This is a genomic window from Pseudomonas sp. IT-P176 (assembly GCF_949767245.1).
Lineage (GTDB): Bacteria > Pseudomonadota > Gammaproteobacteria > Pseudomonadales > Pseudomonadaceae > Aquipseudomonas.
In genome coordinates, this window is sequence record NZ_CATKPN010000057.1 from 1 (window position 1) to 230,686 (window position 230,686).

Here is a 230,686-nt window from a genome sequence, read left to right on the forward strand (position 1 = left end):
TAAGAGCGTTTTGCTTACTTTTGCGCTGTTCAAAAGTGAGCCGCCGTCAGGCGGAACCATAGGAGGCCATTACCGCAAGAATGGATATGTACTCCGTCTTATCCAACACCCTGGTCGGCCCCGAGGTCACTACGCAAGCAGGTTCTCTCTCCACAGGTGCAACGTCGCACCACAGCTGTGTAGATACCTATGCCAGCGATGACGTCAGGTCAGGCAACCCACATCTCGCAGATCAAACCATCCCCGCCTGCTTCAACTCGCTCTTGAGATACGCGTAGTAAATCGGCCCTGCCACCACCCCCGGCAGGCCGAACGCGGCTTCGAATACCAGCATCGCCAGGAGCAACTCCCACGACTTGGCACTGATCTGCCCGCCGACGATCCGTGCGTTGAGGAAGTACTCCAGCTTGTGGATGAAAATCAGGTAGCCCAGCGCCGCCATCGCCACCCAGATCGACAGCGACAAGCCGACGATGGTGATCAGGGTGTTGGACATCAGGTTGCCAATCACCGGCAGCAAGCCCAGCAGGAAGGTCAACACTATCAGGGTCTTGGTCAGCGGCAGGTGAATCCCGAACATCGGCAGGATCACCGCCAGGAAGATCCCGGTGAAGAAGGTGTTGAGCAGGGAAATCTTGATCTGCGCAAAAACGATGTTGCGAAAGGCCTGGACCAGCAGGTGCAGGCGGTCGAACAGCGCGGCAGCCAGGGGTTTGCGCTTGGTCAGGTCCGGCACCCGCTGCAGGGCAATGATTGCCCCCAGCACCATACCGATCAGCAAGGTGACGAACATGTGCGCCGCGTCCTTGCCCACCAGTTGCAGGTCGCTCAGGTGCTTGCTCAGCCATTCACCGATGGCCACGCGGAATTCGGCGGCACTGGCCGGCAAATAGGCGTCAACGAACGGCGGTAGCTGGCCGCGCGCCTTATCGACCACGCCCATGAATTTATCCAGCGACGCCCCGGGATTTTCCGCTTCATGCAACAGGAAGCTGAAGGCACCGGCAAAGATCAACGCCAGCACACTGACCACCAGGGTGCCCAGCAAGGCCACCGCCAACCAGCGCGCACGCCGCCCTTCGATCAGCCGTTGCAGTTGGGGGGTGAGCATGTTGACCAGTTCGTACACCAGCAACCCAGCCAGCAGGCTGGGCAACAGCCGCAGGGGCAAGACCAGCAGCAAACCACCAAAAATGATCACCCAACTGACTACCAGCAACACGTGACGCTGAGAAAACGTTGGCATACAGCCTCAAAACAAACGGCGTTAAAGGATTGGCAGTCTGCCAGCGTTCGGCCCTTGAAGCGAGCGGATGGCCGATATCGATCGGCACCACTGGCTTGAACGCTGGCCGCCAATTTGCCCTGGTAGTTTATTTTTTCTTCAGGCAATCACTCATGAAGGTTTTACGTGCCTCGCCGGTCAGCGCCTGGGTGGCTGCGGTGGCGTTGCAGGTTTTCATCTTCTCTTGTTGTGGGGTCAGGGCCTTGGCGTCATTGGCTGCCGGCTGCGCTTTGAGGCAATCGCTCATGAAGGCTTTGCGCTCGTCGCCCTTGAGGGCCTTGGTGGTGGCGTCGGCGTTGCAGGTGGTCATTTTGTTCTGTTGCGCCGTGGCGGCAAAACCCTGGGAGCAGAGCAGCAAGCCGACCATCAACAACGGGATACGCAGCATCTTCATGGAGACTTCTCCTGGTTGCTGCGCCGAGGGGCGCAGCTTGAACTGCAGTGTAGACAACAGCTGTTACAGGTTCATCCAGGAGCAGCAAACGTCAGGGCGCGATTAACCCACCCCGGTCCCGGCTTCGCAGCTCGTCAGACGGGGCCAATCGCCTGTACGTATTCCTCATAAGCCTTTATTCGGCGCTCAATGAGCTCGGCGCGAAAGCGTTCGAAAGACACCGGCTGCCCGCCCGGCTCACGATAGGTAGCGCCCAGTGCATTCGATGAGGTCCATTGGGCGTAAGAGCCTTTCTGATGCAACTTCGCAACCTTGATTGAACGCAAGGTCGAGTCATCGGTGCCCCGCGCGGGTAACGTTGGAGGACCTGGTGGCGTGTCATTGATAAAGCTGTACTCGGCAATCGCCGGCCCGGGCTCCAGGCTGATCACGGGATCAGGATCAAAGCCGAAGCAACCCTCCTGGGCCAGGTGTGCAGCGGGCAGTTCTGGCCAGGAGTCAGCGACCACCAACTCGGCGGGCTTGCTCAGGTCACCGATGAGCACGTATTGGTGGTCAAAATCGCTGGCCCTGACAATATGCACCGCAGCAGATCTTGGCTGGCTGGCCAGAATCGAAAAGGTCACCTTGGAGTTTTCCGAGCAGTTGCCGCCCATGATTTTTATCGCGGCCTGAGCTGCCTCGCCGATGGTCAGTTCGGCGGTGGCCTGGCCGGTCGCCAGGTCGATCTTCCTGAGGTTTTTCAGTTTGGCGATGGCCGAACCGCCTTTTTCCCAGATGCTCGGCCTTTGATTGCCGGACAGGGGCAGCAGCTCCTTGCTCCGGGCGACGGTTCGTTGTGCCAACTGCAGATTGGCCATGGTTGGCGCGTCCACTTCAATCACTCTGCCTGGCTGCACCGGCAGATCGAAAAGCTGCGCATAGCTAAACAGGTCTGCTGCGGTATCTGACTGAGCTCCCTCGGCCGTCGTCGACTGCGCCAGCGCATCGTACTCACTGGCACGCCCGGTTTGCTTCAGATAACGCGCGGTCATGGCCAACTCCCGCTGAGCAGTGGACAGTTCCCCTCGTTGCTCGCTGAACGCAGCGTCCAACACGCTGGAAAACTGTTCAGGCGTCAACAGCCCGTTCAATTCGGGTAAAAGCTCGATACTTTGCCTGAGTCTTTCTATGGCCAAGGGGCTTTCGCGCGCGTAGTGGAACGCCCATTCAAGCTCCCTTAGCCCCCGCAGCGAATACTGCTCGTCGACAATCCGCAGTCCTTGATCGAAGTTGTCTGTGCTCGCTTGCCCGGCATCGTCATCGGCAATACCCGCCCGCTGCCTTAGGCGCACCTTAGTGCGCAGTAGGTCCTCAAGCGAGTCATCCACAGGGACGTCACCCGGCGCACCACCACGCAGTCGCAGCAAACGCGGGTCAATTGTCGGCGGCACTGGGGCCGGATCAGCGTCCAGGATCGCGGGCAGTTGCTCACGTGCCAGCAGGTGCTGGCTGATCGCCTGTTTCAGTTGCTGAACTTTTCCCCGGCCAAGATTCAAACCCTTGAGCTCGTCGTCCGGGAGTGCCTGGAGAATCGAAGCATAAAAATCAGCCCCGGAATGCAGGACCTGGCCCTGCTCGTCACAGACTTGAAAATCTCCATCGGCAAGCGCCACGATCGTGCGCTTGAGCCTGGCATCCGCGTTGCCGATGCTGTCCATGAGCCGGCCATCCACTTCGTAGCGGCGCACCTGTAGCTGCACATCAACCGGCCAGCCCGGCAGGTTTTCCAGGGAGTGCAGTACCACTTTATCGGTATCAAAGCTCTCGACCGCAGTCAGGTAGATACCTTCATAAGCGCGAGCGACCCTGACCTCTTCCAGCGCCGCTCGGGCCAGCCCATTGAGCCGTGCCGGCACACGCCGCTGGCTGAGCGCTTGCAGTTCCAGCGGGCTGGCAACACTCAGCAGCTCCTGGGCGACACTGCCTGGCAGCCCCGAAAATTGCTCGAGCAGGATTTGCACCTGGGCTGGCCAAGCCGACTCGCTGGCGGCGTAGCGCCGCTCGAACAACGTCGTACGCTGTGCGCTTGCACGTCGCTCGAGCTCGGCCCTGAGTACGCCGGCGTTCGCTTGCGGGGTACTCACCGCAGCGCCGAGTTCCGACTCCATCAGGCGTCGGGTTTCGGCTTCATTCAGGTGCGACAACAGAGTCTGCAGCAGGTCGCCATTGATCAGGCGGTCCTCGTGGATCCGTGTCGGTGCCAGCGCCGCCGATCCGTTTTCCCAAAGCACCGTGGTGCCGTCGCGAGCAATCAACTGCAGTCGCCGCTCCCCCGTCAGCAGCCCGTCCAGCAGTTGCAGTTGCATCAGGACATCGGCTTGCAAGTAGTCCGCGGGCAGGTCACTGCCGATCTGCTCAATGAACGTGTGTACCTCTTGATCAATCCGGAACCGGGTCGCCGTATCACTGAGCAGCGGCAATGCTGGCTCATTGTTCCGATACAGCCGCTGCAGGGCCTCTACCGGGGAGCAACTGACCATTTGCATGTCATCAAAGGAGTCTTCCAGGCCTTCGACCGAGGGCCCCAGGCGGGTCATGAGGGTGTGTTCATCCCATTCCTGAGGCCGCTCGCCCTCGATCACGAACGCCCCGCCACCATTGCTCTGCACCATCGGCTGATAGGCGTCCGCCCGGCTCGGGTGTGCTACCCGAAGGCTGCCGGCCTGGGTATCCCTGACCAACTCGAAGTGGCGCGAATCCACCCGCAGGATCGACTTGCCCTGGTGCGAGTGCAACCACAGCTCATCCGGCCTGGAGTCCGCAGGCAGGCTCAAATTCTGTTGCTGGTAGGGCTCGAGGTTCTGCCCCCACAGACGTTTCTGACCATTGGCCAGAGTTACCTGACTGGAGCCCTCGATCATCGGCGAGAGTTTGGGAACAAGCTGTCCACCGACGACACCGGCAGCCCCGAAGGCCGCCAATTGCACCAGGCTCTCGGCGAAGCCAATCAGATGATCGGAGGCCTCCAGGTACTGCCCCTCGCTCAAGTCCACGACCCCTTCGATGATTTCGCTGGTCAACTGATACGCGGTGTACGCCAGCATCAGTTCCCCGAGAAACGGCACGAAGGGTGTCACCACCATCAACGCGACATTAAAAATGTCACTGAGCAATTTCTCCAGATGGGACAACGCCGCCCAGCGCGCCCTGCGGTCGGCATCCGCGGTGGAAACCGCCACTTCCCGCGCATCATTGAAGATCTTGTTCAACTGCTCCTCGTACAAGTAGAGCCAGACGTTAGTGCGATAGCGATGTTCGCTATCGTCTTTGAACGGCACGACGCCATAGTGCAGGCGCGGGTTTTGCACCGGTGTTTGCTCCCAGCTGGGCAAATCCTCGCCGGGTACCTTGTGGTGCCAGGTGGCGTGGGTCAGGCGCTGATTGAGGTCGGCGAAGAAATAACTGCGCTGCTGGTGAGCGATGAAGCGACTGAAAAACTGCTGATAGGGTCTCTCGCGCAACTGACGGGTCAATTCGTTGAGCAGCTCCAGCGAGGAGGCATACTCCTTCAGCGGATGCTCAGGGTCATGGGGTACATAGGCAATCACTCCCTGGTCGGCACTGACAGGGACGATCAGCACGATGCCATGCAAGCGCGTGTCCATCATGGTCAAGTGGTAATAGTTGACGGCACTCTCAGATCGCGGTTGGCCATTGAGCAGCCCCTGTACCAGCCGATAGGTGTCCACGCCAACATCGCCCTTGACCCGAGCAAGCTCCAGAGCGACGGACAGGCCGGCCTTCAGGCTGGTGATTACCCTGGACTCCAGTACGCCTTTGGCCAGGCCGTCGGCTGGATTTATATAGCCGTCGAGATAGGCGCCATAGCGGGCCCCCAGGTCCAGCTCCCGACAAAGCGCCTGGAACTGCGCGAGCGTCATTTTCTGGCCAGTGTCCTTGATCTGGAAGCGCCCCCGGTTATCGGGCCGGGTTATAAAGTCGGACCCGGACAGATACTCCTGTGAACTCGAGAAGTTGTGCAGCGCCGCATCCAGCAACGAAATCGTATGACTGCTCGCCCCCCCCGTGAAGTCATGGACCCAGGGTGGAATGCTCGCGGGTGAATACAGCCTCAGGAAAGTTTCCCTGACACTTTCCACAACGCCGTATTGTGCGTTCAATGCCTGAAGCAACAGGGGTTCGGCAAATTCGTAGGGGTCTTTCAAGCCGGCGAACATCCTGTCGACCCGGTTCTGCGCCGACCAGCCCTCAGCCATCACCCGCTTGAGGACCCGATGGTCGGCCGCCGAGGCATCCTTTGCCCAGTCCGGGAGGCGGGTAGGCGCGCCCCTCAATTCGCCCAGGCGCTGCGGCCTGGCTTTGGCCAGCCAGCCAGGGATCGCCTCGTTGATGAACGTGTGGTGCACGCTGGTCGAGGCCTCTGGCCCGGGTGAAGTGGTGATTTGCGATGTCAGTTCCATCTGGCATTTCCTGAGTTCATTGCTGGATTGAAAGTCTGCGTTGAACAAAACAACAGGCGCGGCCGGCCAGCCCGATAGAACCCGACTCGCCAGGGAATCGCGCAGGTTGTTTATTCGTTCAGAGACGGGTTCAACGCAGCGTACAGCTCATGCCGACGGGGAGATGGAGTACCGATCTTACATACGCGTATGAAACGTCTGGCTCGTGCGTAAAGACGAAATCTTGTAATCCCGCGCCATCGTAAAATCAAAATCCTTTGTTTCGACGATAGTGTTCCGGCGAACAACCGGCCTGGCGCTGAAACATCGCGGTAAAGGCCGAGGCCGTGCTGTAGCCCATATCGAAGGCGATTTCCTGGATGCTGCGTGAGCTGTCCAGCGCCTCGATCGAGGCAAGAAAGCGCAGGCGCTGGCGCCACTCGCCGAAACCCATGCCCAGTTCCCGCAGACATTGACGCGCCAGCGTCCGCTCGCTGATGTGCACGTGCGCGGCCCATTGCGCCTGCGTGCGGTTGTCACCTGGGGCCGCCTGCAAGGCTTCAAGCACTGCCGACAACGCCGCGCTGCGGGCGTAGGGCAGATAGCCGTTGTGAACCGGCGCCTGGTGCAGTTGATCTATCAGCACTTCGGCCAGGCGCTGATCGGCAGCCAAGGCGGGGATTTTCACATCGCGCACGGCGAAATCCTTGAGGATCGCCTTGAGAATGTCGCTGATCGCCAGCGTGCAGGCCTGCGCCGGCAACTCGCGACACACCTGGGGCGCCAGGCACACCGCGCGATAGTTGATTGGCTGATCACTGTAGAAACTGTGCTCGGTCTGCGGCGGCACCCAGATCGCATACTGGGGCGGAGACATGAAGCGGCTGCCGCCAACTTCCATGTGCAGCACACCATGGGCCGAATACTCCAGCGTGCCCCATGGGTGGCGGTGAGCGGCGGCATACAGGTGCGCGTCGAAATCGGCATAACGAAAGTACACCGGGGCGGGCAGTTCGCTGAAATTCAGCAGATCAATGTGTTTACGGCTCATGCTGTCCGGATTCAAGGGCAGGTTGTCTGAATGCAAGTATAGGCTTTGATCCAGACAGGCGGATAATCCCCCCTCATTAATGCTCTGGTTGTCCTCATGCAATACGCTTATCCCCTGCTGGCCATTTTCATCTGGGCCGGCAACACCGTAATCACCAAAATGTCGGCCGGGGCGATCTTCCCCGCCGAGATCGGCTTTTATCGCTGGCTGCTTGCCGGCCTGCTGTTCACCCCGTTCATGCTCAAGCCAGTGCTGCAGCATTGGCCGCTCATCCGCCCGAACCTGGGCAAGATATTTGTCCTCGGCGTACTCGGCATGGCGGTGTATCAAAGCCTGGCGTACTTCGCCGCGAGCCTGACCTCGGCCACCAACATGGGCATCATCCTGTCGCTGATGCCGCTGATGTCACTGGCCATGGCCATCATCAGCCTCGGTCAGCGCCTGACCGCCGGGGCGCTGGTCGGAGCGCTGCTGTCATTTTCCGGGGTGCTGGTGGTGGTATCGTCCGGTAGCCTGGCGACGCTGCTGGAGCATGGGCTCAACCTGGGGGATGCAATGATGCTGATCGCCACCCTCGCCTATGCGATCTACAGCACCCTGTTGAAAAAATGGCAACTGCGCCTGCCGCCCCTGGTGCTGCTCTACCTGCAAGTGCTGGTGGCGGTGGTGGTGCTGTTTCCGCTGTTCGTCGCCTCGCCGAAAACCGGCCTGACCCTCCACAATGTGCCCCTGGTGCTGTACGCCTGCCTGCTGGCCTCGATGGTTGCGCCGCTGGCCTGGATGCAGGCCGTGGTGCGCCTGGGGCCAAGCCGGACCACGCAGTTTTTCAACCTGCTGCCGTTGATCACCGCACTGATTGCCGCCGTGGTACTGCACGAACAACTGGCGCTGTACCACCTGGTGGGTGGGGCGCTGACCCTGGGCGGGGTGATTGTGTGCGAACGCTGGACCCGGGTGCTGGGCCGCAGATGATCGGCTGAGGCTAGACGCCCGCCGCCTTCAACCGCTGCGCATGTTCGACAAACAGGCGCACCGGGTCCGCACCCTTGCCCACCAGCCCGAGCGACTGGTTGACGATGTCGAAGTGATCCAGCGGGAAATCATCACCGATGACCGTGCCCAGGTGCGAGCTGTAGCGCCCGACCATGCCGTCGCAGTGCCCGGCCTCGCGGACGAAGGTACGGGCAAACAGCCGGCAACTACGGTTGGTGCCGTCGATCAGGTTGCCGCCACGATCGGTGATACCCGGCTGCAGGGTGCCCGACCACGAGTAATAACGCACACCATTGACCTCCTCGGGCCCCTGCCCGCCCCAAGTCTGCGGCAAGCCCTGTGGATAACATTGGTTGAACAGTGCCACCCCGGCGCTGGTCAGCGAGTTGTGGGAGGCGTGCACATCCACTGGCCATCGGCGCACGTGGTGGCCGGTCTCCAGCAATCCCATCAGCCAGGCGACGCCTTGTAACAGGGCACTCAGCAGCCGACCCTTGGCGCTCTCGGGCGGGTAGTGCTGGTGCAGGTAGTCCGCCAGCTCCGAGCCGTGGTTGGGACCGGCCACCGAGGTCACCGAGGCCACCAGGTCGGGGCGTTTGGCGGCGGCGTAGCGGGCGGTCAACGAGCCTTGGCTATGGCCGATCAGGTTGACCTTGCTGGCGCCGGTTTCCCGCAGGATCGCCTCGACCTGCAGCAACAACTCTTCGCCGCGCACCTCGTTGGAGTTGACCGGCGACACCTGCACCGCAATCACCTTGGCCCCGCCCCGCCGCAGCGCCGGGATGATCGCGTACCAGTATGGATACAGCACCAGGCGAACAAACCCGAGCATTCCCGGGACCAGCACCAAGGGGTAGCGAGTGGCAGTGTCTTGCGACATGGGCAAACATCCTTGTGATCGATGGGAAAGCCCGGGAGGGGATGCAAGACGTCGGCCATCACTATCGCCAGCCAGGATGACGCCTTCACGACCACTCTATGACATTCCCCCGCGCCCGCCTCAACCTCGTCATCGTGGCTCGCAACATCCGATAAAACTTTTCTCGCGGCCCATCACTCACACCTAAGGAGCACGCCAACAGAGCGTGATGCCGAGTGATCCGCCCGAGGAGATAGAGATGAGTGAGCAACAGTTGTCTGATATCAACACCCTGCGCCAGCGGGCGCGCACCCACGTCGAGAACGGCGCCGTGACCGAAGGCTATAGCGCCGACCGCGAGGAGGTGCTGCGCCTGCTCAATGAGTCGTTGGCCACTGAGTTGGTCTGCGTGCTGCGTTACAAACGTCACTACTTCATGGCCGATGGCCTGAAGGCTGCGGTGGCGGCCCAGGAGTTCCTCGAACACGCCACCCAGGAAGCCGAGCACGCCGACAAACTTGCCGAGCGCATCGTGCAACTGGGGGGTGAACCGGAATTCAATCCGGACTTGCTATCGAAAAACTCCCATGCGCAATACGTCGCCGGCAATACCCTCAAGGAAATGGTCTACGAGGACTTGGTGGCCGAACGTATCGCGATCGACAGTTATCGCGAAATCATTCAGTACATCGGTGACAAGGACCCCACTACCCGCCGCCTGTTAGAAGATATCCTGGCCCAGGAAGAAGAACATGCCGACGACATGGCGGACTTGCTGAAGGACTTGTAGGTTCGCCTATTCAGCCTTGTTGTGCCCAATCACAACAAGGCTCCAACACTCGTCAAACCCGCAGATCAGTCCTTCACGGTCTTCGGCGCCTTGCCCGCATCTGCTCCAGCAACGGTGCACACTGATTCGGTTCGCCACCACTGGGCGCCACCAGCGCCAGCAAACCGGCCGCCGGGCCGGCAATGACCCCCAGCGCCACCATCCCTGCGCCGCGCAGCATCAACGGCACGCCCTTGACCCCGGCATCCGGCTTGATGAACTTGCCGCGCACGTACAGCGGTGAACGCAAGGAGATCAACCGCCAGCCCTTGGACTCGGGGGTGATGGTCAGGTCCAGTTGTTCGCTGGCCATGTTCGCCGTGCCGTCGATGTAGATGATCGCGTTCTCCGTGTCGAACACAAACAGGCGCGTGGTCGCCAAACCGCTCTTGATCCCGAAGTCGGCAGCCGCACAGTTGATCTTCACTTCCTTGTCGCCAAAGATTTTGCCAACCAGGTAGTTGCCCACGTTCAACCCGGCCAGCTCCATCAGTTCACGGCTGATCGCGCCGTCGTTGATCAGCATCTTCAGATCGCCATTGGCGCTGCCCAGCAACGCCGCCACCGAGTTGCCACGCCCGGTTATGTCGGCATCGCCATTGAGTTCGCCGAAGCTGGTTTTCATCGGTTCAAAGGTCGGGAACAGCTGCTTGAGCTTGAAACCCCGCGCGCTCAGTTTGGCCCGGCCTTCCAGCGGCGTGGTCTGGCCGTTGAGGCGGATCTGCGCGTCCAGCTTGCCGCCCGCCACGCCAAAACGCAGTGGCTGCAGGTTGAGCTGGCCGTCATTGAGGATCACGTGGGCATACAGGTCATTGAATGGCAGTTTCTCGCTGTGGACGATGCGCTTGCCGGTGAATTCGACATCAGCGTCCATATCGCGCCAGCGTTCAGTGCGGAACTCCTCCACTGGCAGCACCTTGTCGGCCGGCTGTTTGCTGTCGCCGCCGCGGGCTTTTTGCTTGGCGTTGGAGTCGGCGCCGATCAGGGGCGCGAGGTCGGCGAACAGCAGTTGATTGGAGACCAGTGCGCCGCTGAGCTTGGGTCGTGGCTGGCTGGCCACGTAGGCCAGGTTGCCATGGATGTCGCTGCCGCCGATGGTGCCGTTGAAGTCTTCATAGCGGAACTTCGCCCCCTCCGGTGCCCGCAGGTTGGCGATCAAATGACCGTCGGTAGCATAGGGCGAGGAGTCCGGCAGGGTGATGCCGGTCAATGGGTAAAGGTTGCCCAGGCTGCTGCCCGCCAGTTTCAGGCGCAGGTCCAGCGCGCCGAGGTTAAGCGGATCGGTCAGGGTCCCGGCCAGTTCGACCCGAGTATCGGCAATCCGTACCTGGGCCTGCAGTGGAAAGGGCTTGGCGGCGTCCTGCAAGGCCAGCAGGCCGCCGATCTTGCCCTGGCCCGAAAGCGCCTGGCCGTGGTACTGGCCTTTGACCTGCAGGGCAAACGCATAATCCTGCGGCGCCGCCCCCTGGTCCTGGGCTTTTTTCGCGGTCTTGTCGCCGACTATATCGCTGAACGGAATTGGCTTGCCCAGTGGGTCGATCAGCAGGTCGAGACGGGTCTTGAGGCTTTGATCGTCCAGCGTCACGTGGCCCTTGTCGAAGCCAATCGCGCCGATATCCACCACCCAACTGGAAGGTTCGGCATTCGGGTCCTTGGGGTCGAAAGTGAAGGTCCAGTTGGCGCGCCCATCCGCCAGGCGCTGCAGCTGGGCATTGGGCTCGGTCAGGTCGATGCGCGGAATCACCACGCGCTGCGCCAGCAGGGCCAGCGGCGAGATCCGCAGCTCGACGCGCTTGAGGCTGACCATCTGCGGTTGTTTGGACCAGTGCGGGTTACCCAGGCTCAGGTCCTCGGCCACCACATGCGGCCACGGCACCCAGGCACGCCAGCCACCCTCGTCGAGTTCACGCTGCCACACCACCGACAGGTTGCCATTGATCGCAAAGGGCCGATGCAACTCCTCCGAGACCTTGGCATTGAGCGGCGGCTTGATCCGGTTCCAGTCGAAGAACGCGATGACCAACACCAACACGGCGATCAACAACACGAGACTGGCAAAGACCCAGGCGAGAATTTTACGGGTGCGCGTCATTGCACAAAGCTCCTGATGACTGCTCGGCGCCCGGACCGCGACGCTCGATAAAAATCCTAGGCCATAAATCGACCGACTATGAAAACTACGACTGGCAAATGGCCCGCAGGTTTAACCAAAAACCCGATTCAGCGCTAAATAGCCGCTTTTTTCCTGACCGACTCGCCAGAATCCTGTTACCTGGGTCGCACTTTGACGGCGCACAAGCGGGTCGAAAATACCCAATCCGCTGCTGAAACGTTCCCCGCAAACCCGCGTTCTAGAGGCGCTCGGCAGAACAATCAATTCTGTTGATTATTACCATTGTCTTTATGAACTTTTATATCAATTTATCGAGAGTAGCATTGGCTCCGTACCCACTTTATCGCCCCCACACGGAGCACCGACCATGAAACGCCAATTACTGCTGAGCCTGACCCTTTCCCTCCTCGCCGCTAACGCTTTTGCATTGCCAGCGGCCGAGCAAGCCACCCCACAAGCCAAAGCCGAACACTCGGTGTTCAGCCAGACCGTTGCCGAAGGTGGTTCCGACCGTCTGCTGGAACGCAACAAAATCGCCGCCGATGGCTACGACCGCACCCCACAAGGCCAGACCGTTGCCGAAGGCGGCCGTGATCGCCTGGAAGAGAAAGGCCTGGTTGAAGATGGCTACGACCGTACCCCACAAGGCCAAGTTGTTGCCGAAGGTGGTGGTGACCGTGTCATCGAACGCAACAGTGCAGTGAGCTGAGCCCATGGTGGCCCTGAAAAAAGCCCGATTCCCTGGAGTCGGGCTTTGACTTTGCGTCAACCGCAACGCCCCGCTACGCCCTTGCTGTCTCCTGCCACTGAAGTTCGACGCCAGCAAAGCTGATTTGCTAGAGTGCGCCGCTGTCCCTGATTAGAAGTCAGCCGCCTGATGCTGCCCCGCGCCGAACAGAAACAACAGACCCGCAATGCCCTGATGGACGCTGCTCGCCACCTGATGGAGTGCGGCCGAGGATTCGGCAGCCTGAGCCTGCGCGAAGTAGCGAAAACCGCCGGCATAGTCCCCACCGGCTTCTATCGGCATTTTGCCGATATGGACCAACTGGGCCTGGTGCTGGTCAGCGAAGTTGGCCAGACCTTCCGCGAGACCATTCGCCTGGTGCGCCACAACGAGTTCGTCATGGGCGGGATCATCGATGCCTCGGTGCGTATCTTCCTCGACGTGGTGGCCGCCAACCGCTCGCAATTCCTGTTCCTGGCCCGCGAGCAGTACGGTGGCTCCCTGCCGGTGCGCCTGGCTATTGGCCAATTGCGCGAGAACATCAGCGCCGACCTGGCAGCGGACCTGGCCTTGATGCCCAAGCTGCAACACCTGGACCTGGCCGGCCTGTCGGTGATGGCGGACCTGATCGTCAAGAGTGTATTCGCCACCCTGCCCGACATTATCGATCCCCCCGTCGAAGCACTGCCCGAGCATCTGACCCCGCAGGCGAAGATCACCCAACAATTGCGCTTCATCTTTATCGGCCTCAAGCATTGGCAGGGGTTGGGCAGCACCGAATAAGCCCGCCGGGCCCCGTCGCCTGATCGCGCGACAAAAAGGTGCGTCCGCACGCCATCGCGCACCAAACCACGCCACACCATCCCCCCTAGCCCCGCACCACTTTCTAGCATTCACGGGCTAGCCGAGGAAATTTCCTGCAACCATTCCTGTTGGCAAGCCCCTTGCTCTAAACCCTGCATTGTCCTTTGCCGGAAGTTTGCCATGCTGGTGATTCATCGCAGAATCGACCCTCAACCCCTCTGGGCCGCCGAGTTGCACCTGAACTTCGAGGCCCGCAGCAAAAGCCGCCTGCGCTGTTTCAGTGCCGCGGGGGAAGATGTCGGATTGTTTCTGGAGCGCGGCCAGCCACCCCTGTTCGACGGTGAATGCCTGAAGGCCGAGGACGGTCGCATCGTGCGGGTCTGCGCCCGCCCTGAACAACTGCTGCACGTCACCTGCGCCAACGCCTTTGAACTGACCCGCGCGGCCTATCACCTGGGTAATCGCCACGTCGCCCTGCAAGTGGGCGATGGCTGGCTGCGCCTGCTCGACGACTATGTGCTCAAGGCCATGCTCGAGCAGTTAGGCGCCCGCACCGTCAGTATCGAGGCGCCGTTCCAGCCGGAGCACGGTGCCTACGGTGGCGGCCATCACCATTCGCGCCACGGCGACGAAGACTTCAACTACGCCCCCAAACTGCATCAGTTCGGCGTACGCCTGTGAATCCCGCCTGGGCGCTGCTACGCCTGGCCAGTCCACAGTTGCCGATTGGCGGCTACAGCTATTCCCAAGGCCTGGAAATGGCGGTGGACAACGGCCGCGTCAGCGACCCGTCGACCGCCAGGCGCTGGATCAGCGACCAGTTGCTGCTCAACCTCGCACGCTTTGAGGCGCCCTTGCTGCTCGCCCACTGCAACGCTGCCGCCAGCGCAGACTGGCCGCAGTTGTCGAGCCTCTGTGAGCAGCACCGCGCCAGCCTCGAAACCCGCGAGCTGCACCAGGAAAGCCGGCAGATGGGCTACTCCCTGCAACAACTGCTCAGCGGCTTGCCGGAGTTGGACCCACCTGCCCGAGCGTTTCTCGAGCGCTGCCACGAGCCCCATCTGGCCCTGTGCTGGGCGCTGGCCGCCCGCGCTTGGCACATCACCCCGCAGGACGCCCTGGCGGCCTGGCTGTGGAGCTGGCTGGAAAACCAGCTGGCGGTGCTGATGAAAACCCTGCCGCTGGGCCAGCAAGCGGCGCAGCGCCTGACCAGCCAATTACTGCCGCTGCTGCAACAGGCGCAGCAGGACGCCAGCCGAATCAATCCCGAACACCTCGGCAGCGCCGCGTTCGGTCTATCCCTGGCGTGCATGGCCCATGAGCGCCAGTACAGCCGCCTGTTCCGTTCCTAGGGCCGGTCATTTTGGAGAATCACATGAACACACAACCTCTGCGTGTCGGTATCGGCGGCCCGGTCGGCTCCGGCAAAACCGCCCTGACCCTGGCCCTGTGCCTGGCGCTGCGTGAGCGCTACAACCTGGCGGTGGTGACCAACGACATCTATACCCGCGAAGACGCCGATTTCCTGGTGCGCAACCAAGCGCTGGCCCCGGAGCGGATCATTGGCGTGGAGACCGGTGGCTGCCCGCACACGGCGATTCGCGAAGACGCCTCGATCAACCTGGAGGCGGTCGATCAACTGAACCGGCGTTTTCCGGGACTGGACCTGATCCTGGTGGAGTCCGGCGGCGACAACCTGTCGGCGACCTTCAGCCCCGAGCTGTCCGACCTGACCATCTACGTGATCGATGTTTCGGCGGGTGACAAGCTGCCGCGCAAGGGCGGGCCGGGGATCTGCAAGTCCGACCTGCTGGTGATCAACAAGATCGACCTGGCCCCACTGGTGGGCGCCTCTTTGAGCCTGATGGACAGCGACACCCAGCGCATGCGCAACGGCAAACCCTTTGTCTTCAGCAATCAGAAAACCGGCCAGGGCCTGGAACAGATCATTGCCTTCATTGAACGCCAGGGCCTGCTGACCGCGGCCTGACAGTTATCCACAAGACACTCGCAAAGGAAGCCTATCCATGACACTCAAACGCCTATTTGCCGCCGCGGCCCTGCTGCTCACCCCGGCCCTCGCTTTCGCTCACCCGGGCCATGGCGACAATGGCTTGCTGGCCGGCATCAGCCATCCCATCGGCGGCCTCGATCACCTGCTGGCGATGCTCGCCGTCGGTTTGTGGGCTGCGCAACAACAAGGTGCCGCACGCTGGGCACTGCCCTGCACGTTCGTCGGCACCATGCTGCTGGGCGGATTTCTTGGGTTCGAGGGCTTGAGCCTGCCGGCCCTGGAAAGCGGCATTGCGGCCTCGGTGCTGGCGCTGGGCCTGGCGGTGGCGCTCGCGGTGCGACCAGCCCTGAGCCTGGCCGTTGGCGCGACCGCCCTGTTTGCCCTGTTCCACGGCGTGGCCCACGGCCTGGAGCTACCCGAGATGTCCAGCCCCTGGACCTACGCCGGCGGCTTCGTCATTGCCACCGCCAGCCTGCATGCTGCCGGGTACGCCCTGGTGCGCGTGTTGCCACAAGCCGCCGCGCCGCTGGTACGCCTGGCCGGTGCAGCATCGGCGGCGACCGGGGCCTGGCTGCTCGCGGGGTAAGGGGGGCAGCTGCTACCATGTCGCGCAAACACTCCTGCCGTGACGACGCCAGCCAATGCCCGATGCTCCCCGCTCCGCCTCCCAGCCTGAACTGACCGCACTGTTTGCCACTGTGCAGCAGCATTTTCGCGGCGTGATCGTGCCTCTGTGGCAGGGTCCGGGCTGGAATGCGCAGATGGCATTGCCCTACGAAGCCCTGGATGCCCGGCACCAGCCATTGCCGCCCCAGCGCTATCGGGCCATGGCCTGCGCGCGCCAGTTGTACCTGTTCGCCAGCCTGATCGGTGAAGTGCCGGCGGCCGAGGAACGGGCTGCGGCGCTGTTCCGTTCGTTGCAACAGCACTTTCATGATAGCGAGCATGGCGGCTGGTTCTACAGCATCGACCCCCAGGGTGCACCGCTGGATCAGCGCAAGGACCTCTACACCCACGCCTTCATCCTCTTCGCCTGCGCCCATTACTGGGCCAAGGTGCGTGAGCCGCTGGTGGAGTCGGTGCTCAACGCCGCCCTGCAGGTGCTGGCCCAGCACTTCGCCACTGGCAACGGCCTGTACGAAGCGAGCCTGGACCGCGACTGGTCGTCACTCGGCGCAGGCCCCCTGCAAAACCCGCTGATGCACCTGGCCGAAGCCTTCCTGGCCACCCTGGCGGTGCGCGAGGACCTGGCCGTCGAGGCGGCACTCAAGGCGTTGTGCGCCGCCATGCAGCAGCACTTCATCGACCCGCAGCACGGGGTGATGATGGAGAAGCCGCTGGGGGCTGTGGATAACTGGTTTGAGCCGGGGCATCAGTTCGAATGGTTTTTCCTGCTGGACGCCTCGCCGACCCTGCGCGGCTCGGCGCTGCATGCTTCGCTGGACCGCGCCTTCGCCTTCACCGAACAACGGGGGGTGGAGCCGCAGACTGGGGCCGTCGCCGCCATGCTCGACCTGGTGGAGGGTCAACAGCCGCGCGATGCCACCCAGCGCATCTGGGCCCAGGCCGAATACCTGCGTGCCCTGACCTTGCGCCCGGCCAGCCAAGCAGCGCTGTTGCACCAGTTACAAGCCTTGCAGCAACGTTTCCTGCACGCCGGCGGCTGGCACGAATGCCTGGACGCCAGCGGTACCGTCAGCCGCCAGGATATGCCGTCGACCACGCCCTACCACCTGGCGACCTGTTATCGCGGGTTGGCTGAGTATCTGGGTTGAGCTAAACACCGCTTTCGCGACAAATCGCCTCGGTCGTCAGCCAGCAATCCACTTCGGATCAGCGGTAAAGCTGATGGTCAGCCATCGCGCGGCATCCGGCTTGCCCAATTGCGCCGAAATCTGCTCACGCAGGGCATCCAGCGTCGCCACGCCCTCCAGCCGGTAATCCACCGGCAACACCACGTGAATCTCGATAAACCGCGCCCGCCCGTGTTTCTGCACATAGCTGACGTAGTCGGCAAAACCGTGCTCGGCCTTAGCCGCGTCCATTACCTGGCGCACCTTGTCATCCAGTTGATCGGGGGCGATGCCCAGCACATCGCGCAGCGCCGGGCGCAGGATCTTCCAGGCCGGTGCCAGCATGCTCAAGGCCAGCAGGATCAGGATCAGCGGGTCGACGTACAGCGCCCATTGGCCATACCCCTGGGTCTTGAGCAGCAGCGCCGTGAGAAAGCTCACCAGCAAGCCCACCGATAGCATTGCATCCACCAGCCAGCTGATGTTGTCGAACTGGATCAACGTGGACTTGAGCGCGCGATTGCGCTGACGGATGTAGAAGAAATAGGCGAACTCGACAACGGTAAACACCGCCGCATAGACGATCACCAAACCCAACTCGATCTCGCGGCCACCGTTGATGATGCCGAACACACCGTTGAGAAAGGCGTAGATCGCAATCAGCAGCAGGAAGCTGCCTTCAATCAACAGCACCATGGGCTCCAGGTGCCAGAAACCGAACTGGAAACGCTGATTGCTTTGCTTGGCGATCAGCTTGGCGGTGATCAACATCAGGACCTTGATGAAGGTCGCGATCAACGAAAAGAAACCATCGAACAGGATGGATTGGGACCCGGAAACAAAACCCGTGACGATCCCGGCGATCGCCACGGCCAACATCAGGACGGTCGATTGCTTGAGCAGTGCCTGCTCACCTCGGTTACTCACATGGCCTCCTTGTGAACCCGGACAACCGCGAAATGCGGTGGGGGTTTCAACAAGGAGTGTACCTTATGCCCTGTTTTGGCCGAATCGACACCTGCGTCTTACCCCTTAGCGTTACGATCAATCGCAAAGCCACCCCAGGTCTGGCTCACGGGCATCAGTTCCAGGCGGTTGATGTTGATGTGCGCCGGCGCGTTGAGCACCCAGAAGATGGTGTCGGCAATGTCTTGCGGCTGGATCGGCTCAGCCCCGGCATAGGTCGCGTCGTAGCGCGCCTGGTCGCCAGCAAAGCGCACCAGCGAGAACTCGCTTTCGCACAGGCCCGGCTCGATGTTGCTGACACGCACGCCAGTGCCCTGCAGGTCGCACCGCAGGTTCAACGAGAACTGTTTGACGAAAGCCTTGCTCGCGCCATACACGTGGCTGCCCGGGTACGGGTAGTTGCCGGCGATGGAGCCCAGGTTGATGATCCCGGCGCCACGACCGTGGGCGATCAGGCGGGGCAACAACAGACGCGTGCTGTACATCAGGCCCTTGATGTTGGTGTCGACCATGGTGTCCCAATCGTCGAGGTCGCACTTGGGTGCCGGGTCCACGCCCAGGGCCAGGCCGGCGTTGTTGATCAGCCCGCGCAGCGTGGCAAAGGACGGCGGCAGGTTGGCAATGGCCGCTTCCATCGCCTGGCGATCCCGCACATCGAGCACCAGGCCATGGACCTCGGTCTGCTTCGACAATTCGGCGCACAGAGCATTCAGACGCTCTTCACGACGCCCCGTCAGCACCAGTTTCCAGCCAGCCTCGGCAAAACGACGGGCGCAGGCTTCACCAAAACCGGATGTGGCGCCGGTAATAAACAGGGTGTTGGACATCGTGCTCTCCTGGATTGGGCTGATCCACAGCCTTGAAATCGATTAACAAGCGGCAGCATGCCCGGCCACGTTCCGAGGGGCAACCTCGGGTTTTCTGGACAAAAAACAACCAACTCGGCCGAGCCCTTGTGGACCGCGGCCCGCAGCCAACTGCACGCACCTTATCCACAGCCCCGTCCACAATCTTTGGGGGCAAGTGCAAAAGCCTGGGCACCGCGATCCACAAGGCTTTACGGGCAGATTGAAAAGTTTTTTGCTTGACCGAGGCCGCCCCACGTGTCGCCCTCCCGGGTTGAACCCGACCGGCCGGTCAAATTGGCGATGGCTTCAAGCCAGCAAATTCGCTGCTTTGCGAAGTCTTTCCAGAGTTTAACCACAGACTTATCCACAGGCTGCGAGGGCGATTTTCACCTGCATCCGGCGGCCAATAAAAAGGTTGACAATCCAGGCTCAGGGCCATGCAAAAGCCGCTGTACAAAAATCAACCATAAGCTTGCAAGCCACGTAAACAAAGGCCTGCAGCGAGTTGCACCCACGTTACCCACAGCCAGCTCCACAGCAAACGGGGACAAGTCAAAACTGTGGAAAAACAGCCATTTGCAGCGTCTTTATGTCGCGCTTTGACAGCTGTTGAATATTGTTTTCCACATTTTCCGTTTCACCCCGAAAATCCACGATCAAGCCTCCATAACAACAAAAAAAACGCCCTGAGGGCAGGAGCCGTCAGGGCGTTGGTTTGCCGCTTGCCGGTCTAGTGACCGCCAAGGTAAGCGTTGCGCACCTCTTCGTTCACCAGCAGCTCCTTGCCGGTACCGGTCAGGCGGATCTGCCCGTTGACCATCACATAGGCGCGGTCCGACAGGCGCAGGGCATGGTTGGCGTTCTGCTCGACCAGGAAAATGGTCATGCCGGTCTTGGCCAGCTCGCGCAAGGTGGCGAAGATCTGCTTCACCACGATCGGCGCCAGCCCCAGGCTCGGCTCATCGAGCAACAACAGCTTGGGCCGGCTCATCAAGGCACGCGCAATGGCGAGCATCTGCTGCTCGCCACCGGACATGGTCATGGCCCGCTGGGTCCGACGCTCCTTGAGTCGCGGGAACAGCTCGAACATGCGCTGCATGTCTTCGCTGGCGTACTTGTCGCCGATGGGAATGGTGCCCATCAGCAGGTTTTCCTCGACGGTCATGTCGGGGAATACCCGCCGTCCTTCCGGCGACTGCGCGATGCCGTTGGAGGCGATGTAGTGGGACGACTTGTGGGTGATATCCACCCCCTGGTAGATGATCTGCCCGTCAGCGGCCCGGGGCTGGCCGAAGATCGACATCAGCAGGGTCGATTTACCGGCACCGTTGGACCCGATCAGGCTCACGGTTTCGCCTTCGTTGATGTGCAGCGAGACTTTTTTCAGGGCCTGGATTGGCCCGTAGAACACGTCCAGCTCCTTGAGTTCGAGAATCGGTTGGCTCATACCAGCTCCTCTTCATCGGCACCCAGGTAGGCGGCGATCACTTTCGGGTCGTTGCGAATGGCTTCGGGTCCGCCCTCGGCGATCACGTTGCCGTGGTCCAGCACCACGATGTGGTCGGAAATGCTCATTACCATGCCCATGTCGTGTTCAATCAGCACCACGGTCAGATCGTGCTCGTCGCGCAGCAGCCGGATCATCGCGCTCAGCGCTTCGGTTTCCTGAGGGTTGAGACCAGCAGCCGGTTCGTCGAGGCAGATGATCTGCGGCCGCGTGCACATGGCCCGGGCGATTTCCAGGCGGCGCTGCTGGCCGTAGGACAGTTCACCGGCCAAGCGGTTGGCGCAGTCCACCAGGTCAACCACTTCCAGCCAATAGAACGCGCAGTCCAGCGCATCGCTTTCGGCCTTGCGGTAGCCCTTGGTGTTGAGGATCCCAGCCAGCAGGCTGCGGTTGACCCACATGTGCTGGGCCACCAGCAGGTTTTCCAGCACCGACATTTCCTTGAACAGGCGAATGTTCTGGAACGTGCGCGCCAGGCCGGCGCGGTTCACCAGGTGAGTGCCACCGAACATCTTGTAGTACAGCCGGCTGGCGAAATTTTTCGGCGAGACGAAATCGCTGGCCTTGAAGGACTCGCCCAGCAACTGGATGACGTTGGTAGCCTGGCCACGGGTATTGAGTTCGATCTTGCCGCCGGAGGCCTTGTAGAAGCCGGTCAGGCAGTTGAACACGGTGGTCTTGCCGGCACCGTTGGGGCCGATCAGGGCAAAGATCGAATTGCGATGGACCTTGAGGCTGACGTCACTGAGGGCCTTGATGCCGCCGAAGTGCATCATCAGTTTTTCTACCGAGAGTACGACTTCACTCATGGCGCTGCCCTCTTTCATACGCAATGGCACCTTTACGTGGAGTCACACCGGTACGGCTGATCCGAATCAGGCCGCGCGGTCGCCAGATCATCATCAACACCATCAGGATGCCGAACAGCAGCACCCGGTACTCGGCGAAGCCGCGCAGCAGCTCCGGGGCCACGGTCAGCACGAACGCGGCGATCACCACGCCGATGGTCGAACCCATGCCGCCGAGCACCACGATCGCCAGGATCAGTGCCGACTCAAAGAAGGTGAACGAAGTCGGGTTGACGAAGCCCTGGTAGGTGGCAAAGAACACCCCAGCCAGGCCCGCGGTCGAGGCACCGATGGTGAACGCCGAGAGCTTCACCAGCACGTGGTTCAGGCCCATGGAGCGGCAGGCGATTTCATCTTCGCGCAAGGCTTCCCAGGCGCGGCCGACCGGCATGCGGGTCAGGCGATGCTTGATGTACAGCACTGCCAGCACTACCAGGAACAGCACCGCGTAGATGAAGTAGTACTTCACGTCCGGGTTGTAGGCGATCCCGAAGAACTCATGGAACGGCACCCCGCCCTCTTTGGCGCGCTTGCCGAACTCCAGGCCGAAGAAGGTTGGCAGCGGTGCAGCCATGCCGTTCGGACCGCCCGTCAGCGACAGCCAGTTGTTGAGGATCAGGCGAATGATTTCACCAAAGCCCAGGGTCACGATGGCCAGGTAGTCGCCGTGCAGGCGCAGCACCGGGAAACCGAGGATGCAGCCGGCCAACGCGGCCGTGATCGCCGCCAGTGGCAGCACCGTCCAGAAACCCAGCCCGAGGTATTGATAACCCAGCGCCAGGCCATAGGCACCGATGGCGTAGAAGGCCACGTAGCCCAGGTCGAGCAGCCCAGCCAGGCCCACCACGATGTTCAGGCCCAAGCCCAGCAGCACGTAGATCAGGCCCAGGATCACTACGCCCAGCAAGTAGGAGTTGGAGAAGAACGGAAAGACCACGGCGATGACGATCAACAGCGGGATGATCCAGCGCAGCCGCGACTTGTAGTCCGGCGCCAGCACGTGCACGCCGGAGCCGGTGGACTCGAAACCTTCGAGGATCCGCCGGCCCTTGGGCGACTGCAGGAACAGGCTCAGGGCGAAACGTCCGGCCATGACCACGGCAATGATCCAGGCGACGCGCTTGGGTTCCAGGTTGAAGCTGTAGCCATCCAGCACGACCCCGACAATGGGGCCAAAGACGATCAGGGCAATCAGGCCGGCAAGAATCGCGTCGACCACACTTTCTTTGACATCAATGGATTTTTTATGGGTTGAAGACATCGCTTACACCTTCGACACAAGAGGACGGCCGAGCAGGCCTTGGGGCCGAAAGACCAGAACAAGCACCAGCAGCGAGAAGCTGAAGACGTCCTTGTAGTCCGAGTTGACCAGACCGGAGAACAACGACTCGGAAATGCCCAGGATGATTCCGCCGAGCATCGCCCCGGGCAGTGAGCCGATACCGCCCAGGACCGCTGCGGTGAAGGCCTTGATGCCGATGACGAAGCCTGCGTAGAAGTCGAAGGTGCCGTAGTTCATGGTGATCAGCACGCCGGCCAGGGCCGCCATCGCTGCACCGATGATGAACACGTAGGAAATCACCCGGTCGGTGTTGATCCCCAGGATCGAGGCCATCTTGCGGTCTTGCTGGGTGGCACGGCACATGCGGCCGAGCTTGGTGTACTTGATGACGTAGGTCAGCAGCGCCATGCCGGCGAATGCCGCGACCAGGATGAAGATCTTGGTGTAGGTCAGTTGCACGAACCCGTCACCGATGTCCACGCGCCAGGCACCGGTCAGCAGTGTCGGAACCCCTTGTTGGCGGGCGCCTTGGCTGATTTGTGCATAGTTTTGCAGGATCAGGGAAATACCGATGGCACTGATCAACGGTGCCAGGCGGGTCGAGTTGCGCAGCGGTTTGTAGGCGACACGCTCGATGACCCAGCCATACACCCCGGTAACGATGATGGTGAAGATCAACGTGCCGAGCATCAACAGCGGGAAGGATTCGATACCGAAGTAAGCCAGCAGTGCCAGACTGATTGCCGCGAGGTAAGCGGAAATCATGTAAACCTCGCCGTGGGCGAAGTTGATCATGCCAATGATGCCATAGACCATTGTGTAGCCGATGGCGATCAGGCCATAGACCGACCCGAGGGTCAGGCCATTGACCAGTTGCTGCAGGAAAATACCATCCATAACGCTATCTCACGCAGTGAGAACCCGCACCCTTGTCGGGGTGCGGTTCTTCTAAGGAAAATACAGATTTACGTCGCAGTAATGTCAGACAGGCCACCGCAGCCCCCTTGTGGGAGCTGGCTTGCCAGCGATAGCGGTAGATCATTCAACAGAGTTGTCGACTGTCAGGCCGTCATCGCGGGCAAGCCCGCTCCCACAGGGAATGTGGCGTCCGCTTGATCAAGTGCCGTTATTTCTGTTTTTCCAGCTGGTGGTATTTACCGTCCTTGTCCCACTGGTAGACCACGTAGTCGGAGACTTTCAGGTCGCCCTTGGCGTCCCAGGTCTTCTCGCCCATCACGGTCTTGACCGGGTTGGCCTTGAGCCACTTGGCGGCGTCTTCGCCTTTGTTCGACTTGGCGCCGTTGAAGCCTGCCGCCAGGGCCTGGACCGAAGCGTAGGCGTACAGGGTGTAGCCTTCAGGCTCGGTGCCGGCCTTGCGGAAGGCATCCACGACCGTCTTGCTCTCTGGCAGCATGCGTGGGTCGGCGCCGAAGGTCATCAGCACGCCGTCGACGTATTGCGGGCCGCCAGCGGTGGTGACCAACTCGTCGGTGACGATGCCGTCATCGGACATGAACTTGACGTCTTTCAGGCCTTCGGTACGCAGTTGCTTGACCAGTGGACCGGCTTCCGGGTGCAGGCCGCCGAAATACACCACGTCGGCACCGGCCGCGCGGATCTTGGTGACCACGGCGCTGAAGTCTTTTTCGCCACGGGTCAGGCCTTCATACAGCACCGGCGTTACGCCGCGCTTCACCAACTGGGCCTTGGTTGCGTCCGCCAGGCCCTGGCCGTAGGTGTCCTTGTCGTGCAGCACTACGACTTTTTTGCCCTTGAGCACATCGACGATGTAGTCGCCGGCCACGATGCCTTGCTGGTCGTCACGCCCGCACATACGGAACATGGCGCTCAGCCCGCGCTCGGTGACCTGTGGGTTGGTGGAACCCGGGGTGATCGCGATGATCCCGGCTTCGTCGTAGATTTCCGAGGCTGGAATGGTCGAGGAGGAGCAGAAGTGACCGACCACGCCGGCGACTTTCTGGTTGGTGAGGTCCTTGGCGACCGTCACTGCCTGTTTTGGCTCGCAGGCGTCATCGCCCTTGACCAGCACGATCTTCTCGCCATTCACGCCGCCTGCGGCGTTCACGGCGTCGGCCGCTGCCTGTGCACCCTTCATGTACTGCTCGCCAAATGCCGCGTTGGCGCCCGTCATCGGACCCGCTACACCGATCTTGAGGTCGGCCTGAGCAAACGCAGAAACACCCAACGCAGCAGCCACTGCGAGGGCCAGAAAGCCTTTCTTGTAAAACGTCTGGGACATGAGGTGGTGCTCCAAGGTTTTTTTTAGTTGGCACTGCAACTTCACTGAATGCTCAGAGCAAGGGCCGTGCCATCGGTTTTTTATTCTTGAGCAAGTCGCTGCCTTATTGTTTTTTCGACAGTTTTGGGCCCATTTTCATTGGGCGTGCAACCGTCTAGATCGCAGAAGGTGAAACCGTTATTTTTTAAGGGTGAAACCTTCGCGTGCCACCATTGCAACCGTCAGCAGAAACGACGTGCAACCAACCTGTAACAGCCCGCGTCACCGAACTGCACACTGCTGGTGCGGGACTGCTACAACCCGCACCATTACAGGCTAGACGTTACCGCCGAAAGTGCCGCGCCCAAGGGCAAATTCCCTTGTTTAAATGACAATCCGCAGGCACTGGCCCGCGTGATAGAGGGAGAACCCGGTTTCGTACAGGCAACTGCGCAAACCCACACCCAGCACTGGCTGCATGGGCGCGAAAGGAATCGGCAAGGCTTGCGGATCGCCGTGGCACAGGTAGTCGGCGAAGGCTTTGCCGACCACGGTACCGGTGGTCACTCCACGGCCGTTGTAGCCAGTGACGGCGACCAGGCCGGGTGCTGGCTCGAACAGGCGCATCAGGTGATCGGGGGTAAAGGCGATGCAGCCGGTCCAGGTGCACTCCCAGTCCACCGGTTTGAGGTAGGGGAAATAGTGTTGCTGCACCCGATCGGCCCAGGCCTTGAGGAACCAGGCGGGCTTGCGGTTGCCATTGCCCAGGCTGCCGAGCAACAGGCGACCGTCCTGGTCACGGCGAATGCTGCTCAGGACCTGGCGGGTGTCCCAGGAGCCCTGGCCGCCTGGCAGGATCTGCTGCGCGGCTTCTTCGGTCAGGGGCGCCGAGGCGACCTGGTAGTAGTAACCCGGGAAAAAGTTACGCCGCAGCTCGGTCCAGTCGCCCTCGGTGTAGGCGTTGGAAGCGATCACTACCTGTTCGGCGAGAACCGCGCCCTCGGCGGTGTGTACTGCCCACAGCTGGCCCTGGCGCTCCAGCCGGGTCACCGCTGAGTGGTCGAACAACTGGCCTCCCAGGTCGGCGGCGGCCTTGGCCAGGCCACTGGTGTAGGCCATTGGATTGAGTGTGCCAGCGCGGCGATCAAGCAGCGCGGCGGCGATTTTCCTGGTCCCGGTGGCTTGCTCGCAGGCCGCTCCGGTCAACAGTTCGACCGGGGCGCCGCGACGTTTCCATTGCGCTTCGCGGCTGCGCAGATCGGTTTCGCCAGTACGGTTGTGGGCCATGTGCAGCGTGCCCTCACGGCGCAACTGGCAGTCGATGCGGTACTTGTCGATCAGGCTGAACACCAGCGCGGGGGCCGCGCCGAGCATACGATTGAGCTGGCTGCCGACGACTTCGCCAAAACCCTCTTCAATCTCGTCCGGGGGAATCCACATGCCGGCGTTCACCAGCCCGACGTTGCGCCCCGAACCGCCCTGGCCGCAGCGCTGAGCCTCAAGTACACAGACGCTCTTGCCCTGTTCCAGCAAATGCACGGCCGCCGATAAGCCGGTGAAGCCGGCGCCGATCACGCAGACATCGGCCCGCACCTCGCCCTTGAGCGCCGCCCGGTCAGGCCGTTGCGGCGTCAGTTTTTCCCATAAGCATTCTTCGCGTAACGGCATTGCAAGCTCCTGTCGGAGCAGCTACGAGCCGCAAGCTACAAGCCGCAAGCCAGTTTGCTTGAAGCTCGCAGCTTGTAGCTGGCCGCTGCTTAATCGAACGTAATGCCCTGGGCCAACGGCAGTTCCAGCGAGTAGTTGACGGTGTTGGTCTGGCGTCGCATGTAACCGCGCCACGCATCGGAGCCCGACTCGCGACCGCCGCCGGTTTCTTTCTCGCCGCCAAACGCGCCGCCGATTTCCGCACCGCTCGGGCCGATGTTGACGTTGGCGATCCCGCAGTCGCTGCCCACCGCCGACATGAACTGCTCGGCTTCACGTACGTCAGTGGTGAAGATGCACGACGACAGGCCTTGCGGTACAGCGTTGTTGAGGCGCAGCGCTTCGGCGAAGTCGTTATAGCCGACCACGTAGAGGATCGGCGCGAAGGTTTCGCTGCACACCACGTCGCTTTGCTCGGGCATTTCGACGATGGCTGGCGAGACGTAGTAGGCGTTGGGGAACTGCGACTCGAGCTGGCGCTTACCGCCGAATACTCGGCCGCCTTCACTCAGGGCCTGCTCCAGGGCGTCCTGCATGTTGTCGAAACTGTGTTTGTCGATCAGTGGCCCGACCAGGTTGCCTTCCAGCGGATGGCCAATGCGCACCTTGGAATAGGCGGCCTTGAGACGGGTGACGATCTCTTCCTTGACCGATTCGTGGGCAATCAGCCGGCGCAAGGTGGTGCAGCGCTGGCCAGCAGTGCCGACGGCACTGAACAGGATGGCCCGGACCGCCATGTCCAGGTCGGCGCTTGGGCCGAGGATCATCGCGTTGTTGCCACCGAGTTCGAGAATGCTGCGGGCGAAACGGGCGGCGATCTTCGGCGCCACTTCGCGGCCCATGCGGGTACTGCCGGTGGCACTGATCAGGGCTACACGCGGGTCGTCCACCAGCGCTTCACCGGCATCGCGGCCGCCGATGATCACCTGGCTGAGGTAGGGCGGTGCATCACTGAAATTCTTCAGCACTCGTTCGAACAGCGCCTGGCAGGCCAGTGCGGTGAGTGGGGTTTTCTCCGACGGCTTCCAGATCACCGGGTTGCCGCACACCAGCGCCAGCGTGGTGTTCCAGGCCCAGACCGCGACCGGGAAGTTGAACGCACTGATCACCCCGACCACGCCCAGCGGATGCCAGGTTTCACGCATGTGGTGGCCCGGGCGCTCGGAGGCGATGGTCAAGCCATAGAGTTGGCGGGACAAACCGACGGCGAAGTCGCAGATGTCGATCATTTCCTGCACTTCACCCAGACCTTCCTGAGTGATCTTGCCGGCTTCCCAGGACACCAACTCGCCCAGGTCGGCCTTGTATTCACGCAGGACCTCACCGAACTGGCGCACCAGCTCACCGCGGCGCGGCGCTGGCACCTTGCGCCACAATTCGAATGCATGCTCGGCACGACTGACCTGCTGCTCGACTTCGGCGGCACCTTCCCAGTTCACCGAGGCAATCTGGCTGCCATCGACTGGTGAATGCACGGGCTGTTTGCCATTCTGGTACAGGGCCGGGTTTACCCCCAAACGATCAAGCAATGCGGCAACCATGGGTCACTCCTCAAGCAAAAAACGGAAAGTTCGCAGCCGCAGCAAGTCGGCTGATCAGGCCTGTAGTTGTAGCGCTACACAGACGAGCCAACAAACGACGATTAGGCGAGATATCATTCCGTTTATTCATGCAACGCGTTGCAACAAGAACAAAGGGACCACCCATGCTGAATAAACGCCATTTGCCATCGATCACTGCCCTGCAGTGCTTTGAAGCGGTCACCCGCCACCTGAGCTTCACCCGCGCCGCCGAAGAGTTGAACCTGACTCAGAGCGCAGTGAGCAAACAGGTGGCGCAACTGGAAGAGCTGTTGCAGCACCTGCTGTTTCGCCGGGTCCGGCGGCGCCTGCAAATGACCCCGGCTGGGGATCTGTACCTGGTTGAAGTCCGAAAAATCCTTACCCAGGTCGAAATGTCGACCCACTACCTGCGCTCCTACGGTGGCGAGACAGAAGTCTTGCGGGTGTCCACCCCGCCTACTTTTGGTGCCCGCTGGCTGGTACCCCGCCTCAAGGGTTGGCGCCTGCGCCATCCGCAGATTCATCTGGACCTGTGCAGCGAACAGGAAGCCGACGACCTGTTGCAAGGCCGTGCCGACCTGGCGTTCTACTTCGGCCAGGGCTCTCGACCGGGCACTGAGTGCCTGAAGCTGTTCGGCGAAGAACTGGTCCCGGTGTGTGCGCCCGGCAGCCTGCCGGACCACCCCTTCACGGACCCGACCCAGCTCACCGACCTGGTGTTGCTGCAAAATGCCTCGCGGCCCCAGGCCTGGCACGACTGGTTCGACTGCCAGGGTTACCAGACCGAACACAGCTACCACGGGCCACGCTTCGAGACGTTCTACATGTGCATCCGCGCCGCGCAAGTCGGCTGTGGCGTGGCCCTGTTGCCGCGTTTCCTGGTGGCAGAAGAACTGGCCGACGGCAAGCTGGTCATTCCCTGGCAGCATGCAATGCCCAGCAGTGACGCCTATTACCTGGCCTACCCGGAACACTCGGCGGAGGTGCCCAAGGTCCGGGATTTTGTGAAGTGGATGCTGGAGCAGATCGATACCCCGGCAGCCAACTGATGAGGGCCGCTCCAACAATGGATAGGCGTCGTCCAAAAAATCACTGGCAATCACCACTGCCGATATGCGCCACTACGCCCACTCAATGAAACTGCGTTAAAGGCTGCGGCCAGCCTGGAGATCCCCGTTATGAGCGAGAGTGTGTTTGCCGATCGCATCGTGCAGAACCTGCTCGACACCGACTTCTACAAGCTGACCATGATGCAGGCGGTGCTGCACAACTACCCCAACGTTGAAGTCGAATGGGAGTTTCGCTGCCGCAACAGCGAAGACCTGCGCCCTTACCTGGCGGAAATCCGTTTTCAGATCGAGCGCCTGGCCGAGTTGAGCCTGAGTGCCGACCAGTTGGGTTTCCTGGAGCGCATCAGCTTCATGAAGCCGGACTTCCTGCGTTTTCTCGGGCTGTTCCGCTTCAATCTGCGCTACATCCACACCGGCATCGAACAGGGCGAATTGTTCATCCGCCTGCGCGGGCCATGGCTGCATGTGATTTTGTTCGAGGTGCCGTTGCTGGCGATTGTCAGCGAGGTGCGCAACCGCTATCGCTACCGCGAAGTGGTGCTCGAGCAAGCCCGCGAGCAGCTGTATCGCAAGTTCGACTGGCTGAGTGCCAACGCCAGCAGCGAGGAGTTGTCCGAGTTGCAGGTCGCGGATTTCGGCACCCGTCGCCGGTTTTCCTACCGGGTCCAGGAAGAAGTGGTCAACGTGCTCAAGCACGACTTCCCGGGGCGCTTCGTCGGCACCAGCAACGTGCACCTGTCCCGGGAAATCGACATGAAACCGCTGGGCACCATGGCCCACGAGTGGATCATGGCCCACCAGCAACTCGGCCCAAGGCTGATCGACAGCCAGAGCGCCGCCCTCGATTGCTGGGTCCGCGAATACCGTGGCCTGCTCGGCATTGCCCTGACCGACTGCATCACCACCGATGCATTCCTCAACGACTTCGACCTGTACTTCGCCAAGCTATTCGACGGCCTGCGCCACGACTCCGGGGACCCGATCCTGTGGGCGGAAAAAGCCATCGCCCACTATCACAAGCTCGGCATCGAGCCGATGAGCAAGACCCTGGTGTTCTCCGACAGCCTGACGCTGCCCCGCTCGCTGGAGATCTTCCGGGCGTTGCGCGGGCGGATCAATGTCAGCTTTGGCATCGGAACCAACCTGACCTGTGACATTCCCGGTGTCGAACCCATGAGCATCGTGCTTAAAATGGCCGCCTGCAACGGCCAGCCCGTCGCCAAGATTTCCGACGAGCCTGGCAAGACCCACTGCAAGGATCCGAATTTCGTCGCCTATTTGCGACATGTGTTTCAAGTACCTGCCGCCCTATCTGGCAATTCAAGCAAGGAGTGAATTCATGCAAGCCGTACAGCGTGAGATTGCTGAACAGCTCAAGGTCCAACCGCCCTTCGCCGACCAGGCTGCCCTGGAAGCGGAAATCGTGCGGCGGATCGCTTTCATCCAGGACTGCCTGGTCAATTCCGGGCTCAAGAGCCTGGTGCTGGGCATCAGTGGTGGCGTCGACTCGCTGACCGCAGGCCTGCTGGCCCAACGCGCCATGCGTGAACTGCGCGAGCGCAGCGGTGATGCGGGCTACAAATTCATCGCCGTGCGCCTGCCGTACGAAACCCAGTTCGATGAACACGAAGCCCAGGCGTCGGTGGACTTCATCGCGCCCGATGAGCGCCACACGGTCAACATCGGTCCGGCGGTCAAGGCACTGGCCAGTGAGGTCGCGGCCTTTGAAGGCAAACACGCGGTGTCGGTGGATTTCGTGCTGGGCAATACCAAGGCGCGCATGCGCATGGTCGCCCAGTACACCATCGCCGGTGCCGCCCACGGCCTGGTGATTGGCACTGACCACGCCGCCGAAGCGGTGATGGGCTTTTTCACCAAGTTCGGTGACGGCGCCTGTGACCTCGCGCCCCTCAGCGGCCTGGTGAAAAACCAGGTACGGGCCATCGCCCGACACTTCGGCGCGCCTGAGTCACTGGTGGAAAAAGTCCCTACCGCCGACCTCGAGGACCTGTCGCCGGGTAAACCGGACGAAGCCTCCCATGGCGTCACCTACACCGAGATCGATGCCTTCCTGCACGGTGAGCCGGTGCGTGAAGAAGCATTCCGGATCATTTGTGACACCTATAGAAAGACCCATCACAAGCGGGTGATGCCGTTTGCTCCTTAAGCAGCTGCCATCACCTCGGCAGCGGTAAGCTGCCCATTTCATTAACCCGGCTTGATAGGCCGGGTTTTTCTGAGAAATGTTTACCGTGTTCCAGGAACAAGGTTCAAAATATCTTTTATTGCCAAACAGTGCTTTTCGATCTCGGCTGTGCATCCTTTTTTTAGTATCTCAGATGCCACAAAATGCATTGCTGGATAAGCGGCACGAAGCAAGTGGTTCGCATAAATCACGACATTAAAACCACCTTCAACCAAAGTGTCATAATGAATATCGTTAAACGTAGTAGGCACACAAACCAAAGGAATGTCGCAGTGATAGGTTCTGAATATACGAGCAAACTCTAGAACTTGGAGAGGTGATGACTCACGACTGTGAATCATAATCCCATCCGCGCCGGCCTCAACATAGGCAAGTGCGCGACATATTGCATCATTCATCCCCACTTCTAACACTAAGCTTTCGACCCTGGCTATTAAAAGAAACTCGGACGCAGGTTGACTTTTCTTGACCGCCGAGATCTTTTCTGAAAACTCAATTACCGTTGCCTGGGCTTGATGCACTTCATTGCCGAGCAAGGAGTTTTTTTTCAACCCTGTTTTATCCTCAATAATGAATGCAGAAATACCTAGCCTTTCGGCAGTCCGAACATGATGAGAAAGATGCTCTGGAAGCCCACCAGTATCCGCATCAAAAATCATCGGTTTCGTCGTCACCTCAAAAATATCTGACACGCTGGATAACCGATCAGAAAATCCAATCAATTCAATATCTGGTTTCCCTAATACCGTTGAACTGGTAAGAGAGCTAGACCAAAAAGCATCAAATTCTGTCCGAGCGCCATTTTCGACATGAAAAATCTTTTCAACTAACAATGCACACAAAGGACTATGAACTTCCATGACCCGCACGCAAGCACTAGAACTCAATAATCTTTTTAATGCCGCACATCGACTTTCCGCTGATACACTTTTAAGTATTTGATCAACCATGGCACCCTCCGCCGTCAGCGCAAAAAATAAAATTCAACTATCCATTTTATGAAAATCCTTTGAAAACAAATAAAAGCACGACAGAGACAATGCAACAAAGCAGCAGAAAAGTGAAACAACCGTCTCCACCGACAAAACAAAAACAACAGCAACCAACAACACTACAGACACCACAAGAATATATAATCCAGATTGAATCCCGAACAACAACAGTTTAATCCTTGGATTCCGCCCCAGCATCAAGAACAATATTGGCCGAATTAGAATATTCGACAAAAACATAACAACCATTATAAAAACGAAAATAAAATTACTACCAAACAACATCACCCAGAGACCGCATCCCAACGCAATCAATTGAAAAAAATAACCCAGATTCACTCTAAACTTTACAGAAATACTCTGACAACACCTTAATACCAGCCACCCCAAGAAAAACCATAGACACAGCACTATCAAATAAAAGAACACTATAGGAAAGTCAGTATAACTACGAGCCATCACCATAGGGACAATCATCAAAGCCAAAAAAAAACAGACATTTATAACTATAAGGCTTACACAACCCACTACACCCGACCTGGAATCTAGAGCATCATCGAGCAAAATTGAATCTTCAGCACCAACACGCGTATCACTCAATAAAAACATGATCACAGTGACTGCATATATAAACGATGCACAAATAGCCGATGCTGATCGCTGATTCAACACCAAAACTGCAAATAACGCGGGCATTATTAGAGGGAGGGTTGCGAGGGCCAAACTCAGGACAGATAAATCTTTATGCGCATGATTACTTTTTTCTGAAGATACAAGCATTGCTCTGCCCAAGATAACAGTGCACCCACTCACCCCACCCCAAAGAAATCTCAATAACAAACCGAACCATTCATGAAAAACATGCTCACCCATTGCAAGAACAAAGCAGATGCAAAAAGCAAAAAGCATACAACGTAAAAAAAAACTCCGAGAGGCTACTTTTTTGTTTACTGCACTTATGACCCCTACAAAACAGCATCCTAAAGACAAACCCATCAAATAAGAAATCAGAGGACGGTATGCTGACAGCCCTTCCGTCTCATATCTTATTGCATGGTCAACCCAGACCATCAATCCAGACGATCCTAAGATGTTAGCTGCACTCAAAAGAATGCTAAAGTGCACAGCGACAATCTTATTTAACCTCATCGCACGACTACTTTATTTTCTAAAGTACCGAATAGAGACTTTGGATGATACTTACCAAATTCATCCAATACAAAAAAATCAATACTGACGACATCCCCTACTTTCAAAAAATCCACGTCAGACATGTCGTGATCCATTTTCACACGCCTTTGTTTTTCGGCTATACAAGCATCGCCATGACCGTACGTAGAGATAGCCCCTGAAGTGATAATAGTACCTGCGGGCAACTTACGAGTTTTCGCGCAATATGCGACAAGCTCTGGAAAGCTATATAACATGTCCACTGTTGACACTTCGCAAAAAAACTCACCATTCACAGTTACTTTTACCCCAAGAATCGGCCTCTTTCACCCCCCGATTCCAAGCAACTAACGTCGCTTCATCCTTCCGCTCAAGCAAAGTTTTTACTGTTTCTAGTTCATCACCACCCATCGCAGGAATACCAACCTCTAACCACTTAACCCCCGCATCAACCAAGGAAGAAAATATGGCAATCTTCCTTTGTTTTGAAAATGCCAAGCCTGGCGATTGCTCGCCGTCACGCAATGTAGTGTCTTCTAGAATTACGGTGTTCATTTTTTCAACCCCATTTATTTATTGGCTGCCAAAATCCCACTCACCGACAAGATTAAACTCACACTAAGAAAACTAGAGCACTCGGTTAATTCAACTTAATCTGAAGACTAACAGCACGATACAAAAAATCAATTTTCTTCCAGTAGGAGCAATCATACTGAACTGTAGGAGCTTTCCTTTCATTTCAATGCCCCCCCTACAACCAACTAAACTTTTGATTTCTCACAACTTATTTCAATGTACAATCTTCATGAATTGATATTTTCATGGGTCAATATCTCGTTGATATTACGTTTAGCAAACCACGGGAGCGACTTTAGGCATGGGTTAAAGAAATCGACGCCTTCCTGCACGGCGAGCCGGTGTGTGAAGAGGAGTTCCGGATCATTTGTGACACGTCTTAAAAGACCCATCACAAGCGCGTGATACCCCTTGCCCTGTGATTGACCAGAGCCTGTAACGCGGCTATCGCGAGCCTGCTCGCTCCCACGGACCGTTGTGCTTTCGCATCATTCGGGTGTTGCTTTCATGCGTATTGAATTGCTCAAGCTCCATCGACTTCATCAGTGCCTGGCACGTCAGGTTATTGGAGTGCCTGACTTCAAGTTGCGCAAAGGCAGTCTTGACCACGCCGCGATCAATCACCTCATCGGCTTCAATCTATCCGCCTCATCCAGCTCGGCCAGGTATTGGGCAATGCGTTTATCCAGCTTCTGCTCCTGGTGCTTGAGCCGCCTCAAACTCATATGACGCCGCGACGAAGCAACCGCTTGAAACTTACTGCCATCAATGGCCACCAGTTCGTCCGCGATGAGACCTACCGTGCGGCAAAACTGGACGAAAGCGCGACAGGTCCCGATAAAGGCAGCTTTGTTGTTTTTACGAAAGTCGGCGATGGTCTTGAAGTCGGGTTTGAACCGGTTGATCAACCACATCACTTCGATATTGCGCTGGCACTCGGCTTCGAGCCGCCGGGATGAGCGAATCCGCTGGAAGTAACCATAAAGGAACAGCTTGAGCTGATCGGCGGGATCGTAAGAGGGCGCCCGGTGCCTTTTGGTAAGGCTTTATCGAAATCCAAGCGCACAAGATCAAGCTTGGCGACGTAGGTGTCGATCACACGAACGAGGTGATCCTCGGGGATCAACTCTTCCAGCGAGACCGGGAACGGGCTGGTCTGGCTGCGGGACTCACCATGGATTTAGGCCATAACGAAAAATGCTCCGTATCTTCCGATACGGAGCATTTTCTTTGAGCGCTACGCAGATTGCTAGGTTTTCACATAGCCTGCACTGGGACGCTTTTTATAGCCGTAAAAGGCTTACTTCAGGGTAATGGTGCCTTTCATCATCGAGATGTGGCCAGGGAACGAGCAGAAGAAGCCGTATTTTTGCGCAGCGTCGAGTTTCGACACGTCAAAGGTCACGGAGTCTTTCTCGCCAGCACCGATGATCTTGGTGTGGGCGATCACGCGGGTATCGCCTTCCTTGAGGTAGTTCTTGTCGATGCCGGCAGCCAGGCCATCGGTGGCGATCGGCTGCATGTCAGCTTCAGTGCTGATCACCAGGTTGTGGCCCATGACGTTCTTCGGCAGGCTGCCGGAGTGGGTCAGCTCGACGGTGAATGTTTTGCAGCTCTTGTCGATTTCAATGGCCTTGGTGTTGAAGGACATCTGGTCAGTGGAATCAACGGTGACCTTGCATTCGGCAGCCATCAGTTGGCTGCTAGCCAGTGTCAGCAGGGATACCGCAACAAGTTTGGCAAACATGGTGAATCTCCAAGGCAGGGTTAAAAAATCCATATCTTGTAAAGACTGCCTGAAATTTCCGGAAGTTCCTATGACCTGAATCAAGAATTGTATACAACTTTCGAGCTATGACACTCATCGAAACAATCTACCAGCCAGACAGCCCGCGCCAGCCTAAGATCGGCCCATTGTTGCCGCCAATGGAGTGTCCGTCATGTCCCTCAATAGCCTGTTGTGCAGTTTGCTCGCCGCCTACGCCTGTGGTGCCAGTGGCACATTTGATGAGGCCCGCCGCGCGGATTAATCTTGGAACAACCCGGTGCCAGCCATTACTCTGCGCTCGTCACTGATCACGGAGGAAGGCATGTCTTTAACATCTGTTTGTGTGTTTTGCGGCGCCAGCACCGGTACCGACCCGGCCTATCGAGAGGCCGCGATTGCCCTGGGCCAGGAACTGGCTCGGCGCAAGCTGACGCTGGTGTACGGCGGTGGCGCGGTCGGCTTGATGGGGATTGTTGCCGACGCCGCACTGGCGGCCGGTGGCGAAGTGATCGGAATCATTCCCGAAAGCCTGAAAAACAAGGAAATCGGCCACAACGGCCTGACTCGCCTGGAAGTGGTCGACGGCATGCACGCCCGCAAGGCGCGCATGGCAGAACTGAGCGACGCCTTTATCGCCCTGCCCGGCGGCCTGGGCACCTTCGAGGAACTGTTCGAAGTCTGGACCTGGGGCCAGCTCGGCTACCACGGCAAACCGCTGGGTCTGCTGGAAGTGAATGGTTTCTACAGCAAACTCACTGCATTTCTTGATCATGTCGTCGGTGAAGGCTTCGTTCGCGGCCAGCACCGTGACATGCTGCAAACGAGCGAATCGCCGCAGGATCTGCTGGATGCACTGGATGCCTGGCAGCCGGTGGCCAGCCCCAAATGGGACGGGCAAAAACCCGATTAACCCTTGGTCCCGGTTTAAAGGCAGAATACGCGCCGCTCAACCTCACCTTCGACCCCAGAGGATCGCCCATGGCTAAACCTAATTACTCCTTCGCCAAGCGTCAAAGAGACTTGGCCAAAGAGCAGAAGAAAGAGGAAAAGTTGCAACGCAAGAAAGCGGCTGCCGATGAAGAGGCCGGCGCACTGAACCAGGATGCAGAAGGCGAAGTGACTGCCGAAGACGCTGTAGAAACACCGAAAGAGCAGGCGCCAGACGCCTGAGCCCCACCGGACAGTGTCCCGCCTATCTTCTGTAGGAGCTGGCCAGCCAGCTCCTACGGCGGACCGCGCTAGTCCATCGGCAAGACCGTCACCCGCACTTCCGGGTCATGGCTGCCGCCCCCCAGAATCACCCCACGCAACGGCGACACATCGGAAAAATCCCGGCCCCAGGCCAGGGTGATGTGCTCCAGCGCCGGCTGGACATTGTTGGTCGGATCAAAATCCACCCACCCCACTACCGGACAAAACACCGACACCCAGGCATGGGACGCATCGGCGCCGATCAGCCGCGCCTGCCCGGGAGGTGGTTGCGTCAGCAGATAGCCACTGACGTAACGCGCGGCCAATCCCCTGGAACGCACACACGCCAGCATCAGGTGCGCAAAGTCCTGGCACACCCCCCGCCGCCGCTCCAGCACCTCCACCAGCGGAGTTGCGACCTGCGTGGCCTCGGCGTCGAAGGTGAACTCGCTGAAGATCTTCTGCATCAACGCCTGTACCCCCAGCATCAGCGGCCGCCCCGGCGCAAAACAGCTTTCGGAGAATTCGACGAAGGGGCTCTTCAAGTGCACATACGGCGACTCGAAGCGATAACGACACGCCTGCAGCACCTGGTCGGCGACTGACTGGCCACTGTAGGTCAGCGCACTGCGGGTCGCCTCCCAGGCCGGCGACTGCTGGAAGTCGGGCAATGCCCGGGCCAGCACCTCGACCGTCAGCCGGGCATTGACCTGCAACTCATCGTGGGGTCGCTCGAATGCCAGGCGGGTCAGCGGGTTGCCGAACACGTCCAGCTCATCGCGACGGGTCGTCGGTGATGGGCTGATCAGCAACTGCTGCTCGGTGCAGCGCTGCCAGGCACAGGGCCGCGGCCACAAATGGGCCAACTGCTGGGCCAGGGAAACCGGGCTGTCGTAGCGATAATGGGTGTCGTGGAGAATCTGATAGCGGGCACTTTTCACACGGACACCGTACGTTGGCTGACATCGTCGACATGGGCGAAATGCCGCAAGGCCAGGCGATCGGACACCTGGTTGCTGACATCGGCGACCTCCTGCAGCAAGTCCGCCAGGCCATCGAGGGCGGCGCGCACACTGCTGTCACCGAAAAGCGGGTTCTCCAGGCAGCCAAGGTCAAACCCGGCCAGGCGCTCCACCAACAGTGGCAAGGCCGCCTCGGCAGGCGCAGCGAAGTCGTGGTTCAAGCGCTTCAGGGAGCGGCTCACCAGTTTCAACTGGAACAACACCGCATGGGGGTTCTGTTCATCGAGCAACAACAGGTCCAGCACCGGGATCAACTGCGCCACGGCCAGGTAACGGGAGCGGTAGGTGATGCTGCTGTTACCCAATTCGAGCAACCATTCCAGGCCCGCCTGATCGAACGCCCCGGCGCCACGCAGAAAACCCGCGAGGCTGCTGCTCAAGAACTGCAAACGCTCGATGCGCCGGCCGATCATCAAGAAGCGCCAGCCTTCGTCGCGGGTCATGTCGTCCAGGGCAAACCCTGACAACGCGGCCAGCGACATTACCAGTCGGTTGAGAAAGTCCAGCAGCTCGCCAAAATCCGCGGCCTCGGTCGAAAGCGCCATGGCTTCGCGCTGCAACTCCACCAACGCCTGCCAGTTCTCGCGCGACAGCTTGCCGCGCACCTGGGACGCTGCCCACTGCAAGCGCTGCAGGTTGGCGCGCAGGCTGAACGACCAGTCGACACCGAGCAAGGCGGCGAGCAGACGCTCGGGCAACTCGCCCTCCTCGGGCAGCAGCATCAGGCTTTCCCCCAGCTCCACAGCCGCTTGCAGGGCCTGCGGATCGTCGCCGTCGACATAACGCGCAAGCATGATGCGCAGCAAACGCGCGCTGTCATCGCAGCGCTCGCAATAACGGCCGAACCAGAACAGGTTTTCCACCACCCGCGACGGCAGGTACGGATCGCGCCGCACCAGGTCGTGCACGCCGAGGGTTCGCTGGGCTTTCCATTGTTCGCCGACGGGGGCCCGCTCGCCCAGCACCCAGGTGTCTTTGCTCGCACCGCCACGCTGCATCGAGACCACTTCGGCATCCGCCTCGGCGGCCACCCGGGTCAGGCCACCGGGCAATACCCGATAGCCGTCGCGACTGGCCACCGCATACACCCGCATGCCGATGGCCCGTGGCTGCAATTGGCCGGTTTCGGCCTGCCACACTGGCGCCTGGGACAGCTGGGCCAATTCTTGCGCCACATAGGCATAGGGTCGCGCACGCATGCGCTGGACCAGATCAAGCCGCTGTTTTTCACTCAAGTCGCGGCCAAACACCGGGATAAAACTCTGTGAGGGAAAGGCCGGCTTGATCAGCAGCTCGGGGAGTTTCGCCAGCGCTTGCTCCAGCACCGGTGGTTCGCCGCACCACCAGGTGGCAATGGACGGCAGGAGCAGTTCCTCACCGAACAGGTATTGATTAATCTTCGGTAGAAACCCCAACAGGCCTGGCGATTCCAAAACACCGCTGCCCAGGGCGTTGGCCACCAGCACCCGGCCCTGGCGCACCGCATCGAGCAATCCTGGAACGCCGAGGGCCGAGTCGGTGCGCAGCTCCAACGGGTCGCAGAAGTCATCGTCGAGCCGGCGCATGATCGCGTGGACCCGGCGCAGGCCACTCAAGGTCTTGAGGTAGACGGTGGCATCCCGCACCGTCAGATCACCGCCTTCGACCAGTGGATAACCCAGTTGGCGGGCCAGGTACAGGTGCTCGAAATAGCTCTCGTTGAATCGCCCGGGGGTCAACAGCACCACCAGCGGCACTTCCTCGGCGCTGGGTGCCTGGCGGGCCAGGGTTTCCTGCAGGGTCCGGAAGAACCCCGCCAGGTGTTGCACCTGCAGGTCGCGATAGAGTTCGGGAAACGCGCGGGACACGATGGTGCGGTTTTCCAGGGCATAACCGGCGCCAGACGGTGCCTGGGTGCGGTCCGCGGTGACCCACCAGCGCCCGTCGGGGGTGCGCGCCAGGTCCACTGCATACAGGTGCAGGAAGGTGCCGGCAGGCGGCTGGATCCCCTGGCACGGCCACAGGAAATTGTTATGGCCAAACACCAGTTCCGCCGGCAGCAGGCCCTCGGCAATCAGGCGCTGCGGGCCATACAGATCCGCCAGCACCGCGTTGAGCAGCCGCGCACGCTGGGCAATCCCGGCCGACAGATGCTGCCACTCCTCGGCGGCGATCACATGGGGCAACAGGTCCAGCTCCCAGGGGCGGTCGGCGCCCTTGGGGTCGGCGTAGACATTGTAAGTGACGCCGTTTTCCTGGATCTGTCGCGCCAGCAACGCCTGGCGCTGTACCAATTGTGCAGGCGAACTGCGCTGCACCTGCTCGAACAGGCGCCGCCAATGCGTGCGCACGGCACCGCTGTCGTCGAGCAGTTCGTGATAGGTGCCCGCCGTGAGCGGGTAACGGTCTAGCAGGTCAGGCATGGAACGCTCGGCAGGCTCAGGAAAAAATCAGGTTAGCGCATAACTATGGCAGGTCTGTTATTGGCTGGTCTGCGCAAACCGGCGCAAATCCAGGGTCATGGGCAACTCATCATTGATAGTCAGGGTCGGGACCTGAAGGGGTCCCGGGCTGTGGCCAAGCCGGAAAAACCGCGCCATGCGCCGGCTCTCGGCTTCGTTGGCGTTGACCGGCAGGCTGTCGTAGTTGCGCCCTCCCGGATGGGCAACGTGGTATTGGCAGCCCCCCAGGGAGCGCTGCATCCAGGTGTCGAGCAGGTCGAACACCAAGGGCGCATGCACCCCGATAGTTGGCTGCAGGCAGTTGGCGGGCTGCCAGGCGCGGAACCGCACGCCGGCGACAAACTCGCCGACCCGACCGGTCGGCTGCAGCGGCACCGCAACCCCATTGCAGGTCAGCACATAGCGCTGCGGAGCCAGCCCCGTGAGCTTGACCTGCAGACGTTCCAGGGACGAATCGACATAGCGCACCGTACCTCCCGTTGCGCCCTCCTCGCCCAGCACATGCCAGGGCTCCAGCGCCTGGCGCAGCTCCAGCTCGATGCCGCTGACCGCATAATCGCCGACCTTGGGAAAACGGAACTCCAGGTGGGCGGCGAACCATTCGGCGCGCAACGCATACCCGGCGGCGTTGAGATCCACCAGCACATCGGCAAAGTCCTGCTCGATAAAGTGCGGCAGCAGGAACCGGTCATGCAGCTCCGTCCCCCAGCGCGCCAACTTGGCGGGCGCATAGGGCTCGCGCCAGAAGCGCGCCACCAGGGCCCGCAGCAACAGTTGCTGGACCAGGCTCATGCGCGCATGAGGTGGCATCTCGAAGGCCCGCAACTCCAGCAGGCCCAAACGCCCGGTCGCACCGTCCGGCGAATAGAGTTTGTCGATACAGAACTCGGCGCGGTGGGTGTTGCCGGTGACATCGATCAACAGGTTGCGCAGCAGGCGATCCACCAGCCAGGGGGCACAGGCCTCACCCGGTGGCGGCATTTGTGCGAAGGCGATTTCCAGCTCGTACAAGGCATCGTTGCGCGCCTCGTCGACCCGTGGCGCCTGGGACGTCGGGCCGATGAACAGGCCGGAAAACAGGTAGGACAAGGACGGGTGGTTGTGCCAGTAGCTGATCAGGCTGCGCAGCAGGTCCGGACGCCGCAGAAAGGGTGAGTCAGCCGGAGTCGCGCCACCCAGTACAAAATGGTTACCGCCGCCGGTGCCGGTGTGGCGGCCGTCGATCATGAATTTTTCGCTGGTCAGGCGGGTCTGGCGGGCTTCCTCGTAAAGGAACTCGGTGCGCTCCACCAGCTCATCCCAAGTGGCGGACGGCTGCACGTTGACCTCGATCACGCCTGGGTCCGGGGTCACCCGGAAATTGCTCAGGCGCGGATCACTGGGCGGCTCATAACCCTCCAGCAACACTGGGCAATGCAGTTCCTGGGCGGTGGCCTCAATGGCGCTGACCAGCTCCAGGTAATCCTCGAGCCGCGCAAGCGGCGGCATGAACAGGTACAAGCGCCCTTCCCGGGCCTCGGCGCAGAACGCGGTGCGGGTCAGCCAGTCGGCCGACTCGTCGAGTGCCGGCACGCGCTCCTCGGCCTCTGCGGGCGTAGCGTGGACCGCCAGTTGCGCGGTGCCCGGCAGTGCTGGGAAGTCCTGGTTGGGGTCCTGCGGGTGAATGAACGGATACTCCGCGGCTTTTACCCAAGGCTGGGAACCCAGTGGCAATCGATAGCCCAGGGGGGAATCGCCGGGAATCAACCGGCAATGCTCATCGCGCAGGTACCAGCGCCCGCTTTGCCACTGGTCGCCCTGGGCGGTGCGCGCCAGCGGCAGGACCTGGCCAATCACTTTGTCCAGGCCCTGGCTGAAGACCTTGCGCAGCCGCGCACGCTCCAGCGGCTCGTCCAGACGCGGGTCTTCGGCGCTGACGTTCAGCGGCAAGTTGCCTTCGCGCCACAGGTAATAGAAATGATCTTCGTAAGCCGGGAACACAAAACGCGCAGGCAATTTCAAGCGCTCGGCGACACTCGCCAGAAAACGCCCGGCCAGCGCACCATCCGCACCGTAGTCCTGCTGCTCATCGGCGATCAACGCACTGTTGTGCCAGACCGGTACGCCATCACGCCGCCAGTAGCAGTTCAGCGACCAGCGCGGCAGTTGTTCGCCGGGGTACCACTTGCCCTGGCCGAAATGCACCAGGCCTTTGGGCGCGTAATGCTTGCGCAGGCGCTGGAACAGCTCGGCAGACAGCCGACGCTTGTCCGGGCCGAGCGCGGCGGTGTTCCATTCGGCGCCATCCGGATCGTCGATCGAAACGAAGGTCGGCTCGCCGCCCATGGTCAGCCGCACATCGCCGGCCAGCAGGTCGCCGTCGATCTGTCGGCCCAGGGTCTGGATGGCCTGCCACTGCTCCTCGGTGTAGGGCTTGGTGACCCGGGGCGCTTCCCAGATCCGCTCCACCGACATTTCATGGCTGAACTCACACTCACAAGGTTCAACCAAGCCGCTGATTGGGGCCGCAGAGGACGGATCGGGACTACAGGCCAACGGAATATGTCCTTCACCGGCAAACAGCCCAGAGGTGGCGTCCAGGCCGATCCAGCCCGCACCCGGCAGGTAGACTTCGCACCAGGCGTGCAAGTCGGTGAAATCCACTTCGGTGCCGGACGGCCCGTCGAGGCTCTTCACGTCCGCCGTGAGCTGGATCAGGTAACCCGAGACAAAACGCGCTGCCAGCCCGAGGTTGCGCAGCAGCTGCACCAGCAACCAGGCCGAGTCGCGGCATGAACCGGATGCGTGCTCCAGGGTGTATTCCGGGGTCTGGACCCCGGGCTCCATGCGAATCAGGTAACCGATGTCTTCGCTCAGGCGCTGGTTGAGGGCCACCAGGAAATCCACGGCCGGCAGCGGTGTGCGCTCGATACCCTGCAGATAAGCCTTGAGCCTGGGGGTCAGCGGCAGGGTTTCGAGGTACGGCGCCAGTTCCTTGCGTTCATCCGCGGCGTAGGCGAACGGGATGTGCTCGGCGTAGGGCTCGAGGAAAAAATCGAACGGGTTGAACACCGCCATTTCGGCCAGCAAGTCGACTTCGATGCGCAGTTGCTCAGTCTTTTCCGGGAACACCAAGCGCGCCAGGTAGTTGCCCTGGGGGTCTTGCTGCCAGTTGATGAAGTGCTGCTCGGGCAACACTTTCAGCGAATAAGAGAGGATCCGCGTGCGGCTATGGGCCGCCGGGCGCAGGCGCACGATCTGCGGGCCGAGTTCGACGGCGCGGTCGTAGCGGTAGTGCGTGACGTGGTGCAATGCGACATGAATCGACACGGCGTGCCTCCTGCGAGCCTAAAGCGTACCGGGCACCGCGCAAGACTTATGCCATACAGCAGCGCTGGCGCTTTCTCCGGTTGCTTGAGGCAGTACAGCACCAAAATCGGGCGCTGCAGGAAAATGGTTTGGCGCAGGTGCACGTAAATGTGGCGATCCGTCAGAAATTGGTTGGCAGTTCCGGCCTCTTCGCGGGCAAGCCCGCTCCCACAAGGATCGCTGCGAATGCAATAAAGCAGACAACCTCCAACACTGTGGAAGCGGGCTTGCCCGCGATGAGGCCAGCAGCTCCAGTACATTTCCCAAGCCTGAAATGCAGAACGCCAACCCGAAGGTTGGCGTTCTGTTCAGCGGGGGCGCGGCTTAGCGCGGCACAACCGGCTTGCGCGCAGGTTTCGGGCCCTTGCCTTTGGCCGCATCCTTACGCTCCTTGGCCGCCTGCTGGTTACGGGCGAACGCCGCAGCCTTGGCCTGTTCACGCTTGTCCCACGGATTGCCACCATCACTGGCACGCGGCGGCAGGCCGGTGTGCTGGGTGAGGATCTTGGTGGTCTTTTCCGTCGCCGCCACTTTATGGCTGCCAGCCGGCGTCGAGTTCTTGCGACGGGCGCTCTGGTAGCTGTCGCTAGCCGGCTGGTGCAGCGGGATCAACTGGTTCTTGCCCGGCCCGATCAGGTCGGCGCGGCCCATGCGGGTCAGCGCTTCACGCAGCATTGGCCAGCCTTTCGGGTCGTGGTAACGCAAGAACGCCTTGTGCAGGCGACGCTGCTCCTCGCTCTTGACGATGGTCACGCCGTCGCTCTTGTAGGTGACCTTGCGCAGCGGGTTCTTGCCCGAGTGGTACATGGCGGTGGCCGTGGCCATCGGCGACGGGTAGAACGCCTGTACCTGGTCGGCGCGGAATCCGTTGCCCTTGAGCCACAGGGCCAGGTTCATCATGTCTTCGTCGGTGGTGCCCGGGTGGGCCGCGATGAAGTACGGAATCAGGTACTGCTCCTTGCCCGCTTCCTTGGTGTACTTCTCGAACATGCGCTTGAACTTGTCATAGCTGCCGATGCCCGGTTTCATCATCTGATTGAGCGGACCTTCCTCGGTGTGTTCCGGGGCGATCTTCAGGTAACCACCGACGTGGTGGGTCACCAGTTCCTTGACGTACTCAGGCGACTCGACCGCCAGATCGTAACGCAGGCCCGAGGCGATCAGGATCTTCTTCACGCCCGGCAAGGCGCGTGCGCTGCGATACAGCTGGATCAGCGACGAGTGGTCGGTATTGAGGTTCGGGCAGATGCCCGGGAACACGCAGGATGGCTTGCGGCACGCGGATTCGATTTCCGGGCTCTTGCAGGCGATGCGGTACATGTTCGCGGTCGGCCCGCCTAGGTCGGAAATGACCCCGGTGAAACCCGGCACTTTGTCGCGGATCTCTTCGATTTCGCGAATGATCGACTCTTCGGAACGGTTTTGGATGATCCGGCCTTCGTGCTCGGTAATCGAGCAGAAGGTGCAGCCACCGAAGCAGCCGCGCATGATGTTGACCGAGAAGCGGATCATGTCGTAGGCCGGGATCTTCTCCTTGCCGTACGCCGGGTGCGGGACACGGGCGTAGGGCATGCCGAACACGTAGTCCATTTCTTCGGTGGTCATCGGAATCGGCGGCGGGTTGAACCAGACGTCGACTTCGCCATGCTTCTGCACCAGCGCACGGGCGTTGCCCGGGTTGGTTTCCAGGTGCAATACCCGGTTGGCGTGGGCGTAGAGCACCGCGTCACCACGGACTTTTTCCACCGATGGCAGGCGAATCACGGTCTTGTCGCGGGTCATGCGCGGGCTGGCCAGGATCTGCACGACTTTAGCTTCGCTCGGATCCTCGACAGGCCCTTTTTCCTGCTCGATGGCGCAGGCTTGGGTGTCCTGGGTGTTGACGTACGGGTTGATGATCTTGTCGACCTTGCCCGGACGGTCGATGCGCGTGGAATCGACTTCGTACCAGCCTGCAGGCGTGTCACGACGAATGAACGCAGTACCACGCACGTCGGTGATGTCTTCGATCTTGTGTCCGTAGGACAGGCGCTGGGCGACTTCGACAATGGCCCGCTCGGCGTTGCCGTACAGCAGGATGTCGGCGCAGGCGTCGATCAGGATCGAGTTGCGCACCCGGTCCTGCCAGTAATCGTAGTGGGCGATGCGGCGCAGGGAAGCTTCGATGCCACCGAGCACGATCGGCACGTTCTTGTAGGCTTCCTTGCAGCGCTGGCTGTACACCAGGCTTGCGCGATCCGGACGTTTGCCGGCCATGCCACCTGGGGTGTAGGCGTCGTCGGAACGGATCTTCTTGTCGGCGGTGTAGCGGTTGATCATCGAGTCCATGTTGCCGGCCGCGACACCGAAGAACAGGTTCGGCTCGCCGAGCTTCATGAAATCGTCTTTGGACTGCCAGTTCGGCTGGGCAATGATCCCGACGCGAAAGCCCTGGGACTCCAGCAGCCGGCCGATGATGGCCATGCCGAACGATGGGTGGTCGACGTACGCATCACCGGTAACGATGATGATGTCGCAGGAATCCCAGCCAAGCTGATCCATCTCCTCCCTGCTCATCGGCAGGAATGGCGCAGGACCGAAACATTCGGCCCAGTACTTGGGATAGTCAAATAACGGCTTGGCTGTTTGCATGACGGTGACCGGTGTTGAGATGAAAAATCGCGGGCGCGGAATATAGCACAAATTTTGACCAATTCCGACGGTTATGGTCGGAAATTACGGCGACCCAATCGCGGGCAAGCCCGCTCCCACAGGGATCACACTAACCCTGGGGGAGCGGGCTTGCCCGCGATGAGGCCCTTTCAGGCACTACACAACTTATTCGTCGTCGAAATTGTAGCTGCCCGGCGCCAGGTTTTCGAAGCGCGTGTACTTGCCGATGAACGCCAGTCGTGAGGTGCCGATCGGGCCGTTACGCTGCTTGCCGATGATGATTTCGGCGATGCCCTTGTGCTCGGTTTCCGGGTGATACACCTCGTCCCGGTAAACGAACATGATCACGTCGGCATCCTGCTCGATCGCTCCGGATTCCCGCAAGTCGGAGTTGATTGGCCGTTTGTTCGGTCGTTGCTCCAGGGAGCGGTTGAGCTGGGACAACGCCACTACCGGGCAGTTGAATTCCTTGGCCAGGGCCTTCAAGGAACGGGAGATCTCGGAAATTTCGTTGGTCCGGTTGTCGCCACCCGACCCCGGGATCTGCATCAGCTGCAGGTAGTCGATCATGATCAGTGCGACGTCACCGTGCTCACGCACCAGTCGGCGGGTCCGCGCGCGCATTTCCGAAGGACTGATACCGGCCGTATCGTCGATGAACAGCTTGCGGTCGTTGAGCAGGTTGACCGCCGAGGTCAGGCGCGGCCAATCGTCGTCGTCCAGGCGACCGGCCCGGACCTTGGTCTGGTCGATACGGCCCAGGGACGACAACATACGCATGATCAGCGATTCGCCTGGCATCTCGAGGGAGTAGACCAGTACGCACTTGTCGCTGCGCAACACGGCGTTTTCCACCAGGTTCATCGCAAAGGTGGTTTTACCCATGGACGGACGGCCGGCGACGATGATCAAGTCAGCCGGTTGCAGGCCGCTGGTTTTCTCGTCGAGGTCGGTGTAGCCGGTGGACAGGCCGGTGATGGCGTTGTCAGTGTTGAACAGGGTGTCGATGCGATCGATGGCCTTGGTCAGCAGGTCATTCACGCTCACCGGGCCGCCGGTTTTAGGCCGGGCCTCGGCGATCTGGAAGATCTGCCGTTCGGCTTCGTCGAGAATCTCTTCAGCCGTACGCCCTTCGGGATTGAAGGCGCTGTCGGCAATTTCGGTGGCGATGCCGATCAACTGCCGCAATGTTGCCCGGGCACGAACGATCTGGGCGTAGGCCTTGATGTTGGCGACCGACGGGGTGTTTTTCGCCAGCTCACCCAGATAACCGAGGCCGCCCACCTGGGAGGTCTGGCCTTCCTTGTCGAGCTGTTCGGCAAGGGTCACCACGTCGATCGGTGAGTTCTGGTCCGCCAGCTTGGCAATCGCACGGAAAATCAGGCGGTGGTCATGACGATAGAAATCACCGTCCGAGACCTGATCGAGCACGCGTTCCCAGGCGTTGTTGTCCAGCATCAGACCACCGAGTACAGCCTGTTCGGCCTCGATGGAATGGGGCGGCACTTTCAACGCGGCGGTTTGCAGATCGTATTGCTCAGGAGCGGAGATATCGTTCATGGCCACTTGGAATTAGGGGATCGTAGAAAAACAAAAGGCACGACCTGTAAACAGGATCGTGCCCGATGTTAACTGGCTGACACGCGAGGTGCCAGTCAGTTAGGTGCTGCTTAAGCTGCTACCACGACAACGCGTACGGTGGCTTCAACTTCAGCGTGCAGGTGCACGGCTACGTCGAATTCACCTACGTTGCGGATGGTGCCGTTCGGCAGACGAACTTCGCTTTTTGCAACTTCAACGCCAGAGGCGGTCAGTGCATCAGCGATGTCGTGAGTACCGATCGAACCGAACAGCTTGCCTTCGTCACCGGCGGTGGCAGTGATAGTCACTTCCAGCTCAGCCAGTTGGGCAGCGCGGCTTTCAGCCGAAGCTTTTTTGTCTGCAGCCAGTTTTTCCAGCTCAGCACGACGCTCTTCGAACGCAGCCAGGTTGGCAGCGGTCGCAGCGGTAGCCTTGCCGTAAGGCAGCAGGTAGTTACGGCCGTAACCAGCCTTAACGTTCACTTTGTCGCCCAGGTTGCCCAGGTTGGCGACTTTTTCCAGAAGGATCAGTTGCATGTGAAAATCCTCTTAACTTTTAACCTTCACCGTTCGCGTTATCGACGTCTTTCGGCGTCAAACGACCGCGAAAATCAATCAGGCTGTCGACAATGGCCAGGACCACCAGCAACGGATAGATCAGCTGCATAAACAGCAACAGCGTTACGTACAACCCCACCAGCCAAAACTTGGCCAGTCGCTTTTCAGCCACCAGCCCATGAATCAAGGCCAGCCCGGCGAACACCAGCGGTACGCTGCACAACGGCGTCAACATGGCCATCTGGGTACCGAAATTCGGCCCCAGAAGCATGCACGCCAGCAGCAACATCGCCGGCCCCAGCGGGATTCGGATGGCGCGAAACTCGCGACCAAAACCACCGGGGTTGTACAACAACGCCTGCCAGTAGCGCCCGACAATCAGGCTCAGCACACTGACGATTTGCAACAAGGCCGCTATCAGGCCAGTCAGGACCGGTGCAATCAGGGCGGCGAGACGCGCTCGCTCCTCTACCGACAATTGCTGGTAGAGGTCACCGAGGGCCAGCGGCAGGATCTTGACCAGTTCCTGTGCCAGCATCTCGATGTGGGGACGGTAAACCGCACCCAGCACCACCGAAAACACCACTCCCATCGCTACGCTGACCAGCAGCGTGCGGTTCCAGGACTCACTTGCGCGTAAAACCAACGCAAGGCCCGAAGATCCCAGCAGCACCATGAGTGCCCGTGGATCATCGGAATACAGCCACCAAATCAAGGCTGGCAGCATCCCCAGAGCAAGGACGCCCAAGGCGTCCTTCAATCCGCGCCGCAGCAGCACCAGGCTCCCTGCGGCAGCACCCAACCAATACAACAACGGCAATGCCGCGCATCCGGCCACTACGAGAGTGGCCTGCATACGGCCGCGCATGATGAACTCAGCTATGGCACGCATGCATTCAATCCCTTACTACGTGTCGACTGCCCGGTCTCAGCGGCCGTGGCTGTCGGTGTAGGCCAGCAGGGCCAGGAAGCGGGCGCGCTTGATAGCGGTGGCCAGCTGACGCTGATAACGTGCTTTGGTACCGGTGATGCGGCTTGGAACGATTTTGCCGGTCTCGGATACGTAGGCTTTCAGAGTGTTGAGATCTTTGTAATCGATCTCTTTCACGTCTTCAGCGGTGAAGCGGCAGAATTTACGACGACGGAAGAAACGTGCCATTTGATAGGCTCCTTAAAAGGTCCGTGGATTACTCGTCAGCGTTATCGCTGTTGTCGCTGTCATCACTATCAGCGCTTTCGGCGCCTTCGTGCTCAGGACGGTCGCGACGCTCACGGCGCTCACTGCGGTTTTCTTCAGCCTTGAGCATCTCGGATTGGCCGGTAACGGCTTCTTCGCGACGGATGACCAGGTTACGGATCACTGCATCGTTGTAGCGGAAGTTGTCTTCCAGCTCGGCCAGGGCCTTGCCAGTGCACTCAACGTTCAGCATCACGTAGTGAGCCTTGTGAACATTGTTGATTGCGTAGGCCAGTTGACGACGGCCCCAATCTTCCAGACGGTGGATTTTGCCGCCGTCTTCTTCGATCAGCTTGGTGTAACGCTCAACCATGCCGCCGACTTGCTCGCTTTGATCCGGGTGGACCAAAAAGATGATTTCGTAATGACGCATGAATGCTCCTTACGGGTTGTAGCCTGCCGCTCAAAAGCGGTCAGACAAGGAGTGAATGACACTTATGGACTTGCTTGCGATAGACACATGCGTGCCTGCCGTCACAGCAAGGGGCGCAATTGTAGAGAAGGGACAGGAGAGGTGCAAGGTTATTGGTGAATATTTGAACAGTTCGTTCGCATGCGCATTTGCGCGACACCACAAACCCCTGTAGGAGCGAGCTTGCTCGCGATGAGGGCGCAACATTCAACATTGATGCCGAATGTTGCACCGCTATCGCGAGCAAGCTCGCTCCTACAGGGAACACAACCGGATCAGGACTTTTTGCCGGTCCCGGCAGCCTTGACGCTGCGCTGACGCTGGGCTTCGAACAGGCAGACACCTGTGGCCACGGACACGTTGAGGCTGCTGACGCTGCCGGTCATCGGCAAGTGCACCAGGTAGTCGCACAGGTCACGGGTCAGGCGACGCATGCCGCTGCCTTCGGCGCCCATGATCAGGATCGTCGGGCCGGTCATGTCCTGCTGATACAGGCTCTGCTCGGCTTCGCCCGCCGTTCCGACCACCCACAAGCCACGCTGCTTGAGTTTTTCCAGGGTGCGCGCCAGGTTGGTCACGGCCACCAACGGAATCACTTCCGCGGCGCCACAGGCTACTTTTCGTACAGTCGGGGTCAGGGTCGCTGACTTGTCCTTCGGCACGATCACCGCCAGCGCACCGGCCGCATCGGCCGAACGCAGGCAGGCACCGAGGTTGTGCGGGTCGGTCACACCGTCGAGCACCAGCAACAGCGGTGCGCCTTCGGTACGGTCCAACAGCTCGTCGAGCATGGCCTCACCCCAGACCTGGCTCGGACTGACGTCCGCAACCACGCCCTGGTGCACGCCCTCGACCCAGGCATCCAGCTCACGACGCTCGGCCTGGCCGACCGCAACGCGGTTTTCGCTGGCCAGCTCGATCAGCGTCTGCACCCGCGGATCGCTGCGGCCTTCGGCCAGCCAGATCTGCTTGACGCGTTTCGGGTGGTGACGCAGCAATGCTTCTACCGCATGCACGCCGTAGATTTTTTCCAACTGACTCATGACTTGGCCTTAGGTTTACGTGCCCCGCCGCTTTTGGCTGGAGCCGAGCCCGCTTTTGGCGGACCCTTACGGTGTTTACTCGGTTTGGCTGGCTTGCCGCCGGTGGCCTTTTCAGGCGCCGACCGTCCGGTCTTTCCCCCAGACGCCGCTTTACCACCGCTTTTCGCTTCGGCCAGCAACGCCTGTTTCATTTCCCGACTCTTGCGCACTTCGGCGTTTTTCGCCGCGGCATCGCTTGGGCGGTAGGCTTCGGCAGCCTTTTCCTTGGCAGGACCACGACGACCGGTTTTCGCCGGCGCCGGTTCTGCGGCGGTCTTGGCAGCCGGAGCGGCGGTTTCGCTGCCGCGCTTCTTGCGGCCGATCGGTGCGCTGATGGTTTTTTCCGCCATCTCGAAGTCGATCTTGCGCTCGTCCAGGTCAACCCGCATCACGCGCACTTCGACGGTGTCGCCGAGGCGGAAGCTGCGGCCGGTACGTTCACCGGCCAGGCGGTGGTGCACAGGGTCGAAGTGGTAGTAGTCGCCCGGCAACGCGGTGACATGGACCAGGCCTTCGACATAGATATCGGTCAGCTCGACGAACAGGCCAAAACCGGTCACGGCGGTGATCACACCCGGGAACGACTCGCCCACGCGATCTTTCATGAACTCGCACTTGAGCCAGTTCACCACGTCGCGAGTGGCTTCGTCGGCGCGGCGCTCGCTCATCGAGCACTGCTCGCCGAGTTGCTCCAGCGTCGCTTCGTCGTACGGATAGATACGCGCCTTCGGAATACTCATCGCGCCAGCACGCTTGACGTGCGGGGTGTTCATCTTCGAATGGATGACACTGCGAATCGCCCGGTGCGTGAGCAGGTCCGGGTAGCGGCGGATCGGCGAGGTGAAGTGGGTATAGGCTTCGTAATTCAGGCCGAAGTGGCCCTGATTGTCCGCGCTGTACACCGCCTGGCTCAACGAACGCAGCATGACCGTCTGGATCAGGTGGAAATCCGGGCGATCCTTGATACCGGCCAGCAAGGCCTGGTAGTCCTTCGGCGACGGACCATCCTTGCCTTTGTGCAGGGACAGGCCGAGCTCGCCGAGGAAGGCGCGCAGTTTTTCCAGGCGCTCCGGTGGCGGGCCATCGTGAACACGATACAACGCAGGAATCTCGTGCTTCTTGAGGAACTCGGCGGTGGCCACGTTGGCCGCCAGCATGCATTCCTCGATCAGCTTGTGCGCGTCGTTACGCACAGTCGGGCGAATTTCCGCGATCTTGCGCTCGGAACCGAAGATGATCCGGGTTTCCTGAGTTTCGAAATCGATCGCACCACGCACGTGACGAGCGGCCAGCAACACTTTGTACAGCGAGTAGAGCTGCTTGAGGTGTGGCAGGACGTCGTTGTACTCGCCGCGCAGTTGACGCGCCTCGGAGAGTTTCGGCGTTTCCAGCATCGCGCTGACCTTGTTGTAGGTCAGGCGGGCGTGGGAGTGGATCACCGCTTCGTAGAAGCAGTAGTCGGTCATTTCGCCGGACTTGGAGATGGTCATCTCGCAAACCATGGCCAGGCGATCGACGTGCGGATTCAGCGAGCACAGGCCGTTGGACAGCTGCTCAGGCAGCATCGGGATCACGCGCTCGGGGAAGTACACCGAGTTGCCGCGAACCTGGGACTCGTTATCCAGGGCCGAGCCGATCTTCACGTAGCTGGAAACGTCGGCAATCGCCACGTACAACTTCCAGCCGCCGGAGAACAGGCGCAGCTTGCCTGGCTTGGACTCGCAGTAGACGGCGTCATCGAAGTCGCGGGCATCTTCGCCGTCGATGGTGACGAACGGCAGATGGCGCAGGTCGATGCGCTTCTCTTTGTCCTTCTCTTCGACTTCCGGCTTGAGCTTGGCCGCCTCCTTGAGGACCGCTTCCGGCCAGACGTGAGGAATGTCGTAGGTGCGCAGGGCGACATCGATTTCCATGCCCGGCGCCATGTAGTTACCCACTACCTCGACCACGTCGCCTTGCGGCTGGAAGCGTGGGGTTGGCCAATGGGTAATCTTCACTTCAACGAATTGACCGACCTTCGCGTTGGCGTTGCGGCCCGGGGTCACCAGCACTTCCTGCTGGATCTTCGGGTTGTCAGCGACGACAAAGCCGATGCCGCCTTCTTCGAAGTAGCGGCCGACGATGGTTTCGTGAGCACGCGACACCACTTCGACGATCATGCCTTCGCGACGCCCGCGACGATCCAGGCCAGACACGCGCGCCAGGGCACGGTCGCCGTCGAACACCAGGCGCATTTGCGCCGGGCTCATGAACAGGTCGTCACTGCCGTCGTCCGGCACCAGGAAGCCGAAGCCGTCACGGTGACCGCTGATGCGGCCAAGGATCAGGTCGAGCTTGTCCACCGGTGCGTAAGTACCACGACGGGTGTAGATCAGTTGAGCGTCGCGCTCCATGGCGCGCAGGCGGCGGCGCAGGGCTTCGACCTGGTCTTCAGTGGTCAGACCAAACTCTTCGACCAGTTGCTCGCGGTTAGCAGGCGAACCTCGATCAGCAAGGTGCTGAAGGATCAGTTCGCGGCTAGGAATAGGGTTTTCATATTTTTCCGCTTCACGAGCGGCCTCGGGATCGAGGGACTGCCAATCGGCCATTAGAGAGTTTTCACCTTGTCTATATGCGGGTTAGTTTGGCATAGGCGTAATGAAACGGGAAATTTCAGGCTACTGAAGGCCCCAAATGCCCTTTCCTGCCGCCGGAATGCGACCGCCCGGCAGCATTCGTAAAATTTTCCCTGTTTTTTTGATATCAGGGGTTTACAGTTAAAACGACGCTCCGTATAGTGCGCGCCATCGACGACGTACAGCGTTGCCGATACTGCCCAGATGGTGAAATTGGTAGACACGCCAGCTTCAGGTGCTGGTGACCGCAAGGTCGTGGAAGTTCGAGTCTTCTTCTGGGCACCAATTACGAGCTTGAGATTAGTTCAATTTCAAGGCTCACACAAAAACCCGCGAAAGCGGGTTTTTGCATTTTAGCGGTTTGATTTAATTTTATTAAATCAGGGGTTTACAGATCAAATAGCGCTCCGTATAGTGCGCCACATCAACAGCGGCAACGTTGTCGATACTGCCCAGATGGTGAAATTGGTAGACACGCCAGCTTCAGGTGCTGGTGACCGCAAGGTCGTGGAAGTTCGAGTCTTCTTCTGGGCACCAATTCAAATTCAAGGTCGATGATCTTGAATCTCACAAAAACCCGCGAAAGCGGGTTTTTGCGTTTCCGGGATTTAAAAAGCATCGCGACCTTCGACAAGGCCTACCAGACCCTCCTCCTCCCCGCAAGGCGCACTTGAGAAACAATATCGTTTATCATTGTTTCAAGTTTTTGCAATGCGACAGTGAGGAACCCTGCGAATGATGTTTCGAAATACCCTGCGCCGCGGCCTGACCTTCACGCTGCTAGGGCTGGCCCTGGCCTGCCCACTCACCCAGGCGGCCGATCCGGTTTCCCTGACGCTTTATAACGGCCAGCACAAGGAAGTCGGCGATGCCGTCGCCAAAGCCTTCGAAGCCAAGACCGGGATTCACGTCAACGTACGCAAAGGCAGCAGCAACCAGCTTGCCAGCCAGGTCGTGGAGGAAGGCGAGCGCTCACCCGCCGACGTGATCTACACCGAAGAGTCGCCGCCACTGAACAAGCTGGGCGAACAAGGCCTGCTGGCCAAGACCGACGATGCCACTCTGGCAGTGCTGCCCAAGGATTACGTGGCCAGCAATGGCACCTGGATCGGCGTCACCGCCCGGGTCCGCGTGGTGGCCTACAATCCGAAACTGATCGACGAAAAAGACCTGCCAAAATCGGTGATGGAGTTCTCCGATCCGAAATGGCAAGGCAAGGTCGGGTTCGTACCCACCAGTGGCGCGTTCCAGGAACAGGCCGTGGCGATCATCAAAGTGCACGGCATGGATGCGGCCGAAGAATGGCTGACCGGCCTGCGGGCGTTCGGCAAGACCTACAGCAACAACATGGTCGCCCTCAAGGCCGTGGAAAACGGTGAAGTAGCCACGGTGCTGGTGAACAACTACTACTGGTTCGCCCTGCAACGGGAAAAAGGCCAGCTCGACTCGAAGCTGTATTACTTCAGCGACGGCGACGTCGGCGGCCTGATCACCGTTTCCAGCGCCGCTGTGCTCAAGTCCAGCAAGCACCCGCAAGAAGCCCAGCAACTACTCGCCTATATGGCCAGCGAAGAGGGCCAGCGTGTGATTACCCAGACCACCGCCGAGTATCCGCTGCATAAAGGCATGGAGTCGGATCGCGGACTCAAGCCGTTCAACGAACTGCAAGCGCCGAAAGTCACCCCGGCCGACCTGGGCAATGCCGAGGAAGCCCTGGAACTGGAACGTGAAGTTGGCTTGAACTGATGAGCGCCTCCCTGCCCGCCTCCGCCTCGCGCGCAGCCTATGTACCCCGGCGCAAGCGGCCTTCGATCTGGTTGCTGCTACCGGTGCTGCTACTGGTCTGCCTGAGCCTGCTGCCACTGCTGTATGTCGGCCTCAAAGCCTGGCAGGCCGGCTGGGCGCAGGCGGTGCATCTGCTATGGCGACCCTATGTGTTCGGCCTGCTGCGCAACACCCTGCTGCTGATGATCGGCGTCACGCTGGCCTGCGCCTTGGTCGGCCTGTCGCTGGCCTGGCTGCTGGAGCGCAGCAACCTGCGGGGGCGGCGCGTATGGGGGGTGATTCTGTGCTTGCCGTTTGCCGTCCCGGCCTTCGTCAGCAGTTTTACCTGGGTCTCCCTGAGCTCCAGCTTCGAAGGCCTGGGCGGGGCGATCCTGGTGATGAGCCTGTCCAAGTACCCGCTGATTTTCCTCCCGGTGGCGGCGACCCTGCGCAATCTCGACCCCGCCCTGGAGGAGTCGGCCCGCACCCTGGGCCTGAACCGCTGGGGCGTGCTCTTCAAGATCACCCTGCCTCTGCTCTGGCCCTCGCTGCTGGCTGGCTCGCTGCTGATTGCCCTGCACATGCTGGTGGAATTCGGCGCCCTGTCGATCATCGGCCTGCAAACTTTCACCACGGCGATCTATCAACAGTTTGAGCTGGAGTTCAGCAACGCCAATGCGGCAATGCTCTCCGCCGTCCTGCTGGCGCTGTGCCTGGTGCTGTTGTGGCTGGAGCTGCGGGTGCGCGGCAAGGGCCGCCATGTGCGGATTGGCCAGGGTGCCGCGCGGCATGCCGAGCAGGTTCGCCTGGGCGCCCTGGCACCGCTAGGCCAGCTTTACTGCCTGTTGCTGGCGATTGTCGGCAGCGGGATTCCCCTGGGCATGCTCGGATACTGGCTGGCGGTAGGCTCATCGGCAGCTTTCCCGATGGCGGCAATCGGCGAAGCGCTGCTGTCATCACTGGCCTTGTCCCTGGGCGGCGCAGCGCTGTGCCTGGTGCTGGCGGTGCCCGTGGGCTTGCTGGTGGTGCGCTACAAGGGCCGCCTGGCGCTCTGGGCTGAACGCCTGCCGTATTTACTGCACGCGCTGCCTGGCCTGGTGATCGCCCTGACGCTGGTCTACTTCGCCTTGCACTATGTGCCGGCGCTGTACCAGACCTCGGGGTTGCTGCTGATCGCCTACGCCTTGCTATTCCTGCCGCTGGCCCAGGCACCGATTCGCACGGCCCTGAACAAGGCTGCTCCGCAACTCGAAGAGGCCGCCCGCACCCTCGGCGCGTCCTCGTTCAGCGCCTTTGTGCGAGTGACGCTGCCGATCATCTTTCCGGCGCTGGGCGCAGCCTTTGCCCTGGTGTTCCTCGATGCGATGAAAGAGCTGACGGCGACCCTGCTGCTCAGCCCGACCGGGCTCAACACCCTGGCCACCGAGGTCTGGGCTCACACTGCGAATGTCGAGTTTGCGGCAGCAGCACCCTATGCGGCGCTGCTGATTCTGGTGTCGGGGCTGCCGGTCTATTTGCTTACGACGCGGATGTATCTGAGCCGCTGAGATCGCCATCGCGAGCCTGCTCGCGATAGCGACAGCCGATACCCCGCATCAAGCCCGGAACTGCCCCAGGCTGGCCTTCAACTGCGCCGCCAAGCCATCCAGCACTTTGCCGCTGGCCGTGGTTTCAACCACCGCCTGGGCCGCCTTCTCGGCCTGGGCATGGATGGTCTGGACCCGTCCGCGCACCGCTTGCGCGCCCTTGGCCTGATGCGCCGCCGCCTGGGTCGCCAGGCCGATGGCCGCATGCACTTGTTCGACAGAGGCCTGCACCGACTGCTGCAGCCGTGCATTGTCGCGCAATACCAACAACCCTTCGTTGGCCTGGCGCCCTGCCTGGCCGATCGCCGCTACCGCTTCACGCGCGCCCTGCTGCAGGGCACCGATGTGCGCCTGGATGTCGCCGGTGGAGCTTTGTGTCTTGCTCGCCAGCGCCCGCACTTCGTCCGCCACAACCGCGAAACCGCGCCCGGTCTCACCGGCCCGCGCCGCTTCGATGGCGGCATTAAGGGCCAGCAGATTGGTCTGCTCGGCAATGCCGTGGATCACCTCCAGGACCACCTCGATCTGCTCGCTTTGCTGGGCCAGCCGCTCGATCACCTTGGCGCCCGTATCCACCTGCCCGGCCAGCGCTTCGATCAAGCTGCCGACCTGAGCCGAGGTACGGGTGTTTTCATCGGTCGCCTGGCGAATATCCACCACCTGCTGCAAGGCCGCCTGCATGGCATGACTTTCAGCCTGCGCCTCGTCCGCCATCTGTGACAGCGCCCGCAGGCTCTCTGCCACTTCATCGCGCTGGGATTTCGCCGCGGCATCGGCCCCGGCGTTACGTTGGCTCATGGCGCCGATTTCCACACCTGTGCGCTGGGCCACATCACCGGCCTCGCGAACGATCGGCTGCAACTTATCCACAAACCGATTGACCGCCGACGCCATGTCGCCGATTTCGTCCTGGCTGTTGATCTGCACGCGCTTGGTCAGGTCGCCCTCGCCCGCCGCCAGGTCATCCATCGCGGCAATCAGTAACTTCAGGCGATTGACGACTCGCCGCCCGAGCACCACCGCGAGCAGCAGCAACACACCGCAGCCGACCAGGGCCAACGCCATGCCGATCCGCCAGCGCAGAGTCGCCGCGGCTTCCTGTACGGTAGCGGTGGTATTGGCCTGCATCTCGCTGGCAGTGGCCTGCGCCGACTGCAGGCGCGCGCGCATGGCTGTAGCGCTGTCAGCCGCGGCGCCCTTGAGGCTGTCACCGACCAGCTGATCGCTGCTGGCGATCAGCGCCGAGAAGCGCTTGTCGAGTGCAGCCAGGTCCGCCTCGACCGAGGCCGTGGAAACCCCCATGAGTACCTTGCCGATTTCCACGCCATTAGGGTTGATCGATGCCTCGACGTAGAACACCGACGGATCGTTTTTCGCCGCATCCAGCACTTTATCCAAGGCGCGCTCGCCCTGGCCTTTCTCCAAAAGGGCCTTGTTGATCAGGTTTTCCCGGTTCAGGTAGCGGGTCAGGTGCTGGCCGGTGGCATCGTCGTACACCACAAACAACACATTGGGATTGCGCTGGGCGCGCCGGGCGAACTCGGACAGGGTCGGAACATCGCTGTCCCACATGGCGCGCGGTGCGACCGATGCCAGGAGCTGGGCCATGTCATTGGCCGAGTCCTTGAGGTCCTTTTCCAGGGTGGCGCGCAGTTGTGCCTGCTCATCCTCGAGTCGCGAAGACAAACCGGCCGTCAGGCGCTGACGGGTACTGGTGGAGAGGTTATCCAGACTGGAAGTGACCTCGCGTCCGGCTTGTTCCAGCTCACCCGAAAGCTTCTGGCTATCGGCGCCCAGTCGCGCGCCCAGATCCGCCTCCAGGGCGGTCACGGTGCTCCGCGTCAGGGCAACCGCCACCAGCACCTGCACCAAAAGGGCGATACCAAGGGTAACGAATACGGGCCGCAACAAACGGCTTTGTAACAGTGAGAGAACGGCCGACACAGAAAATCCCTCTACTTGGATGCTATTAAACTGATAGCACGCTCGAAGGGATATTCACAGCAAAGGTCATGCCGCACGGCAGGCACAAACGACAAAGGGCCCCATCAGGGGCCCTTTGTGTTTTACATCAACAGCTTATTAAGCGAACGGGTGACGCAGAACGATAGTTTCGTTGCGGTCCGGACCGGTCGAAATAATGTCGATCGGCGCGCCGATCAGCTGTTCAACGCGCTTGATGTAAGCACGGGCATTGGCTGGCAGCTCTTCCAGGGTTTTGGCACCCACGGTCGATTCGGTCCAACCTGGCACTTCTTCGTACACAGGCTGCAGGCCCAGGTAGCTGTCGGCGTCGGTCGGAGCAATGTCGTTGCCTTCTGCATCTTTGTAGCCGACGCAGATATTGATGGTCTCCAGACCGTCGAGTACGTCCAGCTTGGTCAGGCAGATACCCGAGATGCTGTTCACATCGATAGCGCGACGCAGGATAACGGCGTCGAACCAGCCACAACGACGAGCACGACCGGTAGTCGCGCCGAACTCGTGACCTTGCTTGGCCAGGTGCGCACCGACTTCGTCGAACAGCTCAGTCGGGAATGGACCCGAACCCACACGCGTGGTGTAGGCCTTGGTGATGCCCAGGATGTAGTCCAGGAACATCGGGCCAACACCCGAACCGGTAGCAACGCCGCCAGCGGTGGTGTTGGAGCTGGTCACGTACGGGTAGGTGCCGTGGTCGATGTCCAGCAACGAACCCTGGGCGCCTTCGAACATGATGTCTTTGCCAGCGCGACGCAGGTCGTGCAGCTCGGCAGTCACATCCAGCATCAGCGGGGTGAGCAGCTCAGCGTATTCCTTGCACTCGGCCAGGGTCTTTTCGAAGTCGATGGCTGGCTCTTTGTAGTAACCCACCAGCATGAAGTTGTGGTAATCCACCAGTTCACGCAGTTTGTCTGCAAAGCGCGGCATGTTGAGCAGGTCGCCCACACGCAGGCCACGACGCGCAACCTTGTCTTCGTAGGCCGGGCCGATACCGCGACCGGTAGTACCGATCTTCAGCTCGCCACGGGCCTTTTCACGAGCCTGGTCCAGCGCTACGTGATACGACAGGATCAGCGGGCAGGAAGGGCTGACACGCAGGCGCTCGCGCACCGGTACGCCTTTCTCTTCCAGCTTGGTGATCTCGCGCAGCAGGGCGTCTGGTGCAACCACCACGCCGTTGCCGATCAGGCACTGCACGCCTTCGCGCAGTACGCCCGAAGGGATCAGGTGCAAGACAGTTTTTTCGCCATCGATCACCAGCGTATGGCCAGCGTTGTGGCCACCTTGGTAGCGCACTACGGCGGCAGCATGTTCGGTCAGCAGATCAACGATCTTGCCTTTGCCCTCATCACCCCATTGGGTGCCCAGGACTACGACATTCTTACCCATAACACTTGTCCTCATTCGCGCAAACTTGGTGCCGGCAGCGGCCGGCAGGAAAACTCAAGAAGCCAGCGGCAATACTTGCCAAAGCCCGTTCTGCTGAATCAATTGCCGGTCGCAGTCCGCGTCACGGGCGGCGGCCAATGGTTGCCCAGGCAATGCCTGGACGACACGCTGACCCTCACTGCGCAACTGGCAAACCTGCTGCCAGAGTGCCGCATCCGTACTGTCAGGCATCCAGATACCGCCAGACGGTAGCTCGATCTCAGCACGCCCCAGGGTCACCAGGGTTTTCAAATCGGTGGAGAAGCCGGTGGCCGGACGAGCACGACCGAAGTCGGCGCCGATGTCGTCGTAACGACCGCCCTGGGCAATGGACTGGCCAACACCCGGCACGAATACCGCGAACACCACACCGGTGTGGTAGTGGTAGCCACGCAGCTCACCCAGGTCGAAGTACAGCGGCAACTGCGGGAAACGCACGGACAGCCGCTCGGCAATCGCCAGCAAGTCGTCCAGCGCTGCCAGCACCGGCGCCGGCGCCTGGGCCAGGCGCTCACGGGCAGCAGCCAGCACTTCACGGCCGCCACACAGGTCGACCAGCGCCCGCAGCATGCCCGCCAGGTCGGCAGGCAGGCCTTCGGTCAAGGTAATGACCTCGTCGATAGCCTTGCGTTGCAAGGCGTCGAACAGCTGTTGCTCGACCTCACCGGACAAACCGGCCGCACGGGCCAGGCCGCGGTAGATACCGACGTGGCCCAGGTCCATATGCACATCCGGCACATCGGCCAGTTGCAGCATGGCCAGCATCAGGCTGATGACTTCGACGTCGCTACTCGGGCTGGCGTCGCCGTACAACTCGGCGCCCAGCTGGATCGGGCTGCGCGAAGTCGACAAGGCACGGGGCTGCGCATGCAGCACACTGCCGGCGTAGCACAGGCGGCTCGGGCCTTCGCGGCGCAGGGTGTGCGCATCGATGCGCGCCACTTGCGGCGTGATGTCGGCACGAAAACCCATCTGCCGGCCCGACTGCGGGTCGATGACCTTGAAGGTGCGCAGATCCAGGTCCTGGCCCGCACCGGTCAGCAGGGATTCCAGGTACTCGATATGGGGAGTCACGACAAACTCGTAACCCCAGCTCTGGAACAGATCCAACACCTGACGGCGCGCCACTTCAATGCGCGCCGCCTCTGGTGGCAGTACTTCTTCGATGCCATCTGGCAGCAGCCAGCGGTCTACCGTTGCCATTACGCCATTCCCCTTTGATCCGGGCGGCCAACCCTCGGCCGGCCTTGAGTGAAGCAGAAAATGTCTGGCCCATGCACAGAATTTCACGCGCATGGACGACGTGGCGATCGGCCTGAATCCGGCCTCGCCAAACACTTTCCTCGAAAAACCTGTCGAGTTGTTCAACCCGACTGCACGCAATCAAACGTGCAGACGCAAAAAAGCCGGGAATTTCCCGGCTGCCGCATCATACACACGTTTTCCCAAAGGATCACCCCGCGAGAGGCTTTAGCCGCCCGGCGGGGTTCCTTTTGGATCAGTGTCGGATCAAGGCTTGGCTTTTTCCAGGTAACGGAAGAAGTCGCTGCTTGGATCCAGGACCATGACGTCGGATTTGTTCGCGAAGCTTTCACGGTAGGCGCGCAGGCTACGGTAGAACGCGTAGAACTCCTGGTCCTGGCCGTAGGCCTTGGAGTAGATCGAAGCGGCCTGGGCATCACCGTCACCGCGAACCTCTTCGGATTCACGATAGGCTTCAGCCAACAGTACGCGGCGCTGACGATCGGCGTCGGCACGGATGCCTTCTGCCAGCTCGTTACCCTTGGCACGGTGCTCACGGGCTTCACGCTCACGCTCGGTGCTCATACGCTCGAACACGCTGCGGTTCACTTCCTTCGGCAGGTCGATGGTCTTGACCCGAACATCGACAACTTCGATGCCCAGCTCTTGTTCCGCCATCTTGTTCAACGAAGCCGTGATATCCGCCATCAGCGCATCACGCTCACCAGACACCACCTCGTGCAGGGTGCGCTTACCAAACTGGTCACGCAGGCCCGATTCCAGACGGCGGGACAAACGCTCGTCGGCAATCTGCTTGAGGCCGGATGTCGCGGTGTAGAAGCGCTCGGCATCCTTGACTCGCCACTTGGCGTACGCATCGACCATCACGGCTTTCTTTTCCAGCGTCAGGAAACGCTGTGTCGGTGCATCCAGGGTCATCAGGCGTGCGTCAAATTTACGCACCTGGTTAACGTAGGGCACTTTCACATGCAGGCCTGGCTGGACATCAGCCTGGACCACGCGGCCGAACTGCAGCAACACCGCACGCTCGGTCTGAGCCACGATGTAGAAGCAGTTCCAGGCAGCGATCGCCACGACAACGCCGACAATAAGGGCGATCAGCGATTTATTGCTCATCAGCGACTCTCCCTGGTACGTGCCTGTTGCTGCAGATCTGCTGCCGCACGCGCATTCGCTTCATTGCTGCTGGCCGCGGCACCGGTCGCCGGAGCGCTGGCAGGACGGCCACTGTCGATCATCTTGTCCAGCGGCAAGTACAGCAGATTGCTCTGGCCATTCTTGTTGCCGGTCACGAGAACCTTGCTGGTGTTGCTGAAGACTTCCTGCATGGTGTCCAGGTACAGACGCTCACGAGTGACTTCCGGGGCCTTGCGGTACTCGGCCACCAGCTTGGTGAAGCGGTCGGCCTCACCCTTGGCGCGCGAGACTGTTTCGTCACGGTAACCGTTGGCGTCTTCGATGATGCGTTGGGCCTGACCACGCGCTTCCGGCACGACGCCGTTGGCATAGGTTTCAGCCTGGTTGCGCGAACGCTGCTCGTCTTCACGGGCACGGATCACGTCATCGAAGGCTTCCTGCACTTCACGCGGTGCCGCTGCGTTCTGTACGTTGACCTGGGTCACGGTGATACCGGTGCGATAGGTATCGAGGAAGCGTTGCAGACGCTCCTTGATTTCGCTGGCCATCAATTCACGACCTTCAGTCAGCACCTGGTCCATGGCGGTAGAACCCACCACGTGGCGCAGGGCACTGTCGGTTGCGTGCTGGAGGCTGATTTCCGGCTGATCGACGTTCAGCACGAAGTCCTGCAGGTTGCTGATCTTGTACTGCACGGTCAGCGGCACTTCGACGATGTTCTCGTCTTCAGTCAGCATTTGACCCTGCTTGGTATAGGCACGCTCACGCGTGACGTTTTCCATGTACTTCTTGTCGATCGGCGGGAGGTAGATGTTCAGGCCCGGGCCAACGGTCTCGTAGTACTTGCCGAAGCGCAGCACTACGGCTTGCTCCTGCTCGTCGACCACATAAACCGCGCTGTACAGCCACACGGCCGCCAGCACGACGAGGCCGATGCCGAGCAGGCCATAACCGCCGCCCTTGCTCGAACTACCGCCATCGTCACCACGTTTCTTACCACCACCGAACAACCCATTCAGGCTTTCCTGCAGCTTTCGGAAGGCCTCGTCGAGATCTGGCGGCCCCTTGCGGTCGCCATTATTGCGGCGCTTACCACCCCAAGGATCCTGATTATTCGAGTTGCCACCCGGCTCATTCCAAGCCATAGCGCTCTCCATCTGATAAAGCAAAGACGCACCCACGGCGCGCCGACCAATGCTACAGAATGCCCGTCATAGCGGCACAACCGCTTTTTCAGGCTTTTATTGCAAAGTGTGTTGCTCGATGAATTCCAGCGGCTGCATCCCCTCGCGGCTCACCAGTCGATTGAGTTCGACCCGTGGCAAACGAACGTCCAGCAAACTGATGCCTTCTTCGTCGTATTCTTCTTTCTGTACTGCGCCCAGCTCGAAGAACTGTGCACGCAGTCGAGCGAATCGTTGCGGCAAACGCAATGTACCCACAAACAACTCACTGCCCAGCAACTCGGCAATCGCTTGCTCAAGTAATTCCAGGCCACTGCCATCACGCGCCGAGAGCCAGACCCGTTGCGGCTTGCCATCGGCATCGCGCTGGATTTGTGGCTCAACGCCTTCAAGCAAATCGAGTTTGTTATAGACCTCGAGGATCGGCAAGTCCTGAGCCCCAATCTCGCCCAGCACCACCATCACCTGCTCGATCTGCAACATGCGATCCGGTTCGGCTGCATCGATCACGTGCAACAGCAAGTCGGAGTTGCTCGACTCTTCGAGCGTAGACCGAAATGCCTCGACCAGCTTGTGCGGCAAGTGGCGGATGAAACCCACAGTGTCCGCCAGGACAATCGGCCCCAGGTCGTCCAGTTCCAGACGGCGCAAGGTCGGGTCCAGCGTGGCAAACAACTGGTCAGCCGCGTACACGTCGGATTTAGTGACGTTGTTGAAGAGCGTGGATTTACCGGCGTTGGTATACCCCACCAGAGACACGGTAGGAATATCTGCACGCGATCGACCCCGTCGCGATTGCTCGCGCTGGCTACGCACTTTTTCCAGCCGCCCCTTGATCTGTCGCAGGCGAACCCGCAGCAGGCGGCGGTCGGTTTCCAACTGGGTTTCACCCGGGCCACGCATGCCGATACCGCCACCCTGACGCTCAAGGTGAGTCCAGCCACGAACCAGGCGGGTGCTCATGTGGTCAAGCTGGGCCAGTTCGACCTGGAGCTTGCCTTCATGGGTACGGGCGCGCTGGGCGAAAATATCAAGAATCAGACCGGTACGGTCGATCACGCGACACTCGAAAACACGTTCGAGGTTACGTTCCTGACTGGGCGTGAGGATGTGATTGAAAATTACCAGATCGGCCTTTTCGGCATGGACCAGGTCGCGTAGCTCCTCGACCTTGCCGCTGCCAATCAGGAATTTGGCGGTTGGCCGATGACGCGGCACGTTAAAAAACGCAACGGTCTCGGCGCCCGCCGAATTAGCCAGTTCCTGAAACTCCTGCGGATCTTCGCGCGCCTCAGGGTCCTGTCCATCCAAGTGAACAAGGATCACTCGTTCACCACCACCGTGGCGCTCAAAGAACAAAGGAGACTCCTATCAGGCGTTACCTGGCTCAGCGTCACCCTGTTCGGATTCGGTTGCGCTAGGCAGACGAATTGGACGAACCGGTACCACTGTAGAGATAGCGTGCTTGTAGACCATCTGGCTGACGGTGTTCTTCAGCAGGATGACGAACTGGTCGAACGACTCGATCGTGCCTTGCAGTTTGATCCCGTTGACCAGGTAGATGGAAACCCCAACTTTCTCTTTACGTAAAGTATTCAAGTAAGGGTCTTGTAGCGAATGCCCTTTTGACATGTGCCGCACTCCTTTAAGGATTTAATAATAAAAAAATAGGTAAGCAGAAAGCTTTCAGCCGTCACACCCCCAAGGATAGACGGCAATTGCAAGGACTCAGCTCAATATGGAGACCGATCCCAAGTATTTCAAGGCGCGTGGCAGATTGTCGCAATCGAGGCTGTCCAGCCAGTGCAAATCAGCCCAACTGCGCAGCCAGGTGAACTGGCGCTTCGCCAATTGGCGCGTGGCAATGATTCCACGCTCCTGCATCTCGGCTGACGTCAGCTTGCCATCCAGGTAATCCCAGACTTGTCGGTAGCCTACAGCGCGTATAGACGGCAACCCCGAATGCAGGTCACTTCTTTTACGCAGGGCTACGACCTCGTCAATGAACCCCTGTTCCAACATTTGTGTGAATCTTTGTTTAATTCGCTCATGCAGCACCTGGCGATTTGCCGGGGCAATGGCCAAGTTTGCGACAGTATAGGGCAATTGTGGGCGTCCCGAAGCGCCTGCTTCAGTACTTTGCGCAGATTGTCGTGCGCGCAGCTCGGTCATGCTCTGGCCGCTGGCCCGATAGACTTCCAGCGCCCGACTCAGGCGCTGCGGATCGTTGGGGTGAATGCGGGCCGCGGAAACGGGGTCAATCACCGCCAATTGATCGTGCAGGGCCTGCCAGCCAAGGCGGGCCGCCTCTGCCTCGATCTCGGCACGAATCTGCGGGTCGGCAGCGGGCATCTCGGCCAGGCCGTCGATCAACGCCTTGTAATAAAGCATGGTGCCGCCCACCAGCAGCGGGATCTTGCCGCGCGCGGTGATCTCGGCCATGGCCTCGAGAGCATCGCGGCGGAAATCCGCGGCCGAATAGGCGTCGGCCGGGTCGAGAATATCGATCAGGCGGTGGGGAAACTCCGCCAGCAAGGCCTTTGAGGGCTTGGCCGTGCCGATATCCATGCCCCGGTAGACCAGCGCCGAATCGACGCTGATCAGCTCACAGGGCAGTACCTTGGTCAGCTCGATGGCCAAATCGGTCTTGCCCGCAGCGGTCGGGCCCATCAGGAAAATCGCTGGAGGGAGCTGGCTCATCAACGACCGCGCAAGAACAGTTTGTCCAGATCGTCCAGGCCCAATTGGGTCCAGGTCGGTCGGCCATGGTTGCATTGACCGCTGCGCTCGGTGTTTTCCATGTCACGCAGCAGACCGTTCATTTCCGGCAGGGCCAGGCGCCGGTTGGCGCGGATCGCGCCGTGGCAGGCCATGGTCCCGAGCAACTCGTTGAGGTGCGCCTGGATACGGTCGCTGGTGCCGTACTCCATCAAGTCCGCCAAAACGTCCTGCACCAGGCGATTGGCCTCGGCCTGCTTGAGCAGCGCCGGGATCTGCCGGATACCCAGGGTTTCCGGGCCCAGGCGCTGCAGCTCGAAGCCCAGGCGCTGGAACCAGCTGACGTGCTCTTCCGCACAGTCGGCTTCGCGCTGGCTGACTGCCAGGGATTCGGGCACCAGCAGCGGCTGGCCGCTCAGGCCTTCGCTGGCCATTGCCACCTTCAGGCGCTCATACATGATCCGCTCGTGGGCGGCGTGCATGTCCACCAGGACCAGGCCTTGGGCGTTTTCCGCAAGAATGTAGATGCCCTTGAGCTGCGCCAGGGCGTAGCCCAAGGGTGGAATGTCGTCCTGACCCTCCGGCAACGCCGCGGCATTCGCCTCGGGCAAGGGTGCAAAAAACTCGCGATAGGCCGCCTGGGCCTCAGCCACCGGCACGCCGACACCTTGGGGCCGTGGCGTGTATTGGTACTGATAACCGGCACCGGCACCCGAGCCCGGCGCAGCGCCGGTATTGAATGTCGGCTGGCCCTGGGGTTGCTCAAGCAGCGCATTGGCCGCCAGGCGCATTTCCCCTTGTGGACCGAACTCCCCGGCCTCGATCCCGGTGGGACGCACCATGCCGGCGACCGGCGCTGGCGCTGCCAACTGGTCTTCCGGACGCACATCGCCGAGGGCGCGGTGCAGAGTGCCATACAGGAAGTCGTGAACCATGCGCCCATCGCGAAAGCGCACTTCGTGTTTGGTCGGGTGCACGTTGACGTCGACCGCCGCCGGGTCGACTTCGAAAAACAGCGCGAAAGTCGGATGGCGTCCGTTGAACAGCACGTCGCGATACGCCTGGCGCACCGCATGGGCCACCAGCTTGTCGCGCACCGCACGGCCGTTGACGAAGAAATACTGCATGTCCGCCTGGCTGCGGTTGAAGGTCGGCAACCCGACCCAGCCCCACAGATGCAAGCCATTGCGCTCGATTTCGATCGGCAATGCCTGCTCCAGGAAACCCGAGCCGCAGATGGCTGCCACCCGCCGCGCACGGGCCGCATCATCATGGGCCTCGTGCAGGCTGAGGATGGTCTTGCCGTTGTGCCGCAGGTGGAAGGCCACATCAAAGCGCGCCAGTGCCAGGCGCTTGATCACTTCTTGCAGGTGATCGAATTCGGTCTTTTCAGTCTTGAGAAACTTGCGCCGCGCCGGGGTGTTGAAAAACAGGTCGCGCACTTCCACCGAGGTGCCCACCGGGTGGGCCGCCGGTTGGACCCGGGACGCCATGTCACGGCCTTCGGTCTCGACCTGCCAAGCCTGATCGGCATCCCGGGTGCGTGACGTCAGGGTCAGGCGCGCCACGGAACTGATGGAGGCCAGGGCCTCACCGCGAAACCCCAGGCTCATCACCTGCTCGAGGTCTTCCAGGTTGCGGATCTTGCTGGTGGCGTGACGGGCCAGAGCCAGGGGCAGGTCATCGGCCGGGATCCCCCGACCATCGTCGCGAACCCGCAGCAGCTTGACCCCACCCTGTTCGACATCGACATCAATGCGCCGGGCGCCGGAGTCGAGGCTGTTCTCCAGTAACTCCTTGATTACCGAGGCGGGGCGCTCGACTACTTCACCAGCGGCAATCTGGTTCGCCAGGCGCGGGCTGAGCAGTTCGATGCGCGCGCCGCTGTTCACCGAGTCGTTCATTCCTTGGCCGCCAGTTCGGTGCCGGGAATGTTCAGGTGCTGGCCGATCTTCAGCTCATCGGATGGCAGGTTGTTGGTGCTGCGCAAGCTGGCCGCAGACACCTGGTAGCGCACGGCGATCATCGCCAGGGTCTCGCCCGGGCGCACGGTATGGTCCCGTGGGCCCTGGGCGATTTTCCCGGAATCGCGCAGCCAGGCAATGTAGGTGCCCGGTGGCGGGTTTTGCTGGAAGAACTGCCGAACGCCACTGCTGATGGAGCGGGCAAGTGCCTGTTGGTGGCTCGGGGCGGCCAGTTTCGAGGCTTCGTTGGCATTGGAGATAAACCCGGTTTCCACCAGGATCGACGGAATATCCGGGGATTTCAGCACCATGAACCCGGCCTGCTCGACCCGTTGCTTGTGCAACGGCGTGACCCGGCCGATGTTGCTCAAGACCTTCTGGCCAACGTTGAGACTGGAGGTCAGCGACGCGGTCATCGACAGGTCGAGCAGGACCCCGGCAAGCATCCGGTCCTTGTCGTCGAGGCTGACGTTGCCGGCACCGCCGATCAAGTCGGAACGGTTTTCGCTGTCAGCCAACCAGCGCGCGGTCTCGGAAGTCGCACCACGGTCGGACAGGGCGAATACCGAAGCGCCGAAGGCCGCTTTCGACGGCGCGGCGTCGGCGTGGATCGAGACAAACAGGTCGGCGCCTTTCTTGCGGGCGATTTCGGTACGCCCACGCAACGGAATGAAATAGTCGCCGGTGCGGGTCAGTTCAGCGCGAAAGCCCTTGATGCCGTTGACCTGACGCTGCAGTTCACGGGCGATGGCCAACACCACGTCTTTCTCACGCTGGCCGCGTGAACCCGAGGCGCCTGGGTCTTCACCGCCGTGACCGGCGTCGATCACCACAATGATGTCACGCTTGCCGGGGGGCGCAGGTGGTGCGGGTGGCAGCTTGATTGCCGGCGCCGTCGGCGTCACCGGCACCGCCGGAATGGTCGCAACGCTGGGCGTCGGGGCCGGCGGCGGTGCGGCGTCGGCCGGGTTGTCGAACAGATCGACCACCAGGCGGTTGCCGTACTGCGCATTGGGCGGTAGCACGAAGCTTTTCGGGGTCACAGCCTTTTTCAGGTCGATGACCACCCGCAGGTCAGTCGGCGTACGTTGGGCCGAACGCATGGAGGTAATCGGGGTATTTGCGGTGGCGACGTTCAGCGGCGCGCCGAGCACGGCACCGTTGATGTCGATCACCAGGCGATCCGGGGCCGTCAGGGTAAAGACGCTGTGCTGGACAGTGCCAGACAGGTCAAACACCAGTCGCGTGTTGTCCGGTGCCCGCCACAGGCGAACACTGTTGACCTTGGTCGCGGCCACAGCGTCAACGGCCAGTGCCGTAAGCAGCATTCCTACGACAGCAACCAACGCGCGAAAGCGCATACCTAACCCCATCATTTATTTGAATTCCAATGCCAAAGCGGCACACCAGGTCTCGCCACGCGGGCTCTGGGGCAACAAACTCAGCGAACGTCCGCTGTCATGCGGGCTAATGGTAATGGTCAGGTCGGGCTTTGGCAAAAAGCCTGCACCTTTCTGGGGCCATTCGATCAGGCACAACGCATCGTCTTCGAGGTAATCACGAATACCCAGGTACTCCAGCTCTTCCGGGTCGACCAGCCGGTACAGGTCGAAGTGGAAGGCACGAATCTCACCGATTTCGTAGGGTTCGACCAATGTGAACGTAGGGCTTTTTACTGATCCTACATGGCCCAGGCCGCGAATGATGCCCCGGGACAGGGTGGTTTTACCCGCCCCCAGGTCGCCGTCCAGAAATACGATGCCATGCCCCTGGGTCACTTGGGCGATACGGGTGCCCAGCGCCACCATGGCGTCTTCATCGGCCAGATACAGGGTTACTTCAGACACGGTGCTTGCTCCTCCAGCAACTGACGAATGGCGGGAATCAGATCACTGGCCGCCAGCCCTCGGCCCAACTTACCTTCACGCTCGCCCGCCGTGGCATGCAGCCATACGGCCAGCGCAGCGGCCTCGAACGCGGCCATCCCCTGGGCCCGCAACGCCCCCAGCAAACCGGCCAGGACATCGCCCAGGCCTGCGGTGGCCATGGCCGGATGACCACGCTCGCAACGATAGACACGACCATCGGGACTGGCGATCAGAGTGCCCGCGCCTTTCAATACGGTGACTGCATCAAATCGTTGGCTCAACGCGCGCGCTACGCTAAGGCGGTCAGCCTGAACCTCGGCTGTCGAAATCCCCAATAGTCGTGCCGCCTCGCCTGGATGCGGGGTGATCACGCAGTCCTTGGGCAGACTGACTCCACCACGGGCCAACAGATTCAACGCATCGGCATCCCAGACCTGGGGCAGCGCTGCGTTGGCCGCTGCCGACAACAGGCTGCGCCCCCAGGCGCCCTGCCCCAGCCCAGGACCGACCACCAACACCGATGCCTGCTCCAGCAGACCCATCAACTGGTTCGCCGACGAGGTGCCAAGCACCATGGCTTCGGGCAACCGGGCCAGTGCCGCCGGCACATGTTCGCTGCGGGTGGCCAGCGAGACCAGCCCGGCCCCGCTGCGCAAGGCACTCTGGGCACTGAGCAGGATGGCGCCGCCAAAACCGCGGTCGCCGCCGATCAACAACACATGGCCAAACTGGCCTTTATGGGCGTTCGCCGAACGTGCGGCAAGTCTCGGCAAATGGCCGGGATCCAATGACTGAACGTCGGGTAAAGGGTGATTTGTCTGCGGCATGCGTCTTCGGGCTCCGATGTCTGGCAGAATTATACGCACCTCAGCTCCGGTTTCTCTTGTCTCATGCCTGCAATTACTACAGACCTCCCCGCGCTCGCCCAATCGATCAAGGACTGGGGCCGCGAACTGGGCTTTCAACAAGTCGGCATCAGCGGTCTGGACCTGGCTGAGCATGAGCAGCACCTGGAGCGCTGGCTTGCCGCTGGCTATCACGGCGAAATGGAATACATGGGCGCCCACGGCAGCAAACGCTCACATCCCGAGGAGCTGGTGCCGGGCACCTTGCGTGTGGTCTCGCTGCGCATGGACTACCTGCCAGGCGATACCAACATGGCGCAGTTACTGGCCCAACCGGAAAAAGCCTACGTCTCGCGCTACGCCCTGGGCCGCGACTACCACAAACTGATCCGCAAGCGCGTGCAGCAACTGGCAGAAAAGATCCAGGCGCTGATCGGCCCGTTCGGCTATCGCGCCTTCGTCGACAGTGCACCGGTGTTGGAAAAAGCCATCGCCGAGCAGGCCGGCCTGGGCTGGATCGGGAAAAACACCCTGGTGCTGAACCGCAAGGCCGGCAGCTACTTCTTTTTGAGCGAACTGTTCGTCGACCTGCCGTTGCCCGTGGACCCGCCCCACAGCACGGAACATTGCGGGCGCTGCACCGCCTGCCTGGACATCTGCCCGACCAACGCCTTTGTCGGCCCCTACGTACTGGATGCGCGACGCTGTATTTCCTACCTGACCATCGAACTGAAAGGCCCGATTCCCGAAGAATTGCGTCCGTTGATCGGTAACCGGGTGTTCGGCTGCGACGATTGCCAGATCGTCTGTCCCTGGAACCGCTTCGCCCGCCCCAGTGGCGAAAGTGACTTCAAGCCCCGCCACAACCTGGACAATGCCGGCCTGGCCGAGCTGTTCCTGTGGGATGAAGACAAATTCCTCAGCAGCACCGAAGGCTCGCCCCTGCGCCGCGCCGGTTATGAACGCTGGCTGCGCAACCTGGCCGTGGGCCTGGGTAACGCGCCGTCGAGCATTCCGGTGCTGGAAGCCTTGAAGGCCCGGGCCGAGCACCCTTCAGAACTGGTGCGCGAGCACGTGCAATGGGCCCTTGAGCAACATCAGGCTTCGTCGTTATAGACGAACTTGGGCATCTCCCAATGAAAGCGGATCGCCAGCAAGCGCAGCAGGAATCCGCCGAACAAGGTGATCAGGATCGCCTGCTCACCCGGCAGCTCCAGGTACAGGCAGAACATGTAGCACCAGGCAGCCGCAAACGAGACGCTGGCGTAAAGCTCGCGACGGAAGATCAGCGGGATGTCGTTGCAGAAGATGTCGCGCAGGATGCCGCCGAATACCCCAGTGATCACCCCGCTGACAGACGCCACCAGCATGCCGTGGCCCATTTCCAGGGCGGTCATGCAGCCGATCAGGGTAAAGGCCACCAGCCCCACGGCGTCTAGCACCAGGAACAGCGAGCGCAGGTGGCGCATCCAACGCGCGGTGAACACCGTGAACATCGCCGCCACCGACGTCAGCACCAGGTACTCCGGGTGCTTGACCCAGGTCAGCGGGTAATGCCCCAGCAACACATCACGCACCGAACCGCCGCCCAGGGCGGTGACGCAGGCGATCAGCACCACCCCGAACCAATCCATGCCCCGACGGCCGGCAGACAACGCGCCAGTCATGGCTTCAGCGGTAATGGCAATCAGGTAGAGCATCAGCAACATGGTGGCGGTCCTTGCAGGAAGGCGCGCAGTCTAGCCATTTCGGATCCGCACCAGAAGAGGGCATATGCTGATCAGCCTGCTTTGCTGGGTCAGGCCTTGATGAAATGCTGGCGGTAGTGCTGCAGCTCGGCGATGGATTCGCGGATGTCGTCCAGGGCCAGGTGGGTGCTGCCCTTCTTGAAGCTGTCGCGCACGTCCGGTGCCCAGCGGGCAGCCAACTCTTTGAGAGTCGAAACGTCGAGGTTGCGGTAGTGGAAATAGCTTTCCAGGGATTTCATGTGGGTATAAAGGAAGCGTCGGTCCTGGCAGATGCTGTTGCCGCAGATCGGCGACTTGCCCTTGGGTACCCACTGTTCCAGAAACGCGATCGTCTGGGCTTCGGCTTCGGCCATGCTGATGCGGCTGTCGCGCACCCGCTGGGTCAACCCGGAACCGCCGTGTTGACGGGTGTTCCACTCGTCCATGCCAGCCAGGATCTCGTCGCTGTGGTGAATCGCGATCACCGGGCCTTCAGCCAGGGTGTTGAGATTGCTGTCGGTGACAATCGTCGCCATCTCGATGATGACGTCGGTGTCAGGGTTCAGACCGGTCATTTCCAGATCGATCCAGATCAGATTCTGTGGGTTTTGCATGTGTCGGCTCCTAAGCAGTGTTGCGCAGTTTAGCCTAGGCAACCCCCTGGGCGTGCTAAACTCGCGGCCGTTTTACCTAATCGCTGCATTATCAACACGGAACACCCATGGCCAAACGCCAACTCAATCGTCGTCAAAACTGGCGCATCGAAAAAATTCAAGGCGAGCGCGCTGCCCGCGCCGCCAAACGCGAATCCAGCGCCGTGCAAGCGCTGGAGGGTGGCGACCTTGGTCCCGAGCAAACCGGCCTGGTCATCGCCCACTTCGGCGTCCAGGTCGAGGTCGAGGCTTGCGAAGGCGAACTGGCCGGCCAGGTGTTCCGCTGCCACTTGCGCGCCAACCTGCCCGCACTGGTAACCGGCGACCAGGTCGTCTGGCGTGCCGGCAACCAGGGCATCGGCGTGATCGTCGCGCAACTGCCGCGCAACACCGAGCTGTGCCGTCCGGACAGTCGCGGCCAACTGAAGCCGGTCGCGGCCAACGTCGACATGATCGTCATCGTCTTCGCCCCGCTGCCCGAGCCCCATGCCAACCTGATCGACCGCTACCTGGTAGCTGCCGAACACGCCGGCATCCGCCCGCTGTTGCTGCTCAACAAATTCGACCTGATCGACGAGCACAACGCCCCGGCGCTCAACGCCCTGCTGGCGGTGTACCGCACCCTCGGCTACCCGGTGCTGGAAGTCTCGGCGCACCACGGCAATGGCATGGAAACCCTGCAACAGCAGCTGGACGGACGCATCAGTGTGTTTGTCGGCCAGTCCGGCGTCGGCAAGTCGTCGCTGGTCAACAGCCTGCTACCGGAAGTCGAAACCCGCGTCGGGCCGCTGTCCGAGCTGTCTGGCCAAGGCACCCACACCACCACCACCGCGCGGTTGTTCCACTTCCCAGGTGGCGGTGAGCTGATCGACTCCCCGGGCATTCGTGAATTCGGCCTGGGCCACGTCAGCCGCGCCGACGTCGAAGCCGGCTTCATCGAGTTCAACGACCTGATCGGCACCTGCCGCTTTCGCGACTGCAAACACGACCGCGAACCTGGCTGCGCCCTGCTCAAGGCCCTGGAAGACGGCCGCGTGCAGCAGCAGCGGATGAACAGCTACCGTTCGATCATCGCCAGCCTGCCTGAAACCAGCTACTAAACAGACGCGCTCGCCGCTCCAGCACTGATGGAGCGGCGGGTGGTTCATGTCGCCCGACAAATCCCTGCACCTTTTAAACATCGGAATTTTCTGTAAGGCCCACGCACGCCTGCTTGTAGGGCGATTCTCTTTCTCTCTGCCGGTCTTGCGACGCCCATTCAAGTGCATACATTCAGTCTCTCTCGCATTCAGGCGATACCGAGGGAAACCCATGCAAACCTATCATCTGTTCATCAGCCACTCGTGGAACCACGCCGACAAACACGACCGGCTGGTGGAGTTGCTCAGCGCACACCCGAGCTTTTCCTTCAAGAACTTCTCGGTGCCGCCGCAGAATCCGATCGTCGGCGCCTTGAACGACATGCAACTGGAGCTGGCGATCGAAAACAAGATCCGCCCCTGCTCTGCGGTGTTGATCATGGCGGGCGTGTATTCGACGTACAGCAAGTGGATCAACAAGGAAATCGAGATTGCCAAACGCCTTGGCAAGGTGATCATCGCGATCAGGCCTTTCGCCGCCGAGCGCACGTCGACGGTGGTGCGTGACGCGGCGCACGCCGAATGTGCGTGGAACACCAACAGCATTGTCAACGCGATCCGCCAGCACACGGCGGTGTAACCATGCGCAAGGGATTGTTCATCGGGATCAACCACTACAGCCACGTCACCCAACTGAGCGGCTGCAACAACGACGCCATGGCCATGGCATCCCTGCTGGAGCGCCATGCCAGCGGCCGACCCAATTTCAGCAACAAGATCATGACCTCGGCCGAAGAAGTCCTGACCGGCCGGCTATTGAAGCAGAGCATTCAAGAGTTGTTCTCCGGGGATTGTGATGTCGCCCTGTTGTACTTCGCCGGCCACGGACAATTTGATACGAACATTGATGAGGGGTTGCTGATCCCCCAGGATTTCCAAGGCAGCGGTGACGGCATCCGCATCAGCGACATTCTCCTCTGGGCCGGCAATGCCACCCAGATCAAAAACAAAATCATCATTCTCGATTGCTGTGAAGCCGGCGCAGCCGCCGATGTCCGCGGCTTAAGGGGCGGCAGCAGCATGATCGGTGAGGGCTTGACCATCCTCACCGCGTGCAAGAAAGAGCAGCCAGCGATGGAGAGGGCCGGCCACGGCGTTTTTACCGGCCTGCTGCTGCAGGCATTGCATGGCGGCGCGGCCAACGTACTGGGCAAAGTCACGCCCGGCAGCGTCTACTCGTTTGTCGACAACGCGCTGGGCGCGTGGGAGCAGCGTCCAGTCTTCAAGACCAACGTGTCGCAATTCGTTGCCTTGCGCGAAGTCGCGCCACTGATCGCCGAGGACATACTGCGAAAACTGCCCCTCTGGTTTACCGAGCCAAGCTTTGTCTTCCCTCTGGACCCCAGCTTCGAACCCACCGACGCCGCCTTCGATCCGGAAAACGGCGACATTTTCGCCCAACTGCAAAAGTGCAATCGCCACAGCCTGGTCGAGCCAGTTGACGCCGAGCACATGTACTACGCCGCCATCAACGCCACCGGTTGCCGGCTCACTGCACTCGGCGCCTATTACCGCGAACTCGCGATCAAGGGACACTTCTGATGCCTGTGTTTATCAGCTACCGCCACACCGACCGCCCCATCGCCATGACCATCAACGAACGGCTGAGCCAGGCTGGGATAAAAACCTATCTGGATGTACTGGATCCTGAATCGCAAACCACCGACGACATCACCGGGGTGATTACCCGCAACATTACCGAGTGCAGCCATTTGCTCGCAGTGGTGTCGGACAAAACCGCGCACTCCTGGTGGGTACCCTTCGAAATTGGCGAGGCGACCATCAGTGACCGGCGAATCTGCTCATTCAAGACCGGCGCCGGAGAACTGCCCGAGTACCTCGACAAGTGGCCAAAACTGTCGAGGATTGCCGACCTCGATTTCTTTATCGACGCCTACCGCGACGAGCAGACAAGCAGACGCGCAATGACGCTGGACTCGATCGTCAGCAACGAGTCGCTACGCTCGAACAACCGGACTAATGCAGATCGCTTCCATACCGAACTCAAGGCCAGGGTCCGCCGCGGCTTTTGAAGCGAACGGCGAGCATGAAAAAGCCGACATCGCTGTCGGCTTTTTTATGGATCACTGCTTGGGGGCTTCAGATGGCTTGGGCAGCGGATCATCAAACAGATTCAAGCGCTCGCGCAGCTCATGGGCTGGCAGCGGTTGCTGGTCTGCGGGCAAGGCATCCGGGTCGACTGGCACTGCCGGCACTTCGCCCGGGGCCCCTTGGCCCTGGGTCGGCACCGGCGCCGGCTCGGCGCCTTGTTCACCTTCGATGGCACGCTGGGCCTTCTTGGTCAGGACCACAATGTCGATCCGGCGGTTGACCGGGTTGAACGGATTCTTGCGGTCGAACATGGCCGACGAAGCGTAGCCCACCACCCGCGCCACCTGCGTTTGCGGATAGCTGCCAGCCACCAGCGCTCGTCGCGCGGCGTTGGCACGGTTGGACGACAGCTCCCAGTTGCCGAAATCACCGCTGCCGGCATAGGGCTTGGCATCGGTGTGGCCGCTGATGCTGATCTTGTTGGGCACCGCCTTGATGGTGTCCGCCATGGCCAGCAGGATGTCTTCGAAGTACGGCTTGAGGCGTGCACTGCCGGAGTCGAACATCGGCCGGTTTTCCGAATCGATGATCTGGATGCGCAAGCCATCCGGGGTGATCTCGAACAGGATCTGGTCCTTGAATTTCTGCAGTTGCGGGTTTTCCTCGACCTTGTTCTGCAACTCCTGCAGCAGCAACTCGAGGCGTTCCTGCTCGACCTGTTCGGCCACGCCTTCGGCCTGCTCGGTATCGACCGTCACCTTGTCCGGCTGCGGCTGGAATTTGGCCTCAGGGTTGAGGGTCTTGTCCGGCGCCAGCTCCGGCGAACCGCCGAGGTCAATGACGTAGGGCGTACCGCTCTCGGTGAAGCCGATCGGGTCCTTGAAGTAGCCGGCAATGGCGATCTTCTGCTCCGGCGTGGCCGTGGACAGCAGCCACAGCACCAGGAAAAACGCCATCATCGCCGTCGCGAAGTCAGCGAACGCGATTTTCCAGGCACCCCCGTGATGCCCGGCCGCGATGCGCTTGACGCGCTTGATGATTATCGGCTGATTGTTTTCCATGACTCAGCGACCGCGAACTGCTTGTTCCAGCTCGGCGAAGCTAGGACGGTGCGCCGGGTACAGCACCTTGCGCCCGAATTCCACCGCCAGCGACGGCGGCATGCCGGAAGCCGAGGCCACCAGCGAGGCCTTGATGGCTTCGTAGACGTTCAGCTCTTCCTTGGCGTCGTGGGCCAGGGAATGGGCCAGCGGACCAAAAAAACCGTAGGCGGCGAGAATACCGAAGAAGGTCCCCACCAGTGCCGCACCGACGTGCAGGCCGATGGACTTCTGGTCGCCCTCACCCAGCGAGGCCATGGTGACCACGATCCCCAGTACCGCCGCGACGATACCAAAACCGGGCATCGCATCGGCAATGCCGTTGACTGCATGGGAGGGGTGTTCCAGGTCTTCCTTGAGACTGTACAGCTCCATGTCGAACAGGCCTTCGAGCTCATGGGGCGCCATGTTGCCGGACGACATGATGCGCAAGTAGTCGCAGATAAACGCAGTCATGCGCTCGTCCTTGAGCACCGTCGGGTACTTGGCAAAAATCGGGCTGGCGGCGGCGTCCTCGATATCCCCTTCAATCGCCATCATGCCTTCGCGGCGGCTCTTGTTGAGGATCTCGTAGATCAGGCCCAGCACCTCCAGATAGAAAGCGTGGGTGAAGCGTGTGCTGAACATGCTCAGGGACTTCTTGAGCACGTGCATGGTCATGTAGCCGGGGTTGGCCTGGAGGAATGCACCCAGGGCTGCGCCGCCGATGATCAACACCTCGAAGGGCTGGATCAGGGCGGCAATCTTGCCATGGGAAAGCACGTATCCGCCGAGCACGCTCGCGAATACGACGATGATGCCGATAATTTTAGCCATAGGTAGAAGGTACTTACTTAAGTCGGGTTCAAGGTCATATTCGGAAGTTAAACAATCTCTTCTTCTACTTATCGGCAAAACTGCGCCAGACTATAGCCAGTTATGGCGAAAAGCCAATTTGCCCCGCCCCGGGCGTGTTTGAAGTCAACGATGATCGCGCCCGACCATGGTTAATGAAACGAACGTCCCACCGGCAAGCCCCTCCACCCTGCAGGACTGGGTCCAGCGTCTCGACGCTGTGGTCTTGCCCGTACCGCAGGCCAGCCATGACCGCGTGTGCAAAGCCATCAACAGCAGTCGCAGCTCCCTGCGCGATATCGCCGACTTGATTCAGGGCAGTCCAGCCCTGGCCCTGAGCGTGATCCGCGAGGCCAATCGCCATGCCCACGGCAGCCTCAGCGAACCTTGTGAAAACCTGGAAGTGGCGCTCACTCGCCTGGGCCTCAAACGCACCGCCGAACTCCTGGCACGCCTGCCCGCCATGCCCGAGCGCGATATCCCGCCGGCACTGCGCAAGCTGCAACTGATCAGCCAGCACGCCTCGCAACAGGCCAACGGTTTTTTTGCCAGCCGCCTGGCGCGCCTGTGGCAGGACATCCACTGGGGCAGCCTGTTGTTTCTGGCCCCCCTGTGGCCGCTGGCCCTGAGTCACCCACAGTTGCTGCAGGAGTGGGAGCGCCGGGTGATCCACCAGGGCGAGGCAGCGCACAAGGTCGAAAAACAGCTGTTCGGGGTACGCCTGCTGGAACTCTGCCAGGTGCTGGTGGAGCTCTGGCGCTTGCCCTTCTGGGTCGCCCAGGGCTATCGCCTGCTGCTCACCGAGCAACGCGAGCTGGTGCAGGTGCTGCACATTGCCCGTGACGCCGACCATCCACTGCGCCAGCAAAACCGCCTGGATGACGATCCGACCTTGCGCCGCTGGCTCAACCAGCCCGCCAACAGCGTGCTGCTGGCCAACGGCCTGGCGCTGTCGGCCCAGCAATCCTGGGTCGGCCCGCACACCCGGCGCTGGCAGTACCTGACCAGCCTCTACCTGCAAATGCCGATGGATGAGGTGCAGCAGCAACAGCACCAACAGGCCGCGCAAAGCGCGCGCAACCACGGCCAGCCCGACCTCTGGCACCCGGCCGAGGCGCTGCTGTGGCCCTGGGAAGATGCCCAGGGCCGCGGCGAACAGGCTCCCGCCGCGCCCTCGGCCGAGGACCTGCAGCGCTGGCGCAAACACTGTGCCCAACTGCTGGCCGAGCCGAGCCCCTTCAGCAACGCCCTGCACCTGACCACCTGCGCCCGGGATGCCTTGGCGGCCTGCGGCATGCGCCGGGTCATGCTGCTGATGGCCGACCGCACCCAGAGCAACCTGCGCGTCCACCAGACTTGGGGCTTGCCCAAGGACAGCGCCACCCTGCAACTGGCGGTCGGCCAGAGCAGCGTGCTGCAGCGCTTGCTGGCGCAACCGGCACAATTACGCCTGACACCTGCCAACCATGCGCAGTTTTGCGCCCACTTGCCGGACAGCCTGCGCTCGCTGTTCGACGGCGAGCACTTGCTGCTGCGCTCGCTGACCAACAAAGGCAAAGTGATCATGCTGCTGGTCGCCGACCAGGGTGGCGGCGCGTTTGCCGACATCAGCGTCCAGGCGTTCGGCAAAACCGCGCAGTGCATCGAAAAGGCTCTCAATACCTATAGCGCGCGTTGATCCCTCGCTCATCCGCTTTTTCCGTCGACGGATTTGCCAATCTGGCGAAGTGATACTAATCCTTACTCACTAGCGATCATCCTGCGCAGCCCCTCCCCCGAGCAACGACGGGGAGTGATACGTCAACAGTCCATCTCCAAGGACAGCAATTATGTCTGGCAGTCATTCTTGGACACGACTGAGTCGTCGTGGATATGGCGTTTTCTGGGTGATCGGCGGCCAGGCGGCGCAGAGCCTGACCAGCTTCCTCACAGGCCTGGTGCTGGGTCGCTGCGTCTCGCAAGAAGCCCTGGGCGCCTACGCCCTGGGCTTGAGCTTCTGCTTCCTGATCATCTCGTTGGGCGACACGCTGATCGCGACGCCCTACACCTATCTGCGCGCCAGCGGCGAAGGGGAGCCGCACGCCCTGTTCAGCAGCGCCTTGTGGGGCAGCGCCGGACTCGGCCTGGTGGTGGCGTTGGTCTTGACCCTGCTGCACCAATTCGGGGCGGGCTTGCCCAGCGAGCTCTGGCCTGCCCTGCCCCTGGCGGTGATGGGCCTGGTGATGCGCGAATTTCTGCGGCGGCATTTCTACGTGATCAACCGCTCCAGGCAAGCCCTGATCCTCGACCTGACCAGTGCCATCGGCCAGTTGCTCGCCCTCGGGGTCTTAGCCTGGGGTGGATGGCTCAGCGCTGAAACAGTGTTCTTTGCCATCGCCGGGGTTTGCGCCCTGTCCTTTGCGCTGAACCTGCCGCAGGCCCAGGCGTCATTCTTCTGGCCGCCCATCAGGCAACTGGCGACTCAATGGCGTGCCTTCCTCGGCTATGGCGGCTGGCTGGTGGCCGGCGGGTTGTGCCATGTCGCCAGCGTGCAACTGTACCCCTGGCTAGCGCTGCTGGGGGGCGGCCAGGCGATGGCCGGCCTGTATGCGGCGTGCATCGCGGTCACCAACCTGATCAATCCGTTGCTGATCGCCCTGACCAATCATTTCCGCCCACGCTTCATTGCGCACTATCAAGAGGCAGGCCCGGCCCGTTTGCTCCGCTATATGCTGCTGCGGGCGTTGCCATTCCTGCTGCCGGCCCTGGGGTTCGTGCTGCTGGCGTGGCTGGCTGGGGAGCCGTTACTGGGCGTGCTGTACGGACCCGATTTCAGCAAAGGCGGGCCGGCGCTGGTGTACCTGGCCTTCGGCCTGCTGGCCGTGGCAGCCGCCGCACCGATACAGCTCGGGCTCCTGGCCTTGCGGGCGCCGGTGAGCAACCTGTTCTACCACGGCACCAACCTGACAGTGCTGCTGGTACTGGCCTTGATCTGGCACGACCGGTTGTCGCTTGAGCTGCTGGCCCAGTTCTATTGTGGCGCAAATGTTGCTGGCCTTTTGATGCTAGCGATTATGTTCCAAGTAATGGCAAAAAAAACTAACCGCTGCACTGGTGAAATACAGGTGAGTGACTAAAGTCAAACTTCGCCTAATGGCTATTAAGTATCAAAACGCCACAAGTTCGCTGTTGTCGTTGGAGCTATCTGTAACAAAAAACACTTATGGACCCTTGATCCGCGCAGTAGGGGTCGGCGAATGGATTGGACGTTTTATCAGACTCAGGTTTTTGGCCAAGGAGTTAACGTCATGCGCAAGATAGTAGTAACTGGCGGCGCCGGCTTTGCGGGCTCGCATATTGTCGACGAAGTTTGCCGGCATTTCTCTGACGCCAAAGTTGTGGTCTTCGATAAGATGACTTACGCCGGCGATGTTCGCAACATTTCCCATCACTTGTTTCCCAATCGCGTGCAGTTGCTGGTCGGCGATGTTGCCGACCTGGATATGTGCCGCCGGGTGGTCAAGGACGCTGACCTGGTGATCCATGCCGCAGCCGAAAGCCATGTGGATAACTCTTTCGGCAACTCCCTGGAGTTCACCCGGACCAATGTGCTGGGCACCCATGCGTTGATGGAAGCCTGCCGCCAGGAGAAGGTCAGGAAGATCGTCCATGTCAGCACCGACGAGGTCTACGGGCAGGTCATGGAAGGCGCGGCCAGTGAAAACGAGGTCTTGCGCCCCACCAACCCCTACTCATCCTCCAAGGCCGCGGCCGAGATGATCCTGCAGGGTTACCTGCAGTCCTACCACGAACCCATCGTGATCATCCGGGCCAACAACCTCTATGGCATCCGCCAGTTTCCGGAAAAGATCATCCCGCGTTTTATCTGCCACATGCTGACCGGACGCAAACTGACCCTGCATGGTAATGGCACCAATCGCCGGCACTACCTCAGTGCACAAGACTTCGCCGAAGCGGTGGTGTTCGTGGCTGAAAAAGGTGAAGTCGGCGAGGTCTACAATATCGGCACCACCGAGGAATATACCAACCTGCAAGTGGCCGAACTTATCAGCAAGGCCTTCGACAAACCCTCGCGCGAAGTCATTACCTATATCCCCGACCGGCCGTTCAACGACGGGCGTTACTCAGTGTCCTGGGACAAGCTCATGCACATGGGCTGGAAGCCCAAAAACAACCTGAGCGACGACATCAGCATGTTAGTCGACTGGTACCGCGACAACTTCGCGCGCTACCCGGAGTTGTTTGGCGAGTTGCCCGCGACCGCTACGGTCGAGGTCGAAGTCGCCGGCCTGCTGCCGGTACAGGAAGTCTCCAACGGGCTCTCCAAAGGCCTTAGTTCCTGACTCAGAGTTGTTGTCACTTGCGCAGTTGAGGCGAGGATATTCCATGTCAGTTAGCGAAACGCTCCCGGGCGCCGCCCCGGACGCACAGGTGCAGGGTACGCGTGCTAAAAAAAGGGCCCGCCGTTTTGATGCCCCGGCCTTGGCTGGCCTGGAAATCCTCCTGACTCGGCTGGGCCGGGTGCTGGGAGGATTGCTCGCGACCGTGCTGCTCAACGTCCACTACTGGTGGCTCACGGATCGCTGGTGGGCCGATGCCTGGACGGTCGGTTTCGTGGTGGTCTGTGCCTCGGCGGTGATGCCCGTGCGGGTCTACAAAGGCTTTTCGCGCCAGGACCGCAAAGCCCTGCGCTGGGTCAGCTCGGTGCTCAACGGCGCACTGGTGACCCTGCTGGTGCTGGTATTCATGGAGATCGGCCAGATGCCGATGCTGGCTCCCTGGTCCTACCTCGCGCTGTTCATCATGCTGGTGCTTTTTGCGCAAGTAGCCGGTCAGTACGTGTCGCGCTACACCCGCTCCTGGGACCGCAAGCTGCGCCTGGTCATCGTCGGCGCAGGCGAGCAAGGCGTGGCGATTGCGCGCTACCTGACCGCCCGGGAACCGGAAATCGTGGTGATCGGTTTCATCGACGACCGCAGCTCGCGCATTGATACCTCCACCCTGCCGTTCCCCCTGCTCGCCGGGGGGACCGCGCAGCTGGACCAACTGCCACCGGACATCGACGGAGTGATCATCGCCCTGCCCAACCAGGCAGGCGACCGGGTCAGCTCGCTGGCCACCCGCCTGCGCGGGCAGATGGGCAATGTCTACCTCGCCCCCGAGGAGCCGGTGCTCGGCCATCCCTTCCTCAGCCGCCCGCACAGCGGACCCGGCAACATGTTGCTGCTGGGCATGAACCCCTTGCCTATCGAAGGACGGCTGATCAAGCGGGTGTTCGACATCAGCTTCTCGGCGGTCGTGCTGTTGCTGTTCCTGCCCATTGGCCTGGTGCTGGGCGCCCTGATCCGCCTGGAGTCGCCTGGGCCGGCGCTGTTCACCCAAGGCCGCTACGGCCTGCGCAACCGTCTATTCCAGATCTACAAATTTCGCAGCATGCGGTTCGACCCCACGCCCGGCGAAATCTGCCTGAACCAGCGCCAGGATGCCCGCGTGACCCGGATCGGCAACTTCATCCGGCGCACCAGCCTCGATGAGTTCCCACAGTTCATCAATGTGCTGCTGGGGGATATGTCGGTGATCGGTCCACGCCCTCACCCGCCGGGCGTCAAGGCCGGCGACCGCACCTACGAGAACGTGGTGGTGGACTTCGTCGAGCGCTACAAGGTGCGCCCAGGCATTACCGGCTGGGCCCAGGTCAATGGCTCACGGGGCAATACCTTCACTGAAGAGTCACTGACCGAGCGCTTCATCTTTGACGTGCAGTACATCCAGAACTGGTCGCCAGAGCTGGACTTGTGGATCGTGATCAAGACCATCTTTGGTGGGTTGGGAGGCAAGAATGCATTTTGAATCGATGCCCGTCGCCAGCCCGAACGAGGAAGCCAATCTGGGAATGCGCAGCAGCATCATCGTGCTGACCCTCAATGCCCAGGAGCACCTCAAGGCCCTGCTGCCGGCCCTCGCCGCCCTGAAACAGGCGCCTCGGGAGGTGGTGTTCATCGACTCCGCGTCCACCGACCTGACGCCGCAGATGATCGAGACCGCCGGGCATCGCCTGGTGACCATCCAGCGCAGTGAGTTCGGCCACGGCAAGACCCGCAACCTGGCGCTGCAGTTGTGCGCCGGCAGTGAGTTCCTGGTGTACCTCACTCAAGATGCCTGCCCCCAGGGCGATGATTGGCTGCAACGCTTGCTCAAGCCCTTTGCCGACCCACAGGTGGCCCTGGTCTACGGCCAGCAGCTACCGCGCCGGGAGGCCACCGACACCGAACGTTTTGCTCGCGAGTTCAATTACCCCGATCGCCATGAGCGCACGACCCAGGCAGACATCGCGCGTATCGGAATCAAGGCGGTGTTCTGCTCCAACTCCTTTGCCGCCTATCGTCGCGACGCACTGGAGGCCGTCGGCGGATTCCCCACACAGTTGCCCCTGGGCGAAGACATGGCCGCAGCCATCCGCCTGCTCGGCAAGGGTTATGCCCGGGTCTACGAACCCGCGGCCCAGGCCGTGCACAGCCACGACTACAGCATCAGCCAGGAATTCAAGCGCTACTTCGACATCGGCACCCTGATTGCCATGGACAGCGAACTGAGCAAGGCGCGCCTGTCGACGTCCGGCGAAGGCCTGCGGTTCGTCAAGGTCGAGATCCAGGCTGCACTCAAGCGCGGCCAGCCCCTGGCAGTTTTTTCCATCCTGCTGCGCACGGCGGGCAAGTACCTGGGCTACTGGCTCGGTGAGCGTTACCAACGGGTACCGCTGGCATGGCGCCGGCGGATGAGCATGCATTCAATGTTCTGGAACCAGCCATGAGCATTGTCGTCGTCGGGGATACCAGCCTGATCGCCCAGGCCTTGCGCCAGTGCGAGCAGACGGCTGGCTGGGGTTTTATCGGCCACCGCGAAGCCCTCGCAAGCGACACCTGGCTCGACGGTGTCAGCCAGGTGCTGAACCTGGCGTACAACCCGGCCCTGCGCAACGGCTACGAACACGCCCTGGACTTCGAACTGGCCCTGGCCCGGCGCATCGAACCGCTGCCGCAGGTGCGCTACATCATGGCCAGTTCACGCCTGGTGTACGGCCCCGCAATCAATGACCAGGCCTTGCACGAATCCCAGGAACCCCAGCCCGTGGCGACCTACGGGATCGGCAAACTGATCACCGAACGGGCGATCACGCAGATGCTCGGCGAGCGCCTGACCATCGTGCGCATGAGCAATATCTTCGGCTACGAACTTGAGGAAAGCCGGCGCAACTTCTTCGCCATCGCCTTGCGCAGCCTGCTTGGCCAGCAGCGCATCGTGCTGGACATGAGCCCCTTCGTCGAACGCGATTTCCTCCCCGTGGAAGTCCTCGCCAGTTGGCTGGCACGAATCGCCCAAGACCCGCAGCCAGGCATCTTCAATCTTGGCTCAGGCATCGGCACGCCCACCGGGCGTATTGCCCAGTGGTTAATCGAAGGTTTTGGCGGCGGTGAGTTGCTGGTGACCAACCTGCGCGAATTCGACGGGTTCCGCCTGGATATCTCCGCCGCCCGGGCCACCTATGGCATCCCGGGCCTGACTGCCACGGCGCTCAGGCAGCATTGCCAAGCCCTCGGCGCCCGTCTGCATGATGAGAGTCGATTGCTCCAGGGGGATGCGTGATGAAGACGCTCACGGTTTCCATCGTCAATTACCGCACACCGCAACTGGTGGTCGAGTGCGTGGCATCGCTCAAGCATTTCCCGCCCAGTCGGGCAACGCTGGCCATTGCCGTGGTCGATAACGCTTCGGGCGATGACAGCGTGTCGGTCATCGCCCAGCAGTGCCCGGACATTCAACTGATCGCCTCGCCGGACAACCTGGGTTTTGGCGGCGGCAACAACCTGATCCTGCGCGGCTTGCGCAGCGACTACGTGCTGCTGCTCAACAGTGATGCCCAGGTCGAGGCCGGCACCCTCGACCGGCTGATCGAAGTCCTCGAACTGCAACCGCAGGTGGGCGCGGTCAGTGGCCGAGTCGTCAATGCCAGCGATGGCGCCGACCAGGATTTCCCCTGCCGTTTCCCCAGCCTGACGCAGATGGTCAAGCGCATGCTGACCGGCCCGCAGTTCCCGGCCAACGGCCAGTCGGCCCCCATCAGCCTTGAGCGCCTGCATGGCGCCTGCATGCTGATCCGCGGCGAGTTGCTGCACAGCGTCGGGCTGTTTGACGAAGGTTTTTTCATGTACGACGAAGACGTCGACTGGTGCGTGCGGGCCCGCAACGCCGGCTGGGAGTTGCTGCTGGTGCCCGACGCGCGGATTCTGCACCACGGCGGCAGTTCCTCCGGACGCGCACCCGCTGGCCAGCGCCGCCAGGCGCCGAGTGAAACCGCACTGCGCATGCGCTATGAGCTGCGCCGCAGCCGCTATCGGCTGTACCGCAAGCACCGCAGCCTGGCCGAAGTGCTGCTGCTCAAACTGCTGACCGACCTGGTGATGCTGGCCGCCAGTGCCAAGACCCTGCTGGCCGCCGTCCTGCAGCCGGCGCGGCGCGAGGAAGCCCGGGCATTGCTGCGGGCCAATGCCCGGGTGATGTCGATCAACCCCCTGCGCATCGAGGTGGTTGACCATGGCGTTTGAGCCCTCACCCTACGAGCCCCTCGATGACCGGACTCAGCGCCGGGGCGTGGTGCTGGCCGGGGTTCTGGGGTTGGTGGTGGCGTTCACCACGGTCTACATGCCCCTGGCGGGCATGGCCTTGTCGTTGGCCTTCGGCGGCGTCCTGCTGCTGGCCCGCCGGCCGCAATGGTTATTCCTGGGTTTTGTGATCAGCCTGGCCATCCCGATCCAGAAGACCGTCGGTGGCATTCCACTGAACGCCGCCGATGCGCTTGTCGTGCTCTGGGCGCTGCTCTGGCTGTTCATGCTGCAACGCCCGCAAGCGCCGCACCTGGGGCGGATGCGCGTACCGTTCCTGATCCTCGCCATCACGCCCTTCCTGATCGCGGTGTTCCTCGCACAACTGGGCTCCATCGCCCCCGGCGCCAGCATCAAGCAGTCATTGCGGGTCGTCGAATGGTTCGTACTGTTGCCGGTGCTGTTGATGGTATTTCGCCCGGATCAGGACTTCTGGCGTTTCGCCGCGATCACCCTGATCTGCACTCCGGTCTTCTTTGCCATCGATGGCCTGGTGGAGTATGCCACCCACGGCCACACGCTCACCGGCATGCTGGGCATCCCGGTGCCTGGCCCCAGCGGTGACGAACCGGCGATCCACCACACCTTCGATATCTCCGGCCGGGCGGGCAGTTCCTTTGGTGGGGCGCAGGGCCTGGCCATGTACCTGGTGATGCTGCTCAGCATCTCCCTGGCGCATCTGCTGAACTCGCGCAGCGGTGGCCTGAGGGTCCTGGCGGGCCTGGGGATCGTCATCAGCATCGCCGGGATGATGGCCGCCCAATCCCGAGGCGGGCTGCTCGGGGGGCTGGCGTGCCTGTTGGCGATCTGCCTGATGCTGCGCCCGCAGCTGTGGAAATTCCTGGTGCTGGGGTTGATCGCGGTGGCCGTGATCGCCCCCATCGGCCTGGGTCTGTGGCCCAGTTGGGACGGCACCCTCAGCGGCCTGGTGCCGGGCCGCCCGGATGCGGTGATTGACCGCCTGACCATCTGGGGCGTGGTGCGTGACGTGTGGTTCGACAACCCGTTGATCGGGGTCGGGCTGGGCAATTTCCGCGATGAGTTCTACGCCCGCGGCGTAACCCTCAACGTCGAACTCGGCTACCAGTCGACGCATGCCCACAACACCTACCTGGAGCTGCTCGCCGACACCGGCGCCCTGGGGCTGCTCAGCTACCTGGCCTTCATTGTCATGGTCTTCCGGCAATTGATCCGGCGCTGGAAGCGCAGCGTTGGCGACCCCGGCGACACCTTCACCCTGGCCGCGGTGGGCACCCTGACCGCGTACTGCGTGTTTGCCATGGTCGACATGCTGCTGCTGCAAAACATGCACTTCACCCTGGTGCTGCTGCTGAGCCTGGGGCTGACCGACAGTACCGCCCGCGCCCTGGGGCTGACCGGCGTCAAGACTCAAGAGGTTGCTGGATGAAGATCATGCTGCTGGTCGAGGAACTGGGCATCGGTGGCCTGCCCAACTACGTGCTGGACCTGGCCCGGGCACTGAACGCCCAGGGCGACCGGACCCTGGTGGCGCACCAGGGGCAACAGGTCCCGGCGCACCTGGATTGCACCGGGGTGCAATTGCTCGGCCTGGGGGATGCCGATTCGCCCGGCCAGGCCCTGGAGCGCATCCAGGCCTGGGAGCCGGACCTGGTGCACGTGCACCTGTGCAGCGACAGCGACCTGCTGGCGGCATTGACCAACAGCGGCCTGGCGCTGATGCGCTCATTCCATGACTACACGTCGATGTGCCTGCGCCGCGGCCGTCGACGTTTTCCGGGAGATCGTTGCCAGCGCCCGCTGGACTGGTCCTGCGCCTTGAATGGTTGCCTGATCGGTCCGCCGAAAGCCGGTGGCCGTATGCCACGACTGATGGACCTGGCGGGCAAACTCAACGAACGCGGGATGTACCAGCGCTTTCGCGGGGCCGTGGTTGGCAGCCAGCATATGGGCCGGGTACTGCGGATCAATGGCTTCAGCGAGCAGCGGATCCATGTGGTGCCTTACTTCAGCCGGTTCGACCAACAGGCCCAGCAGCCGCAGGCCGTTGGCAAACCTGCCCTGCAAGGACGTCCCCTGCAGTTGCTGTTTGCCGGCCAGGCCGTCAAGGGCAAGGGCCTGGAGGTGTTGGTCAAGGCCCTGGCCGAGATCCAGGGTGACTGGCGCCTGGTCGCCATCAGCAGCGGCCCGCGCCTGGCTTCGGCCCGTGGTCTGGCGGAAAAACTGCAACTGAGCTCGCGCATTACCTTCATCGACTGGCTGGCCTCCGAAGAACTGGCCGGGCACTACCAGGGCGCCGACCTGTTCGTATTGCCTTCGGTGTGGGACGACCCCGGTCCCTTGGTGGGGATTGAAGCGATGGCCTTCGAGACGCCGGTACTGGCGTTCGCGGTCGGCGGCATTGCCGACTACGTGCGCGATGGCCACACCGGCCTGCTGGTCACCGATGTCAGTGTCAAGGGCCTCGCCGCCGGCCTGCAGCGCGCCCTGGACGAACCCGAACGCCTGGCGGTGCTCGGGCGAGCCGCCCGTGAGTGGGTCAAGGCCAACCACAGCCGCGACGGTCACATCCGCGCCTTGCGCGCGTTGTATGAGCAGTGCACCCACAACTTACCGGCCCATCCACCCCTGGGACTGATCTACGGGAGTGCGCGGGTATGACCGTATTGCGCCAGTTTGCCGGGTTCTACAGCAAGGCGATTGCGCCCTGGGCCGTGGCCAAGGGTGAGCTGCTCAGCGTCCAGCGCCTGCGTGGGCTGGCGGTGCTGATGGTGTTGGTGGTGCACGTCGAAGACATCGGCCGCAAGCTGCCGGTGATGGCCGACTTTCACAGCACCTACGCCATGCGCGTGGGGTATTCGGCCCCCGACCTGTTCTTCGTGATCAGCGGTTTCATCATGACCTACGTCTCGGCAGGCAGTGCGTTCCAGCCCAAGCGCTGGGTCCTGAGCCGGGTCTTTCGCATCGTGCCGCTGTACGTGCTGTTTACCGGGCTGGTGGTGCTGATGTGGCTGTACAGCCCGAGCATGACCATGGGCTCGGGCAGTCACGACTGGGTCAGCGCGCTGAAGTCGATGCTGATGCTGCCGCAAGCCGGCCTGCCGATCCTGTTCGTGGGCTGGACGCTGGAACATGAAATCGTGTTCTACACCATCGTCTTCCTGGTCATGCGTTTCAGCACGATCAACGCCTTGCCGTGGGTGATGCTGACCCTCTCGGTGCTGGCCCTGGTCAAATGGGCACTGCGGGTCCATGGCGGGATCGACTTCTGGGACTACCACCTGTTTTCGCTGTTCATCATCCAATTCACCATCGGGGTCGGGGTCTTCAAGATCTATCAGCGGGCCCGGGCCTGGGGCTTCTGGCCGCCCTTCGTGGCGGGCTGCGTCCTGCTATTGCTGGCGTCGATCTTCGCCGACTCGGGACAACTCAACCGCGAACAACCGATCCGAGTCCTGAGCTTTGGCCTGTCCTATGGCGCCTTCATGTTGGCCGGGCTGACCCTGGAATGGCAAAGCCGCACCAAAGGCCACGTGCCCACGCGCCGGGACTGGATGGTGCAGATCGGCGATGCCTCCTACGCGATCTACCTGACACACCCGTTCGTGCTCGCCAGTTTTGGCCGGTTGTTCAAGGTGGTCAGCGTGACCCCCTTCGGCGCGGTCGGAGTGGTGATCCTGGCGGGCCTGACTACGATTGGGGTGGGGTATGCCGTGCATGTGTTGCTGGAAAAGCCGGTCATCGAGATTGGCAAACGAATCACCCGAGCCATTGCATAAGCAACTAAGGAAGAATCAATCATGAATGCAATCAGTCATCCCATCGTGCCCTCTGCGGGTGTAGACGAGGCAAGACTGAGGTTTCCGATGCAGGAAATCATGGCCAGGGTCCTGCGCGACGCCACTGACGAGGCACTCACGCAACTGATGTTCATCGGTGTGGCGCGCAAGGTCGGCACCACCTTTGTCGCGCAGCAGGCCGCCAGCCACCTGGCGGCCGCCTTCGGCAGCGTGCTGGTGATCGAAGTCAGCGCCAATGTCGACGACACCGAAATGCTCGCCGGCGACCTCAAGCGCCTGCGGGTGCCGAACCATTCGGTGGTACGCATCAGCCTGTCGGTCAACAGTTGCCTGAAGCTGCTGGGCCACGGCGGTGAATCGCCGGCGAAACTGGCCGAGCGCCTGCGCGAGCATTTTGACCTGGTGCTCTGGGACATGCCGTCGCCGACCTTCGCCCCCGTGTCGATCGTTGCCGCTCGCCACATGAATTCGATTGTGCTGGTCGCACAGGCCAACAAGAGCCGACGCCATGCCGCCAAGTACGTATGCGACCGCCTCGAGGACAGCGGCGGCAACGTGCTGGGCGTGGTGCTCAATCGCACCCTCAACTTTATTCCGGAGTGGTTGTATCGCTGGTTGTAACCGTGGCCAAGAAAAACATGAATTTCACCTGGGGATAAGAACGGACATGGCGATCATGGACTGGTGTGGGGCGAGCGCGAAGTTTCTGCTAACCGCTGTACTGATGGGGGGCCTGCTGAGTGGTTGTACAACGATCAAGACCGAACAGATGGCTGGGTCGCAGACTTTGCCGCTGCTAGGCAAGGATGGGGTGGTGCCCGGCGGAAAATACCTGATCCGTCCCGGTGATGACCTGGACATCAAGTTCTACACCGCCAAGGACTACGACGAGGCGATCCCGGTGCGGCCCGATGGCTTCATCAGTATGCAGCGGGTCTCGGACATCAAGGCCGCCGGGTTGACGCCCGACGAACTGAGCGCGGCCATCAGCAAGGCCTACACGGGCAAGCTCAGTGATTCGAGCGTGTCGGTGATGGTCAAGTCCTTCAAGGGCTTTCGCGCGTACATCGGCGGCGAAGTGGCCAAGCCCCAGGTCATCCCCATGGAGGGTGGCATCACGGTGATGCAGGCGATCTACCGCGCCGGAGGCCTGCGTTACACCGCGCACCCGGAATCCGTGGTGCTGATCCGCAAGCAGGAAAATGGCGAGCCCAAGAGCTACCACCTGGACCTGAGCGACGAGGCCATCGAACTGGGCAAGAACGACATGGCCGTGGCTTTGCAACCCTACGACGTGATCTATGTCCCGCGCTCGCCGATTGCCAACGCCAACCTGTGGGTGACGCAATACATCACCGACCTGCTGCTGTTCAAAGGCATCAACTTCGGCTTCTCGGTCAACCGCAACTACAACAGCGGGGACAGTTCGGATGGCACCTTCTAATCCACGCGTGAGGCTCTGGAGCAGCCTGCTGCTGGGGTTGCTCGCCTGTTTGCTGGTGCCCGTGGCGCAGGCCGAGATGAAATACGGGATCAACGCCAAGTGGGGCGGTGGCGGCTACGAAGAGCTGGTCGCACGCTTTGCCCTGGCCCGTTCGCTGGGCGTCAAGCAGGTACGTATCGACTGGGAGTGGCGCCTGGTGGAAGGCCAGAAAGGCGTCTACGACTGGACCCCGATGGACAACCTGGTCAAGGCCGCCGCCGAGCAGGATATCGAGCTGTTGCCGATCGTCCACTACGCGCCGAACTGGGCCCTGCCAATGCTCGCCTTCAAATCCAGTGGCACCTACGAGCTGGCGCCTTCGAGCGACTACTACGACAACTTTGCCGCGTTCATCAAAGCCTGTATCGAACGCTACGGCCCCGCTACCAAGGCCGGCATCACCTACTGGCAAATCTGGAACGAACCCAACACCCCGCAATTCTGGGGGCCGTCGCCCAAGCCCAAGGACTTCGTCAAGATGATGAAGGCCGTGAGTCACGCGGTGGCGGAACAACGGCCGAGCATCAAACTGGTACACGCCGGTATCTCACGCAATGACATCACCTACCTGTGGATGCTCTGGGATATCGACCCCTCCTACGGCGAGTACTTCGACATCCTGGCGGTGCACCCGTACCTGTTCAACAAGGACGCCAGCGGCATCAACGCGCCCCAGGACATGGACGCCGACGAAAGCAGCCTGGCCAAGATGGGGTTTGTCGGCAGCAAGGAAGACAACACCTACCTGGGCAAACTCTTCAACCTGCAACTGTTCATGCACCTGCGCCAGTCGAGCAAGCCGATCTGGATCACTGAGCTGGGCTATGTGGTCGCCGCGCCACCCCTGGGCGTGACCGAAGCCCAGCAGAGCGCCAAGACCAAGGCCACCCTGGACTACATCAACCAGCACCTGAGCGGCAAAAGTTTCGGCAAGGGCTTGCGCGGTGACCTGCCGGCCGATGTCGAGCGGGTCTACTGGTTTTCACTGGAGGATTACGAGTCCCCCGATGGCCTGGGGAATTTCGGCCTGATTCGTGCGGACGGTACCGAGCGGCCCGCCGCCGCCGTGTATCGCCAATACGCCCAATAAGAGGGGATGAACATGAGTATCCGCGACGTTCTTAATATTCTCTTCAAGCGGCGTTATGTCGCGATCTGCTTCTTCCTGGCGGTGTTGATCGGTGGGTTTGTCGGGCTCAAGGTGTACCCGGCAACCTACGACGCCACCGCCCGCCTGCTGGTGCGCCTGGGCCAGGAAGACATCTACATGCCGGTGCTGAGCAGCAGCCAGTTCCGCACGCCGATGATGTCGGTGGTGCGCGAAGAACAACTGCACTCCGAAGCCGAGATCATCACCAGCGAAGGCCTGTCCGAACAAGTGGTCGACAAGCTGACACCGCAAGTGCTGTTTCCCGGCATCGACATCAACCATCCCTGGTATTCCCCCAAGGGCTGGCTGCAGATGGCTACCCAGACCTACGCCGGTCTCGAGAGCTTCTTCTTTCCGCAATCAGGCAACCGCGACCTGCGCAGCAAAGCCATCTCGCGCTTGCAGAATGACCTGAGTGCAGAACCGGTCAAGAGCTCCAACATCATCGAGGTCACGCTCAAGAGCAAATCGCCGCAGGCCGCCGCATTGGGGGTCAACGAGCTGGTCAAGCACTACCTCACCGAACGGGTCAGGGTTTACCAGCGCGAGCAGACCGGCTTTATCTCTACCCAACTGGAAGAGCTCGACGGCCAGATCAAGGGCATCGAAGGCACCCTGGAACACTTCCGCAATGACCGGCAGATCATGGATGTCGACCTGCAACGCAGCATGCAGATCGAAAAGCTCAAGGACGCGCGCAAGAACATCGATACCACCTCTTTGATGGTCGAGCAGACCGACAAGCAGATCGGTGTTCTTCGCAGTCAGTTGAGCGGCTTGCCCCAGGTGACCGAACTCGACGGCCAGCAAGGCTCCAACAGCTACGCCCTGAGCGAGATGAACAAGCAGCTGACTGACCTCAAGCGCCAGGAGGCCGACACCATCGCACGGCTGTCGCCGAGCGATCCGAAGGTCAGCTCACTGCGTGAACAAATCACCGTGGTCGAACGCGGGATCGCCGAACAACGCGGCCAGCGCGACACCAACTCGCGGCGCGGGATCAACCCGCTCAACGCCCGCGTGCGCGATGACCTGATGAAAAGCGAGGCGGCCATGGCCGGTTATCGCCAGGGCCTGGCCACCCTCAAGGAGCAGGAGGCGGCGGATGTCACCCGGCTCAACGAAATCAACAACGTCGAAGCCCAGTTCAAGGAACTGGAGCAGAAACTCGGGGTACTGCGCGACAGCCGCAAGCTGTACCTGGAGAAACTCGAGGAGACCCGCTTCCTCAACGAGCAGGCCAGCTCGCAGATCGGCAACGTCTCGGTAGTGAGCTGGGCAACCGTCAATACCAAGCCGGTCAGCCCGAAACTGTGGATGGTGTTGATTGGCGTGCTGGTCGGTGGCTTGCTGGGCGGGATCGGCCTGGCCTTCGTGATCGAGTTCTTCGACGACAGCCTCAAGTCCGACTCGGACGTGCGCCGCTACCTGGGCCTGCCGGTGATCGCCAAGGTGCCGAACCTGGGATGACCCCTGGGGGGCGAGCCTGCTCGCCCCCCCTCCCTCATTGATCACAAGCCCTCTGTTAGTGCTTGCGCTACAATCGTCTCCCTTTGTGCTCTGGAGACCTCACATGCCTGACTTCTCTGGCTTGCCGTTGGTGATCGAGCCGGGCGACCTGCGCGCCCGCCTCGACGCCCGCGAACTGATCCTGGTGGACCTGACCAGCAGCGCCCGCTATGCGCAAGGGCATATCCCCGGCGCACGCTTCGTCGACCCCAAGCGCACCCAACTGGGCCAGCCGCCAGCACCGGGCCTGATGCCGTCACAGGCGGCACTCGAAGCCCTGTTCGGCGAGCTGGGGCATAACCCTGATGCGGTCTACGTGGTGTACGACGACGAAGGCGGCGGTTGGGCCGGGCGCTTCATCTGGCTGCTGGATGTCATCGGTCACCACCGCTATCACTACCTCGACGGTGGGTTGCTGGCCTGGCAGGCCGAAGACTTGCCGCTGTCTGGCGAGGTTCCGGCGGCGGTCGGCGGCCCAGTCGGGCTGACCTTGCACGAGGGCCCCACGGCCACCCGCGAGTACCTGCAAAGCCGCCTCGGCGCCGCCGACCTGGCGATCTGGGATGCACGCGGCCCGCTGGAGTATTCCGGGGAGAAAGTCCTGGCGGCCAAGGGCGGGCATATTCCCGGGGCGATCAACTTCGAGTGGACCGCGGGCATGGATCAGGCGCGTCAGTTGCGCATCCGCAGCGACATGCCGCAGATCCTCGAGCAGCTTGGCATTACCCCTGACAAAGAAGTGATTACCCACTGCCAGACCCACCACCGCTCTGGCTTCACCTATCTGGTGGCCAAGGCACTCGGTTATCCGCGGGTCAAAGGCTACGCCGGTTCATGGGGCGAATGGGGCAACCATCCCGATACGCCCGTTGAGATTTAAGGTTTTTAAGGACAGTTAATGAAAAAGCGTTTGTTTATCCTCAGCCAGTACCTGCTGCCCCACCACCTGCTCTCGCGTCTGGCCGGCTGCATTGCCGAATGCCGCGTGCGCTGGTTCAAGAATGCCTTCACCGCCTGGTTCGCCAAGCGCTACCAGGTAGACATGTCCCAGGCGCTGGTCGAAGACCTGACCGCCTACGAGCACTTCAACGCGTTCTTCACCCGCGCCTTGAAAGACGGTGCTCGGCCACTGGACCAGACCCCGGGCGCGATCCTCAGCCCGGCCGACGGTGCGGTCAGCCAACTCGGTCCGATCGAGCACGGCCGTGTGTTCCAGGCCAAGGGCCACAGCTTCAGCGTGCTGGAACTGCTGGGTGGCGACACCGCGAATGCCGCGCCGTTCATGGGCGGCGACTTCGCCACCATCTACCTGTCGCCCAAGGATTACCACCGCGTGCACATGCCGCTGGCTGGCACCCTGCGCGAAATGGTCTACATCCCGGGGCGGATCTTCTCGGTCAACCAGACCACCGCCGAAAACGTACCGGAACTGTTTGCCCGCAACGAACGTGTGGCCTGCATTTTCGACACCGAGCGTGGCCCGATGGCCGTGGTCCTGGTGGGTGCGATGATCGTTGCCTCGATCGAGACCGTCTGGGCCGGGCTGGTCACGCCACCCAAGCGCGAACTGAAGACCTTGCGCTACGACGAAGCCGCCCGCGCACCGATCCACCTGGAAAAAGGTGCGGAGCTGGGTCGCTTCAAGCTGGGTTCGACGGCTATCGTCTTGTTTGGTCCGGACCAGATCCAGTGGGCTGAAGAACTGGCAGCAGGTTCGCCAGTGGTGATGGGCCAGGGTCTCGGCTCACCAAAAGCCTAAAGTCCACGCTGTACCTTGTGGGAGCGGGCTTGCCCGCGAAAGCGTCGGCACAATCAACATAGATGTTGAATGTACCGGCCTCTTCGCGGGCAAGCCCGCTCCCACATTTATAGGTGGTGTATCAGAGTTGACCGTCGCGATCGCGGAACCCCAGCAGATACAGGACTCCATCCAGCCCGAGGGTGGAAATCGCCTGTTTGGCCGACTGCTTGACCAGCGGCTTGGCGCGGAACGCCACACCCAACCCGGCAATCGCCAGCATCGGTAGATCGTTGGCCCCGTCACCGACCGCAATGGTCTGTTCCAGACGCAATCCTTCCTTGTGCGCCAGTTCGCGCAGCAGATCCGCCTTGCGCTGGGCGTCGACAATCGGCTCGACCGCCACCCCGGTGACTTTGCCGTCGACCACTTCCAATTCGTTGGCAAACACGTAGTCGATGCCCAGCTTGGCTTGCAGCTGCTTGGCAAAGTAGGTGAAGCCACCCGACAGGATCGCCGTCTTGTAACCCAGACGCTTGAGCTCGGCGAACAGGGTTTCGGCGCCTTCGGTCAAGCGCAGCGAGGCGCCGATGGAATCCAGCACACCGACGTCCAGGCCCTTGAGCAAGGCCAGGCGTTCCTTGAAGCTGGCACGGAAATCCAGCTCGCCAGCCATGGCCCGCTCGGTGATTTCAGACACCTGCTCACCGACGCCGGCCGCCTTGGCCAGTTCGTCGATGACTTCGGCCTCGATCAGCGTCGAGTCCATGTCGAACACCGCCAGGCGACGGTTGCGGCGAAACAGCGAGTCTTCCTGGAACGCGATATCGACGTTCAACTCCTGGGCCACGCTGAGGAACTCGGCCCGCAGCGCTTGCGGATCAGCCGCCTCGCCGCGCACCGAAAACTCGATGCAGCCCTTGCCCTTGTCGGCCGGAGTGTCCAGCGGCATGCGCCCGGACAGGCGGTCGATATGGTCGATGTTCAGGCCGTACTTCGCGGTGATCGAGCTCACGCTCTGCAATTGCTCGGCTGTCACTTTGCGCGTCAGCAGGGTCACGATGTGGCGTTTTTTACCCTGGTTGCCGACCCATTGCTGGTAGTCCTCTTCGGAAACCGGGGTGAACCGTACCTGCTGATCAAGCTTGTAAGCCGTGAACAGGATGTCCTTGAGCACCGACTTGCCTTGCTCGGTGTCGGGAATTTCAACCAGGATGCCGAACGACAGGGTGTCGTGGATCACCGCCTGGCCGATGTCGAGAATGTTCACACCACCCTGGGCCAGAACACCGGTAATGGCCGCAGTCAGACCCGGACGGTCGACTCCCGTGATGTTTATCAGGACGATTTCGCGCAAGGCGCACCCCCGCAAGTGGAAAAAAACCGCATTCTACCCACATTCAGTGACCATCGGGCACAGCGAGCGCTTTGCCGGTCTGGGGGCTATCGCTATACTGCGCGTCAACTCCACGGACAAAAGAGCCGAGCTCAGTGAACCGGCCCACGCCAGTCAAACCCGATAACTTCTTCCTGCTGATCTTCCGTGCACTGCGCCACCGCCGTGTACCGATTGCATTGCGCATTGCCAGCCATAACGTGATCCTGGTCGCATTGGCCCTGGTGATCTACGCCTGCGTGATGGGTCTGCAGTTCAAACAGGCAATGCACGAACAGGCCGATGCCCTGGGTCAGAGCCTGACCACCCAGACGGCAACCTCGGCCACCGAGCTGCTGGTGTCCAACGACATCCTCAGCCTCAACGTGCTGCTGAACAACCTGACCAAGAACCCCTTGGTGGCCCACGCCGCTATTTATAGCGTGGACAACCGGATCCTGGCCGAGGCGGGGCAACGTCCCAAGCAGGGCCTGTTGGGCGAAACCCAGGGCATGTACGAGAGCAAGATCACCTTCCAGGACGTGTCGGCCGGGCAACTGCGCATCAGCCTGGACATGCAGCAGTTCGAACAGCCGATGACCATCAGCCTGCAGAGCATGGGCATTCTCAGCGCCATCCTGTTGGCCCTGGCCTTGGCCCTGAGCCTGCGCCTGGGGCGCAACATCTCCACGCCACTCCTGCAATTGCGGGTGTGGCTGCGTGACATCGACGAACACACCCCGGCCACCCAGCGCCAGGACGAGATCGGCGACCTGGCCCGCCAGTTGCACGCCAGCTTTGCCCCTGAGCCGGTAGCGCCGGTGGTGGTTGACGAGCCGGAAATCGATGAACTGGACGATGTCGAGGACGACGAGCCAGCGTTCGAAGTGCGCAACCTGCGGGACCCGAGCTTCGATGAAAGCGCCCCGGTGGCCAGCCTGAAAGCGGCGCCCCGGCACGTGATCAGCGCCGAAGAAGACGAAACGGACGACGATGAAGACCCGTTCGCCGATGTTCGCGACAGCGCCACCAGCGCGGTAGTCGTCAAGCCACAGCCCAAGGTCGTCGCCTCCAGCCAGCCGCAGTTCAGCGCCGTGCTCGCCGTGCAACTGGGCGCCCAGGAGCAGCTGCGGCGCCTGCCGCGGGCACGCCTGACCGAGTTGTTGGACCGCTACCGCGACTGCCTGGACCAGGCTGCGTCGCTGTACGAGAGCGAGCTGCACACGCTCAACGACGGCAGCACCCTGATGCTGTTCCACACCCAGGACAGCGGCGAAGACTACCTGACCAACGCCATCTGCTGCGGTGAGCTGTTGCGTGCCCTCGGCCATCAGTTGCAGATCGAAGTCGCCGACAGCGGCATCACCCTGCAATTGCAACTGGGCCTGACCCTGGGCGAAGAACTCTTCGGCCTGAGCCAGATCGACCTGCTGTTGACCGAAACCGCCCAGGACGCTCTCGCCCTCTCCCAGCACAGCCGTAACCTGCTGCTGGTGGAGCGCAAGATCAGCGACGACGCCTTGATCCGCCAGCGGGCCCGCATCCGTCCGATCGCCAGCCCTGAAGGTGCCTGCTGCGTCGAGCGCCTGATGGAACCCTACCCTTCGATGCTGGAGCGGCAACTGGCGCGCATGCACGAGACCCGCGCCTAAGCCCGACCGCGCCACACCCAAGCCCGCAGCCGAGTAATCGCCTGCGGGCTTTTTATTGCGTCCCGCAGTTGCCAAGGGGGGGGCAGCTCCATTGGACCAGGTAGGAGCGAGCTTGCTCGCGAAGAACCCAAGAACAACGCGCTGATTCAGACAATGCACGTCATCGTTAACGTCCATCGCGAGCAAGCTCGCTCCTACAAGCAGCAGTTTCGGGGTCGGCAGAAACAACAAAACCCGCACGGGGCGGGTTTTGTGGGGGCGACGTGCAGCTTAGAAGCGGAACACTTCCATGTCCGTGCGAATAGGCGCGGCCATCGGAATCTTCGGCTGTTTCTCACGTTCGGCGGGCACCGTGGGTTTTGCCGCAGCAGGCTTGCGTGGAGCTTCGGCAACAGGTGGCTGGTTGGCCAGCGGCTTCAGGGCCACCGACAACTGCTCGGCCAGGCGCTGCAACAGCACGCCCTGGGCTTGGACCTGTGCAGCGGTGCCGCCGGCATGTTGCTCCTGCAGGTGAATGATGCGGTTATCGCGGACCTGGCCGCGACGGTCGATCAAGCGCCACTGGGCATCGAGCACCGCCGGTTGCGATTCGCCGGAGTCCAGGCGGGTAATCGACAGCAATACCTGCACGTCCGGGGTGAACCCCAGGGTCGCCGGTGCCAGGACCACGCGTTGGCTGTCCAGCTGACCCGCGACCTGACGCAGCAGCAACTGATTGATGTCCGAAGACAGGCTGCCCGCCCAACGACCATCGGTCGACGCTTGCAGGCTGCCGTCCGGTTGACGCTGCAACAGGGTTTCACGCTGCAGGTAATCGGCAATCAACACCGGACCCAGCAACACCGCCATGCCTGAGCTTTGCGCAGGCTGTGCCGGGGTGCCGCTGTCCAGCTGATACAGCGACACCGGCTGGTGAACGCTGCAACCCGCCAGGCCAAGAACGCCAGCGAGCAACAAAATTAGAGGAAAGCGCAGAACAGTCATCATCCCATCCAGGTGACGGCCACAAGGCCAGCCACTGTGAAAATACTCAAAAAATATGAAGAACGCTCGACCACGCCGGCGCTTGAAAGGCCATATCATCCGTGAATATGCCTTGCGACTCCAGCGCGAAAGCATCGATCTACGCGTTAAATCGTAGATCGAGCGCTCTAGACCGCTTAATTGAGAGTTTCTACCAATAGTGCATCGACCCGCTGGAAGCCCCGCGGCAGTTTATTGCCCCGGCGTCCACGCTCACCCTTGTAGTGCTCCAGGTCATCGGCCTTGAGTGACAGTGTGCGCTTACCGGCCTGCAATACCAGCGTCGCGCCTTCCGGCAGCACCGCGATATCCGTGACATATTCCTCGCGGTTAGCTACACGTTCGCCGGGGATACCGATGATTTTGTTGCCTTTACCCTTGCCCAGCTGCGGCAGGTCGCTGATTTTGAAGATCAGCAGGCGACCTTCGGTCGTCACCGAAGCCAGCCAGTTCTCGTCACGGTCTGCGACCGGACGCGGCAGGATCACCTTGGCGTTGTTCGGCAGGCTCAACAGCGCCTTGCCCGCCTTGTTCTTGGCTTGCAGGTCCTCGCCCTTGACCACGAAGCCGTAACCCGCGTCGGAGGCGATCACGTACAAGCCATCATCCTCTGGCATCAGGACACACTCGAAGGTCGCACCCGGTGGCGGAGTCAGACGGCCGGTCAACGGCTCGCCCTGGCCACGGGCCGACGGCAGGGTGTGGGCCGGCACCGAGTAACTGCGTCCGGTGGAGTCGATGAACACCGCAAACTGGTTGGAACGACCGGCAGCAGCAGTCTTGAAACCGTCCCCGGCCTTGTAGGAAAGGCCGGTTGCATCGATATCGTGGCCCTTGGCCGAGCGTACCCAGCCTTTTTCCGACAGCACCACCGTAACTTTCTCGTTCGGCAGCAGATCATGCTCGGTCAGCGCCTTGGCTTCGGTGCGCTCGACAATCGGCGAGCGACGGTCGTCGCCATACGTCTCGGCATCCTTGAGCAGCTCGGTGCGTACCAGCTTCTTGAGCTTGGCTTCGCTGCCCAGCAGGGCTTGCAGCTTGGCCTGTTCCTTGAGCAGTTCGTCCTGCTCGTCGCGCAGCTTCATCTCTTCCAGGCGCGCCAACTGACGCAGGCGCGTGTCAAGGATGTAGTCGGCCTGGATTTCGCTCAGGGCAAAACGTTCGATCAGCTTGGCCTTGGGATGCTCCTCGGTGCGGATGATGTGGATCACTTCATCCAGGTTGAGGTAGGCAATCAACAAGCCGTCCAACAGGTGCAGGCGACGCTCGACCTTGTCCAGGCGAAACTGCAGGCGGCGACGCACCGTGCGCACCCGGAACTCCAGCCACTCGACCAGCAACGCGCGAAGGTTCTTCAGCTGCGGCTTGCCGTCCAGGCCAATGATGTTGATGTTGACCCGGTAGGTGGACTCCAGCTCCGTGCTGGCGAACAAGTGCTGCATCAGGGCTTCATGATCGACCCGGCTGTTGACCGGAATGATCACGATCCGGCACGGGTTCTCATGGTCGGACTCATCACGCAGGTCGGCGATCTGCGGAGCCTTGGACGGCTTGGCCTGCATCATCGCGGCAATCTGCTCCAGCACCTTGGCCCCGGAAACCTGGTGCGGCAGCGCGGTGACGATGATGTCGCCGTCTTCGACGTGGTACACGGCGCGCATGCGCACCGAGCCCTTGCCGGTCTCGTACATTTTCAGCAGGTCGGCGCGCGGCGTGATGATTTCCGCCTCGGTCGGGTAGTCCGGGCCCTGGATGTGCTCGCACAGTTGCTCGACCGTAGCCTTGGGCTCATCGAGCAAGCGCACGCACGCCGTGGCGACTTCGCGCAGGTTGTGCGGCGGGACGTCGGTGGCCATGCCCACGGCGATGCCGGTGGTGCCGTTGAGCAGGATATTCGGCAAGCGTGCCGGCAACACCAGCGGTTCATCGAGGGTGCCGTCGAAGTTCGGCCCCCAGTCGGCGGTGCCCTGCCCCAGCTCGCTGAGCAATACTTCGGAGTAACGCGACAGCCGCGCTTCCGTGTAACGCATGGCGGCGAAGGATTTCGGATCATCCGGCGCACCCCAGTTACCCTGGCCGTCCACCAGCGTGTAGCGGTAGCTGAACGGCTGGGCCATCAGCACCATGGCCTCGTAGCAGGCAGAGTCGCCGTGCGGGTGGAACTTGCCGAGCACATCACCGACGGTACGCGCGGATTTCTTGTGCTTGGAGTCAGCGTCCAGCCCCAACTCGCTCATGGCGTAGACAATACGTCGCTGCACCGGCTTCAGGCCGTCGCCGATATGCGGCAGGGCCCGGTCCATGATCACGTACATGGAGTAGTTGAGGTAGGCATTTTCGGTGAAGTCGGCCAGTGAGCGGCGTTCTACGCCGTCCAGGCTGAGATCCAGGGAGTCGCTCATGCGGGCCTCATCATTTCGTGGTCTGGCGCAGCAGCAAGGTGCCACCGCGCTGGGTAAATTCGAGTTGTTTCAGGGCGCTCATGCCCAGCAGCACTTGATCGCCGCTCAAGCCTGGCGCCACCAGGGCGCGCACGTCATGCAAGACAATGTCGCCCAGTTTCAATTGTTGCAGTCGGGTCCGGTAGCCCTGGCTGCGGCCGTTGGCCGTGCTCAGGGTGACCGCGGCACCTTTTTCCAGATTCAGCCGTTGGGCCAGGCCGGCCGGGATCGACACATCGGTGGCCCCAGTATCGAGCATGAAGTTCACCGGCTGACCGTTGATCTGGCCATCGGCAACGAAGTGTCCCTGGCCATTACCCACCAGCTTCACCTCGATAAACCCCTCACCCTGCTGCGAACTGACCTGGGTGTTGGGATTTTCCTGGCGCTGTTCCCAGTCGCCGAAAAACCGCGTTGCCAGGAACAGCCCGGCACACCAGGCGAGCACCAGCAGCACCCGGCCGGCGCGTTTTCCCGGCGCCTGCTGACTCATGACTTGGCGCTCCAGCCACCCTGCGGCGCAGCGAAGCGCCAGACGATCGGACGGACTTCGCCGTCAGCCCGGGCGCCGTTGTTGTTGTCGATGCCGATCCAGGCACCTGAGGCGTCGATCACCAGCGCCTCGGCCAGGCCGTAGGCTTGCGGATAACGCCGCGGCGCCTGCAAGGCATCGGCGGCATACGACCAGCAACGCTCGACCAGGGCCGTCACCGCGTCACGGCGGCAGATTTCATAGGCGTTGCGCTCCAGGGTAAAGAGCTTGCCGTCGAACCACGCCAGGTCGGCGAAGTCCCGGGACACCGGCCGGGCATGGGGAAACTGCGCCGGTTGCATCTGTGTACCGGCTTCGCTGAGCAGCACGCAGGCACCGTCGCAGTCCCACACGGTTTGTTGCCGCTTGAGCCGCAACAGCCCACGTCGCTCACGCTCGGCCGCCAGCCACAGCTGGTTGCCCTCAGGGTCGACAGCCAGGCCTTCAAACAGCGCATTGAAGTGCAGCAACATGCCACTGGCCCGCGCTTCGCGCACCAGCATCGGGGAAATCTTCAGCCATTGCGCGGCGCCCGTCGGCGGCACCTGCAACACCGCTGCATGGGCCTCGCTGACGATGTAGCGATTGCCGGCCTTGTCGCAGCTGATGCCCTCGAAATCGAAGTTACCACCGCGCACGATCGACGACGCCCAGGTGCGCGACTTCAGCCCCCAGGGCAAGCCGTTGTCAGGCACCGGCGGCACGTCGACGGGCACCGCTTCGGCCTGCCAGACACCCTCGCCGGTGGCGAGACGGTATATCTGCCCATCGTCGCGATCGGAAACAGTCCACAGTTCATTGCCGCATTGCGCCAGGCCCGACAGATTGCCGCCGTGCATGCCTTGCACGGCATGCTCGGACAGCATCGTCAGCTCAGGCACCGGCTGCGCGAACGCAGCCCCTGCCAGCAACAACCATGGGAGGGCAAAACCGCTCCGCATCAGGCCAGAACCTCGGCCAGGTTGCCCTTGGACTCCAGCCAGGACTTGCGATCACCTGCACGTTTTTTCGCCAGCAGCATGTCCATCATTTCCGAGGTGGCGGCAAAATCATCCAGGGTCAATTGCACCAGGCGCCGGGTGTTCGGGTCCATGGTGGTTTCGCGCAGTTGCGGCGGGTTCATTTCACCCAGGCCTTTAAATCGGGTGACCTGGGGCTTGCCGCGTTTCTTCTCGGCCACCAGGCGGTCGAGAATGCCATCGCGCTCGGCTTCGTCGAGGGCGTAGTAGATTTCCTTGCCCAGGTCGATCCGGTACAACGGCGGCATCGCCACGTAGACGTGACCGGCATCCACCAGCGGGCGGAAATGCTGGACGAACAAGGCGCAGAGCAAGGTGGCGATGTGCAGACCGTCGGAGTCGGCGTCGGCGAGGATGCAGATCTTGCCGTAGCGCAGTTGGCTCATGTCCGCCGCGCCCGGATCGACACCAATGGCGACGGCGATGTTGTGCACTTCCTGGCTGGCCAGCACTTCGCTGCCGTCCACTTCCCAGGTATTGAGGATCTTGCCGCGCAGCGGCAGGATCGCCTGGAACTCTTTGTCCCGCGCCTGCTTGGCCGAGCCGCCGGCGGAATCACCTTCCACCAGGAACAGCTCGGAGCGCATCGGGTCCTGCCCGGCGCAGTCGGCGAGCTTACCCGGCAGGGCCGGCCCCGAGGTAATGCGTTTACGCTCGACTTTCTTGCTGGCCTTGAGGCGACGGCCGGCGTTGTTGATCGCCAGCTCCGCCAGGAGCATGCCGGTTTCCGGGTTGGCGTTGAGCCACAGGCTGAACGCGTCCTTGACCACCCCGGACACAAACGCCGCCGCCTCGCGGGACGACAGGCGTTCCTTGGTCTGGCCGGAGAATTGCGGCTCCTGCATTTTCATCGACAGGACGAACGCGATGCGCTCCCAGACGTCTTCCGGCGCCAGCTTCACTCCACGCGGCAACAGGCTACGGAACTCGCAGAACTCGCGCATCGCATCGAGCAGGCCCTGACGCAGACCGTTGACGTGGGTACCGCCCTGCGCCGTGGGGATCAGGTTGACGTAGCTTTCCTGCACGCTGTCGCCGCCTTCGGGCAACCACAGCAGCGCCCAGTCGACCGCTTCCTTATTACCAGCCAGGCTGCCGCAGAACGGCTCGTCCGGCAGGCGCTCGAACTCACTGACCGCGTCCACCAGGTAGGAACGCAGGCCGTCTTCGTAGTGCCACTCGACTTTTTCGCCGGTGGCCTTGTCTTCAAAACTGACCAACAGCCCCGGGCACAACACGGCCTTGGCCTTGAGCACGTGCTTGAGGCGGCTGATGGAGAATTTCGGCGAATCGAAATACTTCGGATCCGGGGCAAAGAACACGCTGGTACCGGTGTTGCGCTTGCCGACACTGCCGACCACTTCCAGCTCGGTTTTTTTGTAACCGTCGGCGAAAGTCATCTGGTATTCGTTGCCGTCACGCTTGACCCGCACCCGGACATCGGTCGACAGGGCGTTGACCACCGAAATGCCGACCCCGTGCAAACCACCGGAGAACTGGTAGTTCTTGTTGGAGAACTTACCGCCGGCGTGCAGTTTGGTGAGGATCAGCTCGACGCCCGAGACGCCCTCTTCCGGGTGGATATCCACCGGCATGCCGCGGCCATCATCGCTGACTTCCAGCGAGTGGTCGGCGTGGAGGATGACCTGGACCGATTTGGCGTGCCCGGCCAAGGCTTCGTCGACACTGTTGTCGATGACTTCCTGGGCAAGGTGGTTCGGCCGACTGGTGTCGGTGTACATGCCGGGGCGTTTACGCACCGGGTCGAGGCCCGAGAGGACTTCGATGGCGTCTGCGTTATAAGAGCTAGCGCTGGGAGTGGCCATGGGGTCTCGTCGTCAGTCGTTCATGAAAATAGGGGCAAGGGTTCACAGTGCTGTGAAATCGATCGCCTGGTACACATCTGCGCCAATGCCGGCAAAACTCAACAGGGCCGGCATCTGTCCGGCAAATCCCTGGAAACTATGGTCGCCGCCGGCCTGGATGCGCAACGCACAGGCTCGGTAATACTGTTGGGCGAGGCGATAGTCCAGCGTTTCGTCGCCGGTCTGCAGCCACACCTGGTAGCGCCGTGGGTCCTGGGGCGCCGGCACTTCCAGCTCGGCCAGGGCCGTGATGTGGTCGTGGGTCAATTCCCAGGTCTGTTCGGTATACAGGTTTTGCTGCGTCCCCAGGTAGCCGTCGAACATCCGGTGCGGACTGACGGCAGGGTTGACCAGCAGGGCCTTGAGGCCATGGAGCTCGGCCAAGTGAGTGGCATAGTAGCCGCCGAGTGAGCTGCCGACCAGCAGTGGCCGTCCCAGCTCGGCAATCGCCTGCTGTAACTGACCGATGGCCTCACGCGGGTGATGATGCAGGGCCGGAACGCGCAATTGGTCAGCCAGCCCCAGACGCTCCATCACTCCGATCAGCTGGCTGGCCTTTTTCGACGCAGGCGCGCTGTTGAAGCCGTGGATGTAGAGGATCGAACCGGACATTTGAGCTCCCTGGCGGTCGGCAAAAGAAAGCGCAGTTTACAGGGAGTCGGGCATATCGCGAGCAGGCTCGCTGCCACATTTGTTTCCTGTGTGGGAGTAATCCCTGCTCGCGATCGCCGTGAAGCGGTGTTTCTGCTCAGTAACCGTCAGAACCGTAATCGACCGTGAAATCGAATCCGATGACCCGCTCCACTCCGGTTTCCAGCCGCCCATCGGGCAACAGGCGCAGCCAGCGGTAGCCTGGCGCCAGGGTATCGACCCGGAAATCTTCGCTGCCGGGTTCGAACTGGATACAGGTCGAAGGCGATGCCAGCAACCGCACGCCGTTGCGCAGTTGGTCGATTTCCTGATGCACATGTCCCCATAACACGGCGCGCACCTGGGGAAAGCGGTCGAGCACGGCAAACAGCGCTTCAGGGTTACGCAAGCCGATAGGCTCCATCCACGGACAGCCAATGGGCACCGGGTGATGATGGAAACACACCAGATGATGACGTTCGGGCGCTTCGCTCAGGGCGCGGGCGAGCAATTGCAGTTGATCGTCCTGCAGGTAGCCCGGCACCGAACCCGGCACGGCGGAATCGAGCAAGGTGATCCGCCAGTTGCCGATGTCCAGCAACGGTTCCAGCAGCGAACTCTGCACGGCCGCCTGGGCCATGACCTGCGGCTCGTCGTGGTTGCCCGGAATCCAGCGGGCAGGCGCGTCGATCTGCTCGCTCAAGCGGCGAAACAGCTGATAGGAGGCCAAGGTGCCGTCCTGGGACAGATCGCCCGTGGCAATCACCAGGTCCACCCGGGGCTGTTGCAACCGCACCAGTTCGATCACCGTCGACAGGCTGTCGCGAGTGTTCATGCCCAGCAGCGTGCGGTCAGCCTCGGCGAACAGATGGCTGTCGGAAAGCTGCACCAGCAGGACCGGGTCGTTGGCGGTCAGAGTCGATACGCTCGGCAAGGTGTTCTCCCAAGGCGCGATCACGCAGGTGGATAAGTGGCGCAATTATGCTGGGGCATGGGTAAAAGAGGAAAGCCGTGAACCGGACACAGTTCACATCTGCCGCTTAACGCACCACTTCGTATTCGTGCCCGCACGCCAGGCAATGGCTCAGCCATTCGCCGAGGAAGACGTTGAGCTGGGACTTTTCGTCAGGCTGGTGCATGAAGGCATTGGGGTAAGGATAGATGCCGCGAAAGCGCCGCGCATGTTCGGCGCTGACCACTTCGGCCATGCGCGCATCGTGATAGACCTGCACCTCCAGCTGCGGCACCGGCAGCCAGGGCAGGCTGTGTTCCTGGCGCACACGCAGGGTGGTGGTGTAGGGACAGGTCAGCAGGACCTCGAGGGTCAGCACCCCGAGCATCTGGTCGCCCTGGGTCATGGCGATGCGCCGCGCCGCCGGCGTATTGCGCATGTCCGGCAGCAGCCGCAGCAAGCGGGCATAGTTGGCCTCGCAGGCGCTTTGCAGCCCCACCAGGTCGACCCGATAGCGGTCGCGCTGTTTGTTTACGACCATAGCCCCCTCACTTCAACGCGGTTCAAAGCCAGCCATTGCAAGGCAATAATGCTCGCCGCGTTGGAAATCCGCCCATCACGCACGGCCTGCAGGGCATCTTCAAAGTCCCAGACCGTGACGCGAATATCTTCTGCTTCCTCCAGCAACCCATGCAGGCCGCCAGCCCCCGTACTGTCACACCGCCCCAGGTACAGGTGCACGTATTCAGTGCTGCCGCCAGGCGACGGGAAATAGTTGAGCATCGGCCACAACGCCGTGAACTCAAGCCCAGCTTCCTCCTGCGCTTCACGGTGAGCAACTTCTTCCGGTTGTTCGTCCTTGTCGATCAGACCGGCGACCAGCTCGATCAACCACGGGTTGTCGGTCTTGCCCAGGGCCCCCACGCGAAATTGTTCGATCAACACCACCCGGTCGTGCTGCGGATCGTAGGGCAGGACGCAGACTGCATCGTGGCGCACGAACAGTTCGCGATTGATTTCCCGGCTCATGCCACCGGCAAACAGCTCATGGCGCAGGTGTACCCGGTCGAGCTGGTAGAAGCCCTTGTGGCAGTTCTCGGTGCGCACGACGTCGACGACAGTCGGGGTGGCATTGGTAAAGTCAGTCATCACAATCCTCGTCTACTGCAGATCCGCTACGAGGCTCCAACCTCGACTTCGCGCCATCCTAACGCGCTCGCCACCTTTGATGCAGCCCCTTTGCAGTTGCCGGGATAGACGGCAGGGGGGCAAACCTACTCTAATTGACACTATTGAGCTTAGTGGCGAACTGACCGCCCCGCTGGCAGTCGAAGCCGGTAACTTTTTGCCTACCCTTGATCCATGAAGGACGCCCATGTCACTTTTGAAAATCGCCTCCGTGGCCTGTATCGCCCTGACCCTTGGCGCCTGCCAAAGCCTGTTCGAGCCTAGCTACAAGGCGCCGCTGGAAACCCTGCGCGACACCGCAGAGACTATCAAGCCCGGCTGCACCGGTGCCGAATGCCCGCTGGTCAACATCGATCTCGTGCGCTTCCCCGGCGAACCGCAACTGGATGGCATCATCGAACGACGCCTGCTGCAAATGACCCCCACCACCGCCGATGCACCACTGCCGGCTTCGCTGGCGGCCTATCGCGAACAGTTCCTGCGCGATGCCGCCCCGCGCAACAGCAGCTACTTGCAGGCCAAAGTACGCGAGCAGCATGACGGACTGGTGATCATCGAGCTGTCCAGCTATCTGGACAACGGCACTGCCACTGGCAAGCCGGGACGCGGCTTCATCAACTACTCGCGCCAGGAGCACAAGGTGCTGACCCTGGCCGACATGCTCAAGCCGGGCGAGGAACAGGCATTCTGGAAAGCCGCCCAGGTAGCGCACAACAGCTGGCTGATCAGCACCCGCCTGGATCAGGAAGCGGAATTCCTCAAGGCCTGGCCGTTCAAGCAAACCCCCAACGTTGCCCTGACCACCGCCGGGGTGATGCTCAAGTACGACGTGAACACCATTGCGCCTTACGCCCTGGGCCACGTCGAGTTGAAGATTCCTTATTCGCGCCTGGGTGGCATCCTCAAGCCCGAGCTATTTCCCGCCCGAAAGTAACGATGCGGCCCAGCACCAGCTGCAACAGCCCTGCCAGGATCAGCGCCGGCAGGGTTGCGCCCAGCTCGGGATAAAGATTGGCCAGCAAGTGATAGGTAACCACCCCGCCCAACCAGGCGCACAGGGCTGACCCGCGCAACGCCGCGCAGGTCGCCTGGGCACCGCGCTTGCGCAGGATGAAGTGATCCACCAGCACCACACCGAACAACGGCGCGAACACCGAGCCGATCAGCAGCAGGAAGTTCTGATACTGGGCCAGTGGCGCCAGCAGCGCGATCAGGGTGCAGATCACACCGATGGCCAGGGCCAGGTGCTCGACCTTGAGCCGTGACAGGGTCGCGCTGGACACCGCCGCCGAGTGAATATCGGCAAAGGCGTTTTCCGACTCGTCGAGCAGGATCAACAGCAGCGGAATCCCCAGGCCGGCACCGGCCAGCGCCAACAGCAAGGCATTCACGTCACCGCTGGGGGCAAACGCCAGGGTGTAGGCCACGCCCAGGCTCATCAGCCAGAAGTTACCGATGAAAAAGCCCAGCGCCGTGCCGCCGAAGACATTTTTCGCGCGCTTGCCGAACCGCGAGTAGTCCGCAATCAGCGGCAGCCAGGACAGGGGCATGGCGATCGCAATGTCGAAGCCCACGGCGAACGGCATCGAACCGTCACCGGCCTGGGCCCACAACGCAGCCAGGTCAGCCTTGGCAAACAGGTTCCAGGTCAGCCAGATGCACGCTGCCAGCAACAGCCAGATGCCCCACTTGCGCAGGATCTGCCGCACGAACGTCAGGGGGCCGCTCACCGCCAGCAGGGTCGCCAGGGCGCCGAAGAACAGGGTCCACATCAGCGGGTTGGCCATCAAGCTGCCCTCGCTGAATCCACGGACGCCCAGCAGGCTGGCGGCATCGCGCATGACGATGATCTCGAACGAGCCCCAACCGATCAACTGCAGCAGGTTGAGCAGCGCCGGCAGGCTTGCGCCCTTGCTGCCCAGAGTCAACTTGAGCGCGGCCATTGACGACAGGCCAGTATCGCTGCCGATCACGCCGACGGCCGCCAGCAGCAGCACGCCGACCAGGGTGCCGAGGAAAATCGCCAGCAACGAACCCGACAGGCCCAGGCCCGGCGCAAGCAAGGCGCCGGTCTGCAGGACCATCAGGCCGATGCCGAGGGAAAACCACAGGGAGAACAGATCACGGCCGCCGAAGACACGTTTGTCGCTCGGCACCGCGATATCGGGTGAATAAGTGCTGGGTTGAATGCTCAAGGGTGTTATCTCAGAGGGACATTTTTTGTTGTGTTGACCGCTATCGCGGGCAAGCCCGCTCCCACATGGACTGCATAAATCCTGTGGGAGCGGGCTTGCCCGCGATGGGGCCCTCTCAGGCCCCGACCCTTCGGGTCAGATCAAACCTTCTTGTACAGCTGGCTGCCTTCCTGCTTGAAGCGCTCGGCCTGTTCGGCCAGGCCTTGGGCGACGTCCACGTCCACCGCTTCGATCCGTTGGTTGGCCGCATACTCGCGGACTTCCTGGGTGATCTTCATCGAGCAGAATTTCGGCCCGCACATCGAGCAGAAATGCGCGACCTTGGCCGAGTCCTTCGGCAGGGTTTCATCGTGGTACGAGCGGGCGGTGTCCGGGTCCAGGCCGAGGTTGAACTGGTCTTCCCAGCGGAACTCGAACCGTGCCTTGCTCAAGGCGTTGTCGCGGATCTGCGCGCCCGGATGGCCCTTCGCAAGGTCGGCGGCGTGGGCGGCGATCTTGTAGGTGATGATCCCGGTCTTCACGTCATCCTTGTTCGGCAGGCCCAGGTGTTCCTTGGGCGTGACGTAGCAGAGCATGGCGCAGCCGAACCAGCCGATCATTGCGGCACCGATGCCCGAGGTGATGTGGTCGTAACCCGGGGCGATGTCGGTGGTCAGCGGGCCGAGGGTGTAGAACGGCGCCTCGTCGCAGCACTCCAGCTGCTTGTCCATGTTCTCCTTGATCAACTGCATCGGCACGTGGCCCGGGCCTTCGATCATGCACTGCACGTCGTGCTTCCAGGCAATCTTGGTCAGCTCGCCGAGGGTTTCCAGCTCACCGAATTGTGCAGCGTCGTTGGCGTCGGCAATCGAGCCCGGACGCAGGCCATCGCCCAGCGAGAAGCTGACGTCGTAGGCCTTCATGATTTCGCAGATGTCTTCGAAATGGGTGTAGAGGAAGTTTTCCTTGTGATGCGCCAGGCACCACTTGGCCATGATCGAACCACCACGGGAAACAATGCCGGTCACGCGCTTGGCGGTCAGCGGCACATAGCGCAGCAACACGCCGGCGTGGATGGTGAAGTAGTCGACGCCCTGCTCGGCCTGCTCGATCAACGTGTCGCGGAACAGCTCCCAGGTCAGGTCTTCGGCGGCGCCGCCGACTTTTTCCAGGGCCTGGTAGATCGGCACGGTGCCGATTGGGACTGGCGAGTTGCGGATGATCCACTCACGGGTTTCGTGAATGTGCTTGCCGGTGGACAGGTCCATGACCGTGTCCGAACCCCAGCGAATGCCCCAGGTCAGTTTCGCCACTTCTTCTTCGATGGACGATCCCAGGGCACTGTTGCCGATGTTGCCGTTGATCTTCACCAGGAAGTTACGGCCGATGATCATCGGTTCCAGTTCGGTGTGGTTGATGTTGGCCGGGATGATCGCGCGACCGCGGGCGATTTCCTCGCGCACGAATTCGGGGGTGATGATTTTCGGCACGCTGGCGCCGAAGCTGTGGCCGGCGTGTTGCTGGTCCAGCAGGCCGGCCGCGCGGGCCACTTCCAGCTTCATGTTTTCGCGGATGGCGACGTATTCCATCTCGGCGGTGATGATGCCTTGGCGCGCGTAGTGCATCTGGCTGACGTTGGCCCCGGCCTTGGCGCGGCGCGGATTGTTGACGTGGGCGAACCGCAGCTTGGTCAGCTCGGCATCGGCCAGGCGTTCCTGGCCGAAGTTGGAACTCAGGCCTGGCAGGCGCTCGGTGTCGCCACGGGCTTCGATCCACGGCGAGCGCACGTCGGCGAGGCCTTTGCGCACGTCGATGATGACGTTCGGGTCGGTATAGGGGCCGGAGGTGTCGTAGACCACGACAGGCGCATTGATTTCACCGCCGAAGTCGGTCGGGGTGACGTCCAGGCTGATTTCGCGCATCGGCACCAGGATGTCCGGGCGCGTGCCCTGGACATAAATCTTTTGCGAGCGGGTAAAGGGCTGCACCGATTGTTGATCGACCTTGGCCGATTCACTCAGGTGGGTCGCATTTTTTAGTTTTGTGGTCATCACGGGCTCTCCAGACAGCATCCAGGCAGTGGATTGTCGGAGCAGAACCTGAAAGGCACGGAGGCACCAGGACTGGTGCTGTGCATCATCTCGCGAAGCGTTCGATTGTCGAACAATATCCCGGACGAAGCACAAGAGGACTCGCCGGGTGACGAGAAATCTTGTTCCCTACGCAGGCGCTAACCTGATCAGGTTCAACGGGATCCGAAATTATTCGATCTCAGCCTCATAGCAAGGCACCCCGACAAGAACCCGGCCAGTCTAGACATAACCACCCAAGAACGCCAACCCCGGATTAAACAGCGTGATGAATGGCGTAATTGCAGGATTGTTGCCCCAGGTCACCACAACTACACTCGCTACGCCATGCCACGCCTTGACGCTGACGGGCCCGCGCCGTAGCTTGGCGCTCTATTTCTTGTCGCATTTTCAATTCTAGGGATCGCCTCATGCTGCGCAAACTCTCACTGGCTCTCGCCGTGTCTTGTGCGTCCAATGGAATGGCCTGGGCAGCAGACACGCCCCTGTCGACCAAGACCGACCTGGTCAGCGTCTACCAGGAGGCAGTCGACAACAACGCCGACCTCGCGGCGGCCCGTGCCCAATACGGCGCGCAAAAGGAAGTCGTGCCCCAGTCGCGCGCCGGCCTGCTGCCGAACCTCTCCGGTGGTGCGGAAATCGCCAATGTGCGTACCGACATCGACTCCCCGGCGGCCATTGCCAACCGCAACGCGCATTTCTACCAGGCAACCCTGGCCCAGCCGTTGTTTCGCGCCGACCGCTGGTTCCAGTTCCAGGCCGCCAAGGATGTCAACGAACAAGCCGCGTTGCAGCTCTCGGCCACCGAGCAGGACCTGATCCTGCAGACCGCCCAGACCTACTTCAACGTGCTGCGCACCCAGGACAACCTGGCCTCGACCAAAGCCGAAGAAGCCGCCTTCAAGCGCCAGTTGGACCAGTCCAACGAGCGCTTCGACGTCGGCCTCTCGGACAAGACCGACGTGCTGCAGTCGCAAGCCAGCTATGACACTGCCCGGGCCAACCGGATACTCGCCCAGCAACAGGTGGATGACGCGTTCGAGGCCCTGATCACCCTGACCAACCGGCAGTACAACTCGATCCAGGGCATCGTCCACACCTTGCCGATCCTGCCGCCGGCGCCCAATGACGCCAAGGCCTGGGTCGACACCGCCGCCCAGCAGAACCTCAACCTGCTGGCCAGCAACTACGCGGTCAGCGCGGCCGAAGAGACCCTCAAGCAACGCAAGGCCGGGCACGCCCCGACCGTCGATGCCGTGGCGCAGTACAAGAAGGGTGACAACGACGCCTTCGGCTTCAGCAACCCTAGTGCCTTTGGCCAGCCCTACAGTGGTGACGTGACCCAGACCACCGTCGGCTTGCAGCTGAACATTCCGATCTACAGCGGCGGCCTGATCAACTCCCAGGTCCGCGAGTCGTATGCACGCCTGGACCAGAGCGAGCAACAACGTGAATCGCTGCGCCGCCAGGTGGTGGAGAACACCCGCAACCTGCACCGCGCGGTGAACAGCGATGTCGAGCAGGTGCAAGCGCGCCGCCAGTCGATCATCTCCAACCAGAGCGCGGTGGAGGCCACTGAAATCGGTTATCAGGTGGGGACCCGCAATATCGTCGACGTGCTCGACGCCCAGCGCCAGCTGTACACCTCGGTGCGCAACTACAACAACAGCCGCTACGACTACATCCTCGACAACCTGCGCCTGAAACAGGCGGCCGGCACCCTGAGCCCGGGCGACCTGCAAGACCTCAAGCGCTACCTCAAGGCCGACTACAACCCGGACAAGGACTTCCTGCCACCGGACCTGGCCAAGGCTGCGGCCGAGCAGTTGAAAGCCCGACCTTGAGCTGACACTCAAACCCTTGTGGGAGCGAGCGCCCGCTTGCGGCTTGCTCGCGATGGCGGCGGCACATCCGACATCAATGTGACTGAGCAGCCGCCATCGCGGGCAAGCGGAGCGCCGCCCGGCCCGCTCCCACAAGGCGCTCGGTGTATTCAGGACCTATCTGAGCAACCGCCCCAACCCATCCAGCAACCGCTGCAACGCGCCCTGGTTGGCGCGCATCACGGTCAATCCCGCCTCAGCCATTTGCTGCGCATCGCGTGGCAGTTCGAACAGGCGCTGCACCGCCACCGCCAGCCCATGGGCGTCCTCCACCTCTTGCAGGGCCTTGGCATTGCGCATCAACGCCGCGATCTCGAGGAAGTTGAACAGGTGCGGGCCACTGAGAACCGGCTTGGCCAATGCCGCCGGCTCCAACAGGTTATGCCCGCCGTTCGGCACCAGGCTGCCGCCGACAAACGCACTGTCCGCCAAGGCATAGAGAAACAGCAGTTCGCCCATGGTGTCGCCGAGCAGCACCGCGGTATCGGCGTTGACCGGCGCGCCGCTGGAGCGCCGGACCGTGTTGAAACCCTGCTGCTGGCACAGCTCGAACACCGAGTTGAAGCGCTCCGGGTGACGCGGCACCAGAATCAGCAACGCGTCCGGGTGGCTGGCGAGCAACTGCCGATGAGCCGCCAGCACTACCTCGTCCTCACCCTCATGGGTGCTCGCGGCGATCCACACCGGTCGCTGGCTCGCCTGCCATTGCTCACGCAGATCGCTGGCGCGTTGCAGCAAGGTCGGGTCGATGCTCAGGTCGAACTTGATCGAACCCGTTACCTCGACCGTTTCCGCCCGCGCCCCTAGCGCCCGGAAGCGCTCGGCTTCGGCATTGGTCTGCACAGCGAACAGGCTCATTTCGGCGAGCATCGGCTGCGTCAGTTGGCGAAAACGCCCGTAGCCCTTGGCCGAGCGTTCGGAGAGCCGGGCGTTGGCCAGCGCCACGGGAATCGCGCGCTTGGCGCATTGGTGAATATGGTTGGGCCACAACTCGGTTTCCATGATCACCGCCAGCTTGGGCTGGACCCGGTCGAGAAAACGCGCGGCGGCACAAGGCAAGTCGTACGGCAGGTAGCAGTGCTGGATCCGCGGTTGATTGGCGAACAACGCCTGGATTCGCTCCGAGCCGGTCGGCGTCATGCAGGTGACGGTAATCGGCAGCTGTGGATAACGCTCCAGCAGCGCACGAATCATCGGCGCCGCGGCGATGCTCTCGCCCACCGACACCGCGTGCACCCAGATCCCGCCGGGCGCCATCGGTGGCAGGCCGATGGAAAATCGCTCGCCGATACGCTTGGCGTACGCCGGCGCCTTGCGCGAGCGCAGCCACAGTCGAATCGCCACCAATGGCAGCCCCAGGTAAAACAATGCGGTATAGAGGGTTCTGTTCATGGGGCCGGAGTTTATCGACTTTTTCAGCCAATCGCCTGCAACTGCACGGCAAAACGTTCGGCCAGCCACCGCGCCGCCGGCCCCAGCGTCTCATCGCGGCGCCAGACCAGCTCCACCACCAGCGCCGGCGGCGTCCACTCGCTGAGCAGTTCGACCATCTGCCCCTGATACGCGGGGTACTGCACCACGTGCCGGGGCAACCAACCCCAGCCCAGGCCACGCATCAGCCATTCCGCCAGCACGTAGAAGCTGTCGGCGCGCCAGACCTGCGGACTGGCCTGTTCACTGCCGGGGTAGACGCTGGAATGGGTGGCCATCAACAGTTGCCGGTGCTGGGCCATTTGCTGGCAATTGACCTGGCCACCCGCTGCCAGCGGATGCCCCACGCCACACACGGTGACCATCTCGACACTGCCCAGCACCCGCCGCTCCAGCGCTTCAGGGATCTGCTCGTGATAAAACAGCAGGCCCAGGTCGGCCTGGCGCTGGACCAGCTTGCGCGCGACATCGCCCTGGGCGGCACTGGCCAGTTGCACCTCCAGGCTGGGGAATTGCTCAGCCAGCGCCTCCAGGCTGTCGAGCACCGGCTGATAGGGCATCGCCTCGTCCTGGGCCAGGCGCAGGCGCGCCTCCTGGCCACGCATCAAGGCCTGCGCCCGGCCATTGAGGCGCTCGCACTGGCGCAACACTTCCCGCGCCTCTTCCAGCAAGGCGCTGCCGGCCTCGGTCAGCCGTGGCTGGCGGCCGCTGCTACGCTCGAACAGGCTGACACCCAGGTCCGCCTCCAGCAGTGCAATCGAACTGCTGACCGCCGACTGCGCCTTGCGCTGGTCGCGGGCCACGGCAGAAAACGAGCGCTGCTCGGCGACGCTGACGAACAACTGCATCTGTTCCAGGTTCCACTGAATACTCATGCTGTAACCCATCTTCAAATCAGATAGGTAATGACTTTACCGCATCTAAGGAATCACTAGAATGCCGACCTCAGAAAGCAACACTTCATACGAGGATTGACCCATGACCGCTTACTACTACCTGGCCATCGCCATCTGTGCCGAAGTGATTGCCACTGTTTCGATGAAAGCGGTCAAAGGTTTCAGCACGCCCCTGCCACTGGTGCTGGTGATCGTCGGCTATGGCATCGCCTTCTGGATGTTGACCCTGGTGGTGCGCAGCGTTCCCGTCGGCGTGGCGTATGCAGTGTGGGCCGGCATGGGCATCGTGATGGTCAGCGTCGCCGCGCTGTTCATCTATGGGCAGAAGCTCGATGTTCCGGCCATGCTGGGCATGGCGCTGATCGTGCTAGGGGTGGTAGTGATCCAGCTGTTCTCGAAAACCGCCGGGCACTGACCCACGGCAGCCGCTACATAGCGCTCGGCATGAATCTGTATACTGCGCCCCTAGTCTTGAACACTGAGGTCGCCGCATGCCATCCGTTATTTCCACCGACGTACTGATTGTCGGCGCTGGGGTTGCCGGGCTCTGGCTGAATGCACGCCTGCGCCGCCAGGGGTTTGCCACCGTGCTGGTGGAGAGCGCCAGCCTCGGCGGTGGGCAGAGTGTCAAATCCCAGGGAATCATCCATGGCGGCGCCAAGTACGCGCTGCATGGCGCCCTGACAGGCGCCTCAGAAGCCATCGCCGACATGCCGCGGCGCTGGCGCGAGGCCCTGGCCGGTGACGGCGAGCTGGACCTGTCCGGCGTGCGCCTGCTCTCCGAAGCCCATTACCTGTGGTCCCCCGGCACCCTGGCCGGCAACCTCACGAGTTTCTTCGCCAGCAAGGCCGTGCGTGGACGGGTCGACCAGGTCAAGGGCGAGCAATTGCCGCCAGCCCTGCAAGACAAACGCTTCAAGGGCAAGGTCTATCGCCTGGCCGAGTTGGTTGTCGATGTCCCCAGCCTGATCAGCCGCCTGGCGCAACTGGCCGGTGATGGCCTGCTGGCTGCACAGCAGATCGAACCGTTGCTGGAAGACGGTCAGTTGGTCGGCCTGCGGGTCGACGAGCGGGAGATCCGCGCGCAACGCATCGTCCTCAGCGCCGGCGCCGGCAATGCCGACCTGCTCGCCGCCCTGGGCCTCAGCCAGCCGGCCATGCAATGCCGGCCGCTGCACATGATCCTGGTCAAGGGCCCGAGCCTCAAGCCGCTGTACGCCCATTGCCTGGGCGGTGGGCCAAAACCGCGCATCACCGTCACCACCCATCCGGCGGCCGATGGCCAATGGGTCTGGTACCTGGGCGGTGATATTGCGGAAGCCGAAGGTGTAGCACGCGAACCCGCTGCGCAAATCGCCGCCGCGCAAAAAGAACTCGGGCAACTGCTGCCCTGGATCGACCTCAGCCAGGCGCAGTGGGCAACCTTGCGCGTCGATCGCGCCGAGCCGCAGCAGTCGGGCCTGAGCCGTCCCGACAACGCCTTCCTCGCCGAGCAGGACCGCCTGCTGGTGGGCTGGCCAACCAAGCTGGCACTGGCCCCGGACTTTGCTGACCGGGTGCTCGCTGCCCTGCAGCGCGACGGCATCCAGCCGAGCCACCCGGCGCCCTTGCCCGACCTGCCGAAACCACCCATGGCGGTACCGGCCTGGGAGCAACTGCTGCCATGAGCCAGGTCACTCTGCACGACTTGCACCGCCCGCTGGGCAGCACCGGCCTGCGGGTTTCGCCTCTGGGCCTGGGTACCGTCAAGCTGGGTCGCGATCAAGGGGTGAAGTACCCCAACGGTTTCCAGATCCCCGACGACGACGAAGCGCGCATGCTGCTCAAGCTGACTCGCGACCTGGGCATTAACCTGATCGACACCGCCCCCGCCTATGGCCGCAGCGAAGAACGCCTCGGCCCGCTGCTGCGTGGCCAGCGCGAAGACTGGGTGATTGTCAGCAAGGTCGGTGAAGAGTTCGCCGACGGCCAGTCGCGCCACGATTTCAGCGCCGCCCATACCCGCTTCTCGATCGAGCGCAGCCTGCAACGTCTGGAAACGGATTTTATTGACCTGGTGCTGGTGCACTCGGACGGCAACGACCTGGCGATCCTCAACGACAGTGAGGTCTACCAGACCCTCGCCGCGCTCAAGGCCGAGGGCAAGATTCGCGGTTTCGGCTTCTCCGGAAAAACCGTCGAAGGCGGCCTGAAGGCTCTGGAACAGGGCGATTGCGCCATGGTCACCTACAATCTCAACGAACAGGCCGAGCGGCCGGTGATCGACTACGCTGCTGCACACGGCAAAGCGATCCTGGTCAAAAAAGCCCTGGCCAGCGGTCACGTGTGCCTGAGTCCGGGGGTGGACCCGGTACGTGCCAGCTTCGAGTTGTTGTTTGCCCAACCCGGGGTTGCCAGTGCTATTGTCGGGACCATCAATCCGCTGCACCTCGCCCACAATGTGGCGACCGTTGCTCAAGTCCTAGCCAGTCGTTGAACCGCCGCCGAGGCGGCCGACCCCGACGCAAGAAGGAGCCGACATGCCGCGCACGCTCATAAGAAAGAACCCCAGCAACTTCAAGACCCTGCCGTTATACGTCGAAGCGACTCCCGAAGGCCTGAGCTACCAGAGCGTCGGGATGCCGCTCAACTTCTCCCAGACCCTGCAACGTCGACGCCCGGTCACGGTGGCCAATGCCGAACACTTTGCCCTGGAGCTGGCCAACCTCGGCGTGTCAGTGCGCCTGACCCTGCATTGGCAGAATCGCGACTATTGGGTGTTGGTGCGCCAACGCCGCCAGGACCGTGGCGATGTGGTGCTCAAGCTGATTTCCGGTTACGTTCCGGCCCACGAGCTGAATCTGCCGCTGCACACGGCGATTCAGGAGATCGCCGAAGAATGCCTGCTGGAAACCCCGGAAGGCTGGCTCGGCGGTCGGTTCAACGACACCTGGCTGCCAGCGCCCTATGCCACCGCCCTGCATTACCGCGAAGCCATGCCGTTTCGCCTGACCCCGGAGTCGGGCGCGGCACGCCCGGTGCGCTGCGCCAACCTGCAATTGATTGAGCGCCCACGGGCCTACGTGCACCTGCCCACGGCGTCGCTGCAACTGATTTACGATTTGCGCCTGGATGTGCCCAAGGAAGCCAAGTCCCTGAGCCTGTTCCATGTCGACGAGCGCCTGGAAGGCGATCAACTGGTCGCCCGCCTGGATCGCAAGCGCCCGGACCTGTACCTGATGCCCCTCAAGGATGGTCAGCCGCTGCCCGAGCTCTACACCCTGAAAAAGGATCAGTTGTACCCGGCGAGCACGCGCGGTCTGTACCTGGCCGAGAGTTTTGCCCGGCAGGAAGGCTGGCTGGTACGCGATGAACGAATCAAATGGAAGGACTGGCTCAAGCAACAAGGCTTGAGCCAGCCAGGCAAGCCGTCAGGCTTGAGCCGCCTGACCGGCAAGGCCAGGCAACTGCTGAAGAAAATCGTGCCGCGCAAGGCGACCCGATAAACGCGGGCGGTGGCGAGGGAGCAAGCCCTCGCACCGGTTCAGCCTTACTCGGTCTTGCGGATCTTCTCGACGATAGCGGTCGTCGAGCTGTTTTCCACCAGCCCCAACACCTTCACCGTGCCGCCATAGGCGCTGACGATATCGGCGCCGACGACCTGGTCGATCCCGTAGTCGCCACCCTTGACCAGCACGTCCGGCTTGACTTGGGTCAGCAGGTTTTCCGGGGTGCCTTCAGGGAAGCTGATCACCCAGTCCACCGCGCCCAGGCCCGCCAGTACGGCCATCCGCCGATCAACGCTGTTGATCGGTCGGCCAGGGCCTTTCAAGCGGCTCACCGAAGCGTCGTCGTTGACCGCGACGATCAAGCGATCGCCCTGGGCCCGCGCCTGCTCCAGGTAGGTCACGTGACCCGCATGGAGAATATCGAAGCAACCGTTGGTAAAGACGATCGACTCGTTGTGCGCACGCGCATCGTCGACGGCCAGCAACAGTTGCTCGAGCCCCAGTACGCCGCGCTCCGAGCCTTCTTCACGCTGAATCGCCCGACGCAATTCCGGAGCACTGATGGCCGCCGTACCCAGCTTGCCGACCACAATGCCCGCCGCCAGGTTGGCCAGTGCCACTGCGTGGGGCAGTTCTTCGCCAGCCGCGATCGCCGCCGCCAAGGTCGAAATCACCGTATCGCCGGCACCCGTCACGTCGAATACCTCGCGGGCACGCGCCGGTAGGTGCAGCGCCGGATGATCGGGACGCAACAAGGTCATGCCGTGCTCGCCACGGGTCACCAGCAACGCGCCGAGATCCAGGTCGTGCATCAGCTTGGCACCCTTGCTCACCAGGTCGTGCTCATCGACGCAACCGCCGACGATGGTTTCGAACTCGCTGAGGTTAGGGGTGATCAGGCTGGCGCCGCGATAGATCGAGAAGTCCTTGCCCTTGGGGTCGGCCAGCACCGGAATGCCACGGGCACGAGCCGCCTGGATCAGCACCTGGTGGTTCTTCAAGGCGCCCTTACCGTAGTCGGACAGCACCAGCACCTTGATGCCTTCGAGCAAATTATCGACCTCGGCGCCGAGCGCCAGGGCGTCGGTGGCGAAGGGTTCTTCGAAATCGATACGCAGCAGTTGCTGGTGACGACTCATGACCCGTAGCTTGACGATGGTCGGCTGGTGGGCGATGCGCTGGAACAACGCCCGCACGCCAGCGCCCTTGAGGCTGTTGGTCAGGCTGTCAGCAGCTTCGTCGTCACCGGTCACGCCGACCAGGGACGCTGGCGCGCCGAGCGCAGCAATGTTCAACGCAACGTTAGCGGCACCGCCCGGGCGGTCTTCGATTTGCTCGACCTTGACCACCGGCACCGGTGCCTCAGGAGAAATCCGTGAGGTACCACCATGCCAATAACGGTCGAGCATGACATCGCCGACCACCAAGACAGGGGCTTGATCGAATCGCGGCATGGACAACTTCATGGTGCAACCCACATACAAAATGAACAGGGGCGCGATATTAGCACAGGGTGAACGCTGGCTAGTTCGAGAGCTTCATCGGCTGTGATGCAGACTGTGAAATTGTTTATTTTTTAAACAATTCAGACAAATAGAGGGGTGAGCCAGGCTCACCCCGCTGTCGTTATCAGGCAATACCGGCCGGAGTCGGCTCATCCAGACCCATGGCGTGCAGGCGCGAATAGTACCCGCCCTGGGCTAGCAACTGGGTGTGGGTACCGCGTTCAACGATTTCGCCGTGATCCATGACCAGGATCAGGTCGGCTTTCTCGATGGTCGACAACCGGTGGGCAATCACCAGAGTGGTGCGGCCCTTCATGACTTTATCCAGGGCTGCCTGAATATGGCGCTCGGACTCGGTATCGAGGGCGGAAGTCGCCTCATCGAGGATCAGCAATGGCGCGTTCTTCAACAGGGCGCGGGCAATGGCCAGGCGCTGGCGCTGGCCACCTGACAGCAGCACGCCGTTTTCCCCGACCTCAGTGTCCAGGCCCTGCGGCAACTGGGAAATGAAGTCCATGGCATAGGCGTCTTCAGCGGCCTTCTCGATGTCCTCGCGAGGCGCGCCGGCCAGGTCGCCATAGGCAATGTTGTTGGCGACCGTATCGTTGAACAAGGTCACATGCTGAGTGACCTGGGACACGTGCTTGCGCAGGTTACGCAGGCGATAGTCTTCGATCTCGACCTCATCGAGCAGGATCTTGCCGCTTTCGTGATGGTAGAAACGTGGAATCAGGCTAGCCAGTGTCGATTTGCCGCTGCCCGAACGCCCCACCAGCGCGATCATCTGCCCGGGGGCTGCGCTGAAGCTGATGTTTTTCAATACTTCCCGATCGGTACCCGGGTAGGTGAAGCTCAGGTTGTGCACATCCAGGCGACCGCTGATGCGCTCGCGCTCGACTGTGCCGCTGTCGACTTCCGGCTCGACGTCCAGTTGCTCGAAGATGCTTTCAGCACCGGCGACACCCTTCTGGATGGTCGAGCTGACTTCAGACAGCTGGCGGATTGGCTTGGGCAACAAACCGGCAGCGGTGATGTAGGCCACCAGATCACCGGCGGTGGCATCACCGCGCAGGAACAGCACCAGGAACATCAGCGAGGCCATGGCGGTATAGATCACCAACTGCAGCGCCGGGGTGTAGATGGCGCTGGTGCGGGTCATGCGCAGCTGCTTGTCAGTATTGCTTTGGCTGGCCCGGGCAAAACGCTGCTCTTCGTAGCTTTCGCCACCGAAGCTGCGGACCACGCGATAGCCTTGAATGGTTTCGGAAGCGACATGGGTCACGTCCCCCATGGCCACCTGGATTTTTTTGCTCTGCTTGCGGAATTTCTTGCTGGTGTTGCCGACCATGAAGGAAATGATCGGCAGGATCGCCAGCATCACCAGGGTCAGTTTCCAGTTCATCCACAACAGGTAGGCAAACAGGAAAATCACTGTCAGGCCTTCACGAATCACCACCTTGATGGCGTCGGTCGCCGCCCCGGTGACCATGGTCACGTTGAAGGTAATGCGGGAAATCAGATGCCCGGAGTTATGGGTATCAAAATAGCGGTTAGGCAATACCAGCAGCTTGTTGAACAGCTCCACCCGCAGGTCATGCACCAGGCCCAGGGAAACCTTGGCCAGGTAGTAGTTACTCAGGAACGAACCCAGTCCCTGCCACGCCGCGATCAGAATGATCAGCAGGGGCACGGCCACCAGCAACTGCAGGTCCTGGAGGAACGGCACATTGGGGAAGAGCACGGCTTCGGGGTTGCTCAAGCCATCGACGAAGTACTTGAGAATCCCGGCCAGCATCGGTTGAGTGGAGGCAAATATCACAAAGCCCAGGATACTCAACAGGAAAATGCCTACGTAGGGTTTTACATACCCCAGCAGTCGAAAATAGATTTTCAGGCTTGAATCCTGTTCCGCATTGGGCGGTGCTGCACTCATCGTAGAGCTCACTTCTTAGGTAGAACGCGGAATTTTATCACAGGCTTGGAACTTGGCCTGTGTCCATACCAAAACGCTGGCCAGGCCCACCGGCAACCAACTGATGAACCACTCGGCACGCGGCGAACCACTGATGCTCGCCGCATCGAATTGCATGGCCAGGAACGAGAACATCCAGATCCCGATGATGCCACGGCCGTACACCGTATCACGTGCCCGCCACGCCTCGCGCAGCACGGCAAACCAGACCACACACCAGAGCAGCAGCCCGGGCAGCCCCAATTCGATGGTGATATGGGTAAACAGGTTGTGGGCGTGATCGAACTCATGGCCTTCGGTAAACACCGAGTAGGCCGAACCCAAGCCCAGGCCACGCCACGGGTGCTGGGCAATCATGTCCAGGCTGGCCATCAGGATTTGCGGGCGGAATGAGGCGCCCCGGGCCATCACCAAAGGCTCCAGCAGCCAGAATGCGAACATCGCCATCGTCAGTGCGCCGACGGCGATCAGACGGCTGTGGCGGTCGCGACTCCAGATCGGCATGCTGACGAACGTCAGCAACAGCGCCAGTGCCGCGCCCCGGCTCTGGGACAGCACGACAAACCCGCACAGGAATGCCAGCGCCACCACCCAGACCGCCTGTTTCCAGCGCTCCTGCGGGATCCAGTGCGCCAGCCAGACAGCTGCCAGGCCCAGCACATAACCACCCAGGATCGGATGAGCCAACTGGCCCAGGCCAACCAGGCGCGCGGTCCACAGGTTATCGTCGACCAGGTAGAACTTGATGGCCGCCAGCACCGCCGTCAAGGCCAGCCCCAGGCCGCCCCACTGCATGATGCGAATCACCCGCTCGGGGCGGGTATTGGCAAGTACCGGGAAAAACAGCAGGAAGACGATGACGTACAGCGCGCGCTTGGCCCCGCGCGAAGGTTCGGGATCCTGGGTCCAGAGCAGGGTCAGCAACGCCCAGGCTCCCAGCGCCAGGACCGCCAGGCACAGCACCCGCTGCGCTTGCCACAACTCAGCCAGTCGAGCCCATGCCGACCAGGCCAGAAACAGGGTCGGCAACCAGAGAAACGCGACCAACCCTTGCTGGTAAATCTTGTTGGTTGGAGCGAACGCGATAGCGAGCAAAAACCATAGAAGACCTGTCGCCATCCAAACCTGCGCCCAACGCGTTTCCTGCATCTACCCGCTCCCGCTGAAAAATCCAAGTGCCAACACGGCATGGTTAAAACAACAACTTTTCGGCATCATTGATCGCACATACGCCCCATTTTTCTACAAGGCTTCCTACATGCAATGCTTCCGGCTTCCACACGCCGCTTTAACTCAAATGGTTGAAGGCGCCAGAGTACTAGAAGCCGACAGCTTCGGCCCGAAAGTATTCCTTTTGCCGGACGGCAACATTCTCAAGCTGTTCCGGCGCAAGCGACTGCTCTCGTCGGCCCTGTTTCGCCCGTACTCGAAACGCTTTATCGAGAACGCCGCCCAGCTCGAAAAACTCGGCATCCCGACCCTGCAGACGCTGAAATTCCATCAACTGGAAACGCCCGGCATGACGGCAGTCCTCTACCGCCCCTTGCCTGGCGAAACCTTGCGCCAGATTGCAGCCAAGGCAGGCTTCGACTGGCAACAGGCATTACCCGCATTGACCCTGTTCATTCGCCAGTTGCACAGCGCTGGGGTCTACTTCCGCTCGCTGCACCTGGGCAACATCGTGGTGACGCCCGACAATCAGTATGGCCTGATTGATGTCGCCGACATGCGCTTCACCCGCGGGCCGCTGCCACCGCATCTAGTCAAGCGCAACCTGCAACACTTCGCGCGCTATATTGAGCGCGAGAAGCTGAACGAGAGCTTTCCAATGCACACTCTCGAGCAATCCCTACTGCCGGCATGACAACAGGGTCCGGGCTGCCTGGCTGAATTCCAGCCACCCGCGGTCCGGGCACAGTACCGCCGATTGAGCCTGGGCAATCTGCTCGGGAGCGACGCTGAACGTCTTGATCAGCGCCTCGCTCCAGGCTTGAGTGTCTTCTGTCGCGGCGTACCACCCCGCCTCTGCCAACTGCTCGCGGAACACCGCAAGCTCGCTGCTCAATACCGGCACACCGGCCAGTACCGCCTCCTGCAGAATCAGGCCCAGGCCTTCTTCCAGCGACGGGATCGCCACCCAGTCGAATGCTCGGTACAGCCTTGCCACATCGTCCAGGTGCCCAGGCAGCGAGACATTCCCCTGCAGGCCGAGCTGGTTGATCCGCTCCTGCAGGGCGGCGCGTGCATGACCTTCACCGACAATCACCAGGTGCAGGCGCGGACGCTCGATCAGCGCCATGGCAAACGCCTCAATCAAGCAGGCAAATCCCTTGTTACCCACCAGACGCCCCACTGCGCCCACCACCGGAGTGTCATCGGTGGGCAGGTGCAGACGGGTTCGGGCCTGTTCGCGAGACAGCAGGCGGGAGCGAAAGTCGACAGGGTCAAGCGCACTGCGCAACGTGACGACCGGCAAATGCAGAGCGCTGGCCAATGACTCAGCGAGAGTTTGGGAAACCGCCGCCAGGGTCAACCGGGAGGAATCGAACCCCGCCAACAACTGACGATCGGCGGCCCTGATCCGGGTTTCCCCGTGAAACAGCACCACCGCACGCAGCGACGGCAGTTTTTCCAGGACCGGCAACAAGGCGCGAGCAGTGCCCAAGCCATCGAGCAACACCACTTGTGTATCCGTGTCCTTGAGGGCGCGGTGGAAGTGCGCGCGCATCCTGCTCTGCAGCAGTTTCCAGACGTGTTTGCCCTTGAGCCGGCTGGAGGACAAGTGCCATTCCCGGGTTTGCCCGATATCGGCGGCACAGCCTTGCTTATCGCCGCACAGCAGCCAGGTATTGACCGTGATGATCGGATCCACCTGGCTCAGAATCTGCCGATGAACCTTGTGGATGGAGGCAAAGGCTGAGCCACCGGACCACATGACATTGAGGATACTCATCGAGCGGGGCACCCTTTTCCACATCGGCTTGAGGCACTGTTGGACCCCAACAGTGCCTGGTCATTGCCAGTTATAGTTTCAAATGCTCTCAAACGCTTGGAATACCCGGTCAAATACCCAACTTCAGGCGAATTCGTTCGACCAGGCTCAAGGCCGCGCGCGGTCTTAGCGGGGGCTGGAGCTCTTCGACGATCCGCTGGCCGACCCGCGCAAAACTGAACTGGCTGACGGCCAGGTCCCGGCCATTGCGGGCAATGCTGGCTGCCAGCCCAGGATCGGCACGCAGCAGCGCAAGCTTTTCCTGCAACTGTGCAATGTCACGATAGAACACGATGTTGTGCATGTCCTGCAGGCCCAGCGCACGGCTCTCGGCCTCGCCCTGGTCGAAGGCCAGGAGCACGCAGCCGCAGGCCATGGCTTCGAAATTCTTGATCATGAACTCGCCCATGCCGACATCGGCACTGACGAAAAAGCGGATCCGGTTGAGCGTATCGCGATACTCGTCACCGGACTTGGTGCGAGTCACCACCAGCGGTTCGACACTGGCCAACTCGTCGAGCAATGCCTTGCGCCCACTGTAGGCAACGCTGTTGGTACTGCCGACGAAGGCCAGCTCGATATCACGCTCCCGGCCCTGATCCTGCAACAGGCTCTGGTCATAGCCCTTGGGCACGAACACCGCGTCGAAGCCCTCCTGGCGCAAGCGCTCGGCAACCACGAAGCCGGAACTGATGACCCGTGCCCACGGTACGCGGCGGTAGTGCGCACTGAACTTGCCGGTGTATTTGCAAGGAATGTAGTTCTGGTAGGCGTCGTGTTCGAGGATCACCAGGTTGGGGATGGTGCGGATAAAACTCGCCTGGCGGATTTCCTGCTTGAACCGCAGGAAAAACACGATGCGGTCATAACGCGTCACATCCACTTCACGACGGAAGTAGCGGCGCAGGTTGCGCTGTTCGTCACTGCTGAGCCACCGCAGGTCGCATTCACAATGATCGGCCACGCCTTCATACAAGCGGTCGAGAATCGCCCGCTGTTCTTTCTGCACCAGAAATAGAACCTTCATCGTTTTCCTTGCAGTGCAAGCCAGCCCAAAAAAAGTGCAGAGATTAACCCACGATCTCAGTAGAAAGATGTCCCGCAATACATAATTACAAACGCCAGAACAGCTCGTGGCGACGCACTGCCTTGCGGAAAAACTCGTTTTCGCCATAGGGCGAACCCCGACGCCCTGCCAGCCAGCGCTGCAAGCCACGGCGCAAGCGCCGCTTGAACGGTGCGCGGGGCTGCAGGTCATGCATCATGCCCAGCGCCATGGCCTTGTCCCGCTGCTGTTCGAGCGACAGGCTCAGGCAATACGGCTGCAGCACCTGCGACCCGTCGAACACCGGCGGCAAGGCAATCCCGGCACCGGAGTCGCCCATGGGCCAGCGATCGTTGTCGTGCAGGTGATTAGCGTAGCCGAGCAGTACCGAGGGCTGCCACTCAAGCCCCTGCAACGCCTCCAGCACCGCTTGCTGGGCACAGATGTGGTCAGGGTGGGGATCGAGCGAGCTGTGGGGCAGCACGATCACCTCAGGGCGCGCCTTGAGCAGGACTTCGCGCAGGTCGGCCAGCAGATTGTTCCAGGTCGGCTGGCCGTCGAGGTCGCCCGGCAAGGTAAACGGGTTGAACCGGCGGAAGGCGCGGATATCGCCCAGTTCGGCCTCGCGGGAGGCCACCGGCTGTTGCGGTGCCGCCTGCATGGCAGGCAACTGCAGGCAGAAATACCCCAACTGCACGCAGTGCGCCTCGGGCACACCGGCCCAACGGGGCACCGTAATACTGTCCCAGGCGCGCAGACGGCCCTTGAGCCGCGATGCCTGGACCTTGTCCAGGCCCATCGCCTGATAATGTTCGGCTTCGATTTCACCGGCCGTCAGGGTAACGATCCAGGTCTCGGCAGCCTGGCTGTACAGGCCGAATGCGGCGAGTTCGGCATCATCGGCATGGGGCGCAATCACCATGACCCGCTGCTGGCGGTAGTCCGGTTGTTCGATCGACCACAGCAGCGGCTCCCCGGCCAGCCGGCAGAAATGCCCACGCAAGCGCAACTGACCGGCAGACAGAACCTGCGCCTGGCCACTGAGGTTGAGGTAACGCAGGCCACTGACCCCGCGTTCGAAGACTTGCCGATCCGGCTGATCACCGCCAGCCAGCTCGACCACCGGGTCGAAAAAGCGCCCCAGCCAGGTGCTCTTGACCTGCACGGCCAGGACCAGCGTGGTGTCGTCCGCCAGGATCACGCCCTCATCCAGCAACAGCCGGTCCCCGTCCAGGCGAACCTTGGGCTGCGGGGTGTACGGCGGGAAGCTGTAGACGTAATCGTCCTTGGGCGAATAGAACAAATGGTCGGCGAACCAGGCCTCGTGGGCGACCCAGGCCAGCACCGCCAGCACCAGCGGCACCCACCAGGCCAGCAGCACGCCGATGCCGACCAACAGCACCAGAGTGATCAACAGGCCGATGCGTTTGTTGCGTCGATGACGCTTGAGCAGTTGCTGCTTGCGACTCATGGGCTGGCTCATACAGTGAAGACGGGCACGGGATTGCACCAACGGTCCTTGTATTCACGATCTGCGCGACCAAACGAAAAGCGCAACGGCTTGTCGACTGCCCGCGCCTGCTCCCAGGCACTTTGTGTGTTGAGAAAGCTCAGCACGCTACCGGGGCTGAACTCACGGGTCTCGGGGTCGACCCCGCCATTGATGTACTCGACGCTGATCCACTGCGGCGCTTGCACCCGGTACACCAGCTGGATCGCAATCGGCGCATCGTTGAGGAAGATCACCGAACCGATCAACAACTCGCGCAGCAACTCCAGCACCTCGCTCATGCGCGCCGCACCCGTGGCTGGGAAACCCCAGCGGCGCTGGAACAGATCGCAGTAGATAGCGGCCAGTTCGCTGCTGGAAAACTCGCTGACCGGCCGCACCACGCCGCCCGCCTCTTCCAGCAAGCGCAGTTCACGGCGCTGGTTGTAGCGAAATTTCTTCGACAGTTCTTCGGGTGTGCGTGCCATCGCCAATTGCTCGGCTTGCAGCCTGAGGCCGGTGAAACGACCTTCATTGAGCGCCGACAAGTAGCGGGCACGATGGCGCAGCACGGCTTGGGCATCAGGGGCGGCCGGCAGAATCAACTCGGCATTGCCGAGGTCAAACAGACCTTTCTTGCCATGACGCTTGAGCACATCCTTGGACAAGGCCAGGTCGCGGCCCCAGGTCGGGATCGCCGCCTGCAGCTCGCCGCCCTGCTCCCAGGCCAGGTAACGTACGGGAATACCGGCCAGGTCAGCCAGGCGCTCGACCACCAGCGGGTGAGTCGCGACGCTGCCCCCCCAACGTTGCCAGGCGTCGCTATAGGTCGACGCGTCGACAACGGACCAGCCGCGTTCGCGCCAGCCTTGAAATCGGTTGAGCATCAAGCCCTCGTCGTCAGATCAATGACAGGCGGCAGACGCCAGAACGCCTCGCGTACCGCGCGATCGGAAAATTGCTGGCGCAGGCGCTCAAGCATCAGCTCGGCGCACAACTGGCGCTCCCGCTGGTCCATCCGGGCCAGGTGTTGCAGTCCTTGCGCCAGGTGCTCGGCGTCGCCCAGAGGAAACAGGATACCGACGCCTTCGACCACTTCCTTGGCCCCGCCACACGCTGTAGCCAACAACGGCACGCCGGCCGCCATGGCTTCGAGTAGCACCATGCCAAAAGGTTCATGGTCGGAGCTCAAGGCAAACACATCAAAGGCGCGGAAGTAGCGACGCGCTTCAGGCACTTGGCCGAGGAACAACACGCGATCGCCGATCCCCAGTTCGCGGGCCAGTTCCTTGAGGTCCTGCTCCAGGCGGCCGGTGCCGAGAATCGCCAGTTGGCTATCGACCGGCAAGCCTGGCAAAGCCTGGGCAAAGCCGTGGAGCAGCGTGGCCTGGTCCTTGTCCGGGTGCAGGCGGCCAACGTTGCCGACCACCCAGGCATCCGGCGACAGGCCCAACTCTTCCCGCGCCTGGGCGAAGGACAGCTGGCTGGCCTGCAAGGCGTCGACATCGATACGGTTGTAGAGCGTTTGAATGCGTGCTGCCGGCCATTTCGGCAGGCAGCGGCGCATGTCGTCGCGCACCGCGTCAGAGACCCCGAGCAGGCTCAGACGCTTGCGGAAAATCTGCGCAAACAGCTTGCGCGTACGCCGCTGGTAGTCACCAAAGGCGTGGTGCACGCCAATCACCGGCAGCGCCGTGGCGAGCAAGGCGATGTAGATCGGCTTGAACCGGTGGGCGATACAGAAACTGAACTGGCGCGACTGGGCGATCTTGCGCAGATCGGCAATCGCGCCCAGCTTCAGGCCACGAATGGCCTTGGAGCTGTATTCCATGAACAGCACTTCGTCAGACGCGCAGCCGGCTGCGACTTCGGCATCGGCCACCCCGGTGAGGAACACCGTGGTCACACGATAACCGGAGCCCGCAAACAGGCTGGCGTACTGCCGGGCGCAGTCCAGGAACGGCCCGTCATAGCCGTGACAGAACTGCAGGACATGGCGCTCAGCCGAGCGTGTCATAAGCGTCCGCGCCGTCTTTGACCACTAGAATGTCTTCCATGATCAAATACTGTAGATCGGAACCGAAGAACATGTTCAGCGCGTCGGTCGGCGAGCAGATCATCGGTTCGCCACGACGGTTGAGCGAGGTATTGAGCGACACACCGTTGCCGGTCAGCACTTCCAGGGCTTTCATCATGTCGTAGTAGCGTGGGTTGTATTCACGCTTGAGCACCTGGGCACGGGAGGTGCCGTCTTCATGGACGACTTCCGGCACGCGGGTCTTCCACTCTTCAGCCACTTCGAAGGTGAAGGTCATGAAGGGGGCCGGGTGATCAATCTTGATCATCTGCGGCGCCACGGTGTCGAGCATCGACGGGCAGAAAGGCCTCCAGCGCTCGCGGAACTTGATCTGGTGGTTGATCCGGTCAGCCACGCCAACGGCGCTCGGGCAACCGATGATCGAACGACCACCAAGGGCACGCGGACCGAACTCCATGCGCCCTTGGAACCAGGCTACCGGGTTGCCATCGACCATGATCTTGGCGATGTTTTCCGGCATGTTCTCAAGCTTGCGCCAAGCAGGCTTGCTCGGGTGACGGGCACACGCGGCGATCACGTCTTCGTTGCTGTACGAGGGGCCGAGGTAGACGTGTTCCATCTTCTCGACCGGTACGCCACGGGCGTGGGACACGTAGGCAGCAGCGCCAACTGCGGTACCGGCATCGCCGGATGCAGGCTGCACAAACAGCTCTTTGACGTCGTCGCGGGCGATGATTTTCTGGTTCAGCTTGACGTTCAACGCACAGCCACCGGCGTACGCCAGCTTGCCGGTTTCCTTGAGCACATCGCCCAGGTAGTGGTCGATCATCTGCAGCGAAATTTTTTCGAACAGCGCTTGAATGCTGGCGGCGTAGTGGATGTAAGGCTCGTCGGCGATGTCACCTTCGCGCTTGGGACCCAGCCACTCGATCAGCTTCGGCGAGAAGTAGTAACCCTTGCCCTTCTCTTTATAACGACGCAGGCCGATGACGTTGGCGTAGTCGGTGTTGATCACCAACTCACCGTTTTCGAACGAAGCCAGGCGCGAGAAATCGTATTTGCTGGCGTCACCGTACGGCGCCATGCCCATGACCTTGAACTCGCCGTCGAGCATGTCGAAGCCGAGAAACTCGGTGATCGCGCCATACAGGCCGCCGAGGGAGTCCGGATCGAAGAATTCCTTGATCTTGTGGATCTTGCCGTTTTCGCCGTAACCGAAGAAGGTCGTGGCGTACTCGCCCTTGCCGTCGATACCCAGGATCGCGGTTTTCTCTTTGAAACCGGAGCAGTGATAAGCGCTGGAGGCGTGGGCCAAGTGGTGCTCGACCGGCTCGATCTTGATTTTCTTCGGATCGAAGCCCAGTTGCTCCAGGCACCAGACGATCTTGTTGCGATAGCGCTTGTAGCGACGGTTGCCCATCAGGATCGCGTCAAGTGCGCGATCCGGGGCGTACCAGTAACGCTTGGCGTACTGCCAGCGGGCCTTGCCGAACAGGCTGATCGGGGCGAACGGGATCGCGACTACGTCAACGTCTGAAGGTTTGATACCGGCCTGTTCCAAGCAGAACTTCGCCGATTCGTAAGGCATGCGGTTCTTTGCATGTTTATCGCGTACGAAGCGCTCTTCTTCAGCAGCCGCGACCAGCTTGCCGTCGATGTACAGCGCTGCGGAAGGATCATGGCTAAGGGCGCCGGACAGGCCAAGAATCGTCAATGCCACAGGGGTCTAGCCTCTTTAGTCTGCATGCAGGCGACGTGCGCCTGGAAATAATGTGTCCCCGCACCAAGGCGAGAAACAGCTAAAGGGCGAGATTATAGCGTAAAGATGACGGGCGGCGAGGACTGCGTCCTCGAACGCAGCCTCGCGGGCTCGACAGCTGCTACGGGGGGGTTGGGGTATTGCCGGGATCTATGGTGTAGCGGAGATCGCCATCGCGGGCGAGCCCGCTCCCACAATGGTCGGCGTCGCTTAACTGATCGGCATTAGCCGCCTCGCCTGCTTTTACCACTCAGGCCGACTGTCAGGTCGCCGTGCTCTTGATCTTGATCCACCCGCCCCATCGGCAGGCTGAGCGAAGGTGTCCATCCGGGGGGAGGCGCGTAGCGCCGTGCGGCGAAGCCGCATGCATCGAGAGGAGGTGCAGCGAAGCAAACCGGAGGCGATGCCCCCGGATGGATACCGTAGAGAAGGTACCCCGAGCCTAGGCGAGGGGCCGTACGCCTGGGGCAAGCGTTTTTTTGGTTACTTTTTTTAGGCGCTTGAAAAAAAAGTGACCCGCCGTTGGGCGGAACCCTAAGCAGCCATCACCGCAGCAACGGATATACCCCCAAAAAAAGAGTCACACCACCTGCTTGGGCAACCGCTGATCAATCACCCGATACAACGCCGACCCCTCACCCCAATTACGCATGAACCGCGCCCGATCCCGCGCATAAGCCGGCGCAAAACTACTGAGTGAAGCGTGCTGACACATCGAATCCAGGTCAATCAACGACCAGCGATCCCGGTCCCAGAACAGGTTATGCCCCTTGAAATCCCCATGACTGATGCGCTCGGCGATCAACTCGGCAAACAGTTGATCCAGCGCCACCAACTCAGCCTCAGGCGCCTCGCCACTTTCCACATAGGGCGCAAAACGCTCAATGATGTCCGGCCCCGGCAGATACTCGGTGATCAGGTAGGCCCGGCTGCGCAGCCAGAAAAACCGTTTTTCCAGCAACGCCAGCGGCTTGGGCGTGGCGATGCCGAGGAACGCCAGGCGATTGCCCTCGCGCCAGGAATGCCAGGCGCGGCTCGGACGCCAGAAACGCTTGAGCCAGTGGGCAAACCCCTTGATGTTGTAGCGTTTGACCACCAGCGTACGACCACCCACCTCAACCTTGCCCACACTCGCCGCGCCGCCGGTCTTGTACAGATGCCCCTGGTCGAGCAAGGCATCGGCCTGCTCCAGCACCGGCAACATGGCGGCCTCTTCGTCGCGGCGAATCGCACGCAACCCAAAGGCCCCGCGCTGCACGGCGAACAGCGAGCACTCACGGCCAACCTTGATCAGGTAATCCTTGAGTCGCCAGCTACGAATCTTGCGTACCTGCTTCTGCAAGGCTTCGAGCGGCAACGCGTGCTCGCCATTGCTCAGCAGGTAATGCACCAGCAACTCTTCGGTGAACGGCTCCAGCGTCTTGGGCAACTGGGCAAAAAACACCCCGAGGTTTTCCAGGACCTTTTGCCGCGACAACGGCTGCCCCGCGGTTTCGGCATGAATCCCGGCACCGTCGATCAAATACAGCCGACCACCGTGGCGCAGCAGATTGTCCAGGTGCAGGTCCGATTGCCACAGGCCCTTGCTGTGCATCTGGCCAATGGCGGCCAGCGCCTCGGCCAGCACTTCGCTTTGCTCATCCGCCAGCACTGGCAGGGCTTCGACCTGTTGCCAGGCGTCGCCCAGGCTGTGCGCACCCTCCAGCAGTTCGAACAGCAACCAGCCGCCCTCGCCTTCTTTCAGGCCGTCAGCCAGCAACAACGGGGTGGTCAGGCCTTGGGCCGCGAGCAGGCGCACACCGTCCAGCTCACGCTGGAAATGCCGCGCCGCCTTGCGGCCCACCAGCAACTTGGCCAGCACCGGACGCCCGCGCCAGACCCCGGCCCCGACATAGCGCTGGCCTGGCAGCACCCGCAGCAGACTGAGCAGTTGCAACTGCGCCGGGCCCGCGGCATCGGCCAACTCCAGGCTCAACGGCAGTTGTGGGGTGCGTCCGGCGTTTTTCAGTTCAGACAAACGCATCAACGCGTCCCCTTATGACTGCGTCGAGCGGACAAGCGCTGCAGCCAGGCATCCACCAGCGCACTGTCGGCGGGTTGATCCAGGTACGCCGCCAGCAAGCTGCGCACATTCTCGGTGCTCCAGACCGGCGCTCGGCGCAACAACGGCTCCAGATCCTTGACCCGGTCGCGCTGGCCAAACAGCAGCGGGCGGGTTTTCTCCAGGTCAATCAGTTGCGCCCGATAGCCTTCGCCATCGGCCTGCAAGAAGATGTGCTTGGGATAAAAGCAGCCATGCACCTGGCGCACGCCGTGCAGCCGCCGCGCCAACAAGCCGCAGGCGCGCAGGATCGCCGCCTGTTGCCCGGCGCTGAGCTGCGGCCATTGTTGCAGCAGCGCATCCAGGTCGTTCCAGCCATCCAGCGCCCGCGTCAGCAGGATCGCGCGGACTTCGCCGGCGACTTTGCGCTCGCCAAAGAACACCGCCTCCAGCGCCGGAACCCCCAACTGCCGGTAACGACTGATGTTGCGAAATTCCCGGGCAAAGCTCGGTTCGCCGAAGGGCCGGTGCAGGGTCCGGGTCAGGTAGTTGCTCTGGCGCTTGAGGTAATACCCCTGGCCGTCCAGGTCCAGGCGGAACACGCTGCTCCAGCCCCCGCCCGAGGTGTTGGGCTCGTCCACCGCTTCCAGTTCCCGCGCCCACAGCGCATCGAACGTGGCAAGCCCGTGGCGTTCGAACCGCTCGCGGTCCTCGGCGGCTAGAAAATCAGTCATCAGAGCGCATCCCCATAGCGCTGTTTGCGCTCGTACAGTTTGTTCGCCTTGCCCTCGAGCCAGGCCAGCAGCGAGGCTTCTTCACGCAGGATCTGGCGCAACGGCAGCAGGAAATAACCCTTGAGGAAACGCAGCTTGTCGCGGCGAGTCAGGCCGATGTCCAGCGCCGAGAAGTACAGCGCGGCCAGGTCCTTGTTGCGCCAGCGCCGGGTGATCGCCGGGCGGGTCTGGGCCCGATGCAGGTCGATGATCGAGAGCTTGAAGTCCTCAGCCGTGACCGGCTTGTCGGTGTGCAGCAGGAAATGGCAGATATAGCAGTCGCGGTGATTGACCCCGGCGCGGTGCATCATGCCGGTCATGCGCGCCACTTCGGCAATCAGCGCGCGCTTGAGCCGGGGCTCCGGCGCTTGCCGGGCCCAGTCGATACTGAAGTCTTCGAGGCTGACGGTCGGTGCCAGCTCTTCGGTGATGATGAATGAATGCTGGTCAGCGGGGTTGCTGCCTTTTTCGCCATAGGCCACGGCGGTCATGGTCGGCACCCTGGCCTCGTGCAAGCGCTGGATCGCCCGCCATTCCTGGCCAGCGCCGAGCACCGGCAGCTTGGCCGTGAGCAGGTTCTTGAAGATCTCGCCCCAGCCGATACCCCGGTGAATCTTCACGAAGTAGCCGTTGCCAGCGACTTCGGTGCGCAGGGTGCGGCGCGCTTCGAGTTCACGGTAAACCTCGCCCTCCAGGCCTTCGACGGCGCTGAACGCATCGCGTCCGGCCCACAGGCTCTTGAACGGTTCGGCCAGAATCAACTTCATCAGTGTTGCTCCGCCAGAATCACATCCGCCGCGTGCTGCGGCATGCTGTAAAGGTCGGCCGTGTCAGCGAAGGCCAGGCCATTACGGCTCCAGGCCGCACGTGCGGCATCATCGCTCAACATGGTCGTCAGGTACTGCGTGAGTTGCGCCTGCTCGAAGGGCTCGTCCAGCACCAGGCCGCAGTCGGCCTCGGCGATGTAATGGGCATAACCGCACACCGCGCTGACGAGCACCGGCAACCCGGCCACCAGCGCTTCGAGCAGTACCGTCCCGGTGTTTTCGTTGTACGCCGGGTGGATCAACAGGTCGGCACCGAGCAGGAACCGCGGGATATCACTGCGGCCCTTGAGGAACTGCACATTATCGCCCAGGCCCAGTGCGGCACTCTGCAACTGGAATACTTTGGGGTCATCCTGGCCAATTACAAACAGCCGCGTGCGTTTACGCAATTCGGCCGGCAGCGCGGCCAGGGCCTTGAGACTGCGGTCAACGCCCTTGGTCTTAAACCCGGAGCCAATCTGCACCAGCAGCAACTCGTCGTCGGCCAGGGAGAACTCGCGGCGAAAGTCCGCGCGAATTTCGCCGGCATTCGGCGGCGCGCGCCGGTCCTGGGCAATGCCCGGCGGCAGCAAGTGGAAGCGCTCCAGCGGGGTGTCGTAATGCTTGATGAAAAGTGGCTGCTGGACTTCGGAGATCATCAGCACTTCGGTTTTCGCGTCCTTGGCGAACACCGCGCGCTCATACTCGGCGAAATGCCGGTAGCGACCCCAGCGGCGGTACAACGAATTGCGCAGGTTCTGCGCCTTGTCCTCGAAGCAACCGTCGGCGGCGTAGTAGACGTCCAGGCCAGGCATCTTGTTGAAACCGATCAGGCGGTCCACCGGGCGCTTGGCCAGGTCCTCGGCCATCCAGGCGCTGAGTTTTTCATTGCGCCGATGGTTGAAGAACGCCTTCACCGGCGCCACCAGCACTTCAAAACCCGGCGGCACGTCGCCTTCCCAAATCAGCGTGTAAACGCGGATCTGGTGTCCGCGCTGCTGACATTCCAGGGCAATGCGCATGAAATCACGCTGCAAGCCGCCAAACGGGAAATATTTGTACAGTACAAAAGCCAATTGCATCAGCGCAGCTCCTCAGCCATTAACAACGTGCTCAGTCGGCTCGCGACACGCTCGGGGTTCAGGCGAGTGAAGCACAGTGGCCACTCGCGCTTGAGATCAAACCGACGCTGGTCTTCAGCCGTCGGTTGGTAGGTACATTTCTTTTGCATGCACGGCGCACAGGGGAAATCACTCGCCATGTGCACCTGGCTACGACCATAGGCGCCCGTCAGGCCCGGGTTGGTCGGACCGAACAGCGACACCGTCGGCACGTCCAGCGCCGCGGCCAGATGCCCGAGGCCGGTATCCACCGCCACGCAGGCTTGCGCGCCGGCCAACACCTTGGCGACGCCCGCCAGGTTCAGCTTGGGCAACACCTCGGCGTTGCGCAGGCCCTGGGCGATACGCTCGGCGCGCGCCTTCTCGGCCGGATTACCCCACGGCAACTTCACCGCCATGCCCAGGTGCCCCATGCGCTCGGCCAGTTCGCGCCAATAGGCTTCCGGCCAGTGCTTGGTGTCCCAGGTGGTGCCGTGCAGGAACAGCACGTACGGATTCTTGCGCGGCAACTCCACCAGGCGCTCGACGTTCAGGCCGTAGTCGCCCAGGCCTTTGGGTAAGTCGTAGCCCAGGGCCACGGCGAACAACTGGCGCAAACGCTCTACCGCATGTTGCCCACGGGCCACCGCCAGGCGCCGCGAGTAGAAGCGCGCCGCCAGAGGCTCGCGGGCCGAGTGTTTGTCCAGGCCAGCCACCGGTGCCCGCACGTAACGGGTCAGCAAGGCACTTTTGAGCAGGCCCTGGGCATCGATCACCAAGTCGTACTTGGTCGCCTGCAGGTTTTGCTTGAAGCGCTTGAACTCGCCGCTCTTGATGGTCTGCCAGAGATTCTTGCGCCAGCGACGGATCGCCACGGGAATCACCTTGCCCACCGCCGGATGCCAGGTGGGGATTTCGGCGAAGCCTTCTTCCACCACCCAGTCGAACTGGATGCCGGGGATCGCCCGCGCAGCGTCGGTCAGCGCGGGCAACGCATGGATCACATCGCCCAGCGAAGAGGTCTTGATCAACAGTACCCGCAACTTAACGAACCTCGACCACAGTGCCCTGCAACCGCTGCAAGGCATCGTTCACCGCTTGCGGCATCAGCTGGCGCAGGCAGTTGTAATGGCCGAAGCGGCAGGCGCGGTCAAAACACGGGCTGCATTCGATGCCCAGGCGCACGATTTCGACGTGCTCGGCCAGCGGCGGGGTAAAGCCCGGCGAAGTCGAACCGTAGACCGCCACCAGCGGACGATTCAGCGCCGCGGCCACGTGCATCAGCCCGGAGTCGTTGGAGACCACCGAGTCGGCGCAGGACAGCAAGTCGATGGCCTCGGCCAGCGACGTGTCGCCACTGAGGTTCATCGCCTCTTCCCGCAGCCCGGGAATCAACCGGGAACGGATCTCTTCGCCGACCGCGTGATCGTTCTTCGAACCGAACAGCCAGACCTGCCAACCCTCGCGAATCTTCGCCTCGGCGACCTTGGCGTAATGCTCGGAAGGCCAGCGCTTGGCCTCGCCGAACTCGGCCCCCGGACACAGCGCCAGCACCGGGCGATCGAGGGTCAGGCCGAACTTGGCCAATGCCGCCTCGCGGGTCACAGGATCGATTTGCAGGCTGGGCCGTGGATAAGGCGTCGGCAGTTCGGCTGCCGGCTCATAGGCCAGCGCCATGAAACGCTCGATCATCAGCGGGTAGCGCTCTTTATCCAGCGTGCGCACATCGTTGAGCAGACCGTAGCGAAACTCGCCACGCCAGCCGGTGCGTTTGGCGATGCCGGCAAAAAACGGTACCAGCGCCGACTTCAACGAGTTCGGCAGCAGGATCGCCTGGTCGTACTGGCCGGCCAGAGACTTGCCGATCCGCCGGCGCGTTGCCAGCTCCAGCGCGCCGTGGCCGAGCGGAAAGCTCAAGGCCCGGCGCACCTGGGGCATGCGTTCAAGGATCGGCCGGCTCCACTCCGGGGCCAGCACGTCGATTTCGCACTGTGGATGACGCTGCTGCAGACACATGAACAGTGTCTGCGCCATCACCATGTCACCGACCCAACTGGGCCCAACGATCAGAATTTTCATAGTTATCCACAAACGAATAGGGGAGGCATTGGCCTCCCTGCTTCGAAAAACACTGTGGGAGCGGGCTTGCTCGCGATGGGGTGATTACCTTCAACACTGCTGTCGACTCACACTCCGCTATCGCGAGCAGGCTCGCTCCCACATGGGTATTGGTGCACATCCCGTGCAGTGTCGCTTGAGTGGCTCCAGATCTACCAATCACAGCTCCCACAAGGGGCATGAGGTGTTTGAACTACCCCGTGTCAGCTTAGCCCCAACTCGCGCCAGATTCGCAACACCTGTTGGCGCTCATCGACAAACTGGTTGCCTGCCACCACCCCGGCCTCGTTCTGCAACGCCTGGCGGTGAGCGGCGGCGCGGTAGGCCTTGTAGACCTCACGCATCAGGCTGGCATCGGCCGCAGGCATCAAGCCTTCGTGCTCCAGCTCTTCCAGAATGCGGATGTTGTCTGTCCAGCGCAGCAACGGCGGATGCGTCTGGGACCACGCCAAAGCCGCGTATTGCACCATAAATTCAATATCGACGATACCACCGGCGTCCTGCTTGAGGTCGAACAGCACCGTGGCTTCGAAGGCATTGGCCGCCGTCCCGGCACCGGTAATCCTGGTTCCCAGGTTATCGCGCATCTTGGCGCGCATCTCGCTGACTTCCTGGCGCAGCTTGGGCAAATCGCGGGCTCGCCCCAACACCTTGGCGCGGACTTTCTCGAACGCCTGGCCGACATCCTGGCTGCCCACCAGCACACGGGCGCGCACCAGCGCCTGATGCTCCCAGGTCCAGGCTTCATTCTCCTGGTAGCGCTCAAACGCTCCCAACGAACTGACCAACAGCCCCGAGGCGCCGGAAGGCCGCAGGCGCATATCGACTTCGTAGAGCTGCCCGGAGTTGGTCTGGGTGGTCAGCAAATGAATGATGCGCTGGCCCAGGCGGGTGAAAAATTGCGCGCCATCGATCGGCTTGGGCCCGTCGGTTTCCGCCTGCGGGTCACCGTCGTGGATAAACACCAGGTCCAGGTCCGAACCATGGCCAAGTTCCAGTCCGCCGACCTTGCCGTAGCCAACAATCACAAAACCTGGGTCGCACAAGGTGCCGTCGGGGCGCTGTGGCGAACCGTACTTGGCGGCGGTCTGGCGCCAGGCCAGGGCCAGGACCTGTTCGAGGATCGCCTCGGCCAGCCAGGTCAGGTAGTCGCTGACCTTCATCAAGGGCAGGCTACCGGCGATTTCCGAGGCGGCGACCCGCAGGCGGTGCGCCAGCTTGAAGTGCCGCAGGGCCTCCATCTGCTGTTCCAGGTCATCCTCGGGAATACGCGTCAGGCGCTCGCGCAGCTCCGCCGCCAGTTCCGGCGCCAGGGGCGGCTTGAACAGGCGCCCCTCGTTGAGCAACTCATCGAGCAGCAGCGGGAAGCGGGTGATCTGTTCGGCAATCCACGGGCTGGCCGCGCACAACGTCAGCAGACGGCGCAGGGCACCCGGGTTTTCCGTGAGCAACACCAGGTACGCCGAACGCCGCGCCACGGCTTCAACCAATGGCAGCACACGCTCCAACACCAGGTCCGGGTTGGCGTGCTCGACGGCCTGGGCCAGCAAGCGCGGGATAAAGGCGTCCAGACGCTCGCGCCCCAGACGCTGCATTGCCCGCAGCTGCGGACTGCCTCGCAGGCCGGCCAAGGCCTTCAGGGCTTTCGGCGCATCGGCAAAACCGCCCTCCTGCAACTGACGGCACGCGGCTTCTTCGTCCTGGGCGTCTTCCCACAGCGGCAACCATTCACCACCGACCACCACTTCGCTTTGCGCACCCTCCTCTTCGTCGGGATCGGCGATCACTTGACGGAAATGCCAGTCGACCCGACCCCGCCAATACATCAACTGCGCATGGAAGGCTGGCCAGTCGGCAAAACCCAGCATAAAGGCGATGCGCGCCTGATCCTGCTCGTTGTCGGGGAGCATTTGTGTCTGCCGATCGGCAATCGCCTGGATCGCGTGCTCGGTGTAACGCAGAAACTCATAACCCTCGCGCAATTCGCCGACCACCGCCGGCGGCAGGTAACCCTGCCCTTCCAGCGTGCTGAGCACCTTTAATAGAGGACGCTGCTGCAGGCTCAGGTCGCGGCCGCCGTGAATCAGCTGGAAGGCCTGGGCGATGAATTCCACTTCACGGATGCCTCCGGCGCCCAGCTTGATGTTGTCGGCCATGCCCTTGCGCCGCACTTCCTGCTGGATCAACTGCTTCATGGTGCGCAGCGCTTCGATCGCCGAGAAATCCAGGTAGCGCCGATAGACGAACGGGCGCAGCAGGTCGAGCAATTGCGCCCCTGCAACCTGGTCGCCGGCCACCACCCGCGCCTTGATCATGGCGTAGCGTTCCCAGTCACGGCCCTGGTCCTGATAGTACTGCTCCAGGGCATTGAAGCTGAGCACCAGCGCGCCGGACGAGCCGTACGGACGCAGGCGCATGTCGACGCGAAATACAAAACCGTCGACGGTCATCGGGTCCAGCGCCTTGATCAGCCGCTGGCCCAGGCGAATGAAAAACTCCTGGTTATCCAGCGCACGCTTGACGCCGACGGTCTCGCCGCCTTCGGGGTAGGCGAAGATCAGGTCGATGTCCGAGGACAGGTTGAGTTCCACCGCGCCGAGCTTGCCCATGCCGAGGATGACCATCTGCTGCGGCTCGCCACTGCGCCGCCCGGTGGGCGTGCCGAACTGCTGGCAGTGGCGCAGGTACAACCACTGATAGGCCTGGTCGATGCTGGCATCGGCCATGTCCGAGAGATCGCGGCAGGTCTGGATCAAGTCGGCCTGACGGTTCAGGTCGCGCCAGATGATGCGCACCTGGTGACGGTTACGCTGGCGGCGCAGTGCCCGGGCCAGTTCGTCATCGGTGGTAGCTGCCTGCGCTGCCGTTGCGATCTGCGCGCATAGCTCGCCCGCAGCGAACGGGCGGTCCAACTCGCCGGACTGCACCAGCGCCAGCAACATCAAGGGGTCACGTACACATTGTTCAGAGACAAAGTCGCTGGCGCCCGTCACGCGAGCCCATTGCGCCCAGCGTTCGGGCGTCCAGGTGGACAGGCCATGATCATCGTCGAGGGCGGCCACGGCCGCGCGCAACGATTGCTCGGCACGGCTGACAAACGGCTGGAGAATGGCGGGCAGTTGGGCAAGCGAAGGCAGGCTCATGGTCTATCCTTGATCGGCGTAGAAAGGGCGGTCTGTAGTGAACCCAGCAATTGCACTACGCAAAGGACTGTCGAACAAAGGTTAGAAATAGCTGAAATCTCAATATTTTTGGTAGCCAGCATCACGCTCGACCCTATTCTGGTTGGCTAAAGACCAAGAGTAACGATTATTCTCACAACACAGCAGGAGGCCACAAGCCGTTCTTCTGTAGTTTTACTACTCGTATATACATTCGAAAGGCTGAAATGCCCGGAGATTTGTAGTAAAACTACACGCCGCCGAATCAACCTCCGGCATTCCAAGAATTTATAACGTCTGCCCACAAGGCCAGTCGCTAACTCAGGCAACCGATTCTGGTAGCCTTTCCGCCCTGGAGCAAGCCATGCAAGACCTCGATCCCGTCGAAACCCAGGAATGGCTGGACGCCCTGGAATCGGTTCTCGACAAAGAAGGCGAAGACCGTGCTCACTATCTGATGACCCGTATGGGCGAACTCGCAACCCGTAGCGGTTCGCAACTGCCTTACGCCATCACCACGCCATACCGCAACACCATCCCCGTTACCCACGAAGCACGCATGCCTGGCGACCTGTTCATGGAACGCCGCATTCGCTCGCTGGTACGCTGGAACGCGATGGCCATGGTGATGCGTACGAACCTGAAAGATTCTGACCTGGGCGGTCACATCTCCAGCTTCGCCTCCAGCGCTACCCTGTACGACATCGGCTTCAACTATTTCTTCCAGGCCCCGACCGACGAACACGGCGGCGACCTGATCTACTTCCAGGGTCACACCTCGCCAGGCGTCTACGCCCGTGCGTTCATGGAAGGCCGCATCACCGAAGAACAAATGAACAACTTCCGCCAGGAAGTCGACGGCCAGGGCCTCTCGTCCTATCCGCACCCTTGGCTGATGCCTGACTTCTGGCAGTTCCCGACTGTATCCATGGGCTTGGGCCCGATCCAGGCGATCTACCAGGCACGTTTCATGAAGTACCTGGAAGCCCGTGGCTTCATTCCGGAAGGCAAGCAGAAAGTCTGGTGCTTCCTGGGCGACGGCGAGTGCGACGAGCCCGAATCCCTGGGCGCGATCTCCCTGGCTGGCCGCGAGAAGCTGGACAACCTGATCTTCGTCATCAACTGCAACCTGCAGCGCCTCGACGGCCCGGTTCGCGGCAACGGCAAGATCATCCAGGAACTCGAAGGTGTGTTCCGTGGTGCCCAGTGGAACGTGACCAAAGTCATCTGGGGCCGTTTCTGGGACCCACTGCTGGCCAAGGACGTCGACGGTATCCTGCAACGCCGCATGGACGAAGTCATAGACGGCGAGTACCAGAACTACAAGGCCAAGGACGGCGCGTTCGTCCGTGAGCACTTCTTCAACACGCCAGAACTCAAGGCGATGGTTGCCGATCTGTCCGACGACGAGATCTGGAAGCTCAACCGTGGCGGCCACGACCCGTACAAGGTCTACGCGGCGTACCACGAAGCGGTCAACCACAAAGAACAACCGACCGTCATCCTGGCCAAGACCATCAAGGGTTATGGCACCGGTGCCGGCGAAGCGAAAAACACCGCGCACAACACCAAGAAGGTTGATGTTGAAAGCCTGAAGCTGTTCCGCGATCGTTTCGACATCCCGGTCAAGGACGAAGAGCTGGAGAACCTGCCGTTCTTCAAGCCTGAGCCAAACAGCGCTGAAGCCCGCTACCTGAGCGAGCGTCGTACTGCACTGGGCGGTTTCGTGCCACAGCGCCGCGCCCAGAGCGTGAGCATTCCGACCCCGCCACTGGACACCCTCAAGGCGATCCTGGACGGCTCGGGCGACCGTGAAATCTCCACCACCATGGCCTTCGTGCGGATCCTCGCGCAATTGGTCAAGGACAAGGAAATCGGTTCGCGCATCGTCCCGATCATCCCGGACGAAGCCCGTACCTTCGGTATGGAAGGCATGTTCCGCCAGTTGGGCATCTACTCCTCCGTCGGCCAGCTCTACGAGCCAGTCGATAAAGACCAGGTGATGTTCTACAAGGAAGACAAGAAGGGCCAGATCCTTGAAGAAGGGATCAACGAAGCAGGTGCCATGAGCTCCTTCATCGCGGCCGGTACTTCGTACTCCAACCACAACCAGCCAATGCTGCCGTTCTACATCTTCTACTCGATGTTCGGCTTCCAGCGGATCGGCGACCTGGCCTGGGCGGCCGGCGACAGCCGTACCCGTGGCTTCCTGATCGGCGGTACCGCTGGGCGGACCACGCTGAACGGCGAAGGCCTGCAACACGAAGACGGTCACAGCCACATCCTGGCTGCCACCATCCCGAACTGCCGCACCTTTGATCCAACCTACGGCTACGAGCTGGCGGTGATCATCCAGGACGGCATGAAGAAGATGACCGAAGAGCAGCAGGACGTTTTCTACTACATCACCGTGATGAACGAGTCCTACCAGCAGCCAGCCATGCCGGCCGGTGTGGAAGAAGGCATCATCAAGGGCATGTACCTGCTCGAAGAAGACAACCGCGAAGCGGCGCACCACGTACAGCTGATGGGCTCCGGCACCATCCTGCGTGAAGTCCGTGAAGCGGCGAAGATTCTGCGTGAAGAGTTCAACGTCGGCGCTGACGTATGGAGCGTTACCAGCTTCAACGAACTGCGTCGCGATGGCCTGGCCGTGGAGCGCAGCAACCGTCTGCACCCAGGCCAGAAGCCTAAGCTGAGCTACGTCGAAGAGTGCCTGAACGGCCGTAAAGGTCCGGTGATTGCCTCTACCGACTATATGAAACTGTTCGCCGAGCAGATCCGTCAGTGGGTACCGTCCAAGGAATTCAAAGTCCTGGGCACTGACGGTTTCGGCCGCAGCGACAGCCGCAAGAAACTGCGTCATTTCTTCGAAGTTGACCGTCATTTCGTGGTGTTGGCAGCCCTGGAAGCACTGGCTGACCGTGGTGACATCGAACCTAAGGTTGTGGCTGAAGCCATCGCCAAGTTCGGTATCAACCCGGAAAAACGCAACCCACTGGACTGCTGAGGAGATTTTCCGTGAGCGAACTCATTCGCGTACCTGACATCGGCAGCGGTGAAGGTGAAGTAATTGAACTGTTTGTGAAGGTCGGCGACAAAGTCGAAGCCGACCAGAGCATCCTGACCCTGGAGTCGGACAAGGCGAGCATGGAAATCCCTGCTCCCAAGGCCGGCGTGGTCAAGAGCCTGAAAGTGAAGCTGGGCGATCGCCTGAAAGAAGGCGACGAACTGCTGGAGCTGGAAATCGAAGGTGCTGCTGATGCAGCCCCTGCGCCAGCCGCTCCTGCCGCTGCTCCTGCCACTCCTGCTGCTGAAAAGCCTGCAGCTGCAGCCCAGGCCCCTGCGGCCCCGGCTGCTGCACCTGCCGCCGCCACCGTGCAGGACATTCATGTCCCGGACATCGGCTCGTCGGGCAAGGCCAAGATCATCGAACTGCTGGTCAAGGTCGGCGACACCGTCGAGGCTGATCAGTCGCTGATCACCCTGGAATCCGACAAGGCCAGCATGGAAATCCCTTCGCCGGCTGCCGGCGTCGTGGAAAGCATCGCGGTCAAGCTCGAAGACGAAGTCGGCACTGGCGACTTTATCCTCAAGCTCAAAGTCCAGGGCGCAGCCTCTGCAGCCCCAGCACCCGCTGCTGCGCCAGCTCCGGCGGCCAAGGCTGAAGCGGCACCTGCCGCTGCCGCCCCTGCGCCAGCTGCCAAAGCCGAGGCCGCTGCGGCCCCGGCTGCTGCGTCAGCGCCAAGCGGTGCCAAGGTTCACGCCGGTCCGGCCGTACGCCAACTGGCCCGTGAATTCGGCGTCGAGCTGAATTCGGTGAGCCCTAGCGGCCCGCACGGTCGTGTGCTCAAGGAAGACGTGCAGGTTTACGTCAAGGCCATGATGCAGAAGGCCAAGGAAGCCCCGGCCGCCGGTGCTACAGGCGGCGCTGGCATCCCTCCGATTCCAGTCGTGGATTTCAGCCGCTTCGGTGAAACCGAAGAAGTGCCGATGACCCGCCTGATGCAAATCGGCGCATCGAGCCTGCACCGCAGCTGGCTGAACATTCCGCACGTGACCCAATTCGACTCGGCGGATATCACCGAGCTGGAAGCGTTCCGTATTGCCCAGAAAGCTGTGGCCGAGAAGGCTGGCGTCAAGCTGACCATTCTGCCGCTGCTGCTCAAGTCTTGCGCACACCTGCTCAAGGAACTGCCGGACTTCAACAGCTCCCTGGCACCAAGCGGCAAGGCGATCATCCGCAAGAAGTACGTGAACATCGGTTTTGCGGTTGATACCCCAGACGGCCTGCTGGTTCCTGTGATCAAGAACGTTGATCAGAAGAGCTTGCTGCAACTGGCTGGCGAAGCCGCTGCGCTGGCTGCCAAAGCCCGCGACAAGAAGCTCACGGCCGACGACATGCAAGGCGCCTGCTTCACCATCTCCAGTCTCGGCCACATTGGCGGCACCGGCTTCACGCCGATCGTCAATGCACCGGAAGTGGCGATCCTCGGCGTGTCCAAGGCAACCATCCAGCCCGTCTGGGACGGCAAAGCCTTCCAGCCGAAACTGATGCTGCCGCTGTCGCTGTCCTACGACCACCGTGTGATCAACGGCGCCGCTGCGGCCCGTTTCACCAAGCGTCTGAGCGACCTGCTGGGCGACATCCGCACCATCCTGCTGTAAGACCGCAGGGCCCTTCTTTCGCGAAGGGCCCTGCGTGCTCCACGTTTTCCGAGCGCCACGCTCGTACCTCAACCCCGCCAATTGGCGGGGCTTTTTTTGCCTGCAAAACAGCCCAACCTCGAAAGGCGCTTAGGCAAAACCGCTACGCATTCCTACCGGCGTTAACACCCAAGACTACGCCAACAGTTGACCAGGACCACATCCCGGGTCCACTTCCCCGCCAATTCTTAAATGCCCTCCAGCCATAAGATCAATCGCAAAGCACACATAGCGTGCTGGACGCGACTTCCCACGCCGCACTTCGAATGGATTCGAATATGCTCAAGCCTACTGTCGGCCCGATTGTTGGCCATACCACCTTTCAACACACCCGCCTGTTTCTGCGAGGCGCCCCAGTGACCAACGCCTGGGTATTTGCCGGGCTGCGTTATCGCCGCACGGGCGATCCGAACTGGTCCAAAGGGCTTTTTGCCGAGTTGACGACGGCTCGCGATATGTCGGCGGTAATCGCGCTGCATGACCTCGCCAACGATACCGAGTATGAGTACCAGGCAGGCTGGTTCAATACGGGCGATACCCGACCAGCCCTGGAAGTCCTTGACCAGTTAGAACTGCAATGGCCCCGGGAAACCTATCGCTTTCGCACTGCCTCCAGCAAAGCCTGCACACCCCGCAGCTACATCGTCGGCTCGTGCCGCTACCTGCGCATGACTCTGGGTATCCCGATAGCGCCCGCCAAGGGCGACCGGATCTTTGCGGCGATCAAGCGGCTGGCGGACACTTCCTCGCCAGCGATCAGCGGACTGGTGATGACCGGTGACCAGGTGTATCTGGACGACATGAACGTCGTCGCCCCGGACCTCGATTACCCGGATATTCTCGCCAAGTACCGTGCGGCCTTTTCTCAGCCCTATATTCAGGCGCTAATGGCTTCTTTACCGACCTACATGATTCTCGACGACCACGAAATAGAAGATAACTGGCCCGCCAACGCCAGCCGCAACGACACCAGCCTGTATCGCAACGCGATGGCCGCGTACGAAATCTATCAAGCCAGTCATGGCCCGGCGTATGAAATGGCGACTGGCGAGCAACCCGCTGGCCAGCCGCCACATTACTGGTACCAGTTTGCCCAGGGGGACATCGAGTGGTTTGTCATGGACACCCGAACCCGACGCAACCTCTCGGCCGACGACCGACGCATCATCGATGCCGATCAAGAGCAAGCGGTGCTCAAGTGGCTGATCAACAGCCCGGCGCGGGTCAAAATGCTGGTCACGGGCGTCATGCTGTTCCCGGACAGTAAAGGCAATGACAGTGACACCTGGAAAGCCTTCCCCGAACAGCGCCTGCGCATCCTCGAAAGTATCCGCCTGCACAAGATCAGGAATGTGCTGATCATCTCGGGTGACGTCCACGGCTCACTCACCTCGCGCCTACGCCACACCACAGACCCGGACTTCGAGGTGCAGACCATCGTCTCGTCACCGTTCTGCAACAGCGCCTGGCTGCCCTTTGCCAAGTCCTCGTCGTTCATCCTTGACCAGCCGTTGGCGAAAACCGCTGCCGGCGACTATTACCTCGAATGGACAAGCAAGGTGATCAGCCAGGACAACTTCGCCCACCTGACGGTGCGCACCGAGCATATTCGCGTGGAGTACCGCGACACGGGTGGCGACCTGTTGTATTCGGTAAACCTTCCCCTGCACCCTCCCCCCCAGACTCTGCCACTTGTTGTGTAGGTGTGGCCTTACGAAATCCCACAAATTACGCGCAGTTTTCCTACAGAAATCCGTGTTTCGGCCGATAAACACCTATAGCACTAAGCCTTCATCCTCTATTGTCAGCCAGGGCGGCATCATGCAACCTTGCCGCTGGCTACACAGAGGGCGTGAGCACGTCGCGTTCAGCATTTTCGAAGCGAGTTTCTTCCATGAAAAGCCATCCCGATGCCGCCAGCCGAATGGTGGCCGAGGTAGTGACGCAATTGCCTGTGCCCTCGCGGCTCGGCATGCTGCGTTTCGAGCGGCTGAATGAAGCAAGCTGGGCCCTGCTGTTTCTCGACCCCAACTGCGAACGCCAGTTCGGCCTGCCCGCCGTAGAGCTTTGCGCCCTGGTCGGCTCGCCCTACGCCAGCCTGATGGAGCCTGAAGCCCGTTATCAGTTGCACGATACGATCCAGCAGCAACTGAGCCAAAGCCCGCACTACCTGATCCGCTACACCCTGCACACTGCCCAGGGCTCCCTGAGCCTGCTGGAAATGGGCGAAGCCTATAAACAACACAATCGGCACCTGCTGCGCGGTTATCTGCTGGTGGTCGACGGCCTGTTCGAAGACGACCCCTTGCTGCCGGCACTTGACCTGGAAACCCAGAATTCGCGCCTGCAGATTGCCCTGGAGTTGAACCAGCGCGCCCAGCAGGAACAACTGCAACACCTGGAGCGCATGCGTGCCCAGCAAGACCTGATCCTGCTGCTGACGCGCCAGCGCTACAGCTCCGGCAATTCGTTGCGCGAAGCGGCCGAACTGATTACCCGCAGTGCCTGCGATATCTACCAGATCGACAGCGCCAGCCTGTGGAACCTGGAAAATCGCCAACTGCTGCCGATTTCCGCCTACCACCGCTCTTCGCAGGAACACCGGCTACCTGAAGTGATCGACGCCAGCGGCTTCCCCGATTACCTGGAAGCCCTGCACTCGAGCCGGGCCATCGATGCCCACAACGCCATGCATGACCCGCGCACCCGGGAAATGGCCGAGAGCCTGCGTCCACGGGACGTCAACGCCATGCTCGATGCCAGCATCCGCGTGGACGGCCAGGTGGTCGGCGTCCTGTGCCTGGAACAGACCGGCGTGACCCGTGCCTGGCAGTCGGACGAAATCGCTTTCGCCGGCGAGTTGGCCGACCAGTTTGCCCAGGTCATCAACAACCACAACCGGCGCACCGCTACCAGCGCCCTGCACCTGTTCCAGCGTGCGGTCGAGCAAAGTGCCAACGCCTTTTTGCTGGTCAATTGCGACGGCGTGGTCGAGTACGTCAACCCCAGCTTCACGGCGATCACCCAATACAGCACCGAAGAAGTCCACGGCCAGCGCCTGTCGGAACTGCCGGCCCTGGAAAATCTCAGCGAACTGCTGTTCGACGCGCCCTCGAGCCTGGCCAAGAGCAACAGCTGGCAAGGCGAGTTCAAGAGCCGGCGCAAGAATCTGGAGCCCTACTGGGGCCAGTTGTCGATTTCCAAGGTGTATGGCGACAACCGTGAGCTGACCCACTACATCGGCATCTACGAAGACATCACTCAGACCAAGCTGGCCCAGCAGCGCATCGAGCGCCTGGCCTATACCGACAACCTGACCAACCTGGGCAATCGCCCCGCGTTTATCCGCAACCTCGACGAACGTTTTGCCCGCGACAGCGACAGCCCGATCTGCCTGCTGCTGGTGGACATCGACAATTTCAAGCGGATCAACGACAGCCTCGGCCACCAGACCGGCGACAAGCTGCTGATCAGCCTGGCCCGCCGCCTGCGCAACAGCTTGAGCCCGAGTGGCAGCCTCGCGCGTTTTGCCAGCAACGAATTTGCGGTACTGCTGGATGACGCCAGCCTGTCTATCGGCCAGCAAATGGCCAGCCAGCTGTTGATGACGCTGGACAAGCCGATGTTCGTCGATAACCAGTTGATCAGCGTCACCGCCTCCGTCGGCGTGGCCTGTGCGCCGCTGCACGGGCGCGACCCGCAAACACTGATGCGCAACGCCGGGCTGGCCCTGCACAAGGCCAAGGCCAATGGCAAACACCAGGTCCAGGTATTCACCGAAGCCTTGAACGCCGAGGCCAGCTATAAGCTGTTCGTGGAGAACAACCTGCGCCGCGCCCTGACCCAGAACGAGCTGGACGTGTTCTACCAGCCCAAGCTGTGCCTGCGCTCCGGTCGCCTGCTGGGGATGGAAGCGCTGCTGCGCTGGAACCACCCGGAAAAAGGCATGATCCGCCCCGACCAGTTCATCAGCGTCGCCGAAGAGACCGGGCTGATCATCCCCATCGGCAAATGGATCGCCCGCCAGGCCTGCCGCATGAGCATCGAACTGAGCGCTGCCGGGCTGGGCAACCTGCAGGTGGCGATCAACCTGTCACCCAAGCAGTTCTCCGACCCGGACCTGGTGTCCTCGATTGCCAACATCCTCAAGGAAGAAAAGCTCCCCGCCCACCTGCTGGAGCTTGAACTGACCGAAGGCCTGTTGCTGGAAGCCACCGAAGACACTCACCTGCAGCTCGACCAGCTCAAACGCCTGGGCCTGACCCTGGCCATGGACGATTTCGGCACCGGTTATTCGTCCCTCAGCTACCTGAAGAAATTCCCGATCGACATCATCAAGATCGATCGCAGCTTCATTCATGAGATCCCGGACAACCAGGACGACATGGAGATCACCTCGGCCGTGATCGCCATGGCCCATAATCTCAAGCTCAAAGTGGTGGCCGAAGGCATCGAGACGGCCGAACAACTGGCCTTCCTGCGCCGCCATCGCTGCGACGTCGGCCAGGGCTACCTGTTCGACCGGCCGATCCCCGGCGCCGAGCTGATCGACAAGCTCAAACGCTACCCACGTGGCCCAATTGCCTGACTGAGTCATCCCTGCGGGCGCTCGCTCCCGCGGGGATTATTCGGCACACTGGCGGTCTGACTACTTACATACTCTGACTGAGAGGACTGATCATGGTCTTGCGCTCGGAAATTCTGGTGAACAAAAACGTGCTCCCAACTAAAGAACAAGCCCTGCCCGGCCGCGAATCCCCGATCACCGTACCGGAGAAACACTTCGTCAATAAGGACCAGTACATGCTGGGTCCCTTCATCGGCAACGTAGAGTTCGCGATCTTCGGCCTGGGCTGCTTCTGGGGCGCGGAACGCAAGTTCTGGCAGCGTGAAGGCGTGGTCAGCACGGCGGTGGGTTATGCCGGCGGCTTCACCCCCAACCCGACCTATGAGGAAGTCTGCTCGGGCCTGACCGGCCACACCGAAGTGGTGCTGGTGGTGTATGACCAGGACCGGATCAGCTACAAGCAATTGCTGGCGATGTTCTGGGAACTGCACAACCCGACGCAAGGCATGCGCCAAGGCAACGACATCGGTACCCAGTACCGTTCGGTGATCTACGCGGTCAAACCTGAACAACTGGAGGAAGCCAAGGCCAGCGAGCAGACGTTCCAGGCGCAACTGACCAAGGCGGGAATGGGCACCATCACCACCGAGATCGAACAGGCCCCGACCTTCTACTACGCCGAGGCGTATCACCAGCAGTACCTGGCGAAGAACCCTGAGGGCTACTGCGGGATCGGCGGCACAGGCGTGACCTGCCCGATCTGATTTTCAGATCGTCAATAGCATCGCGGGCAAGCGGAGCGCCGCCCGGCCCGCTCCCACAAAATCTGTGGGAGCGGGCTTGCCCGCGATGGCGTCAGATCAGACGCCAATGACGCGACGGATCAACTCTCGGCAATCAACCAATCCATCTGCCACCCACCCTGGGTCTGGCCCAGCTTCTGCGCCAGCCACGGCAGCAACTCCCGCAATTCCTCTTCCAGCCCCCACGGCGGATTGGCAATCGCCAGCCCGGAGCCATTCAGGCTGTTCGGTGTATCCAGCGGATGCACCAGCAATTCCACACGCAGCAACTTCGGCGCGCCCGTGCCGGCCAGGTCCTGATAGAAGCGGCGCAACATGCGCTGGTCCTTCACCGGGTACCAGATCGCCGCCACGGTTTGGCGCATGCGGCCAATCGCTTCTTTGAGCGAAGCGGCACAGCGCTGCATCTCATCGAGCTTCTCGAACGGCGGATCGATCAGCATCAAGCCACGCTTCTCAGGCACCGGCAGCATCGCCCGGGGCACATGCCAGCCTTCGCCCAGGTGCACCTTGACCCGGCGATCGCCCTTCATGTTGTCCTTGAGCAGCAAGCCGTCTTCCGGGTGCTTCTCGTTGAGCAGGACACGATCCTGCGGGCGGGTCAGGCGCCGCGCCAGCTCCGGCGAGCCAGGGTAGTAGCGCAACTGGCCATCCGGGTTCATCTCGTGCAGCACCTGCATGTAGTCGGCCGTCAGCACCGGCAGGTCCGGCTCGCCCCACAATCGCGCGATACCCTCCAGGTACTCACCGGTCCGGCTGGCCTGGTCGCCCTGCAGGTCATACAGACCAATGCCGGCGTGGGTGTCGAGATAGGCAAACGGCTGCTCCTTGCGCGACATCAGGGCGATGAGGCGGGTCAAGGTCAGGTGTTTGAACACGTCGGCGTGATTGCCGGCGTGGAAGGCGTGACGATAATTCATGGCTGCTCCTGCGAAGGAGGCGAAGTTTACCTTTTACCGGCCAGCAAGTCAGGGGTTCACGGCTGAGCGGGCCTGCGCTTTTGCAGTTGCCTGTTTCAGCAAAGTCCACCAACGAAAACGGCCCGCATCCATCAGGCTGCGGGCCGTTCTTTGATCAGCGATTGATCAGGGCATTGGCCCTGGCAATTACTTGTTCAGGTTGAAATCTTTCTCTGCTGCGGCAAAGCGCTGCAGCATGCCGGCCGATGGTTCGCCCATCTTGCTGACCAGGAAGATTGCCAGGCTGGCGAAGATGAAGCCCGGGATGATTTCGTACAGACCCAACAGTTCGAAATGCTTCCAGACGATCACAGTCACCGCACCTACCACGATACCGGCCAGTGCGCCGTTACGGGTCATGCCTTTCCACAGTACCGAAATCAGTACAACCGGACCAAAGGCCGCACCGAAGCCGGCCCAGGCGTAGCTCACCAGGCCCAGTACGCGGTTTTCCGGGTTGGCTGCCATCGCGATGGCCACCAGTGCAACCGCCAGGACCATGGCGCGGCCGACCCAGACCAGCTCGACCTGGGAAGCGTTCTTACGCAGGAAGGACTTGTAGAAGTCTTCGGTCAGGGCACTCGAGCACACCAGCAGTTGGCAGCTCAGGGTGCTCATTACCGCCGCCAGAATGGCCGACAGCAGCACGCCAGCGATCCATGGGTTGAACAGCAGCTTGGCCAACTCGATGAACACACGCTCGTGGTTCTCGGTCACAGGACCGGCAACTTCCGGGTGCGCCGAGAAGTAGGCGATACCGAAGAAGCCTACTGCCACGGTGCCGCCCAGGCACAGGATCATCCAGGTCATGGAGATGCGACGCGCCTTGGCGATCGACTTCACCGAATCCGCCGCCATGAATCGCGCCAGGATGTGCGGCTGGCCGAAGTAGCCCAGGCCCCAGCCCATCAGCGAGATGATGCCGATGAAGGTGGTGTTTTTCAGCATGTCGAAGTTGCTTGGATCTTGCGCTTCGATGGCCAGGAAGGTGGTGTCGACGCCACCGGTGGCCAGCAGCACGATGATCGGCGTCAGCAACAGGGCGAAGATCATCAGTGTGGCTTGCACGGTGTCAGTCCAGCTGACTGCCAGGAAACCACCGACGAAGGTGTAGGCAATAGTCGCCGCAGCACCGGCCCACAGCGCAGTCTCGTAGGACATGCCGAAGGTGCTTTCGAACAGACGGGCGCCAGCCACAATGCCGGAAGCGCAGTAGATGGTGAAGAACACCAGGATCACCACGGCAGAAATGATGCGCAGCAGGCCGCTCTTGTCTTCGAAGCGGCTGGAGAAGTAGTCCGGCAGCGTCAGTGCATCACCGTTGTGCTCGGTCTGTACCCGCAGGCGACCGGCCACGAACAGCCAGTTCAGGTAGGCACCGATGATCAGGCCGATGGCGATCCAGCTTTCCGACAGGCCCGACATATAGATGGCACCTGGCAGGCCCATCAACAACCAGCCACTCATGTCCGAGGCGCCAGCGGAAAGCGCGGTCACGACGCTGCCCAGGCTACGGCCACCGAGAATGTAGTCAGAAAGGTTGTTGGTGGAGCGATAGGCCATGAAGCCGATCAGCACCATTGCTGCGATGTAGATCACGAACGTGATCAGGGTTGGATTGCTTGCACTCATTGAGTTACGCCCTGGCTTTGTTTTTATGTAGCAGCGGTCTGTTGAACCGCCACCAAACGATTACGCTTGAAAGACGATTGGAGAATCCGCGCATTTATGACTGATGTTTCCCCAGGAAAGCCATCAGCCGATGAACCGTCTCGTGGATGGTTGCACCTTGGGCGCGAATGCTATTCAACAAAGCAAATGAGGTGCAACCTGTTTCGCCCGAATAAGTTGCACCCAGTCGGAAATTTATTTTAAAGGACAGTTTTTGCTCCCTTTCGGAGCAAGAAACTCAACGGACTGGGAGAAAAAGCACCAAGCAGGGGCGACGCGCTGTTGCTTGAATTTAATTCCTGACGAACTGCCGATAATTCCGACAAAAAAGGGTTGCACCAGGTTGCACCTCCCTCAGTGCGCCGCTAATCTTGCCGCCAGCTGATGCCACGCAGTCGTGGCAAACATGAGGATAAAAATATGGCTACCACCACCCTTGGGGTCAAACTCGACGACCCGACCCGCGAGCGCCTCAAAGCCGCCGCGACCTCGATTGATCGCACGCCGCACTGGCTGATCAAGCAGGCGATTTTCAATTACCTGGAAAAACTCGAGGGTGGTGCAACCCTGACCGAGCTCAACGGTTTGACCCGTGCCGAGGCCGATGACAGCGCTGACGTGCACGTCGACCACGCGCACCAGTGCTTCCTTGAGTTCGCGGAAAGCATCCTGCCGCAATCGGTCCTGCGCGCCTCGATCACCGCCGCCTACCGTCGCCCTGAGCCGGAAGTGGTGCCAATGCTGCTCGAACAGGCCCGCCTGCCTGCAGCGATGGCCGATGCCACCAACAAGCTGGCCGCCTCGATTGCGGAAAAACTGCGTAACCAGAAGAGCGCCGGCGGCCGTGCAGGCATCGTCCAGGGTCTGCTGCAGGAATTCTCCCTGTCGTCCCAGGAAGGCGTGGCCCTGATGTGCCTGGCCGAAGCGCTGCTGCGGATTCCCGACAAAGGTACCCGCGACGCCCTGATCCGCGACAAGATCAGCACCGGCAACTGGCAACCGCACCTGGGCAACAGCCCGTCGCTGTTCGTCAATGCTGCGACCTGGGGCCTGCTGCTGACCGGCAAACTGGTCTCCACCCATAACGAATCCGGCCTGACTTCGTCCCTGAGCCGCATCATCGGCAAAAGCGGCGAACCGATGATCCGCAAGGGCGTCGACATGGCCATGCGCCTGATGGGCGAGCAGTTCGTGACCGGCGAAACCATCGCCGAAGCCCTGGCCAACGCCAGCAAGTTCGAAGCCAAGGGCTTCCGCTACTCCTACGACATGCTCGGCGAAGCAGCGCTGACCGAACATGACGCGCAGAAATACCTGGCGTCCTACGAGCAAGCCATCCACTCGATCGGCAAGGCGTCCCACGGTCGCGGCATTTACGAAGGCCCGGGCATCTCCATCAAGCTGTCGGCCCTGCACCCACGCTACAGCCGCGCCCAGTACGAGCGCGTGATGGACGAGCTGTACCCGCGCCTGCTGTCGCTGACCTTGCTGGCCAAGCAATACGACATCGGCCTGAACATCGACGCCGAAGAAGCCGACCGCCTGGAGCTGTCGCTGGATCTGCTCGAGCGCCTGTGCTTCGAACCACAACTGACTGGCTGGAACGGCATCGGTTTTGTGATCCAGGCCTACCAGAAGCGCTGCCCATACGTGATCGACTATGTGATCGACCTGGCTCGCCGCAGCCGTCATCGCCTGATGATCCGCCTGGTAAAAGGTGCGTACTGGGACAGCGAAATCAAGCGTGCCCAGGTCGAAGGCCTGGAAGGCTATCCGGTCTACACCCGCAAGGTGTACACCGACGTTTCCTATATCGCTTGCGCGCGAAAACTGCTGTCGGTACCAGAAGTCATCTACCCGCAGTTCGCGACCCACAACGCCCACACGCTGTCGGCCATCTACCATATCGCCGGTCAGAACTACTACCCGGGCCAATACGAGTTCCAGTGCCTGCACGGCATGGGTGAACCCCTGTACGAACAAGTCGTGGGCAAGGTTTCCGAAGGCAAGCTGAACCGTCCGTGCCGCGTGTACGCACCGGTCGGCACCCATGAAACCCTGCTGGCGTACCTGGTACGTCGCCTGCTGGAAAACGGCGCGAACACTTCGTTCGTCAACCGGATCGCCGACCAGTCAATCTCCATCCAGGAACTGGTGGCCGATCCAGTGAACCAGATCGAGCAGATGGCGACGCTGGAAGGCGGCTTCGGCTTGCCGCACCCGCGTATCCCGCTGCCGCGTGATCTGTATGGCAGCGAGCGCGCCAACTCCAGCGGCATCGACATGGCCAACGAACATCGCCTGGCTTCGCTGTCCTGCGCCCTGTTGTCGAGCGCCCATAACAACTGGAAAGCCGCGCCGATGCTCGGTTGTGCCTCCAGCAGCGAAACCCCGGCACCGGTCCTCAACCCGTCGGATCATCGCGACGTGGTCGGCCATGTCCAGGAAGCCACCGTCGAAGACGTCGACAATGCGATCCAGTGCGCCCTCAACGCCGCACCGATCTGGCAGGCCACCCCGCCCGCCGAGCGCGCGGCGATCCTGGAACGTGCCGCCGACCTGATGGAAGGCGAGATCCAGCCGCTGATGGGCCTGCTGGCCCGCGAAGCCGGCAAGACCTTCGCCAACGCCATCGCCGAAGTGCGCGAAGCCGTGGACTTCCTGCGTTACTACGCGGTGCAGGCACGCAACGATTTCAGCAACGACGCCCACCGCCCACTGGGTCCGGTGGTGTGCATCAGCCCGTGGAACTTCCCATTGGCAATCTTCAGTGGTCAAGTGGCCGCTGCATTGGCCGCCGGCAACCCGGTACTGGCCAAGCCTGCGGAACAGACCCCGCTGATCGCCGCTCAAGCCGTGCGCCTGCTGCTCGAAGCCGGTATCCCTGAAGGCGTCCTGCAACTGCTGCCAGGCCGTGGTGAAACCGTCGGTGCCGGCCTGGTCGGCGACGATCGCGTCAAAGGCGTGATGTTCACCGGTTCCACCGAAGTCGCGCGCCTGCTGCAACGCAACATCGCCGGGCGCCTGGACTCCCAGGGCCGCCCGATTCCACTGATCGCCGAAACCGGCGGCCAGAACGCCATGATCGTCGACTCCTCGGCCCTCACCGAACAGGTGGTGATCGATGTGGTTTCCTCGGCCTTCGACAGCGCCGGCCAGCGCTGCTCGGCACTGCGCGTGCTGTGCCTGCAGGAAGATTCGGCAGACCGCGTGATCGAAATGCTCAAGGGCGCCATGGCTGAATGCCGCCTGGGCAATCCGGAGCGCCTGTCCGTGGACATCGGCCCGGTGATCGACGCCGAAGCCAAGGCTGGCATCGAGAAGCACATCCAGGGCATGCGCGACAAAGGTCGCAGCGTGTACCAGGTGGCAATCGCCGATGGCGAGGAAGTCAAACGCGGCACCTTCATCATGCCGACCCTGATCGAGCTGGAAAGCTTCGACGAGCTGCAACGCGAGATTTTCGGCCCGGTACTGCACGTGGTGCGCTACAAGCGCAAAGACATCGACCTGCTGATCGAGCAGATCAACGCTTCCGGCTACGGCCTGACCCTGGGCGTGCACACTCGCATCGACGAGACCATCGCCAAGGTGATCGACAACGTCAATGCCGGTAACGTCTACGTCAACCGCAACATCGTGGGTGCCGTGGTCGGCGTGCAACCGTTCGGCGGCGAAGGCCTGTCGGGCACTGGCCCGAAAGCCGGTGGCCCGCTGTACCTGTACCGCCTGCTGTCGACTCGCCCAAGCGACGCGATCGAGCAATCCTTCGCCCGTGCCGATGCCGAGACAGCGCCGGATGTGCGTCTGCGTGATGCCATGCGCAAGCCACTGACCGCCCTGCAAGCCTGGGCCGACAGCCACAAGCTCAACGACCTCAGCGCCCTGTGCGTGAAGTTCGCCGAGCAATCGCAAAGCGGTATCACCCGCGTCCTGGCCGGCCCGACCGGCGAGCGCAACAGCTATGCGATCCTGCCGCGCGAACACGTACTGTGCCTGGCGGACAGCGAAAGCGACCTGCTGACGCAACTGGCTGCGGTCCTGGCCGTGGGCGGCTCGGCAGTGATGCCGGAGAACGAGCTGAGCAAGGCACTGCTGGCCCGCCTGCCAAAAGAAGTACAGGCGCGCATCCAGCGGGTTGCAGACTGGACCAAGGACGAAGTCGTCATTGATGCCGTGCTGCATCACGGTCACTCCGACCAGTTGCGTGCGGTCTGCCAGCAAGTGGCAACCCGTGCCGGCGCCATCGTCGGGGTCCACGGCCAGGCGCCGGGGGAAACCGGCATTGCGCTGGAACGCCTGGTGATCGAGCGCGCGCTGAGCGTCAACACCGCAGCGGCCGGCGGTAACGCCAGCTTGATGACTATTGGCTAAAACCGATAAGCCGGGCACCTGCAACAGATGCCCGGTCAAGCAACAATCCCTGTGGGAGCTGGCTTGCCAGCGATAGCGATGTGTCAGTCACCATTAGTGTTGACTGATCTGCCGCCATCGCTGGCAAGCCAGCTCCCACAGTGGTTTGTGGTGAGTATGTTAAGTCACCGCTCTTGCCCACCATCACGCTCATCAATCTTGCTGTTCACCCCGCCCTCCCCACCTCTAGACTCGGCCCATTCCAAAACAGGTAGGCCGCCATGTCCGAGACGCTGCTCAGTTCCCGCAATCTGGCTTTCGAGCTGTACGAAGTCCTCGATGCCGAGGGTTTGACTCAGCGCGAGCGTTTCGCCGAGCACAACCGCGAGACCTTTGACGCGGCCATTGGCACCGCCCGCAGCATCGCCGAGAAGTACTTTGCGCCCCATAACCGCAAGGGCGACGAGAACGAGCCGCGCTATGAAGACGGCAAGGCGATCCTGATCCCGGAAGTCAAACCTGCCGTGGATGCCTTCCTCGAGGCCGGTTTTCTCAACGCCGCCCGCAGTTTCGAAGCCGGTGGCATGCAGTTGCCGACCCTGCTGTCGCAAGCCTGTTTCGCCCACTTTCAAGCAGCCAACGCGGCAACCACTTCCTACCCGTTCCTGACCATGGGCGCGGCCAACCTGATCGAGAGCTTTGGCACCGACGAGCAGAAACAACGTTTCCTGCAGCCAATGATCGACGGTCGGTTTTTCGGCACCATGGCCCTCACCGAACCCCACGCCGGCTCGTCGCTGTCGGACATCCGCACCCGCGCCGAACCGGCGTCTGACGGTACTTATCGTCTCAAGGGCAACAAGATCTTTATTTCCGGCGGCGATCATCCGCTCTCGGAAAACATCGTGCATATGGTGCTGGCCAAGCTGCCGGACGCACCGGCCGGCGTGAAAGGGATTTCGCTGTTCATCGTCCCCAAGTTCCTGGCCAACGATGACGGCAGCCTCGGTAAGCGCAACGACGTGCTGCTGGCCGGCCTGTTCCACAAGATGGGCTGGCGCGGCACCACTTCGACTGCGTTGAACTTCGGCGATAACGGGGAGTGTGTCGGCTATCTGGTAGGCAAGCCGCACCAAGGCCTGAGCTGCATGTTCCAGATGATGAACGAGGCGCGGATCGGCGTCGGCATGGGCGCGGTGATGCTGGGGTATGCCGGCTACCTGTATTCCCTGGAATACGCCCGCGAACGCCCGCAAGGTCGCCTGCCGGACAGCAAGGACCCAAATACCGCCCCGGTCTCGATCGTCCAGCACGCCGACGTCAAGCGCATGCTGCTGACCCAGAAAGCCTACGTCGAAGGCGCATTCGACCTCGGCCTCTACGCAGCGCGATTGTTCGATGACACCACGACGCTTGAGACCGAAGCCGAGCGCAAAAAGGCGCACGAACTGCTGGACCTGCTGACGCCCATCGTCAAATCCTGGCCATCGGAGTTCTGCCTCAAGGCCAACGAACTGGCAATCCAGATCCTCGGCGGCCACGGCTATACCCGCGAGTACCCGGTGGAGCAGTACTACCGCGACAACCGCCTGAACCCGATCCACGAGGGCACCCACGGCATTCAGTCGCTGGACCTGCTGGGGCGCAAGCTCGCGCAGAACGGCGGCGCGGGGCTCAAGCAACTGATCCGCCTGATCGCCGACACCGCCGAACGTGCCCAGGCATATGAATCGCTGACGCCATTACGTGAGCCGCTAGAAAAGCTGGTGGCGCGCCTGCAAACCGTGACCATCGGCCTGCTGACCGACCTGGCTCAGGGCAAGGTCAACAGCAGCCTGGCCAACTCGGCGCTGTACCTGAAGGTATTTGGTCACACGGTGATCGGCTGGCGCTGGCTGGAACAGGCGATCCGCGCCGAAGAAGGGTTGGCCAAGGGCAATGCCGCGGATGTGAGCTTCTATAAAGGCAAGCTGCAAGCGGCGCGCTACTTCCTGACCTGGGAAGTGCCGGGTTGCCACCATGAGCTGGCGATTCTTGAAGCGCGCGATGACGTGTGCCTGGGCATGCAGGATGAGTGGTTTTGATCACTGCCTTGCGGTGCTGAAATCCAATCATCGGATCGCCGCCCGGAACAAGCTCGCTCCCACAAGGATCTGTGTTGTTCACAGATAAGTGGGAGCGGGGCTTGCCCGCGATAGCGTCAGTTGGGCCGACGCTATTTTCAGTCAGACCTGACTGATGGTCTTGGCAATCACTTCGACCGTGGCGCTGACTTGCTCTTGGTAACGGTCGAGTTCCTGTTGGTGACGTTTCTGCATTTCCAACTGCTTTGAACACAGGTTCATCGCCGTCAGCACCAGCAGTTTGTCCCCGATCAGGGTCGGGTATTTCTTCTTGGTCTCAGCCAGCACCGCCTTGAGCATGAGCGCGGCGTCGAGCAGCATCTGCTCTTCCCCGGCCGGCGCCTTGATCGAATAGTCTTCTCCAAGAATGGAAACGACTTTTACCCCATCGGCACCGTGATTCATGCGTTCACAGGACCTGCGCTCACACGCTCAACCAGGGCTTGAATACGGGCTACGGTGGCACCCTGCTTTTCTTCCTGTTCCATCAGGCTCAATTGCAGGCTTTCGTTTTCGTCCTTGGCCTGGGCCAGCTCGGCGCTCAGGGTCTGGTTAGTGCCGAGCAGTTCCTGGTTCTGTTGCACCAGCTCGCTGACCAGTTGTTCCAATTGGCTTAGGGTTGCTTCCAACATTTTGATATTCCGGGCATTTTCAAAGGGCGCGTACGATAAAGAAAAGTCACCACAGGCGCCAGGGTTATTGCGGCGCAGAGCCTTGATTTTCCTGGCGGCGATCTTTCCTGCGAATGTTAAAGACTGCGATTGGCCCATCTGGTTCCTGCAACTCGTCAGGGGCAAGCAATTGTTACCCGCGCCCCCTTGATTACACGGGGGTGAAACAGGCCACTTAAAAGCTTTTTGACAGCATCACATTTCAACAGGTTAGAATCGCTGGCACGCAGACTGCATGGTCAGTTTGCGCCCGCCTTTCAGCTTCCGGAGTACTGCCTTTGAATGCGACGACCATCAACAGCCTGTTCTTGATCGGCGCGTTGCTGGTAGGTGCGAGCATTCTAGTAAGTTCACTTTCCTCCCGTCTGGGCATCCCGATTCTGGTGATCATCCTGGCCGTGGGCATGGCCGCCGGCGTCGACGGTGGCGGCATCATTTTCGATAACTACCCCACCGCGTACCTGGTCGGCAACCTGGCCCTGGCCGTGATCCTGCTCGATGGCGGCTTGCGCACCAGGGTTTCGAGCTTTCGCGTGGCGTTATGGCCGGCGTTGTCGCTGGCCACCGTCGGGGTGCTGATCACCACCGGGCTGACCGGCATGGCCGCGGCCTGGCTGTTCGACCTGAACCTGATCCAGGGCCTGTTGATCGGCGCCATCGTCGGCTCCACCGATGCCGCGGCGGTGTTCTCCCTGCTCGGCGGCAAGGGCCTCAACGAACGTGTGACGGCCACCCTGGAAATCGAGTCCGGCAGCAACGACCCGATGGCGGTGTTCCTCACCGTGACCCTGATCGACATGCTTGCCAGCGGCCAGACCGGCCTGCACTGGAGCCTGCTGACTCACCTGCTGCGCGAGTTCGGCATCGGCGGCCTGATTGGCCTGGGCGGTGGCTGGCTGATGCTGCAGATGGTCAACCGGATCAACCTCGCCACCGGCCTGTACCCGATCCTGGTGATCGCCGGTGGCCTGGTGGTCTTTGCCCTGACCAACGCCCTGCACGGCAGTGGTTTCCTCGCGGTGTACCTGTGTGGCCTGGTGATCGGCAACCGCCCGGTGCGCAGCCGCCACGGCATTTTGCACATGCTCGACGGCATGGCATGGCTGGCGCAAATCGGCATGTTCCTGGTGTTGGGCCTGCTGGTCACGCCCCACGACCTGCTGCCGATCGCCCTGCCGGCCCTTGGCCTGGCCCTGTGGATGATCCTGTTTGCCCGGCCGCTGTCGGTGATGGTCGGCCTGCTGCCGTTCAAGGCTTTCCATGGCCGGGAAAAGGTGTTCATTTCCTGGGTCGGCCTGCGCGGCGCGGTACCGATCATTCTCGCGGTGTTCCCGCTGATGGCCGGGCTGCCCAACGCCCAGCTGTACTTCAACCTGGCGTTTTTCATCGTGCTGGTGTCGCTGCTGGTCCAGGGCACGAGCCTGCCGTGGGTGGCCAAGCTGCTGAAGGTGACGGTGCCGCCGGAGCCCGCGCCGATCTCCCGCGCAGCCCTGGAAGTGCACGTGACCAGCGAGTGGGAACTGTTCGTTTACCGTCTCGGCGCGGAAAAGTGGTGCATCGGCGCAGCCCTGCGCGAGCTGAAAATGCCCGAAGGCACCCGCATTGCTGCCCTGTTTCGCGGCCAGCAACTGCTCCATCCGTCGGGTAGTACGGTGCTCGAAGTCGATGATTTGCTCTGCGTGATCGGCCATGAACACAACCTCCCGGCCCTCGGAAAGCTGTTCAGCCAGGCCCCGCAACGGGGCCTCGACCTGCGTTTTTTCGGCGACTTCGTTCTCGAAGGCGACGCCCAGCTGGGCGCGGTTTCCGCGCTGTACGGGCTGCAACTCGAAGGGGTCGATCCGGACATGCCGCTGGGCCGCTTCATTACCCAGAAAGTCGGCGGCGCTCCGGTGGTGGGTGACCAGGTGGAATGGAACAACACCATCTGGACGGTTGCGGTCATGGACGGGAACAAGATTGCCAAAGTGGGCGTCAGATTCCCCGAAGGAAGTCGCCCGGGCCCCGGCTTGTTCCTCTAAACTCCTTTTTCCGCCACGTTTTCGATCGGTCTCTATGCCAACCCTGCGCACATTTTTAGCTGTAGCCCTGTTGGGGCTGAGTCTTTCCGTCGGCACCCTGCAGGCGGCCGAACCACCTTCCGCTGACACCGTGCAGAAGAGCCTGGACAAGATCGCCGAACGCAAACTGCTCGAGGCCGATCAAAAAGCCCTGCAAGCGGTACTGCAACAGACCCTGACCCAGCTGTCGAACAAGGCCGATTACGACAAGCGCCTCAACGACCTCAAGCAACAGCTGAGCACCGCGCCCAAGCAGAACATCGAGAACCAGCGCGAACTGGACCGTCTCGAGGCGACCAAGGTGATCCCGGTTGCCCAGCGCTACGCCAGCCTGAGCGTGCCGCAGCTCGAACAGATGCTCACCGAGCGCAGTACCCAGCAAAGCGACCTGCAAAAGGCCCTGGCCGATGCCAATAGCCTGATCATCACGGCCCAGACCCGCCCCGAGCGCGCCCAGGCTGAAATCAGCAGCAGCCAGACCCGCATCCTGCAGATCAACAACATCCTCAAGACCGGCAAGGACAACGGCAAGACTCTCTCCAACGAGCAACGCGACCTGCTCAACGCCGAGCTCGCCGCCCTGAATGCGCTGATCCCGTTGCGCCGCCAGGAACTGGCCGGCAACAGCCAGCTACAGGACCTGGGCAACAGCCAGCACGACCTGCTGACCGAACGCACTGTGCGTATGGAGCGGGAGATCCAGGACCTGCAGACCCTGATCAACCAGAAACGCCTGGCACAGTCCCAGGAGACGGTTACCCAGCAGTCGATCGAAGCCCAGAAAGCCGGCGGCAGCAGCCTGCTCGCCACCGAAAGCGCGGCCAACCTGAAGCTCTCCGACTACCTGCTCAAAAGCACCGACCGCCTCAACGAACTGACCCAGCAGAACCTGCAAACCAAGCAGCAGCTCGACACCGTGACCCAGAGCGACGCGGCGCTGGATGAACAGATCAGCGTCCTCAAGGGCAGCCTGCTGCTGTCGAAGATCCTCTACAAGCAAAAGCAGGCCTTGCCCCGCTTGCGCCTGGACCGCGACCTGGCCGACCAGATTGCCGACATCCGCCTGTACCAATTCGAAGTCAATCAGCAACGCGAGCTGATCAGCAATCCCACAGCCTATGTGGATAACTTGCTGGCAGCCCAACCGCCGGACCAGGTTACCCCGCAACTGCGCAAGAACCTGCTGGAGCTGGCACTGACCCGGGTCGACCTGCTGGAGCGCCTGAACCGTGAGCTGAGCGCCCTGCTCAACGAATCCATCACCCTGCAGTTGAACCAGAAGCAACTGCTGACCACCGCCCAGAACCTGCGCTCGACCCTCGACGAACAGATGTTCTGGATCCCCAGCAACAAGCCGCTGGACCTGGAATGGCTGCGGGCCGTGCCGACGCGCCTGGAAAAGCAGATCAACACCCTGCCCTGGACCTCGACCCTGACCGAGCTGAGTGACGGCCTGATCCAGCGACCGCTGCTGTTCACCCCGCTGGCGCTGCTGATCGGCTTTCTACTGTGGCGCCGCAAGTACCTGTATGGCCGCCTGAACAAGGTCCACCAGGATATCGGGCACTTCAAGCGCGACAGTCAATGGCACACGCCCCAGGCAATTCTGATCAATGTGCTGCTGGCGATGCCGGTTTCCCTGGCACTGGCGCTGTGTGGCTACGCCTTGCAGATCGACGCCCGCGGGCAAAACACCAACCTCGGTGCGGCCCTGCTGCAAGTGTCCCAGGCCTGGCTGGTGTTCTACACCGCCTACCGGATCCTGGCTCCCGGCGGCGTGGCGCAGTTGCACTTTCGCTGGGAAAAACCCCAGGTCGAGTTCCTTCGCGGCTGGATCCGGCGCCTGGGCGTGGTGGTGATCGCGCTGGTCGCCGTGGTAGCGGTGGCCGAGTTGCAACCGGCGGCACTGGCCGATGATGTGCTGGGCATCGGCGTGGTGCTGACCTGCTACGCCCTGATGGCCTGGCTGCTCAGTCGCCTGTTGCTCCACAGCCCGACCCACAACAACGCCTCGCTGTTTCGCAAGGCGGTCGGGGTGATGTTCACCGCGCTGCCCGTGGCGCTGTTCATTGCCGTGTGCTTTGGCTACTTCTACACCGCCCTGAAGCTCAGCGACCGGTTGATCAACACCCTGTACCTGTTGATGTTCTGGCTGGTGATCGAGGCCACCTTCGTGCGTGGCCTGTCCGTGGCGGCTCGGCGCCTGGCCTACCAGCGGGCGCTGACCAAGCGCCTGGCGGCCAAGGAAGCCGGTGATGGCGAAGTGGTGGTCGAAGAGCCGACGCTGGACATCGAGAAGGTCAACGAGCAATCCCTGCGCCTGATCCGCCTGGCCCTGCTGGGTGGCTTCATTGCCGCCCTGTACTGGGTCTGGGCCGACCTGATCACGGTGTTCTCGTACCTGGACAACATCACCCTCTACGAATACACCAGCGGCACCGGCGCCAACATGAGCATGGTGCCGATCAGCATCGGCGACATGCTCGGCGCCCTGATCATCATCGGCATCACCATGGCCCTGGCGCGCAACCTACCCGGCCTGCTGGAAGTGCTGGTGCTGTCCAAGCTTGACCTGGCCCAGGGCAGCGCCTACGCCACCACCACCTTGCTGACCTACGTGATCGCCGGCATCGGTTTCGTGACCACCCTGTCGACCCTCGGGGTCAGTTGGGACAAGCTGCAATGGCTGGTGGCGGCGCTCTCGGTCGGCCTGGGTTTCGGCATGCAGGAAATCTTCGCCAACTTCATCTCCGGGATCATGATTTTGTTCGAGCGTCCGGTACGCATCGGCGACACCATCACCATTGGCAACCTGTCGGGCACGGTGAGCAAAATCCGCATCCGCGCAACCACCATCACCGACTTCGACCGCAAGGACATCATCGTCCCGAACAAGACGTTCATCACCGGGCAACTGATCAACTGGTCGCTGACCGATACCATCACCCGTGTGACGCTCAAGCTTGGCGTGGACTATGGCTCGGACCTGGACCTGGTCAAGGAGCTGCTGCTCAAGGCCGCCCGCGACAACCCGCGGGTGCTCAAGGAGCCGGAGCCCCACGTGTACTTCCTGAACTTCGGCGAAAGCACCCTGGATCACGAACTGCGCGTGCACGTGCGTGACCTGGGTGACCGCAACCCGGTCCTCGACGAGATCAACCGGTTCATCAACCGCGAGTTCAAGAAGCAGCACATCAACATCTCGTTCCGGCAGATGGAGGTGTACCTGAAGAACCTCCACGGCCAGGAATACAAGATGGTGCCGATCGAACCGGAAGCGAAAACCATCGTTGCGGCAAAGGACCTCTCTGGCGAGCAACAACCACCCGCGCCGAAACTCGACTAACCGGGCAATCCCCAGCAGAATGCTCGGACATTCTGCTGGAGATGGCCGTTGAAAGCCCTCGACGAACTGACCTTCGACAACCGCTTCGCTCGCCTTGGCGACGCGTTCTCAACCCATGTCCTGCCCGAGCCCATCAGCGAGCCGCGCCTGGTCGTGGCCAGCCCCGCCGCCATGGCCCTGTTGGACCTCGACCCGGCGGTGGCCGAGACCCCGGTGTTCGCCGAGCTGTTCGGCGGTCACAAACTGTGGGCAGAAGCCGAACCCCGGGCAATGGTCTACTCCGGGCATCAGTTCGGTTCCTACAACCCGCAACTGGGCGATGGCCGCGGGCTATTGCTGGGCGAGGTCTACAACCAGGCCGGCGAGCATTGGGACCTGCACCTCAAGGGGGCCGGGCAGACGCCCTACTCACGCATGGGCGATGGCCGCGCCGTGCTGCGTTCCTCGATCCGCGAGTTCCTCGCCTCGGAAGCGCTGCACGCGCTGGGCATCCCAAGCAGCCGCGCGCTGTGTGTGATCGGCTCCAGCACACCGGTGTGGCGCGAGAAACAGGAACGGGCGGCGATGGTCCTGCGCCTGGCGCCGAGCCACGTGCGTTTCGGCCACTTTGAATACTTCTACTACACCAAACGTCCCGAGCAACAGAAGGCCCTCGGCGAACACGTCCTGGCGCAACACTTCCCCGAGTGCCTGGAACAGCCGGAACCTTACCTGGCGATGTTCCGCGAAATCGTCGAGCGCAACGCCGAGCTGATTGCCAAGTGGCAGGCCTATGGGTTCTGCCATGGGGTGATGAACACCGACAACATGTCGATCCTGGGCATCACCTTCGACTTCGGGCCATTCGCCTTTCTCGACGATTTCGATGCCCACTTCATCTGCAACCACTCCGATGACCAGGGCCGCTACTCGTTCAGCAATCAGGTACCGATCGGCCAGTGGAACCTCAGCGCCCTGGCGCAGGCCCTGACGCCATTCATCAGTGTCGAAGCCCTGCGCGAGGCCCTGAGCCTGTACTTGCCGCTGTTCCAGGCCCATTACCTGGACCTGATGCGCCGACGCCTGGGCCTGACCACCGGCGAAGAAAGTGACCAGGCCCTGGTCGAGCAGCTACTGCAGTTAATGCAAAACAGTGCCGTCGACTACAGCCTGTTTTTCCGCCGCCTCGGCGATCAGGCACCCGAGCAGGCCCTAGCCCGCTTGCGCGATGACTTTGTCGACATCCAGGGTTTTGATGCGTGGGGCGAGCGTTACAGCGCCCGGGTGGCCCGTGAAGGGGTGGTTGACCAGGAACAGCGCCGCACACGAATGCACGCGGTCAACCCGCTGTACATCCTGCGCAACTATCTGGCGCAAAAAGCCATCGATGCGGCAGAGAGCGGCGACTACTCGCAGGTCCGCCGACTGCATGCGGTGCTGAGCAATCCGTTCGAGGAACAAGCGGGGATGGAAAGCTACGCAGAGCGGCCGCCGGAATGGGGCAAGCATCTGGAGATCAGTTGTTCGTCGTGAGGTGAGTCAGATAAAGACTTCAACCGACACGCTAAAGCGCTCGGCCAACCAGCGGACTTGGCGCAGGTTGAGCTGGCGCTTGCCACTCAGGATTTCGGACACGACCGACTGAGGGCCGACGCCAGGCAGGTCGCTCTGGCTGAGGCCGTGTTCACGCATCAAGTAGCCAAGAATCTCGACCCCGCTAGGCTTGGGCATCGGGTGATGCTTATGGTCCCACTCCTCAATCCAGTCACCAATGATATCCACCAGGCTCATCAGCGGGTGGAACTCATCATCGCCCGTCATCTCGAGCAACTCGTCCAGCGCATGCGCCAGCAGGTCATAGTCATCTTCACTTTTCGGTTTTCGAAGCAGCGGTGAGACAAACTCCCAATGCTCGGCAGCTTTTTTGATCAGTACACTCATGCTTTTTCCTCCTTCCACTTGCCGCGGTCATATTCGCGATGATCCAGCACATGCTTGATATAAAGCTTTTGCGATCGATATCTGACAAAAGCTATCAACCGCAGCTTGTTGCCACCGATATCGAAAACATGAAGCTCACCTACCTTGTCGACAGCAGGGAATGTGGCTCTCATCGCCGCAAAATCCGACGGTTTGCTTCCTTTGGCTAATTGATACCAATGGTCCAGCGCATTGGCTGCCATTGGCCATCTGACCTTGGCTTCACGTACTCTTTTTTCGGTGAGAACAAGCATGCAACATCCTTATCGCATTTTGCTATGGGGAGTTAATCACAGATAAAATATATCGCAAGTTGCGATAATCCGAAGTAGACCAGCGGTCTGGCTCGGTACGACTCAGCCTAGTTTTAACGCTGATCACTGCGCGATTGAAAACATGAGCAAACGTCTCCAACTAGGTGATATCAGCTTCCCATTGGATATCACTCATGACCGACCCACTCCTCATCCCCTGCCCCCACTGCAACGGCCTCAACCGCATTCCCGCCGAGCGCCTCAACGACCATCCGAAATGCGGGCGCTGCAAGGCCGAAGTCCTGCTGAACAAGCCGTTTGAATTGAAGCAAGGCGACTACGCCAGCCAGATCAAGGGCGATCTGCCGCTGCTGGTGGATGTGTGGGCGGACTGGTGCGGGCCATGCAAATCGTTTGCACCGGTGTTCGAGCAGGCGGCCGGGCAACTGGCGGGCAAATGCCGCCTGGCCAAGCTGGACAGCGAGGCCAATCAGCAATTGTCGGCTCAGTTGGCGATTCGCTCGATTCCCAGCCTGATCCTGTTCAAGAACGGCCGGGAAGTGGCGCGCCAGAGCGGGGCCATGGCATTACCGCAATTGCTTGGCTGGCTACGCGCACAGGGCATCTGATGCGCGCGTGAAGGTCAGGAGTGTTCCAACAGATTGTGCAGGTCGACGAACTGTTGGGTCAGTTTATGCCGCGGGTCGAGGTGGATCAGCGGCATGTTGGCCTGGTGCGACTCACGCATGCGCACCGAACTGCCCAGGTACACCGGCAACACGGGCAGGCCTTCGGCAATCAACTCATCGAGCATCTGCTGTGGCAGGCTGGCCCGCGCCTGGAATTGGTTGACCACGATGCCTTCGACCTCCAGGCCTTCGTTGTGGTCTTCCTTCAATTCTTCGATCTCCGCCAGCAGGCCGTACAGCGCCTGACGGGAAAAACTGTCGCAATCAAAGGGAATCAACACTCGATCGGCGGCGATCAACGCTGAAACCGCATAAAAGTTCAGGGCTGGCGGGGTGTCGAGGTAGATCCTGTCGTAGTCTTCGGCCAGTTCGTCGAGCAATTTGCGCAGCTTGTTGATCTTGTGCTTCGCCTCAAGCTTGGGCTGCAGGTCGGCCAGTTCAGCCGTGGCGGTGATCACGTGCAGGTTGTCGAACGGGGTTTCATAGATATCCACCCGGTTCTTCTTCGAGAACGGCCCGGACGACAGGGTCTGCTTGAAGAAGTCGGCAATCCCCATCGGAATGTCATTGCCGGTCAGCCCGGTGAGGTATTGAGTGGAATTGGCCTGGGCATCGAGATCCACCAGCAGGGTGCGATAGCCCTCGCTGGCGCTGACCGCCGCCAGATTGCAGGCAATACTGGATTTGCCCACGCCACCTTTCTGATTGAACACCACGCGCCGCATTGCAAAACCTCCGTGTATCAAAGAATGACCGAGTGTAGTAGGCCTCGATGCCGCTTAGCTACCTTGGCGGCAAACAGACTACAGAGTCAGCTGCAATCTCTTCGAGTTAACCAGCGCGATCTTCCAATGACTGAAGAAGTGGCTGGCAGATTTTCCCGGCGAAACCCGCAGAATTACCCCGCCGCCGATTACTTGAGAACGCCCATCATCTACTGAACAAAATGTAACCAGCATTTGCTACAAGCCAACAGCACCGGGATAATGCGCGACACTCGGCCTCTGTGCCACGCCAGGTCTGTCGCCGATCGAAACGACTTACCGCGTCAAGGAAGCCCGCAGGGGCGGGAAGAATTCAGTGATCACATTCAGCATCGCCCAATGGCGCGCCTGGGCCCCTGGGCTCGTAAGCGTGGACGACTGGCAAGCCTGGAGCCGCCAACCGGTGGTACTCCCGGCCAGCGATGAGGCTCCCGACGTATCCTTTCTTCCAGCCATGCAGCGCCGCCGCCTGAGCCGCCTGGCCCGCATGGCCTTCAGCGTCGGCTGGCCGCTGGCCGAAGGTCGCGAGCACCTGCCATTGGTGTTCGTGTCCCGTCATGGTGAAACCCCGCGCACCTTCGAGATCCTCAGCGACCTGGCGACCGAGCAGCCGCTGTCGCCTACCCAGTTCAGCCTGTCAGTGCACAATGCGATCATCGGACTGTGGTCGATCATGCGCGGGGAAACCAGCGAAATGACCGCCCTGGCCGCCGCCGGTGACGGCCTCGAACATGGCGTGCTGGAAGCCGCAGCCCTGCTCGACGAAGGTGCACCGGCAGTGCTGCTGGTGGTGACCGAAGATCAGCCCCCCCAGGCCTACTCGCCATGGATCGACGACGTGCCGTTTCCCTACGCCGTCGGCTTGCTGCTGACCCCCGGTAAAGACTGGCAACTGTCCCTGAACAGCGCAGCGGATCCGTTGTCCAAAGCCCACTGGCCCCACGCGCTGAATCTGTTACCTGTGCTCCTCGGCCAGGAGACTTCTTGCCAACATGCCTGGAAAAATCGTGTATGGACCTGGCAACGCAATCCGTGACCAAAAAAAACCGCGACGCCTACTACTGGCGCCTGCTGGCGACGGCTGCCAGCTTTGCCCTGTTCGGGTTGGGCGGGCTGTGCCTGCGGCTGGTGGTTTTTCCGGTACTCGGTTGCTTGCCCGGGGATGCCCCGACCCACAGGCGGCGGGCACGCGCGACAGTCAGCCGGCTGTTCTGGCTGTTTGTGCGGTTCATGGCCCGTACCGGCGTGCTGACCTACGACATCCAGGGCGCAGAACGCCTCGGTCGTCCGGGACAGATGATCATGGCCAATCACCCGTCGCTGATCGACGTAGTGTTTCTGATCGGCCTGGTGCGCCACGCCAATTGCGTGGTCAAGCAAAGCCTTTGGGAGAACCCCTTTACCCGCAGTCCGCTACGCTGCACTGAATACATCAGCAACGACGGCAGCATGGACATGCTCGATGCCGCCGCCGACGCGCTCAGGAGCGGGCAAACCCTGATTATCTTCCCGGAAGGCACACGCACCCAGCCCGGCCAGCCACCGGCCTTCCATCGTGGAGGGGCGGCCATTGCCCTGCGGGGTGCGAGCATCCTCACCCCGGTGATAATCAAGGTCAGCCCGACCACCCTGACCAAAGCCGAACCCTGGTACCGGATCCCCAAGCGCCGCGTGCACTTCAGTTTCCGCGTAGGGGCCGATATAGACCCACAAGCCTTCGCCGCGATGGGGCCTGCGCCGCAGGCCTCGCGCAAGCTCAACGACTACTTGCATCATTACTATATTAAGGAGCTCGCCGAAGATGAGCGAACTGCACCGTGAGATAAAACTGCTGATCATCGATTCCCTGGGCCTGGAGGATATCGGTGTCGATGACATTGGCGATGAGCAGACGCTCTTCGGCGAAGGCCTGGGCCTGGACTCCGTGGATGCCCTGGAGCTGGGCCTGGCGATCCAGAAAAAGTACGGCATCAAGATCGATGCCGACGCCAAGGACACCCGCAACCACTTCATCAATGTGGCGAGCCTTGCGGCGTTCGTCACGGCAAAACAGGCAGCTTGAGACCGGACCATGCAAACTCGTGACGATATTTTCAACACCTTGCGCGATGCCCTGGTCGAACTCTTTGAACTGGATCCGGCGCGCGTGAGTCTTGAATCCCACCTGTACCAGGACCTGGAGATCGACAGCATCGATGCCGTCGACCTGATCGACCACATCAAGCGCCAGACCGGCAAGAAAATCGCCGCCGAAGAGTTCAAGTCGGTGCGCACTGTCAGCGATGTGGTCGAGGCGGTCTATCGTCTGGTTCAACCGGCAGCATGAGCCCAGTGATCGGCCTTGGCCTGTTGCTCACGGGCCTGTTGTACCCCTTTGCGGTGTATTACGGCATGGCGCACTTCGCCCCGTGGCAATTCGCCCTGCTGCTGGGCAGCCTGTGGCTGGCCAGGGCCGTGACGGGCCAACGACGCCCTGGCGACGTGCTGATGGCCGGCGCAGTGCTGCTGTTTTGCCTGATGCTGGCGTTGCTCGACAGCCCGGACCTGCTGCGTTGGTACCCGGTGCTGATCAGCGGCCTGTTGCTGGGGCTGTTCGGCGCGAGCCTGAAGTACGGCCCGCCGATGGTCGAGCGCCTGGCGCGACTGCGCGAGCCGCAGTTGCCGCAAAAAGCCATCCGCTATACCCGCCATGTGACGATTGCCTGGTGCCTGTTTTTCCTGTGCAACGGCCTGTGTGCTGCTGCCCTGACCCTGTGGGCACCGCTGAGTTGGTGGGCGCTGTACACCGGGCTGATTTCCTACGTTTTGATCGGTCTGATGTTTGCCATCGAGTGGCTCATACGACAACGGGTACGAGGCCACCCATGAACTGGATAAAACTTGAGCACCTGTTGTTCAAGACTCAAACACAGCGGGCCGTGACCAGCGGCCCTGCGCTCGACCACGCACGCCTGTGCGAGCAGGCGCTGAGCCTGGCTGCCGGCCTGCAGGCCCGCGGCGTGCAGCGTATTGCCGTGCACCTGGAAGACGCCGCCGACCTGGCCATCGCCCTGCTCGGCGCCTGGCGCGCCGGGGTCAGCGTACTGCTGCCTGCCGACCTGCAAGCCCAGACCCGTCAACGCTGGAGCAGTGAAGTCGAGCTGTGGCTGAGCGACCAGCCGGGTGATGCCTGCCTCGACGATTTGCGCGACCCGCCACTGGCGCCCACCTCCCTGGATCTCGATCGCTGCCAATTGAGCCTGTGCACCTCCGGCTCCAGCGGCGAACCCAAGCGCATCGACAAGTCCTTGCGCCAACTGGCTAACGAAGTCGAGGCTCTCGAGCAGTTGTGGGGCGCCGACCTGGGCGACGCCTGCCTGATTGGCAGCGTCGCCACGCAACATATCTACGGCCTGTTGTTCCGCGTCCTGTGGCCGTTGTGTGCCGGGCGCCCGTTCGTGCGCAAACAACTGGCGTTTCCCGAAGACCTGCAGCGCGCCAGTCGCGAACATCCGGCCTTTGCCTGGGTCGCCAGCCCGGCCCTGCTCAAGCGCATGGGCGACAACCTCGACTGGCCGGCCCTGAGTGCGGTACGCCGGGTGTTTTCTTCCGGTGGCGCGCTGCCGGGCGAAGCCGCGCAAAGCCTGCATAACCGGCTGCAGCAATGGCCAACGGAAATCCTCGGCAGCTCGGAAACCGGTGGCATTGCCTGGCGCCAGGGACACGAACCCTGGCAGCCCTTTTCCGGCGTCCAGCTGCGCCAGGACAGCGACGGCGCCTTGCTGATCGCCTCGCCCTACCTGCCGCCCGGTCATGTCGAACACAGTGCCGATGCCGCCCGCATCGACGCGCACGGGCGCTTCGAACTGCTGGGGCGCCTGGACCGGATCGTCAAACTGGAAGAAAAACGCATTTCCCTGCCCATGCTCGAGCAAGCCCTGGTGACCCACGACTGGGTCGCCGAAGCCCGCCTGGGCGTGGTCCAGGAAAACCGTGCCTCGCTCGGCGCAGTGCTGGTGCTCAGCGAAACGGGCCTGCATGCCTTGCGCAATATTGGTCGGCGCAACCTGACCCAGGTCCTGCGTGAACACCTCAACCAGCATTGCGAAGCCCTGGCACTGCCCCGCCGCTGGCGCTTGCTGCGACAACTGCCGATGAATGCCCAGGGCAAACTCCCGCAGAAAACCATCGATGCCCTGCTCCTGGCGCCGCGCCCCAAGGCCCCCGAGGTGCTGGAGCAGAGTGAAGACGAAGGTCAGTGGAGCCTGCAACTGGCCGTGCCCCCGGACCTGGCCTACTTCAGCGGTCACTTCCCTCTCGCGCCGGTGTTGCCGGGCGTGGTGCAGGTGGACTGGGCCTTGAAGCTGGGCCTGCAGTTGATGAACCTGCCGCAAAAGTTTGCCGGTATGGAAGTGCTCAAGTTCCAGCAACTGGTGCGCCCGGGCGATGAAATCCAGCTGCACCTGCGCTTCGACGCAACACGCGGCAAGCTGTACTTCACCTACCGCAATGCCACCGCCACCTGCTCCAGTGGGCGGATCCTGCTCGAGAGCGCAATTGATGCATAACCCTTGCGCGGTGATCCCGGTCTACAACCACGAAACCGCCATTACCCGGGTGGTCGAGGCCCTGCTGGCCGCCGATTTGCCGTGCATCCTGGTGGACGATGCCAGCAGCCCGGCCTGCGCCGCGGTACTGGATGCCCTCGGCCAACGGCCCAAGGTGTTTGTGTTGCGCCTGGGCGTCAACCAGGGCAAGGGTGGCGCGGTGATGCACGGCCTGCGCGAAGCCGCGCGCCTGGGCTTCAGCCATGCCCTGCAGGTGGACGCCGACGGCCAGCATGACCTGCAGGATGCCGCGCGGTTTATCGCCTGCTCCAAAGCCCACCCCGAGGCGCTGGTCTGCGGTTATCCGCTGTACGACGCCAGCGTGCCCAAAGGCCGCCTGTACGCGCGCTACCTGACGCACGTGATGGTCTGGATCAACACCCTGTCGTTGCAGATTCGCGACTCCATGTGTGGTTATCGGGTTTATCCGCTGCCACCGACCCTGGCCCTGATCGACTCGGCCAACATCGGCCGGCGCATGGACTTCGACTCCGACATCCTGGTGCGCCTGGCCTGGCGCAACCAGCCCATGCTGTGGCTGCAAACCCGGGTGCACTACCCGCTGGACGGCGTTTCGCACTTTCGTCTGTTCCACGACAACGTGCTGATTACGCGCATGCACACCCGATTGTTCTTCGGCATGCTGCTGCGCTCGCCCGCGCTGCTCTGGCGGCGGTGGCACCGATGAGCGGCAACGCCGATAACAAGCACTGGGCCGACCGCGAGGAGCGCGGCAGCTTCTGGCTGATGAAATTCACGGCCGGCGCCGCCAAGCTGCTGGGCCGACGCGCATTGAGCCCGCTGCTGTACGGCATCGTCCTGTACTTTTTCCTGTTTGGCCGTAATGCCCGCCAGAGCGCCTGGCAGTACCAGCAGCGCCTGGCCGACTGGAGCAGTCGCGACGACTTGCGCCCCAGCCATTGGCGGGTGTTTGGCCAGTTCATGGCCTTTGCCGACTCGATGCTCGACAAGCTCGACGTCTGGAACGGCAAGCTGAGCATCGAGCAGATCGAGATCATCGACCCGGCCCTGCTGCGCAATCAACTGCGCGGTGCCCGCGGGCAACTGCTGGTGGGCGCCCACCTGGGCAATCTCGAGGTGTGCCGCGCACTGGCGGAGATCGGCGAGCGGGTCACCATGAACGTGCTGGTGCACACCAAGCACGCCGAGCAGTTCAACCGCTTGCTGGGGGAAGCCGGGGCAACCAACCTGCGGCTGATCCAGGTCAGCGAGCTGGACCCGCTGACCATGCTGCAGCTGCACGAGCGCCTGGAACGTGGCGAATGGTTGGCGATCGCCGGTGATCGGGTGCCCCTGCACGGCGGGCGCAGCGTGACCGTGGACTTCCTCGGCCATCCGGCGGCGTTCCCGCAAGGCCCGTGGTTGCTGGCCGGCTTGCTGAAATGCCCGGTCAATCTGCTGCTCTGCCTGAAGCAACCCGCGGGCCACTACCGACTGACCCTCGAACCCTTCGCCGAGGCGATACTGTGGAAACGCAGCGAGCGCGAGCAGGTCATTCATCAGTGGGCTTCCCGTTATGCCGAACGCCTGAGTCACTATTGCCTGCAAGCGCCCCAACAATGGTTCAACTTCTACCCTTTCTGGAAAGCCGATGACGACGCCCACGCTTGAGCCGGTAACCTTCGGCGAACTCCCCTTGCGCATCGAGGACGTGCTGGCCCTGGCTAACCGCCAGGCCCCTGCGCGGCTGCAAAGCGACAGCGCCTACCGCGAGCGCATCGCCAAGGGCGCGCGGTTTCTCGATTCGTTGCTGGACAAGGAAGGCGTGATCTATGGCGTGACCACCGGTTACGGCGATTCCTGCGTGGTGGCGGTTCCGCTACACCACGTCGAGGCCCTGCCCCGTCACCTGTACACCTTTCACGGCTGCGGCCTGGGCCAGTTGCTTGATGCCCAGGCCACCCGCGCCGTACTGGCCGCACGCTTGCAGTCGCTGTGCCATGGCGTCTCTGGGGTTCGCGTGGAACTGCTGGAGCGCCTGCAGGCGTTCCTCGACCAGGACATCCTGCCGCTGATCCCGCAGGAGGGTTCAGTGGGCGCCAGCGGTGACCTGACGCCGCTGTCCTACGTGGCCGCAACCCTGTCTGGGGAGCGTGAGGTGCTGTGGCGCGGTGAGCGCCGCACCTCGGCCGAGGTCCACCGCGAGCTCGGCTGGGCACCGCTGGTACTGCGCCCCAAGGAAGCCCTGGCGCTGATGAACGGCACCGCCGTGATGACCGGCCTGGCCTGCCTGGCCTTCGCCCGCGCCGACTACCTGCTGCAACTGGCCACGCGCATTACCGCGATGAATGTGGTCGCCCTGCAAGGCAACCCAGAACACTTCGACGAGCGCCTGTTCGCCGCCAAGCCCCACCCAGGGCAGATGCAGGTCGCCGCCTGGCTGCGCAAGGACCTGGCGATCGATGCGCCCACCGCGCCCCTGCATCGCTTGCAAGACCGCTACTCGCTGCGCTGCGCGCCCCATGTGCTGGGCGTACTGGCGGACAGCCTGAACTGGCTGCGCTCGTTCATCGAGATTGAACTCAACAGCGCCAACGACAATCCGATCATCGATGCCGAAGCCGAGCGCGTGCTGCACGGCGGGCACTTCTACGGTGGGCACATCGCCTTCGCCATGGACAGCCTGAAGAACCTGGTGGCCAACGTCGCCGACCTGCTCGACCGCCAGCTCGCCTTGCTGGTGGACGAACGCTACAACCATGGTTTGCCGAGCAACCTGTCAGGCGCCAGCGCCGAGCGGGCCATGCTCAACCACGGCTTCAAGGCGGTGCAGATCGGCACCAGCGCCTGGACCGCCGAAGCGTTGAAAAACACCATGCCGGCCAGCGTGTTCTCGCGCTCCACCGAATGCCACAACCAGGACAAGGTGAGCATGGGCACCATTGCCGCCCGCGACGCGATCCGCGTGCTGGAGCTGACCGAGCAGGTCGCTGCCGCCACCTTGCTGGCCGCCCAGCAAGGGGTGTGGCTACGCGGCCAGGCAGCCGATGCCCGGCCATTGCCGCCAGCACTGGCGGCCATGCACGCGGAGCTGGCCAAGGACTTTGCCCCGGTGATCGAAGACCGCGCCCTGGAAGGCGAGTTGCGCCTGTGCCTGCAACGAATCGGCGAACAACACTGGAGGCTGCATGCGTAGCAAGGGAGTGCTGCACCACGACACCGAGATCCTCGTGCCGTTCTTCGACGTCGACAGCATGCACGTGGTCTGGCATGGCCATTACGTGAAGTACCTGGAAATCGCCCGCTGCGCCCTGCTTGACAGCCTGGGCCACAACTACAAGGCCATGCAGGAATCTGGCTACGCCTGGCCGGTGATCGACCTGCAGTTGCGCTACGTGCGCGGCGCCGTGTTCGGCCAGCGGCTGAATGTGCGCGCCAGCCTGGTGGAGTGGGAAAACCGCCTGAAGATCAACTACCTGATCAGCGATCTCGCCAGCGGCGAGCGCCTGACCCGTGCCTGCACGGTGCAGGTCGCCGTCGACCTGGCCAGCCGCGAGATGCAATTGGCCTCGCCGAAAGTGTTCACCGATGCCGTCACGAGAGCCCTCGAATGATGCACACCCCCCCTGTAGGAGCGAGCTCGCTCGCGAAAGTCGTCAACGATAACGCTGCACGCCTGGTATTGCGACGCGTCCTCAGGTTCTTCGCGAGCAAGCTCGCTCCTACCGGAATGGGGGTATTACTGAGCTTCAGCGCACAGGCATTCGACCTGCAACAGCTCAGCACTCAACTGGCCAAACCCACGGTAATCCACGGCCAGTTCATTCAGGAAAAACACCTGCGCGCCCTACCCCAACCGTTGACCAGCCAGGGCAGCTTCGTGCTGGCCAAGGATCACGGCTTGCTCTGGTTGCTCAAGACTCCGCTGCAGCAGGACTACCGCATCACCGCCCAAGGCATCGCCCGGCGTGACGCCAACGGCTGGCAGATGCTGCCGGGCAAAAGCGCCGGTGCCGAGCAGAACCGTTTGTTCCTCGCGGTGCTGCAAGGCGACAGCAGCGGCCTGCAACGTGATTTCGAACTGGCGCTCAGTGGCGATGCACAGCGCTGGCACCTGACCCTGACCCCGCGTTCGCTGCTGCTCAAGCAGGTATTCCAGCAAATCAACATCGACGGCGGTGAACTGGTGCAGCGCATCGAACTGCTCGAAACCCAGGGCGACAGCACCCTGCTGCGCATGCAGGACAGCACCGCCAATCAACCTCTCAGTGACGCGGAGCAACATGACTTTGCCCAGTGAACGCAGGCTGCCCTGGCTGTTCCTGGGCCTGCTGCTGGGCATGCTCGCGCTCGGCGCCTGGCAATGGCGCGACGGTGCGCCCTTGTCGGCCAACCTCATGGAACTGGCGCCCGGCACCACTCCTGACGCGCTGGAACTGCGCGCCGAACAGCGCATGCAAGAACCGCTGAACCAGGAAATGCTGGTGCTGGTCGGCCATCAGCAGCGCAGTCAGGCCATCCAGATGGCGCAGACCCTCGGCGCTCAATGGCAGGCCAGCGGTCTGTTCGAAAAGGTCCAGTGGGATCTGCAAGCCGATCTGCCGGCCCTGCGCAGCCAACTGCTGTCAGGTCGCCTGGCCATGCTGTCGAAGACCGACCGGCAACAATTGCTGGAACAGCCGGACGCCTTTATCCAGCAACGCCTGCAAGCCCTGTTCGACCCCTTCAGCAGCTTTAGCCTGGTGCCCAGCCAGGACGACTGGCTGGGCCTGACCGGGCGTATCCAGAACAGCCAACCGCAGCGCGGCGTGGTGCAGCTGGACATCGGCAGCGGCGCATTGATTGCCGACGCCGACGGCAAGAGCTGGGTCCTGCTGCGGGCCCGCACCACCGGCAATGCCTTCGACATGCAACTGCCGCTGCAAGTGGCCGGGCTGCTCGAACGCAGCCGCGAGCAGGCCGCCAAGGCTGACGTGCAACTGCTCGCGGCCAGCGGCCTGCTGTATGCCGCTGCCGGTCAGCAGCAGGCGACCCGGGAGATGACCTGGGTCGGCGGCGGCGCCACCCTGGGAATCTTGCTCCTGCTGTTGCTGGCTTTCCGCCGCTGGCGGGTGCTGCTGGCGTTCGTCCCGGTGCTGGTGGGCATGTTGTTTGGCGCGGTGGCCTGTGTCGCGCTGTTTGGCCACATGCATGTGATGACCCTGGTCCTGGGTTCCAGCCTGATCGGGGTGGCGGTGGATTACCCACTGCATTACCTGTCCAAGAGCTGGAGCCTGAAACCCTGGCGCAGCTGGCCGGCCTTGCGCCTGACCTTGCCGGGGCTGACCCTGAGCCTGATCACCAGTTGCATTGGCTACCTGGCCCTGGCCTGGACACCCTTCCCGGCCCTGACCCAGATCGCCGTGTTCTCGGCCGCCGGACTGCTCGGCGCCTATCTGTCGGCGGTGTGCCTGCTGCCGGCGCTGCTCAAGGGCCTGGAGTTGAACCCGGCGCAGTGGCCGCTGCGGATCTGCGAAGGTTTGTTGAACCTGCGCGAAGCCCTGCTCAAACACTTGCGCACCCCCGTGTTGCTCGCGCTGCTGCTCGCCTTCTGTGTCGGTGGCCTGCTGCAACTGCACACGCGCAACGACATTCGCCAATGGGTCGGAGCGCCCGCGCAACTCACCGAAGAGGCGCGGACCATCGCGCAGATCACCGGCTTTCAGCCCACCAGTCAGTTTTTCCTGGTGCGGGCCGCCAACCAGGAGCAATTGCTCGAGCGCCAGAGCGCCTTGAGCGAACGCCTGGAGCAACTGGTCAACCTGGAAAAACTCCAGGGTTTCCTCGCGCTCGATCAACTGGTCAGTGCCCCCAGCGTGCAGCAGCAGGTGCGCGAGGCGTTGGCCAAGCTGCCCCAGCACTGGCAGCCCTTGCTGGCCCTCGGCATCTCGAACGAGGCGCTGCAGGCAGAACTGGCGGCGTTGCAGGCGCTGCCGCTGCAGGATATCGATGCCGCGCTGCTGGGACCGCTGGCTGAACCCTACCGCACCCTCTGGCTGGGCCCAAACGCCGAGGGCGTAGCGGCCATGGTCAGCCTGCAAGGCTTGAACGACCCAGCATTACTGCGGGTGCAGACCCAGGACTTGCCCGGCGTGGTGCTGGTGGATCGCCTCGGCGACCTGAACCAGGTATTCGCCGCCACGCAAATCAGCGCCGCCGAGTTGAAGCTCGCTTCCTGCGTGCTGATCGTGCTGGTGCTGATTCTGCCCTTTGGCCTGGGCGGCGCCCTGCGCATCGTCCTCCTGCCGTTGCTGGCCGCCTTGTGCAGCCTGGCCAGCCTGGGCTGGCTGGGGCAACCCTTGACCCTGTTCAGCCTGTTCGGCCTGCTGCTGGTAACGGCGATCAGCGTCGACTATGCGATCCTGATGCGCGAACAGGTGGGTGGCGCGGCGGTGAGCCTGCTCGGCACCCTGCTGGCGGCGCTGACCACCTGGCTGTCGTTCGGCCTGCTGGCGGTGTCCAGCACCCCGGCGGTGAGCAACTTCGGCCTGGCGGTGAGCCTGGGGCTGGTGTTCAGCTTCATCCTCGCACCGTGGGCGGGAAGCCAGGCCCACACGGCGCCACGCCGGGAGCCGCAAGCATGCTGATTGCCCTGTTCTGGCTCCTGGCCCTGGCGCTGTTCGCCGCGGCCACCTACCTCGGCCGACACCTGGGCCTGATTCCGATCGTCAGCCAGTTGCTGCTGGCCACCTTTGGCCTGCCGTTGCTGATGTACTTCTGGATCGAGCCGGGCTGGCAGCTCACGGGTGCCGAACTGATTGGCCCCGGGTGGCTGAAAAACCTCTACAGCCTGGGTTTTGCCTTACTGCTGGGGCATATCCTCAGCGACGTGATCGACCTGCGCCTGGACCGCCAGAGCCTGAAAATCGCCCTGCCGAGCTTTTGCCTGCCCTTCGCCTGCGGCCTGGCCACGGCCATCTGGCTGCTGCCAGCGCAACCCTGGATCAGTTCCCTGGCGGTCGGCCTGCTGTTCGCGATCACCGCGATCCCGGTGCTGTACCTGTACCTGCGCCACATCGGCTATCCCGCGGCTGCGACCCGACGCCTGGTGCAAACGGCGATCCTCATCGACTTGACCTGCTGGACCCTGTTCGCCGTAGCCCAGGGCAGCCTGCACCTGAGTAGCCTGTTGCTGCCGTTGGCCGGTGCGTGCACGCCGCTGCTCCTGCGCCTGCTCGGGCTGCGCCAGCCGCTGATCTACAGCGCCGGGTTTTTCCTGTTGCTGGTAGTGGCCGAGCACTACAAGCTCAACGCCCTGATTCTCGGCATCGGCTACCTGCTGTTGATGGCCACCATGAAAATCGCGCTGGTGCTGCCCCTGCCGGCGGTGTGGATGAACCGTGTGCAGACCTGGATCGCCATCCCGCTGATCCTGACCTTCGGCATTGTGCAGATCGACGTGCACAGCGCCCTCGACAGCCTGGGCTGGGGTCAATTGCTGGCCTTGCTGCTGTTGCCGATCGCCAGCAAATTGCTCGGCAACTGGCTGGGCCTGGGCTGGGCCGGACTATCCTTTGCAGGTGCCAGCCGTTGGCGCGAATCTGTGCTGCTGAATATTCGCGGGTTGAGCGAGATCGTCTTTCTCAACCTGCTGCTGCAACAACAGCTCATCAGTGGCGCGCTGTACTTCGCGCTGATGCTGATGGGTCTCGTCGCGACGCTACTGCCGGCCTTGCTCGGCATGCACCGCGCCCCCGGAAATAGCGCCGCTACGGCAAGGAGTCCACGTGCCAACCGTTGAAATAGAACAGCGTCAGGTAGTGATCATCGGCGCCGGCCCCTCGGGGGCGATTGCCGCCGCGCTGCTCAAGCGCAAGGGCCACGATGTGCTGGTCATCGAACGCCAGCATTTCCCGCGATTTTCCATCGGCGAGAGCCTGCTGTGTCACTGCCTGGACTTCGTCGAAGAAGCCGGCATGCTCGATGCGGTCAACGCCGCCGGGTTCCAGCTGAAGAACGGCGCCGCCTTCGCCTGGGGCGAGCACTACAGCGCCTTCGACTTTGGTGACACCTTCACCGCCGGCAAGCCGACCACCTTTCAGGTGCAGCGCGCCGACTTCGACAAGTTGCTGGCCGACCAGGCCGCCTTGCAAGGGGTGGAAATCCGCTACGGCGAGGCCATCGTCAGCGTCGATGTCGAGCGCCCGCAACCCCTCCTGCAGGTACTGCGCGAGGACGGCAGCCAGTACCCCGTGCAAGCCGCCTTCATTCTCGACGCCAGTGGCTACGGCCGCGTGCTGCCGCGCTTGCTCGACCTCGAAGTGGCGTCGAACTTTCCGCTGCGCCAGGCAGTGTTCACCCACGTGCAGGACCGGATCGACAGCCCGGCGTTCGAGCGCGAGAAAATCCTCATCACTACCCACCCGACCCAACGCGATATCTGGTTCTGGACCATCCCGTTCAGCAATGGCCGCTGCTCGGTGGGCGTGGTCGCGGCCGCCGAGCATTTCGCCGGGCGCAGCGCCGACCTGGATGCCTGCCTGCAAGGCTTCATCGCCGAAACCCCGAGCCTGGCCAAGGTTCTGCAAAACGCCGTGTGGGACACCGAGGCCCGGACCATCGGCGGCTACTCGGCCAACGTCAAGACCTTGCACGGGCCGGGGTTTGCCCTGCTGGGCAATGCCGCGGAGTTCCTCGACCCGGTGTTTTCCTCCGGCGTGACCATCGCCATGCGCTCGGCGAGCATGGCCGCCGCGGTCCTCGATCGCCAACTACAGGGGCACAGCGTCGATTGGCAACGCGAGTTCGCCGAGCCCCTCAAACGCGGGGTCGACACCTTCCGCTGCTATGTCGAAGGCTGGTACAACGGCACCTTCCAGGATGTGATCTACCACCAGGGCGGCACCGTGGAGATCCGTCGCATGATCAGCGCGATCCTCGCAGGCTATGCCTGGGACGAACGCAATCCGTTTGTCAGCGAGGCCCGGCGCCGGCTGAAAATGATCTCGCAGTTCTGTGCCCGGGATGCCACATGAGCCAGCGTGACCTTGTCGCTCGCCTGATGCTGCTGGGCGCCGCTTTGCTGCTGAGCGCATGCGCCGGCCAACCACCTCTGCCCGCGGGGCAACCGGCGTTGGCGCTGCCGCTGCAACTGCACGTGCAACAATCGCAGGACCAGCAACGCCAGGATTGGGTGCTGGTGATCCAGCGTGAAGACCCCGGGATTCGCTGGTCAATGATGGACTTACTGGGTATCCCCCAGGCACGCCAGAAACTGGTCAACGGCCAGTGGCAGGCTGACGGCCTGCTGCCGCCCAACCCGCAAGCCCGGGAACTGTTCGCCGCGTTACTGTTTGCCCTGACGCCGCCAGACCAGTTGCAAGCCAACTACCCCAGCGCCTGGCAGCATGGCACGCAACGTTCGCTGCCCACGCGCTGGGACGTACGTTATGCCCAGCCCCTGAACTTTCAGCTCAGCCTGCCCCAGGGCCCGACCTATCAGGTCACGCCACTTCGCGGGGACACCCCATGACGGCCTACCTCAACGCCCTCGGGCTGGTCTGCAGCCTCGGTCGCGGGCAGCAGGAAGTCGCGCGCAACCTGTTCGCCGGGGACGGCTCGGGGATGCGTGTCGAGTCGGGCTGGGTACCACAGCGCGCCCTGCCGGTGGCGGCAGTCCAGGGCGAACTGGCAGCTATTCCCGCTCATCTGCGCCAGCACGCCAGTCGCAATAATCAGCTGTTGCTGGAAGCGGCGCTGCAGATCCGTGCCGACATCGACCAGGTCATCCAGCGCTACGGAGCGCAGCGCATCGCAGTGGTGCTGGGCACCAGCACCTCAGGGATCGACGAAGCCAGCCAGAGCCTGGCCACCTATCTGCGGGACCAGCGATTCCCCGCAGACTATGACTATCGGCAACAGGAACTGGGCGCCCCGGCGGACTTCCTCGCCGACTGGCTGCAACTGCGCGGCCCGGCCTATGTGATTTCCACCGCCTGCACCTCCAGCGCCCGCGCCCTGCTGAGCGCCCAGCGCCTGCTCGACCAGGGCCTGTGCGACGCGGTGCTGTGCGGCGGCGTCGACAGCCTGTGCAAGCTGACGCTCAACGGTTTTTCGGCCCTGGAAGCGGTGTCCGAACAACGCTGCAATCCGTTCTCCGTGAACCGCAATGGCATCAACATCGGCGAGGCGGCGGTACTGTTCCTGATGACCCGCTGTGCCAATGAGCAACCGACGCTGGCCCTGCTCGGTGGCGGCGCCAGTTCCGATGCACACCATATTTCCGCCCCCGAGCCCTCCGGTCGCGGCGCGCGGCAAGCGATGCACAAGGCCCTCGACCGTGCCGGCCTGCAGCCCGGGCAGATCAGCTACCTGAACCTGCACGGCACCGCGACCCAGCACAACGATGCGATGGAAAGCCAGGCCGTGGCCAGTCTGTTCCCGGCCGGCGTACCGTGCTCCTCGACCAAGCCCCTGACCGGGCACACCCTGGGTGCCGCCGGCGCCCTGGAAGCAGCGTTCTGCTGGCTGAGCCTGGGCGCGGACAACCCCGGCCGCGTCCTGCCTCCTCACCTCTGGGACGGCCAGCCGGACCCAGGGCTGCCAGCACTGCAATGGGTGACGCCGACCGATCGCCTGGCGTCCATTGGTCCGCGCTACCTGATGAGCAACTCCTTCGCCTTCGGTGGCAACAACGTCAGCCTGATTATCGGAGACGCACCATGATTGACTGGCCGCTCGCCGAACTGCTGCCCCACGCTGGCGACATGATCCTCATCGACCGGGTCCTGGGGTTCGACGAAGAACAGATTCACACCCAACTGACGGTCAAGCCAGACGGCCTGTTCAACCATCCGGACGGTAGCCTGCCGGCCTGGGTCGGCATCGAGCTGATGGCCCAGAGCGTCGCCGCCTTTGCCGGTTGCCAGGCCCGGCGCCGCGGCAATCCCGTGGAGCTGGGGTTCCTGCTCGGTACCCGCAAGTTCGAATGCAACGTCGAGCATTTCCCGGCCGGCACCGAACTGACCGTCCACGCAATCCGCTCCCTGGAAGACGACAACGGCATGGGCGTGTTCGAATGCCATATCCACGGCACCGGCATTCACGCCAGCGCTCGTCTGAATGTGTTCCGACCGCCCCAGGCGGCTCAATATCTCGATCAATCCAAGGAGTCCAGTGATGACTGAATTCGTACTGGTCACCGGCTCCAGCCGTGGCATCGGCCGCGCCATCGCCCTGCGCCTGGCGCAGGCCGGGCATGACATCGTGGTCCACTGCCGCAGCGGTCGCGCCGAGGCCGACGCGGTCCAGGCCGAGATCGAGGCCCTCGGCCGGCGCGCCCGGGTCCTGCAGTTCGACGTCGCCGACCGAGCCCGGTGCAAAACCGTGCTGGAGGCCGATGTCGAGGCCCATGGCGCCTACTACGGCGTGGTGCTCAACGCCGGACTGACCCGCGACGGTGCATTCCCCGCCCTGAGCGAAGAAGATTGGGACCAGGTCATGCGCACCAATCTCGACGGTTTCTACAACGTACTGCACCCGGTGATGATGCCGATGATCCGCCGCCGCGCCGCCGGCCGGATCGTCTGCATCACGTCGGTGTCGGGTTTGATCGGCAATCGCGGGCAGGTCAACTACAGTGCCTCCAAGGCCGGTCTGATCGGCGCGGCAAAAGCATTGGCGATCGAGCTGGGCAAGCGCAAAATCACCGTCAACTGCGTCGCACCCGGCCTGATCGACACAGCCATGCTCGATGACAACGTGCCGGTGGAAGAACTGATGAAAATGATCCCCGCACAACGCTTGGGCACCCCACAAGAAGTGGCTGGCGCGGTGAACTTCCTGATGTCGGCAGAAGCCTCGTACATCACCCGCCAGGTACTGGCCGTCAATGGAGGCCTGTGTTGATGAAGCGCGTCGTCGTCACCGGCATGGCCGGCATCACCTCCCTGGGTAACGACTGGGCAACCATCGCCGGCCACTTCAAGGCCAACCACAGCGGCATCCGGCGCATGCACGAGTGGGATCGGTTCACCGAGCTGAACACCCGGCTGGCCGGCCCCATCGATGACTTCAAGGTGCCGGCCCACTGGACCCGCAAACAGCTGCGCAGCATGGGCCGGGTGTCCCGCCTGGCAGTTGGCGCGGCCGAACGGGCCCTGGCCGACGCTGGCCTGCTAGGTGACGAGTCGATCAAGGACGGGCGCATGGGTGTGGCCTGCGGCTCATCCACCGGCAGCACCGACGAGATCAAGGCCTTCGGCAACATGCTGCTCAACTCGGTGGCCGAAGGGCTCAACGCCAACTCCTACGTGCGCATGATGCCGCACACCACGGCGGCCAACATCAGCATCTTTTTCGGCCTCACCGGGCGCCTGATCCCCACGTCCAGCGCTTGCACCAGTGGCAGCCAGGGCATCGGCTACGCCTATGAGGCGATCAAGTTCGGACGCTTGCCGTTGATGCTCGCCGGCGGCGCCGAAGAGCTGTGCCCGACCGAGGCCATGGTGTTCGATGCGCTCTACGCCACCAGCCTGAAAAACGATGCGCCGCAATCCAGCCCACGGCCCTACGACACTGCGCGCGACGGCCTGGTGATCGGTGAGGGTGGCGGCATGCTGGTGCTTGAAGAACTTGAGCACGCGCTGGCTCGTGGCGCGCATATCCACGCCGAAGTAGTCGGTTTCGGCAGCAACGCCGACGGTCAACACACCACCCGTCCAGAACAGAGCACCATGCGCCGGGCCATGGAGTTGGCGCTAGAGGACGCCGGCCTGGAGCCAGCAGCGATCGGCTACGTAAACGGCCACGGCACCGCCACCGAACAGGGTGACATCGCCGAAACCCTGGCCACCAGCAGCCTGTTCGGCAACCGCATGCCCATCAGCTCGCAAAAGAGTTTCCTGGGCCACACCCTGGGCGCCTGCGGTGCCCTGGAGTCCTGGTTCAGCATTGAAATGCTCAACAGCGACGAATACGCCCACACCTTCAACCTCGACCACGTCGATCCCCAGTGCGGCGCGCTGGACTACCTGCGTGGCGAGTTCCGGCAGATGTGCAACCAGTACGTAATGAACAACAACTTTGCCTTTGGCGGGGTGAATACTTCGTTGATTTTCAAGCGCTGGGCGTAACACCAGAACGACAAAGGGCGCCTTTCGGCGCCCCTTCACAGACAGGTCGGCTTGTCATCACCCTTTACCTGTCTGGCTCTGCGATTGCTGGTTGACCAGGATCCTCAGAGTCTCACAAGCCCCTTGCGGGAACTTGTGCAGTATTGCCCGGAATGGCGTCTCGGACAATAGATGGCAACTCGCCTGCCTGCGCCAGATTCGACCGCATCATAAACCCAGCGCCCTACGCACCGCGACCTTGATGGCATTAAACTCATCTGTTTCAAGTTGTGAAATGCCGTACACGCGCTTTCCTTTGCGATCACGACTCTTGATTCGATCGAGCCTGTGCTTTCGTATGACGACAACAGGTCTGACCTTGATCATTTCTGGGACTTCATAGCCCCTGAAGTCGCAAATCAGCACACTGCCTTCCTTGGGCTGATATTGAAGTGGCATCCGTGTCACCCGACTAAAGAAATCGATTCTGCGCAAGAATCGCGAAAACCACTAAGTTCAATCCATTACTTGAAATGTCCCGAGAGCGACACCTTGCTCACGACTTCACTGCGTCGACCTTGCGCGTCAGTAGCTCGACAAACGCCTTGGCCATCGGTGACTTCTGGTCCTTGCGCTGTACCAGCCACACCGCCGACATGGCCAGGGGATCGAGTAGCGGTCGGTAGACCACGCCGTCGATGCGCATCCGTTGGTAGGACGCCGGTAGTACCGAGACTCCCAGCCCCGCCGCCACCAGGCCGATGATGGTCATGGCCTCGCCGGCTTCCTGGGCAAAGTGCGGGCTGAAGCCGGCGTCGCGTGCCAGGCTCAGCAGTTGCGCGTAGAGGCCGCTGCCGTAGCTGCGCGGAAAGAACACGAACGGCTCATGGGCCAGCGCCGACAGAAACAGGCCCTCCTCACTGCCCACCGACAACGGGTCCTTGGCACTGAGTACCGCCACCAGCGGCTCGCGGGTCAGCTCGACCACCTCCAGCGAGTCCGGCAGCGGCAACGGCCGCATGATGCCGACCTGGATCGACTCGTCCACCAGTGCATCGGCGACCTGGGTGCTGCTCATTTCCCGCAGGTTCAGGTGCACGGCCGGGAAGCGCTGGCGAAAGGCAAAGATGGCTTGGGGGATGGTTGAGTTGAACGGCGCCGATGAGGTGAAGCCAATCTTCAACTCCCCCAGCTCGCCCAGTTGAGCGCGGCGGGCCACATCGGCGGCTTTGTCGACCTGGGCCAGCACCAGCCGCGCCTCTTCAAGGAATAGCCGGCCAGCCTCGCTGAGTTCGACCCGACGATTGGTACGCTCGAACAGACGCGCCCCGATCTCCTGTTCCAGCACCTGGATCTGCTGGCTCAATGGCGGCTGGGAGATGCCCAACACCTGTGCCGCGCGGCCGAAATGCAGTTCTTCGGCGACGGCGATAAAGTAGCGCAGATGGCGCAATTCCATGAAAACTCCATTAGGTCGTAAAACATCTTAAACAGGTCGAACAATATATTGGATAGAAACATTAGCCAGCTATATGCTTTTTTCATTGCCTGCCCGGCCGTGCACTCCTGAGGTCCCCCGTGAAAACTGCTGTTGCGCCACTCGCCCATGATCTTCCGCCTGCCGCACAGGCCCCCGGGGTCGCCCAACTGCATGAGGTGTACATCGAAAAAGGTACGCCGATGTTCCTGCGCACGGTGCTCGCGCTGTTCAGCGGCGGCTTCGCCACCTTTGCCTTGCTGTACTGCGTGCAGCCGATGATGCCGCTGTTTTCCCATGAGTTCTCGATCAACGCCGCGCAGAGCAGCCTGATTCTCTCGGTGTCCACCGGCATGCTCGCCATCGGCCTGTTGATCACCGGCCCCCTGTCCGACCGCATCGGCCGAAAACCGGTGATGGTCGCAGCGTTGTTCGCCGCCGCGCTGTGCACCCTGGGCAGCGCCCTGATGCCGACCTGGGAGGGCATCCTGCTGATGCGCGCGCTGACCGGCCTGGCCCTGAGCGGCCTGGCGGCGGTGGCGATGACCTACCTCAGTGAAGAGATCCACCCACAGCACATCGGCCTGGCAATGGGCCTGTACATCGGCGGCAACGCCATAGGCGGCATGTGCGGCCGACTGATAGTCGGGGTGCTGATCGACTTCGTCAGCTGGCACACGGCGATGCTGGTGATTGGCGGGTTGGCGCTGATCGCCGCGGCGGTGTTCTGGAAGATCCTCCCCGAATCGCGCAACTTCCGCGCGCGCTCGCTGCACCCACGCAGCTTGCTCGATGGCTTCACCATGCATTTTCGCGACGCCGGCCTGCCGCTGCTGTTCCTCGAAGCCTTTGTGCTGATGGGCGCCTTCGTCACGCTGTTCAACTACATCGGCTATCGCCTGCTGGCCGCGCCGTACCACATGGACCAGGCCTTGGTCGGCCTGCTGTCGGTGGTGTACCTGTCGGGCATCTACAGTTCGGCGAAGATCGGCTCCCTGGCCGATCGCCTGGGTCGGCGCAAGGTGCTCTGGGGCACCATCGTGCTGATGCTTGGCGGGTTGGCCGTGACCATGCTCAGCCCGTTGCCACTGGTGATCGTCGGCATGCTGATCTTCACCTTCGGCTTCTTCGGCGCACACTCGGTGGCCAGCAGCTGGATCGGCCGCCGCGCCACCAAGGCCAAGGGCCAGGCATCGTCGCTGTACCTGTTCAGCTACTACGCCGGGGGAAGCATCGCCGGTACGGTGGGCGGCGTGTTCTGGCACCAGGGCGGCTGGAACGGGATCGGGTTGTTCATCGGCACGCTGCTGGTGATTGCGCTACTGGTCGCGTTGAAGCTGGCGAAGTTGCCGACCCTGGCGGAGAGCGCCAAGCCCTGACGCAAAAAAGGGCCGCATGGCGGCCCTTGGGGAAAAACTCGGTCTTAATTGAGGATTTCCACCCGATCGACATCGATCTCACGCTTGAGCAAGCCCTTTTCCACTTCACCGGTCAGCTTGACCCGGGTTTTGTCGTTGAAGGCGACCGCAGGTAGATCCTCATCATCGATCTCAACGGTGACCGTACCGCTGGAATCCTTGAACTCGTATTTGTCGTCGTTGTTCAGCTTCTTCACCACAAAACCCTGCAGGACGACTGGCGTGTCGTCAGCCGCTTCGTTGGCAGCGGCCACCGTGGTGATGGGCTCGGCACCCGGCCCGGTGTAACCGGCAGCCAGGACCGCGGTGCTGAACAGGGGGGCAACAAGCAGAGCGAGGTAGCGTGCTTTCATGGCGATGATTCCATCTGGATTTCGATGGACCCAGCGTAAACAGGCTCGCTGAATTGAAACTTAATCTGCGCGCAAAAAAATGCCCGGCAAGCGCCGGGCGTTTGTTATCGGGTCATGATCACTCGTGATACTGCGCCGACAACTCGTGCACCGCGCGCAGGAAGGCACCGGCGTGTTCCGGATCGACTTCCGGGGTGATGCCGTGACCGAGGTTGAACACGTGGCCGCTGCCTTTGCCGTAGCTGGCGAGGATCCGCCCGACTTCGCTGCGGATTGCTTCTGGCTTGGCGTACAGCACCGTCGGGTCCATGTTGCCTTGCAGGGCTACCTTGCTGCCGACGCGGTCACGGGCGCTGCCGATATCGCAGGTCCAGTCCAGGCCCAATGCATCAGCGCCAGTGTCGGCGATGCTTTCCAGCCACAGGCCGCCGCTCTTGGTGAACAGGATCACTGGCACTTTACGGCCTTCGTGCTCACGGATCAGGCCGTTGACGATCTTGCGCATGTAGGCCAGGGAGAATTCCTGGTACGCCGCCGCCGACAGGGCGCCACCCCAGCTGTCGAAGATCTGCACTGCTTGTGCGCCGGCCATGATCTGGCCGTTGAGGTAGCTGGTGACCGTCTGCGCGAGCTTGTCCAGCAGCAGGTGCAGGGCTTGCGGGTTGTCATAGAGCATGGTTTTGGTCTTGCGGTAGTCTTTCGACGAACCGCCTTCAACCATGTAGGTGGCCAGGGTCCAGGGGCTGCCGGCAAAGCCGATCAGCGGCACGCGGCCGTTGAGCTCGCGGCGGATGGTGCTGACTGCATCCATCACGTAGCCGAGGTCTTTGTGCGGATCAGGAATCGGCAGGGCTTCGATGTCGGCCAGGGTGCTGACGACTTTCTTGAAGCGCGGACCTTCGCCGGTTTCGAAGTACAGGCCTTGGCCCATGGCATCGGGGATGGTCAGGATGTCGGAGAACAGGATCGCCGCATCCAGCTGCGGATAGCGGTCGAGCGGCTGCATGGTGACTTCGCACGCGAACTCCGGGTTCATGCACAGGCTCATGAAGTCGCCGGCCTTGGCGCGGCTGGCACGGTATTCAGGCAGGTAGCGACCGGCCTGACGCATCATCCACACGGGCGTGACGTCTACGGGTTGCTTGAGCAGGGCACGAAGGAAACGGTCGTTCTTCAGGGCAGTCATGTCGGCATCCGGAAAAAAAGTGCGGGCATTTTCTCAGAGCCGGGCGCAAAAGGCACGGTTGCAGGTCAGCCTTTTGTCTATCGGGTCAATTTGTCGCAATGGAATGCAGTTTTTGCAGCACCACAAAACACTGTGGGAGCTGGCTTGCCAGCGATGCAGACACCTCGGTGGTCAGGTAGACCGAGGTGATGCTATCGCTGGCAAGCCAGCTCCCACAGGTATTGCGTTGCAGTTTCGAACGGGCTTTAGACGCCCAGGTAATCCAGGATCCCTTCGGCGGCATTGCGGCCTTCGAAGATCGCCGTCACTACCAGGTCGGAGCCGCGCACCATGTCGCCACCGGCGAAGATTTTCGGGTTGCTGGTCTGGTGCTTGAACTTGCCTTGCTCCGGGGCCACGACGCGGCCCTGGCTGTCGGTCTGGATGTCGAACTGCTCGAACCAGCTGGCCGGGCTTGGACGGAAACCAAAGGCGATGACCACGGCGTCGGCCGGGATGATCTCTTCGGAGCCCGGAATCGGCTCGGGGCTGCGGCGGCCACGGGCGTCCGGCTCGCCGAGACGGGTCTCGACTACCTTCACGCCTTCGACCCGGTCTTCGCCGACAATGGCGATCGGCTGGCGGTTGTAGAGGAATTTCACCCCTTCTTCCTTAGCGTTCTTCACCTCTTTGCGCGAGCCCGGCATGTTCGCTTCATCACGACGATAGGCACAGGTCACCGACTTGGCGCCCTGGCGAATCGAGGTGCGATTGCAGTCCATCGCCGTGTCGCCGCCGCCGAGAACCACGACCTTCTTGCCTTTCATGTCGACGAAATCTTCCGGCGACTTTTCAAAGCCCAGGTTGCGGTTGACGTTGGCGATCAGGAAGTCCAGGGCGTCGTAGACGCCCGGCAGGTCCTCACCGGCAAAGCCGCCCTTCATGTAGGTGTAGGTGCCCATGCCCATGAACACCGCATCGTATTCTTCGAGCAACTGTTCGATGGTCACGTCCTTGCCCACCTCGGTGTTGAGGCGGAACTCGATGCCCATGCCGGTGAAGACTTCGCGGCGATTGCTCAGCACGGTCTTTTCCAGCTTGAACTCGGGGATGCCGAAGGTCAGCAGACCGCCGATTTCCGGGTTCTTGTCGAACACCACCGGGGTCACCCCGCCGCGCACCAGCACGTCGGCACAACCCAGGCCCGCCGGGCCCGCACCGATCACCGCGACACGTTTGCCGGTCGGCTTGACCTTGGACATGTCCGGGCGCCAGCCCATGGCGAACGCGGTGTCGGTGATGTACTTCTCCACCGAGCCGATGGTGACCGCGCCGAAGCCGTCATTGAGGGTGCAGGCACCCTCGCACAAACGGTCTTGCGGGCACACCCGGCCGCAGACTTCCGGCAAGGTGTTGGTCTGGTGCGACAGTTCGGCGGCGGCGAGGATGTTGCCCTCGGCCACCAGCTTGAGCCAGTTGGGAATGAAGTTGTGCACCGGGCACTTCCATTCGCAATACGGGTTACCGCAACCCAGGCAGCGGTGGGCCTGGTCGGCCGACTGCTGGGGTTTGAAGGGTTCGTAGATTTCCACGAACTCTTTCTTGCGTTGACGCAACAGTTTCTTCTTCGGATCCTTGCGCCCGACCTCGATGAACTGGAAGTCATTATTCAGACGTTCAGCCATGTTAAAACCTCATCAAACTCTTCAGGCGCATATCACTGCGGGTTGGCACGAGTGCTGGAAAGCAACGTTTTCAAGCTGGCAGCCTTAGGCTTGACCAACCAGAAACGGCGCAGGTAATCATCGAGGTTCTCGGCGAGTTCACGACCCCACTCGCTGTCGGTTTCCTCGACGTACTCGTTCAGCACACGCTGCAAATGGCTACGGTAGGCTTCCATCGCCTCGCCGCTGATCCGCTGGATTTCCACCAGTTCATGGTTGACCCGGTCAACGAAGGTGTTGTCCTGGTCGAGCACATAGGCGAAACCACCGGTCATGCCTGAGCCGAAGTTGTAACCGGTCTTGCCCAGAACGCAGACAAAACCACCGGTCATGTATTCGCAGCAGTGATCGCCAGTGCCTTCGACCACGGTGTGGGCACCGGAGTTACGCACCGCAAAACGCTCGCCCGCGGTACCGGCGGCAAACAGCTTGCCGCCCGTGGCGCCGTACAGGCAGGTGTTGCCGATAATGGCGCTGTCCTGCGTCCTGTAGAGGCTGCCCTTGGGCGGAACGATAACCAGCTTGCCGCCGGTCATGCCCTTGCCCACGTAGTCGTTGGCATCGCCTTCCAGGTACATGTTCAGGCCGCCGGCGTTCCATACCCCAAAGCTCTGCCCGGCAGTACCTTTGAAGCGGAAGGTGATCGGCGCATTGGCCATGCCCTGGTTACCGTGCTTACGCGCGATTTCACCGGAGATCCGCGCACCGATCGAACGGTCGCAGTTGCAGATGTCCAGGGCAAATTCGGCGCCGCTCAGGTCGTTGATGGCCGAGGTGGCCAGGTCGACCATTTTCTCGGCCAGCAGGCCCTTGTCGAACGGAGGGTTGCGCTCGACCTGGCAGAACTGTGGTTTGTCTGCCGGGATGTGATCGCTGCCCAGCAACGGTGTCAGGTCCAGGTGTTGCTGCTTGGCGGTCTGGCCTTCGAGGATGTCCAGCAGGTCGGTCCGCCCGATCAGCTCTTCGAGGGAGCGCACGCCCAGCTTGGCCAGCCACTCACGGGTTTCTTCGGCGACGTAGGTGAAGAAGTTCACCACCATGTCGACGGTACCGATGTAGTGATCCTTGCGCAGCTTCTCGTTCTGGGTCGCCACGCCGGTGGCGCAGTTGTTCAGGTGGCAGATGCGCAGGTATTTGCAGCCCAGGGCGATCATTGGCGCGGTGCCGAAACCGAAGCTTTCAGCGCCGAGGATGGCCGCCTTGATCACGTCGAGGCCGGTTTTCAGGCCACCGTCGGTCTGCACCCGAACCTTGCCGCGCAGGTCGTTGCCGCGCAGGGTCTGGTGGGTTTCCGCCAGGCCCAGTTCCCATGGAGCGCCGGCGTACTTGATCGAGGTCAGCGGCGAAGCACCGGTGCCGCCGTCGTAGCCGGAGATGGTGATCAGGTCGGCATAGGCCTTGGCCACACCGGCGGCAATGGTGCCGACGCCAGCTTCTGCCACCAGTTTCACCGAGACCAGGGCCTTGGGGTTGACTTGCTTGAGGTCGAAAATCAGCTGCGACAAATCTTCGATCGAGTAGATGTCGTGGTGCGGCGGAGGCGAGATCAGGGTCACGCCTGGCACTGCGTAACGCAGCTTGGCGATCAGGCCGTTGACCTTGCCGCCCGGCAGTTGCCCGCCTTCGCCTGGCTTGGCGCCCTGGGCCACCTTGATCTGCAGCACTTCGGCGTTGACCAGGTATTCCGGGGTCACACCAAAACGGCCAGTGGCGACTTGCTTGATTTTCGAGCTCTTGATGGTGCCGTAGCGTGCCGGGTCTTCGCCGCCTTCGCCGGAGTTGGAACGCGCACCCAGGCGGTTCATGGCTTCGGCCAGGGCTTCGTGGGCTTCCGGCGACAGCGCGCCGAGCGAGATACCGGCGGAGTCGAAGCGTTTGAGCACCGATTCCAGCGGTTCGATCTCGCTGATGTCCAGCGGCGTCTCGAGGGTCTTGACCTTGAACAGGTCGCGGATCATCGACACCGGGCGGTTATCCACCAGCGCCGTGTATTCCTTGAACTTGGCGTAGTCACCCTGCTGCACAGCGGCTTGCAGGGTGTTGACCACGTCCGGGTTGTAGGCGTGATATTCGCCACCGTGGACGAACTTCAGCAGGCCGCCTTGCTGGATCGGCTTGCGCGGGCTCCAGGCTTCGGCAGCCAGGGCCTTCTGCTCGGCTTCGATGTCGACGAAACGCGCGCCCTTGATCCGGCTCGGTACGCCACGAAAGCTCAAGTCGCAGACTTCCTGGGACAGGCCGATGGCTTCGAACAACTGCGCACCACGGTAGGACGCAATGGTGGAGATGCCCATCTTCGACAGGATCTTCAGCAGGCCCTTGGTGATGCCTTTGCGGTAGTTCTTGAACACCTCATAGAGGTCGCCCAGCACTTCGCCGGTGCGGATCAGGTCGCCCAGCACTTCATAGGCCAGGAACGGATAGACCGCCGAAGCGCCGAACCCGATCAGTACCGCGAAGTGGTGCGGATCGCGCGCAGTGGCGGTCTCGACCAGGATGTTGGAGTCGCAGCGCAGGCCTTTTTCGGTCAGGCGGTGGTGCACCGCGCCGGTAGCCAGCGAAGCGTGGATCGGCAACTTGCCCGGGGCAATATGACGGTCGCTCAGCACGATCTGGGTGCGACCGGCGCGCACGGCTTCTTCAGCCTGGTCAGCGACATTGCGCACTGCGGCTTCGAGGCCAAGGCTCTCGTCGTAGTTGAGGTCGATGATCTGGCGTTCGAAGCCCGGGCGATCGAGGTTCATCAGCGAGCGCCACTTGGCCGGGGAAATCACCGGCGAGCTGAGGATCACGCGTGAAGCGTGTTCCGGCGACTCCTGGAAGATGTTGCGCTCGGCACCGAGGCAGATCTCCAACGACATGACGATGGCTTCACGCAGCGGGTCGATCGGCGGGTTGGTAACCTGGGCGAACTGCTGGCGGAAATAGTCGTACGGCGTGCGCACGCGCTGGGACAGCACGGCCATCGGCGTATCGTCGCCCATCGAACCAACAGCTTCGTAGCCCTGCTCACCCAGTGGACGCAGTACCTGGTCACGCTCTTCGAACGTCACCTGGTACATCTTCATGTACTGCTTGAGCTGGTCGACGTCGTAGAAAGCCGAACCGTGGTCGTTGTCTTCCATGGTCGCCTGGATGCGCAGGGCATTCTTGCGCAGCCATTGCTTGTACGGATGACGGGACTTCAAGCGGTTGTCGATGGCGTCGGTGTCGAGGATCTGCCCGGTCTCGGTGTCCACGGCAAAGATCTGGCCCGGACCCACGCGGCCCTTGGCGATCACATCTTGCGGCTGGTAGTTCCAGACGCCGATTTCCGAGGCCAGGGTGATGAAGCCGTTCTTGGTAGTGACCCAGCGCGCCGGACGCAGACCGTTACGGTCAAGCAGGCACACCGCGTAGCGACCGTCAGTCATGACCACGCCGGCCGGGCCGTCCCACGGCTCCATGTGCATCGAGTTGTACTCGTAGAACGCACGCAGGTCCGGGTCCATGGTCTCGACGTTCTGCCACGCTGGCGGAATGATCATCCGCACGCCACGGAACAGGTCGATGCCACCGGTGACCATCAGCTCCAGCATGTTGTCCATGCTCGAGGAGTCCGAACCCACGCGGTTGACCAGCGGGCCGAGCTCTTCCAGGTCCATCAGGTCGTTGCTGAACTTGGTGCGACGGGCCACGGCCCAGTTGCGGTTGCCGGTGATGGTGTTGATCTCGCCGTTGTGCGCCAGGAAGCGGAACGGTTGGGCCAACGGCCATTTCGGCAGGGTGTTGGTGGAGAAGCGCTGGTGGAACACGCAGATCGCGGTTTGCAGGCGCTGGTCACTCAGGTCCGGATAGAAGGCGGTGAGGTCCGCCGGCATCATCAGGCCTTTGTAAATGATGGTCTTGTGGGAAAAGCTGCAGATGTAGTGGTCGGTGTCGGCGGCGTTGGCCACGGACGAACGACGACGGGAGCTGAACAGCTTGATTGCCATGTCCTGATCGCTCAGGCCATCGCCGGCGATGAACACCTGTTCGATCTGCGGCAGACGCTCCAGGGCCAGGCGGCCAAGGACGCTGGTATCGATCGGCACTTTGCGCCAGCCGACCAACTGCAGGCCTTCGGCGAGGATCTCGCGGTTCATGTTCTCGCGCGCGGCCTCGGCTTTAACCGGGTCCTGATTGAAGAACACCATGCCCACTGCATATTGCTTGGGCAATGCTACGCCGAAGGTTTCCTGGGCGATTGCCCGCAGGAACACATCCGGTTTCTGAATAAGCAGACCGCAACCGTCACCGGTCTTGCCGTCGGCGTTGATCCCACCGCGGTGGGTCATGCAGGTCAGGGCCTCGATGGCCGTTTGCAAAAGGGTATGACTGGGTTCGCCCTGCATATGGGCTATCAGGCCGAAACCGCAGTTATCCTTGAATTCATCTGGTTGGTACAGACCTGCTTTCATAGACACTTTCTCACCAGGCTGCCTCTTATCGAGACAAATTTCTTTTCAATTCAACCACTTACCTTCCGAGCCGAACGTACGCCAGCTTTGCGGGGGCAAAAGGGAGGTCATTGTACACACCGACACAGAGGCTCACAAATTTGACGACGAAATGTCGCAAATCTATGTCGCATTTATGAAAGGTTTAAAGCGATCTACTGTGCTAGTCAAAACTTTTTTTAATTCTGACCGCAACGACTCAAAGACTACTGTGACGCAGACACCACAAGGCACGCGGCCTGAGGGCAGCATGCCTTGCAGAAATTTTGAGGTGCCGGGAGAGGCGGCCTGGGTAAGGCCGCCGAATCTTCAGCGAGCTGTTGCCAGTTCTTGTTGGACGCTGGCGACAGAGCGAGGCCAAGGTTTACCAGCCTGAACCTTCGCTGGCAAGGCCTTGATGGCGGATACAGCGGCATCGCGGTTGGCGAAGTTACCGTAGGTGATGACGTAAAGCGGCTTGCCGTTGAGAACTTTCTTGAAATAACGGTACTCGCCGCCCTGCTCCTTGACGAAGCTCTGGGCCGAGGCCTCCGAGCTGGTGCCGAGGATTTGTACCACGTAGTTACCCGGCTTCTGACCGGCATACCAGGTGCCACCGACTGCCGGCGCTGCCTTGGCGACAGTGGCTGGCTTCTCTACTGGCTTGGTCACCGGCGCTGGCTTGACCACAGGCGCGGGTGCCGGCTTGGCCACTGGGGCCGGGGCAGGCTTGGCCGTCGCGACCTGGGTTGGCGCAGGCACCGGCTTGGCCGCGGGCGTCGGCGCAGGACCGGCAGGCACGCCGCTTGGCGGAGCAATGGTGGTCACGGTCGGCGGAACACTGCTGGAGCCTTCGAGCGGCACGCCATCATCGCCCTCGGTGATGCCACCGGCAGCTTCAGCCAAAGGACCGCGCATAACCGGCTGCGACTGGCCGACCAACGGCAAGGGCATTGGCTGGGTATTGCCGGCGAATTCGACCGACGGCGCACCGCCGTTGGCACCCTGACCCAGGGGTAACTGCGCCTGCTCGTTGGCTGGAGCCCCGGTGGTTGGTGTCTTGTTGCGACCTGGCAGCAACCAGGCGGCAGCCACCGCGACCACGACTACGGCGGATATCGCCAATACGTGTTTCTTCGGCATGTTGAACCCCATACTTGGACGCTTGACCGCGGAGCGGCTAGCAATCATGGCTTCGATCATCGCATCGCGGGCAACCTGGTTGATGTTTCCAGGCCAGCCGTCGGAGCTTTCGTGAATCTCAGAGATCTGATTAGCGGTAAAAAGTTCGATTCCCCTGCCCGCACCCTCAAGACGCTGGGCCAGGTATTCGCGGGTTTCTTCTTCCGCGTAGGGCTGCAGCTCGATCACGTGGAAGCGCTCTTCCTCGGTGCTCAACTGCTCAAGCCCGGCGATCAGCGAAGGCTCGCCAAACAGGAACACATGCGGGCGGCCTTCCGGGGCGCCAGCAGCCAAGGCCAGCAAAGCCTCAAGCGCCGATTCGTCGAGCTGCTCGGCATCATCCACCAGCAGATAGACTTCCTGGCCGGTCAGCGCCAGTTGCACCACTTGCTTGAGGATCGCACCGACTTCCGCCTGGGCGACATCCAGGGACTGGGCTACCTGACGCAGCACACCCGCTGCGTCGCCGGCACCACGGGCGGAAACCACCACGCTCTGCACCGACTGTTTGTTGGTGCTGGCCACCAGCGCCTGACGCAACAGGGTCTTGCCACTGCCCAGCGGGCCAGTGACCACCAGCAACAACTGGCTGTAGCGGGCCAGGTGATGCAGTTGCCCCAGCACCGGTTTGCGCTGGGCAGGGAAAAACTTGAAGCCAGGCACCCGCGGAGCAAAGGGGTCGTGGTTCAACTGGTAGTGGCCTAGGAACGCCTCGTCGGCATGCAAACTGGTCATTGTGATCTTATTAACCTTTCAGCTGAGCCAGGGCACGGTAATCCGCTCCCAGCGTTGCCTGTAAAATCTCTTTCGGATAATCGTCGGTCACGACTGCCTCGCCCATGCGGCGTAGCAGCACCAGGCGCAGACGTCCGTCGATTACTTTCTTGTCGATTGCCATGTGTTCGAGAAAATCGGCTTCGCTCATCTCTGGCGGCGGGATCACCGGCAACCCGGCGCGCAGGAACAGGGCAATGCCCCGGTCACGCTCCTTGGGAGTGATCCAGCCCAGGCGCGAGGACATCTCCAGGGCCATTACGGTGCCAGCAGCGACCGCCTCACCATGTAGCCACACACCATAGCCCATGTGGGTTTCGATGGCGTGACCGAAGGTATGCCCCAGGTTGAGAGTGGCGCGCACGCCGGTCTCACGCTCGTCGGCACCGACCACCGCGGCCTTGGCTGCACAGGAGCGCGCGATCGCATAGGTCAGGGCGTCCTGGTCCAGGGCCCGCAGGCGGTCAACGTTTTCTTCGAGCCAGGTGAGGAACGGCTCGTCGCAGATCAAACCGTACTTGATGACTTCGGCCAGGCCCGCGGACAGCTCGCGCTCCGGCAGCGTATTGAGGGTGGCGGTATCGATCAGCACCACGTTGGGCTGATAGAAGGCGCCGACCATGTTCTTGCCCAGCGGATGGTTGATACCGGTCTTGCCGCCCACCGAGGAGTCGACTTGCGACAACAGGGTGGTCGGTACCTGGATGAAGTCCACGCCCCGCTGGTAACAGGCGGCAGCGAACCCGGCCATGTCGCCAATCACTCCGCCGCCCAGGGCGATCACGGTGGTGCGGCGGTCATGGCGCGCGGTCAGCAGGCCGTCGAATATGCTTTGCAGGGTTTCCCAGTTCTTGAAGGCTTCGCCGTCGGGCAGTACCACGGAAATGACCGAGAACTGCGCCAGGCTGCGGGTCAAGCGCTCCAGATACAGCGGGGCAACGGTCTCGTTGGAGATGATTGCCACCTGCCGTCCGGCGATGTGTGGCGCCAGCAACTCGGGCTGATCCAGCAACCCTTCGCCAATATGGATCGGGTAGCTACGCTCGCCTAGATCAACCTTAAGTGTCTGCATGTGTCCCCACAGTAAGTTGGAATCAGGCGTCCTGCCTTATGTTATCGACTGGCCACGTCTGCCTGTGTGACGTGGCGTGCTAGCCATGCGCCACACCCGACTGCCGCCATGGCGCGACGCCGAGGATAGCGCATTTCGCCCTGCGGATTAACGGGGAGGTAGCTGCTGCAAGCGTTCCAGAATATCCAGCACCACCATCCGCGGCGGCCGCTCATCGGTTTGCACCACCAGGTCGGCGATTTCCCGATACAGCGGATCGCGCAGGGCCAGCAAGTCACGCAGGGTTTTTGCCGGATCAGCGGTACGCAGCAAGGGACGATTGCGGTCGCGCGCGGTGCGCCCGACCTGCTGCTCGACCGAGGCGTGCAAGTAGACCACGCGACCGCCGGCGTGCAGCGCCCGACGATTGGCTTCGCGCATGACCGCACCACCGCCGGTCGCCAGCACCACGCCATCGAGCTCACAGAGCTCGGCGATCATCGCCTGCTCGCGATCACGAAAGCCGGGTTCGCCTTCCTTATCGAAGATCCACGGGATATTGGCGCCTGTGCGCAATTCAATTTCCTTATCGGAATCCTTGAACGGCAGACGCAGCTCTTTGGCCAGCAAGCGGCCGATGGTGCTTTTACCCGCACCCATTGGCCCAACAAGAATCAAATTTCGCACAGAATCAATGACTCACAGCAATCGCCTGGTTATTCATGATACGCGGAGTGAGAAATACCAGCAGCTCGGATTTTCTCTCCGACACCACGTCACGCCGGAAAAGGCGGCCAAGATACGGCACATCACCAAGAAATGGCACCTTATCTACAACCTTGCTTTGAGTATTTGAGAAAACCCCGCCTATGACGATGGTTTCCCCATCGACCACCAGCACCTTGGCATTGACCTCGTTTTTCTTGATCGGCGGCACATCCTGCACCTTGTTCAGGTAATCGGGCTCGTCCTTGGTGACCTTGACCTCCATGATGATGCGATTGTCCGGGGTGATCTGCGGCGTCACCTCCAGCGACAGCGAAGCCTCCTTGAACGACACCGAGGTGGCGCCGCTGGAGCTGCTCTCCTGATAAGGAATTTCAGTGCCCTTGAGGATCTTCGCGGTTTCCTTGTCGGCAGTCACCACCTTGGGTTGCGAGACGACTTCGCCGTTGCCGGTTTTCTCCATGGCCGACAGTTCAAGGTCGAGCAGCAGGTTATCGGTAATGAATGCAATGCCCAGCCCCGAGGTAGCACCCGCTGCCCCCATATCGACAAATGGCGCGCTGCCCGAGCTGAGCAGAGCCGCTCCATCGCCGCCAACCCCGGAGGCACTCCAGTTGCCCCGGCCCATCGCACCACCCCAGCGCACGCCCAGACTCTTGTCGTAATCGACATTGGCCTCGACTATCCGCGCCTCGATCATCACCTGGCGTACCGGCACATCCAGTTGCGTGACGATCCGTCGTAGCTCGTCCATTCGATCCTGGGTCTGGAAGGCGATGATGTTGTTGGTTCGCTCATCCACCGTCAGCGTGCCTCGCTCGTCGAGTCGGTCCTGGGCATTGGTCACTGACTGGAACAGCCGGGCTATTTCAGTGGCCTTGGCGTAATTGACCTGCAACAGCTCACGCCGCAGTGGGGCGAGTTCGGCCAGTTGCCGCTGCGACTCCAGCGTCTGCCGCTCACGGGCGGCAATTTCCTGTGCCGGGGCGACCAGCAGGACGTTGCCAGCCCGACGCTGGTCCAGGCCCTTGGTCTTGAGTACCAGGTCCAGCGCCTGGTCCCAGGGCACGTTATCCAGGCGCAGCGTGATGCTGCCCTGCACCGAGTCGCTGGCCACCAGGTTGAGGCCAGTGAAGTCGGCGATCAGTTGCAGCACCGAACGCACTTCGATGTCCTGGAAATTCAACGACAACCTTTCGCCACTGAAGGCATGACGTTCGGCGCGCTGATCACCGGGTGGCGCGACAATATCCAGCGCCCTGGAACTGGCCAACAACCCCGGTGACAGCAGCGCAATCCATAGCGCCACACCGAGGGTCGAAAAAATCCTGTACATGGTTAGAGCTCCACTAGGAGTGCGTGTTCAAGGAAAGGCTGCGTGGTCGTTCCAGCCAGGCGCCCTGGCCGTCGGGCACCAGCTCGACCACCTCGACCCGGGTCTCGCTGACCGATACCACTCGGCCTTCATTGCGCCCGAGGTAGTCACCCACCTTGAGCCGATGCACCGCACCCGCACCGCGCAGCAGGGCATACGCCCCCGAGGTACCGACCATGGTGCCGACCATTTCGAACTGCTCGATACCGAAGCGCTCGAGGTGCTGGCGGGGCCGCAGTCGATCCGGCTCACCCCTTGGCTCGCCTCGCAGCAGCCCCTCCTCGCCCGTCGTGACCTGCGGCGAGAACGGACTGCGCAGCGACGCCGCGCCGTAACTGAACACCGGGTACGACGCCCACGTCGGCACGGCTTCGAGAGGGCCGGGCAATTCAAGGCGCGCTTCATCCATGTAGGTGTCCAGATCACTGAAATCGCGCTCACCACCACAGCCAGCCAGACCACCGAGCAACAACGCCAACCACCCGCAACGCACCGTGTTCATGGTTGCTGCCCGCTGTCGGCGGAGCGATAGGTTCTTGCCAGGATGTTCATGCGCAGCGTCGGACCCTCGCTGGAATCCAGCGGGCGAATGCTGAAGTCGTGCAGCGTGACGATCCGCGGTAAGGCCGAGACAGCGCTGACGAACGCCGCCAGGTCATGGTAGGCCCCCCTCGCGCTGATCTGGATTGGCAGCTCGACGTAGAACGGCTGGTTGACCTCGGGCAACAACTTGATCTCTTCCAGCTCCAGACCACTGCCCGAGCCTGCACGACTGATGTCCTCCAGCAACCCTGGCATCTCAGTGTCGCCGGGCAGTTGCCGCAACAGCGTGGCGAAGGCGCTTTGCATAGTCCTCATCTGCTCGAGGTGAGGCTGTAAATGGGCCGCTTGGTGCGCCTTGCTCACAAATACCTGCTTGAGTTCGGCCTCCCCGGCGCGGGCAAGTACCAGCCGCGCCTGCAGTTCGCGCAGATAGAAGCTATAGCCCAGGACCAGCAGCACCACCATAACCAGCACGCCCAGCAGGGCTTTGCCCAGCGCCGGCCAGGTCGCCATGTTGTGCATGTTCAGGCCATCGAGGGTCAACCATGGGAGCCGCCTCATGCCTCCACGCCGGCTTGCGCCTGAGCCACGGTCAAGCGAAAAACACTGGTCGAGTCCTCGGCGCCAGCGCTTGCTGTTTTAACCTCCTCCAGCACAGGAACAGCCAGGCCACCCGCGGCCGCAAGGCTACGCAGGAGCTGCGAAACCTGGGCATTGGACTCGGCCACACCGCCGATCGACAGCGTCTTGCCGACCCTCCCCAACTCGGTGAAATACACACCATCGGGCAGTGCGCGGGTCAATTGATCGAAGAGCCTGACACTGGCCGGCCGATTACCTTGCAGACCCTGAATGATCTGCAACCGCGCCAGCAACTGCTCGCGCCGGGCTTGTAGATCGCTGATCTGGCTGATCCGCTCATCCAGGCTGGCAATGCGGGCACCAAGGTAGGCGTTGCGCGAAGCTTGCTGCTCGATGGCGCGGTCAAGGATGCGCTCGCCCAGCACGATGAGGCCGGTCGCAACTACGGCGATACCGACCAACTGCCACAAGAAATGTTGGTGCCGCACCTCGCGCTGCTTTTCACGCCATGGCAGAAGATTGATCCTGGCCATCAGTCAAAGCTCCTTAACGCCAGACCGCAGGCGACCATCAACCCGGGCGCATTGTGGGCGAGTGCCGCAGCATCGACCGCACTGCCCAAGGCCATGCCGGCAAAAGGATTGGCCACCCGGGTCGGGATGCCCAGATGCTGTTCGAGCAGGCGATCCAGCCCGGCCACCGCGCAGGCCCCTGCGGCCAGCAGGATATGCTCGACTGCGCCGTGCTGGCCCAAGGCGAAAAACTCCTGCAATGAGCGCGATAGCTGTTGCGCCAATACCTCAGCATCGCAAAACAGGTCCAGCCCACCCGGCTGCGTCGCCACTCCTGCCGGTTCGAGAGCAAACCCGTAGCTCGGCTCACCGGCCTGGTTCAGTTGGTGCGCACCCAGCAGTTGTTCGCGGGCATACAGGATCTGGCCAGCGCTTATCACGCTTAAAGTCGACAGACCGTTGCCAATCTCGACCAGCGCCACTAGCGACTGCGCCTGGGCACCGTCCGGCGGCGTTGCCAGCAGATCCACGCAACGCGCCAGCGCATGCGCCTGGATATCCACCACCCGCGCCGTCAGCCCAGCCAGTTCCAGCGCGGCCTCAAGCAACTCGACATGATCCTTGCGACAGGCCGCCAGCAACACCTCGACCTGCCCCGGATTGTGCCGCGAGATTCCCTGGACCTGGAAATCCAGGGCCATGTCATCGAGGGGATAGGGAATGTACTGGTCCGCGTCCAGCTTCAACTGGCTTTCCAGGTCGTCGTTCGTCATTCCCGCTGGCATTTCCAGGGTCTTGGTGATGACCGCCGATCCGGAAACCGCCACTGCTACATTGCGCACCCGGGTCCCGGCTTTCAGCCATGCGCGGGCCAATGCCTGCCCCACGACCTCCACTTGAACAATGGCGGCCTCCACCACTGCATTCGCCGGCAACGGCTCTATTGCGTAGGTCTCGAGCCGATAACACGCGCCTGAGCGGCTTAATTCGACCAGCCTGACCGAGGCGGCGTCGATGTCGATACCCAAGAGGGTTCTAGGTTTTTTCCTGAAGAGTCGTGGCACAGTCAATTCCCTATGACTTTCCGTGAGTTACGCGTGCTTTGCCGGCCTTGCAGGCAATCGCAACGTCTTGACAGCGTGGCCAAATGCGCTTTAAGCGGAAAAATGCTTATAATGCCCAGCGTTTTTTTCCGCTTTCTTCAAGCGCAGGCCGCTCCTTGTTTTCCCTGAATGCCCTGACGCCAAATTCATTCTTTGCCCTGGATATCCAAAAGCCTTGATTCGTCTGCTGAAATTTTTCGGGTGGTCCATCGTCGCTGTTTTCTGCGGACTGCTGCTGGGTCTGAGCGGGGCGTTTCTTTACCTTAGTCCCGGACTGCCGTCAGTGGAGGCACTGCGAAGTATCCAGTTGCAGATTCCATTGCGGGTCTACAGCAGCGACGGCAAACTGATCGCAGAATTCGGCGAGATGCGCCGCAATCCCATACGTTTCGCCGACATTCCACCCAATTTCATTAATGCGTTACTAAGTGCTGAAGACGACAACTTCGCCAATCACTACGGCGTCGACCCGAGCAGCCTGATGCGTGCCGCCACGCAGTTGGTAAAAAGCGGACACATCCAGTCCGGCGGCAGCACCATCACCATGCAGGTGGCGAAGAACTTCTTCCTGACCAGCGAACGCAGCTTCTCGCGCAAGACCACCGAGATCCTCCTGGCCCTGCAAATCGAGCGTCAGCTGACCAAGGACGAGATCCTCGAGCTCTACGTCAACAAGATCTACCTGGGTAACCGCGCCTACGGCATCGAGGCGGCGGCACAGGTGTATTACGGCAAGTCGATCCGCGACGTCAGCCTGGCGCAGATGGCGATGATTGCCGGCCTGCCCAAGGCCCCTTCGCGCTTCAACCCGCTGGCCAACCCGGCGCGCAGCAAGGAACGTCGCGACTGGATCCTGGGGCGCATGTACAAGCTCGGCAAAATCGACGAGGCGGCGTACCAAGCTGCGGTCAATGAGCCGCTCAATGCCAGCTACCACGTGCCGACTCCGGAAGTGAACGCCCCCTACATCGCCGAAATGGCCCGCGCCGAAATGGTCGGACGCTACGGCAGCGACGCCTACACCGAAGGTTTCCGGGTCACCACGACCGTGCCGAGCAACCTTCAGGAAATGGCCAACACTGCCGTGCATGAAGGCCTCATCACCTACGACCAGCGTCACGGCTACCGCGGCCCCGAATCCCGCCTTCCAGGCAAGACGCCCGACGCCTGGGCCAGCGAGCTGACCAAGCAGCGCACCATCAGCAGCCTTGAGCCGGCCATCGTCACCGAGGTCGACAAGAATGGCTTGCAGGTGCTGACCCGCACCGGCGCAGAGCACGTGGCCTGGGACAGCATGAAATGGGCCCGGCCATTCCTCAACACCAACAGCATGGGGCCTAATCCGCGCCAACCGTCCGATGTGGCCCAGGTCGGCGACCTGATCCGCGTCCAGCGCCAGCCCGACAACAGCCTGCATTTCAAACAAATTCCGGTCGCCCAAGGCGCACTGGTGTCCCTGGACCCGCAAAACGGTGCAATCCGCGCCCTGGTCGGTGGCTTCGCCTTCGAGCAGAGCAACTACAACCGCGCCATGCAGGCCAAGCGCCAGCCAGGCTCGAGCTTCAAGCCATTCGTCTACAGTGCGGCGCTGGATAGCGGCTACACCGCAGCGACCCTGGTCAATGATGCGCCGATCGTGTTCGTCGACGAGTACCTGGATAAGGTCTGGCGTCCGAAGAACGACACCAATACCTTCCTCGGCCCGATCCGCATGCGCGAAGCACTGTACAAGTCGCGCAACCTGGTCTCGATCCGCCTGCTGCAAGCGATGGGCGTCAGCAAGACCATCGATTACATCAGCCGCTTCGGCTTCAACAAGCAGGACCTGCCGCCGAACCTGTCGCTGGCACTGGGCACCGCAACCCTGACGCCCATGGAGATCGCCACCGGCTGGAGCACGTTCGCCAACGGCGGCTACAAGATCACCCCGTACATCATCGACAAGATCGAAAGCCGCAATGGCGACACGCTGTTCGTCGCCAACCCGCCGAGCGTGCCCAAGGGCGATATCGCCAGCAACGGTATCGCCGCGCCGACCGCCGAGACCTTTACTGTCGACGCCACGCCAGGCGAAGCCCCGGCCGCACCAGCACTCGAGCAGGCACCGGCGATCGCGGAGCGTATCGTCGACCCGCGCACCACCTACATCCTCAACAGCATGCTGGAAGACGTGATCAAGCGCGGCACCGGCCGTCGCGCCCTGGCCCTGGGTCGTAGCGACCTCGCGGGCAAGACCGGCACCACCAACGAGTCCAAGGACGCCTGGTTCTCCGGTTACAACGCCGACTACGTGACCACTGTCTGGACCGGTTTCGACCAGCCGGAAAGTCTCGGCCGGCGCGAGTTCGGTGGCACCGTCGCGCTGCCGATCTGGATGAGCTACATGGGCGCCGCCCTCAAGGACAAGCCGCCACACACCCAGCCAGAGCCCGAGGGCATCCTCAGCCTGCGGGTAGACCCGGTCAGCGGTCGCGCCGCCTCCCCAGGCACGCCAGGCGCCTACTTCGAACTGTTCAAGGCCGAAGACACGCCTCCGACCGGCAGCGAGCTGGGCAACGGCAGCGCCCCGGGCAGCCCACTGCCGGCAGACGAAGTGGCGCCGATCGATTTGTTCTAGAGGTGCAGGTGCAAGCTGCGAGCTACGAGCTACGAGCTACGAGCTACGAGCTACAAGAGAAAAGCAGTGATGCGCCGCTCCTGACTTGAAGCTTGAAGCTTGAAGCTTACCCATAAAAAAACCCTGGCTCTTCAGCCAGGGTTTTTTATGGGACTGCTACTCAGCCGTTGAACACATCATCCACGCTTTTCAGCGGGTAGTTCTTCGGATACGGCAGGGTTGCTACGCCGGTCTCGATGGCGGCCTTGGCCACGGCATCGGAGATCACGGTGATCAGGCGGGCATCCATTGGTTTCGGGATGATGTACTCACGACCGAATTCCAGCTTGATGCCGCCGTAGGCATCGCATACTTCCTGTGGCACAGGCAGTTTGGCCAGTTCACGCAGGGCGTTGGCAGCGGCTACTTTCATTTCTTCGTTGATGCGCTTGGCGCGAACGTCCAGGGCACCACGGAAGATGAACGGGAAGCCCAGTACGTTGTTGACCTGGTTCGGGTAGTCCGAACGACCAGTGGCCATGATCACGTCGTCACGGGTGGCGTGCGCCAGTTCCGGGGCGATCTCTGGATCAGGGTTGGAGCAGGCGAACACGATCGGGTTGGCCGCCATGGACTTCAGGCCTTCAGCGCTCAACAAGTTCGGGCCGGACAGGCCAACGAACACGTCTGCGCCTTGCAGGGCGTCAGCCAGGGTGCGCTTGTCGGTCGCGTGAGCGAAGACTGCCTTGTACTGGTTCAGGTCGTCACGGCCGGAGTGGATCACGCCGGTACGGTCGACCATGTAGATGTTTTCGATGTTGGCGCCCATGCTCACCAGCAATTTCATGCAGGAGATGGCCGCAGCGCCTGCACCCAGGCAAACGATCTTGGCATCGGCAAGGGTCTTGCCAGCGATTTCCAGGGCATTGATCATGCCGGCCGCGGTTACGATCGCGGTACCGTGCTGGTCATCGTGGAACACCGGAATATCGCACTGCTCGATCAGAGCACGTTCGATCTCAAAGCACTCAGGGGCCTTGATGTCTTCCAGGTTGATGCCACCGAAGGTGATGGAGATGCGCTTGACGGTGTCGATGAAGGCTTGCGGGCTCTCGGAGTCGACTTCGATGTCGAACACGTCGATACCAGCGAAACGCTTGAACAGTACACCCTTGCCTTCCATGACTGGCTTGGAAGCCAATGGGCCGAGGTTACCCAGGCCGAGAATCGCGGTGCCATCGGAAATCACTGCAACCAGGTTGCCTTTACCGGTGTACTTGTAGGCCAGTTCAGGATCGCGGGCGATTTCGCGAACTGGTTCGGCTACGCCGGGGCTGTAGGCCAGCGACAGGTCGCGAGCGGTAGCGGTGGCCTTGGTGAGCTCGACACTCAGCTTCCCTGGACGAGGATGGGCATGATATTCGAGAGCGGCAGTTTTCAGATCAGACATGGGGGCATTCCGCTTTTTACTGTTGGACAGACTGGTCAGCGAGGATACGCGCCTGGCAAAGTCCCCACAAGACTGACCAGTCACCCCTGTCAAGCGCCCTGCCCTACGACTTTGGGCCAAGAGCCGCGGAACACAAGGGCTCAACTGTTCACAATCGCCATAAAAAATGTCTACAATTATTTATCCAACCCTCCCCGCAAGTGACTGGGCAGCACCACAACAGGCTCTCTTCAGGCCCCGCGACAAATCCCGGGCATAAAAAAAGGCGTCCACCAGGGACGCCTTTTTCATCAATCTGCAAAAGCCGCAATGGCCTTCCAGGCTGATTGGCCTTAGGCCTTTTTCGCGCCGAAAGCACCGAAGCGATCTGCGAAGCGCTGTACACGGCCGCCAGTATCCAGAGTCTTCTGCTTACCGGTGTAGAACGGGTGGCACTCGTTGCATACGTCGATCGCCAGAGGCTTGGCCAGGTTCGAACGAGTTTCGAACTTGTTGCCACAGCTGCAGGTAACTGCGGTGATTTCGTATGTTGGATGGATATCGGCTTTCATGGTGATTCCTCAGGCTAGCGTGCCGCCACTCAACACCATTGTTGAATACCGCACGTAATTAGGCCGCGGATTCTACCAGACCTTCCAAATCACGCAAGCTGTCCCTGATGCCGACCGTCTGCTAGGCTCCGGCCCTTCTTCACCGCCCGCCCTATAGAGAATCCCCCGCGTGCCCGACGCCATCCTGCGCCTCGCCCTGCCTTCGCCCTTGCGCCGCCTGTTCGATTACCGCGCCCCGGCGGGCGTGCTGCGGGCGCAGTTGCACCCCGGGATGCGCCTGCGGGTACCGTTCGGCCGGCGCGAGATGATCGGCATCCTGGTGGAGGTCACCGACCACAGCGAAGTCCCGGCAGAAAAGCTCAAGCCGGCCCTCGCGCTGCTGGATGCCACGCCACCGCTGCCGGCGTCATTGTTCAAGCTGTGCCTGTGGACCTCCCAGTACTACCAGCACAGCCTCGGCGACACCCTGAGCTGGGCCTTGCCGGTCCTGCTGCGCCAGGGCGAACTGGCCGAGGCGCGCCAGGAGCGCTTCTGGTCGATCAGCCCCGGGGTCAGGCTCGACGACCCGCGCATCGCTCGCGCCCCGCGCCAGCGCGAAGCCCTGGCGACCCTGGCCCAGCATCCCCACGGCGTGGCCCATCAGTTGTTGAGCAAGCTGATGCTGAGCAAGGACAGCCTCGATCTGCTGCTGGCCAAGGAACTGGTGCAGGTGGAGATCCGCAAGCACGCCCCCGGCGAGCGTCACGAACACTGGCTGGCCCAGCCGGAACTGCCTTTGAATCCGGAGCAGCGCGCCGCCTACGAAGCCGTCAGCGCTGGCCTGGACAGTTTCCATGCCTTTCTCCTGGCCGGCGTGACGGGCAGCGGCAAGACCGAAGTGTATTTGCAACTGATCCGCAAAACCCTGGAGGCCGGTAAACAGGCGCTGGTCCTGATCCCGGAGATCAATCTCGGACCGCAGACCCTGGCGCGCTTCGAGCAGCGTTTTAATGCGCGAATCGCCCTGGTGCACTCGGCAGTCAACGACCGCGAGCGCCTGGAGGCCTGGCTGGCCGCCCGCGACGGCGATGCCGACATTATTATCGGCACTCGCTCGGCATTGTTCACGCCCATGAAGAACCCTGGCCTGATCATCATCGATGAAGAGCACGACGGCTCCTATAAACAGCAGGAAGGCTTGCGCTACCACGCCCGCGACCTGGCACTGGTGCGAGCCCGCCAGGAAAACATTCCGATCGTCCTTGGCTCCGCGACGCCGTCCCTGGAAAGCCTGCACAACGCCTACACCGGTCGTTACGGCCTGCTGCGCCTGAACGAGCGCGCCGGCGGCGCAAAACAGCCGCGCTTCCTGCGCCTGGATGTGAAAAGCCGTCCGCTGGACAGCGGCATTTCCGGGCCGATGCAACAAGCCATTGGCCAGACCCTCGCCGCCGGCCAGCAAGTGCTGGTGTTTCTCAATCGCCGCGGCTTTGCCCCAACCCTGCTGTGCCACGATTGTGGCTGGATGTCCGAATGCCAGCGCTGCGATGCACGGATGACCGTGCACCAACGCTCCGGCGAGCTGCGCTGCCACCATTGTGGTTATGTCGAACGCGTCCCGCGGCATTGCCCCAAGTGCGGCAAAGTCGATTTGCGCCCAGTGGGTGCCGGCACCGAACGCGCCGAGGAACGCCTGGGCATCCTGTTCCCCGACTTTCCGGTGCTGCGGGTCGACCGCGACAGTACGTCGCGCAAGGACGCGATGAACCAACTGTTCGCTACCATCCAGAAAGGCCAGCCGTGCATTCTGGTCGGCACCCAGATGCTCGCCAAGGGACACCACTTTCCCCGCGTCACCCTGGTGTCGATTCTCGATGCCGACGGCGGCCTGTTTTCCGGTGACTTCCGCGCCAGCGAGCGCATGGCCCAGTTGATTGTCCAGGTTGCCGGACGCGCCGGGCGGGCCGAAGAGCCGGGCAAGGTGATCATCCAGACCCACCTGGCGGACCATCCGTTGCTGGTGCAACTGACCGAGCAGGGCTACTTCGCCTTTGCCGAACAGGCCCTGAGCGAACGCCGCGCCGCGGGGCTGCCGCCTTTTGCTCACCTGGCATTGCTGCGCGCCGAAGCGCACAAGCCCGGGCAGGCCGAAGGTTTCCTCGACGAGGCCTGCAGCGAGGCGGAGCGGTTGCTGGCCGAGCAGAACCTCGGCGGCATCGAGCTGCTGGGCCCGGTGCCCGCACCGATGGAACGCCGCGCCGGACGCTATCGCGCGCAACTGCTGCTGCAAGCCACGGCCCGAGCGCCCCTGCATCGACTGTTAAGCAGCTGGCTACTGGTGCTGGAGCAGATGCCCAGCGCTCGCGCGGTGCGCTGGTCGCTGGATGTCGACCCCGTCGATTTGTATTGACCGTCTGCAAGTCGTCTGCCCGCCATGGCAGCCGATTTGCCACCACATATCCGTAACCGGCCTGCTAAGGTTGGCAAGCCCGACTTCGCAACGGATAATGTCCAGTTTTTCCACCTGCGCATTGACGCGCCGCCGCTTTGCGGTTGAAAGAGAAGACCATGAAAGACACCATTCGCCAGTTGATCCAGCAAGCCCTCACCCAACTCGTTACCGACGGTGTGTTGCCTGAAGGCCTGACGCCGGCGATTCAGGTGGAGAACTCCCGTGACAAGACCCACGGTGACTTCGCCAGCAACATCGCCATGATGCTGGCCAAGCCGGCCGGCATGAAACCCCGCGACCTGGCGGAAAAAATCATTGCCGCCCTGCCGGCCGACGAAAACGTCAGCAAGACAGAAATCGCCGGCCCGGGGTTCCTCAATTTCTTCCAGAACACCCAGGCCCTGGCATCGCGCCTGGATGCGGCCCTGGCCGACGCCAAAGTCGGCGTGCGCAAGGCCGGTCCCGTGCAGCGCACCGTGGTTGACCTGTCGGCCCCGAACCTGGCCAAAGAGATGCATGTCGGCCACTTGCGCTCGACCATCATCGGCGACGGCGTGGCCCGCGTGCTGGAGTTCCTCGGCGACACCGTGATCCGCCAGAACCACGTGGGCGACTGGGGCACTCAGTTCGGCATGCTGATGGCCTACCTGCAGGAAAACCCGATCACCAGCGACGAGCTGTCGGACCTGGAGAACTTCTACCGCGCCGCCAAGCAACGTTTCGACGAATCCGCAGAGTTCGCCGACCGCGCCCGTGGCCTGGTGGTCAAGCTGCAAGCCGGCGACCCGGAATGCCTGGCCCTGTGGACCAAGTTCAAGGACATCTCGCTGTCGCACTGCCAGAAAATCTACGAACAACTGAACGTCAAGCTGACCATGGCCGACGTCATGGGCGAAAGCGCCTACAACGACGACTTGATCAATGTGGTCAACGACCTCAAGGCCAAAGGCATGCTGGTCGAGAGCAACGGCGCCCAGTGCGTGTTCCTCGACGAATTCAAGAATGCCGACGGCGACCCGCTGCCGGTGATTATCGTCAAGGCCGATGGCGGCTACCTGTACGCCACCACTGACCTGGCCGCCGTGCGCTACCGCAGCGGCGTGCTCAAGGCCGACCGCGCCCTGTACTTCGTCGACCAGCGCCAGGCCCTGCACTTCCAGCAAGTATTCGCCGTGGCACGCATGGCCGGCTTCGTGACCCATCCAATGGAAATGGAACACATGGGCTTCGGCACCATGAACGGCGCTGATGGCCGTCCGTTCAAGACCCGTGATGGCGGCACCGTGAAGCTGATCGACCTGCTCAACGAAGCCAAGGAGCGCGCCTACACCCTGGTCAAGGAAAAGAACCCGGAGCTGGCCGAGGCCGACCTGCGCAACATCGCCAAGGTGGTGGGCATCGGTGCGGTGAAATACGCCGACCTGTCCAAGCACCGCACCAGCGACTACAGCTTCAACTTCGACCTGATGCTCAATTTCGAAGGCAATACCGCGCCTTACCTGCTGTACGCCTACACCCGCGTGGCTGGCGTGTTCCGCAAACTGGGCAAGGATTTCAGCGAAGTCCAAGGGCAGATCGTCCTCGAGGCCGCGCACGAACACGAACTGGCAGCCAAGCTGGCGCAGTTCGGTGAAGTGCTGAACAACGTCGCCGAGAAAGGCACGCCGCACATCCTTTGCACTTACCTGTACGACGTTGCCGGGCTGTTCTCCAGCTTCTACGAGAACTGCCCGATCCTCAGCGCCGAAACCCCGGCACAGATGCAGAGCCGCTTGCGCCTCGCCGCGCTGACCGGTCGCACCCTCAAGCAAGGCCTGGAACTCTTGGGCCTGGAAACACTGGAGCGTATGTAAGTTGGCTGCCAAGAAAAAACCTGCACCCAAGCGTGGCGCCAGCCGTTACCAAGCTCCTGCAAAACAGCCGATTCCGGGCTGGCTATGGATGGCCATCGGCCTGACCGTGGGCGCCTTCATCGTGTTCCTGATGAAGCTGGAGCCGGGCAAGGGCGATGACGTCAAGCGGGTCAAGCAGGAAGAACAGAAAGCCACGCGCATGGCCGAGGCCAACAAGACCCCGCCGAGCCCACAGCAACCGGTGAAGCCCAAGTATGACTTCTACACCCTGCTGCCGGAATCGGAAGTGATTGTGCCGCCGGACGCCGTGCCTGAAAAAACCCTGCCAACACCGCAGACCGCGCCCGTGGCACCGGTTACGCCAGCAGAAGCGGCGAAGATCGACACCGCGCGCGCCCAGGCAGCCTTGAGCGGCCTGACCCCACCGCCTGCGCCTCCGGTGGCCAAGGCGGCCCCGGTGACCAAGTTCTTCCTGCAGGCCGGCTCGTTCCGCAAGGAAGCCGACGCCGACCGGGTCCGTGCACAGATCATCCTGCTCGGCCAGGCGGTTTCGGTCGAGTCCGGCACGGTCAAGGACGAAACCTGGTACCGCGTGCTGGTCGGCCCGTTCAGCAACCGCGAACAATTGACCACCGCCCAGAAACAATTGGCGGGCAGCGGCTTCAGCAATCTGTTGTTACAACAACGCCAGAGCCGCTGACAGCACGATCAACCCCCCTCCTGTGGGAGCGAGTCGGACGGCGCTCCGCCTGCTCGCGAAGGCCTACATTCAGTCAACATTGATGGCGACTGATACAACGCTTTCGCGAGCAGGCTCGCTCCCACCAGGATGACCTGCGACCCACCACCACTCGTCCCCTCTACCGCCGCGCAGTTGAAAAACGCCACAGCACCCCCATATGAGTTGGCATAAGGCATTTTCGCCCCGCTGCGTGGAGACTCTTCCCTTGACCACCATCGTTTCAGTTCGCCGCCACGGCAAAGTCGTCATGGGCGGCGACGGCCAGGTTTCCCTGGGCAACACCGTGATGAAAGGCAACGCGAAAAAAGTTCGTCGCCTGTACCACGGCCAGGTTATCGCCGGTTTCGCTGGCGCCACCGCCGACGCCTTTACCCTCTTCGAACGTTTTGAAGGCCAACTGGAAAAACATCAGGGCCACCTGGTCCGTGCCGCGGTCGAGCTCGCCAAAGAATGGCGTACCGACCGCTCCCTGAGCCGCCTCGAAGCAATGCTCGCGGTCGCCAACAAAGACGCCTCGCTGATTATCACCGGCAATGGCGATGTGGTTGAACCCGAGAACGGCCTGATCGCCATGGGTTCCGGCGGTGGTTACGCCCAGGCGGCAGCCAGCGCCCTGCTGAAAAAAACCGACCTGTCGGCCCGGGAAATCGTCGAAACCGCCCTCGGCATCGCCGGCGACATCTGTGTCTTCACCAACCACACCCAGACCATTGAGGAGCAGGACTGCGCCGAGTAAGCGTGCGTGGCTGCGCGCCACCGCTCACTCTTGCCTGAGGTCCGCCAATTATTATGTCCATGACTCCCCGTGAAATCGTCCACGAACTCAATCGCCATATCATCGGCCAGGACGACGCCAAGCGCGCCGTCGCCATCGCCCTGCGCAACCGCTGGCGCCGGATGCAACTGCCCGAAGAACTGCGCGTCGAAGTCACCCCCAAGAACATCCTGATGATCGGCCCGACCGGTGTCGGCAAGACCGAAATCGCCCGGCGCCTGGCCAAGCTCGCCAACGCACCGTTCATCAAGGTCGAAGCCACCAAGTTCACCGAAGTCGGCTACGTTGGCCGCGACGTCGAGTCGATCATTCGTGACCTGGCCGATGCCGCTATCAAGCTGCTGCGCGAACAGGAAATGATCAAGGTTCGTCACCGCGCCGAAGACGCCGCCGAAGAGCGCATCCTAGATGCCCTGCTGCCACCGGCACGCACCGGCTTCAACAACGAAGAAGCCCCGGCCCAGGACTCCAACACCCGCCAGCTGTTCCGCAAGCGCCTGCGCGAAGGCCAGCTGGATGACAAGGAGATCGAAATCGAAGTCGCCGAAGCCGCTGGCGTCGATATCTCCGCGCCACCGGGCATGGAAGAAATGACCAACCAGCTGCAGAGCCTGTTCGCCAACATGGGCAAGGGCAAGCGCAAGAACCGCAAGCTCAAGGTCAAGGAAGCGCTCAAGCTGGTCCGCGACGAAGAAGCCGGCCGCCTGGTCAATGACGAGGAACTCAAGGCCAAGGCCCTGGAAGCGGTCGAGCAGCACGGCATCGTGTTCATCGACGAAATCGACAAGGTCGCCAAGCGCGGCAATTCCGGTGGCGTCGACGTCTCCCGCGAAGGTGTACAGCGCGACCTGCTGCCGCTGATCGAAGGCTGCACAGTCAACACCAAGCTGGGCATGGTCAAGACCGACCACATCCTGTTTATCGCCTCCGGTGCATTCCACCTGAGCAAGCCGAGCGACCTGGTGCCTGAACTGCAAGGCCGCCTGCCGATCCGCGTTGAACTCAAGGCCCTGTCGCCGGAAGACTTCGAGCGTATCCTCAGCGAGCCGCACGCATCCCTGACCGAGCAGTATTGCGCCCTGCTGAAAACCGAAGGCCTGGCCATCGAGTTCCAGCCGGACGGCATCAAGCGCCTGGCCGAGATCGCCTGGCAGGTCAACGAGAAGACCGAGAACATCGGTGCCCGTCGCCTGCACACCCTGCTCGAGCGCCTGCTCGAAGAGGTTTCGTTCAGTGCCGGCGACCTGGCCAGCGCCCACAGCGACCAGCCGATCCGCATCGACGCCGACTACGTCAACAGCCACCTGGGCGAATTGGCGCAGAACGAAGACCTGTCCCGTTATATCCTGTAGGTCACTTCTACTGCGATAAGGGACCTGTGGGGGCGAGCCGGCTCGCTCCCACAGGTCCCTCGCAATGACGGACGACCAGCCCCATGACAACCCCGCTTCCCACCGATATCAAGCTGCACAAAGCCTCGAAAACCCTGTCGCTCAAATATCCCTCCGGCGAGGAATATCAACTGAGCGCCGAGTTCCTTCGGGTGCACTCCCCCTCCGCCGAGGTCCAGGGCCATGGCAAACCCATCCTGCAATTTGGCAAGATCGGCGTAGGACTGAGCAAGGTCGAACCGGCCGGCCAGTACGCACTGAAACTGACCTTCGACGACGGCCACGACAGCGGCCTCTTCACCTGGGATTACCTCTACCAGTTGGCACAGCGCCAGGACGCCCTCTGGGAAGATTATCTTGGTGAACTCAAAGCCGCCGGAAAGTCCCGCGATCCGAGTGAGTCCGTAGTCAAGCTGATGCTCTAGACCGGGGCTTACGCTCATTAGAAGGCATTTTCTAATTTCATCTGCTTGAATGCTCCCGCCCAGGACCCTCCATTGGCCCGCTTGCGAAAAAAATTAAACTCGGGTAACCAATGGAGCTGGCAAGTTCTGTGCAGCGCTCCCTGATGTAAAAAGTCAGCGATGTGCAATTAACGGTCACCCGAGCAGTAGTACCTGGCATTGGCTGTGTGACTACACAGCAGGACTCAGGTACTCGTCTCAGGACAATGGAGCGTCGTAGATGAGTAACAAGAATAACGATGACCTGAAACGCCAAGCCTCGGAAAACACCTTGGGGCTCAATCCTGTCATCGGCTTGCGTCGCAAAGATCTGCTTACCTCTGCCCGTATGGTGCTGACCCAGGCCATCAAACAACCCATTCACAGCGTCAAGCACGTGGCCCATTTCGGCCTCGAGCTGAAGAACGTGATGTTCGGCAAATCCGAGTTGCAACCCGAAAGCGATGACCGTCGCTTCAACGATCCGGCCTGGAGCCAGAACCCGCTCTACAAACGTTACCTGCAAACTTACCTGGCCTGGCGCAAGGAGCTCCACGACTGGATCGGCGACAGCAACCTGTCGGAGCAGGACATCAACCGCGGACACTTCGTCATCAACCTGATGACCGAAGCCATGGCCCCGACCAACAGCGCGGCCAACCCCGCTGCCGTCAAACGCTTCTTCGAGACCGGCGGCAAGAGCCTGCTCGACGGCCTCTCCCACCTGGCCAAGGACCTGGTACACAACGGTGGCATGCCGAGCCAGGTCAACATGGGCGCCTTCGAAGTCGGCAAGAGCCTGGGCACCACCGAAGGTGCGGTGATTTTTCGCAACGACGTGCTGGAGCTGATCCAGTACCGGCCCATCACCGAACAGGTTCACGAGCGCCCCCTGCTGGTGGTACCGCCGCAGATCAACAAATTCTACGTATTCGACCTGAGCCCGGAAAAAAGCCTGGCGCGCTTCTGCCTGCGCAACAACCTGCAGACCTTCATCGTCAGCTGGCGTAACCCGACCAAGGCACAACGCGAGTGGGGCCTGTCGACCTACATCGAGGCGCTCAAGGAAGCGGTCGACGTGGTCACCGCGATCACCGGCAGCAAAGACATCAACATGCTGGGCGCCTGCTCCGGCGGCATCACCTGCACCGCCCTGCTCGGCCACTACGCGGCGATCGGCGAGAAGAAGGTCAACTCCCTGACCCTGCTGGTCAGCGTCCTGGACACCACCCTGGACTCCCAGGTGGCGCTGTTCGTCGACGAGCAGACCCTGGAGTCCGCCAAGCGCCACTCCTACCAGGCCGGGGTGCTTGAGGGTCGGGACATGGCGAAGGTATTCGCCTGGATGCGCCCCAACGACCTGATCTGGAACTACTGGGTCAACAACTACCTGCTGGGCAACGAACCGCCGATCTTCGACATCCTGTTCTGGAACAACGACACCACCCGCCTGCCGGCCGCGTTCCACGGCGACCTGATCGAAATGTTCAAAAGCAACCCACTAATCCGCCCCAATGCACTGGAAGTGTGCGGCACGCCCATCGACCTCAAGCAGGTCACGGCCGATGTCTATTCCCTGGCCGGCACCAACGACCACATCACACCGTGGAAGTCCTGCTACAAGTCGGCCCAGCTGTTTGGTGGCAAGGTCGAATTCGTGCTGTCCAGCAGCGGCCATATCCAGAGCATCCTGAACCCGCCGGGCAACCCGAAATCGCGCTACATGACCAGCACCGAGACGGCATCGAACGCTGATCAGTGGCAAGAAAACTCGACCAAGCACACCGACTCCTGGTGGCTGCACTGGCAGGCCTGGCAGGCCGAGCGCGCGGGCAAGCTGAAAAAAGCCCCGGGCGCACTCGGCAACAAGACCTTTACCGCGGGTGAAGCAGCACCAGGGACCTACGTACACGAACGATAACTGACACACCTCGCCCCCTTGTAGGAGCGGGCTTGCCCGCGATGACGGCAGCAGCTTCAGCCAATGCGCTGACTGATCCTCCGCTATCGCGGGCAAGCCCGCTCCCACAGGTTGCCGAGGATGAATTTGAGAACGTGACCCACAGGGCTTGAAGCATGCCGCAACCGTTCATCTTTCGTACCGTCGACCTGGATGGCCAGACCCTCCGCACTGCGGTACGCCCCGGCAAGCCTCACTTGACGCCCTTGCTGATTTTCAACGGCATCGGCGCCAACCTGGAGCTGGTGTTTCCGTTCGTCCAGGCGCTGGACCCGGACCTGGAAGTGATTGTCTTCGACGTGCCCGGTGTCGGCGGTTCATCGACGCCGCGCCGGCCGTATCGCTTTCCCGGGCTGGCCAAGCTGACCGCACGGATGCTCGATTACCTCGACTACGGCCAAGTCAACGTGATCGGCGTGTCCTGGGGCGGCGCCCTGGCGCAGCAGTTCGCCCATGACTACCCCGAGCGCTGCAAGAAGCTGGTATTGGCGGCCACGGCGGCCGGCGCGGTGATGGTGCCGGGCAAGCCGAAAGTGCTGTGGATGATGGCCAGCCCACGGCGTTATATCCAGCCATCCCACGTGATTCGCATTGCGCCGATGATCTACGGTGGCTCGTTTCGCCGTGACCCTAACCTCGCCGCCGACCACGCCAGCAAAGTCCGCTCCGCCGGCAAGCTGGGCTACTACTGGCAGCTCTTCGCGGGGCTGGGCTGGACCAGCATCCACTGGCTGCACAAGATCCACCAGCCAACCCTGGTGCTGGCCGGTGACGACGACCCGCTGATCCCGCTGGTCAATATGCGCCTGCTCGCCTGGCGTATTCCCAACGCCCAGCTACACATAATCGACGACGGTCATTTATTCCTGATCACCCGGGCCGAGGCCGTCGCCCCGATCATCATGAAGTTCCTCCAGGAAGAACGGCAGCGGGCGGTGATGCACCCGCACCCGGCACCCTATGGCGGCACCTGAGGTGCGCTGGTGGGAATGAGGGACTTGTTCACGGCTTGACGAAGGAGTGTTGACTCATGCGAGACAAACCAGCGCCGGGCACCTTGCCCACAGCCGCTGCATTCATCAATGCCCAGAGTGCGATCACCGGTCTGCGCGGCCGGGACCTGCTCTCGACCTTGCGCAACGTCGCCGCCCACGGCTTGCGTCACCCGGTACACAGTGCCCGGCACGCACTGGCACTGGGTGGCCAACTGGGCCGCGTGTTGCTGGGTGAGACCCTGCACCAACCCAACGCCGCCGACACTCGTTTTGCCGACCCCAGCTGGACCCTCAATCCGTTTTACCGACGCAGCCTGCAGGCCTACCTGAGCTGGCAGAAACAAGTCAAACGCTGGATCGACGAAAGCGGCATGCCCGATGACGATCGCGCCCGCGCGCACTTTGCCTTCACCTTGCTCAACGATGCGGTATCGCCCTCCAACACCCTGCTCAACCCGCTGGCGATCAAGGAGCTGTTCAACTCCGGCGGCCACAGCCTGGTCCGCGGCCTGAGCCATCTGTTCGATGACCTGATGCACAACAACGGGCTGCCCAGCCAGATCACCAAGCACGCCTTCGAGGTCGGCAAGACCGTTGCCACCACCACCGGCGCGGTGGTGTTTCGCAATGAACTGCTGGAGCTGATGCAATACAAGCCCATGAGCGAAAAGCAGTACGCCAAGCCGTTGCTGGTGGTGCCGCCGCAGATCAACAAGTACTACATCTTTGACTTGAGCCCCAGCAACAGCTTCGTCCAGTTCGCCCTGAAAAACGGCCTGCAGGTGTTCATGATCAGTTGGCGCAACCCGGATGTGCGCCACCGCGAATGGGGCCTGTCCAGCTACGTCGAGGCCGTGGAAGAAGCCATGAACGTGTGCCGGGCCATCACCGGCAGCCGCGAGGTCAACCTGATGGGCGCCTGCGCCGGCGGCCTGACCATCGCTGCGCTGCAGGGCCACCTGCAAGCCAAACGGCAACTGCGGCGCATCTCCAGCGCCACTTACCTGGTCAGCCTGCTCGACAGCCAGCTCGACAGCCCCGCCACTCTGTTCGCCGACGAGCAGACCCTGGAAGCGGCCAAGCGACGCTCCTACCAGCAAGGTGTGCTCGAAGGCCGCGACATGGCCAAGGTATTTGCCTGGATGCGCCCCAACGACCTGATCTGGAACTACTGGGTCAACAACTACCTGCTGGGCAAGGAGCCGCCCGCGTTCGACATCCTCTACTGGAACAACGACAACACGCGCCTGCCGGCCGCCTTTCACGGCGACCTGCTGGACTTCTTCAAACACAACCCGCTGACCCATCCGGGCGGCCTCGAAGTGTGCGGTACGCCGATCGACCTGCAGAAGGTCAACGTCGACAGCTTCAGCGTGGCCGGGATCAACGATCACATCACGCCCTGGGATGCGGTGTACCGCTCCACGCTCCTACTTGGCGGCAACCGCCGCTTCGTGTTGTCCAACAGCGGTCACGTGCAGAGCATCCTCAACCCGCCGGGCAACCCCAAGGCCAACTACGTCGAAAGTGAAAAGCTGACCAGCGACCCTCGGGCCTGGTACTACGACGCCAGCCATGTCGACGGCAGTTGGTGGACCCAATGGCTTGCCTGGATCCAGGAGCGCTCCGGCGCCCAACGGGAAACCCTGATGGCCCTGGGCAATCAGCACTACCCACCCATGGAGGCGGCGCCCGGTACCTACGTACGGGTGCGCTGATTTTTCTCGACGCCACGGCCGGGAACAGGCCGTGGCACTCAAGGCTCGACAACTAAGAAGACTGGATGAAAACCCGCGACCGGATTCTCGAATGTGCCCTGTTGTTGTTCAACCAGAAGGGCGAACCCAACGTCTCGACCATGGAAGTTGCCAACGAAATGGGGATCAGCCCCGGCAACCTCTACTACCACTTCCACGGCAAGGAGCCGTTGATCCTGGGGTTGTTCGAACGTTTCCAGAGTGAACTGACGCCGCTGCTCGATCCGCCGTCGGACGCCCGGCTGGCGCCGGAAGACTACTGGCTGTTCCTGCACCTGATCATCGAGCGCCTGGCGCACTACCGCTTTCTGTTCCAGGACCTGTCGAACCTGGCCGGACGCCTGCCGAAACTGGCCAAGGGCATCCGCAACCTGCTCAATGCCATCAAGCGCACCCTGGCCTCGCTGCTCGCCCGGCTCAAGGCCGAAGGCCAACTGGTCAGCGACACCCAGGCCCTGGGCCAACTGGTCGAACAGATCACCATGACCCTACTGTTCTCCCTGGACTACCAGCGAATTCTCGACCGTGAAGGTGAAGTGCGGGTGGTGGTCTACCAGATCATGATGCTGGTCGCCCCCCACCTGCTGCCGCCGGCCAAGCTCGCCACCGAGCGCCTGGCGCTGCAATACCTCGAAGGCCAGGCGTAAGGGCTGGATGCCGATTCGCGCAAACAAAAACGCCCGACCTTCGCAGGCCGGGCGTTTTTGTCTGTCCCGGGAATATCAGGACTGACTGGTTGGCGCCGAAGGTGCTGGCGTAGCAGTCGGGGTCGCAGCAGGTGCTGGCGCGGCGGCGGAGTTCGCCGGGCTGACCGCAGCAGCCGCAGTGGCCGGCTTGGCAGCGACAGCTGGGACTTTCGGTGCGGCAGCTTTGGGGGCTGCAGGCTTCTTGGCTACCGGCTTTTTCGCGGCTGCGGGTTTGGCGGCAGGTTTCGCTGCTGCAGCTTTCACCGCAGGTTTGGCGGCGGGCTTGGCAGCGGCTTTGGCGGCAACCGGTTTTGCGGCGGGCTTGGCCGCGGCAGGCTTGGCAGCTGCGGTTTTCGCGGCGGGCTTGGCGGCTGGCTTGGCAGCCGGTTTAGCTGCAGCCTTGGCCAATGGCTTGGCTGCAGTCTTGGCGGCTGCCGGTTTGGCCGCTGCGGTTTTGGCCGCTACGGGGGCAACCTTGGCGCCGGTGAGTTTTTCGATTTGCTTGGTCAGGGTATCGACCTTGCTGTGCAGGGCTTTCACTTCGTTGCGGCTCGGCACACCGAGGCGCGAAATGGCACTGTTCAGGCGCTTGTCGAAAGCCCCTTCCAGTTCGTCCCATTTGCCCAGCGCGCGATCCTTGACCCCACTGATGCGCGACTTGGCCGAAGAAGCGGAGTCCTTGGCGGCGTCGACTTTTTTACCGACAGCGCTCTTGGTGAGCTTCTCGGCTTTCTCGCCATCCTTGACCAGTGTATCGAAGAGCTTGCTACCGTCAGTGTCGATCTTCGAGTACACGCCTAAACCAGCAAGCCAGATTTTGCGGGAGTAGTCTTCGACCTTCCCGATCCACGAGCTGCCTTCTTTTTCAGTATTCTTTTTACCAGCCATCCCGTTCTCCTTAATGTTTACGCGCGACACGTTCGAGCAATGCCGTTAGCTCATCGAGCTTAGCAGAGAGTGTCTCAACGTCATGTTTAGACGCAATGCCGACACGATTCAAGGCACTGGCGACACGCGTATCAAAAGCCTTCTCGACTTTATCAAGCTGCACTTCAACGCGGTCCTTGAGGCTGACTACATCACCCTTGACGTTATCAATCTGAGTGTTGGCCGCTTCAAGTTGTTCCGTAACAACTTTTTTGCCTTTCTTTTCAACAGATTGACCAGCCTTGATCAACTCTTGAACGTATTCGCTGCCTTCCTGACCGACCTTGGCGTAGGCACCCAGGCCTGCCAACCAGATCTTGCGGGCATAGGATTTCACTTCGTTCACCGGGGCAGGTTGAACGTCAGTTTTTTTCTTCAAAGTAACTTTGGCCATGGTGCACCTCACGCGCAGAAGGTTTGAGGAACTGCCCGCAAAAGAGTCGGGCTCAGGCACAAGGTAGGTAGAAAAATTAGAAACGGCACCCTAAGAAATGACACAAACCGCTGGATACACCACAAACCTATGTAGGAGCGAGCTTGCTCGCGATGACGGTGGGTCAAGCACTATCGATGTTGAATGGACCGGCCTCATCGCGGGCAAGCCCGCTCCCACAGTGCGCCTTGGGTGCTCGCTGATTTTGCATACACCCACAATCTTTGTGGGAGCGGGCTTGCCCGCGATGGCGGTGGGTCAGGCACTATCGATGTTGAATGGACAGGCCTCATCGCGGGCAAGCCCGCTCCCACAGTGCGCCTTGGGTGCTCACTGATTTTGCATACACCCACAATCTTTGTGGGAGCGGGCTTGCCCGCGATGGCGGCGTGTCAGGCCGCATCGATGCTGGATACTTCACAATCAGACCAGGGCTTTATCCAGGGCTTTTTCGATTTCCGCCTTGATGGTCCCGCTCATCGCCGACATCAGCAGGCCGAGCTCGACATCGACCCGGATTGAATCCTCACCCACATGCACTGCTCCCTTGACCCCCGAGCGCTTGAGATTGAGGGTATCGCCCGCCCATTTGGGCTCCAGGCCATACTGTGCAGCCAGCTTCTCGGCCAGTTTATCGGCCTTCTCGCGCGCCGCTTCCTTGCCCAGGCCGTGGGCACGTTCAACACTAATACGGGCCATTGATTGACTCCTGATTGATCGGGACTTGCTCAAGACATCTTGACCCCGACTGCGTCAAAAGGTCCCGGCGGTTGCCTATCTTACATTCAGCCTTGCCAAGACAAAGCAGGCCCTGGGGATTAGAATGTCGCGCATTCTCTTTTGGTGACGGCGATATGACTGATCAGCGCAAAGGCAGCGATGCCGAACCCACCACACACTTCGGCTTCAAAAACGTTCCGCAAAGCCAGAAAGCGGAAAAAGTCGCTGAGGTGTTCCACTCGGTAGCGGCCAAGTACGACCTGATGAACGACGTGCTGTCCGGCGGCATGCACCGCCTGTGGAAGCGCTTCACCATTGAGCTGTCGGGTGTGCGCGCAGGCAATCGGGTCCTGGACATCGCCGGCGGTACCGGTGACCTGGCTGCCAAGTTCTCCCATCTGGTCGGCCCGACCGGCCAGGTAGTGCTGGCCGACATCAACGAATCCATGCTCAAGGTCGGTCGTGACCGCCTGTTGGACAAAGGCGTGGCCGGCAACATCGAGTTCGTCCAGGCCGACGCGGAAAAGCTGCCGTTCCCGGACAACCACTTCGATTGCGTGACCATCGCCTTCGGCCTGCGCAACGTCACCCACAAGGAAGACGCCCTGCGCTCGATGCTGCGTGTACTCAAGCCTGGCGGCCGCCTGCTGGTGCTGGAATTCTCCAAGCCGACCAACGCCCTGATGTCCAAGGTCTACGACGCCTACTCGTTCGCCTTCATGCCGATGGTCGGCAAACTGATCCTCAATGATCCGGAAAGCTATCGCTACCTGGCCGAGTCGATC

General features: G+C 61.7%; 190 protein-coding genes, 2 tRNA genes, 3 pseudogenes and 1 riboswitch (1 of these 196 cut by a window edge). Of the genes and pseudogenes, 91 read left to right on the forward strand and 104 right to left on the reverse strand.

Annotated elements, in window-relative coordinates; genetic code table 11:
• Positions 1 to 232 precede the first annotated feature (232 nt).
• From ACM6IP_RS16475 to ACM6IP_RS16490, 4 genes are all read right to left on the reverse strand, one after another.
• A complete protein-coding gene (locus ACM6IP_RS16475) occupies positions 233 to 1,246 on the reverse strand; it encodes an AI-2E family transporter (protein WP_095169528.1) in 1,014 nt (337 codons plus the stop codon).
• 127 nt (positions 1,247 to 1,373) lie between these two features.
• Positions 1,374 to 1,679 (reverse strand): PsiF family protein, encoded by a 306-nt coding sequence (locus tag ACM6IP_RS16480; protein ID WP_095169529.1) that lies wholly within the window; start codon positions 1,677 to 1,679, stop codon positions 1,374 to 1,376.
• 134 nt (positions 1,680 to 1,813) lie between these two features.
• A complete protein-coding gene (locus tag ACM6IP_RS16485) occupies positions 1,814 to 6,142 on the reverse strand; it encodes a dermonecrotic toxin domain-containing protein (protein ID WP_414861890.1) in 4,329 nt (1,442 codons plus the stop codon).
• 247 nt (positions 6,143 to 6,389) lie between these two features.
• A complete protein-coding gene (locus ACM6IP_RS16490; protein WP_414861891.1) occupies positions 6,390 to 7,172 on the reverse strand; it encodes an AraC family transcriptional regulator in 783 nt (260 codons plus the stop codon).
• Between the two features lie 96 nt (positions 7,173 to 7,268).
• Here ACM6IP_RS16490 and ACM6IP_RS16495 point away from each other — a divergent pair, with 96 nt between their 5' ends.
• The gene (locus ACM6IP_RS16495) at positions 7,269 to 8,144 is read left to right on the forward strand and encodes a DMT family transporter (RefSeq protein WP_159993479.1); all 876 of its coding nucleotides are present in this window, start codon (positions 7,269 to 7,271) and stop codon (positions 8,142 to 8,144) included.
• Between the two features lie 10 nt (positions 8,145 to 8,154).
• Here the strand turns inward: ACM6IP_RS16495 and ACM6IP_RS16500 are convergent, their stop codons facing one another.
• A complete protein-coding gene (locus tag ACM6IP_RS16500) occupies positions 8,155 to 9,045 on the reverse strand; it encodes an esterase/lipase family protein (RefSeq protein WP_095169533.1) in 891 nt (296 codons plus the stop codon).
• A gap of 238 nt (positions 9,046 to 9,283) precedes the next feature.
• On the opposite strand from ACM6IP_RS16500, the gene ACM6IP_RS16505 reads away from it, so the two are divergent.
• Positions 9,284 to 9,814: a ferritin-like domain-containing protein gene (locus ACM6IP_RS16505; RefSeq protein ID WP_414861892.1), complete on the forward strand. Its 531-nt coding sequence runs from the start codon at positions 9,284 to 9,286 to the stop codon at positions 9,812 to 9,814.
• 73 nt (positions 9,815 to 9,887) lie between these two features.
• On the opposite strand, the gene ACM6IP_RS16510 is transcribed toward ACM6IP_RS16505, so the two are convergent.
• Positions 9,888 to 11,945: an AsmA family protein gene (locus ACM6IP_RS16510; protein WP_414861893.1), complete on the reverse strand. Its 2,058-nt coding sequence runs from the start codon at positions 11,943 to 11,945 to the stop codon at positions 9,888 to 9,890.
• Positions 11,946 to 12,333: 388 nt separating this feature from the next.
• Here ACM6IP_RS16510 and ACM6IP_RS16515 point away from each other — a divergent pair, with 388 nt between their 5' ends.
• The 7 genes from ACM6IP_RS16515 (at position 12,334) to ACM6IP_RS16545 (ending at position 17,286) form a co-directional block, all read left to right on the forward strand.
• Complete coding sequence (locus ACM6IP_RS16515; RefSeq protein WP_095169536.1) at positions 12,334 to 12,675, forward strand: hypothetical protein; 342 nt, start codon at positions 12,334 to 12,336, stop codon at positions 12,673 to 12,675.
• A gap of 168 nt (positions 12,676 to 12,843) precedes the next feature.
• Positions 12,844 to 13,476, forward strand: coding sequence for a TetR family transcriptional regulator (locus ACM6IP_RS16520; RefSeq protein ID WP_320333524.1), 633 nt, complete (start codon positions 12,844 to 12,846; stop codon positions 13,474 to 13,476).
• A 201-nt stretch (positions 13,477 to 13,677) separates the two neighbouring features.
• Positions 13,678 to 14,178, forward strand: a complete 501-nt coding sequence (gene ureE / locus ACM6IP_RS16525; protein WP_095169538.1) for an urease accessory protein UreE — start codon at positions 13,678 to 13,680, stop codon at positions 14,176 to 14,178.
• Positions 14,175 to 14,849, forward strand: coding sequence for an urease accessory protein UreF (locus ACM6IP_RS16530; RefSeq protein ID WP_414861894.1), 675 nt, complete (start codon positions 14,175 to 14,177; stop codon positions 14,847 to 14,849). Before ureE ends, ACM6IP_RS16530 begins: the two co-directional genes overlap by 4 nt.
• A 23-nt stretch (positions 14,850 to 14,872) precedes the next feature.
• Positions 14,873 to 15,487, forward strand: coding sequence for an urease accessory protein UreG (gene ureG, locus ACM6IP_RS16535; RefSeq protein WP_095169540.1), 615 nt, complete (start codon positions 14,873 to 14,875; stop codon positions 15,485 to 15,487).
• 37 nt (positions 15,488 to 15,524) lie between these two features.
• Positions 15,525 to 16,097: a HupE/UreJ family protein gene (locus ACM6IP_RS16540; protein ID WP_095169541.1), complete on the forward strand. Its 573-nt coding sequence runs from the start codon at positions 15,525 to 15,527 to the stop codon at positions 16,095 to 16,097.
• Positions 16,098 to 16,152: 55 nt separating this feature from the next.
• Entirely contained in the window at positions 16,153 to 17,286 is a 1,134-nt protein-coding gene (locus ACM6IP_RS16545) for an AGE family epimerase/isomerase (protein ID WP_414861895.1), read from the forward strand.
• A gap of 36 nt (positions 17,287 to 17,322) precedes the next feature.
• Here ACM6IP_RS16545 and ACM6IP_RS16550 read toward each other — a convergent pair whose 3' ends face one another.
• The 9 genes from ACM6IP_RS16550 to ACM6IP_RS16590 all read right to left on the reverse strand — a co-directional run bounded on the left by ACM6IP_RS16550 (position 17,323) and on the right by ACM6IP_RS16590 (position 28,242).
• Complete coding sequence (locus ACM6IP_RS16550) at positions 17,323 to 18,231, reverse strand: cation diffusion facilitator family transporter (RefSeq protein ID WP_095169543.1); 909 nt, start codon at positions 18,229 to 18,231, stop codon at positions 17,323 to 17,325.
• A 98-nt stretch (positions 18,232 to 18,329) separates the two neighbouring features.
• Positions 18,330 to 19,097, reverse strand: coding sequence for an SDR family oxidoreductase (locus ACM6IP_RS16555; RefSeq protein ID WP_095169544.1), 768 nt, complete (start codon positions 19,095 to 19,097; stop codon positions 18,330 to 18,332).
• Positions 19,098 to 19,848: 751 nt separating this feature from the next.
• Entirely contained in the window at positions 19,849 to 20,565 is a 717-nt protein-coding gene (locus tag ACM6IP_RS16560; protein WP_095169545.1) for an ABC transporter ATP-binding protein, read from the reverse strand.
• Positions 20,562 to 21,434 carry an ATP-binding cassette domain-containing protein gene (locus ACM6IP_RS16565; RefSeq protein ID WP_095169546.1) on the reverse strand — a complete coding sequence of 291 codons (873 nt, stop codon included), beginning with the start codon at positions 21,432 to 21,434 and terminating at the stop codon, positions 20,562 to 20,564. The genes ACM6IP_RS16560 and ACM6IP_RS16565 overlap by 4 nt, the downstream gene beginning before the upstream one ends.
• On the reverse strand, positions 21,427 to 22,734 hold the full coding sequence (livM, locus tag ACM6IP_RS16570) for a high-affinity branched-chain amino acid ABC transporter permease LivM (protein ID WP_095169547.1): 1,308 nt from the start codon (positions 22,732 to 22,734) through the stop codon (positions 21,427 to 21,429). Before livM ends, ACM6IP_RS16565 begins: the two co-directional genes overlap by 8 nt.
• A 3-nt stretch (positions 22,735 to 22,737) precedes the next feature.
• On the reverse strand, positions 22,738 to 23,652 hold the full coding sequence (locus tag ACM6IP_RS16575) for an ABC transporter permease subunit (protein WP_095169548.1): 915 nt from the start codon (positions 23,650 to 23,652) through the stop codon (positions 22,738 to 22,740).
• Positions 23,653 to 23,881: 229 nt separating this feature from the next.
• Positions 23,882 to 25,015, reverse strand: a complete 1,134-nt coding sequence (locus ACM6IP_RS16580; RefSeq protein WP_095169549.1) for a branched-chain amino acid ABC transporter substrate-binding protein — start codon at positions 25,013 to 25,015, stop codon at positions 23,882 to 23,884.
• A gap of 363 nt (positions 25,016 to 25,378) precedes the next feature.
• Positions 25,379 to 26,662 (reverse strand): NAD(P)/FAD-dependent oxidoreductase, encoded by a 1,284-nt coding sequence (locus ACM6IP_RS16585; RefSeq protein ID WP_095169550.1) that lies wholly within the window; start codon positions 26,660 to 26,662, stop codon positions 25,379 to 25,381.
• An 89-nt stretch (positions 26,663 to 26,751) separates the two neighbouring features.
• A complete protein-coding gene (locus ACM6IP_RS16590) occupies positions 26,752 to 28,242 on the reverse strand; it encodes an aldehyde dehydrogenase family protein (RefSeq protein ID WP_166589851.1) in 1,491 nt (496 codons plus the stop codon).
• Positions 28,243 to 28,406: 164 nt separating this feature from the next.
• Here ACM6IP_RS16590 and ACM6IP_RS16595 point away from each other — a divergent pair, with 164 nt between their 5' ends.
• From ACM6IP_RS16595 to nadE, 3 genes are all read left to right on the forward strand, one after another.
• The gene (locus tag ACM6IP_RS16595) at positions 28,407 to 29,312 is read left to right on the forward strand and encodes a LysR family transcriptional regulator (RefSeq protein ID WP_095169552.1); all 906 of its coding nucleotides are present in this window, start codon (positions 28,407 to 28,409) and stop codon (positions 29,310 to 29,312) included.
• Between the two features lie 129 nt (positions 29,313 to 29,441).
• On the forward strand, positions 29,442 to 30,668 hold the full coding sequence (pncB, locus tag ACM6IP_RS16600; RefSeq protein WP_095169553.1) for a nicotinate phosphoribosyltransferase: 1,227 nt from the start codon (positions 29,442 to 29,444) through the stop codon (positions 30,666 to 30,668).
• A gap of 4 nt (positions 30,669 to 30,672) precedes the next feature.
• Positions 30,673 to 31,500: an ammonia-dependent NAD(+) synthetase gene (gene nadE / locus ACM6IP_RS16605; protein WP_320333520.1), complete on the forward strand. Its 828-nt coding sequence runs from the start codon at positions 30,673 to 30,675 to the stop codon at positions 31,498 to 31,500.
• An 80-nt stretch (positions 31,501 to 31,580) separates the two neighbouring features.
• On the opposite strand, the gene aepX is transcribed toward nadE, so the two are convergent.
• Genes aepX through ACM6IP_RS16625 form a run of 4 tightly spaced genes read right to left on the reverse strand, consistent with a single transcriptional unit; the run spans position 31,581 to position 34,256 of the window.
• Complete coding sequence (gene aepX, locus ACM6IP_RS16610; RefSeq protein ID WP_414861896.1) at positions 31,581 to 32,489, reverse strand: phosphoenolpyruvate mutase; 909 nt, start codon at positions 32,487 to 32,489, stop codon at positions 31,581 to 31,583.
• A gap of 33 nt (positions 32,490 to 32,522) precedes the next feature.
• The gene (locus ACM6IP_RS16615; RefSeq protein WP_414861897.1) at positions 32,523 to 33,680 is read right to left on the reverse strand and encodes a hypothetical protein; all 1,158 of its coding nucleotides are present in this window, start codon (positions 33,678 to 33,680) and stop codon (positions 32,523 to 32,525) included.
• Positions 33,677 to 33,958, reverse strand: a complete 282-nt coding sequence (locus tag ACM6IP_RS16620; RefSeq protein WP_414861981.1) for a fumarylacetoacetate hydrolase family protein — start codon at positions 33,956 to 33,958, stop codon at positions 33,677 to 33,679. The genes ACM6IP_RS16615 and ACM6IP_RS16620 overlap by 4 nt, the downstream gene beginning before the upstream one ends.
• Before the next feature lie 28 nt (positions 33,959 to 33,986).
• Positions 33,987 to 34,256 (reverse strand): hypothetical protein, encoded by a 270-nt coding sequence (locus ACM6IP_RS16625; protein ID WP_414861898.1) that lies wholly within the window; start codon positions 34,254 to 34,256, stop codon positions 33,987 to 33,989.
• A gap of 332 nt (positions 34,257 to 34,588) precedes the next feature.
• Between ACM6IP_RS16625 and ACM6IP_RS16630 the strand changes: the two are divergent.
• Positions 34,589 to 34,660: pseudogene (locus tag ACM6IP_RS16630) on the forward strand (hypothetical protein); the annotation flags it as partial.
• Positions 34,661 to 34,745: 85 nt separating this feature from the next.
• Here the strand turns inward: ACM6IP_RS16630 and ACM6IP_RS16635 are convergent.
• Together ACM6IP_RS16635 and azu are read right to left on the reverse strand one after the other, a co-directional pair.
• A pseudogene (locus ACM6IP_RS16635) lies at positions 34,746 to 35,457 on the reverse strand (transposase); the annotation flags it as partial.
• 120 nt (positions 35,458 to 35,577) lie between these two features.
• Complete coding sequence (gene azu / locus ACM6IP_RS16640; protein WP_095169555.1) at positions 35,578 to 36,024, reverse strand: azurin; 447 nt, start codon at positions 36,022 to 36,024, stop codon at positions 35,578 to 35,580.
• A gap of 343 nt (positions 36,025 to 36,367) precedes the next feature.
• Here azu and ACM6IP_RS16645 point away from each other — a divergent pair, with 343 nt between their 5' ends.
• Together ACM6IP_RS16645 and ACM6IP_RS16650 are read left to right on the forward strand one after the other, a co-directional pair.
• The gene (locus ACM6IP_RS16645; RefSeq protein WP_401130877.1) at positions 36,368 to 36,955 is read left to right on the forward strand and encodes a TIGR00730 family Rossman fold protein; all 588 of its coding nucleotides are present in this window, start codon (positions 36,368 to 36,370) and stop codon (positions 36,953 to 36,955) included.
• A gap of 68 nt (positions 36,956 to 37,023) precedes the next feature.
• Positions 37,024 to 37,215 carry a hypothetical protein gene (locus ACM6IP_RS16650; protein ID WP_095169557.1) on the forward strand — a complete coding sequence of 64 codons (192 nt, stop codon included), beginning with the start codon at positions 37,024 to 37,026 and terminating at the stop codon, positions 37,213 to 37,215.
• A gap of 68 nt (positions 37,216 to 37,283) precedes the next feature.
• On the opposite strand, the gene ACM6IP_RS16655 is transcribed toward ACM6IP_RS16650, so the two are convergent.
• The 11 genes from ACM6IP_RS16655 to rnr all read right to left on the reverse strand — a co-directional run bounded on the left by ACM6IP_RS16655 (position 37,284) and on the right by rnr (position 54,156).
• A complete protein-coding gene (locus tag ACM6IP_RS16655; RefSeq protein WP_159993463.1) occupies positions 37,284 to 38,177 on the reverse strand; it encodes a transglutaminase family protein in 894 nt (297 codons plus the stop codon).
• Positions 38,174 to 40,660: a circularly permuted type 2 ATP-grasp protein gene (locus ACM6IP_RS16660; RefSeq protein ID WP_414861899.1), complete on the reverse strand. Its 2,487-nt coding sequence runs from the start codon at positions 40,658 to 40,660 to the stop codon at positions 38,174 to 38,176. Before ACM6IP_RS16660 ends, ACM6IP_RS16655 begins: the two co-directional genes overlap by 4 nt.
• 57 nt (positions 40,661 to 40,717) lie before the next feature.
• Positions 40,718 to 44,008 carry a DUF2126 domain-containing protein gene (locus ACM6IP_RS16665; protein WP_414861900.1) on the reverse strand — a complete coding sequence of 1,097 codons (3,291 nt, stop codon included), beginning with the start codon at positions 44,006 to 44,008 and terminating at the stop codon, positions 40,718 to 40,720.
• 363 nt (positions 44,009 to 44,371) lie between these two features.
• Entirely contained in the window at positions 44,372 to 46,678 is a 2,307-nt protein-coding gene (locus ACM6IP_RS16670) for a YgiQ family radical SAM protein (protein ID WP_095169561.1), read from the reverse strand.
• A 186-nt stretch (positions 46,679 to 46,864) separates the two neighbouring features.
• Positions 46,865 to 48,259 carry a replicative DNA helicase gene (gene dnaB, locus ACM6IP_RS16675; protein WP_017336265.1) on the reverse strand — a complete coding sequence of 465 codons (1,395 nt, stop codon included), beginning with the start codon at positions 48,257 to 48,259 and terminating at the stop codon, positions 46,865 to 46,867.
• Positions 48,260 to 48,369: 110 nt separating this feature from the next.
• Positions 48,370 to 48,816: a 50S ribosomal protein L9 gene (gene rplI / locus ACM6IP_RS16680; RefSeq protein WP_095169562.1), complete on the reverse strand. Its 447-nt coding sequence runs from the start codon at positions 48,814 to 48,816 to the stop codon at positions 48,370 to 48,372.
• 19 nt (positions 48,817 to 48,835) lie between these two features.
• Positions 48,836 to 49,729: a hypothetical protein gene (locus tag ACM6IP_RS16685; protein ID WP_095169563.1), complete on the reverse strand. Its 894-nt coding sequence runs from the start codon at positions 49,727 to 49,729 to the stop codon at positions 48,836 to 48,838.
• 36 nt (positions 49,730 to 49,765) lie between these two features.
• Complete coding sequence (gene rpsR / locus ACM6IP_RS16690) at positions 49,766 to 49,996, reverse strand: 30S ribosomal protein S18 (protein ID WP_002551829.1); 231 nt, start codon at positions 49,994 to 49,996, stop codon at positions 49,766 to 49,768.
• A 28-nt stretch (positions 49,997 to 50,024) separates the two neighbouring features.
• On the reverse strand, positions 50,025 to 50,447 hold the full coding sequence (rpsF, locus tag ACM6IP_RS16695) for a 30S ribosomal protein S6 (protein ID WP_003217491.1): 423 nt from the start codon (positions 50,445 to 50,447) through the stop codon (positions 50,025 to 50,027).
• 314 nt (positions 50,448 to 50,761) lie between these two features.
• Positions 50,762 to 51,529 carry a 23S rRNA (guanosine(2251)-2'-O)-methyltransferase RlmB gene (gene rlmB, locus ACM6IP_RS16700; protein WP_095169564.1) on the reverse strand — a complete coding sequence of 256 codons (768 nt, stop codon included), beginning with the start codon at positions 51,527 to 51,529 and terminating at the stop codon, positions 50,762 to 50,764.
• On the reverse strand, positions 51,526 to 54,156 hold the full coding sequence (rnr, locus tag ACM6IP_RS16705) for a ribonuclease R (RefSeq protein ID WP_159993455.1): 2,631 nt from the start codon (positions 54,154 to 54,156) through the stop codon (positions 51,526 to 51,528). The genes rlmB and rnr overlap by 4 nt, the downstream gene beginning before the upstream one ends.
• Before the next feature lie 225 nt (positions 54,157 to 54,381).
• On the opposite strand from rnr, the gene ACM6IP_RS16710 reads away from it, so the two are divergent.
• The 4 genes from ACM6IP_RS16710 (at position 54,382) to ACM6IP_RS16725 (ending at position 57,494) form a co-directional block, all read left to right on the forward strand.
• Positions 54,382 to 54,468, forward strand: a tRNA-Leu gene (locus ACM6IP_RS16710).
• Between the two features lie 165 nt (positions 54,469 to 54,633).
• Positions 54,634 to 54,720 (forward strand) — tRNA-Leu (locus tag ACM6IP_RS16715).
• A 198-nt stretch (positions 54,721 to 54,918) separates the two neighbouring features.
• Entirely contained in the window at positions 54,919 to 55,929 is a 1,011-nt protein-coding gene (locus tag ACM6IP_RS16720; protein WP_095169566.1) for an extracellular solute-binding protein, read from the forward strand.
• Complete coding sequence (locus ACM6IP_RS16725) at positions 55,929 to 57,494, forward strand: ABC transporter permease (protein WP_414861901.1); 1,566 nt, start codon at positions 55,929 to 55,931, stop codon at positions 57,492 to 57,494. The genes ACM6IP_RS16720 and ACM6IP_RS16725 overlap by 1 nt, the downstream gene beginning before the upstream one ends.
• Before the next feature lie 48 nt (positions 57,495 to 57,542).
• On the opposite strand, the gene ACM6IP_RS16730 is transcribed toward ACM6IP_RS16725, so the two are convergent.
• From ACM6IP_RS16730 to ACM6IP_RS16785, 12 genes are all read right to left on the reverse strand, one after another.
• On the reverse strand, positions 57,543 to 59,477 hold the full coding sequence (locus tag ACM6IP_RS16730) for a methyl-accepting chemotaxis protein (protein WP_414861902.1): 1,935 nt from the start codon (positions 59,475 to 59,477) through the stop codon (positions 57,543 to 57,545).
• Positions 59,478 to 59,615: 138 nt separating this feature from the next.
• Positions 59,616 to 60,905, reverse strand: a complete 1,290-nt coding sequence (locus tag ACM6IP_RS16735) for an adenylosuccinate synthase (protein WP_095169569.1) — start codon at positions 60,903 to 60,905, stop codon at positions 59,616 to 59,618.
• A gap of 54 nt (positions 60,906 to 60,959) precedes the next feature.
• Positions 60,960 to 62,147, reverse strand: a complete 1,188-nt coding sequence (locus tag ACM6IP_RS16740; RefSeq protein WP_095169570.1) for an ATP phosphoribosyltransferase regulatory subunit — start codon at positions 62,145 to 62,147, stop codon at positions 60,960 to 60,962.
• Positions 62,148 to 62,453: 306 nt separating this feature from the next.
• Positions 62,454 to 63,323, reverse strand: coding sequence for a protease modulator HflC (hflC, locus tag ACM6IP_RS16745; protein WP_095169571.1), 870 nt, complete (start codon positions 63,321 to 63,323; stop codon positions 62,454 to 62,456).
• On the reverse strand, positions 63,323 to 64,489 hold the full coding sequence (hflK, locus tag ACM6IP_RS16750; protein WP_095169572.1) for an FtsH protease activity modulator HflK: 1,167 nt from the start codon (positions 64,487 to 64,489) through the stop codon (positions 63,323 to 63,325). The genes hflC and hflK overlap by 1 nt, the downstream gene beginning before the upstream one ends.
• A 96-nt stretch (positions 64,490 to 64,585) precedes the next feature.
• On the reverse strand, positions 64,586 to 65,887 hold the full coding sequence (gene hflX, locus ACM6IP_RS16755) for a ribosome rescue GTPase HflX (protein ID WP_095169573.1): 1,302 nt from the start codon (positions 65,885 to 65,887) through the stop codon (positions 64,586 to 64,588).
• Between the two features lie 12 nt (positions 65,888 to 65,899).
• Positions 65,900 to 66,160, reverse strand: a complete 261-nt coding sequence (hfq, locus tag ACM6IP_RS16760; protein ID WP_010221594.1) for an RNA chaperone Hfq — start codon at positions 66,158 to 66,160, stop codon at positions 65,900 to 65,902.
• Positions 66,161 to 66,256: 96 nt separating this feature from the next.
• Positions 66,257 to 67,228, reverse strand: a complete 972-nt coding sequence (gene miaA, locus ACM6IP_RS16765) for a tRNA (adenosine(37)-N6)-dimethylallyltransferase MiaA (RefSeq protein ID WP_095169574.1) — start codon at positions 67,226 to 67,228, stop codon at positions 66,257 to 66,259.
• Positions 67,228 to 69,150: a DNA mismatch repair endonuclease MutL gene (gene mutL / locus ACM6IP_RS16770; RefSeq protein ID WP_414861903.1), complete on the reverse strand. Its 1,923-nt coding sequence runs from the start codon at positions 69,148 to 69,150 to the stop codon at positions 67,228 to 67,230. Before mutL ends, miaA begins: the two co-directional genes overlap by 1 nt.
• Positions 69,147 to 70,583 (reverse strand): N-acetylmuramoyl-L-alanine amidase, encoded by a 1,437-nt coding sequence (locus ACM6IP_RS16775; RefSeq protein WP_202982087.1) that lies wholly within the window; start codon positions 70,581 to 70,583, stop codon positions 69,147 to 69,149. The genes mutL and ACM6IP_RS16775 overlap by 4 nt, the downstream gene beginning before the upstream one ends.
• A gap of 3 nt (positions 70,584 to 70,586) precedes the next feature.
• Complete coding sequence (gene tsaE, locus ACM6IP_RS16780; protein ID WP_095169577.1) at positions 70,587 to 71,057, reverse strand: tRNA (adenosine(37)-N6)-threonylcarbamoyltransferase complex ATPase subunit type 1 TsaE; 471 nt, start codon at positions 71,055 to 71,057, stop codon at positions 70,587 to 70,589.
• Positions 71,045 to 71,905, reverse strand: coding sequence for an NAD(P)H-hydrate dehydratase (locus ACM6IP_RS16785; RefSeq protein ID WP_414861904.1), 861 nt, complete (start codon positions 71,903 to 71,905; stop codon positions 71,045 to 71,047). The genes tsaE and ACM6IP_RS16785 overlap by 13 nt, the downstream gene beginning before the upstream one ends.
• 63 nt (positions 71,906 to 71,968) lie before the next feature.
• Here ACM6IP_RS16785 and queG point away from each other — a divergent pair, with 63 nt between their 5' ends.
• Positions 71,969 to 73,039, forward strand: coding sequence for a tRNA epoxyqueuosine(34) reductase QueG (gene queG, locus ACM6IP_RS16790; protein WP_095169579.1), 1,071 nt, complete (start codon positions 71,969 to 71,971; stop codon positions 73,037 to 73,039).
• Here queG and ACM6IP_RS16795 read toward each other — a convergent pair.
• Both ACM6IP_RS16795 and orn read right to left on the reverse strand, forming a co-directional pair.
• Positions 73,021 to 73,632, reverse strand: coding sequence for a trimeric intracellular cation channel family protein (locus ACM6IP_RS16795; protein ID WP_095169580.1), 612 nt, complete (start codon positions 73,630 to 73,632; stop codon positions 73,021 to 73,023). The two genes, queG and ACM6IP_RS16795, sit on opposite strands and share 19 nt — an antisense overlap.
• Positions 73,633 to 73,721: 89 nt before the next feature.
• Positions 73,722 to 74,264, reverse strand: coding sequence for an oligoribonuclease (gene orn, locus ACM6IP_RS16800; protein WP_095169581.1), 543 nt, complete (start codon positions 74,262 to 74,264; stop codon positions 73,722 to 73,724).
• Between the two features lie 107 nt (positions 74,265 to 74,371).
• Between orn and rsgA the strand changes: the two genes are divergently transcribed.
• The 4 genes from rsgA to ACM6IP_RS16820 all read left to right on the forward strand — a co-directional run bounded on the left by rsgA (position 74,372) and on the right by ACM6IP_RS16820 (position 77,475).
• Positions 74,372 to 75,403 (forward strand): small ribosomal subunit biogenesis GTPase RsgA, encoded by a 1,032-nt coding sequence (gene rsgA / locus ACM6IP_RS16805; protein ID WP_095169582.1) that lies wholly within the window; start codon positions 74,372 to 74,374, stop codon positions 75,401 to 75,403.
• Between the two features lie 211 nt (positions 75,404 to 75,614).
• Positions 75,615 to 76,022 (forward strand): TIR domain-containing protein, encoded by a 408-nt coding sequence (locus ACM6IP_RS16810; protein ID WP_095169583.1) that lies wholly within the window; start codon positions 75,615 to 75,617, stop codon positions 76,020 to 76,022.
• A 2-nt stretch (positions 76,023 to 76,024) separates the two neighbouring features.
• Positions 76,025 to 76,984: a caspase family protein gene (locus ACM6IP_RS16815; protein ID WP_095169584.1), complete on the forward strand. Its 960-nt coding sequence runs from the start codon at positions 76,025 to 76,027 to the stop codon at positions 76,982 to 76,984.
• The gene (locus ACM6IP_RS16820) at positions 76,984 to 77,475 is read left to right on the forward strand and encodes a toll/interleukin-1 receptor domain-containing protein (RefSeq protein ID WP_095169585.1); all 492 of its coding nucleotides are present in this window, start codon (positions 76,984 to 76,986) and stop codon (positions 77,473 to 77,475) included. The genes ACM6IP_RS16815 and ACM6IP_RS16820 overlap by 1 nt, the downstream gene beginning before the upstream one ends.
• Positions 77,476 to 77,526: 51 nt before the next feature.
• Here ACM6IP_RS16820 and motB read toward each other — a convergent pair whose 3' ends face one another.
• The gene (gene motB / locus ACM6IP_RS16825) at positions 77,527 to 78,555 is read right to left on the reverse strand and encodes a flagellar motor protein MotB (protein WP_414861905.1); all 1,029 of its coding nucleotides are present in this window, start codon (positions 78,553 to 78,555) and stop codon (positions 77,527 to 77,529) included.
• A 3-nt stretch (positions 78,556 to 78,558) separates the two neighbouring features.
• Entirely contained in the window at positions 78,559 to 79,410 is an 852-nt protein-coding gene (gene motA, locus ACM6IP_RS16830; protein ID WP_095169587.1) for a flagellar motor stator protein MotA, read from the reverse strand.
• A gap of 166 nt (positions 79,411 to 79,576) precedes the next feature.
• On the opposite strand from motA, the gene ACM6IP_RS16835 reads away from it, so the two are divergent.
• From ACM6IP_RS16835 to asd, 16 genes are all read left to right on the forward strand, one after another.
• Positions 79,577 to 81,106, forward strand: coding sequence for an HDOD domain-containing protein (locus tag ACM6IP_RS16835; RefSeq protein ID WP_414861906.1), 1,530 nt, complete (start codon positions 79,577 to 79,579; stop codon positions 81,104 to 81,106).
• A 151-nt stretch (positions 81,107 to 81,257) separates the two neighbouring features.
• On the forward strand, positions 81,258 to 82,544 hold the full coding sequence (locus ACM6IP_RS16840; RefSeq protein ID WP_159993435.1) for a lipopolysaccharide biosynthesis protein: 1,287 nt from the start codon (positions 81,258 to 81,260) through the stop codon (positions 82,542 to 82,544).
• A 171-nt stretch (positions 82,545 to 82,715) separates the two neighbouring features.
• Entirely contained in the window at positions 82,716 to 83,771 is a 1,056-nt protein-coding gene (locus ACM6IP_RS16845; protein ID WP_414861907.1) for a GDP-mannose 4,6-dehydratase, read from the forward strand.
• Positions 83,772 to 83,814: 43 nt separating this feature from the next.
• Positions 83,815 to 85,278, forward strand: coding sequence for an exopolysaccharide biosynthesis polyprenyl glycosylphosphotransferase (locus ACM6IP_RS16850; RefSeq protein ID WP_095169591.1), 1,464 nt, complete (start codon positions 83,815 to 83,817; stop codon positions 85,276 to 85,278).
• Positions 85,268 to 86,239, forward strand: coding sequence for a glycosyltransferase family 2 protein (locus ACM6IP_RS16855; RefSeq protein WP_414861908.1), 972 nt, complete (start codon positions 85,268 to 85,270; stop codon positions 86,237 to 86,239). The genes ACM6IP_RS16850 and ACM6IP_RS16855 overlap by 11 nt, the downstream gene beginning before the upstream one ends.
• Complete coding sequence (locus tag ACM6IP_RS16860) at positions 86,236 to 87,072, forward strand: NAD-dependent epimerase/dehydratase family protein (RefSeq protein ID WP_414861909.1); 837 nt, start codon at positions 86,236 to 86,238, stop codon at positions 87,070 to 87,072. Before ACM6IP_RS16855 ends, ACM6IP_RS16860 begins: the two co-directional genes overlap by 4 nt.
• On the forward strand, positions 87,072 to 88,031 hold the full coding sequence (locus ACM6IP_RS16865) for a glycosyltransferase family 2 protein (protein WP_414861910.1): 960 nt from the start codon (positions 87,072 to 87,074) through the stop codon (positions 88,029 to 88,031). The genes ACM6IP_RS16860 and ACM6IP_RS16865 overlap by 1 nt, the downstream gene beginning before the upstream one ends.
• Positions 88,021 to 89,496, forward strand: a complete 1,476-nt coding sequence (locus ACM6IP_RS16870) for an O-antigen ligase family protein (protein WP_159993424.1) — start codon at positions 88,021 to 88,023, stop codon at positions 89,494 to 89,496. The genes ACM6IP_RS16865 and ACM6IP_RS16870 overlap by 11 nt, the downstream gene beginning before the upstream one ends.
• Positions 89,493 to 90,728 (forward strand): glycosyltransferase family 4 protein, encoded by a 1,236-nt coding sequence (locus tag ACM6IP_RS16875; RefSeq protein WP_095169596.1) that lies wholly within the window; start codon positions 89,493 to 89,495, stop codon positions 90,726 to 90,728. Before ACM6IP_RS16870 ends, ACM6IP_RS16875 begins: the two co-directional genes overlap by 4 nt.
• Positions 90,725 to 91,846: an acyltransferase family protein gene (locus tag ACM6IP_RS16880; RefSeq protein WP_414861911.1), complete on the forward strand. Its 1,122-nt coding sequence runs from the start codon at positions 90,725 to 90,727 to the stop codon at positions 91,844 to 91,846. Before ACM6IP_RS16875 ends, ACM6IP_RS16880 begins: the two co-directional genes overlap by 4 nt.
• Before the next feature lie 21 nt (positions 91,847 to 91,867).
• Complete coding sequence (locus tag ACM6IP_RS16885; RefSeq protein WP_159993418.1) at positions 91,868 to 92,488, forward strand: hypothetical protein; 621 nt, start codon at positions 91,868 to 91,870, stop codon at positions 92,486 to 92,488.
• Positions 92,489 to 92,636: 148 nt separating this feature from the next.
• A complete protein-coding gene (locus ACM6IP_RS16890) occupies positions 92,637 to 93,311 on the forward strand; it encodes a polysaccharide biosynthesis/export family protein (RefSeq protein WP_414861912.1) in 675 nt (224 codons plus the stop codon).
• Positions 93,298 to 94,440: a hypothetical protein gene (locus ACM6IP_RS16895; protein ID WP_414861913.1), complete on the forward strand. Its 1,143-nt coding sequence runs from the start codon at positions 93,298 to 93,300 to the stop codon at positions 94,438 to 94,440. The genes ACM6IP_RS16890 and ACM6IP_RS16895 overlap by 14 nt, the downstream gene beginning before the upstream one ends.
• A gap of 12 nt (positions 94,441 to 94,452) precedes the next feature.
• A complete protein-coding gene (locus ACM6IP_RS16900; protein ID WP_414861914.1) occupies positions 94,453 to 95,970 on the forward strand; it encodes a GumC family protein in 1,518 nt (505 codons plus the stop codon).
• Between the two features lie 103 nt (positions 95,971 to 96,073).
• On the forward strand, positions 96,074 to 96,889 hold the full coding sequence (gene rhdA, locus ACM6IP_RS16905) for a thiosulfate sulfurtransferase (protein WP_095169602.1): 816 nt from the start codon (positions 96,074 to 96,076) through the stop codon (positions 96,887 to 96,889).
• A gap of 18 nt (positions 96,890 to 96,907) precedes the next feature.
• Entirely contained in the window at positions 96,908 to 97,768 is an 861-nt protein-coding gene (gene asd, locus ACM6IP_RS16910; protein WP_414861915.1) for an archaetidylserine decarboxylase, read from the forward strand.
• 121 nt (positions 97,769 to 97,889) lie between these two features.
• On the opposite strand, the gene serB is transcribed toward asd, so the two are convergent.
• Positions 97,890 to 99,104: a phosphoserine phosphatase SerB gene (gene serB, locus ACM6IP_RS16915; protein WP_095169604.1), complete on the reverse strand. Its 1,215-nt coding sequence runs from the start codon at positions 99,102 to 99,104 to the stop codon at positions 97,890 to 97,892.
• Between the two features lie 134 nt (positions 99,105 to 99,238).
• Between serB and ACM6IP_RS16920 the strand changes: the two genes are divergently transcribed.
• Positions 99,239 to 100,774 (forward strand): AhpA/YtjB family protein, encoded by a 1,536-nt coding sequence (locus ACM6IP_RS16920; RefSeq protein ID WP_320333499.1) that lies wholly within the window; start codon positions 99,239 to 99,241, stop codon positions 100,772 to 100,774.
• Positions 100,775 to 101,044: 270 nt separating this feature from the next.
• On the opposite strand, the gene ACM6IP_RS16925 is transcribed toward ACM6IP_RS16920, so the two are convergent.
• From ACM6IP_RS16925 to ACM6IP_RS16965, 9 genes are all read right to left on the reverse strand, one after another.
• A complete protein-coding gene (locus ACM6IP_RS16925) occupies positions 101,045 to 101,758 on the reverse strand; it encodes a membrane integrity-associated transporter subunit PqiC (RefSeq protein ID WP_414861916.1) in 714 nt (237 codons plus the stop codon).
• Between the two features lie 176 nt (positions 101,759 to 101,934).
• Positions 101,935 to 104,199, reverse strand: coding sequence for a DNA topoisomerase IV subunit A (gene parC, locus ACM6IP_RS16930; RefSeq protein WP_159993410.1), 2,265 nt, complete (start codon positions 104,197 to 104,199; stop codon positions 101,935 to 101,937).
• Positions 104,200 to 104,209: 10 nt separating this feature from the next.
• Complete coding sequence (locus tag ACM6IP_RS16935; RefSeq protein ID WP_095169608.1) at positions 104,210 to 104,731, reverse strand: TIGR02281 family clan AA aspartic protease; 522 nt, start codon at positions 104,729 to 104,731, stop codon at positions 104,210 to 104,212.
• Positions 104,728 to 105,711, reverse strand: coding sequence for an esterase-like activity of phytase family protein (locus ACM6IP_RS16940; RefSeq protein ID WP_414861917.1), 984 nt, complete (start codon positions 105,709 to 105,711; stop codon positions 104,728 to 104,730). The genes ACM6IP_RS16935 and ACM6IP_RS16940 overlap by 4 nt, the downstream gene beginning before the upstream one ends.
• Complete coding sequence (gene parE, locus ACM6IP_RS16945; protein ID WP_414861918.1) at positions 105,711 to 107,615, reverse strand: DNA topoisomerase IV subunit B; 1,905 nt, start codon at positions 107,613 to 107,615, stop codon at positions 105,711 to 105,713. The genes ACM6IP_RS16940 and parE overlap by 1 nt, the downstream gene beginning before the upstream one ends.
• 42 nt (positions 107,616 to 107,657) lie before the next feature.
• Positions 107,658 to 108,266: a YqiA/YcfP family alpha/beta fold hydrolase gene (locus ACM6IP_RS16950; RefSeq protein WP_095169611.1), complete on the reverse strand. Its 609-nt coding sequence runs from the start codon at positions 108,264 to 108,266 to the stop codon at positions 107,658 to 107,660.
• Between the two features lie 136 nt (positions 108,267 to 108,402).
• Positions 108,403 to 109,218 (reverse strand): 3',5'-cyclic-AMP phosphodiesterase, encoded by an 816-nt coding sequence (gene cpdA, locus ACM6IP_RS16955; RefSeq protein ID WP_401129686.1) that lies wholly within the window; start codon positions 109,216 to 109,218, stop codon positions 108,403 to 108,405.
• 106 nt (positions 109,219 to 109,324) lie between these two features.
• On the reverse strand, positions 109,325 to 109,777 hold the full coding sequence (locus tag ACM6IP_RS16960) for a DUF1249 domain-containing protein (protein ID WP_159993402.1): 453 nt from the start codon (positions 109,775 to 109,777) through the stop codon (positions 109,325 to 109,327).
• Positions 109,768 to 110,385 carry an NUDIX domain-containing protein gene (locus ACM6IP_RS16965; RefSeq protein ID WP_095169614.1) on the reverse strand — a complete coding sequence of 206 codons (618 nt, stop codon included), beginning with the start codon at positions 110,383 to 110,385 and terminating at the stop codon, positions 109,768 to 109,770. The genes ACM6IP_RS16960 and ACM6IP_RS16965 overlap by 10 nt, the downstream gene beginning before the upstream one ends.
• Positions 110,386 to 110,611: 226 nt before the next feature.
• Between ACM6IP_RS16965 and ACM6IP_RS16970 the strand changes: the two genes are divergently transcribed.
• The gene (locus ACM6IP_RS16970) at positions 110,612 to 111,358 is read left to right on the forward strand and encodes an RsiV family protein (protein ID WP_414861919.1); all 747 of its coding nucleotides are present in this window, start codon (positions 110,612 to 110,614) and stop codon (positions 111,356 to 111,358) included.
• On the opposite strand, the gene cytX is transcribed toward ACM6IP_RS16970, so the two are convergent.
• Both cytX and thiC read right to left on the reverse strand, forming a co-directional pair.
• Positions 111,327 to 112,619, reverse strand: a complete 1,293-nt coding sequence (cytX, locus tag ACM6IP_RS16975) for a putative hydroxymethylpyrimidine transporter CytX (RefSeq protein WP_414861920.1) — start codon at positions 112,617 to 112,619, stop codon at positions 111,327 to 111,329. The two genes, ACM6IP_RS16970 and cytX, sit on opposite strands and share 32 nt — an antisense overlap.
• Positions 112,620 to 112,759: 140 nt before the next feature.
• The gene (gene thiC / locus ACM6IP_RS16980) at positions 112,760 to 114,649 is read right to left on the reverse strand and encodes a phosphomethylpyrimidine synthase ThiC (RefSeq protein ID WP_095169617.1); all 1,890 of its coding nucleotides are present in this window, start codon (positions 114,647 to 114,649) and stop codon (positions 112,760 to 112,762) included.
• Positions 114,650 to 114,797: 148 nt separating this feature from the next.
• Positions 114,798 to 114,903: riboswitch (TPP riboswitch) on the reverse strand.
• A 195-nt stretch (positions 114,904 to 115,098) separates the two neighbouring features.
• Here thiC and ACM6IP_RS16985 point away from each other — a divergent pair.
• Positions 115,099 to 116,532 carry a TolC family outer membrane protein gene (locus ACM6IP_RS16985; RefSeq protein WP_320333496.1) on the forward strand — a complete coding sequence of 478 codons (1,434 nt, stop codon included), beginning with the start codon at positions 115,099 to 115,101 and terminating at the stop codon, positions 116,530 to 116,532.
• A 156-nt stretch (positions 116,533 to 116,688) separates the two neighbouring features.
• Here ACM6IP_RS16985 and waaA read toward each other — a convergent pair whose 3' ends face one another.
• Together waaA and ACM6IP_RS16995 are read right to left on the reverse strand one after the other, a co-directional pair.
• Complete coding sequence (waaA, locus tag ACM6IP_RS16990) at positions 116,689 to 117,963, reverse strand: lipid IV(A) 3-deoxy-D-manno-octulosonic acid transferase (RefSeq protein WP_414861921.1); 1,275 nt, start codon at positions 117,961 to 117,963, stop codon at positions 116,689 to 116,691.
• 23 nt (positions 117,964 to 117,986) lie between these two features.
• A complete protein-coding gene (locus ACM6IP_RS16995; RefSeq protein WP_095169633.1) occupies positions 117,987 to 118,877 on the reverse strand; it encodes a LysR family transcriptional regulator in 891 nt (296 codons plus the stop codon).
• Positions 118,878 to 118,980: 103 nt separating this feature from the next.
• Between ACM6IP_RS16995 and ACM6IP_RS17000 the strand changes: the two genes are divergently transcribed.
• The 4 genes from ACM6IP_RS17000 to ACM6IP_RS17015 all read left to right on the forward strand — a co-directional run bounded on the left by ACM6IP_RS17000 (position 118,981) and on the right by ACM6IP_RS17015 (position 122,383).
• On the forward strand, positions 118,981 to 119,313 hold the full coding sequence (locus ACM6IP_RS17000) for a DMT family transporter (RefSeq protein WP_015093202.1): 333 nt from the start codon (positions 118,981 to 118,983) through the stop codon (positions 119,311 to 119,313).
• Between the two features lie 76 nt (positions 119,314 to 119,389).
• Entirely contained in the window at positions 119,390 to 120,565 is a 1,176-nt protein-coding gene (locus ACM6IP_RS17005) for an NAD(P)/FAD-dependent oxidoreductase (protein WP_159993382.1), read from the forward strand.
• Complete coding sequence (locus ACM6IP_RS17010; protein WP_414861922.1) at positions 120,562 to 121,374, forward strand: aldo/keto reductase; 813 nt, start codon at positions 120,562 to 120,564, stop codon at positions 121,372 to 121,374. The genes ACM6IP_RS17005 and ACM6IP_RS17010 overlap by 4 nt, the downstream gene beginning before the upstream one ends.
• A gap of 43 nt (positions 121,375 to 121,417) precedes the next feature.
• Entirely contained in the window at positions 121,418 to 122,383 is a 966-nt protein-coding gene (locus tag ACM6IP_RS17015; RefSeq protein ID WP_095169622.1) for a metal ABC transporter ATPase, read from the forward strand.
• A 44-nt stretch (positions 122,384 to 122,427) separates the two neighbouring features.
• On the opposite strand, the gene hldE is transcribed toward ACM6IP_RS17015, so the two are convergent.
• The 3 genes from hldE to ACM6IP_RS17030 form a co-directional block, all read right to left on the reverse strand.
• Positions 122,428 to 123,852 carry a bifunctional D-glycero-beta-D-manno-heptose-7-phosphate kinase/D-glycero-beta-D-manno-heptose 1-phosphate adenylyltransferase HldE gene (gene hldE, locus ACM6IP_RS17020; RefSeq protein WP_095169623.1) on the reverse strand — a complete coding sequence of 475 codons (1,425 nt, stop codon included), beginning with the start codon at positions 123,850 to 123,852 and terminating at the stop codon, positions 122,428 to 122,430.
• Between the two features lie 163 nt (positions 123,853 to 124,015).
• Positions 124,016 to 125,824 (reverse strand): lipid A export permease/ATP-binding protein MsbA, encoded by a 1,809-nt coding sequence (gene msbA / locus ACM6IP_RS17025; protein ID WP_095169624.1) that lies wholly within the window; start codon positions 125,822 to 125,824, stop codon positions 124,016 to 124,018.
• A gap of 15 nt (positions 125,825 to 125,839) precedes the next feature.
• Positions 125,840 to 127,012: an O-antigen ligase family protein gene (locus ACM6IP_RS17030; protein ID WP_414861923.1), complete on the reverse strand. Its 1,173-nt coding sequence runs from the start codon at positions 127,010 to 127,012 to the stop codon at positions 125,840 to 125,842.
• A gap of 109 nt (positions 127,013 to 127,121) precedes the next feature.
• On the opposite strand from ACM6IP_RS17030, the gene ACM6IP_RS17035 reads away from it, so the two are divergent.
• Positions 127,122 to 127,727, forward strand: coding sequence for a toluene tolerance protein (locus tag ACM6IP_RS17035; protein WP_095169626.1), 606 nt, complete (start codon positions 127,122 to 127,124; stop codon positions 127,725 to 127,727).
• Here ACM6IP_RS17035 and ACM6IP_RS17040 read toward each other — a convergent pair.
• The 13 genes from ACM6IP_RS17040 to glnE form a co-directional block, all read right to left on the reverse strand.
• Complete coding sequence (locus tag ACM6IP_RS17040; RefSeq protein ID WP_414861924.1) at positions 127,713 to 128,816, reverse strand: glycosyltransferase; 1,104 nt, start codon at positions 128,814 to 128,816, stop codon at positions 127,713 to 127,715. The genes ACM6IP_RS17035 and ACM6IP_RS17040 overlap by 15 nt on opposite strands.
• Positions 128,817 to 128,925: 109 nt before the next feature.
• Positions 128,926 to 129,882, reverse strand: a complete 957-nt coding sequence (locus tag ACM6IP_RS17045; protein ID WP_414861925.1) for a glycosyltransferase — start codon at positions 129,880 to 129,882, stop codon at positions 128,926 to 128,928.
• A gap of 85 nt (positions 129,883 to 129,967) precedes the next feature.
• Positions 129,968 to 131,371 (reverse strand): PIG-L deacetylase family protein, encoded by a 1,404-nt coding sequence (locus ACM6IP_RS17050; RefSeq protein WP_401129706.1) that lies wholly within the window; start codon positions 131,369 to 131,371, stop codon positions 129,968 to 129,970.
• A gap of 8 nt (positions 131,372 to 131,379) precedes the next feature.
• Positions 131,380 to 132,276 (reverse strand): antimicrobial resistance protein Mig-14, encoded by an 897-nt coding sequence (locus ACM6IP_RS17055; RefSeq protein ID WP_414861926.1) that lies wholly within the window; start codon positions 132,274 to 132,276, stop codon positions 131,380 to 131,382.
• Complete coding sequence (locus tag ACM6IP_RS17060; protein WP_159993358.1) at positions 132,276 to 133,406, reverse strand: glycosyltransferase; 1,131 nt, start codon at positions 133,404 to 133,406, stop codon at positions 132,276 to 132,278. The genes ACM6IP_RS17055 and ACM6IP_RS17060 overlap by 1 nt, the downstream gene beginning before the upstream one ends.
• Positions 133,390 to 135,147, reverse strand: coding sequence for a carbamoyltransferase (locus ACM6IP_RS17065; protein WP_095169632.1), 1,758 nt, complete (start codon positions 135,145 to 135,147; stop codon positions 133,390 to 133,392). The genes ACM6IP_RS17060 and ACM6IP_RS17065 overlap by 17 nt, the downstream gene beginning before the upstream one ends.
• Positions 135,148 to 135,766: 619 nt before the next feature.
• Positions 135,767 to 137,209: a lipopolysaccharide kinase InaA family protein gene (locus tag ACM6IP_RS17070; RefSeq protein ID WP_414861927.1), complete on the reverse strand. Its 1,443-nt coding sequence runs from the start codon at positions 137,207 to 137,209 to the stop codon at positions 135,767 to 135,769.
• On the reverse strand, positions 137,209 to 137,961 hold the full coding sequence (locus tag ACM6IP_RS17075; protein WP_095167147.1) for a lipopolysaccharide kinase InaA family protein: 753 nt from the start codon (positions 137,959 to 137,961) through the stop codon (positions 137,209 to 137,211). The genes ACM6IP_RS17070 and ACM6IP_RS17075 overlap by 1 nt, the downstream gene beginning before the upstream one ends.
• Positions 137,961 to 138,767 carry a lipopolysaccharide core heptose(I) kinase RfaP gene (rfaP, locus tag ACM6IP_RS17080; protein ID WP_159993352.1) on the reverse strand — a complete coding sequence of 269 codons (807 nt, stop codon included), beginning with the start codon at positions 138,765 to 138,767 and terminating at the stop codon, positions 137,961 to 137,963. Before rfaP ends, ACM6IP_RS17075 begins: the two co-directional genes overlap by 1 nt.
• Complete coding sequence (locus ACM6IP_RS17085) at positions 138,767 to 139,888, reverse strand: glycosyltransferase family 4 protein (protein WP_095167149.1); 1,122 nt, start codon at positions 139,886 to 139,888, stop codon at positions 138,767 to 138,769. The genes rfaP and ACM6IP_RS17085 overlap by 1 nt, the downstream gene beginning before the upstream one ends.
• Positions 139,888 to 140,949, reverse strand: coding sequence for a lipopolysaccharide heptosyltransferase I (gene waaC / locus ACM6IP_RS17090; protein WP_095167150.1), 1,062 nt, complete (start codon positions 140,947 to 140,949; stop codon positions 139,888 to 139,890). The genes ACM6IP_RS17085 and waaC overlap by 1 nt, the downstream gene beginning before the upstream one ends.
• A 1-nt stretch (position 140,950) precedes the next feature.
• Positions 140,951 to 141,985, reverse strand: a complete 1,035-nt coding sequence (gene waaF / locus ACM6IP_RS17095; RefSeq protein ID WP_414861928.1) for a lipopolysaccharide heptosyltransferase II — start codon at positions 141,983 to 141,985, stop codon at positions 140,951 to 140,953.
• Positions 141,986 to 142,227: 242 nt separating this feature from the next.
• Positions 142,228 to 145,167 carry a bifunctional [glutamate--ammonia ligase]-adenylyl-L-tyrosine phosphorylase/[glutamate--ammonia-ligase] adenylyltransferase gene (gene glnE, locus ACM6IP_RS17100; protein ID WP_159993346.1) on the reverse strand — a complete coding sequence of 980 codons (2,940 nt, stop codon included), beginning with the start codon at positions 145,165 to 145,167 and terminating at the stop codon, positions 142,228 to 142,230.
• Between the two features lie 382 nt (positions 145,168 to 145,549).
• Here glnE and aceE point away from each other — a divergent pair, with 382 nt between their 5' ends.
• From aceE to msrA, 5 genes are all read left to right on the forward strand, one after another.
• The gene (gene aceE, locus ACM6IP_RS17105; protein WP_095167153.1) at positions 145,550 to 148,195 is read left to right on the forward strand and encodes a pyruvate dehydrogenase (acetyl-transferring), homodimeric type; all 2,646 of its coding nucleotides are present in this window, start codon (positions 145,550 to 145,552) and stop codon (positions 148,193 to 148,195) included.
• A gap of 11 nt (positions 148,196 to 148,206) precedes the next feature.
• Positions 148,207 to 149,853 carry a dihydrolipoyllysine-residue acetyltransferase gene (gene aceF / locus ACM6IP_RS17110; protein ID WP_401128942.1) on the forward strand — a complete coding sequence of 549 codons (1,647 nt, stop codon included), beginning with the start codon at positions 148,207 to 148,209 and terminating at the stop codon, positions 149,851 to 149,853.
• Between the two features lie 317 nt (positions 149,854 to 150,170).
• On the forward strand, positions 150,171 to 151,595 hold the full coding sequence (locus tag ACM6IP_RS17115; protein WP_414861929.1) for an alkaline phosphatase D family protein: 1,425 nt from the start codon (positions 150,171 to 150,173) through the stop codon (positions 151,593 to 151,595).
• A gap of 191 nt (positions 151,596 to 151,786) precedes the next feature.
• Positions 151,787 to 154,480, forward strand: coding sequence for an EAL domain-containing protein (locus tag ACM6IP_RS17120; RefSeq protein ID WP_414861930.1), 2,694 nt, complete (start codon positions 151,787 to 151,789; stop codon positions 154,478 to 154,480).
• 92 nt (positions 154,481 to 154,572) lie between these two features.
• The gene (gene msrA / locus ACM6IP_RS17125) at positions 154,573 to 155,223 is read left to right on the forward strand and encodes a peptide-methionine (S)-S-oxide reductase MsrA (protein WP_095167157.1); all 651 of its coding nucleotides are present in this window, start codon (positions 154,573 to 154,575) and stop codon (positions 155,221 to 155,223) included.
• Between the two features lie 119 nt (positions 155,224 to 155,342).
• Here the strand turns inward: msrA and ACM6IP_RS17130 are convergent, their stop codons facing one another.
• Both ACM6IP_RS17130 and putP read right to left on the reverse strand, forming a co-directional pair.
• Positions 155,343 to 156,182: a 23S rRNA (adenine(2030)-N(6))-methyltransferase RlmJ gene (locus tag ACM6IP_RS17130; RefSeq protein WP_095167158.1), complete on the reverse strand. Its 840-nt coding sequence runs from the start codon at positions 156,180 to 156,182 to the stop codon at positions 155,343 to 155,345.
• Positions 156,183 to 156,368: 186 nt separating this feature from the next.
• Entirely contained in the window at positions 156,369 to 157,853 is a 1,485-nt protein-coding gene (putP, locus tag ACM6IP_RS17135; RefSeq protein ID WP_414861931.1) for a sodium/proline symporter PutP, read from the reverse strand.
• A gap of 459 nt (positions 157,854 to 158,312) precedes the next feature.
• Between putP and putA the strand changes: the two genes are divergently transcribed.
• Both putA and ACM6IP_RS17145 read left to right on the forward strand, forming a co-directional pair.
• Positions 158,313 to 162,266, forward strand: a complete 3,954-nt coding sequence (putA, locus tag ACM6IP_RS17140; RefSeq protein WP_414861932.1) for a trifunctional transcriptional regulator/proline dehydrogenase/L-glutamate gamma-semialdehyde dehydrogenase — start codon at positions 158,313 to 158,315, stop codon at positions 162,264 to 162,266.
• A 260-nt stretch (positions 162,267 to 162,526) separates the two neighbouring features.
• Positions 162,527 to 164,329, forward strand: coding sequence for an acyl-CoA dehydrogenase (locus tag ACM6IP_RS17145; RefSeq protein ID WP_414861933.1), 1,803 nt, complete (start codon positions 162,527 to 162,529; stop codon positions 164,327 to 164,329).
• A gap of 141 nt (positions 164,330 to 164,470) precedes the next feature.
• On the opposite strand, the gene ACM6IP_RS17150 is transcribed toward ACM6IP_RS17145, so the two are convergent.
• Both ACM6IP_RS17150 and ACM6IP_RS17155 read right to left on the reverse strand, forming a co-directional pair.
• Positions 164,471 to 164,773 (reverse strand): cell division protein ZapA, encoded by a 303-nt coding sequence (locus ACM6IP_RS17150; protein ID WP_095167163.1) that lies wholly within the window; start codon positions 164,771 to 164,773, stop codon positions 164,471 to 164,473.
• Positions 164,770 to 165,000: a hypothetical protein gene (locus ACM6IP_RS17155; protein ID WP_095167165.1), complete on the reverse strand. Its 231-nt coding sequence runs from the start codon at positions 164,998 to 165,000 to the stop codon at positions 164,770 to 164,772. Before ACM6IP_RS17155 ends, ACM6IP_RS17150 begins: the two co-directional genes overlap by 4 nt.
• A gap of 317 nt (positions 165,001 to 165,317) precedes the next feature.
• On the opposite strand from ACM6IP_RS17155, the gene ACM6IP_RS17160 reads away from it, so the two are divergent.
• From ACM6IP_RS17160 to selO, 3 genes are read left to right on the forward strand one after another with little or no spacing between them, the layout of a single operon-like run.
• Entirely contained in the window at positions 165,318 to 167,060 is a 1,743-nt protein-coding gene (locus tag ACM6IP_RS17160; RefSeq protein WP_095167167.1) for a potassium/proton antiporter, read from the forward strand.
• A 34-nt stretch (positions 167,061 to 167,094) separates the two neighbouring features.
• On the forward strand, positions 167,095 to 170,445 hold the full coding sequence (mscK, locus tag ACM6IP_RS17165) for a mechanosensitive channel MscK (RefSeq protein WP_414861934.1): 3,351 nt from the start codon (positions 167,095 to 167,097) through the stop codon (positions 170,443 to 170,445).
• 48 nt (positions 170,446 to 170,493) lie between these two features.
• Positions 170,494 to 171,957 (forward strand): protein adenylyltransferase SelO, encoded by a 1,464-nt coding sequence (selO, locus tag ACM6IP_RS17170; RefSeq protein ID WP_414861935.1) that lies wholly within the window; start codon positions 170,494 to 170,496, stop codon positions 171,955 to 171,957.
• A gap of 6 nt (positions 171,958 to 171,963) precedes the next feature.
• Here selO and ACM6IP_RS17175 read toward each other — a convergent pair whose 3' ends face one another.
• Positions 171,964 to 172,365: a helix-turn-helix domain-containing protein gene (locus tag ACM6IP_RS17175; RefSeq protein ID WP_414861936.1), complete on the reverse strand. Its 402-nt coding sequence runs from the start codon at positions 172,363 to 172,365 to the stop codon at positions 171,964 to 171,966.
• Positions 172,362 to 172,658, reverse strand: a complete 297-nt coding sequence (locus ACM6IP_RS17180; protein WP_414861937.1) for a type II toxin-antitoxin system HigB family toxin — start codon at positions 172,656 to 172,658, stop codon at positions 172,362 to 172,364. Before ACM6IP_RS17180 ends, ACM6IP_RS17175 begins: the two co-directional genes overlap by 4 nt.
• 194 nt (positions 172,659 to 172,852) lie before the next feature.
• Between ACM6IP_RS17180 and trxC the strand changes: the two genes are divergently transcribed.
• Complete coding sequence (gene trxC / locus ACM6IP_RS17185; RefSeq protein ID WP_401128977.1) at positions 172,853 to 173,287, forward strand: thioredoxin TrxC; 435 nt, start codon at positions 172,853 to 172,855, stop codon at positions 173,285 to 173,287.
• A 14-nt stretch (positions 173,288 to 173,301) separates the two neighbouring features.
• On the opposite strand, the gene ACM6IP_RS17190 is transcribed toward trxC, so the two are convergent.
• On the reverse strand, positions 173,302 to 174,072 hold the full coding sequence (locus tag ACM6IP_RS17190; protein ID WP_159993322.1) for a ParA family protein: 771 nt from the start codon (positions 174,070 to 174,072) through the stop codon (positions 173,302 to 173,304).
• A 355-nt stretch (positions 174,073 to 174,427) separates the two neighbouring features.
• On the opposite strand from ACM6IP_RS17190, the gene ACM6IP_RS17195 reads away from it, so the two are divergent.
• From ACM6IP_RS17195 to ACM6IP_RS17285, 19 genes are read left to right on the forward strand one after another with little or no spacing between them, the layout of a single operon-like run.
• Positions 174,428 to 175,147 carry a beta-ketoacyl synthase chain length factor gene (locus ACM6IP_RS17195; RefSeq protein ID WP_095167179.1) on the forward strand — a complete coding sequence of 240 codons (720 nt, stop codon included), beginning with the start codon at positions 174,428 to 174,430 and terminating at the stop codon, positions 175,145 to 175,147.
• Positions 175,123 to 175,932, forward strand: a complete 810-nt coding sequence (locus ACM6IP_RS17200) for a lysophospholipid acyltransferase family protein (RefSeq protein WP_414861938.1) — start codon at positions 175,123 to 175,125, stop codon at positions 175,930 to 175,932. The genes ACM6IP_RS17195 and ACM6IP_RS17200 overlap by 25 nt, the downstream gene beginning before the upstream one ends.
• A complete protein-coding gene (locus ACM6IP_RS17205; RefSeq protein ID WP_095167183.1) occupies positions 175,913 to 176,173 on the forward strand; it encodes a phosphopantetheine-binding protein in 261 nt (86 codons plus the stop codon). Before ACM6IP_RS17200 ends, ACM6IP_RS17205 begins: the two co-directional genes overlap by 20 nt.
• Positions 176,174 to 176,182: 9 nt before the next feature.
• Positions 176,183 to 176,437 carry an acyl carrier protein gene (locus ACM6IP_RS17210; protein ID WP_095167185.1) on the forward strand — a complete coding sequence of 85 codons (255 nt, stop codon included), beginning with the start codon at positions 176,183 to 176,185 and terminating at the stop codon, positions 176,435 to 176,437.
• Positions 176,434 to 176,979 (forward strand): hypothetical protein, encoded by a 546-nt coding sequence (locus ACM6IP_RS17215; protein WP_414861939.1) that lies wholly within the window; start codon positions 176,434 to 176,436, stop codon positions 176,977 to 176,979. The genes ACM6IP_RS17210 and ACM6IP_RS17215 overlap by 4 nt, the downstream gene beginning before the upstream one ends.
• Positions 176,976 to 178,658: an AMP-binding protein gene (locus ACM6IP_RS17220; protein WP_414861940.1), complete on the forward strand. Its 1,683-nt coding sequence runs from the start codon at positions 176,976 to 176,978 to the stop codon at positions 178,656 to 178,658. The genes ACM6IP_RS17215 and ACM6IP_RS17220 overlap by 4 nt, the downstream gene beginning before the upstream one ends.
• Positions 178,651 to 179,385 (forward strand): glycosyltransferase family 2 protein, encoded by a 735-nt coding sequence (locus ACM6IP_RS17225; protein WP_414861941.1) that lies wholly within the window; start codon positions 178,651 to 178,653, stop codon positions 179,383 to 179,385. Before ACM6IP_RS17220 ends, ACM6IP_RS17225 begins: the two co-directional genes overlap by 8 nt.
• Positions 179,382 to 180,329 (forward strand): glycosyl transferase, encoded by a 948-nt coding sequence (locus ACM6IP_RS17230; RefSeq protein ID WP_401128995.1) that lies wholly within the window; start codon positions 179,382 to 179,384, stop codon positions 180,327 to 180,329. The genes ACM6IP_RS17225 and ACM6IP_RS17230 overlap by 4 nt, the downstream gene beginning before the upstream one ends.
• Complete coding sequence (locus ACM6IP_RS17235; RefSeq protein WP_159993310.1) at positions 180,310 to 181,854, forward strand: HAL/PAL/TAL family ammonia-lyase; 1,545 nt, start codon at positions 180,310 to 180,312, stop codon at positions 181,852 to 181,854. Before ACM6IP_RS17230 ends, ACM6IP_RS17235 begins: the two co-directional genes overlap by 20 nt.
• Positions 181,847 to 182,272, forward strand: coding sequence for an acyl-CoA thioesterase (locus tag ACM6IP_RS17240; RefSeq protein WP_159993308.1), 426 nt, complete (start codon positions 181,847 to 181,849; stop codon positions 182,270 to 182,272). The genes ACM6IP_RS17235 and ACM6IP_RS17240 overlap by 8 nt, the downstream gene beginning before the upstream one ends.
• Positions 182,269 to 182,958 (forward strand): outer membrane lipoprotein carrier protein LolA, encoded by a 690-nt coding sequence (locus ACM6IP_RS17245; protein ID WP_414861942.1) that lies wholly within the window; start codon positions 182,269 to 182,271, stop codon positions 182,956 to 182,958. The genes ACM6IP_RS17240 and ACM6IP_RS17245 overlap by 4 nt, the downstream gene beginning before the upstream one ends.
• Entirely contained in the window at positions 182,942 to 185,284 is a 2,343-nt protein-coding gene (locus ACM6IP_RS17250; protein WP_414861943.1) for an MMPL family transporter, read from the forward strand. Before ACM6IP_RS17245 ends, ACM6IP_RS17250 begins: the two co-directional genes overlap by 17 nt.
• Positions 185,278 to 186,438 (forward strand): sodium:proton antiporter, encoded by a 1,161-nt coding sequence (locus tag ACM6IP_RS17255; RefSeq protein ID WP_095167201.1) that lies wholly within the window; start codon positions 185,278 to 185,280, stop codon positions 186,436 to 186,438. The genes ACM6IP_RS17250 and ACM6IP_RS17255 overlap by 7 nt, the downstream gene beginning before the upstream one ends.
• Positions 186,425 to 187,672: an NAD(P)/FAD-dependent oxidoreductase gene (locus ACM6IP_RS17260; protein WP_095167203.1), complete on the forward strand. Its 1,248-nt coding sequence runs from the start codon at positions 186,425 to 186,427 to the stop codon at positions 187,670 to 187,672. Before ACM6IP_RS17255 ends, ACM6IP_RS17260 begins: the two co-directional genes overlap by 14 nt.
• Positions 187,669 to 188,169, forward strand: a complete 501-nt coding sequence (locus ACM6IP_RS17265) for a hypothetical protein (protein WP_414861944.1) — start codon at positions 187,669 to 187,671, stop codon at positions 188,167 to 188,169. Before ACM6IP_RS17260 ends, ACM6IP_RS17265 begins: the two co-directional genes overlap by 4 nt.
• Complete coding sequence (locus ACM6IP_RS17270; RefSeq protein ID WP_414861945.1) at positions 188,166 to 189,362, forward strand: beta-ketoacyl-[acyl-carrier-protein] synthase family protein; 1,197 nt, start codon at positions 188,166 to 188,168, stop codon at positions 189,360 to 189,362. Before ACM6IP_RS17265 ends, ACM6IP_RS17270 begins: the two co-directional genes overlap by 4 nt.
• The gene (locus tag ACM6IP_RS17275; RefSeq protein ID WP_414861946.1) at positions 189,359 to 189,823 is read left to right on the forward strand and encodes a hotdog family protein; all 465 of its coding nucleotides are present in this window, start codon (positions 189,359 to 189,361) and stop codon (positions 189,821 to 189,823) included. Before ACM6IP_RS17270 ends, ACM6IP_RS17275 begins: the two co-directional genes overlap by 4 nt.
• Positions 189,816 to 190,544, forward strand: a complete 729-nt coding sequence (fabG, locus tag ACM6IP_RS17280; RefSeq protein WP_095167209.1) for a 3-oxoacyl-ACP reductase FabG — start codon at positions 189,816 to 189,818, stop codon at positions 190,542 to 190,544. Before ACM6IP_RS17275 ends, fabG begins: the two co-directional genes overlap by 8 nt.
• The gene (locus ACM6IP_RS17285) at positions 190,544 to 191,770 is read left to right on the forward strand and encodes a beta-ketoacyl-ACP synthase (RefSeq protein WP_401129017.1); all 1,227 of its coding nucleotides are present in this window, start codon (positions 190,544 to 190,546) and stop codon (positions 191,768 to 191,770) included. The genes fabG and ACM6IP_RS17285 overlap by 1 nt, the downstream gene beginning before the upstream one ends.
• Positions 191,771 to 191,977: 207 nt before the next feature.
• On the opposite strand, the gene ACM6IP_RS17290 is transcribed toward ACM6IP_RS17285, so the two are convergent.
• Both ACM6IP_RS17290 and ACM6IP_RS17295 read right to left on the reverse strand, forming a co-directional pair.
• The gene (locus ACM6IP_RS17290; RefSeq protein ID WP_414861947.1) at positions 191,978 to 192,208 is read right to left on the reverse strand and encodes a hypothetical protein; all 231 of its coding nucleotides are present in this window, start codon (positions 192,206 to 192,208) and stop codon (positions 191,978 to 191,980) included.
• Positions 192,209 to 192,305: 97 nt separating this feature from the next.
• Entirely contained in the window at positions 192,306 to 193,208 is a 903-nt protein-coding gene (locus ACM6IP_RS17295) for a LysR substrate-binding domain-containing protein (RefSeq protein ID WP_414861948.1), read from the reverse strand.
• Positions 193,209 to 193,327: 119 nt separating this feature from the next.
• Here ACM6IP_RS17295 and ACM6IP_RS17300 point away from each other — a divergent pair, with 119 nt between their 5' ends.
• Entirely contained in the window at positions 193,328 to 194,605 is a 1,278-nt protein-coding gene (locus ACM6IP_RS17300; RefSeq protein ID WP_095167229.1) for an MFS transporter, read from the forward strand.
• Positions 194,606 to 194,649: 44 nt separating this feature from the next.
• Here ACM6IP_RS17300 and ACM6IP_RS17305 read toward each other — a convergent pair whose 3' ends face one another.
• From ACM6IP_RS17305 to pilM, 12 genes and pseudogenes are all read right to left on the reverse strand, one after another.
• Positions 194,650 to 194,997: a YgiW/YdeI family stress tolerance OB fold protein gene (locus tag ACM6IP_RS17305; RefSeq protein ID WP_095167231.1), complete on the reverse strand. Its 348-nt coding sequence runs from the start codon at positions 194,995 to 194,997 to the stop codon at positions 194,650 to 194,652.
• 118 nt (positions 194,998 to 195,115) lie between these two features.
• Complete coding sequence (gene hemE / locus ACM6IP_RS17310; protein WP_095167233.1) at positions 195,116 to 196,183, reverse strand: uroporphyrinogen decarboxylase; 1,068 nt, start codon at positions 196,181 to 196,183, stop codon at positions 195,116 to 195,118.
• Positions 196,184 to 196,428: 245 nt separating this feature from the next.
• Positions 196,429 to 197,847, reverse strand: a complete 1,419-nt coding sequence (locus ACM6IP_RS17315; RefSeq protein ID WP_095167235.1) for an FAD-dependent oxidoreductase — start codon at positions 197,845 to 197,847, stop codon at positions 196,429 to 196,431.
• 32 nt (positions 197,848 to 197,879) lie between these two features.
• Positions 197,880 to 202,325: a glutamate synthase large subunit gene (gene gltB, locus ACM6IP_RS17320; protein ID WP_401129027.1), complete on the reverse strand. Its 4,446-nt coding sequence runs from the start codon at positions 202,323 to 202,325 to the stop codon at positions 197,880 to 197,882.
• Positions 202,326 to 202,673: 348 nt separating this feature from the next.
• The gene (locus ACM6IP_RS17325; RefSeq protein ID WP_414861949.1) at positions 202,674 to 204,260 is read right to left on the reverse strand and encodes an SPOR domain-containing protein; all 1,587 of its coding nucleotides are present in this window, start codon (positions 204,258 to 204,260) and stop codon (positions 202,674 to 202,676) included.
• Positions 204,261 to 204,270: 10 nt separating this feature from the next.
• A complete protein-coding gene (gene aroB / locus ACM6IP_RS17330; RefSeq protein ID WP_159993278.1) occupies positions 204,271 to 205,371 on the reverse strand; it encodes a 3-dehydroquinate synthase in 1,101 nt (366 codons plus the stop codon).
• 147 nt (positions 205,372 to 205,518) lie between these two features.
• Positions 205,519 to 206,037, reverse strand: coding sequence for a shikimate kinase AroK (aroK, locus tag ACM6IP_RS17335; protein ID WP_095167243.1), 519 nt, complete (start codon positions 206,035 to 206,037; stop codon positions 205,519 to 205,521).
• A 4-nt stretch (positions 206,038 to 206,041) separates the two neighbouring features.
• A pseudogene (locus ACM6IP_RS17340) lies at positions 206,042 to 207,286 on the reverse strand (type IV pilus secretin PilQ); the annotation flags it as partial.
• A gap of 139 nt (positions 207,287 to 207,425) precedes the next feature.
• Positions 207,426 to 207,953, reverse strand: a complete 528-nt coding sequence (locus ACM6IP_RS17345; RefSeq protein ID WP_095167247.1) for a pilus assembly protein PilP — start codon at positions 207,951 to 207,953, stop codon at positions 207,426 to 207,428.
• Positions 207,950 to 208,555 (reverse strand): type 4a pilus biogenesis protein PilO, encoded by a 606-nt coding sequence (locus tag ACM6IP_RS17350; protein ID WP_401129035.1) that lies wholly within the window; start codon positions 208,553 to 208,555, stop codon positions 207,950 to 207,952. Before ACM6IP_RS17350 ends, ACM6IP_RS17345 begins: the two co-directional genes overlap by 4 nt.
• Entirely contained in the window at positions 208,552 to 209,109 is a 558-nt protein-coding gene (locus ACM6IP_RS17355; protein ID WP_414861950.1) for a PilN domain-containing protein, read from the reverse strand. The genes ACM6IP_RS17350 and ACM6IP_RS17355 overlap by 4 nt, the downstream gene beginning before the upstream one ends.
• Positions 209,109 to 210,152 (reverse strand): type IV pilus assembly protein PilM, encoded by a 1,044-nt coding sequence (pilM, locus tag ACM6IP_RS17360; RefSeq protein ID WP_414861951.1) that lies wholly within the window; start codon positions 210,150 to 210,152, stop codon positions 209,109 to 209,111. Before pilM ends, ACM6IP_RS17355 begins: the two co-directional genes overlap by 1 nt.
• Positions 210,153 to 210,369: 217 nt before the next feature.
• On the opposite strand from pilM, the gene ACM6IP_RS17365 reads away from it, so the two are divergent.
• Positions 210,370 to 212,808: a penicillin-binding protein 1A gene (locus tag ACM6IP_RS17365; RefSeq protein WP_371917579.1), complete on the forward strand. Its 2,439-nt coding sequence runs from the start codon at positions 210,370 to 210,372 to the stop codon at positions 212,806 to 212,808.
• Positions 212,809 to 212,968: 160 nt separating this feature from the next.
• Here the strand turns inward: ACM6IP_RS17365 and ACM6IP_RS17370 are convergent, their stop codons facing one another.
• Together ACM6IP_RS17370 and rpmE are read right to left on the reverse strand one after the other, a co-directional pair.
• On the reverse strand, positions 212,969 to 214,237 hold the full coding sequence (locus ACM6IP_RS17370; protein WP_159993264.1) for a malic enzyme-like NAD(P)-binding protein: 1,269 nt from the start codon (positions 214,235 to 214,237) through the stop codon (positions 212,969 to 212,971).
• A 332-nt stretch (positions 214,238 to 214,569) separates the two neighbouring features.
• The gene (rpmE, locus tag ACM6IP_RS17375; protein ID WP_095167258.1) at positions 214,570 to 214,788 is read right to left on the reverse strand and encodes a 50S ribosomal protein L31; all 219 of its coding nucleotides are present in this window, start codon (positions 214,786 to 214,788) and stop codon (positions 214,570 to 214,572) included.
• Positions 214,789 to 214,957: 169 nt separating this feature from the next.
• Here rpmE and ACM6IP_RS17380 point away from each other — a divergent pair, with 169 nt between their 5' ends.
• The 10 genes from ACM6IP_RS17380 (at position 214,958) to ACM6IP_RS17425 (ending at position 227,782) form a co-directional block, all read left to right on the forward strand.
• Entirely contained in the window at positions 214,958 to 217,177 is a 2,220-nt protein-coding gene (locus tag ACM6IP_RS17380) for a primosomal protein N' (RefSeq protein ID WP_414861952.1), read from the forward strand.
• Between the two features lie 158 nt (positions 217,178 to 217,335).
• Positions 217,336 to 219,072 carry an arginine--tRNA ligase gene (gene argS / locus ACM6IP_RS17385; RefSeq protein ID WP_095167263.1) on the forward strand — a complete coding sequence of 579 codons (1,737 nt, stop codon included), beginning with the start codon at positions 217,336 to 217,338 and terminating at the stop codon, positions 219,070 to 219,072.
• 1 nt (position 219,073) lies between these two features.
• Positions 219,074 to 219,772, forward strand: coding sequence for an SPOR domain-containing protein (locus tag ACM6IP_RS17390; RefSeq protein WP_095167265.1), 699 nt, complete (start codon positions 219,074 to 219,076; stop codon positions 219,770 to 219,772).
• Positions 219,773 to 220,019: 247 nt separating this feature from the next.
• Positions 220,020 to 220,550: an ATP-dependent protease subunit HslV gene (gene hslV, locus ACM6IP_RS17395; RefSeq protein WP_093425160.1), complete on the forward strand. Its 531-nt coding sequence runs from the start codon at positions 220,020 to 220,022 to the stop codon at positions 220,548 to 220,550.
• Between the two features lie 53 nt (positions 220,551 to 220,603).
• Entirely contained in the window at positions 220,604 to 221,941 is a 1,338-nt protein-coding gene (hslU, locus tag ACM6IP_RS17400) for an HslU--HslV peptidase ATPase subunit (protein ID WP_095167267.1), read from the forward strand.
• Between the two features lie 83 nt (positions 221,942 to 222,024).
• The gene (locus ACM6IP_RS17405; protein WP_159993258.1) at positions 222,025 to 222,405 is read left to right on the forward strand and encodes a gamma-butyrobetaine hydroxylase-like domain-containing protein; all 381 of its coding nucleotides are present in this window, start codon (positions 222,025 to 222,027) and stop codon (positions 222,403 to 222,405) included.
• A 259-nt stretch (positions 222,406 to 222,664) separates the two neighbouring features.
• Positions 222,665 to 224,344: a class II poly(R)-hydroxyalkanoic acid synthase gene (gene phaC, locus ACM6IP_RS17410; RefSeq protein WP_414861953.1), complete on the forward strand. Its 1,680-nt coding sequence runs from the start codon at positions 222,665 to 222,667 to the stop codon at positions 224,342 to 224,344.
• Between the two features lie 155 nt (positions 224,345 to 224,499).
• Entirely contained in the window at positions 224,500 to 225,357 is an 858-nt protein-coding gene (gene phaZ, locus ACM6IP_RS17415; protein WP_414861954.1) for a poly(3-hydroxyalkanoate) depolymerase, read from the forward strand.
• A 56-nt stretch (positions 225,358 to 225,413) separates the two neighbouring features.
• On the forward strand, positions 225,414 to 227,096 hold the full coding sequence (gene phaC / locus ACM6IP_RS17420; RefSeq protein WP_320333459.1) for a class II poly(R)-hydroxyalkanoic acid synthase: 1,683 nt from the start codon (positions 225,414 to 225,416) through the stop codon (positions 227,094 to 227,096).
• Positions 227,097 to 227,161: 65 nt separating this feature from the next.
• On the forward strand, positions 227,162 to 227,782 hold the full coding sequence (locus ACM6IP_RS17425) for a TetR/AcrR family transcriptional regulator (RefSeq protein WP_095167277.1): 621 nt from the start codon (positions 227,162 to 227,164) through the stop codon (positions 227,780 to 227,782).
• A 75-nt stretch (positions 227,783 to 227,857) separates the two neighbouring features.
• Here the strand turns inward: ACM6IP_RS17425 and ACM6IP_RS17430 are convergent, their stop codons facing one another.
• The 3 genes from ACM6IP_RS17430 to ACM6IP_RS17440 form a co-directional block, all read right to left on the reverse strand.
• The gene (locus tag ACM6IP_RS17430; protein ID WP_414861955.1) at positions 227,858 to 228,709 is read right to left on the reverse strand and encodes a phasin family protein; all 852 of its coding nucleotides are present in this window, start codon (positions 228,707 to 228,709) and stop codon (positions 227,858 to 227,860) included.
• Between the two features lie 10 nt (positions 228,710 to 228,719).
• Entirely contained in the window at positions 228,720 to 229,142 is a 423-nt protein-coding gene (locus tag ACM6IP_RS17435; protein WP_095167281.1) for a phasin family protein, read from the reverse strand.
• A 462-nt stretch (positions 229,143 to 229,604) separates the two neighbouring features.
• A complete protein-coding gene (locus ACM6IP_RS17440; protein ID WP_095167283.1) occupies positions 229,605 to 229,880 on the reverse strand; it encodes a polyhydroxyalkanoic acid system family protein in 276 nt (91 codons plus the stop codon).
• A gap of 155 nt (positions 229,881 to 230,035) precedes the next feature.
• Here ACM6IP_RS17440 and ubiE point away from each other — a divergent pair, with 155 nt between their 5' ends.
• Positions 230,036 to 230,686, forward strand: partial view of a bifunctional demethylmenaquinone methyltransferase/2-methoxy-6-polyprenyl-1,4-benzoquinol methylase UbiE gene (gene ubiE / locus ACM6IP_RS17445; RefSeq protein WP_095167285.1) — the 5' portion only. It continues 120 nt past the right edge of the window; the window shows 651 of its 771 coding nt (coding positions 1–651); the start codon lies at positions 230,036 to 230,038; its stop codon lies off the right edge, out of view.

Excerpts from the sequence above, each read along its gene's own strand:
- ACM6IP_RS16475 (WP_095169528.1), bottom strand. The coding sequence starts at position 1,246 with ATGCCAACGTTTTCTCAGCGTCACGTGTTGCTGGTAGTCAGTTGGGTG.
- ACM6IP_RS16480 (WP_095169529.1), bottom strand. The coding sequence starts at position 1,679 with ATGAAGATGCTGCGTATCCCGTTGTTGATGGTCGGCTTGCTGCTCTGC.
- ACM6IP_RS16485 (WP_414861890.1), bottom strand. The coding sequence starts at position 6,142 with ATGGAACTGACATCGCAAATCACCACTTCACCCGGGCCAGAGGCCTCG.
- ACM6IP_RS16490 (WP_414861891.1), bottom strand. The coding sequence starts at position 7,172 with ATGAGCCGTAAACACATTGATCTGCTGAATTTCAGCGAACTGCCCGCC.
- ACM6IP_RS16495 (WP_159993479.1), top strand. The coding sequence starts at position 7,269 with ATGCAATACGCTTATCCCCTGCTGGCCATTTTCATCTGGGCCGGCAAC.
- ACM6IP_RS16500 (WP_095169533.1), bottom strand. The coding sequence starts at position 9,045 with ATGTCGCAAGACACTGCCACTCGCTACCCCTTGGTGCTGGTCCCGGGA.
- ACM6IP_RS16505 (WP_414861892.1), top strand. The coding sequence starts at position 9,284 with ATGAGTGAGCAACAGTTGTCTGATATCAACACCCTGCGCCAGCGGGCG.
- ACM6IP_RS16510 (WP_414861893.1), bottom strand. The coding sequence starts at position 11,945 with ATGACGCGCACCCGTAAAATTCTCGCCTGGGTCTTTGCCAGTCTCGTG.
- ACM6IP_RS16515 (WP_095169536.1), top strand. The coding sequence starts at position 12,334 with ATGAAACGCCAATTACTGCTGAGCCTGACCCTTTCCCTCCTCGCCGCT.
- ACM6IP_RS16520 (WP_320333524.1), top strand. The coding sequence starts at position 12,844 with ATGCTGCCCCGCGCCGAACAGAAACAACAGACCCGCAATGCCCTGATG.
- ureE (WP_095169538.1), top strand. The coding sequence starts at position 13,678 with ATGCTGGTGATTCATCGCAGAATCGACCCTCAACCCCTCTGGGCCGCC.
- ureG (WP_095169540.1), top strand. The coding sequence starts at position 14,873 with ATGAACACACAACCTCTGCGTGTCGGTATCGGCGGCCCGGTCGGCTCC.
- ACM6IP_RS16540 (WP_095169541.1), top strand. The coding sequence starts at position 15,525 with ATGACACTCAAACGCCTATTTGCCGCCGCGGCCCTGCTGCTCACCCCG.
- ACM6IP_RS16545 (WP_414861895.1), top strand. The coding sequence starts at position 16,153 with ATGCCCGATGCTCCCCGCTCCGCCTCCCAGCCTGAACTGACCGCACTG.
- ACM6IP_RS16555 (WP_095169544.1), bottom strand. The coding sequence starts at position 19,097 with ATGTCCAACACCCTGTTTATTACCGGCGCCACATCCGGTTTTGGTGAA.
- ACM6IP_RS16560 (WP_095169545.1), bottom strand. The coding sequence starts at position 20,565 with ATGAGCCAACCGATTCTCGAACTCAAGGAGCTGGACGTGTTCTACGGG.
- ACM6IP_RS16565 (WP_095169546.1), bottom strand. The coding sequence starts at position 21,434 with ATGAGTGAAGTCGTACTCTCGGTAGAAAAACTGATGATGCACTTCGGC.
- livM (WP_095169547.1), bottom strand. The coding sequence starts at position 22,734 with ATGTCTTCAACCCATAAAAAATCCATTGATGTCAAAGAAAGTGTGGTC.
- ACM6IP_RS16575 (WP_095169548.1), bottom strand. The coding sequence starts at position 23,652 with ATGGATGGTATTTTCCTGCAGCAACTGGTCAATGGCCTGACCCTCGGG.
- ACM6IP_RS16580 (WP_095169549.1), bottom strand. The coding sequence starts at position 25,015 with ATGTCCCAGACGTTTTACAAGAAAGGCTTTCTGGCCCTCGCAGTGGCT.
- ACM6IP_RS16585 (WP_095169550.1), bottom strand. The coding sequence starts at position 26,662 with ATGCCGTTACGCGAAGAATGCTTATGGGAAAAACTGACGCCGCAACGG.
- ACM6IP_RS16590 (WP_166589851.1), bottom strand. The coding sequence starts at position 28,242 with ATGGTTGCCGCATTGCTTGATCGTTTGGGGGTAAACCCGGCCCTGTAC.
- ACM6IP_RS16595 (WP_095169552.1), top strand. The coding sequence starts at position 28,407 with ATGCTGAATAAACGCCATTTGCCATCGATCACTGCCCTGCAGTGCTTT.
- pncB (WP_095169553.1), top strand. The coding sequence starts at position 29,442 with ATGAGCGAGAGTGTGTTTGCCGATCGCATCGTGCAGAACCTGCTCGAC.
- nadE (WP_320333520.1), top strand. The coding sequence starts at position 30,673 with ATGCAAGCCGTACAGCGTGAGATTGCTGAACAGCTCAAGGTCCAACCG.
- aepX (WP_414861896.1), bottom strand. The coding sequence starts at position 32,489 with ATGGTTGATCAAATACTTAAAAGTGTATCAGCGGAAAGTCGATGTGCG.
- ACM6IP_RS16615 (WP_414861897.1), bottom strand. The coding sequence starts at position 33,680 with ATGAGGTTAAATAAGATTGTCGCTGTGCACTTTAGCATTCTTTTGAGT.
- ACM6IP_RS16620 (WP_414861981.1), bottom strand. The coding sequence starts at position 33,958 with ATGTTATATAGCTTTCCAGAGCTTGTCGCATATTGCGCGAAAACTCGT.
- ACM6IP_RS16625 (WP_414861898.1), bottom strand. The coding sequence starts at position 34,256 with ATGAACACCGTAATTCTAGAAGACACTACATTGCGTGACGGCGAGCAA.
- azu (WP_095169555.1), bottom strand. The coding sequence starts at position 36,024 with ATGTTTGCCAAACTTGTTGCGGTATCCCTGCTGACACTGGCTAGCAGC.
- ACM6IP_RS16645 (WP_401130877.1), top strand. The coding sequence starts at position 36,368 with ATGTCTTTAACATCTGTTTGTGTGTTTTGCGGCGCCAGCACCGGTACC.
- ACM6IP_RS16650 (WP_095169557.1), top strand. The coding sequence starts at position 37,024 with ATGGCTAAACCTAATTACTCCTTCGCCAAGCGTCAAAGAGACTTGGCC.
- ACM6IP_RS16660 (WP_414861899.1), bottom strand. The coding sequence starts at position 40,660 with ATGCCTGACCTGCTAGACCGTTACCCGCTCACGGCGGGCACCTATCAC.
- ACM6IP_RS16670 (WP_095169561.1), bottom strand. The coding sequence starts at position 46,678 with ATGCAAACAGCCAAGCCGTTATTTGACTATCCCAAGTACTGGGCCGAA.
- dnaB (WP_017336265.1), bottom strand. The coding sequence starts at position 48,259 with ATGAACGATATCTCCGCTCCTGAGCAATACGATCTGCAAACCGCCGCG.
- rplI (WP_095169562.1), bottom strand. The coding sequence starts at position 48,816 with ATGCAACTGATCCTTCTGGAAAAAGTCGCCAACCTGGGCAACCTGGGC.
- ACM6IP_RS16685 (WP_095169563.1), bottom strand. The coding sequence starts at position 49,729 with ATGCGTGCCATAGCTGAGTTCATCATGCGCGGCCGTATGCAGGCCACT.
- rpsR (WP_002551829.1), bottom strand. The coding sequence starts at position 49,996 with ATGGCACGTTTCTTCCGTCGTCGTAAATTCTGCCGCTTCACCGCTGAA.
- rpsF (WP_003217491.1), bottom strand. The coding sequence starts at position 50,447 with ATGCGTCATTACGAAATCATCTTTTTGGTCCACCCGGATCAAAGCGAG.
- rlmB (WP_095169564.1), bottom strand. The coding sequence starts at position 51,529 with ATGAGTCAGTTGGAAAAAATCTACGGCGTGCATGCGGTAGAAGCATTG.
- rnr (WP_159993455.1), bottom strand. The coding sequence starts at position 54,156 with ATGGCCGATTGGCAGTCCCTCGATCCCGAGGCCGCTCGTGAAGCGGAA.
- ACM6IP_RS16720 (WP_095169566.1), top strand. The coding sequence starts at position 54,919 with ATGATGTTTCGAAATACCCTGCGCCGCGGCCTGACCTTCACGCTGCTA.
- ACM6IP_RS16725 (WP_414861901.1), top strand. The coding sequence starts at position 55,929 with ATGAGCGCCTCCCTGCCCGCCTCCGCCTCGCGCGCAGCCTATGTACCC.
- ACM6IP_RS16735 (WP_095169569.1), bottom strand. The coding sequence starts at position 60,905 with ATGGGTAAGAATGTCGTAGTCCTGGGCACCCAATGGGGTGATGAGGGC.
- ACM6IP_RS16740 (WP_095169570.1), bottom strand. The coding sequence starts at position 62,147 with ATGGCAACGGTAGACCGCTGGCTGCTGCCAGATGGCATCGAAGAAGTA.
- hflC (WP_095169571.1), bottom strand. The coding sequence starts at position 63,323 with ATGAGCAATAAATCGCTGATCGCCCTTATTGTCGGCGTTGTCGTGGCG.
- hflK (WP_095169572.1), bottom strand. The coding sequence starts at position 64,489 with ATGGCTTGGAATGAGCCGGGTGGCAACTCGAATAATCAGGATCCTTGG.
- hfq (WP_010221594.1), bottom strand. The coding sequence starts at position 66,160 with ATGTCAAAAGGGCATTCGCTACAAGACCCTTACTTGAATACTTTACGT.
- miaA (WP_095169574.1), bottom strand. The coding sequence starts at position 67,228 with ATGAGCCAGCTCCCTCCAGCGATTTTCCTGATGGGCCCGACCGCTGCG.
- mutL (WP_414861903.1), bottom strand. The coding sequence starts at position 69,150 with ATGAACGACTCGGTGAACAGCGGCGCGCGCATCGAACTGCTCAGCCCG.
- ACM6IP_RS16775 (WP_202982087.1), bottom strand. The coding sequence starts at position 70,583 with ATGGGGTTAGGTATGCGCTTTCGCGCGTTGGTTGCTGTCGTAGGAATG.
- ACM6IP_RS16785 (WP_414861904.1), bottom strand. The coding sequence starts at position 71,905 with ATGCCGCAGACAAATCACCCTTTACCCGACGTTCAGTCATTGGATCCC.
- queG (WP_095169579.1), top strand. The coding sequence starts at position 71,969 with ATGCCTGCAATTACTACAGACCTCCCCGCGCTCGCCCAATCGATCAAG.
- ACM6IP_RS16795 (WP_095169580.1), bottom strand. The coding sequence starts at position 73,632 with ATGTTGCTGATGCTCTACCTGATTGCCATTACCGCTGAAGCCATGACT.
- orn (WP_095169581.1), bottom strand. The coding sequence starts at position 74,264 with ATGCAAAACCCACAGAATCTGATCTGGATCGATCTGGAAATGACCGGT.
- rsgA (WP_095169582.1), top strand. The coding sequence starts at position 74,372 with ATGGCCAAACGCCAACTCAATCGTCGTCAAAACTGGCGCATCGAAAAA.
- ACM6IP_RS16810 (WP_095169583.1), top strand. The coding sequence starts at position 75,615 with ATGCAAACCTATCATCTGTTCATCAGCCACTCGTGGAACCACGCCGAC.
- ACM6IP_RS16815 (WP_095169584.1), top strand. The coding sequence starts at position 76,025 with ATGCGCAAGGGATTGTTCATCGGGATCAACCACTACAGCCACGTCACC.
- ACM6IP_RS16820 (WP_095169585.1), top strand. The coding sequence starts at position 76,984 with ATGCCTGTGTTTATCAGCTACCGCCACACCGACCGCCCCATCGCCATG.
- motB (WP_414861905.1), bottom strand. The coding sequence starts at position 78,555 with ATGGAAAACAATCAGCCGATAATCATCAAGCGCGTCAAGCGCATCGCG.
- motA (WP_095169587.1), bottom strand. The coding sequence starts at position 79,410 with ATGGCTAAAATTATCGGCATCATCGTCGTATTCGCGAGCGTGCTCGGC.
- ACM6IP_RS16835 (WP_414861906.1), top strand. The coding sequence starts at position 79,577 with ATGGTTAATGAAACGAACGTCCCACCGGCAAGCCCCTCCACCCTGCAG.
- ACM6IP_RS16840 (WP_159993435.1), top strand. The coding sequence starts at position 81,258 with ATGTCTGGCAGTCATTCTTGGACACGACTGAGTCGTCGTGGATATGGC.
- ACM6IP_RS16845 (WP_414861907.1), top strand. The coding sequence starts at position 82,716 with ATGCGCAAGATAGTAGTAACTGGCGGCGCCGGCTTTGCGGGCTCGCAT.
- ACM6IP_RS16850 (WP_095169591.1), top strand. The coding sequence starts at position 83,815 with ATGTCAGTTAGCGAAACGCTCCCGGGCGCCGCCCCGGACGCACAGGTG.
- ACM6IP_RS16855 (WP_414861908.1), top strand. The coding sequence starts at position 85,268 with ATGCATTTTGAATCGATGCCCGTCGCCAGCCCGAACGAGGAAGCCAAT.
- ACM6IP_RS16860 (WP_414861909.1), top strand. The coding sequence starts at position 86,236 with ATGAGCATTGTCGTCGTCGGGGATACCAGCCTGATCGCCCAGGCCTTG.
- ACM6IP_RS16865 (WP_414861910.1), top strand. The coding sequence starts at position 87,072 with ATGAAGACGCTCACGGTTTCCATCGTCAATTACCGCACACCGCAACTG.
- ACM6IP_RS16870 (WP_159993424.1), top strand. The coding sequence starts at position 88,021 with ATGGCGTTTGAGCCCTCACCCTACGAGCCCCTCGATGACCGGACTCAG.
- ACM6IP_RS16875 (WP_095169596.1), top strand. The coding sequence starts at position 89,493 with ATGAAGATCATGCTGCTGGTCGAGGAACTGGGCATCGGTGGCCTGCCC.
- ACM6IP_RS16880 (WP_414861911.1), top strand. The coding sequence starts at position 90,725 with ATGACCGTATTGCGCCAGTTTGCCGGGTTCTACAGCAAGGCGATTGCG.
- ACM6IP_RS16885 (WP_159993418.1), top strand. The coding sequence starts at position 91,868 with ATGAATGCAATCAGTCATCCCATCGTGCCCTCTGCGGGTGTAGACGAG.
- ACM6IP_RS16890 (WP_414861912.1), top strand. The coding sequence starts at position 92,637 with ATGGCTGGGTCGCAGACTTTGCCGCTGCTAGGCAAGGATGGGGTGGTG.
- ACM6IP_RS16895 (WP_414861913.1), top strand. The coding sequence starts at position 93,298 with ATGGCACCTTCTAATCCACGCGTGAGGCTCTGGAGCAGCCTGCTGCTG.
- ACM6IP_RS16900 (WP_414861914.1), top strand. The coding sequence starts at position 94,453 with ATGAGTATCCGCGACGTTCTTAATATTCTCTTCAAGCGGCGTTATGTC.
- rhdA (WP_095169602.1), top strand. The coding sequence starts at position 96,074 with ATGCCTGACTTCTCTGGCTTGCCGTTGGTGATCGAGCCGGGCGACCTG.
- asd (WP_414861915.1), top strand. The coding sequence starts at position 96,908 with ATGAAAAAGCGTTTGTTTATCCTCAGCCAGTACCTGCTGCCCCACCAC.
- ACM6IP_RS16925 (WP_414861916.1), bottom strand. The coding sequence starts at position 101,758 with ATGACTGTTCTGCGCTTTCCTCTAATTTTGTTGCTCGCTGGCGTTCTT.
- parC (WP_159993410.1), bottom strand. The coding sequence starts at position 104,199 with ATGAGCGACTCCCTGGATCTCAGCCTGGACGGCGTAGAACGCCGCTCA.
- ACM6IP_RS16935 (WP_095169608.1), bottom strand. The coding sequence starts at position 104,731 with ATGAGTCAGCAGGCGCCGGGAAAACGCGCCGGCCGGGTGCTGCTGGTG.
- ACM6IP_RS16940 (WP_414861917.1), bottom strand. The coding sequence starts at position 105,711 with ATGCGGAGCGGTTTTGCCCTCCCATGGTTGTTGCTGGCAGGGGCTGCG.
- parE (WP_414861918.1), bottom strand. The coding sequence starts at position 107,615 with ATGGCCACTCCCAGCGCTAGCTCTTATAACGCAGACGCCATCGAAGTC.
- ACM6IP_RS16950 (WP_095169611.1), bottom strand. The coding sequence starts at position 108,266 with ATGTCCGGTTCGATCCTCTACATCCACGGCTTCAACAGCGCGCCTGCG.
- ACM6IP_RS16960 (WP_159993402.1), bottom strand. The coding sequence starts at position 109,777 with ATGGTCGTAAACAAACAGCGCGACCGCTATCGGGTCGACCTGGTGGGG.
- ACM6IP_RS16965 (WP_095169614.1), bottom strand. The coding sequence starts at position 110,385 with ATGACTGACTTTACCAATGCCACCCCGACTGTCGTCGACGTCGTGCGC.
- ACM6IP_RS16970 (WP_414861919.1), top strand. The coding sequence starts at position 110,612 with ATGTCACTTTTGAAAATCGCCTCCGTGGCCTGTATCGCCCTGACCCTT.
- thiC (WP_095169617.1), bottom strand. The coding sequence starts at position 114,649 with ATGACCACAAAACTAAAAAATGCGACCCACCTGAGTGAATCGGCCAAG.
- ACM6IP_RS16985 (WP_320333496.1), top strand. The coding sequence starts at position 115,099 with ATGCTGCGCAAACTCTCACTGGCTCTCGCCGTGTCTTGTGCGTCCAAT.
- waaA (WP_414861921.1), bottom strand. The coding sequence starts at position 117,963 with ATGAACAGAACCCTCTATACCGCATTGTTTTACCTGGGGCTGCCATTG.
- ACM6IP_RS16995 (WP_095169633.1), bottom strand. The coding sequence starts at position 118,877 with ATGAGTATTCAGTGGAACCTGGAACAGATGCAGTTGTTCGTCAGCGTC.
- ACM6IP_RS17000 (WP_015093202.1), top strand. The coding sequence starts at position 118,981 with ATGACCGCTTACTACTACCTGGCCATCGCCATCTGTGCCGAAGTGATT.
- ACM6IP_RS17005 (WP_159993382.1), top strand. The coding sequence starts at position 119,390 with ATGCCATCCGTTATTTCCACCGACGTACTGATTGTCGGCGCTGGGGTT.
- ACM6IP_RS17010 (WP_414861922.1), top strand. The coding sequence starts at position 120,562 with ATGAGCCAGGTCACTCTGCACGACTTGCACCGCCCGCTGGGCAGCACC.
- ACM6IP_RS17015 (WP_095169622.1), top strand. The coding sequence starts at position 121,418 with ATGCCGCGCACGCTCATAAGAAAGAACCCCAGCAACTTCAAGACCCTG.
- hldE (WP_095169623.1), bottom strand. The coding sequence starts at position 123,852 with ATGAAGTTGTCCATGCCGCGATTCGATCAAGCCCCTGTCTTGGTGGTC.
- msbA (WP_095169624.1), bottom strand. The coding sequence starts at position 125,824 with ATGAGTGCAGCACCGCCCAATGCGGAACAGGATTCAAGCCTGAAAATC.
- ACM6IP_RS17030 (WP_414861923.1), bottom strand. The coding sequence starts at position 127,012 with ATGCAGGAAACGCGTTGGGCGCAGGTTTGGATGGCGACAGGTCTTCTA.
- ACM6IP_RS17035 (WP_095169626.1), top strand. The coding sequence starts at position 127,122 with ATGCAATGCTTCCGGCTTCCACACGCCGCTTTAACTCAAATGGTTGAA.
- ACM6IP_RS17040 (WP_414861924.1), bottom strand. The coding sequence starts at position 128,816 with ATGAGTATCCTCAATGTCATGTGGTCCGGTGGCTCAGCCTTTGCCTCC.
- ACM6IP_RS17045 (WP_414861925.1), bottom strand. The coding sequence starts at position 129,882 with ATGAAGGTTCTATTTCTGGTGCAGAAAGAACAGCGGGCGATTCTCGAC.
- ACM6IP_RS17050 (WP_401129706.1), bottom strand. The coding sequence starts at position 131,371 with ATGAGTCGCAAGCAGCAACTGCTCAAGCGTCATCGACGCAACAAACGC.
- ACM6IP_RS17055 (WP_414861926.1), bottom strand. The coding sequence starts at position 132,276 with ATGCTCAACCGATTTCAAGGCTGGCGCGAACGCGGCTGGTCCGTTGTC.
- ACM6IP_RS17060 (WP_159993358.1), bottom strand. The coding sequence starts at position 133,406 with ATGACACGCTCGGCTGAGCGCCATGTCCTGCAGTTCTGTCACGGCTAT.
- ACM6IP_RS17070 (WP_414861927.1), bottom strand. The coding sequence starts at position 137,209 with ATGCGTTTGTCTGAACTGAAAAACGCCGGACGCACCCCACAACTGCCG.
- ACM6IP_RS17075 (WP_095167147.1), bottom strand. The coding sequence starts at position 137,961 with ATGACTGATTTTCTAGCCGCCGAGGACCGCGAGCGGTTCGAACGCCAC.
- rfaP (WP_159993352.1), bottom strand. The coding sequence starts at position 138,767 with ATGAAGTTGATTCTGGCCGAACCGTTCAAGAGCCTGTGGGCCGGACGC.
- ACM6IP_RS17085 (WP_095167149.1), bottom strand. The coding sequence starts at position 139,888 with ATGCAATTGGCTTTTGTACTGTACAAATATTTCCCGTTTGGCGGCTTG.
- waaF (WP_414861928.1), bottom strand. The coding sequence starts at position 141,985 with ATGAAAATTCTGATCGTTGGGCCCAGTTGGGTCGGTGACATGGTGATG.
- glnE (WP_159993346.1), bottom strand. The coding sequence starts at position 145,167 with ATGAGCCTGCCTTCGCTTGCCCAACTGCCCGCCATTCTCCAGCCGTTT.
- aceE (WP_095167153.1), top strand. The coding sequence starts at position 145,550 with ATGCAAGACCTCGATCCCGTCGAAACCCAGGAATGGCTGGACGCCCTG.
- ACM6IP_RS17115 (WP_414861929.1), top strand. The coding sequence starts at position 150,171 with ATGCTCAAGCCTACTGTCGGCCCGATTGTTGGCCATACCACCTTTCAA.
- ACM6IP_RS17120 (WP_414861930.1), top strand. The coding sequence starts at position 151,787 with ATGAAAAGCCATCCCGATGCCGCCAGCCGAATGGTGGCCGAGGTAGTG.
- msrA (WP_095167157.1), top strand. The coding sequence starts at position 154,573 with ATGGTCTTGCGCTCGGAAATTCTGGTGAACAAAAACGTGCTCCCAACT.
- ACM6IP_RS17130 (WP_095167158.1), bottom strand. The coding sequence starts at position 156,182 with ATGAATTATCGTCACGCCTTCCACGCCGGCAATCACGCCGACGTGTTC.
- putP (WP_414861931.1), bottom strand. The coding sequence starts at position 157,853 with ATGAGTGCAAGCAATCCAACCCTGATCACGTTCGTGATCTACATCGCA.
- putA (WP_414861932.1), top strand. The coding sequence starts at position 158,313 with ATGGCTACCACCACCCTTGGGGTCAAACTCGACGACCCGACCCGCGAG.
- ACM6IP_RS17145 (WP_414861933.1), top strand. The coding sequence starts at position 162,527 with ATGTCCGAGACGCTGCTCAGTTCCCGCAATCTGGCTTTCGAGCTGTAC.
- ACM6IP_RS17150 (WP_095167163.1), bottom strand. The coding sequence starts at position 164,773 with ATGAATCACGGTGCCGATGGGGTAAAAGTCGTTTCCATTCTTGGAGAA.
- ACM6IP_RS17155 (WP_095167165.1), bottom strand. The coding sequence starts at position 165,000 with ATGTTGGAAGCAACCCTAAGCCAATTGGAACAACTGGTCAGCGAGCTG.
- mscK (WP_414861934.1), top strand. The coding sequence starts at position 167,095 with ATGCCAACCCTGCGCACATTTTTAGCTGTAGCCCTGTTGGGGCTGAGT.
- ACM6IP_RS17175 (WP_414861936.1), bottom strand. The coding sequence starts at position 172,365 with ATGAGTGTACTGATCAAAAAAGCTGCCGAGCATTGGGAGTTTGTCTCA.
- ACM6IP_RS17180 (WP_414861937.1), bottom strand. The coding sequence starts at position 172,658 with ATGCTTGTTCTCACCGAAAAAAGAGTACGTGAAGCCAAGGTCAGATGG.
- trxC (WP_401128977.1), top strand. The coding sequence starts at position 172,853 with ATGACCGACCCACTCCTCATCCCCTGCCCCCACTGCAACGGCCTCAAC.
- ACM6IP_RS17190 (WP_159993322.1), bottom strand. The coding sequence starts at position 174,072 with ATGCGGCGCGTGGTGTTCAATCAGAAAGGTGGCGTGGGCAAATCCAGT.
- ACM6IP_RS17200 (WP_414861938.1), top strand. The coding sequence starts at position 175,123 with ATGGACCTGGCAACGCAATCCGTGACCAAAAAAAACCGCGACGCCTAC.
- ACM6IP_RS17205 (WP_095167183.1), top strand. The coding sequence starts at position 175,913 with ATGAGCGAACTGCACCGTGAGATAAAACTGCTGATCATCGATTCCCTG.
- ACM6IP_RS17210 (WP_095167185.1), top strand. The coding sequence starts at position 176,183 with ATGCAAACTCGTGACGATATTTTCAACACCTTGCGCGATGCCCTGGTC.
- ACM6IP_RS17215 (WP_414861939.1), top strand. The coding sequence starts at position 176,434 with ATGAGCCCAGTGATCGGCCTTGGCCTGTTGCTCACGGGCCTGTTGTAC.
- ACM6IP_RS17220 (WP_414861940.1), top strand. The coding sequence starts at position 176,976 with ATGAACTGGATAAAACTTGAGCACCTGTTGTTCAAGACTCAAACACAG.
- ACM6IP_RS17225 (WP_414861941.1), top strand. The coding sequence starts at position 178,651 with ATGCATAACCCTTGCGCGGTGATCCCGGTCTACAACCACGAAACCGCC.
- ACM6IP_RS17230 (WP_401128995.1), top strand. The coding sequence starts at position 179,382 with ATGAGCGGCAACGCCGATAACAAGCACTGGGCCGACCGCGAGGAGCGC.
- ACM6IP_RS17235 (WP_159993310.1), top strand. The coding sequence starts at position 180,310 with ATGACGACGCCCACGCTTGAGCCGGTAACCTTCGGCGAACTCCCCTTG.
- ACM6IP_RS17240 (WP_159993308.1), top strand. The coding sequence starts at position 181,847 with ATGCGTAGCAAGGGAGTGCTGCACCACGACACCGAGATCCTCGTGCCG.
- ACM6IP_RS17245 (WP_414861942.1), top strand. The coding sequence starts at position 182,269 with ATGATGCACACCCCCCCTGTAGGAGCGAGCTCGCTCGCGAAAGTCGTC.
- ACM6IP_RS17250 (WP_414861943.1), top strand. The coding sequence starts at position 182,942 with ATGACTTTGCCCAGTGAACGCAGGCTGCCCTGGCTGTTCCTGGGCCTG.
- ACM6IP_RS17255 (WP_095167201.1), top strand. The coding sequence starts at position 185,278 with ATGCTGATTGCCCTGTTCTGGCTCCTGGCCCTGGCGCTGTTCGCCGCG.
- ACM6IP_RS17265 (WP_414861944.1), top strand. The coding sequence starts at position 187,669 with ATGAGCCAGCGTGACCTTGTCGCTCGCCTGATGCTGCTGGGCGCCGCT.
- ACM6IP_RS17270 (WP_414861945.1), top strand. The coding sequence starts at position 188,166 with ATGACGGCCTACCTCAACGCCCTCGGGCTGGTCTGCAGCCTCGGTCGC.
- ACM6IP_RS17275 (WP_414861946.1), top strand. The coding sequence starts at position 189,359 with ATGATTGACTGGCCGCTCGCCGAACTGCTGCCCCACGCTGGCGACATG.
- fabG (WP_095167209.1), top strand. The coding sequence starts at position 189,816 with ATGACTGAATTCGTACTGGTCACCGGCTCCAGCCGTGGCATCGGCCGC.
- ACM6IP_RS17285 (WP_401129017.1), top strand. The coding sequence starts at position 190,544 with ATGAAGCGCGTCGTCGTCACCGGCATGGCCGGCATCACCTCCCTGGGT.
- ACM6IP_RS17290 (WP_414861947.1), bottom strand. The coding sequence starts at position 192,208 with ATGCCACTTCAATATCAGCCCAAGGAAGGCAGTGTGCTGATTTGCGAC.
- ACM6IP_RS17295 (WP_414861948.1), bottom strand. The coding sequence starts at position 193,208 with ATGGAATTGCGCCATCTGCGCTACTTTATCGCCGTCGCCGAAGAACTG.
- ACM6IP_RS17305 (WP_095167231.1), bottom strand. The coding sequence starts at position 194,997 with ATGAAAGCACGCTACCTCGCTCTGCTTGTTGCCCCCCTGTTCAGCACC.
- hemE (WP_095167233.1), bottom strand. The coding sequence starts at position 196,183 with ATGACTGCCCTGAAGAACGACCGTTTCCTTCGTGCCCTGCTCAAGCAA.
- ACM6IP_RS17315 (WP_095167235.1), bottom strand. The coding sequence starts at position 197,847 with ATGGCTGAACGTCTGAATAATGACTTCCAGTTCATCGAGGTCGGGCGC.
- gltB (WP_401129027.1), bottom strand. The coding sequence starts at position 202,325 with ATGAAAGCAGGTCTGTACCAACCAGATGAATTCAAGGATAACTGCGGT.
- ACM6IP_RS17325 (WP_414861949.1), bottom strand. The coding sequence starts at position 204,260 with ATGACCAGTTTGCATGCCGACGAGGCGTTCCTAGGCCACTACCAGTTG.
- aroB (WP_159993278.1), bottom strand. The coding sequence starts at position 205,371 with ATGCAGACACTTAAGGTTGATCTAGGCGAGCGTAGCTACCCGATCCAT.
- ACM6IP_RS17345 (WP_095167247.1), bottom strand. The coding sequence starts at position 207,953 with ATGAACACGGTGCGTTGCGGGTGGTTGGCGTTGTTGCTCGGTGGTCTG.
- ACM6IP_RS17350 (WP_401129035.1), bottom strand. The coding sequence starts at position 208,555 with ATGAGGCGGCTCCCATGGTTGACCCTCGATGGCCTGAACATGCACAAC.
- ACM6IP_RS17355 (WP_414861950.1), bottom strand. The coding sequence starts at position 209,109 with ATGGCCAGGATCAATCTTCTGCCATGGCGTGAAAAGCAGCGCGAGGTG.
- ACM6IP_RS17370 (WP_159993264.1), bottom strand. The coding sequence starts at position 214,237 with ATGTCTGATCTGAAAACTGCCGCTCTCGAATATCATGCCCATCCTCGT.
- rpmE (WP_095167258.1), bottom strand. The coding sequence starts at position 214,788 with ATGAAAGCCGATATCCATCCAACATACGAAATCACCGCAGTTACCTGC.
- argS (WP_095167263.1), top strand. The coding sequence starts at position 217,336 with ATGAAAGACACCATTCGCCAGTTGATCCAGCAAGCCCTCACCCAACTC.
- hslU (WP_095167267.1), top strand. The coding sequence starts at position 220,604 with ATGTCCATGACTCCCCGTGAAATCGTCCACGAACTCAATCGCCATATC.
- ACM6IP_RS17405 (WP_159993258.1), top strand. The coding sequence starts at position 222,025 with ATGACAACCCCGCTTCCCACCGATATCAAGCTGCACAAAGCCTCGAAA.
- phaC (WP_414861953.1), top strand. The coding sequence starts at position 222,665 with ATGAGTAACAAGAATAACGATGACCTGAAACGCCAAGCCTCGGAAAAC.
- phaZ (WP_414861954.1), top strand. The coding sequence starts at position 224,500 with ATGCCGCAACCGTTCATCTTTCGTACCGTCGACCTGGATGGCCAGACC.
- phaC (WP_320333459.1), top strand. The coding sequence starts at position 225,414 with ATGCGAGACAAACCAGCGCCGGGCACCTTGCCCACAGCCGCTGCATTC.
- ACM6IP_RS17425 (WP_095167277.1), top strand. The coding sequence starts at position 227,162 with ATGAAAACCCGCGACCGGATTCTCGAATGTGCCCTGTTGTTGTTCAAC.
- ACM6IP_RS17430 (WP_414861955.1), bottom strand. The coding sequence starts at position 228,709 with ATGGCTGGTAAAAAGAATACTGAAAAAGAAGGCAGCTCGTGGATCGGG.
- ACM6IP_RS17435 (WP_095167281.1), bottom strand. The coding sequence starts at position 229,142 with ATGGCCAAAGTTACTTTGAAGAAAAAAACTGACGTTCAACCTGCCCCG.
- ACM6IP_RS17440 (WP_095167283.1), bottom strand. The coding sequence starts at position 229,880 with ATGGCCCGTATTAGTGTTGAACGTGCCCACGGCCTGGGCAAGGAAGCG.